Source organism: Virgifigura deserti (assembly GCA_003576685.1).
Classification (GTDB): domain Bacteria; phylum Pseudomonadota; class Alphaproteobacteria; order Dongiales; family Dongiaceae; genus Virgifigura; species Virgifigura deserti.
Map to the genome: position 1 here is coordinate 1 of QOZR01000003.1, position 226591 is coordinate 226591.

The following is a 226591-nucleotide window of genomic DNA, read 5'->3' on the forward strand; positions in this document are numbered from 1 at the left end:
CGACATCGAACCCGTCGGCGGTCACGTGACCGTCCGCCATCCCCGACTCGCGGATCCTCTCTTCGGTCACGATGCTGAGAGAGGCCCTTCCGCCGGCGCTGACGATCACGACATCGCCATTGGCATCCGGCAAGAGATCGCCCAGCGACAGCGTGACGGCCAAATCCTCCGCCCCCATGCCGCACTTCGCCGCCCCCGCATGGGGCGTCGGAAGTTCGTCGCCGTTATCGATCACTTGCATCCGCCCCTCATTCGAGGTGCCTGTTGAATAGCCGCCCTGCCACGCAGGCCAATAGCCTTCGAAGACCCCAATCCCGGCAACCTACAGTCGACGGCGCGCCGTTTCAACAATTCTCATAAAGTTCGGCATAAATATATGGGAATTAACCACTTGTTGCGGCTTGCGTTTCAGCGCTGATTTCGAGCTATGGTTAACTCTGGGTAGCCGCTTCGGCTTGCCGCCCTGGCTGCGCGGCGACCGTTCAGTTCCGGTCTGCGCTGTCGACCAGGATCAGGTAGGCGAAGTCGTCAGGGTTGTCGGTCATCACTGGACATAAATTGGCCGGGGCCATGATGACACGCCCCGGGCGCAGATAGACGATCCGGGCCTGAAACACCTTTGCCAAGCCTTTCGCGAACTGCTCGACGATGCTCGCAAGCGGCAGGGTCGCTTTGATCTGGAAGTAATGCTCGACCGATTTGCCGATCAGGGCCGAGCCGTCGACGCTCATCCAGGCCAGGGCCGCCGGATTTGCATCCAGAATGATCTGCCCGCGCGACACCACGAGGCATGGCGCCGGACTCGCTTCCGCCACGAGGTTGACGGGCACGCCACGGCTGGCGAGCGAAAGCCGGTTGAGCTCGCGCTCGAGCTGCTCCGCCCGCTCCAGGCTCTGCCGGAGACAGAAGAGACGCAGAGCACCGGTAACGCTCGACTCGTCGGAAGCCTCTCGTGCGACCGTGGCGACCAGCTGGTTCAGCCGGATGCCGGCCCGCGCGGCCGCCGCTTCCAGGCACTGCCAAACGATCTCGTCGAGCTTCAGGGAATAACGCTTGCCCTGGTACTGGATAATGCGGTGGCGCATGGCCGGTAATCGTCCCCCCACGGCCGCAGACCTCTGCCACCGTTAAGGACCGAACCTGCCCTCTTTTTCTCAAGATTCGGCAAACGTCGCGCCACCAGCGCCCTCGACCAAGCGAAAGACGGCGCTTTCCGGGGCTTTCAGGCTCCGGCCTTAGCCTTTGGACGGCCGTCCGGGCCTCGCGGCCCTGACCGCATTAATGATGCGGTCCTGCGTGTCGGGATCGAGATAGGGGTGCATCGGCAAGCTGAGGACATAATCCGCCAGCCGTTCGGAAACGGGCAGACCGGCGGGCGCCGGAAAGCGCCGATAAGCGGCCTGCAGATGCAGCGGCTTGGGGTAATAGATCGCAGTGGGTATGCCCGCCGCGCCAAGCTCGGCAGCAACCTGGTCGCGGCCGTCGAGGGTGATCGTGTACTGGGCCCAGACCGAGCGCACGCCCTCCTCGACACGCGGCGTGCCGATCAGATCGCCGAGTCCGTCATTATAGCGCTGCGCGACGCGCTGGCGCGCCAGGATCTCATCGGGAAGAATCGCCAGCTTCTCCATCAGAATCGCCGCCTGGACCGTGTCCAGCCGTGAGGTCATCCCGATTCGCACATTGTCGTAGCGATCGACTCCCTGCCCGTGCATCCGCAGCGAGCGCAGCACCGCCGCCATGTTCTCGTCCTGCGTGAAGATCGCGCCGCCATCGCCATAGCACCCGAGCGGCTTGGCCGGAAAGAAGCTGGTCGTCGCCGCATCGCCCATGGCGCCGACTCGCCGTCCGGCGCGCTCGGCGCCGAAGCTTTGCGCAGCGTCGGCGAGCAGGAACAGCTTATGTTCGGCCGCAATCGCCGAGAGCGCCGTGTAATCCGCCGGCTGGCCGAACAGGTCGACAGCGATGATCGCCGTCGGCTTCAGGCCCTCGCGGCCTGCCCAGACGACTGCCGCTTCGAGCGCCGCCGGATCCATGTTGAAGTCGGAGTCGCGGATATCGACGAACACCGGCGTCGCGCCGATCAGTGCCACCACCTCGGCCGTCGCGGTAAAGGTGAAGCTGGGCACGAAAACGGCGTCCCCCGGCCCGATCTCCCGAGCCATCAACACCAGCTGCAGAGCATCGGTGCCGTTCGCGCAGGTGACTGCGTGCGAAACCCCGCAGAACGCGGCGAGCTGGCGCTCGAGTTCCGTGACCTCCGGCCCCAGAATGAACCGGCCATGCTCCAGGACCCGCCCGATCGCCTGGTCGATACGGGAGCCGATATGCTGGCGCTGTGCCTGAAGATCAATGAAGGGGATCGGGGTGGGACGGCTGGTCGGGACACGGGAATCGGGCATGCGGAATCTTTCGCCGGGAAATGTGCAGGAATTTCACCGGCACCATATAACGCCGTCGTGACGCGCGCGCAGCAACTTTACAGTGACAATCGCGGAGCACGGTCGTCCGGCCGGCGCGATGAAATTCCGCCTTGTCCCATCTCCAACGGACTGCCAAATGGAAGAATCGGTTGATTTGCCGGAACTGTTGTCGCTCATAATTGGTCATGGAAAACACAGTCGATCCAGTTTCTGAATCCTCCCTCATCGGCCAGCTTCGCAATGCGCTGCCCGTGCGCCTGGAGGCGTGCGAGCTTGCGGGGAGGCATGTCGGGTTGGTGATCGTCGACGAGGTCAACGGCTTCGCCACGGTCGGGGCCGGCGCCCTGGCGCCACGAACCGAGAACCCGCAGGTTTCGGGCATGGTCGCCGAGACGGACCGCCTCGCCCGGGCCTTCGGCGCACAGGATTGGCCGATCCTGGCCTTTCTCGATACGCATATTCCCGGAAAGCCGGAGCCGCCCTACCCGCCCCATTGCGAGGCGGGCACTGACGAGGAGAATCTGGTGCCGGAGCTCGCCTGGCTCGAACAGGAACCCGGGGTGACGCTGATCCGCAAGGATTGCATCAACGGTTTTGTCGGAGCGATTGCGAGCGACGGCTCGAACGGCGTGGTCGATTGGGTCAACCGGCACCGGCTCGACAGCCTGCTCGTCGTCGGCATCTGCACGGATATCTGCGTGATGGATTTCGTCCTCACCATGCTGTCGGCACGCAATCATGACCTGATGCCGTCGCTGCGCGAGATCCTGGTCTACGAGTCCGGCTGTGCCACCTATGACCTGCCGCGGGAAACGGCGGAAGCGGCGGGCCTCCCGGCCGAGGCGGCGCACCCGCAGGACGCGACTCACCATATGGGGCTTTACTTCATGGCCTCGCGCGGGGCGCGGCTGGTCGGAGAGGTTTCTATTCCGGCGTAAACGCCGCCGGCGGGGCGAGTTCCGGCAGATAACGGGTGATCTCTGCGTCGTCGGGCAGGCTCGGCTGCGCCCCCTGGGCAAGACAGGCGAGCCCGCCGGCCACGCTGGCGCGATGCAGCGCCGCGGGCAGATCCGCACCCGACTCCACCGCAGCGGCAAAGGCGCCGACGAAGGCATCGCCGGCCCCCGTGCTGTCGACGCAGTCCACCGGCAGCGCGCCGACCCGCCAGGCCTCCTCGCCATGGAACGCGATGGTTCCCGCCTTTCCCAAGGTCACGACCGTCGCGATTCCCCCGGCAGCGGCCAGGGCACGAGCCGCCGTCCGCGGATCCTGCGCCGATAGGCCCAGGCCCTTCGCGACGGTGACGGCCTCTCCCTCGTTCATCACCAGCCAGTCGAGCGCAGCGAGCGCGTCCTTCGGGATCGGCCCGGCCGGCGCCGCGTTCAGGAGAATGCGGGCGCCGCAGGCGCGGGCACGCCGGACGAGCGACCAGTTTTCGGCGGCGGGGATCTCCATCTGGAGGAGAAGAAGCGTCTTCGCCTCCAGCAGCGCATCCCCGACCTGCGGCGCCGCGACCGCTCGATTGGCGCCGGAAGCAACGACGATGAGGTTGTCGCCCTGCCGGTCGACGCAGACCAGGGCGCAGCCGGTCGGCTGGTCATCGCGTTCGACGTCGCGAAGATCGACGCCCGCGGCCGTCAGGTCGGCCAACGCCAGATCGGCGAAGGAATCGCGGCCGACGCGGCCGATCATTCGGACATCGCCACCCGCCCGACGGGCGGCCAGCGCCTGGTTCGCGCCCTTGCCGCCCGGCACCAGCCGGTATCCCGGCCCGAGCACGGTCTCTCCCGGCCGGGGCAGCGTTTCGACCGGAATCACCAAATCGATGTTGATCGACCCGAAGACGAGAATCATCGCACAGCCCCAGGAGCCGCAGCTTCCTGATCCGTATCCAGCAACAGTTCGAACGACGCCGCCCGATCCGAAGCCGGCAGTCGGAAACGGAGGACATCGCCGTCGGCTTCGCAGTCGATCGGCCGGCCGGCAATCCGCGCGAGGGCCACGGTCCTGCCCCGCTCCCGCCGCAGCTCGAGCCATTTCGGCGCACCGGCCTCATTGATCGGCGGGAGGGTGAGGCCGACGGATTGCGCCTCCAGCCGCAAATGGCGAATCCGGCCGAGGAGATTGGTCCGCAAGGTCCAACCTCCGCGGATCGACAAGGTGAGGCACCCCGCCTCCGTCGCGACTACCGCCTCGCCCGCCGGCGTCAGGACCGGTCCTACGCGGCCCTCCTCGGCGTGGTGCGTCACTTCCCAGCCGTTCCAGGGATTGAGGTCGAGCGTCTCCGACAGGCTCATCAGCGGGAGAAGCGCGCCCCAGCTATAAAAGGGGTCTGTATCGGGCTGGTCGCAGACCGCGCCCGTGTCGGCATTGTAGTTCTCCGCGCAGCGCCGATGTGGCGCCCATTCCGCCATGAAGAGCCGGCAGGCATTGTCCGCCAAGACGCCAGCCTCGTCCTCGAAGCCATACCGCCGCAGGCCGTGATAGACAAGGAAGTTCAGCGGCGGCCAGATGCGGCCGCGCCAGTAAACATTGTCAGCGAAGGCGGGATCGTCACGCGTCACCGAGGGCAAGAGCCAGCGGCCGCCGAATTTACGTTCGTCCTTCAGCAGGAGCAGCAACTTCTCCACCTGCTCTGGCGTCGCTGCGCCGGCCAGGAGGGGATAGAAGCTCGTCGGCGCCAGGCTGCGGACGAACTTGCCCGACCACAGGCGGTTGGCGAAGACACCCCGCTCCTCGTCCCAAAGCTCGGTCTGGATCCGCTGCCGCAGCACCTCCGACCGGCTCTCGAGCCGATCGGCGATCTCGACCTGCCCCAGGACACGCATCATCCGCGCCAGCATCTCGCCGTCGAGCGCGAGAAGGCTGTTCAGCCCGACATCGGCGCAATCGAGCGTCCGGCTCTGCGCATCCAGCACCGCCTCGTCATGGACCGGCGAGTTGTCCATGCTCGACTCGTCCTTGGCAGCAAGCTTCGTGCCGCGGTAGAGCCCACTCCCCAAGGGCGAGGTGCCATATTCGACCAAGCCGTCGCCATTGCCGTCCCGCTCCCGCCACCACCACTCATGGTTCCGCAGCAGGCTGTCGGCGGCGAGCGTCAGCAAGTCACGATCGCCGGTTCGCAGATACAGCAGCCAGGTGATGAAGGCGCCGATCGGCGGTTGCGAGCGGTCAATCCAGGCATCGCGTCCCGTCACCAGGCAGGGCAGATTGCCCTGTGGCGTCGCGCCCGCCAGGACCGACAGCAGATTCTCTCGCGCCAGTTGCACATCGAAGAGGCCGGCCATCAGCGCGTGATACAAGGCATCGTTGAGCCAGATGCCGAAGCCGCCGAACTTCGGCGTTACCCAGTTGCGGCTGGCCGTGGTGTAAGGGCGCCGGTTCACCGAATCCCAGACCGAGTTCCAGCCGATCACGTCGCGGATCGCGTCGAGAGCTCCTGTAGCGGTTCCCACACTCCCGCCTTCCGCGCGGGAGGGCTGGGGTGGAGGTTCTTCCAACTGAGTCGCTGCTTGCCGGACGGCTAAGACCGGATCATTGGCAAGCGTCGCGACGAAGCGGAAACGCGACATCTCCTCCAGATTGTAGCGGAGCACCGCGACGGGCCCGCTGCTTCCGCGCGACTCCAGATAAAAATATCCCTTGGTCTCGAATTCCTGCTGCAAGGCATCAAGACTGTCGTGAAAAGTCGCCAACAACGGCGGTCGCTCGCCCCGGATGACAATATGTGTGGCACCGGACCGCGCCGTCATCGCTCCTGACTCTGGATCGAAATGCCAGTCCACGAGGTCACCGTCCCCGGTGGGTGGGGCGAGTCGGAGCACCAGGAGGACCCAGAAGCGCAGGCCCCATTCGCCGGTCCGATGCGCCTCCCAGGAGCCGCAGAGCGTGAACGGATCGGGCTTGTGGTAGTTCAGCGACAAGGCGGTGCCGGCATGGGCCAGATCGAGCGCGATGCAGCTGCCGTCGATGGTCCGCGGCCCGAGCCGTACGCCCTCGCTCCCGGCCGTGAAGCGGGTGAAGCCATTGGTGCTGCTGGCATAGGCGCAGGGCGTGATGCGAAGGCCGAGCGGCAGATATTGCATTTCTGCCGGGTGCTCGCTGTCCCAGCTGTTCCACGCGCGCTGAAGCGGGACTGTCGACTCGGCCATCGGTGCGTCTCTATTCCGTCCAGGCGGCAAGCAGATGTTCGACCGGGGCAACCTCGATCTGCTCGCTATATCGTGATCGGAGCATTTCAAGCGTCGCCTCGTGGCAGGTCGACGAGGCACTCGTCACCGCATCCGCGACGATAATGACGCGCAGGCCGCGATCGACGGCGGCGAGCGCCGTTGCCAGAACGCAGACGTCGGTCTCGACGCCGGTCAGCACGAGTGTGTCTGCGCCCCTTCGCCTCACTGCCTCTTCGAGGCTGCCGCTCGTGAAACCGGAGAAGGTCATCTTGTCGCAGATCCGCTCGGGCGCGGCCAACGGTGCCAGCGCCGGCACCAGATCGAGCATCTCCGCCGGCATCTGCTCGAGCGTCACGTTCGGCCAACGTTCATAGTAGCGCCGCCAAGTTCCCCTCGTCTCATCCACCGAAGCCGGCGTCAGGAACCGGGTGAACAGGGTCCGCTCCGTATGGCTCTCCCCGATCCGCCGAATCGCAGGAACGATGTCGAAGAAGCTCGGCACTCGCCACGGCGAGTCTTCGCCGAACAGCCGCTGCATATCGACGGCAACATGCAGGGCCGACCGAGCGACCGGCCGAAGGGTATTGCTCATGGCTCCACCGGAACCGAATGCCTCGGCGCCCAGACGAGATCGACCGCCTCGCCGGGCGGAAAAGGTTGCGCCGACCGATTCTGCTCGAACACCGTGACCTCCTGACCGCGGACATCGACCTTATAGGTGATGCTGCTGCCGGAATAGATGGCCTGCAGGACGCGCCCGGAAAGGCGGTTCATCGCGTCGCCTGCCGCCGGACCAGCGCCGCTCCGATAGATCTCGAACTTCTCCGGCCGCACGGCGAGCCGCACGGGTTCCCCGTCGGCCGGCAGGGGACTGGTCGTGAGGATCGCGTCACCATCAGCCAACAGGACGCGGCGCGGGGCTCCGGCCCCGAGACTCCCGGTCCCGTTCGGGGACCCCGCCCGCCCGGTAAAGAAGTTTGCGTCGCCGAGGAATGCGGCCGCAAAGGCGGTCGCCGGCCGTTCATAGACTTCGTTCGGCTGACCGACCTGCACCACCCGGCCTTCATTGAAGATGGCGATCCGATCGGACAGCGTCAGCGCTTCTTCCTGATCGTGGGTCACGAAGACCGTGGTGATGCCGACCTCTCGCTGGATCTGTTTCAGCTCGATCTGCATCTCCTGCCGCAGCCGCTTGTCGAGGGCGCCCAACGGTTCGTCGAGCAGCAACACCCGCGGACGAGTAATCAGGGCCCGCGCCAGCGCCACGCGCTGCTGCTGCCCGCCCGACAGCTCGCGCGGCCGTCGCTCCTGAAGCCCGCCAAGCCGCACCAGGTCGAGCATCGCCGCGACCTGCGCCGCGATCTCGCGCCGTGGCGCGCCGCGGACGGAAAGACCGAAGGCGACATTGTCGAACACGCTCAGATGCGGAAACAGGGCGTAGTTCTGGAAGACCATGCCGATATCGCGACGGTGAACCGGGGTGTCGCGCACCGGCGCCCCATCTATCCGGATATCGCCTTGATCCGGCTCGACGAAGCCGGCGATCGATCGCAGGAGGGTCGTTTTGCCGCTGCCGCTCGGCCCCAGAAGGCCGAAGAACTCGCCGTCCGCGAAGGATAACGAGACGTTTTCGAGCGCGGCGACGGTACCGTAATGCTTGCTGACCTTGTCGACCTCGACGATGCTCACCGCTCACCTCCGAATCGGGAGAACCGTGCGAAGAGCAGCATCAACCCCATCGAGACGAGAATGATGATGGTCGAAATGGCGTTGATCTCCGGCGTGAAGCCTTTGCGGATCGCCGAATAGATCTCGACCGGCAGCGTCGATATGCCCGGCGGCGCCAGGAAGTACGAGATCACGAACTGGTCGAAGGACACGGCAAAGGCGAACAGCGCCGCCGCGACGATCCCCGGCCCCATCACGGGAGCCGAAACCCGCCAGAACACCTGCCAGGGTGAGGCGCCGAGCGTCGCCGCCGCCTCTTCGAGCGTCACGCCGAAGCTCTTCAGCCGCGCGCCGACGACCACGATCACATAGGGCAGCGACAGCGCCACATGCCCCAGCAGCATTGCATGCAGGCCGCGGCCGATGCCGGTCCAGAAAAACAAAATCAGCATCGATGTACCGATGATCAGCCAGGGAATCGTGATCGGCGGGAACAGCAGGATCTGGAGCAAGGTCTTGCCGCGGAACTGATAGCGCGCGAAAGCGAGTGCCGCCATTGTGCCGAGCGCGGTCGCGATGACGGCGTTGATCAGGGCGAGGACCACGCTGTTGAGGCTTGCCCCCAGCAGCCGCTCATTCCCGGCGAGTTCCTCGAACCACACGGTATCCCAGACCACAGGGAGCCGATAGAGCGGCGACTGATTGAACGCCATCACCATCATCACGGCGATCGGCAAATAGAGGAAGACCAGCACCAGTGCGAGATAGCCGCTCACCAGAGATTTCAGAAGCCCCTTCATTCCCGCACCACCTTCAGAACGGCTGCAGATTGCGGCGCAGCAGCGGATAGGCCGCTGCCAGAATCGTCAGCACGATGGCCAGCAGGATGAACGAGAGCGCTGCGCCGAGCGGCCAATTGAACACCGCGGTGAACTGATCCTCGATCACGGTGCCGAGCGTAACTCCTTCCAGGCCGCCGAGGATGCGCGGCTCCATGAATGACCCGATTACCGGCACGAAGACGAGAACCATGCCGGCGAGCAGGCCGGGCAAGCTGAGCGGCAGCAGGACACGGCGGAAGATCGCAAGATTCGAGGCACCGAGGCTCCGCGCCGCCTCGATCAGGGAACGGTCGATCGCTTGCAGCGAGATGTAGCAGGTGAGAATCATATAGGGCAGATAGGAATGCACGAGCCCGACGATGATTGCCGGATAGGTGAACAGAATGCCCACCGACGGCGCGTCCGGAAAGATCGCCTGCAGTCCGCGATCGATCAGCCCGTTCTCGCGCAGTACCATTGTCCATGAAAAGATGCGGACCAGGGCATTGCTCCAGAACGGCAGCACGATCAGGAGAAAAAGCGCCTCGCGCCAGCGGTTCGGCACGTGATGCGCGAGGATCAGCGCCGCCGGATAGCCGATCAGCACGCAGCCCAGGGTAACGTGCACCCCCATCATCACCGACCGCCAGGTCAGGAACCGGTAGAACTCCTTGTCGAGGAAGGCGCCATACTGCGCGAAGGTCAGCGCCGGCTCGCGGTTGCCGATCGGCGCCACAGTGAGGAAGCTGAAATACAGCATCACCGACAGCGGCAGAAAAATGGTCAGCGCCAGCCAGAGATAGGTCGGCGCGGTCAGCCCGAGAATGGCGAAACGGCGGCGCTGTTCAATCCGCATCGGTCGTCCCGGGAAGCGCTCCCCCATGCCATCGCAGAAGCGCGGACCGGGCCTCCCTCTCCTCTTGCGGGAGAGGGAGAAGGTCAGAGCCGTTCACTGGAAACCCCGATCTATCTACAATTCCGGCATTCACTGCCGCGATTACTGCGCGAAATAGGCCTTCGTCTCGTCCCAGATCTCCTGATAGGTCCGCCGCTCCTCGTCGCTCAGCGGCGCCATCCATTGCAGCCGCTTCATCGCCGCTTCGTCGCCATGGATCTCGCGCCCCATATCGCCCTCCGGCAGAGCGGCATTGGCCTCGCGGTTGGCCGAGGCCGGCGCTCCCACCTCGGTCGCCCAGCGGACATAGAACTCCGGGTCGATCAGGAAATTAATGAAGGCGTGCGCGGCCTCTGGATTCGGCGCATCCGTCGCAATCGACAGACCGTCGAACCAGCCGATGGCGCCCTCCTCCGGCACGACATAGCCGACCGGCAAATCGAAGTTCGTCGCGCTGCGCGCCGCCGATCCGCTCCAATAGGTCGAGACGTCGAACTGGCCGGCGGCGAAGAGCTTGTTCCATTCGTCTTCGGACGACCAGAAGGCCCTGATCTGCGGCTTGAGCGCGCGCAGCTTCTCGCGCACCTTGTCGAGATCCTCAGGATGGTTCATGTCCTGCCCCGTGGCGATCGCGGCAAAGCTCACCGCCTCCACGGCGTCATCGCGCCAGCCAACCCGACCGGCGAACTCCAGGTCCCAGAAGACCTGGATCGACTCCGGTGCCGTCTCCAGATCCTCCGTGTTGTAGGCGACGGCGGTCATGCCCCAAACCCAGGCGATGGCGTAAAGCTTGTCGTCGATGATGAACCGCGGCGAATCCCGCAACAGCGGCGACAAATCCTCGAAATTCTCGATTTTGCCCGAATCGACCGGCTGGATCAGACCTTCCTTCGCGGCCTGCTCTGTAAAGGCGCTGTTGATCAGCACGACGTCGTAGGTGCCGGGACTGGTCCGCAGCTTCGTCAGCATCTCCTGCTCGGAGTTGAAGTAGTCGTGGATCACCTCGACCCCGGTCCGCTCCTCGAAGAGCTCGAGGGCCCAGGCCTCGTCGGTGCCATAACCCTGCCAGTTCAGCACATTCAGTTCCTCGGCCGCCGCGGCACCGATCATTGGCCCGATGGCGAGTGCCGCCGCCAAGACGAACCCTACCCCCGCCTTCGCCGCCGCGCCCACGATACCTCGCCGCTCGATCATTTCAGACGTCCTCCCTTCAAGGTGCGGTTGTATTTAAGATCGTCCGGCAGAATCTGTCCACGGTCTGCGTCGAGCGGCGATGTGGACTCTTGCGCCGTGCCGCCATGCAAATAGATTGGGTAGACGTCAGATGGAGGTCAGGATGAACTTCAAGCCATTGCATGATCGCGTTCTCGTCCGCCGGATCGAGGCGGCGGAGAAGACCAAAGGCGGCATCATCATCCCCGACACGGCGCAAGAGAAGCCGATGGAGGCCGAGGTGATCGCCGTCGGCCCCGGCAGCCGCGACGAGAGCGGCGAGGTGCGCCCGCTTGACCTCAAGCCGGGGGATCGCATCCTGATCGGGAAATGGTCGGGAACGGAGGTGCAGATCGATGGAGAGGATCACCTGATCCTCAAGGAATCGGACGTCCTGGGTGTCATCGAATCCTAGACCCGCAAGACAAACGAAAAGCGGCGCCCGAAGGCGCCGCCATGCGGTCGAGAGATCATACAGTTCTGGTCAGGCGGCGCGGCGGTTGCGGCGCAACGCCGTTGCGATCCCGAGCAAGCCTACTCCCAGCAAGCCGAGCGTGGCCGGTTCAGGCACGTTCACAGGCGGTTCTTCGTCAGCCAAGCCGCCCACGCCGATCGTGAAACCATTCCAGTGTTCTGCCACCGTCGCGTTGAAGGAAATCGATGTAAAATTTCCCGACAGCTTGATCACGCCGTGCCCCTCACCCGTGGAGGTAACGCCGTTTCCGCCAAAGGCGGAAACGAGAGTGCCGCTGCCCCAATATCCCGTGCCGAAGCTGATGATATCGGTCGGCACGCCAAAGTCGTATCCATTGTTGCCGTTCAAGCTGACAATAGCGATGAACAGCTCTTCGACTGCCTGGCTGAAGGTGATGGTCCGTACTCCAACCGTGTTGATGGCGATGATGTCCGCCGACGGCGGGGCGTTATCGACCGTGGCGCTGACATAAGGTGCGCTGGGCGACCAGTAGTTCGTGCCGCCATTTGTCTGTGTAGGCGCAGTGAATTGGCCACTGTAGGTTACATCGATTGTGTCTGAGCCGACCGTGAGACTGCCGTTGACGGTATTTACCTCCGTATCAGTCCAGTCAGTCCATATCACGGGTGCGGCCGTTGCGGCCGAGCACCAGCTCGCTAAAGCGGCAGCCCATAGCAGACTACGCGAAATCATGCGCATATGGCTTATTCCTCCCAGGCTCCAAGAAAACCTGGGCATTTGAGGCAAATTCCGTGCCAATCTAGGGGAAGCTAGGCTGATCAATGCCTTGCGTTATTGGCCGCTGCAGCGTTATGAATAAAGTGTAAGCGCCTCTTTACAGGTGCAGAACTTGGCTCGACACAATGGTGGGGGCGCACCCCCATAGGGGGAGCCCGCAGGGATCATCCGAGCATGCCCGGGCAGTTCGATATGCTGAAGGCAAGAGCTCGTCATCGCCCTTCGCTTATTGACGCGAACCTGGGCGGGCTATCCGATCCGGTGGGAGCCAAAGCCGTATGAGCGTGCCGCGCCCGACATGGCTGTCGATCGACAGGCTGCCGCCATGCGCCTGGATGAGGACCTTTGCCAAGGGCAATCCGAGCCCGGTCCCCTCGTGCGGACGGTTCGTTCCCCGCTGAATCTGGCAGAACGGCTCCAGAGCCAGCGTCACCTCCTCCGGCGTCATGCCAGGCCCGGTGTCGCGGATGGAGATCAAAACACCCTCGTCGGGCGCCTGCTCGCCCCGGATTGCGACGGAACCTTCCCGTGGCGTGAACTTGACCGCATTGCCCAGAAGGTTGAGCAGCACCTGTTTGATGCGCACCGGGTCGGCTAGGACAGAAGGCAGATCCGGCGCTATATCCACGGAAATCCTCAATCCCTTGAGCCCTGCCTTTTCCCGCACGAGGGAAAGGCAGGAAGACGCAAGTTCGCGGAGGTCCACCTCCTGCTCATCGAGGTTGAGCCGGCCCGCCTCGACCTTCGAAAGATCGAGAACGTCGCTGATGATGGCCAGGAGATGCTCGCCCGCTTGGCGGACGTCGACGAGATATTCGGCCTGCTTGGCCGTGAGAGGTCCTGCTATCCCGATCCGGAGGGCGTCGGAGAAGCCGATGATGGCGTTCAAGGGTGTGCGCAGCTCGTGGCTCATATTGGCCAGAAACTCGGACTTGGCGCGGTTCGCAAGATCGGCATCGACCCGAGCGACGTGCTCCGCCCGGGCGATGCGGCGGTTGCGTGACAGCTCGGCGAGCAGAATCAACATGAGGAGCCCGCACGCTCCGAACATGCCGGCGAGGTGGAGCGCGCTTCGGTCGTGGCTATCGTGGAGCACCGCACGCAGTTGTTGCGTGCCGTGCCCCTTCATCGCCGCCATTGTCAACTCGTGCAATGGCGCCTCGAAGGATTCGAGTCGGCGGCGTGCCTCGTTATAGGCCTGCAAGTCCTTAGGCCCGGCGGCGAGGATAACAGGTTCCAGCGCCTGCAGGCGGGCGAAGAGGTCCTGCAGAAGGTCCTCTGCGCCGGCTTCCTCGCGCAATAGCTTGGCCTCGGGTCCGATCAGCGCGACCGGAAAGCGGCTCCAAAGGAGGTCGAGGCGATGCGCGACCTCGTCGCGCGTCGTCCCGGGATCTCCGAGTGCGAAGCGGTCGAGCGCGTTGCGCAGGAACAGATATTCGACTTCAAGCTGGACGGCGATCCAGCTGTTGGTGCGAAGCAACTGGCCATAGGCCTCCTGTTCCTCCTCGACCTGCCGGTAGTTGAGCGCGAAGCTGCCGGTAAAGGTGATGAAGAGACCGGCGGCAAGGCCGTAGCGTACCCACTCGCTGATGCGGTGACGCATGGAATTACCGGAGTTCCAATGTCTCGAGCTGCCAGACCATCTTGTCGTTATGTGGACCCACGTGAGCGAGGGACGGCCGGGGGTCGGGGTAGATGATCCAGATCGGCCCCTTGTCGCGGATGCGCATTTCCTCTCCGTTCTGCCGCAACGCCAGGAGAACGGGGAACTCCTGAAGATCCGACCATGGAATCGGGGCGCCGTAATTGTTGAGGGCCCGGGCAAAGATCTCGGCGCCGCAGCCCTCGATACGGGCGATCAAATCCTTCAGCAGAACGCCTTCGAAGCGCTGCGGGCCCACGGTCCAGTCGGTGTAGCTCACGAAGCTGGCCTGCGGCAGGGCCTCGAGCATGTCCCGGTCGAAGCGAGCGGCGCCATCGGCGTTCGTAACTCCGATCTCCCCCGTCACCGTCAAGATCACCGGACCCGAGGGTGCCGGCAGCGGGTCTGCGGCAAAGGCCGATACCGCCGCAGTCACACACACGAACACGAACACGAACACGCAATGGCGCAGGAAGGAAGACATGAGATCAACCGCATTCGTGATAATGCAAACCAAATGCCAGATAAGGATTGAGAGCGGGTTAAGCTGCCGCAGTCGAAAACGTGCATTGTTCGAAATGTGGCCCACCAGCGCGGATCGGCGGTGTTCGGGCGATCCCGACCCCGTCAGACCAGAACGGTTATGGTCACAGTGACCATTGTCAGTACGCAAATCCAGAGCCAGACGCCCACGATTTCGAGCCAGCCAGGGCGGCGCGCGGGAGGTTGCGGCGGTCGTCCGGCGATTTGGGCAAGCGCCTCGTCCTCGAGAGCCGCTCGATTGGCGCTTCGCCCAAACCGCTTTTTCGTCATGACGGGCTCTCGGTCGCTATTGGTAGAATCCGGAGCCGCATTGATCCATGCTTGCAACCGGATGGACATGGCGCTACGCCGCTGAAGAGTTTTGACTCCAGGCTGGCGCATCGTCATGAAGGTATGGTTAATCATTAAAGGACTCGCCGCCGCCTCTCCCTCCCCTGCAACGGTGGACTGGACAGCTGATCGTCCGGTAGAAAAAGGGTCGTGATTTCGGAACGAACGGATTTCGCCCGTATCCGCCGTCTCTGCCGCGATAGGCGCATCGGCCCTCGGCATTTCGGGCTGATTTCTCCTTGACAAGCGACCGCTTCCCCCCACTTTTAAACACGAGTGATTCGGTCAGGATTAAAGGCAGGACTGAGGGAGGAAGAGGCGGTCTATGATACGGCTGAGCAGGCTGACGGATTATGGCGTCGTGTTGACGAGCTATATGGCTGGCAACACGGATCGGTGCCATAACGCCTTCGATCTGGCCGCCGCAACGGGTCTGCCCGCGCCGACCGTCAGCAAGATTCTGGCGACCTTGACCCGGGCCGGCCTGCTTATCTCGCATCGCGGTGCCAAGGGCGGCTATCAGCTCGCCCGCAATCCGGAGGAGATCTCCGCCGCCGACATCGTCAGCGCACTTGACGGCCCGGTTGCCCTGACCCTCTGCATCGAGCATGGCGACGGGGCCTGTGACGTCGAGACGCTCTGTCCCTCGCGCCAAAGCTGGCGGCGGATCAACGACGCGGTCCGGCGGGCGCTGGAAGGCGTCTCCCTGGCCGATATGGCGTTTCCGTCGCTGCCCAGGGCGGCCGAATCGGCGACCGAACCCGCGGTTGAACCGCCGAAGGACGGCGACGCTCCGCCAACGACGAACCGAGCGGTCAACTAGACGACCGCGACCTGCTGGCTCCTAGCCGGAATCGCCCCTCATTGGAATTTGAAGATCCGCAGTACAGGTAGAATTATGGCAGCTTCCGTCGACACCGCTGAAACCGTGCAGTCCATCGCGGGCGACAAGTACAAGTACGGCTTCATCACCGATATCGAGTCGGAAACCGCGCCGCGTGGCCTGAACGAGGACACCGTGCGGTTCATCTCGGCAAAGAAAAACGAGCCGGAATGGCTGCTCGAATGGCGCCTCAAGGCCTTCCGCCTCTGGACCGGCATGACGGAGCCGTCCTGGAGTAAGCTCGGCTATCCGCCGATCGATTATCAGGACGCCTATTATTATTCAGCGCCGAAGAGGAAGGAGGCGCCGAAGAGCCTGGACGAGATCGATCCCGAACTGCTGAAGACTTATGAGAAGCTGGGAATTCCCCTGAGGGAGCAGGAGATGCTGGCCGGCGTCGCCGTCGACGCGGTGTTCGACAGCGTCTCGGTCGCCACGACCTTCCGGAAGAAGCTCGAGGAGAAGGGCATCATCTTCTGCTCGATCTCCGAGGCGGTGCAGAACCATCCGGAACTGGTGAAGAAGTATCTCGGCAGCGTCGTCCCCTACTCCGACAATTTCTTCGCGACGCTGAACTCGGCGGTCTTCACCGACGGCTCGTTCGTCTATGTGCCCGAGGGCGTGCGCTGCCCGATGGAGCTGTCGACCTACTTCCGGATCAACGCGGCGCAGACCGGCCAGTTCGAGCGGACGCTGATCATCGCCGACAAGGGAAGCTATGTGAGCTATCTCGAAGGCTGCACCGCGCCGATGCGCGACGAGAACCAGCTCCACGCCGCGGTGGTCGAACTGATCGCGCTCGACGACGCCGAGATCAAGTACTCCACGGTCCAGAACTGGTACCCCGGCGACGAGAACGGCAAGGGCGGGATCTATAATTTCGTGACCAAGCGGGGCGCCTGCCGCGGTCGGAATTCGCAGATCTCCTGGACCCAGGTAGAGACCGGCTCCGCGATCACCTGGAAATATCCGAGCTGCATCCTGCAGGGCGAGAATTCCGTCGGGAAGTTCTACTCGATCGCGATCACGAACAACTATCAGCAAGCCGATACTGGAACCAAGATGATCCACATCGGCAAGAACACGCGCAGCACGATCGTCTCCAAGGGCATCTCGGCCGGCAAAGCGCAGAACACCTATCGCGGCTTGGTGAAGATCCTGCCGGGCGCGGCGAACGCCCGCAACCACACGCAGTGCGACTCGCTGCTGATCGGCGACAAGTGCGGCGCCCATACGGTGCCCTATATCGAGACGCGCAACCGAACCGCGCGGGTGGAGCATGAGGCGACGACCTCGAAGATCGACGCGGACCAGCTCTTCTACTGCATGCAGCGCGGCCTCTCGGCGGAGGACTCCGTCTCGCTGATCGTCAACGGCTTCTGCAAGCAGGTGCTGCAGGAACTGCCGATGGAATTCGCGGTCGAGGCGCAGAAATTGGTGGGCATCAGCCTGGAAGGTAGCGTCGGCTGAGGCGCCGACCAGTAAAGACGGGATAGCGATTATGTTGGAAGTGAAGAATCTGCACGTCACGGTCGACGGACAGCCGATCCTCAAAGGGCTCGACCTCAGCGTCGGCGCCGGCGAGGTGCATGCGATCATGGGGCCGAACGGCTCCGGCAAGAGCACGCTGGCCTATGTCCTCGCCGGGCGCGAGGGCTATGAGGTGACCGAGGGCAGCATCCTCTACCAGGGGCGGGACCTGCTCGATCTCAGCCCCGAGGAGCGCGCCCGCGACGGCATCTTCCTGGCCTTTCAATATCCGGTCGAGATTCCCGGCGTCGGCACCAACAGCTTCCTGAAGACCGCCGTCAACGCCGTGCGGAAGCATCGCGGCGAGCGCGAACTGGACGCGATGGAGTTCATGAAGCTGATGCGCGAGAAGCGCGACCTGCTCGGCGTCAATGAGGAGATGCTGCGCCGCTCGCTCAATGTCGGGTTCTCCGGCGGCGAGAAGAAGCGGACAGAGATCCTGCAGATGGCCCTGCTCGACCCGAAGCTCGCCGTGCTCGACGAAACCGACTCCGGACTCGACATCGACGCGCTGAAGATCGTCGCCGAGGGCGTCAACGCGCTGCGCTCGCCCGACCGGGCGATGGTCCTGATCACGCATTATCAGCGCCTGCTGAACTACATCGTGCCGGACAAGGTGCATGTCCTGGCGGCCGGCTGCATCGCGAAGTCGGGCGGCAAGGAGCTCGCCCATCAACTCGAGAAGGAAGGCTACGGCGATCTCGCCGGCAAAACGGGGGCTGCGGCTTGATGGCTTCGGAAACCACTACCGGCCTGCCCTACGCCGACCGCTTTGCCGCGATCGCCGCGACATTGCCGGGTCAGAGCGTGCCTTGGCTGCGGGAGCTGCGCGAGGACTCCTTCGCGCGCTTTGCCCAGCTCGGTCTGCCGACCCCGCGCGTCGAGCAGTGGAAGTATACGAACCTCCACCCGCTGACCAAGGCGGGTTTCGAACCGGCCGTGGTCAATGGCCAAGGCAGGGGCCAGATCAAGGCCCTGCAGCCGCTTTCCAGCCTCCTGCCGGCCGAGGAGCCGGCGCACCGGCTGGTGTTCGTGAACGGCCTGTTCCGGCGCGACCTCTCGGAGATCGGCGCCCTGCCTGAAGGCGTTCGGCTCGACGGCCTGGGCGAGGCTCTGGCGAGCGAGGCGGAGTCGCTGGCCCCGATGCTGGGACGTGCCGTCCGGTCCGGAGACAACGCGCTCCTCGCGCTGAACACCGCCTTGATGGCGGACGGCTGCATCCTGCGCATCGGCCGCGGCGTCTCGATCGACGCGCCGATTCACCTGGTCTTCGTCGGCGCCGCGGAGGAGACCGCGCTCGCCTTTCATCCGCGCAACCTGATCGTAGCGGAACGCGACAGCCGCGCCGTGATCTTCGAAAGCCACGTCGCCTCGAACGGCGGCGTCTACTGGTCGAATCCGGTCACCGAGGTGACGGTCGAGGATGGGGCGGAGATCCAGCATTACAAGTTTCAGGACGAGAGTCTCGACGCCTTCCACATCGCGCTGACGGAGGTGGAGATCGGCGAGCGCGGCCGGTATCACAGCTTCGTCATGACGAGTGGCGGCCGCCTGTCACGCCAGGAAATCCGGGCCGTGCTCGACGGCAAAGGAGCCGAATGCCGGCTCACCGGCGGCTATCTGGCCCGCGGCAAGCAGCATGTCGACAACACGACCGAGATCGTCCATGCCAAGCCCCATACCACCAGCAAGGAAGTCTATAAGGGCGTGCTCGACGAACAGGGTCGCGCCGTGTTTCAGGGCAAGATCATCGTCGAGAAGGATGCGCAGAAGTCGGACGGGCATCAGCTCAACCGGACCCTGCTGCTCTCCGACCGCGCGGAGATCGACACCAAGCCCGAGCTGGAGATCTATGCCGACGACGTGAAATGCAGCCACGGCGCGACTGCCGGTGAGCTCGAGGAGAGCGCGCTGTTCTATCTGCGCGCCCGCGGTATTGATGAGACGGCGGCGCGGCGGATGCTGATCGAGGCGTTCCTGGGCGACCTCGGCGAGGATCTGGCGAGTGCGACGGTGAAGGCCGCTCTTCAGCGCCGCGTCTCGAATTGGCTGGCGGCGATCTAGAGGGGATTGGACGATGACCGCGATGGGACGATCGCAAGCTGCGCTTACCTTCGGCTCCAACCTATCGGACTTCGATGTCGAGCGCGTACGCGCGGATTTTCCGATCCTGAGCAAGCGCATCTACGACCGACCGCTGGTGTTCCTGGACAGCGCCGCCAGCGCCCAGAAGCCGCAGGCGGTGATCGATGCGGTTCGCCACTGCTATGAGGACGAGTACGCGAATATCCATCGCGGCGTATATTATCTGAGCGCCCAGGCCACCCTCGCTTATGAGGCGGCACGGGCCAAGGTGCAGCGGTTCCTGAATGCGCGTGAGGATCGCGAGATCATCTTCACCCGCGGCGCGACCGAGGCGATCAACCTGGTCGCTTCGAGCTATGGCGGAACGTTTCTGAAGGAAGGCGACGAGGTCGTGCTCTCGGCCTTGGAGCACCATTCCAACATCGTACCCTGGCAGTTGCTGCGCGATCGGATGGGCATCACCATTCGCGTCGTCCCGATCAACGATGCCGGCGAGTTCCTGCTCGACGAGTATGAGAAGCTCCTCGGGCCGCGGACGAAGCTGGTCGCGGTCACACATATTTCGAATGCGCTCGGAACCGTGACGCCGGTAGCGGAGATCACCCGTCTCGCCCATGCACATGGCGCAATCGTGCTGCTCGACGGCTGCCAAGCAGTGCCGCATCAGGCGGTCGATGTCCAGACGCTCGACTGCGACTTTTACACCTTCTCCGGCCATAAGCTCTACGGGCCGAGCGGCATCGGCGCGCTCTACGGCAAGGCCGATCTTCTGCAGGCCATGCCGCCCTACCAGGGCGGCGGCGACATGATCCGATCGGTCAGCTTCGAGAAGACGGAGTATGCCGACATCCCGCAGCGGTTCGAGGCGGGAACGCCGCACATCGCCGGCGCGATCGGGCTCGGCGCGGCCATCGACTATGTCACGGCGCTGGATCAGGAGAAGATCGCCGCGCATGAGCAGGCGCTTCTGGCTTATGCGACCGACCGGCTGTCCGGCATTCCGGGGCTGCGGCTCTTCGGCACCGCGCGGGAGAAGGCGAGCATCCTCTCTTTTACGATCGACGGCGCCCACCCACATGATGTGGGAACGATCCTCGATCGTGCCGGAATCGCGGTGCGCGCCGGTCATCATTGCACGCAGCCGGTGATGGACCGCTTCGGCATCGCCGGGACGGTGCGCGCCTCGTTCGGCCTCTATAACAGCTTCGACGAGGTCGATGCGCTGGCGGCCGGGATCGAACAAGTGAAGGAGATCTTTGGCTGATGTCGGATCTGCGCGACCTCTATCAGGAGGTGATTCTCGACCATAACCGCGAACCGCGGAACTTCTGCTGCCCGCCGAACGCGAACCGCGAGGCGCGCGGCGACAACCCGCTCTGCGGCGACAAGGTCACGATCTATCTGACCCTCGAGGACGGGGTTGTGAAGGATATCGGCTTCCAGGGCCGTGGCTGCGCGATCTCCGTGGCCTCCGCCTCGCTGATGACGGAGATGATCAAGGGCAAGACCGCGGCCGAGGCGCAGGCACTGTTCCGCCGCTTCCAGGCGTCAATGACCGGCGAGGAAGAGGTCGGCGGTACCGACGATCTCGACAAGCTCGCGGTCCTCTCGGGCGTGCGGGAGTTCCCGATGCGCGTCAAATGCGCGACGCTGTCCTGGCATACGCTGGCCGCGGCGCTCGAGGACGCCGCGGAGAAGAAGATAAGCACGGAGACCGCCTGAGGAACTGAGGAAAATAATGAGCAGCACCGAGGAAATTCAGAACGCGGTCGCACCGAAGCCGCTCGACGCCGACGAGATCGAGGCTCTCCAGCAGGGCGTCGTCGCGGCACTGCAGACCGTTTACGATCCGGAAATTCCGGTCAATATATATGAGCTTGGATTGATCTATCGGGCGGATGTCGACGCCACAGGCGCGGTCGAGATCGAGATGACCCTGACCGCCCCAGGCTGCCCCGTCGCCGGAGAGATGCCGGGAATCGTCCAGCAGGCCGTTTCCCAGGTGGAGGGGGTGAATGACGTAAATGTCGAACTGGTTTGGGATCCGCCCTGGGACCAGTCGAGAATGTCGGAGATCGCCCGCCTGGAACTTGGAATGATATGAGGAACGGAGACCTCTATGGCTAGAGTTGCCGCCGCTTTGATCACCCTGACGGACGCTGCCGCCGAGCGCGCCAAGACCCTGCTCGCCCGCAACGAGGCGCCGGCCGCCGGGCTGCGCGTCGGCGTGAAGTCGAAGGGGTGCTCAGGACTTTCCTACACGATCGAATATGCCGACGCGAAGGGACCGCATGACGAGGTCATCGAGGACAAGGGCGTGACGATCTTCATCGACCCCAAGGCGACGATGTTCATCCTCGGCAGCGAGATGGACTATGTCGAGGACAAGCTCCAGTCCGGCTTCGTCTTCCGCAACCCGAACGAGAAGGGCCGCTGCGGCTGCGGGGAATCGTTCCACGTTTGATTTCCAATACAGAAAGCGCCTCCCCTCGGATGGCGAGAGGCGCTTCAGGCTGCTGAAGACCCCGCCTATGGCCGAGCTGTTCTACATAGGTGTGGTCGGGATCATGGAAGACTGATACACGCCGCCGCGTTCAGCGCGGGTTGACGCAGTATTCTCACTCGCACCCAACTATCAAGACGCGCTAAGGGGCTGCCAGCCGCGACACCCAATCAACAAAGGCGCGTGTTTGCGGCGATTTAGCTTGGGCTGCCAACCACACCGCATAGTACCCATAGCGACTCTGAACCGACTCTTTGAGAGGCCTGACCAGCCTACCGTCGTCTAATTCCCGATCCACCAAACCTTTCCAGCCGAGAGCCAGACCCTGACCCTTCTTTGCCGCCTCGATGAGCAGCGGATAGTTATTGATGGTCAGGCCGTGTTGGTTGGCCGGAAACGCCACGCCGTTCTCGGTCAGCCACATGCGCCAGTTCATCCACTCCCAGTGATCGTCCTCGAGGTGTAGGAGAGTATGCTCTATCAAATCGCTCGGCACTTCGAGCGGTGATGCTGATGCAAGATAGCTCGGCGAGCAGACAGGATAGACCTCCTCCACGAAAAGCAATGCGGATTGGCGGCCTGGCCAGACGCCCTCGCCATGGACCAGCGCCACGTCGACGCTATCCGCCAGGCAGTCCGACTCCAGGTCCGAGACGACAACGCGTACTGAAACGCCCGCGTTAACTTCATAGAAGTGGCCAAGCCGGGGCATCAGCCACATCCAGGCCATCGATTGGTCCGCAGCGACGGTAAGACGGTCGCGGCCGCGGGTCATGCGCAGTTCCTGGGTCGCGGTGGCCAAGTGTTGAAGTGCCGCTGCCACGGTGTGCTGGTATTCGCGCCCGAGATGCGTGAGCTGCACCGCTTTGTGCGTTCGGTTGAAGAGAGCCAGACCCAGGCTGTCCTCCAAGTTCCGGACCTGCTGGCTCACCGCGGCTTGGGAAACGTTCAGTTCCTGGGCAGCGGCGGAGAATGAGGACAGGCGAGCGGCGGCCTCAAAAGCGACGAGCGCATGCAGTGGCGGCAGCGATTTGCGGAATTCCTTCATAAGCCAAGCTTATCCAAATGACCAAGGACAAATCGTTTGAGAAGCATAGCTCCTCAAAATACCATCCCTATTCGGAATTGCAGCATCTCTTCGATAATAAAAACTATTGGAAGAGATCACTGCCGAGGCTGACGTAGGAGGCCCCGTGATGATTTGCCGGAAGCTTGACCATTGCCGTTCGAGATCTTGCCGGATTTCCAATTCGACGGCGACGATGGCCGCAGACCGACGAAAGTGGCGTGGGCAGCGCCCGACCGGCTGATCATATCGCCCCTTTTCCCTTGATACATTCGGAGGTCCACAGGATGAGCCTACCTCTTTTGCAGGCCCAATCAGGCGATAATCCCTTTCGTGACGAGCCCGGCCGCTCTTTTACGATGCCCTCCCGCTTCTATCTGGATCCGGAGATCTACGAGCGCGAGAAGGACGCCATCTTCTACCGCAGCTGGTGGTTTGCCGGCCACAAGAGCCAACTCGACAAACCTGGCCGCTTCATCACCACGCAGATCCATGAACAGAGTATCGTCATCACCAGAACGACAGACGGTGCGCTGAACGCCTTCTACAATGTCTGCCAGCACCGAGGACACGAGTTGGTTAGCGGCAGCGGTAGCGCCCGGCTGCTCGTCTGCCCCTACCATGCTTGGTCCTATGATCTCGACGGGAAACTGAGAAACGCGCCGAACACGGCGGACATGGTCGACTTCGACAAGTGCGCCTTCTCCTTGAAGTCTGTACAGGTCGAAGAGTTCTGCGGCTTCGTCTTCGTCAATCTCGACCCCGACGCCTTACCGTTCAGAGAGCAGGCTGGTGACTTGGAGGCGGAGCTGAGACACTACTGCCCGAGCATAGACAACATGGTCTATGCCCATCGGCACAGCTATGACGTGGCGAGTAACTGGAAGGTCCTGATCGATAATTTCCTTGAGTGCTACCACTGCGGCGTGGCGCACAAGGACTTCGTCAATCTCGTCGACATGAAAACCTATCAGTCGCAGACCTGCGGCATCTACTCCAGCCATACCTCCCAGGGCGCCAGCGTCAACAGTTCGGCCTTCAAATTCGAAAAGGGCGACGTCGAGTTCGGCTATGCCGCCTGGTTCGTATGGCCGAACCTGACGATTTGGGTTTATCCCGGCGAGGCCAACGTCTCCGCGCTGCAGATAATTCCATCCGGGCCCGACCGGACCATCGAGCACCTGGATTGGTTCCTCCCGACTTCCGAGCCGACGAAGCAACTGAAGGACGCCATGGTCTACATGGACGAGGTCCTGCAGCCTGAGGACATCGGTCTTTGCGAGAGCGTTCAGCGGGGGTTGCGATCAAAGGGTTACAATCAGGGACGCTTCGTCATCGACAACGATCTGAGCGAGCTCAGCGAGCACGCTGTCCACCATTTCCAGAAGATGGTCGTCGACGCACTTGATGCGCGTCTTGGCTGAAGAGCTGAGGAAAAAGAACATGACCCAGCGTGTGGCAATTATCGGAGCCGGCCCCAGCGGCCTATCGCAGCTTCGTGCTTTCCAACAAGCCAGGGCCAAGGGAGCCGAGATCCCGGAGATCGTCTGTTTCGAGAAGCAGAACGACTGGGGCGGGCTCTGGCATTACACCTGGAGGACCGGCCTCGACGCCCACGGCGAGGCCGTGCATAGCAGCATGTACCGCTATCTCTGGTCGAACGGCCCGAAGGAGTGCCTGGAGTACGGTGACTATTCTTTCGATCAGCACTTCGGCCGGCCCATTCCGTCATTTCCTCCGCGCGAGGTCCTGCACAACTACATCACGACGCGAGCGAAGGTCAGCGGCATACGCGATTGGGTGCGTTTCGAAACCGCGGTGCGATGGGTCGGCTTCGACGAGGCCGAGCGACGCTTTACGGTGGTGAGCGAAGACCTGCCGACGCGGCGCGTCACCAGGGAAACGTTCGACTCCGTGATCGTCGCCTCGGGCCACTATTCGGTCCCCAATGCGCCGTCCTTCCCAGGTATCGAGCAGTTCCCCGGCCGGGTGCTGCACGCGCATGATTTTCGCAACGCCATGGAGTTCGCAGGCAGGGACATCCTGATCGTCGGCGCCAGCTATTCGGCCGAGGATATCGGGCTGCAGTGTCACAAGTACGGCGCCCGGTCGGTAACGATGAGCTACCGCACCAAGGCAATGGGCTTCACCTGGCCCGAGAGCATGGAAGAGCGCCCGCTGCTCACCCGGATCGACGGCTCGACCGTTCACTTCGGCGACGGCTCCCACCGGGACGTGGATGCCATCATTCTCTGCACCGGCTACCTCCACCGCTTTCCCTTTCTGGCGGAGGATCTGAAGCTGCACACGCACAACCGGCTCTATCCCCCGGGCCTCTACAAGGGCGTGGTCTGGGAGGCCAACCCGCAGCTGCTTTTCGTCGGCATGCAGGACCAGTTCTACACCTTCTCCATGTTCGACCTGCAGGCCTGGACGGCTCGCGACGTGGTGATGGGTCGTATCTCGCTGCCCGACACCAACAGGATGGCGGCGCATTCGGCGCGCTGGGTGGAGCGTGAGGAAGCGCTCGTGGGACCCGAGCAGCAAATCGACTTCCAGACAGATTACTGCAAGGAGCTGGCGGCCGCTGTCGACTACCCGGCCATCGACTTCGATCTCGTGGCGGCGAACTTCAAGGAGTGGGAGCACGAGAAGGTGCGCGATATCACAGGCTACCGTAACACGGCCTACCGTTCTGCGGTTACCGGGACGATGGCTTCGATCCACCATACGACTTGGCTGGAGGCCACGGACGACTCCATGAAGACCTTCCTGGGCGACGGCGAGCGGCGGTCTGTTCAACTCCCGACGCGATCGGTTGCCGCTGCCGCCCGCCTGTAGAGCCTGATCCGATCAGGTCGACCCAACCTGATCGGATCAGGCTCAAGGTCGGTCGACATGAAGGCCGTGAATTTCGACTGAACCAATACGGGAGGCGAGAGGAGCGCTCTTGTCCTTGAGGGTTTACGTCACCAAGGTCACCGACGAAGCAGAGAGCATCCGCTCTTACGAGCTGATCGCGGCCGAGGGCACCCCTCTCCCGGCTTTCACCGCGGGCGCCCATATCGTTGTCAACCTGCCGAACGGAATGGCGCGTCAGTACTCGCTGACCGGCGACGCCGGCGATCGCCAGCGCTACCTCATTGCGGTACAGCGAGAGACCGAAGGAAGGGGTGGGTCACGCTGGATCTATGACAACCTGCGCGAAGGCGACAGCCTCGAGATCGGTGACCCGGTCAATCACTTCACCCTCGCCGAGGAGGCCGAACGGCACCTTCTGATCGCCGGCGGCATCGGCATTACCCCGATCCTCGCGATGGCCAGCAGCCTCGAGCGGGCAGGCGCCGACTACCACCTCGTCTACTGCGCACGCAGACCGGCACGGACCGCGTTCCGCAATCGCCTCTTGTCGCCAGCCTTCCAGGATCGCGTACGCTTTGTGTACGACGAGGCAGAGGAGGCCCAACGCCTCGATCTTGCCGCGATTCTGGGTGCGCAACCGCCCGGAACCCATGCCTATTGCTGTGGTCCGGCCGGCATGATCCGCGCCTTCCGCCAAGCGACCAACCATTGGCCCAGTGAGCGCGTCCACTTCGAGCTCTTTGCTGCCGACCCGGAAGCGCCTCCTCCGCCGGCCGAAGATCAGGCCTTCACGGTGGAGATTGCCAGCACGGGACAGCGTTTCGAAATCCCGCCTGGCAGAAGCATTCTTGCTGTCCTCTCCGGTCACGGACTCGAGGTGCCAAAGCTCTGCGAGTCCGGCTACTGCGGCTCCTGCCTCACCGGCGTACTGGAGGGCGTGCCTGAGCACCGCGACAGCGTGCAGAGCGATGCCGAGAGGGCAGCCGGAACCTACATCGCGCTCTGTTGCTCGCGAGCCAGGAGCGACCTCCTGGTCTTGGACCTCTGACCCGGCGGGACGAGCCATGCTGCGCAACCCTTCCAGTGCCAAGCTTGCCACGGCGGTATTTGGAAGGTCTGCGGCGACAATCCCGGCGGTCCTCTCGATGCCAATGGCAAAGGACCGCCGTGGCGCTCGCCGCGCGCATGCAGGCCGGGGCTCATGCATTTGCTTTGAATGGTGTCCCGCTGAAGATCGTCAATGGCGAGATCCTCGTCATCACGGGCCTTTCAGGATTCGGAGAGTCGACGATCGTGCGCACGAGCCCTTCAGCGCGCGCGAACCGCTGATCCGTCACCAGATACAGAATGAGTTTCTGCAGCTTCAGCAGCGGCTCTACAGAACGATCGTCTTTATCAAGTACGCTTCTCTGGCGGCGCTCCGCATGGCCGGCCGCGTCTGCGTGGCGCGGAATAAGTTCGTGATCCAATCCGGCGCCGCCGAGGAGAGCGCTACGCGTCCTGCGGATGCCGCGTACGAGCTTTCGCCGGAGATTCGCCCGTCGCCAACTCTCACCAAGTGAGGAGGTCAGAGCAGAAAATACTACGCGTTTCAAACAAGTAGAATAATTAGGGAGGTGAACCATGGGACCAAATGATGAACCGGCTTACAGAGACGTCGACGTTGATCCCGAGGAATACATCACGCAGGCCCTGAAAGCAGGCACGCTCGTTGGCACGGGACACACCACGAAGGATCTGTGGATGCTGTTCCTTCTCGGCGTCGTCTGCCCTGCCCTGATTCTCGCGTGGGGGTGGATGTAATGGGCACCGCCAAAATGAAAGGACCACCCGAGGCGAGGATCGGCAGCCTTCCTTTGCCGCTTTCCGAACGCACATGGAGCGGCTGGCTGGTCGCGGGCGTCTGTGCGACCGCGGGGATCGGGACCTGGTCGTTCGTCGTAGGCGGGTTTACCGCCTACTACGTTCCGGCAGGTGAAGGAACGGCAACAATGATCGCGGGCGCCCTGATCGGCCAGTTGCTGGTCACGCTTTCTCAGGTTCCGCCAGTGGCGAAGTACGGAATTGAGACCCTGGCGTCGACCAAGCCGCAACTCGGCATCCGCGGCTCCTACTTTGCCCTGATCGTGCAGTACGCCACCCTCATCGGCTGGAACTGCGTGCTCATGATATTCTTCGGCAGAGCCGTAGCGTCAGTCCTCATCGAAACCGGTATCATAGGGCCTGTCCAGGCAGATGCGGTCGCGATCGCGTCGTCGCTGATCGGCGCCGGGGTCGTCTTTTGGCTCCTCACGGGCGGCTCCACGAGCTTGAAATATGCGGGGTCGATCATCGCCGTCGGAGTCTCGATCATCGGCCTCTGGATGTATGGCATGCTCTTCAATGCCTACGGCCTTGACGCGATAGCGGCGGCCGCGCCACTCGCGCCGATCGAGAACGATCGGCTCATGAACTTCACCGTTGGAACCGAACTGCTGATCCTGTCGACACTGGGATGGTGGGCCTACATGGGCAGCTTGTTCCGCATGCTGAACTGCGTCAGCAAGGGAGTGGTGCCGTCCATGCTGTCGCTCGGGTTCGGCTGGGCGGCCGTTGGCCTGATCGGCCTCTATTCTGCCCTCGTGGTCGGCGAACCGGACCCGACAGTCTGGATGCTCCAAATCGCGGGACCTGTCGCCGGCGTTTGCGTTCTGGTCTTTGTCGCCCTGGCCAACATTGGTTCAGCGCTTGTCGGTGCCCATGCGGCTACGCTGGGCATCGGTCAGATCCCCGCGGTCGCGCGACGCTTCGGCTGGAAGATGAAGGCCTTCATCGTGCTGATCCCAATGCTGTTGGCGCTCCTGTTCTTTCCGGGACCATTCTACGACAACATCGGAACGTTCATGGCTTTCATCGGCATCATCATTGCGCCGATTTGCGGTGTGCAGATCGTCGACTGGTTCGTATTCAAGCGGCTCGACGATCTGGATCTGGTTTCGCTCTATCAGCACGATTCACGGTCACGCTACTGGTATCTGTATGGCTTCAACCCCGCAGGGATCGCGGCACTCGTCATCGGCGCAGTCGTCTATATGCTTCTGCTGGACCCATTGACGTTCGTGCCCAACAGTACGTTGTTGAGGTATCTCACAGCCTCGATACCGTCAGCTCTTGCCGGCGCTGTGACCTACTGGGGTCTCACCAAGGCGCTTCGAATGGATGCCCGGGAAGGCACCTACCGGCTAAGAGAGCGGGACGTTTGAAAGCGAACGGCAGAACGTCGAATGAACCCGGGCGAACGGTTCGTGAGCGGCAACGAACGCTGAATCGCTCTGCCCGGGCATTGGCAAAATCCGTGAGAGTGTCGCGGAATTACGTCTCAGCCGTCGAGATGGGGCTTACCCCGCGCGCGACGGCTGAGACGAGGCGACCAGCCGCGCCGCGCCGTAGCGTGTTGCGCGGCTTCACAATCAGCCTCGAGATTTCGTTGCAGAACGCAGTCCAATCCAAGCGAGGCAGTTCGTCTACTACTTCCTTAGCTGGGCAGGAGCGGGCTTGATCCAAGCATTCATTGTCACCCGCGGGTCAACCCTGCGGGTGACAATGAAGGAAATGGTCAAGCAGCCGCGCGGGTCTCGCCAGCCAGCGCCGACTCCGCCTCGAGAACCGTCGACACGGCGTAGAGGACCGCCGCGATGCGGACGGCGTTCTGCACCGCTTCCTTGGTCAGCCCCTTGCCGACGACCTCGCGCTCATGCGCGTCGATGCAGGTGCCGCAGCCATTGACGGCCGAGACAGCGAGCGACCAGAGCTCGAAATCGACCTTGTCGACGCCGGGGTTGGCAAGGATGTTCATCCGCAGCTTGGCCGGCATGGTGGCATATTCCTTGTTCCCGACCAGATGCGTGAAGCGGTAATAGATGTTGGTCATCGACATCATCGCCGAAGCGGCCTTCGCCGCCTGCAGCGCCGCCTCGTCGAGATGCTGGCGCGCCTCGTCGGCGATGGCGGTGATGACCTCGCCGTTGCGCGAGGCAACGGCGGCGGCAAGGATCGTGCCCCAGAGCTGTTGAGGCGTCAGGCCGGGCGTGCTGGGCAGACCCGACAGGTTGAGCTTCAGGTCCTTCGCATAATCAGGCAAGCGCGATTTGAGAGCGTCGATCGACATGATAGTCCTCCGGTTGGGTCTCTTGACGGGGTAACGGGCGGACGCGGAATGCGCCCGCCCCCGGAAACGGATTTGCTACAGGCTTAGGCGGCCTGGAGCGTGTCCTCGCCCTTCTGCCAGTTGCAGGGGCACAGCTCGTCGGTCTGAAGCGCATCCAGAACGCGCAGGACCTCCTGCGGGTTGCGGCCGACATTCAGGTCGTTGACCGATGCGAAGCGGATGATCCCCTCCGGATCGACGATGAAGGTCGCGCGCAGGGCGACACCCTCAGCCTTATCGAGAATGCCGAGAGCCGTCGACAGCTCGCGCTTGAGATCGGCCAGCATCGGGAACGGCAGATCCTTCAGATCCTCATGGTTCTGCCGCCAGGCCAGATGGACATACTCCGAGTCGATGCTCGCGCCCAGAACCTGAGCATCGCGATCGGCGAACTCCTCGTTCAGGGCGCCGAAGGCCGCAATTTCGGTCGGGCAGACGAACGTAAAGTCCTTGGGCCAGAAGAAAACAACCGTCCACTTTCCCGGAAAGCTGTTCTGATTCAATTGGGTAAATGCGGTTTTCGGATCCGTCGAGACAACGGCCTGCAGATCGAATTCCGGAAACTTGTCGCCGACAGTGAGCATGGAGGCTTCTCCTTGGTTCGGGTTCAGTGCTTTCTTAAGTAGGCCGCCGGCTGTGATAGGTCCAATTGCATTATCTTTTCCTTTTGATATGATATCCCTATCAATGAGCCTGACCCTGAGACAACTGCGCTATCTGGTCGCCGTCGCGGACAGCCTGCATTTCCGCAAGGCTGCGGCGGCCTGCCACGTCAGCCAGCCGGCGCTCACCACGCAAATCCAGGAACTGGAAGACCGGCTGGGCGTCCAGCTGATCGAACGCACCCGACGCAAGGTCTTGCTGACGCCGATCGGGACCGAGATCGTCACTCGCGCCCGCTCCCTGCTGGACGAGGTGGAGCAGATCGAGGAAATCGCGCGGCGGCGCCACAAGCCGCTGGTCGGGCCGCTCCGCCTCGGCGTCATCCCGACCGTCGGGCCCTATCTGCTGCCGCGCACCCTTCCCTCCGTGCGGACGGCCTATCCGGACCTGCAGCTTTTCCTGCGCGAGGATCAGACCGAACGGCTGCTGGAGCGGCTGCGGCTCGGTCAGCTCGATCTTCTCCTGCTGGCGCTGCCCGTGAGCGAGGCGGAGTTCGATTGTTTGCCGCTGTTCGACGAGCCGTTCCTGTTGGCCGCCCCGCCGGGACACCGATTGGCGGAGAAGCCCGATCTTGCCGAGAGCTCCCTCGCCGGGGAAGGCGTCCTGCTGCTCGAGGAAGGGCACTGCCTGCGTGACCAGGCACTCGCAGTCTGCCGTCTGGCGGGTGCTGTCGAGGCCGATACCTTTCAGGCCACCAGCTTGAACACGCTGACGCAGATGGTGGCGAACGGCCTTGGCGTGACCCTTCTGCCGTCCCTCGCTGTGGAGGTCGAGGTCCACTCCGACAGCCGCATCGTCACGCGCCCGTTCGCAAGCCCGCCGCCACAGCGGCGCATCGCGCTGGTCTGGAGGCGAAGCTCCGGCCGGGCACACGAATTCCGCCTCCTCGGCGACTGCCTCCGCGCGAATCTGCCGGAGGGGGTATCGGTGGTCGGAGCCACATAGCTCTCCTCTCATCCTTCGACAGGCTCAGGATGAGGACCTCATGGTGAGCTTGTCGAACCATGGGGGGGCGTCAGCCGCTCCGCCGAGAGGCGAATCACCTCCTCGACATCGGCCGACAGGATCATCTCCCCGCGCGCCAGATCGTCAGGCCGAACCCAGGCCACGGCATCGGCGTCATCGTCGGCGACTCCCTCCCCCGCCTGCCAGATGCCGAGCACCGCAACCAGGGTGAACTGGTAGCGCACCCTCCCCGCCTCGTCCCGCTCGATCACATCAACCGCCGTCACCACCTCGGACGGTTCGGCGACGACGCCGGTCTCCTCCCGGAGCTCGCGCATCGCCGCGTCGAAGATCGTCTCGCCGAGATGCTGTTTGCCGCCGGGGAAGCCCCACTTCCCGGCATCGGGCGGATTCGCCCGGCGGACCAGCAGGACCGAATCCTCCCGCCACACCACTGCGATCACGCCGACTACCGGTCGATCTGGATATGAGCGGGTCATGGCGCCTCGCCGGACTCCAGTTCGCCGAGATAGGCGCGCAGCTCGGGCGCACTCTCTCCCGCCAGCAGTCGGCTGGTCTCATCCACCGCGAGGATCTTGCCCGCATGAACGAACGCAGTGCGTGCGGCAGCATAGCGGGCGTCTTCCGGGTGGTGGCTGACGAGCAGCACGGTCAAGCCACGCGCCTTGCGCATTTCATCGACGAGGTCGAGCATCTCGCGCCGCAATGCGGGCCCGAGCGCGGCGAACGGCTCGTCCAGCAGGAGGATCGGCCGGTTGCGCACGAGGCTGCGCGCCAGGGCAACGCGCTGACGCTCGCCACCGGAAAGCTGTCCCGGCAGGCGCCGCTCTAACCCGTCGAGCCCCACCTGCTTCAGCGCATGATAGACCCGCTCGCGATCCGCCGCAGTCAGCCGCAGGCCCGGATGGATACCCAGCCCGACATTGGCGGCGGCGTCGAGATGGGCGAACAAATTGTGGTCCTGAAACAGGGTCGTCACCGGCCGCGCCGCCGGCGACAGGCCCGTCACGTCGCGGCCGTCGATCCGCACGCGGCCGGACTCCGGCCGGTCGAACCCGGCGATCAGCGACAGCAGGGTGCTCTTGCCGGCGCCGCTCGGCCCGATGATCGCCAGCATCTCGCCCGACTCGACCCGCAGGGTGAAGGACATCACCATGTCCTCATAGCGGAATGTCAGGTTTTCGATATCAAGCTCGGCCACGGCCGCCGACACCCCGTTCGATGATGACGAAGAGCAGCAGGCAAAGGCCCACCAGGACCAGCGCCGTCACCGCCGCCTGCTCCATCTGATAGCTGGCCATCCGTTGATACATGAGCAACGGCAAGGTCGTCGTGTCCTGCGTCCCGAAAAGCGCGATCGCCCCGAGGTCGCCGGTGGCGAGTGCCGCGCAGAGCGCCAGCGCGAGCCCAGCCGAGCGGCGCACCGCCGGCCATTCGACGAGGCGGAAGCGGTTCCAGCCGCTGATGCCGAGACTGGCGCAGAGCCGATCATGCTGCTCGGCCACGCGCATGACCGGCGGCCCGAGAACCCGGATGACATAGGGCAGCCCCATGATCGCGTTGACGATGACGACAAGGACCAGCGCCAGGGCGAACACGTCGGCAATCGGCGACAGCAGGACGAAGAAGCCGGTGCCGAGAACCAGCGGCGTGACCACGAGCACCGCCGAGCCGCTGACCTCGATCGCGTCCGCGGCCCGCGGGCGATATCGCCGCAAGCGCAGCTCCCGGCTCGTCAACAGCATCGCCCAGCCGAAAGCGAGCGAGAGGACGCCGGCCGCGAGTGCGACGCCGAGGCTGCGCAGCGCAGCGTCCCAAAGCCGCGGATCGCCCAGTACCACGCCGATCGGCCCGGTCACGCCCGCATAAAGCACAGCAAGGATCGGCAGCAGAACAAGCGTCGTCCCCGCCGCGATCGCGATGGCGTCGGCGATCCGGCCGCCGAGCGGCGCTAGGTCCGGGCGATCGTGCGGGCGCTGTGGCGTCGGAGCGAGCGTCACCGGGCGCGCCAGGCTCTGGCCGAGCGCGATCAGCGCGCCGCACAGCAGCAGCTGTACCAGCGCCAGCAGCACCGCGCGGCCGAGATCGAACTCGAACCGCAGCGCCTGATAGATCGCCACCTCCACCGTCGTCGAGGCGGGCCCGCCGCCGAGCGTCAGGACCACCGCGAAGCTGGTGAAGCAGAGCATGAAGACGAGGCCGGCCACGCCGGGAAGAACCTGTCGCAGCAGCGGCCATTCGATCAGCCGGAAAATCTGCCCCGAGCGCATGCCGAGCTGCGCCGAGAGCCGCCACAGCTCTCCCGGGATCGCCTGCCAGACCGGCAGCATCAACCGCACGGCAAGCGGCAGGTTGAAGAAGACATGGGCGATCAGGATCCCCGGAAGGCCATAGAGATATTGCTGCGTCGGCAGCCCCAGGGCGGCCGTGAGCCTGTTCAGGAGGCCGACCTGCCCATAGATCGCGACGATGCCGAAGACCGCGACGATCGTCGGAATCACCAGAGGCAGACCGAACAGGCGAAGAATCGCCTCGCGGCCCGGGAACGCCTGCCGCCGCGCCAGCGCCCGCGCCACCGGAATCGCGAACCCGATGCTCAGAGCGGCGGACAGCGATGCCTGCCAGATGGTGAAGCTGATGACATGGCGCAGATAGGCGTCGGCCCAGAGCGCGCCGAGGTCGATCGCCGGAGCGGTCCAGAGCAAGGCGCCGAGCGCGCCGCCGACCAGCAGCGCCAGGATTGCCAGAGCCACGCCGCCCGGCAGCAGCCGCGTCATTGCAGGGTCACTGACTCATCGCGGCGAGCCACTCGTCGATCCACCGCTTGCGGTTGGCAGCGACCTCCTCGGGCGTGAACAGAAGCGCCTCCTCCGGCTTGACGAGCGTGTCGAAGGCCGGCGGCAGGCCATCCTCCAGCGCGATCACCGGATACATCCAGTTGCCGGTCGGGATCGTGCTCTGGAAGCCCGGCGAGACAACGAAATCAAGGAATTTCTGCGCCAACTCCGCATTGTCGGAGGTAGCCACCCGCCCGGCGACCTCGATCTGAAGGTAATGCCCTTCGGTGAAGGAGGCGGCGGCGAATCGGTCGTCCTCCTCGGCGATCTGATGGTAGGCGGGCGAGGTCGTGTAGCTCAGCACCATCGGCGCCTCGCCTTCCATGAACAGGCCGTAGGACTCGCTCCATCCCTTGCTGACGGTGAGGATGCGCGGCTGCAGCTTGCGCCACGCCGCGTCCGCTTCGTCGCCATAGACCTTCTTCATCCAGAGCAGAAGGCCGAGGCCCGGCGTGCTGGTGCGCGGGTCCTGTATCAGGATCTTCTCCTCGGCATCGCCATTGACGAGCTCATCGAGGCTCTCCGGCGGCTCCGCCAGCCGCGTCTTGTCATAGACGAAGGCGAAATAGCCATAATCGAACGGAATGAACAGGTCGTCGGTCCATTCCACCGGCAGGGTCAGATGCGAGAGGCCCGCCTCATGTGGCGCGAACAGGTCAGTCGCCGTCGCCTCCGCCATCAGGTTCATGTCGAGGCCAAGCACCACATCAGCCTTGGTGTTCACGCCCTCGAGCTGCAGCCGGCTGAGCAGCGTCACCCCATCTTCGAGCGAGACATAGTCGAGCTGGCAATCGCACTCCGCCTCGAACGCCTTCTCGATCGCCGGCCCCGGCCCCCATTCCGCGGTAAAGGAGCTGTAGGTATAGACGGTTAGGGTCGGCGTCTGCCCCCAGGCAGGCGCCGCAAGGCCGGCGCAGAGCAGGCCGACGGTCAAGGCTAGCGTATGTCGCATGACGGTCCTCCATGGGCAGGCAAGGTCGGAGGGACCGCAACGATCTGCGCGCTCACTTTCCCTCCGCCGGCATTACCCGGATCAGGTTCTTCGGGTTGGAACCGGACGGTGACCGTCCGGTCCCTCTCAGCCGCAAGGGCACCCCGTTGAGACGGGCTCACTATAGACAGGAAGCGGAAAAAGAAAAGGGAATCGGAGCCCGCCGATGTCGTCCTCAGCCGGCGGCATTCTCCACGTGCCGCGCGAACGACACATCGTCCAAGGCGGCGTGGAATCGGGCTAGGCGCTCGGCAACGAAGGCGCGAAAATCGGTCGTGTCGTTGCCATCCGCGATCTGCACCGCGCCCCAGGCCGCGCCCAGAAGATCCAGCGCCGCCTTGTAGAGAACGAGCCGGCCGGCCAGGGCGGATGAGGCCGCACCGTAATAGGTCTCCAGCATCGCGGCGTCCTGATCCGGATCGAACCCGGCCTCGACGGAGAGATCGCCGATGTCCCACATCGGCTCGCTCATCGCCGAATATTCCCAGTCGATGAGATAGACCCGCCCTCGCCCTTCGATGAAGTTGTGCGGCGCCGGATCGATATGGCAGGGAACGAGTGCTTCCCGCCCCTTCTCAAGCGCCGCTCGCAGAGGTTCCGCCTGGAGACAGGCCGCCTTCAGCGCGGCGACGATCGCCGGCTCCGTCTCGCGCGCCAGTGCTCTATACACGTCGAGCTTGGCGAAAAGGATCATTTCGCCGCGGAACGAGCAGCCACTCGAATGCAGCCGCTTCAGCACCCCCACCGCAGCCCGGAGCGAAGCGGGGTCCCGGAGCCGGTCTCCGTCGAATGGGGCCGCACCGTCGATGAAGCGCGTCAGCATCGTGCCGTCCGCCCGGTCGAAGAACAGAACCTCCGGACAAAGACCGAGCGCGACGGCGGTCCGCATATTGAACGCCTCACGCGCCCGGTCGATGTAGCGCGCCGTCCCCTCCCCGCCCAGACGAAGCACATAGCTCTCGCCGTCGCGGCTGAGCTTCAGATTGCGGTTGGTCAGTCCGCCGAGCGGCTTGACATGCCAGCCCTCGAGCGGCCGGTCGGAGAAGAGCGGCAACCCTTCAAGCTTCGCTCGCAGGCTGGCGTCCATATTCGTGAGCTGCGTCAGAACGCCACCTGATCGCCGCCCTTGAGGGCGAGCATTCGCCGCGCCTCCGTCGGCGTCGCGATCTCCAGCGACAGGTCTGCGAGAATTCCGCGGATCTTCCGAACCTGCTCGGCATTGCTCTTCGCGAGCTGTCCCTTGCCGAGATAGAGGCTGTCCTCGAGCCCCACCCGGACATGGCCGCCCATGATCGCGCCCGTCGTGACGAAGCTCATCTGGTGACGGCCGGCCGCAAGAATCGACCAGTGATACTGATCCCCGAACAGCTTGTCGGCGATCCGGCGCATATGCATCAGGTTCTCCGGGTCGGCGCCAATGCCGCCCAGGATGCCGAAGATCGTCTGGACGAACAGCGGCGGCTTGACCAGCCCACGGTCGAGGAAATGCGCCAGCGTGTAGAGATGGCCGACATCATAGCATTCGAACTCGAAGCGCGTGCCGCAACCCTCGCCCAACATCTTCAGGATGGATTCGATATCCTTGAAAGTGTTGCGGAAGATGAAGTCGCGCGAATTCTCGAGAAAGCCCGGCTCCCAATCATATTTCCAGGACTGGTATTTTGCCGCCATCGGAAACAGCCCGAAGTTCATCGAGCCCATGTTCAGCGAGCACATCTCCGGCTTCGCCTGCAGCGGCGCCGCGAGGCGGTCTTCGACCGTCATGTTCTGGCCGCCGCCGGTGGTGATGTTGACGACCGCATCCGTCGCCTGCTTGATCCGCGGAAGGAATTGCTGAAACACAGCCGGATCGGGCGTCGGCGCGCCGGTCTCGGGATCGCGCGCATGAAGATGCAGAATCGCCGCGCCCGCCTCAGCGGCGCCGATCGCGTTCTCGGCGATCTCGTCCGGCGTGATCGGCAGATGATCCGACATCGTCGGCGTGTGAATTGATCCGGTCACCGCGCAGGTGATGATGACTTTGCGGCTCTCGGCCATTCTCGTCCCCTAAAAAATCGATCGCATCCGCTCGGCGGTTCCGTTCCGGAGACTAACCCATTCGGCGGCGGCCGGCCACAGGCCGGGATCATTTCAGGCAATGATCTGTTGTTCTTGGCAGGCACCGTTCTTCAACAGACTCGCGACGCTGAAAAAACGGAGACGGCGGGATGTTCGAGCGCCGAATCACGCTGTTCCGGATCCTCGGATTCGAGGTCCGGATCGACATCAGCTGGGTGATCCTGGCGATCCTGGTCACCTGGACGCTGGCCGCTGGACTGTTTCCGGCCTGGTACCCGGACCTTCCGGCAAACACCTATTGGTGGATGGGCATCGTCGGCGCGCTCGGGCTGTTCTTCTCGATCATCTTCCATGAGTTCTCCCACGCTATCGTCGCCCGCCGATACGGCCTTCCGATCACGGGGATCACCCTTTTCATTTTCGGTGGGGTCGCCGAGATGGACGAGGAGCCGGCCAGCCCTAAGGTGGAGTTTCTGATGGCCGTAGCGGGACCAGTCGCGAGCGTCATTCTCGCCGCAGTGTTCTTCGGGATCTACGCCGGCGCCGCTGCTTGGTCACAACCGGTCGGCGGCATTCTCGCCTATCTCGCCGTCATCAACCTGCTTCTGGCGGTGTTCAACCTGATTCCGGCCTTCCCGCTGGACGGCGGACGGATGCTCCGCGCGGCGCTGTGGGCCTGGAAGGGCAAGCTTCGCTGGGCGACGCGGGTGGCGTCCAACATCGGGTCGGGTTTCGGTCTTCTTCTGATTTTCCTCGGCATCTTCAACGTCGTCACGGGAAACTTCATCGGCGGGTTCTGGTGGTTCCTGATCGGCCTGTTCGTCCGTGCCGCGGCCGGCAACTCCTATCAGCAGGTTGTCGTTCGGCAAGCACTTGAGGGCGTGCCCGTTCGACGGCTGATGCATCGCGACCCGATCACCGTGCCGCCGGACCTTTCGGTGTCGGAGCTGGTGGAGAATTTCTTCTATCGCCACTATCACAAGATGTTTCCCGTCGTGGAGGGCGGCCGGCCGATCGGCTGCGTCACCAGCAAGCAGGTCAAGGATCTCCCGCGTGAGCGGTGGCCCTATGCGACGGTGGCCGACATCCTGCAACGGTCATCGGCAGAGAACACGGTTCGACCGGATGCCGATGCCCTCGACGCGATGGCGCTGATGAACCGTTCCCGGAATTCGCGCCTGCTGGTCGTGGAGGGGGACCGTCTCGCCGGCATCGTGACCCTCAAGGACATGCTGAGCTTTCTGTCGCTCAAACTCGCCTTCGAGGAGGACGAGGATATCGGCCTGCACGGCGCGGACAGCCTGTCCGGCGACTTGCCCTCGGAGCGCGCACGCTGACCCGCGATGCGCCGCCGGTGGGGAACGCCGGATCGGGATCCGGCGTTGATATGATCGCCATCGACACCATCTGTCTTGTGTCCTTTGCAAATTTGATCAATCGCCTTCGCGAGGTTACGATCAGTTCGCGAAAGGACTCGGCTTTTACGCGGATCACGCCGAGCGGAGGAAGGTCGCTAACGATTTCCGCTGCCTGTGCGCCGACGTCACTCCTAATTTTTTCCCTCCTAGATCTGAAGGATTATGTGCGGACTCTCCGGTGAAATAACGTTCAGCAATCGCCCTGCCTCGACGGATGCCGTCCAAACGATGTGCGACAGCCTCGCGCGTCGCGGCCCAGATGGCAGCGGCCTCTTCATCCAGGGCCGCATGGCCTTCGGGCACCGCCGGCTGAAGATCATCGATCTCAGCGAACAGGCCCAGCAGCCGATGGTCGATAACGAGCTCGGGCTCGGCATCGTCTTCAACGGCGCTATCTACAACTACCCCGAACTTCGCGCCGAGCTGCAGGCGAAGGGCTATCACTTCTTCTCACACGGCGACACCGAGGTCATCCTGAAGGCGTTCCACGCCTGGGGCGAACGCTGCGTCGAGCGGTTTTCGGGAATGTTCGCCTTCGCACTCTGGGAACGCGACAGTGGGCGGGTGACCCTCGCCCGCGACCGACTGGGCATCAAGCCCCTCTATTACGCCGAACTGGCCGACGGTCTCCGTTTCGCATCGAGCGTGCCGGCCCTTCTTCGCGCCGGGGGCGTCGATACGACGATCGATCCCATAGCGCTTCATCACTACATGACATTTCACGCCGTCGTGCCGGCGCCGCATACGATCTTCAAGGGCATCCGCAAGCTGCCGCCGGCGACGGTGATGACCATCGAGCCGGACGGGAAGCGGCGGCTCAATACCTATTGGAGTGTCGACTTCACGCCGCGCTCCGAGGACGCGAAGCTGTCGGAACGCGACTGGCAGGACCAGGTGCTTTCGACTCTGAAACGCGCGGTCGACCGGCGGCTGGTCGCCGACGTCCCGGTCGGCGTTCTTCTGTCGGGCGGACTCGATTCCAGCCTCATTGTCGGGCTTCTGGCGGAAGCCGGTCAAACTGGGCTGATGACGTTCTCGATCGGCTTCGAAGCCGTCGATGACGAAGCTGGCGATGAGTTCTCCTACTCCGATCTCGTGGCGCGCCGCTTCGGCACCGATCACCGGAAGATCTTCGTCGATCGCGACCGCGTTCTGCCGGCGCTCGACGCCTGCGTGGCGGCGATGTCGGAGCCGATGGTGAGCCACGATAATATCGGATTCTTCCTGTTGTCCCAGGAGGTCGCGCAGCATGTCCGCGTCGTGCAAAGCGGCCAGGGCGCGGACGAGGTCTTCGGCGGCTATCACTGGTACCCGCCGATGCTGGACAGCGACGATGCGGTCGCCGACTATGCGAACGCCTTCTTCGATCGGGATCAGGCGGATTACCGGCGCGCGGTCAACGCCAATCTGGTGAGCGAGGATTACAGCCGCGCCTTCGTCGCGGAGCATTTCGGGCGCTCAGGCGCCCCTCGCCCGGTCGACAAGGCGCTACGCCTCGACACCACGGTGATGCTGGTCGACGATCCGGTCAAACGGGTGGATAATCACACGATGGCCTGGGGCCTCGAGGCACGCGTTCCGTTCCTCGACCATGAGCTGGTCGAGTTGGCGGCGCGGATACCGGCGGAGCTGAAGGTCGGAAACGGCGGGAAGCATATTCTGAAGGAAGCCGCGCGCAGCGTTATTCCCCATGAGGTGATCGACCGGCCGAAAGGCTATTTCCCCGTGCCGGCCCTGAAATATCTGCGGGGTGCCTATCTCGATCGTGTGCGCGATATTCTCGATCAGCCGGCGGCACGCAACCGCGGCATTTTCAATCGCGATTATGTCGAAGCCCTGCTTCAGAATCCGGAAGGAAACATAACCGCGCTCGGCGGCTCGAAGCTGTGGCAGGTCGCGGTGCTCGAGTACTGGCTGCAAACGCACCTTCAATGATGAGTGCAGGCCCGAGCGAGTACAGGCCCTAGCAAATACAGGCCCTAGCGAATACAGGCACCGACGAGGACAGGCTCAGGATCATGATGCGCGCCCGCCAGAATCATCGCTTCGATCGCCACAACGCCCCCTCCCTGCGCAACTGGGGACCGAAATCGCGCCCGCCAAGCGGCGACGCGCTGCCGACGAACGTTCTTCTGGAATGTGGCTGGGGTCGGCTGATCTTCGCCCATACCTTCGATTCCGCGGAGAAGATCGCTGAAACCCTGCGGGAGGAGCGGCCGGACAAGCGTGACATCGCGCTCTATCTCCGCGACCCTCACGTCGTCCTGGCAGCCGCGCCCCAGGAGCTCTTCCTCGACCCATCCCACACCTATCGGCTCTGGATGTCGCACTATCGCAGCGCCCGCGCCCGCCCCCGGGGGTTCATGGTAAGGCGGCTGCGCACCAAGCGGGATGCGCAAGCCTGCGAGCGCATCTGCCTGCAGCGGCGGATGGTGCCCGCGGATGTCGAGTTCCTCCTGGCGAATCGGAAGTCGCGAACACTCACGCATCTGGTGGCCGTCGACGAGGCGACCGATGAAGTGATCGGCACGGTCACCGGAGTCGATCACGCGGAAGCGTTCGGCGACCCGGAGAACGGCAGCAGCCTCTGGTGCCTCGCGGTGGACCCGCAAGCGCCGCAGGCGCGGATCGGCGAGGCGCTGGTCCGCACACTGGCGGAGCATTACCAAGCCCGGGGGCGCGACTTCATGGACCTGTCGGTCCTCCACGACAACGAGCAGGCTATTGCCCTTTACGAAAAGCTCGGCTTCCAGCGCGTTCCGGTGTTCTGCCTGAAAACCAAGAACGCCTTCAACGAGCACCTTTTCACCGGCCCGCAACCGGACGCGCAACTCAATCCCTATGCAAGCATCATCGTCGAGGAAGCACGCCGACGCGGGATCGCCGTTTCCGTGCTCGACGCCGAAGCCGGCTATTTCCGCCTGACCCTCGGCGGCCGATCCATCGTCTGCCGGGAAGCCTTGAGCGAATTGACCACCGCCATCGCAATGAGCCGATGCGACGACAAGGCCGTAACACGCCGTGTGCTAGCCGAGGCGGGCCTCACCGTTCCGGCGCAGATTGAGGCAATCGGGAAGAAGGAGAACGAGGCATTCCTGAAGCGTTACGGTCGCGTCGTGGTGAAGCCGGCATCCGGCGAGCAAGGCGTCGGCATCGCCGTGGACGTCCGCACTCCCGCCGAGCTGAAGGCCGCGGTGGACCGCGCGCGCCGGCATGACGGCCGCGTCCTGATCGAGGAGCTGATCGAGGGCCAAGACCTGCGGGTCATCGTCATCGACTTCAAGGTCGTCGCCGCCGCCATCCGGAGGCCGGCGCAGATCAGGGGAAACGGGCGGGACACAGTGCGCGATTTGATCGCGACACAGAGCCGACGGCGCGCTGCCGCGACGGCCGGCGAAAGCGCGATCCCTATGGACGAAGAGACCAAGCGCTGCATCCGCGCGGCTGGGCATGACATGGATGCCGTCCTTCCCGCAGGCACCGTCGTGCCGGTCCGCAGGACGGCGAACCTGCATACCGGGGGCACGATTCACGACGTGACCGGAAAGCTGCATCCGACGCTCGCAACCGTGGCGGAGGAGGCGGCGCGCGCGCTCGACATTCCCGTGGTCGGCCTCGACCTGATAGTGCCGCGGGCCGACGCGGAGAGCTATGCGATCATCGAGGCGAACGAACGGCCTGGTCTCGCCAATCACGAACCACAGCCGACCGCCGAACGGTTCATCGACCTTCTATTTCCTCAGACAACTCCCACGGCGGCCGTGCCGCGGCCAGAGTCTTCGACGGACAAGTGACAGAATGCGCAAACTCGCGATCGATATGGACTACGTACAGGATCTCCTGCTTCGCCTCCTCAAGATTCCCAGCCCAACCGGCTATACGGACGAGATTGTGCATTTCGCCGGGCAGGAACTGGAACGTCTCGATATTCCGTACGAACTGACGCGCCGAGGTGCGATCCGTGCCGACCTGTCCGGCGACCAGCAGAGCCCGGACCGCGCCGTCGTTGCCCACCTGGACACCCTCGGCGCCATGGTCAAGCAGCTCAAGCCGAACGGACGGCTCGCAGTCGTTCCGATCGGGCATTGGTCGGCTCGGTTCGCCGAGGGCGCGCGAGTGACCATCTTCACCGACGAGACCAGCCGCAGGGGCACCATCCTGCCGCTGAAGGCCTCCGGCCATACCTTCGGCGCGGAAATCGATACCCAACCGGTCGCCTGGGACAATCTCGAGATTCGCGTTGACGAGACCGCCCGGAACGAAGAGGACCTCGTTCGCATGGGTTTCCACATCGGCGACTACGTCGCGATCGATCCGCTTCCGGAGATCTGCGACAGCGGGTTCATCAATTCCCGGCATCTCGACGACAAGGCCGGTGTCGCCTGCCTTTTCGGCGCGGCCAAGGCAATCATGGAAAGCGGCGCCCGCCTCGCGCTGGACTGCCATTTGCTGCTGACGATCTCGGAGGAAACCGGGTCCGGCGCCTCGGCGGTCCTCCATGGCGATGTCGCCGAGATGGTCGCGATCGACAACGGGGCCCAGGCACTGGGGCAGAACTCGAAGGAGTTCGGCGTCACGGTATCGATGATGGACGCGAGCGGCCCCTTCGACTATCACCTGACGCATAAGCTGCTGCGGCTATGCCGCGATTTCGACATCTCCCATCAGCGCGACATTTTCCGTTACTACCGGACCGACGCGGCATCGGCCCTCGAAGCCGGCAACGACATCCGCACCGCGCTACTCTGCTTCGGCATTGATTCCTCGCATGGCTACGAGCGCGTCCATCTCGACGCCCTGAAGAGCCTGAGCGAACTCCTTGCGCTTTACATGCAGAGCGGCCCGACGTCGCCGCGCGACCGTTACAATCTGTCGTCCCTGGAGAACTTCCCCCGCCAGCCGACTTAACTTTTTTCTGTTCTCCCGGACCGAAACACCCGGCGAAAAGCGACATTGAACTCGGCACCGAAGAGGAAGATGAGGGCGCTGATATAGAAGAAGGTCAGGGTGATGATGACCCCCCCCAAGCTTCCATATGTGATGCTGTAGTTGCCGAGATTGCCGAGATAGAGCGAGAAGATGCTGCCGGCGCTCACCCAGATCACCGTTGTCGCGATCGCTCCCGGCAGCATGTCTCGCCAACGCTGCCGCGCGTTCGGCAACCATCGGTGCAGGATCAGCACGGCCACAATGAGAACCCCGACCGAAAAGAGATAGCGGACGATGTCCCAAAGGACTCTTTCGCCGACCGTGAGATGTGCGATCGAGGTCAGGAACTCCCAGATGATCGGTCCCAGAATGATCGAGAGGGACAGCAGGAAGATCGCCAAAGATCCAAGAATGACGAAGGCGATACTCTGCAGTCGCAGGTACCAGAGAGGGCGGGCCTCGGGCACGCCATAGGCCTGGTTGAGGCCGAGACGCAGCGCCTCGATTCCGCTCGACGCCACCCAGAGCGTACCGAGGATCCCGAAGGTGAGAAGACCGCGGCTGCGGGTCGTCAGCACCTCCAGAACCGGGCGCGTGAGCGTTTTCGCGACGTCATCCGGCATGAAGCGGAACATGAAGTCGATGAAGTCATTCGCCGTGTCCGCATCGCCGAGCACGCCGGCAAGCGCCGCGAGAAAGATCAGGAACGGAAAGATCGCAAGCAAGGCCGTGAAGGCCATGTGGCCAGCCAGATGCACGCCCTCTCCCATGGCGAGCGCATAGGCGGCGGACCAGAGCGCGCGCGCCAGTTTCCCCGGACCGCTCGTCTTCCATTTCGAACGGCCAGATCCGTTCGGCATCGGCCTGCTCCTAAGCCCGTTTGCCTTGGGTGATGTCCGCGCCAGTGTGATGGTTCCAACGCCTAGGAACCAAGTGTTGCGATCGGATCACTTGACGGGCGTCGGCTCGCCGTCCGCTTGGCGATTCCGCCGCCAGTCCCCTAGGGCGTCATCAAGCACCTTCAGCCGCTGCGCAACGTCGCGGCGGTCGATCGGCTCGAACGTGAATTCCGCACTCGACCGCTCGATCATATCCCTGTGCTTCTTGATTGCCTGATAATGCGCATCGCCCTGGATGAACGCCGACATGCCAGTCAACGTTTCGATCAGGCGAATGGTAATCGCGACGTGATCACGGGCGGCCTGGCGGATCTGATTGAACGCACTGTCGAACAGCCCCTCGACGGTGATGGGGTCGGTCAGGAGACGCAGCTTGCCGCTATCGTCCATCCGGGCGGCCGGCGGGGCATCGCGCCGCATCACCCGCGCAAGCGAACCGCCGAGACGGTCGATACAGGCGATCGCCGTGAACTCGTCGTTGATACCCGGGGACAAGGCACGCAACGCCACCTCGACCAAGGCTTTGGCCGCGAACTCGGGATCCTGGGCCGCCGTCCGGGTGGGGCCAAGCACGATCGCGGCCCTTATCTTCGTAGCGACGGCCTCGTTCACATGGTCGCCCGGCCATGCTGAAGCCGCCACTCCTGCATCGATCAGGAAATGGCCGGGACGGCATTCCAGCCGAACGATCAGATCATGAGCGGCCGCCAAATGGAAGATGCCGTCATAGTCCACGGTTTCGACATAACCGGTCCCTTCGACCGGGATTCGTTTCGCCGCCTCTTCAAATCCTGCCGGAAGGCACGCCTCGTCCGCTGCCGTCGCCCATTTGGGATCAGCGCGCTGCTCGGGAAACAGTGTGTCGATCGTTTTGTCGAGTTGCCGGGCAACATGGGCAATGACGGAGTCCGCCTGGATCGACGTCGCGATATGGTGGATGAAATAGATCAGGAGGGCGACGCTGGCGACCGACAAGGTCATGGCGGTGATCACCGAGATCGCTGGCACGAACGCGCCATCGGATGTCCCGTAGACGGTTCGAAGAATAAGCAAGGCATAGATGAACGTTGCACAGAAGATTCCGAGAACCACCTGATTGACGCTGTCTTCCATGAAAGTGCGGAGCAGGCGCGGGCCGAGTTGGGCCGACGCCATGGTCAGCGTCACGAGGGTCATCGAGAAGACGAGGCTGGTAACGGTGATCATCGAGCCCGCAATGGTGGAAAGGATCAGCCGGGCGCCCTCGGCGCCTATTGGGAAAAGCCAGACCCGCCCCTCCTGCCGCAGATTGACGAAGGCTCGATCCAATTCCAGCGTCACGACCGAAAGCACGATCGCCCCAGCCAGCATCAGGCCGGGGACGAACCAGAAGCTGTTTATCGCGTTGAAGCGGAGAAGGGCGAGCCTGGCTTTCAAGAACCTGCTCCGGCTATAGGCGGGCCAGCTATAGGCAGGAATGTCCTCGCGATAGGGATGTCGGGATCAGCAAGCCGCCTCGGCTCCCGCCGAGGCAATCATCTCTCCCCAGGCGTCATGTCTCCCCAGGATGCTCATCGGCGGGTTGTTCAAAGTCCTCTTCCCGCGGTTTGCCCTTCTCGATCTCCTTGCCATGCTTTGCATAATAGGCCTTGATCGCCGCATCGAGGTCGTCGCGCCGCTTCGCTTCGGGACTACCAGCGCGCGCCTTCTCCAATCCCTGAAGTTCGTGCAGGGCTCGCTCCAACTCAGCGTTCGATCTGATTTCCATGCCTCGTCAACTCCGTTCCGGGCCCTACCCAACCGGCCACAGAACATGCCCGCGACATATGTCGATACCTCTCAAAAAGCGGCTTGGCGGAGATAGAAAATCCGAAAGGGCGGCTGCGCATCGAGATTCGGCGCGCTTGACCAGCTAAGACGGTTTTGAACGCCTGCCTCGGGCAGGATGCCCTAATCGGATGCGTCCTCGGCCGTCCCCTCGATCGCACTTCCCGTGGCCTCGATATCCCTCCCCAAGCCGGCGGTGGTGTTGCAACCCGATAACACCATTGCAGCCAAGGCCAGGAACGTAAAAGTAAGGATCGGAATAAGTTTTGCCCGATCTACTGTCGCTGCCTTGCGCATCATCGACTCTCCTTGGAACCGGCTAGGCTTTCAAACACCTCAAGGCTGAGATCACAGCCGCCGATTGTGCAACGCCCCGTGGCACGAAAGGTTCCCGGTTCCAGCGGATAGGACGGACCGGTCTTTGCCGCCGCGGCGGGCCCGAACGGTGGAACTCCTGTCTATCATAGACGTTGAATAACCAACCGACGCCGGTGCCTTCGAGCGGGCAGTCGGGTGGTAGTGGCTTCGACCACATATGTCGGAAGCGATTCCTGCGATAACCGCTCACATGGTATCATCGTCCAACGTTCAATGGCATCGCGTCCAAGCAGACACAAGAAATCGCGACACACAGGCAACAATCCAGCGCCCTCCGAGACGACGACGCAGCAGGTCGACGATATCGGCGCTTTGATCGAGCCGGAGATCCCTCGACTTCGGCGCTATGCGCGGATGCTCGTGCGCAATGCGGCCTATGCCGACGATCTCGTTCAGGAATGCCTGCTCCGTGCCGTCAGCCGGATCGACAGCTGGACCCCCGGCACGAACCTGCGGGCGTGGATGTTCACCATCCTCCACAACGTCTATGTCAACGAGGTGCGGCGGGCGACGCGAATGCCTCTCGCGGCCGATATCTCGGAAGGCAATCCGTCCCTCGAGGCGGCGGGGAATCAGGACGAGCGTCTCCGGCTCCGAGACCTGGATCGGGCTTTCAATCAACTATCCGACGATCATCGGCAGGTAATCCTGCTGATCGGGATCGAAGGGCTGCAGTATGAGGAAGCCGCCGCGGTTCTTGACGTGCCGGTAGGGACCGTGCGGTCGCGGTTGTCGCGGGCACGCGAGGCCTTGCGCTGCGCCCTCGAAGCGTAGTTTCTTTGCCAGGAACGATGCGGACGAGCGAAACTCCGCCGTAATGGGCGAAGCGGTCGGCGGCGCCCGCCGCCCTCTGGAGTCCAGCCACAAATTTGCCTCCCCCCGCGGCCGGAACCAACATCCTATCGAAGTCGTCATCCTCAGGTCCGCGGAGAATGAGCGGCCCCGTTCGGCTGGTTCTATCGATCAACTGGACCTGCGCACCGTTCCTCAAGCGGGTAAAGAACTGCGGGCGCGAGCTATTTGAATTATTCTCATAATCTGCGAGAACGACCTCATAACCGACAGCAATGATCGATACGGGCAGCTTGACGCTCCGCGGCTCGACACTCCCATGGCGAGGCAAGGAGTGATATCGAAGGGGGCAGAAGCGATAACCGGATCAAAATCCAACATGTCAGCCTTGGCCGACATCACGCCCAACGCCCCCTATCGGGCGGGATGCTCGAGAATGCAACCTTTCAAGGCACTGGGGCCACGGCAACCGGCTAAGATTATTTTAATTTAGGAGAATAGGACTATGGCTGCTTCCGGGTATGCCTTAACCCTTTTGTCGGCGCGCGGCCACTGGCAATCTACGCCACTGGCCCTTTGCATATGAATGAGCAGCAACGGCCCCGGTCGATGCCGATGGCCCTTTCCATCATCGTCCCTCTCTATAACGAGGAGGATAACTGCCGGTTGCTCTATACCGCAATCCTGAGCGCCGTCGAACCGCTCGAACTTTGCTTTGAGATTCTCTTTGTAGATGACGGCAGTACCGACAATTCCTTCAGTCGCGTCGAAGCACTGGCGGAGCAGGACCCACGGATTCGAGTCATCAAGCTGAAGCGAAACTACGGGCAGACGCCGGCCATGGCCGCGGGAATCGACCATGCCCAAGGCGAAATCCTGATGACGATGGACGGCGATCTGCAGAACGATCCCGCCGACATACCGAGTTTCCTGGAAAAGATGAACGAGGGCTATGACATCGTCGTGGGCTGGCGCCAGCGGCGCCAGGACGCGCTGATCCGACGGAAAATTCCGTCCAAGGTCGCCAATTGGCTGATAGGGAAGGTCACCGGCGTTCCAATCAAGGACAATGGCTGCTCGCTGAAGGCTTATCGGGCCTCGGTCATAAAGCAGGTCCCGCTATACTCGGAAATGCATCGCTTCATCCCAGCGATGTCATCGATTACGGGCGCGCGCATTGCGGAAATCAAGGTTCGTCACCACGCACGGAAGTTCGGCACATCGAAATACGGCCTGTCGCGGATCTACAAGGTCCTGCTCGATCTCATCGCGATCAAGACGATCCTCACCGTGGCCGAGCGCCCGATCCACTTCTTCGGCACGCTCGGCATCATCGCGGGACTGGTCAGCGTTCTCATGCTCGTCTGGATGCTTGTCGCGCAGTGGACAGCATCGACGCCACATTTCGTCGTGACCGGAAGTCTCGTCATTCTGTTCGGGACGCTCGGCTTCGCCTTGTTTTCGCTCGGCCTGATCGGAGAGTACGGATCGCGTTCGGGCGATTTCAGACTGAAGGATTTCGCCGCGGTCATCCCGCAACGCGCCGGCGCCACCCGGGACACTGAGAGGTCATATGAGTAACTCCTCAACTTGCGCGCTGTCGGTCATCATCCCTGTCACGGACCGGTATGACGATACGCGGGATCTCTTCTATCGCTACAAGGCCGCGGTCGAAGCCTGGACTACGGACTACGAGTTCATCTATGTCCTGGACGGCGAAAACCCCCCGGTTGCGAGCGCGCTCCAGTCGCTGCAGCAGCGCGGTGAGCGGATTCGGACTCTTGCCCTGAACCGATGGTTCGGCGAAGCGACGGCCCTTGCGCTGGGCTTCGAGGAGGCCTCTGCCGACACGCTTCTCACCCTGCCCGCCTACGAGCAGGTCGAGACCTCCGATATCCCGAAGGTGCTGGCGGCGCTCGATGATTGCGATCTCGTCGTCGCCCGCCGCGCGCCGCGGCGGGATTCGCGGTTCAACCAGTTCCAGTCGATTATCTTCCACCGCATGGTGAAGATGGCGGCCGGCTTCTCCTTCCATGATTTGGGATGCGGCGTTCGTGCGTTGCGCCGGGACGTGATCGAGGATGTCGCGGTCTATGGGGACCTTCACCGCTTCCTGCCGATGCTGGCTTCCCGCAAGGGCTTCAAGGTCGTCGAGGTCGATGTCCAACAGGCATCGAAGGATAAGGCGCTTCGCATCTACGGCGTCGGCGTCTATGTGCGGCGACTGCTCGACATCATGTCGACCGCCTTCATGCTGCGGTTCGTTCGAAAGCCCTTCCGCTTTTTCGGGCTGATCGGATTCTTCGTCTTTCTGATCGGCGCCTTGATAACTGCCGTTCTGGTGTTCCAGCGGCTCTTCTTCGATATGCCGCTTGGCGATCGGCCGGCATTGGTCATCAGCTCGCTGATCGTCGTCCTCGGAATACAGATTTTCGCGATCGGGTTGATCGCCGAGGTCATCATCTTCACGCAAGGTCGCAAGCTGAAGGAATATCGAGTGGAGCGGATTGTCGCTTTCCCTTCCCCACGCGAGCCCGCCCCCGAACCTGTCCCCCCGGCGGAAGCAGCGGCAAGGATCGGGCCTCTCAATGCGCCCCTCTCAGATGCCTAGGTCCGTCGTTTCGACGCGTGGCGTCACCTATTCCTCGACGGGTTAGGGAGTTCGCTTGGCCGCTCGTTAACGGCCTGTATACCGGTCCGGACGAGAATCCGCAGGGTGGAGTCCTTTTGGGGAGCCGCGGGATATGCGTCAGTCGAACCAGCCGGGGAAAGTCGCCGTTCACCAATTGAGCGCCGTTGGCCGGCCGGCAGTGATCGATCCGAAGCCTCGCACCGGCGTAGCGAGTTCGCCGGCGAAAGCCACGCAGCCGGCCAACTCGGACAGGGACGAATTCGGCGACCTCGGATAAGCCGCAGAACAGTCTAAGGCTGCGCCGCGAATCGTTCGAGCCGGATTTCGGCCCGAGCGCTCCGCTCATCCTGTTCTCGGTTCGATGCGAACTTCTTCCGCAAGGGCAGCTCCGTCTTTGCCGACCGCCTGACTCTGCTGGCGCACCGAGCGCAGGGTCCGGGAGTAGAATTGACGGCGCAACAGAACCAGAAGCATCCAGGCGGTCACGGCCATGAAGAGCCAAGGCTGAATGAACCAGGTGAGCGCCGCCAAGGCGAAATAATACGCGCGCAGGCCCCCATTAAAACTGCCGATGGCAAGGGTCAGGACGTCGCCCGTATGGGTCGCAATGGCATTTTGCCTCGCTTCGTCGACCGGCGCCGCGGGTGCGGCGCCGACAAGAGCGCAGCTATAGTTGAACTGCCGCAAGGCCCAGGTAAATTTGAAGAAGGCGTAGACGAAAATCACGAACAGCAGCAGTAGCTTCAGCTCGAAAAGCGGTTTCGTCGTTGCGGCGGCGAAGGTGAGCTCAGCGACCACCCGATAGGCCTGATCCAGCGCGCCGAACACACCGAGCAACCCGGCGAGCACCAGCAGCGTGGCTGACGCAAAGAAGGATACGCTGTGAATCACATGTCCGAGCAGCGCCGAATCCACGATCCGGTTCTCGCGCTCGAGCATCCGCCGCATCCAGATGCCCCGTATCGCCCGCATATGCTGGTTCAACGCTATGCGGTGGGGCAGCAGATGATCGAGAACCAGATTGTAAGTCAGCCAGACTCCGAGAAACCAGCCAAGCGCAACGATGTCGATCGGCGTCAGGTCGAACGGCACGACGCTCCCTCCCCCGCGAAGCAAGTGGCCGTCGAATCATAGGGGCCGGGAGGCCAAAGTCAAAGCGGCAGGACTCCTCCGGGCGGCGGCCCAGCCTGCGTCCCGCTATCCGTTCTAGGACTTCGGGAGCAAGTGGTAGTGGATGGTCTGCATTCGAATCAGCCCGTCGCGGATCAGGAAGGAGTCGGCGCCGCACTCGACGCGGTACCGCTTGGAGTCGGCCCTCCAGACGAGGAAGGCAAATTCGCCATCAACCTGCTTGGCGGAAAACTCGAACCGCGCGCCCGGGAGCTGCAACTGGAGGCGCCCGCTGGACCGCCGTAGACCGTCATGCCCATGCAGCACGCTGTACACCGTCAGCAAGATCACGTCGGGGGCATAGTTCCGTTGGAGATCCGTCTCAAGGTCCTGGGACAGCCGGAGTCTCAGGTGATCCTCGGAAACTTCCGCGACCGAGCGGCTTAACGGCGACATTCTTTCCTCCGGATTGCTTCTGCACTGATAGAAATGCAGGGGTCGTCGAAAGGTTTCATTGGTCGCCATCGGCGCAGTGAAGTCTAGGCGAAGCGATCGCTCGCCAAGTCGCGGCAGGTTCTTCTTCTACCGCCCGGCAGGACAGCCATTTACCTGTCGATCGGTATCGATACTGCAGCTGGACCGAATAAATCTCCGACGCAAGGCAACAACTCGGAACCTTCCGAACGCGAAACCGTTGAATGTGACAAGCTGCTCGATCCAGGAAGGAGCATGGAGTCGCCACTGCAAACGCGACGGGGGCAATCGGCCGTACAATGAAGCTGGTGATCTTCGGACTATCGATCAGTTCCTCTTGGGGCAACGGGCACGCCACGCTCTGGCGCGGACTGTGCAATGCCCTGGCGCGGCGCGGTCACCACGTCATGTTCTTCGAGCGGGACGTCCCTTACTACGCCGCCCATCGCGACCTCACCGAAATTCCGGGCGGCGCTCTCCACCTCTACACGGGCTGGACGGAGCTGCTTCCTCTCGCCGCCCGCCATCTGGCCGATGCCGATGTCGCGATCGTCACCTCCTATTGCCCGGATGGCATTCAGGCCTCCGATCTGGTTCTCGACTCACCGGCGAAGCTCCGCGTCTTCTATGACCTCGACACGCCCGTCACCCTCGCAAGACTGGCGGCCGGTGAGCCCACGACCTATATCGGCCCGCGCGGGCTGGCGGATTTCGATCTCGTCTTGAGCTATACCGGCGGCGCGACCCTGTCCGAGCTTCGCACCCGCCTCGGAGCGCGCCGCACGGCGCCGCTTTACGGCAGCGCGGACCCCGCGGTCCATCGGCCGACGGCGCGAGTTCCGCATTACCGCGCGGATCTCTCCTATCTCGGCACCTATGCTGAGGACCGACAAAACGCCTTGTCCACCCTCTTCATCGACCCGGCCCGGAACCGTCCCGACCTGCGCTTCGTCATTGGCGGCGCGCAATATCCGCAGTCCTTTCCCTGGACGGACAACATCTTTTTTGTCAGGCACCTTCCACCGGTAGAGCATCCGGCCTTCTACTCCTCGTCGCGGCTGACCCTGAACATCACCCGCCGCGCCATGGCCGAAATGGGTTATTGCCCATCGGGCCGGCTGTTCGAAGCCGCTGCCTGCGGCGTTCCAATTCTGAGCGACGCATGGGAGGGGTTGGAGTCCTTCTTCACGCCCGGATCCGAGATCCTCGTCGCTGGCAGCAGCGCGGAGGCCGTCAACGCCATCAGCCTGTCCGACGAAGAACTCGGTCGGGTGAGCCGCGCAGCCCGCGAGCGCGTCCTCGCCGAGCATACCGCGGACCAGCGTGCGAAGGACCTGGAAGACGCCCTCGACGCGGCCTTGGCTGGCGATCCCGCGCGGCCATCCACAGTGGCGATGCCGCTGATGGAGGCCTGACGCATGTGGGGGATCATTCCAGCCGCCGGAAGCGGAACGCGGATCCAACCTTTGGCCTTTTCGAAGGAGCTTCTTCCTGTCGGCAGTCGCCGGGACGGCGATGTCGAGCGACCGCGAGCCGTCAGCGAATATCTGGTCGAGCGAATGATCCGATGCGGCGCCCGCAAGATCTGCTTCGTCATCGCACCGGGCAAGTCGGACATCCTCGAATATTACGGCGGCCGGGTTGGACCGGCCGACATTTCCTATGTCGTCCAGCCCCAACCCGGCGGCCTGTGCGATGCAATCTTTCGCGCCCTGCCGCTGGTCCATCCGACGGAGGTTGTGACCGTAGGCCTTCCGGACACGATCTGGTTCCCCGAAGACGGGCTCTGTGCGCTCAATGATGACCGGCTGTCCTTCCTCCTGTTTCCTGTCGAACGCCCGGAATTCTTCGATGCCGTGGTAACGGACAGCCAGGGTCTCGTTCTCGAGATCCAGGTCAAGCGCCAAAACCCCGAGTCCCAATGGATCTGGGGCGCCTTCAAGCTTCCGGGACAGGTCCTTCACGCCCTATTCGAGCTCTGGTGCGAGCGCAATCGCGTCGACGAATATATCGGCTCTCTGATTAACGCCTATATCGCCCGCGGCGGAAAGGCTCACGGCGTGCGAGCCGGGCAAGCTTATGTCGATGTCGGCACGCTGAACGGATATCGCGAAGCCATGAACCTGCTGGCCGAAAGGCCCGAGGGCTCGGGCGACGGCCTGGATGTCCCACCGCCCCAAGGACTCACCCGGGAACGCAGCGGTCGCCGTTTTCCCGCGCTGGCGGTCGACGGCGACCTCTGATCATGCAGGACACAAACTGTCGTCTGACGCCCGAAGAGATCCGACAGCGGGCGCTCGAGCTGGGAGACTGGTTCCACAACATCGACCTGCGTGGCGTGCAGACGGCGCCGCATCATTTCCTCGGCGACTATCCCGCCGTCAAATGGAATCAGTTCGCCGACGCCTTGCCGGCCGATCTGCGCGGAAAGACCGTGCTCGATATCGGCTGCAACGCCGGCTTCTACTCGATCGAGATGAAACGCCGCGGCGCCGATCGCGTTCTCGGCATCGACTTCGATGAGACCTATCTGGAGCAAGCCCGATTCGCCGCCGAGCTCTGCGGCGTCGATATCGAGTTGAGGATGCTTTCGGTCTACGACGTGGCAGACCTCGGCGAGACGTTCGACCTCGTGCTGTTCATGGGCGTGCTGTACCACCTCCGGCACCCTCTGCTCGCCCTCGACCTGATCCATGAGCATGTCGTGAAGGATCTTTTCGTCTTTCAGTCGCTGCAGCGAGGAAGCCCGGAGGTCGAAGCGTTGCAGGAAAACTATCCCTTCCAGGAGCAGGAGATCTTCGAGCGGGAAGGTTTTCCACGTCTGCATTTCATCGAGAAACGCTATTCCGACGACCAGACGAACTGGTGGATTCCGAACCGTGCCTGCTCCGAAGCGATGCTCCGCAGCGCTGGCTTTGAGATTCTCGATCATCCGGAAGAGGAAGTTTTCATCTGCCGGCGCGGCGATACCACCGGCGCGTCCGGCGCTGTTTATCCGGCAAGGGGGAGAATGCGTGATTGAAGCGGTGATGCTCTGGAATGAGCCGAACAACAAGTCGCATTGGGATCCGGAGCTTGACCCGACCTGGACGGGCTATGGCGACATGGTCAAGCTGGCGGCGACGGCGATAGAGGCCGAGAACCCGCATCTCCTGCGGGTCCTCGGCGGCATCTCGCCGATCGACCCACTATTCATCGAGAACATGAAGGGGCAAGGCGTCCTGGACCGACTCGACGTCATCGCGGTGCATGGCTTTCCGTTCGACTGGAACCACTGGATGGTCGACGACTGGCCCGCCAAGCTGCAGGAGATCCAGGCCGTTACCAACCTCCCGATCTGGGTCACCGAGGTCGGCGTGTCGACTTTCGGTGCAGAGGAGGTTCAGGAGTTCGGGCTGGCGCGGACGGCCGAGCTGCTGATCGGACGCGTCCCGCGCATCCACTGGTACAGCTTGTATGATCTGCCGCGCGCCTGGACCGCGACGACGCGGCACCGCGAAGCCGAAGGATCATCCTACTACCGTCACTTCTATATGGGACTCCTGCGCGAGGACGGGACACCGAAACGTGCCCTCGACAGCTTTGCCCGATACACGCCCGATCTCGGGATCTGTCAGTGGTTCCATTTCGAGGACCACCGTCTCGACGACGCCGTTCGCTGGCTGCGGCGGCTCGGGGTGAAGCATCTCCGGACGGGCTTGAGCTGGGCGGACAGCTTCCGCCCGAATGCCGAGGCTTGGTTCGATCGGCAAATGCGTGCGCTGGAGGAGTTCGACGTGACGTTGACCTTCTGTTTCACACCAGAGCATCGCGGCCTCGCGCCGCATCACACGAGCCCGCCGCAGGTGAATGAGGAGTTTGCCGAGTTCTGCGCTGCGATGGTACGCCGCTATGCAGCCAAACCCGTCACGAACCGACCGCATAAGCTGTCCTCCGCAACAGCTCTCTGAAGCCGACCGTACCGCCAGCGCGGCGCGGCACTTTCTGGAGCGGCTGCGCGCCGGCGATACACCTTTGCAAGTCCCCTCCGCTGCCATCGTTGCCGCTCATCCCGACGACGAGGTGATCGGCGCAGGCGGCCAGCTTTCGCGGCTGAGAGCCCTCACGCTGCTTCACGTGACCGATGGTGCGCCTCGAAACATGCGGGATGCGGCCGCCGGAGGATTTGAGACGAGACAAGCCTATGCACGCGCGCGTCGAGGCGAATTGGAGCAGGCCCTGGCCCTCGCGGGTATCGCGCCGCAACAGACCGACAGGATCGGCATCGCCGACCAGGAGGCCGCGTTCCATCTTGCCGAGCTTGCCCTGACGCTCGCCGAACGCCTCGACCGGATCTGCCCGGACATCGTTGTCACGCATCCCTACGAGGGCGGACATCCGGACCATGATTCGACCGCCTTCGCCGTCCATGGCGCCTGCGACCTCCTGAAGAGGCGGAACGGGGTTTCGCCGGCGATCGTGGAGATGGCCTCCTATCACATGCGGGACGGTACCATCGCCGCCCTCGAATTTCTGCCGAACGGCGATCACGACATTGTCCTCCTGCCACTGACCGACGCGCAGCAATGTCTGAAACGCCGGATGATCGCCTGCTTCGCGAGCCAGGCGGCAATGCTGACGCGGTTCCCGCCTGACCGGGAGCCGTTTCGGCCGGCCCCGACATATGATTTCCGGCGCCCACCGCACGCGGGACGGCTGTTCTACGAACTCTTCGACTGGGGCATGACGGGCGCGCGATGGCGAGCGCTGGCGGGAACGGCGCTCGCCTCCTTGCAGTCCGGACGGGCAACATGCCGCTGACCGTGCTCAACATCGCGTATCCGTTGGCGTCCGTCGGCCCTGACGCTGTCGGCGGCGCCGAGCAGATCCTGACACAATTGGATGCGGCGCTCACGCGCGCCGGGCACCGCTCGCTGGTGATTGCCTGCGAAGGATCGGCCACCGGAGGGATTCTTCTGCCGACGCCCGCTCCCCCAGGATCCATCGACGAGGGAGTCTTTCGTCAAGTCTGCGCGACCCACCGGCGGAGGATTGCCGAGGCCCTGAGCCGGTGGCCCGTCGATCTCGTCCACATGCACGGCATCGATTTCCATACCTATCTGCCCCCGCCCGGCCCGCCGGTCCTGGTGACGCTCCATCTGCCACCCGACTATTATCAGTCGGCGATCCTTTATCTCGACCGCCCCGACACGCATCTGCATGGCGTGTCCCGGTCTCAGCATGAGGCGTTTCCTTCGAACGCGGCGCTGTTGCCGCCGATCGAGAACGGTGTCGCCCTGCCTGCCGTGACCATGCCGGTAGCGAAACGCCGCTTCGCGATCGCGCTCGGCCGGCTCTGTCCCGAGAAGGGTTTTCACCTCGCGCTCGACGCCGCCAGGCAGGCCGACATTCCGCTGCTTCTCGCCGGAGCGGTGTTTCGCTATCCCGAGCATCTGCGTTACGTCGAGGAGGAGATCAGGCCGCGGCTCGACCGAGCACGGCGGTTCATCGGGCCTATCGGCGTCGAGCGAAAGCACCGCTTGCTGACGGCCGCGCAATGCCTGCTGGTGCCGAGTCTGGCGGCGGAGACCAGTTCGCTCGTGGCGATGGAGGCTCTTGCCTGCGGGACGCCGGTGGTCGCATTTCCGTCCGGCGCGCTGGCAAGCATCATCGAGGACGGGCGGACCGGGTTCCTGGTGCGCGACGTACAGGAGATGGCCGAGGCAATCGAAGCAGCTCGGTTTCTGGATCCGGAAGAATGCCGGGCAGCGGCGCGACGCCGCTTTTCATTGGCGCGCATGACCGATCGCTATCTCGAACTCTACCATACCCTGGCCGGCCGTCGCACCGAAGCCACGGGGCGTTTCCATCAAGCGCCGGGGGCAGCCTGTGTCGGCTCCGGCGCTTGACGTGGTGAGCAGCCTGGATGGGCTGGAGGCGCTGCGCCATGACTGGACTGACCTGTGGCGGCGCGATCCGTCGGCTACGCCGTTCCAGTCGCCGGAATGGCTGATTCCGTGGTGGAAGCATTTCGGCCACGAGGATCTGCTCGTGCTCACGCTGCGTCGACACGGAACACTTCTTGGTCTCGTTCCGTTGTTCATCTCCGAAGGGGCTGGGGAACGGGTGCTGTTGCCGATCGGCTGCGGCATTACCGATTACTGCGACGGGCTGTTTGACCCAAGCATCGGCCAGCAGGGCGCGGCCATCGCTCTTGCATATTTGGCGTCGGAAAACCGCCGGTGGGACTTGTGTGACTTGCAGCAGCTGCGACCTGATTCCGTTCTCTTGCACGCCCCTTCCCCTTCGGGCTGGGTGGATAGACGCATCCCCCAGGAGCCTTCGCCGGTCTTGCCGATTCCCGGAACCGTCGAGGCTTTGGCCCGGCAACTGCCGCGCCGCATGGCCGCGAATCTGCGATATTACCGACGTCGCGCATCGAAGCTCGGCCGGCTCTGCGCCGAGGCCGCCGAAGCGGAAACTGTCGCGGCATCGCTCGATGCCCTCGTTCGATTGCATGGCGCGTGCTGGCATTACCGGGGCCTCCCGGGCGTGCTAGCCGACCAGGCCATCCGTCGCTTCCACGAGGAGGCGGCGCCGTTGCTGCTCGCGCGAGACATGCTCCGGCTCTATGTTCTGCGCTTGGACAACCGAACCGTCGCGGCGTTCTACGGATTCGCGGACAGGACCCGCACCCACTATTATCTCAGCGGCTTCGATCCCGCCTTCGCAGGGCTCAGCCCGGGAACGCTGATCGTCGCCCATGCGATCGAACAGGCGGTTCGAGAACGGGCCGCGGAGTTCCACTTTCTCCGGGGCGGCGAGGACTACAAATATCACTGGGGAGCTGAGGATCGCCCGAGCTACAGCCGCCAATTCCGGCGCGGTGGCATCCGTTCAGTGTCGCTGTTGTCCCCATGACCGCCCGGCCTGCAACTCTCGACCACTTCGAAATTGCGCTTGATGTCGCGATTCGCGTCTGCACCGAACGGGATCTCACTCCGCTCGAGTGGTTCGGGCTATTCACCGAACACCGGAACATCATCCGGGCAGCCTTTGAAGCCCAGAAGCAAGGACGGGGCCTGATGCTCGTCGCCGACTTGAATGGCTATCCTATTGGTCAGGCATGGATCGATTTCACCAAGGAGAGTGCCGTCCTCTGGGCGATTCGCGTGCTTCCGCCGCTGCAAGGCGCCGGCATCGGCACTCGGCTGATTGTGGCCGCGGAGGAGGTGGCAAGGCGCCGTGGGTTCGCCCATACGCGCATAGGCGTCGAGAAGGACAATACCGATGCGCGGCGCCTGTATGAACGCCTTGGCTATCGGCTGACCGGCTCACTGCAGGAGGAGTGCCGCTATACCACTCCTGAAGGCGTTCCGATGTGCGTTCTGGTGGACCAGTGGGTTCTCGACAAGCCGTTGAATAAGCCGCCGACTGGCCGCCGCGGCAGGATTGCATGAGCAAACCGGACAGGAGCCGTCTTGCCGTGCGATGGACGGCGGGAGATGTTGGTCCCAAAGTCGCCTATATCGTCTGCGTCAACTCCATTCCGCTCGCCGAGGCCCGCCGGCGGACGGGGGACGTGCCGGAGACGGTCATCTGGCGCGCGGCTGCTACCGATGCAGTTCCACCGGCGATTGCCCGCTTCCTCGACGGCGGAATGGCCGAGGAGGTGCCTGGAAATTCGCGCCCTTGCGCGTTACGCCGGATCGCTACGAGCTGTCTCTGGACAATGACTGCATTCTCTGGGGCATGCCCGAAGCGATCGCGGACTGGCTGGATTCTGGCGACAGCGGGATCTGCGTTCTCGCCGCCGACGTTCATAGCTGCTTCGGTCAGTTCGGCGACTATTGCGGCCCGGAACCCCGGAACGCCGGCATTCACGGCCTGCCACCGGGTTTTGATCTAGGCGCAGTCTTGGGTGCGCTGCTCGAGGTGAACCCGACCCGCCTCGTCTCCGAGCTCGACGAGCAGGGGCTGCAGGTTGCGGCTCTTTCCCACCGGCATCCATCCCTCGTCGTACGCCTCGACGAGGTCACGATCTGCTCGCCTTTCCCCTCACCTCCCCCACCTCGGTCGATGCGGAGCCCATTTCGTCGGCTTGAACGCAAGGCAGATCCCCTGGCGCTATTACGACCGCCCCGCCGTCGATTGCATCGCCGAGCACTGGGCGCGCCATCGCGCGGATCTCTATCGAGCCGTCGGGCTGGTGCCGCAGGGTGCCCCCGACCGTTCTTGACAGGCCAGCTTTACAGTGCCTGAGACTAAAAGAACCAAATGAAAGTTAAATAGTTAATGTAAATAGATTTTACGTTTTGCTTTGATGCAATATTGCCGGCATGTTCTTGATACAAAGGGGCTTTTGTCTATCTCACGCTTTCGAAAGCTATGGCAGAGCAAAGCAGGGCGTCGGCGCCCCTTACACATCGAGCCCAGAACAGAACCAATAATATATAATATATTGCTATATAACGATTTTTTATAATGGCACGAGTCCTGCAGACAAGTTTATACGGCCTCGCTGACGGATCAATGCTCTAAGAGCAACGAGGATCTGTTCAGCGAAAAGACAGCGTCTTGTTCTGCAAAATCTTATTCCTACTTGGGGGGACGAATGAATATCCTTAAAGTTGGTCTTGCGGCGTTTGCCGCGACCATGATCGGAACCGCCGCCCAGGCGGGCACGATCATCCATGATAGCGCGGACGATTTCAGCTCCGTTCAGTACACGCAGGGTGCCGGCACCATCGATCCGAGCCGGCTCATCGAGGGCAACATCTTCGACGACAATAACAATTCGATGCTTTCGCTTGGCCTCGGAGGCAGCCTCGACCTCGTGATCGATCCGACGAACCGCTCCATCAGCGGCGGGACGGTGATCGAGTTGACCAATCTCGGCTCCAACCACGCCGAGAGCGCCGAGATCTATCTCGGCCTGAACGACGACAATTACGTCCTGATCGGCGAAGTGTTCAACAACGCTTTGGGCGGCGGCGCCACTTTCGTGGATGGCCTGATCGCGACCCTGACCTCGGCCGAGGACGGAGCGAACACGAGCTATTTCCTGACGGTCTTCAGCGGCAATTTCAATTCGCTCCGGATCGTCGACACCTCACCCAATCCGGGAACGAGCACGGACGGTTTCGACATCGCCAAGCTGAGCGTGACCTCGGTTCCGGAGCCGGCAACGCTGGCGCTCCTCGGCGCGGGCCTGCTCGGCCTGGGAGGGCTTGCGCGTCGCAAAGCGGCCTAACACCTCGTCAGAAGGTGACTTTGCAGCGGCGGCTCGCGATGAGCCGCCGTTCTTTTTCTCTCGAACGGGCCAGATCCTTAACAGGGCGAATTGACCCGCAGGATCCGGGGGCCATGGTCCTCGATCTCGACGACGCTCAGCGAGCCGGGACTCACTTCGATCCGCTGGAACAGATCAAGATGAACGCCAAGCCAGTGAGCGAGGCCGCTCTTGATTACATCGCCATGGCTCACAATGGCGACCTGGGCGCCGGGATATAGCGTCCGTAGCCCTTCGACCATTCCGACGAAGCGCGCCTGAACATCGAGCATCGCCTCGCCGTTAGGAGGCGTCGTTCCGCTGCGGAAGGAATTGAAGAGGTGCCACCGCTGGTCGTCGGCCAGAGTCTCGATCGGTTGGTTCGTCCAGTCGCCGAAATCGATCTCGTTCAGGTCCTCCACCACCTTTGTTTCCAGCCCGAGCCGTTCCGCAAGCGGTGCCGCGGTTTCCCGCGCCCGCTCGAGCGGACTGCTGTAGATCGCCCGGATCGACGCCCCCGCGAGGCGGTGCGCCAGGGTTTCCGCCTGCCGCCGTCCCTCCCCGCTCAAATGGACGCTTGGCGTCCGGCCGACGAGGACCTTTCCCTGGAGGACATGCGCCCCATGGCGGATCAGCAAGACGGCCGTCACCGGCCGCGCCGGCTCAGCACGGCTCCTCGCCCCGGATGAAGGCCTCCGTCCGGTCGTGCGCCTCGTGATCCGTGAACTGCTGCGGCGGGCTCTTCATGAAATAGCTGGCCGGGCCATGAAGCGCGCCGCCGACGCCGCGGTCCAGCGCGAGCTTCGCGCAGCGCACGGCATCGATGACAACACCAGCCGAGTTCGGCGAATCCCACACTTCGAGCTTGAGCTCGCAATTGAGCGGCACGTTGCCGAAGGTCGTGCCCTCCATCCGGATGTAGCACCATTTGCGATCGCCGAGCCACGGTACATAATCGCTCGGGCCGACATGGGCGTCCTTGTCCGAAAGCGGATAATCGAGCTGGCTCGTCACCGCGTTCGTCTTCGAGATCTTCTTCGACTCCAGCCGTTCCCGTTCGAGCATGTTCTGAAAATCGGTATTGCCCCCGAAGTTCAGCTGATAAGTCCGATCCAGACGGACGCCCCGCTCGCGAAACAGGTTGGTCAGAATCCGATGAACGATCGTCGCGCCGACCTGCGACTTGATGTCGTCGCCGATGATCGGCAGGCGCCGCTCGGCGAACCGCTGGCTCCATTCCGGCCGAGACGCGATGAACACCGGGATGCAGTTCACGAAGGCACATCCCGCCTCGAGAATCTGCTCGACATACCATCGGGTTGCCCGCTCCGCCCCGACCGGAAGATAGGAAACCACCACATCCGTGCGGGTCCGCCGCAGAATGTCGGCCACGTCGTCGGGAAGGCCGTCGGCCTCGGTGATCGACTGACGCAGGTACTTGCCCAGCCCGTCGAGCGTTCTGCCGCGATGGACGGTGACCCCCGACAGGGGAACATCGGTGAATCTGCAGGTGTTGTTAGGCTCTGCGAAGATCGCCTCGGACAGATCCGCGCCCACCTTGGTCGCATTGATATCGAAGGCGGCCGAGAACTCGATGTCCCTGACGTGATAGCCACCCAGGCTGACATGCATCAGCCCCGGAACCACGTCCGCCTCGCTCGCGCCCCCGTAGAACGCCACACCCTGCACGAGAGAGGATGCACAGTTTCCCACCCCCACGATGGCAACGCGAATTTTCCGACCGCTCATCGACATGCCTCGCAGTCTCGACTGTGCGCCCATTGGTTCTCGTGCCCCGAGAAGGCCGTCATGCATCACCGCCGGCGTCGCGCGGGAGAGGCTCCATCACCCTCCGGGGGGATGTCGGCGGGATTGACCGGTAGAGCATGCTGGAGTTTCGGAAAGACCTGCGCGCCGGCATTGTTGCGGGACCCCTTTGCATTTCTCACCCACGCATCCGCCGCTGTAATAAACAAGAAACCGGACGCAATGGTTCCATCGATCGGCATACCGGGATTTTGCGCTGCCCCCATCCAGCGGCCCAATTCTCCTGGTTTTCTTCCGCCCGGCTGGCTTTGGTTCGGCTTATTTGCCGGCCTCGCGCTTCGGTACCGGCAAAGGTTGTCGTGGGCGGGTCAATTGCGAGAAGGGCGGCGCTAGGGAACGGCCTTGGCCTCGCTCAGGCGCTCGAAGCATTGCGCCGAGTTCCCCGCCTCCTCTGCCTTTATGGCCTCGGTGAGCAAGGCCTCCATCCGGGTCCGCTGCTCCGCCGTGAGATCGTCCACCGGCTGTTCGGTCGACGGTGGCGCGACCTCGGGAGCGGTCGGCATTTGGGATTCCGTCTCCGGCGCATCCATCACCATGTCGCTGTCACCGGCCGGCGGCTCGATCACTCCCTGCGAGGGCGCAAGCTCGTCTGTCCCGGTCATACCGCGGGACTCCATTGTGACCGGCGGCTGAGGCCATTGCAGCTCATAGGACTGTGCCAAGCGCTCGGCCTCATCGCGGCAGGATTCCGCGGACGCTTGGTTACCGAATGCAAGCAGCGCAGTTGCGGCCAGCGAAAGAAATCTCGAAAGAATTTCAACGGATCGCATTATCTCAAACCTATACCGTTTCGGGCTCGACCCTCGCCGCCTCCCAGTCGCCGATCGCAGCATGCGCCGCGTCGTCGACCTGCTCGACCCAGACGAACTGCAGCCGCTCGCGCGCCTCCTCCGGGATCTCCTCGAACTCCTTTCTATTCCGCGCCGGCAGCAGAACGGTCTTGATGCCTGCGCGCATGGCCGCCACCACCTTCTCGCGAATTCCGCCGACGGGAAGAACGAGTCCGCGAAGGCTGATTTCACCAGTCATCGCCGTATCGCTGCGGATCGTCTTCTCGGTCAGCAACGAGACAAGCGCGACGAACATCGCAACGCCGGCACTCGGGCCGTCCTTCGGAATGGCACCCGCGGGGACATGGATGTGGATGTCGCTCTTCTCGAATGTCTCCTGTGTCAGCCCAAAATCGCCGAGGCGCGATTTCACGAGGCTCAGCGCGGCCTGAGCGCTTTCCTTCATGACGTCGCCGAGCTGACCGGTGAGAATCAGCCTGCCGGTGCCTGGGCCGCGGCTCGCCTCGACGAAGAGGATATCGCCGCCGGCCGGCGTCCAGGCAAGGCCGGTCGCCACCCCCGGGACGCTGGTCCGCATGGCGACCTCGCTCTCGAACCGCTTCGGGCCGAGGATGCCATGCAGATCGTCGGGTCCGACCTCGACCCGCTCGGCGGCGCCTTCGGCGATCCGCATCGCGGTATGACGGCCGACGGCGCCGATCAGCCGTTCCAGGTTCCGCACGCCGGCTTCGCGGGTATAGTCGCGGATGATGGCGCGGATCGCGTCGTCGCCAATCTGGAGCTGTTCGGCGGAAAGCCCGTTCGCATCGAGCTGCCGCTGGACCAGATAGCGGCGCGCGATCTGCATCTTTTCGTCCTCGGTGTAGCCGCGAAGCTCGATCACCTCCATCCGATCGCGCAGCGGTCCGGGAATCGTATCCAGAATGTTGGCCGTGGCGATGAACATGACCTTGCTGAGGTCGAACGGCACGGCGAGATAATTGTCGCGGAACGTACTGTTCTGCTCGGGATCGAGGACCTCGAGCAGGGCGGAGGACGGATCGCCGTGAAACCCCGCCCCGAGCTTGTCCATCTCGTCGAGCATGAAGACGCAGTCCCGCGTCCCTGCTTTGCGAATCCCCTGGATGATGTTGCCGGGTAGCGCCCCGATATAGGTGCGCCGGTGGCCGCGGATCTCCGCCTCGTCATGCAGGCCGCCGAGGCTGGCTCGAACGAATTTTCGTCCCGTCGCCCGCGCGATGCTCTGGCCAAGGGACGTCTTGCCGACACCGGGCGGTCCGACGAAGCACAGGATCGGGCTCCGCCCCTCTGGATTGAGCTTGCGGACCGCCAGATACTCCAGAATCCGTTGCTTGATCTTCTCCAGCCCGAAATGATCCTCATCCAGGATCTTCCGCGCATGGGCGATGTCGACCGGCTCCGCGCTGGTCGCCGACCAGGGCAGATCGACGAGCCAGTCGATATAGGTGCGGATCATCGAGTACTCGGCCGCGCCCTCCGGCAGACGTTCGAGGCGCCGCAGCTCCTTCCGCGCCTGATCATCCACCTCCTGCGGCATCTTGGCGTTGGCGATCGCCTCCGTCAGCTCGGCGATTTCGGCCGACTTCTCGTCGGCCTCGCCCAGCTGCTGCTGAATCGTCCGGAGCTGTTCGCGCAGCAGATGTTCCCGCTGCCGGCTCTCCATCGCCTCGCGGGTCTGCTGGCCGATGTCCCGCGACAATCTCAGCACCTCGAGGCGGTAGGCCAGAAGCCACAGGATCCTGTCGAGGCGAGGCTCGATATCGACCGTCTCCAGGACCTCCTGCTTCTCCTCCGGCTTGAGGTCCATGACGCTGGCCACCAGATCGGCGAGCCCTGGTGCCGACGACATGCTCTGCACGGCGGCGATCAGCTCCGGCGGCGCGTTCGGAAGCAGTTGCAGCGCCTCGACGGCCCGTTGCTTGAGCTGATGGAAGCGCGCCTCGATTCCGGTTCCGCTGACCTCCGGCTCCGGAATGCGCTCGATACGAGCCACGAGGAACGGATAGCCCGGCAGGAACTCGAGGACGCGGAACCGCTCGACGCCCTGGCAGACGAGGTGATGTGTCTCGTCATTTCCAGTGACGTAGCGGAGAATGCCGGCGATGGTACCGACCTCGTAAAGGTCCGTCGGGCCGGGCTCCGCCACCTCGTCGCTGCGCTGCAGGAGGATGCCGACCGGCCGCTCATTACGCGCCGCGTCCTGGGCAGCGGCGAGAGAGCGCTCACGACCGATGGTCAGCGGCAGAACGGTTCCGGGGAACAGGACCGTGTTGCGGACCGGAACGATGATGACGGCGTCGGCCGGAATATTGGGAGAGGATCCCTCCGACTTCGGCGCTCCGTTCGTGGCGGTCTGTCGCGCCTGCTCGCCCGACGGAAGATTCTCCCTCGTGGACTCTGTCTTCATCTTATGAACCGCTCCCTCTCACTGCTTGCGCAGCGTCAGCACCAAGCATCCATTGGCCAAATCCCGCCGCCCGATCTCCAAAGGAATGGACGGCAGGGCAATGCGTCGCTCGAACCGTCCGTAGGGGACTTCAAGACGGTGAAGCGCAGCGGCGCGCACCTCGGCGGGGATCCGTCGCTCGCCCGCAACGATCAGCGTGCCACCGTCGACAATGACCTCCACATGATCCCGCTCGACGCCCGGCAACGCGACCAGGATCCACAGTTCCCGCTCGGTCTCGAAGACATCTACGGGCGGCTCCCAGCTCGGCCTTTGCGTCGGCGACCGTCCGAGTTGGAAGAACTGCCGGTGCAGGCGTTCCGCCCGGTCGATCATCTCGCACGCTTCGACCCACATCCAGGCTCCGGGATCACGCGGCGGCATTGGACCTCCTTACGCTCAAGACATAGTGACCGAACGCCACTCCGGTTCGGCTTCCCGACAACCCGCGATCGGAAGCGCATGGTCGGGGAGCGCCATCGTCCGCAAGCCCGTCGGATCATCGCCCTGTGGATCGCGAATGCGGGCGGGCGATAAGGGATCAACGTCGAACGACGGCTCGGAGTTTCATCACGACCACCATCGCTGTCCGTTACTCTCATCGAAGCGCCGCAGTACCGGCGTCGACCTGCGAGAAATGTCGCGCCCGTCGCTTGCCGCCGAGATAGCCGAGGCAAAGGATTGCGACGGCGAGTCCGGCCATCGACGCGGCGGCCGCCATTCGGAGCTTTGTCGGCTCGAACCGCAACACCGTCGGTGAAGCGCGAGCATCGAAGCGACCATGCGCTCCATAGTCACCGTCCATCGGCGCGAACAGGTTGTCCGCGCGGTCTGCAGAGTCCGGCTCGTTCGATTGCTGCCCGTCATAGGCCTGCGACGCCAACATGTGGTCGAGCCAGTGGGGAAGAACCATGTCGCCGACGATGGCCTTCACGGACGGGATGCCGACCCAAAGCTCGCGCGGGGTTTTTGCCGCAGCCTCCAGAATCGCGGCTGCGACCGCCTCCGGCTGGTGGATCGGCGGCACCGGCTGCGGCCGCATCGGCATGCGGTTCCGGCTCCAATCGAATTGTGGCGTGTTGACGGCCGGCAGTTGAACCATCGTCAGCCGAATGTTGCTGCCGTCGTGGATCAGTTCGCTTCGCAGCGAGTTGGTAAAGCCGCGGATGGCGTATTTCGCGCCGCAGTAGGCGGATTGCAGCGGGATGGCGCGGTAGGACAGCGCCGACCCGACTTGGACGATGGTGCCGCGGTCCCGACGGCGCATCCGCTTCAGCGCGGCCATCGTCCCGTACACCTGGCCGAGATAGGTCACCTCCGTGACGCGACGGAACTCCTCAGGCGTCATCTGGCTCACCGGCGAGAAAATGGTGACCATCGCCACATTCACCCAGATATCGATCGGGCCGTTCTCCCGTTCGGCTTGCTCGGCAGCCCGCTCGACAGCCTCGGCGTCGGCGACGTCGGCTTGGAGCACGAGCCCCTGTCCGCCGGCGGCCTCGACCTCGGCCCTGGCGCCGGAAAGGCCGTCCGCTCCGCGCGCTATGAGCCCGACGCGACAGCCGAGACGGGCGAATGCCACCGCCGTCGCACGGCCAACACCGGCCGACGCGCCGGTCACCACCACATGGCATCCCCGCAATGACTGCATCGCACGATCCCATTTTCCGTAGCCCCTCATGAAGAGAACGGGATCGCGCCGCCGGTGTTCCCGCCGGTGCTCCCGAGCATTCCGCCGAAACAATCCTTCACAGGGCACGGCGACGTGGCGGAGGCGGCGCGCTCGGCGAGGCCGGATCGTTCCAACGGGCACGCGCGATATCAATCCCTCACGGCAGAGCGAGTATTACTGTTGGCTTCAGCAGAAAATGCTACATGATGCGGACAAGCTGCCGCGCTCGCAGTCTTACCGATGCGAGATGCGGTGGCTTGGTGCATATAAGATGGAAGGAAAAATTCATGGCAAAGCGGACGGCATCAACGAAGGGCCGGCGAAACGAACCTAAGAGCAAGAGCCCGAAGAGTGCGAAGAGTACGAAGAGCACCAGGACGACAAAGAACGCCAAGGTCGCCAAACCCAGGAAGACGGCCGGGGCAACGGCCAGCCGCGCCCGTACCGACGTGGAGATGAGCACGAGCGTCTTGGAAGGCCCGATGAAGTCGCTGATCGCCGAGGCGCTGATGAAAAGGAAATAGCGGGACCCGTGGGATTGGCGGGTTCGTGCGTTGCTCTTCGCACGGCGATAGCGGCCATTGCTTAGCGCGATGATTCTTCATCTCGCGCTGGCGCCCGCAATCCCATGATGCTGATTCGCCGCACCGTCAGCGGCGCAACGGAGCCTTCGCGTTCACCGTCCGCCGCTTACCCGCCGCTGTACTTTTTCAGGAACTCGGAGGATCGCCGGCGGCCGAGCCACAGGGCCGGGCGGAGTGCATCACCTGGTCGCACCGTGATCGCTTGACCGGCTCCTGCGGCCGGGAGCGCCGCTCAGTCCTCTCCGACCGCGTGCTTGCGCCCCGCAGCCGGGCCGAAGAAGCGCTGCCACGCCCTCTCCTTCATATCGGGCCAAAGCAAATCGTACTGCTTCGATGTCAAGATCCCGTAATGCGACATCAGCTCTTCAGCGAGAGCCAAGCACATCGGCTTCTCGACCTCCAGCCATGTATCGAACTCCCAGACGATCCCTTCGTCTGCGAGTTTTTCGGTCGGCAGGAAGACCTCGGCCTCGACACGGCTGGTGGCGGTTGCGACAGTGAAGGTGCGCAACGCATAGTCATCGGACTCGTAGAACTGGATCCTGTCGATATCGGCCGTCGTCAGGCCATCGACCAGAAACCCATCCACCTGTCCTCCCGGATGCGGCATGATGATCGGAAAGGACTCGTCACAGGCCCGCCGACGCTCGAACCCCAAAATTGCGGCCGGCGTGAACACGAGATCACCGATGTCCCGCCCGACCACGAGGCGGAGCAGGTCCAGATCCATCAGGCTACCGAAGAAGAACATTCGCATCCGTGATCCTTCCTTCAATCCGAGACGGCAAGCCAATCCGGCGGGCCTCTCCGCCGAACGCGAAAACATGGCTTCACCCTGCAGGGGCGCGATTCGAATGTCGGGAACGCCGCTTGGCCGCGAAAGGACACCGGACGCCAGCGTCGCGGTTATCCTTTCAATATCGAGCGATTCCGGGGATTTAGCCCCCGCGGCTCGCAGCAACCAATCACTTCCCCGATCGGAACCGGCAATACCCTGCCGAGTAAACCAAAAGAGGCCGCGTTACGTCGTTGCATAACCACCAGGGGCCATAGGCACGTGCGAATACGTCCACCGCGAAAATAATGGAATCGCGTCCGAAAATGCAAGGGCCGGAGAGGATATTAATTCCCCTTTGCCGTGGGCTGCGTTAACCGTCCCGCACGGCAGGGAGGACCGTTCAAGGCGCCCATCGCCCTCCAATGGGAAGTGTAGATCCGGAACAGTCACGCCCCTTCGATGCTAGGCTGGCTGGCCACCCGCGACCGCCGCCGCACCGCCAGGATCGGACGTCCAGTTCGCGCAGCGTGTTGCCTCGATCGGGATCGTCGACAGGTATTACGGACAGTCCTTTGACTTGTGCGTCGCTCGGCATCCGCCATTCACGTTAGCGACGCGCCGGCGGCTCCTTCTCTTCAACAGAGCTCGTCTCGGAGCGGTCGCCCGCCGGCACGGTGAAGACCTGCGCTCTCTGCGGTTCGAAGTCGTCACCCTCCCAGGTCTCGCCGGTGCCCGCGTTCGCTTCCGCCATTCGCCCGGCGATCGAGCGGTCGGAGAAGTCCTGCGATGGCAACCGGGTTCCGGTGAGTTCGGATTGCCGCGCACGCTCGCGCATGGTGGCGGCGATCAGCCAACCGATGCTGATCGTAGCCAGGAGAGCCGGGACGGGATTGTTCTTCACCGCAATACCAAAGGTCGAGACGCCGTTTGAACGGCGGAAGTAATCAATAGCCTGTTCGAAAGCTTGCCCCGGCGTAAGCCTGTCGAAGATCCGGTCAAGCGTATCGTCGATCTCCGCACGAGTCTGACCGATCTCGCGTTCGATTTCGGCTGCGCTTTTTCCGCTGTTGTCTTTTTCCTGATTGGACTCGGCCATTAGAATCTCTCCCGGGCTAGTTCGGTGTCTTCCTGAACCGATTCCATGGTCCGTCGAGGCGCCAAGTTCTGCGCCTTCAGGTCGCTGCGCCCCTTCAGCAGGAGAACGATGCCGATGAGCGCGACGCCCCCGCCGACGAGAAGCGACGCCAACCATGGTTCCATTACCGCCGAAAGCGCCACCACCGCGGCTTGCAACAGAATCAAAAAGCCCGCGAAGGCCAGCGCGCCGCCAACCGCCAACGAAGCGACCGCCGATCCGACCTGAGATGCCTTCTCGGACATCTCCGTCTTTGCCAAGTCCACCTCCTGGCGCACGAGTCCGCTCGTCTCTCGCGTCAATTCCGCGAAGAGAGATCCGAGAGAGCGGCCTTGATTGTCTGACTGCATCAGAGCCCTCCATCCGGTAATCGTCCGTGTTCGGGGCGACCTCGGGAGACCATGCGGTTCCCACCTGCTCCGGGCACGCTCGACAGCGGTACGGAACGAGGCCCTCCCTCTCCTCTAAAATGGCAGAGCCGCCCTGACAGCGTTGTGTTCAGGCGACGATCTCGCCCCACCATCGAATAAGGTAACGTGTGGCGGAACGCGCAGTTCCGCCCGCATCGATGCCGTCTCGACACGGCGCCTTGGGAATCGAAGTCCCGGGGAAGCGAAGTTCCGTCTCTCTGATGAAATGCGACCGGGTTATTGCCGAATCCGCGGCCGGCCGTCACTCGGCAGCGGCGGTTGTCCTGGAATCGCCCTTGGCACCGCCGGAGACGCCCGCCGCCGGCGGGTCAAGCGGACCGGAGAGTTCAAAATGGGTTCCGTCATCACGATGAAAGGATGCGGTCGCTTCGATCTGCTGCGCGAGCGCGTTGATGATCACCAGCCCAAGGCTCTTGGCCGGAGGGGACGCCGCGTCTTCGGGCATTCCGATGCCGTTGTCGCGAACCGACAGCCGAAATCTCTGATCGCGCACGACGAACTCGATTCTGATCCATCCGGCATCGCTCCCGAGCGGGCGGTCCGGAAAAGCGTGCTTCAACGCATTCGAGATTACCTCGTTTACGATCAGGGCGATCGGAACGGCCCGGTTGAGATCCAGCACGCCTGCGGCGGCCGAGACATCGATCGAGATATTCCGATCGGCTGCGCCATAGAGATTCGCAAGACTGTCGCAGAGGTCCCGCAGATAGGCCGCGAAATCAATCTGTGCCGAGGCGCCCTGGTCGTAGAGCGTCTTGTGCACGAGGCTGATCGAGTGGACGCGATGATAGGCCTCGTCGAAGGCCTGCCGCACCGCCGGTTCGTGAAACCGGGCCGATTGCAGGTTCAGCAGGCTGCAGATCACCTGAAGATTGTTCTTCACCCGATGATGCACTTCCTTGAACAAAATCTCCTTGTCGGTCAGCGCCTCCCGCAGCGCAGCGGTTCGCTCCTGTACACGCCGATCCAGGTCGGCATGCGCCGCGCGGATGGCCGCTTGGCTCCGCTCCTCCCGTTGAAGACTGCGCACGGCGAACCATAACAGGGCGGCCAACACCGTTGCGATCAGCAATCCGAACGCCGCGCTCTGATTCAGTCGAGACCGCCAATCCGCCAGGGCACTGCCTTTGGCGACGCTGGCTGTGACAACCAGCGGCAGTCCTGTCGCCTTGCGGTAAGAGTGGATGCGCTGCACCCGATCGATCGGCGAGATGCCGTCGACGGTGCCGAACAGGGACTGGGGCAGGTGGACCCTGAAGAGCGGCTCCCAAATGCCCTTCCCGTCGATATCGGTCGGCGGCATCGGTTGCCGAACCACGACGGTTCCGTCTTCCCGAAAGATGCCGATGGCGGATTCCGGCCCGAGATTCAGCCCGTTATAGAAGCTCTTGAAGTAGTCCGTTTCGAATGTTGCCACCACGAGGCCGGCAAAGCCGCCGTCGGCGTCCTCCAGGCGGCGGCTCACATTGAACAAGTCCTTGCCCGTAATCCGCCCCTTCAAGGGCTCGCCGACCAGAAGCTCGCCCCGGACGTTGGCCTGCTGTGCCCGGAAATACGGCCGATCGGCGACGTTCTGTTCACCGGGCGGCGGAAACTGAAGAGTCGTAAAGCGAGCCTGGCCGGTCGCATCAAAGATCCAAATCGAGCCGAGATGCGGCAGGGACGCCGTCATGTCCCGGACACTCCGCCAAATGGGCTCCGACGACACGACCCGCTCGAACCCGAGCTGCTCAGTGAGATTGAGCATGTGCCGGACGGCCAAGTCGCCTTCGCCGACCGCGCGCTCGAGATGCTCTTGCACGAGGCGTGACGTATTCTGCGTTGCCGTATGAGCCTGGTCGATCGTTTCGTTGTAATCGCTCCAGGCGGCGATGCTCCAAGCGACACCGGTAAGCGTGGCGAAGAACAGGATGATGACCAGGAATGCGAATTTCGGGCTGTATGGATTTCGGTCGCCGGCAGGAACAGGGGCCGCGTCCGCCCCGAATGCCGCTTTGCGGCGATCGAAAAGTGCAGACAGCAGCGTCAGGAACAGAAGGAAGAAGGTCGCCGCGGCAATGACGATTCCGAGCAGCGCGGGATCGAGACGCTGTCCGTCGGTCGCCATGGGCGCGGCATGCCCGGTGCTGAATTCGGCGGCGGCCATGGCGGTATAATGCATCCCGGCAATGGCGATCCCCATCGCCGCCGAGCCCGCGATCTTCGACCAGACCGCGCCCCCCTTGAAGGCAAGCCACAGAGCGACCGTGGATGCGATGATCGCGATCAGGACCGATGCGACGACCAAAATCGGCTGGTACTCGACCGTCGCCGACATGCGCATCGCCGACATGCCCGTATAGTGCATGGAAACCACGCCTATTCCCATGAACAATCCGGCGGCCGCGAGGACAGGCGGCGCGAGTCCCCTGGTCCGCACCGTATGAAACCCGATAGCGGTGACGACCACCGGCAAGGCCAGCGACAACAGCGTAAGCCAGAGATCGTAGGACACCGGCATCGGCATTTGAAAGGCCAGCATGCCGACGAAATGCATCGACCACATGCCGCCGCCCATAACGAGGCTGGCGCCAAACAACCACAGATAATGGGAAACCCCGACCGTGGCCCTCAATCGCCCCGCGATCGTGAGTGCCGTGTAGGACGCGAACACCGCGATCGCCACGGACAAAATGACGAGGACAGGGTCGAAGCTCGTCGCGACCATGGCTTTCGGACTCATGCGTGCTTGCCTCTGCGGAGGGCCACCTTGCGGCAGGCAAGACCCGAGATTAACGGTTTCCGCTGTCTGGCGAAAGAATACAAGGCACCTCCGCAGGAATGACTGAACATCGCGAGAGAAGAGAAAGAAAATATTTTCCCTTCCTCTAGCCGAAGCAAGCCTTGCGCGGAGGTCCGCGCCAAAGCAAGCTTTGTGGAGATCCGCAGCAATGGCGCACCTAGAGCACGATCCGATAAAGCTGACCCAACCTGATCGGATCAGGCCCTAGGCTTTCCGAACACCGACCACACTGGCGGGACTTGGAAAACCTGCTGAACACAAGACGAACCCGCTTGGACTCGCCGCCCGAAAATTGATTAATCCATCGCATCCTCCGCGCCGTATACTGGCAGCAGCCGCGGTCGACGCTTCGAAGCCCTGAAGCTTCGATCCGAATGTCCCTTGGAAGCCGGATCCTCGCCAAATGCGTGTTCGAACCATTCTGATCGGCCTTGCCGCGAGCCTCGTCGTCCTTGTCGGCGGCGCGCTCGTTTATCTGCTGACCCTCGACGTGAACGACTACCGCGACGAGATCGCCTCGGCCGCCGAGAGGGCGACCGGGCGACGGCTCGTGCTCGGCGGGCCGCTCGATCTCGAGCTCTCCCTGACCCCTGCGCTGGTGGCCGAGGAGGTCAGCCTCGCGAACGCTCCCTGGGGCTCGCGACCGGACATGGTGCGCCTGAAGCGGCTTGAAGTGCAGGTCGAGTTGCTGCCGCTGGTGTTCGGCGAGGTGCGGGTTCAGAGGTTCGTCCTCGCGGGCGCCGACATCCTGCTGGAAACGAACGCCGAAGGACACGGCAACTGGGTGTTCGATACTGCGGCGGCCGAGCCGACGCCGGAAGAGGAACCCGCACCAGACTCCAAGCGGCAACTTCTGGCAGAACAGATTCTGATCGAGGACGGTGTCCTGACCTTCCGCAACGGCCAGACCGGCGCCGATACGGTCGTCGCCGCCGACCGCATCTCGATGACGGCGGAAAGCTACGAGTCGCCCATCGCGTTCGAAGTGGATACCAGCGTCAACGAGATCGATCTGACGGCCGAGGGCGAGGTCGGGGCGCTCACGACCCTGATGAACGGAGGAGCACCCTATCCTGTCGCTATCGACGCCGATGCCTTGGGCATCGAGCTTCATGTCGACGGCACCATCGATGCGCCGACGAAGGCGCAGGGTCTCGACCTCGCGCTCGAAGTAAAGGCCGAGGATCTGGGAGACCTGCAGAAGCTGACAGGCGCCGCCATTCCGGCCGGGCTGCCGCTCGCGGTAACCGGACAGATCGGCGGCGGCGCGGAGGCGCTCGATATTCGCAACCTGACAATCGCGCTGGGCGAGAGCAGCCTTGCCGGCAATGTCGGCGTTCGTCTGACGGGGCCGAGACCGCGCATCGAGGCGGCGCTGACCGGCGATCGGCTCGATCTGACCGAGCTTGTTCCGGCCGGCGAGGCGGGCGAGGCAGAAACGGAAGGGGCCGCGCCGGCCACGGCAGAGGCGGGAAAGGTCTTCCCCGACGATCCCCTTCCCCTCGATGGCTTGAAGCTCGCCGACGCACATCTTGACCTGAAGGTACAGGAGCTTCTTCTACCCTCTCTCACGGCAAGTGATTTGGCTGTGGTTTTGGGGCTGGAGAATGGCGCGCTGACGGTCGAGCCGTTGCGCGCAACCATTGCCGACAGCCCGGTGGAGGCCACGGTCGGCTTGAACGCCAGCTCTGCGACCCCGCAGATGAAAATCACGGTCTCCGCCCCACAGCTCGATCTCGGACGCTTGTTGACCGAGGCGGAGGTCACCGACCTCCTCGAAGGTCAGGCGGATATCGCAGTCGACGTGAACGGCCAGGGGGCATCGGTTGCCGCGATCATGGGGAGCCTGAACGGTCAGACAAAACTGCTGATGAGCAGCGGGCGGGCAAAGACGGCGGCCTTCGACAAGATTGTCGGTGGGTTGAGCACGGTCATGGGCACGCTGTTCTCCGGCAAGTCCGAATGGACGGTCCTGAACTGCGTCGCCAGCAACTTCGCGATCGATGATGGGATCGCGACGAGCAAGGTCATGCTCGTCGACACCGAATACTCCACCGTCGTCGGTGAAGGAACGGTCGACCTCGGCACTGAGCAACTGGACCTGACGGTGACGCCCGCCGCCAAGTCCGAGGCCCTGAACGTGGCGGTTCCGGTGAAGATCGGCGGCACCCTCGCCGAGCCGACCTTCCGTCCCGACGAGCTGGCGACAGCCCGTCAGATCACCGGCCTGTTAGGCGCCGATCTGTTCCCGCCAGCCGCGGTGACCGGCCTCGGGGAAATGGGCAGTGGCGAGGATAATCCCTGCGTGAACATCGCAAGTGGCGGCGCGGCTGCTCCGACCACAAGCGAGACACCGGCCCCGATCGAGTCCATCCCCGAAGATGCGAAAGGCGCGGTCGAGGAACTCGGCAAAGGCCTGAAGGGGCTTCTCGGCGATTAGATCGCGGCGACGCGCAGGGCGACCCGACCGGACAGGGTCACGCCCGGAGCGAGAATTGCGATACCGTGTCTGTCGACCCCCGCGGCCATGCGGTTGAAGCCGTCATTGGCGTTCGCCACCGGCTCGACGCAGAAGAAGTCGGCATCGCGCGGATGGAAGAGCTGGAGTTTGCCGAAGGCGCCCTCCGCGGTGAGGCTTGCCGCCACCCCTCGATCCGGCCATTCGAGCCACGCCTGGCCGCCCCAACCCTCGAAGCAATGGTCGATCTCCAGGTCGCCGATCGGGCGGCCGGCAGAGAAATCGAGGCCAGGCGGGATCGGTCCCGGCGGGACTGCCGCCAACTCCGGTCCGTCGCGCCAGAGCGCGTGCGCCGCGAAGCGAACCCGCGCCTCGGAGGCGCCGGTGAAGTATGGATGCAGGCCCAGGCCGGCCGGCATCGGCCCTGGGCCGGCATTGCGCACCGAAAGGGTTGCCGCGAAGCCGTCGGGCAGCAGCCGGATGCAAAGCCGCGCGACATAGGGGAACGGAAATGCCCCCTCCGGCTCGCGATCTACCCGGTGGCGGTATTCGAGGAGCGCCGCATCTCCACCCCGCCGCAAAACCTGCCAGGGTCGCATCCAACCGTCGCCATGGATCGGATCGGGTTCCCTGGGGTTGGTGCGGGCCAGAGGCAGAAGCCCTTGCTCCCAACGAAAGCCGCCCCCGAAGACAGGCCCAGAGAACGGCACCAGGGGAAAGCAGCCCGCCTCAAGAGGGTTTGCGAGCGCCGCCGGTGCCGGGCGCAGCAGATCAACTAGCCGACCATTGACCACGATGCGACAGGCGGCGATCGAGCCGCCGACCCCAGGCGCCAGATCGACGGCTACCGCCGCATTGGTGAGGGTGACCCGCCCGACATCAGGTGCCGTTATTAAGGGATCGTCCATCGACGTCTCATTACGGAAGCTCTTTTCACGCCGTACTGTAATCGATTACATTTCTGAAACACCGAATTTTCGATCGACGAAAAGCCAGTAAGAGCCCCGCAAGGACCATCGCCCCGCAGGCGCTTCGTTCGGTACGGGACCGATAAATAGACATGAGGAGGAACGGATGCTGAGAAGGACTTTCCTGACCCTGTCCGCCGCCGCGCTCGTCGCCGCGACCGGAAGCGTCGCCCCGACGGCTGCTCGGGCCCAGGACACATTCACGATCGGCCTCAGCAATGGCTGGGTCGGCAGCGAATGGCGTACGCAGATGATCGACGAGGCCGTGGCTGCCGCCGAGGCCTGGGCCGATCGAGGTGTCGAAGTCGAGGTCATCGTTCAATCAGCCGATGTCGATGTTCAGGGGCAGATCGCGCATGTCCGCAACTTCATGAACCAGGGCGTCGACGCAATCATCATCAATCCGAACAGCCCGACCGCCTTCGACCCGATCTTCGCGCAGGCGGCCCAGCGTGGCGTTCTGGTGATCGCGACCGATGCCGAAGTCTCCTCGCAGGATGCAATCTATGTCGGCATCGACCAGAAGGGTTGGGCCATGAAGTCCGCGGAATGGCTGGCCGAGACGCTGGGCGGCAAGGGCAGCGTCGTCGCCATCAACGGCGTCGCCGGGCATCCCGCCAACCAGATGCGGGTCGAAGGCTATAGAGAGGTCTTCGGCAAGCATCCCGACATCGAGATTCTGAACGAAGTCAATGCCAACTGGGATCAGGCCCAGGGCCAACAGGCGATGCGGACGCTGCTCGCCACCTATCCGGACATCAACGGCGTCTGGGTGCAGGACGGTATGGCCGCCGGCGCATGGCGCGCGATCAACGAAGCCGGCCGCACGGACGATATCGCGGCAACCGGCGAGATCCGCGTCGACTTCCTGACGCAGTGGAAGGAGAAAGGCTATAACTCGGCCGCCTCCGTCAATCCGCCGGGCGTAATGGCGAGCGCGCTGAATGTCGCGGTGCTCAAGCTGCAGGGTCACGAGTTCAAGGACGATGTCTTCGGCGGAGTCTATGGCAACGCCATCTATCTGCCGATTCCGCTGATCACCAACGAGAACCTCGACGAGGTCTATGCCGAGGTGAAAGACAAGCCGGGATATTATTCGGTGACCACCGTGGTCACTCCGGACGAGGCGGAACAGTACTTCGACTAGGGCAAGCAGGTACAAGGGGGCCGACACCGGCGAGGCTGGTCGCTTCCTTCCCAGCCGAAGCCGAGAGCGGCTACCGAAGATGACGATTCTCCGCGCCCGCAACATCCGCAAGCGGTTCGGCGGCGTCGTCGCCCTGGAGCAGGGCGACCTCGCCCTCGGCGCCGGTGAGGTCCACGTCCTGATCGGGTCCAACGGCTGCGGCAAGAGCACGTTGTGCAAGATCATCGGCGGCTCGGTCGCACCCGACGGCGGCTCGCTCGAACTCTCCAGCGAGCCGGTACGGTTTCGAACGCCCCATGCAGCCGCCGCGGCTGGAATCGGCGTCTTCTATCAAGAACTGAGCCTTATTCCACAGCTAACCGTTGCGGAAAACATTTTCCTCGGTCGAGAACCGCGCACAGCCTATGGGCTGGTTGATCGGAAGCGATTGCGCAGCGATGCCGAGACGGCAATCCGTCCGTTCGGCGCCGTCGTCGGCCAAGGGTTCGGTCCCGACGTATTGGTGTCGGACCTTTCGGCGGACCAACGGCAGATCGTGGAGATCCTGAAGGTTCTGTCGGAGAACAGTCGCATTGTCATTTTCGACGAAGCTACCGCGTCACTCGACAGCAAGCAGGTCGCGGTGTTCTTCGACCTGATCCGCTCGCTGAAGGCCGAAGACCACGCGATTATCTTCATCTCGCACCGGATGGACGAGGTGTTCGCGATCGGCGACCGGGTGACGGTGATGCGCAACGGCCGCACCGTTGTGAGCGTGGCGATCGCCGAGACGACCCAGGACGAGATCGTCGCGCACATGGTCGGCGGCGCCTACATCGCCGCCGCCGATCGGAAGGAGGCACCCGCTCCGCTGACAGGCACGGCAGTGCTGGCGGCGCGGAATCTCGTCGGGCGGAAACTGGCGGACGTATCGTTCAGCCTGCAACGCGGCGAGATCCTCGGGCTGGGCGGGCTGCATGGGCAGGGACAATCGGACCTTCTGCGCAGCCTATTTGGCGCGGAATCCCTGGCGGGCGGCAGCGTGTTTCTCGATGGCAAGCCGCTCCTCCTCCGCAAGCCGTCCGACGCGATCGCCAACGGCATCGCCTATATCTCGGGCGATCGCAGTCGCTATGGCGTTCTGCCCATCCGCTCGATCTTCGAGAATCTGGTGATCGGTCTTGTTTCCAAGCAACGGCCGGTGGGGCTGAATTACGGCGCCCTGGTGAAACGCATCGCGCCGGTCGCGGAGCGACTGAAGCTCAAATTTCCGAGCTTCGCGGCGCCGGTCAGCGACCTCAGCGGCGGCAACCAGCAGAAGGTTGTGATCGGCCGGTGGCTGGCGGTCGCGCCGGCCGTGCTGCTGCTGGACGACCCCACAAAGGGGATCGATCTGCAGACGAAACACGATCTCTACGTCATTCTCCGTGAACTCTGCGCCGAAGGCGTCTCGATCATCCTCTACTCATCCGAGGACAAGGAGCTTCTCGGCAACGCCGACCGTATTCTCGTGTTCAACGGCGGCCGCATCGTGCGGGAACTCGAAGGCGAGCGCATGGGCGAGTTCGAGCTTTATCAAGCGGCTTATGCCGCAAGCTGACGCGAAAACCGCTATGACCGAGCACGCCAAGACCGCACCGTCGAACCACACCAGCCTTACGCAACGGCTGAGGTCCTTCGACCTGAGGCGACATACCTATCTGCTCTCGGTGGTGTTCTTCCTGATTCTCTGCGGCATCAATATCGCGCTCCAGCCGAGCTTCCTTCAGCCCGGCGTGATGGTTTCCAACCTCAGCACCTTCCTGCCGCTGATCCTGGTTTCGATCGGGCAGACCTATGTGATCCTGGCAAGCGACATCGACCTGTCGGTCGGCTCCATCGTCTCGCTGGTCAATGTCGCCACGGTCTCGATCATCGAAGGCATGGGCGGAACCGGCGGCGCCATCGCACTCGGACTCACGACGGGTCTCGGCCTCGGGATTGCCGCCGGCCTCTTCAACGGCCTTTGCGTCGCCCTGCTCCGCTTTCAGCCGATCGTCACCACCTTCGCCACCGGCATCATCTTCGCCGGGCTGGCGCTCTGGATCTTGCCGCAGGCCGGCAAGCAGGTGCCCGCGACCGTGTGGCAGACCTACGGCGGCAGCATTCTCGGCGTGCAAACGGTCATTTGGGTCCTGACGCTGGCGGTGATCTTCGCGCTGGTCTTGGCTCGGACCCGCTTCCACCACGCACTGCTGGCGACCGGCGGACAGATGCAGTCGGCGTTCCAGACGGGCCTGCACGTCCTGCGTGTCCGCATTACCGCCTATGCGCTGTCCGGCCTGTTCAGCGCGCTCGCGGCGCTTTGCCTAGTCGGCGAGACCGCGTCCGGCGACCCGCTGCTCGGGACAGGCTACACCCTGTCCTCGATCAGTGCGGTCGTGCTCGGCGGAACGGCCCTCAGCGGCGGCATCGGCGGCTTCATCGGCTCGGTGTTCGGCGCGATGATCCTCGGCCTCATCGACAACGTGATCTTCTTCGCTCGCCTGCCCTTCGAATATCAGGGGCTGGTCCAAGGCCTGATCGTGCTTCTGGCGCTCGCCGGCGGCGTGTTCGTGTCCCGACGATGAGCGGCGGCGGAGACGGACGAATGGCGCAGACCGCACAGTTCAACGGGTCCGTCACCACCCTCCGGGGCCTCGCGACCAGGCCGCTCACCCTGGCGCTGGCCGCGATCGCGGCGATGCTGATCGTCGGCGAACTCCTGTCCCCCGGCTTTGCCGCGCCCTCGCAGATCATCAGCCAGCTTACGATCGCCGCACTCCTGGGCATCGTCGCCGCCGGACAGAATCTGGTCATCCTCGGCGGGCGCGAGGGCATCGACCTGTCCGTCGGCGGCATGATCTCGCTCGGCGCGCTCGTCGCCGGCAATGTGATGCAGGCGGAGAATGCGGCGATTCCGCTGGCCCTGGCAGTGACGCTCGCGGTCACCTTCACGCTCGGGCTGGCCAACGGGTTCGGCGTCACGATCATGCGCATCCCGCCGCTGGTGATGACGCTCGGCATGTATGGCGTGATCCAGGGCGCGCTCGTTGTGCTGACTCGCGGCATCCCCTCGGGCCGCGCGGCGCCACTACTGAATGACTTCGTCACCAATCCGGTGCTGCTGGGCATTCCGGGAATCCTGTTCGTCTGGGTGATGATTGGGATCGGCATGACAGTTTTCCTGCGTCGGACCGCATTCGGGCTGAAGATCTTCGCCATCGGTACGAACGAGGAAGCAGCCGCTTTGGCGGGCATTTCCGTCCGGCGGACACGTGTGATTCTGTTCGGCCTGAGCGGCATGTTCGCCGGCCTTACCGGCTTCCTGGTCCTCGGCTATACCGGCAATGTGTTCGTCGGAGTCGGCGACCAGTACATCCTGCCGTCCATCATCGCGGTGGTGATCGGCGGCACCTCGCTGGCCGGCGGCACGGGCGGCTATATCGGAACGATGGCGGGCGCCGTTGTCCTCGTCCTCCTGCAGAGCATTCTGACGACCCTCAATATCGACCCGTCAGGCCGCCAGATCGTCTTCGGCGCCACGCTGCTGGGGCTGATGCTGCTCTATGGCCGGCAGCGCAAGCTGAGGATGTGACCCTTGAGCCTGCAAACGCTTCGGCCGATGCCATTCGAGAGCGGTGACGGCGCCGGCACCGCGACGATGAAGGACGTCGCGCGACTGGCGGGCGTCTCGACCGCGACCGTGTCGCGCACGCTGATCAAGCCCGAACTGGTTTCGACGCGGACGCGCGAACGGGTCCTGAAGGCGGTGGCCGAAGCCGGCTACACGCCGAACTCGCTCGCCCGCAACCTGCGCAAGATGCAGACGCGCTCGATCATCGTCGTCGTCCAGGATATCACCAACCCGTTCTATCCGGAGATCCTCCGCGGCGCCGAGCAGACGGCACAGGCTTTCGGCTACACGGTGCTGATGGGCAACACCGACAATGATCCGGTACGCGAGCGGGCTTATCTCGAGCTCGTGCAGTCCCGGCGCGCCGACGGCATGATTCTGCTGACCGGGCGTCTGCCGGCCCAGGAGAAAAGCAGCATGGCGGTGGAGCGCGAGAGGCTGCCGCCACTCGTCTTCGCCTGCGAACATCTCCCGGATCTCGGCCTCCCGACCGTCCGGATCGACAATGCCGAGGCGGCACGGACGGCCATGCGCCATCTGTTCGAGCTCGGTCATGAACGAATCGCGCATATCGCCGGCCCGCTCAACCGCATCATCAGCGTCGACCGGCTGGCCGGCTATTGCGATGCGCTGACGGAGCGCGGCCTGCCGTCGGAGCCCGCTCTGATCGCCGACGGCGATTTCACCTTCAACTCGGGCGTCGAGGCGGCGCGTCGCCTGCTCGCGCTCGCCGATCGGCCGACGGCGATCTTCGCGGCCAACGACGAGAGCGCCATCGGTGCGATTCAAGCCATCAAGTCGCAAGGGTTGTCCGTGCCGGGAGATATCTCGGTGATCGGCTTCGACGATATCCTCTTTGCCGCCGCCACCGATCCCGCTCTTACCACCGTCGCACAGCCGCGCCAGGAGATCGGCCGGCGTGCAATGGCCATCATGCTCGACCTGCTGGACGGCAAATCGCCGCCCGTGGGCGACGTGATCCTTCCGGTCGAACTCGTAACCCGCCGCTCCACCGGCCCTCGCCCGCCAGCCTGAAGCGCGCGACCACCAAGAACAAGCAAAGGAGTCGTCATGTCTGCCAATCCCCCTCTCGAAAGTCTGCGCATCGGCCTGATCGGCAGCGGCTTCATCGCCAAGTTCCACCTCCAGGCGATGCTGGGCGTGCGCAACTGCAGGGTGACGGGCGTCTACAGCCGCACGCCGGCCAAGCGCGAGAGCGTCGCCGCGCAGGCCACGGAGATGGGCCTCGGGCCGTGCCAGGCCTTTCCGTCGATCGAGGCGATGATCGCGTCGGGCGACGTCGACGCGCTCTGGATTCTGAGCCCGAACGACACGCGTCTGGAGGTGATGCGCGAGATTCATCGCACCGTGAAGGCGGGCCAGGGCAGCCTGCGCGCCGTCGCCTGCGAGAAGCCGCTGGCGCGGACCGTCGGCGAGGCACGCGAGATGCTGCGCCTCGCCGGGGATGCAGGGCTGAGCCACGGCTATCTGGAGAACCAGGTGTTCTCGACGGCGGTCATGCGCGGCAAGGAGATCATCTGGCGGCGGGCGGTGCCGAGCGCCGGCCGCCCCTACCTCGCCCGCGCTGCCGAGGAGCATAGCGGGCCGCACGAGCCCTGGTTCTGGATCGGCGCGAAACAGGGTGGCGGCGTGCTCTCGGACATGATGTGCCACAGCGTCGAGGTCGCCCGCTTCCTGCTCACCAAGCCGGGCGAGCCGCGCGATAGTCTGAAGCTGGTCAGCGCCAACGCCACGGTGGCGAACCTCAAATGGACGCGGCCCAAATATGCCGCCGAGCTGAAGTCGCGCATGGGCGCCGAGGTCGACTTCGCCCGGCGGCCAGTCGAGGACTTCGCCCGCGGGGTGCTGGTGCTGAAGGACCCCGAAGGCCAGGAGGTGATGATCGAGGCGACCACATCCTGGGCCTATGTCGGTGCCGGGCTGCGGATCCAGCTCGAACTCCTCGGCCCGGAATATTCGATGGAGTTCAGCTCGCTCAACAGCGGCCTGAAGGTCTTCATCTCGCGCGCCGTGGGCGGCGCCGAGGGCGAGGATCTCGTCGAGAAGCAGAATGCCGAGCAAGGGCTGATGCCGGTGCTGGAGGACGAGGCTGGCGTCTATGGCTACACCGACGAGAACCGGCATATGGTGGAGTGCTTCCGGACCGGCCGGACGCCGATCGAGACGTTCCAGGATGGGGTCGCCGTGGTCGAAATGCTGATGGCGCTCTACCGCTCGGCCGAGATCGGCCAGACGGTCCGACTACCCGCGACGGATCTGGAGACCTATGTTCCTGTGGTGGCACGTCCGACGTGATCGAGAGGCCGCATGCCCCATCTCTGGCAGGAGATCGCCGAGCAGCCTGACATCGTCGCGCGACTCCTTGAGCGCGAGCGGAATGTTGTCGAGCGGATCGCGGCGCGGATTCGCGACCGCCCGCCCCCGTTCGTCCTGATCGCGGCGCGCGGCACCTCCGACAACGCCGCCCGCTATGCCCAGTATGTCTTCGGCGCCATGCTGCGCCTGCCGGTCGCCCTGGCGGCACCCTCGCTGTTCACGGTCGCCGAGGCGCCGCCGCGGCTGGACGGCGCATTGGTAATCGGCATCTCCCAGTCCGGGCAATCGCCGGACATCGCCGCGGTAATGCGCGCCGCCGCCGACCAGAGCTGCGTCACCGTCGCGATCACGAACGATCCGTCGGCGCCGGTCGCAAGCGCTACGGACGAGGTCCTGGCGCTGGAGGCAGGTATCGAACGCAGCGTTGCCGCAACCAAAACCTATGTCGCAAGCCTCGCGGCCCTCGCCCTCCTGGCCGCGGCCGCGGAGCCGGCCGAGCGTCGGTCGCGATATGGCGCACTCGATACGGTGCCCGAAGCCCTTCGACGGACGCTGGATCGGGCCGGCCTTGCCGCCACGGAGGCCGCCGCTTGGCCGGGCGCCGGACGCGCTATTTCGATCGGACGCGGCTTTCACCTGTCGACGGCCCATGAGGCCGCGCTCAAGCTCAAGGAGCTGACCTACGTCGCCGTGGAGGCCTTTTCGTCAGCGGATTTCCGGCACGGTCCGATCGTCATGATCGAGGACGGCTTCCCCGTCCTGGCGGTGATCGGAAACAGTGCATTCGATCAGGATGTCGCCGCGTTGGCGGAGACATTGAGGGTGCGGCAGGCAAAGCTTCTGACGGTCGGTCCTAGCGGCGCCGACCTGCCGTTCGATGCCCCCGCCGCATGGCTCGAGCCGCTCACCGCCATCCTGCCCGGCCAGCTCCTCGCCGGCCGAATCGCCGAACGCGCCGGCATCGACGTCGATCGACCGCGCGGCCTGAGCAAGGTGACGCGCACGATCTGATACGAAAGAAATCAGGTCACATCTTCGGCCTGGATTGTGGTGGAGCATTCGGCGATGCTCCTCCGGGACTCGGGATCATTGCCACCATCGCAACCGAGGTCGGATGTCAATTTTTACGATCTCTGCACTCCTGCTGGTCTTCGCAGGCATATTCGGTCTGTTCAACTATCACGTGTTAAAGCTGCCGACGACGATCGGCCTCGTCGTGATTTCGTTCGCAGTCTCAGTTGCGATGATCGTGGCCGACTGGTTGCTCCCCGGTCCGGCGATCTTCGAGACCGTGCGCGAGATCGTCACGGGTATTCCGTTCCAGGAGGTGGTGCTGGACGGTCTTCTGTCCTACCTGCTGTTCGCCGGCGCCTTGCGCGTGAACTTGGCGGATCTTGCTGAACAAAAATGGGCAATCGCAGCACTGGCAACGCTCGGCGTCGGTTTGTCGACCGTGCTGGTGGGGCTTGGCTTCCACTGGGTTACCGGCATTCCGTTGATGGTAGCGCTCGTTTTCGGCGCCTTGATCAGCCCGACGGACCCCGTCGCCGTGATGGGCATCCTGAAGCTGGTCAAAGTGCCGAGGCCGCTCGAGACGAAGATCGCCGGCGAGTCTCTGTTCAACGACGGCGTGGGCGTGGTGATTTTTCTGATCCTCACGCAGATGGCCTTCGGCTCCAGCCCTCATGATGCCCCGATCACGACGATCGACGTCCTGCGTCTCTTCGTGGTCGAGGTGCTGGGCGGAGCGCTGCTCGGCGGCCTTTGCGGCTATGTCACCTTCTTGATGATCCGGTCCGTGGATGAATTCAATCTAGAGGTGATCTTGACGCTCGCTCTCGTAACGGGGACCTACTCCCTCGCTCAGTCCCTTCACCTGTCGGGCCCGATCGCCGTCGTGATCGCCGGCCTGTTCATCGGCAATCACGGCGTGCGTCGCGGAATGAGCGAACTGACCTGGAGCTACGTCGACAAGTTCTGGCACCTGATCGACGAGATCCTGAACGCCGTACTGTTCTTGCTGATCGGCTTTGAGGTCTTCGCCATCAGCTACGAGGGCCCCTACCTGATGGCGGCCGCGGTCGCCATTCCCCTGGTTCTGGTGGCTCGCTTCATCGCAATCTGGGTGCCGATCAGTGCGCTCGGCCTGCGGCGCCAGTTCACGCGCGGCAGCATCTCGGTCATGACTTGGGGCGGCCTGCGGGGCGGCATCTCCGTCGCTCTGGCCCTGTCCCTACCGGACAGTGAGCATAAAGCGCTGCTTCTGACCGTCACCTACGCCGTCGTGATCTTCTCGATCGTCATTCAGGGCCTGACGATCCGACCGGTCATCAGAACCTTGGTGCCGTTGGAAGCGACGGACGGTAAAACTGCCGAATAACGCAGCTCAGGCCGCCTTGCCCGGCCGGATCCCCGCCTTCTGCAGGAGCATGACCTCGTTCAGCGGCTTGACGCAGGCATAGACTGCTGTGATGGCGGGTGGCGGCGGATTTCCGGCATGGACCCATTGCCATGGCCGAAGGCGGCTTTCCCGTCCTGGCCGTGATCGGCAACAGCGCGCTCGACCGGGATGTCGTCGCGCTGGCGGAGACGGTGCGGCACGCTCAGACCGATGGTCGCCAGCGCCAAGCGGCTCTGGATAGTACGGCCTTGCTAAGGATCAGGCAGCGGCCTTCCGGTTGGCCGCCAGCCGGGCATCGACCAAGGCAACGGTCTCGTCGACGACCGCGTTCCGCATGTTCTTCTGTGCCGCGATGCCTTGTACCAGCCGGTCCACCCGTTCGATATTGGACGCGCCGGCGAACAGGGCACGCGCGGCCGAGGACGGCCGCGTCAGTCCATGCGCCGCGGCGGCATATTTCTCGAACGGCACGAGATCACCCGGCGACGCTCCAAGCGCGATGCACAGATCGCAAACCCACTCATAGACCGACCGGGATGCTTCGATATCCGAATGCACCGCGTCCTTTATCGAACGGGCACCATCCTTCTGAACGCAGCGATAATTTCCGGTCAGCAGCATGGCCCATTTCGCCAGCGGCACGAAGATAGAGTCGTGGACCTTGAGCTTGACGGGCAGTTCGATCGCACCGTCACCGGGATTATACCGAACCGCTTCGATATCGGCCTGCATCCGCCGCAGCATCGCCGTGTGAGCGTCGGACTCGAACCGAGCCGCCTTGAAGTTGGTCGGCAGCGTGACCTGCAGCAGGTTGGACTTCTCCTCCGGCGGCCGAAAAGCCTGCGGATCCGGGCTGCATAGCGTCATCAGCGTCGAATCGAAATTCTCCCATACCGCCGCATCGGTGTAGCAGTGCTTCAATGCGCCGGCATCAAGGCCGGCAATGCGCTTCAGGTAAGGCAGCGGCGGCATGTTCATGATCGACATGCAGGGAACCTTCGCCTTCGCCACGGCATTCAAGAGTTCGCGCACGCCCGGCGCGCGGTATTGCGGCTCCTGCATCGCCAATGCGACGAGATCATAGTCAGCCGGATCGACGGCACCGGTCACAGTGGCGGACAAGCGGCCCGGCAGCTTTCGCGAGTCGATCTCGAGAAGCTCGCTGCGACCCTTGATCGGCAAGCGCACACGGGTGCCTTCCGCATTGATCAACTCTGCCTCTTCAGGGAGGCACACCAGCTTCACATCATGTCCCGCAACCAACAGCTTGGTCGCCAGAAGTGAGCCGTAGGATGCACCCATGATCAGGGTGTTGTAAGTGGTCGGCATATTAAGCTACTTCCCCCTTCGACTGGCAAGATGGCTTGCCCCGCTCACCGCTCCGGATGCGGGTGAATATCGTCGACCCAGAAGACTTCCTCGGGCGTTTCGACCGGCTCGATATCCAGATTCACGACGACCGGCTCCTGGTCGCTTCTGACAAGCACGCATTCGAGCGGCTCGTCCGCGCTGGCATTGATTTCCTGATGCGGGACATAGGGCGGCACATAGATGAAATCGCCCGGGCCTGCCTCGGCCACATATTGCAGCCGCTCGCCCCACCGCATCCGCGCCTTCCCTTTGACGACGTAGATCACGCTTTCGAGCGACCCGTGATGATGCGCGCCGGTTTTCGCATCCGGATGGATCGTCACCGTACCGGCCCAGAGCTTCTGTGCCCCCACGCGCGCGAAGTTGATGGCGGCCGCGCGCGACATGCCAGGGGTCTGCGGCGTGTTAGTGTCGAGGTCGCTCCCATGTACGATCCGCACGCCCTGGTCGCGCCAGTCCGAAGACGGGGCATTGCCGGTCATGATTCCCTCCGCTCCGCTGGTCGATTTCTCTCACGAGTGGCCCCTTCGCTCCGATGGAGCGAAGGGGCTGGCCCGATACGGTCGTCTGCCGTTCGCTCAGACAGCCGCCGGCGTCGCGCTCCTCCGCGGCTTCCGCGAGGTCCGGCGCATGTCGGTCCTCAAATGCTTGGTGCTGTAGCCGTTGAACAGATGGCCGAGCAGCCCGCGATTGAGATCCGACGTGCCGAACATCCAATCGGCGATCGGAAAGGTCAGGTTCATGTTCCTTTCCATCATAAGGCTCTGATTATGGTGCGCGGTGTGGTGCCGGCGCAACGTGTTCACGAACGGTGTGTAGCGCACGAACCAGTTCTCGTCCACGTGGCAGCAGAAATGCAGAAACTCGTAGATCAGATACATGCCCGTGGTCGTTGCCATCAAAAGCCAGCCGACGTTCGGCGAGATCAACCAGCCGACAATCAGCGCACCGGGGATCGACATGAGGATGAACACGATCAGAGCGTAGGGCGGAAAGACCGTCACCCGCCAATCGCGATGATCGGCGAAGCGCATTTCCTCCTCGGTGAAGAACTGATGATGATTCAGGGTGTGGCGCTCATAGACGGCGCGCATTGCCTTGTTCTTGCGCGGCCGGTGCATGATGTAGCGATGCAAGGCCCATTCGAAGACGTTGCACATAAGGCCGACGGCTGGGATCGTCAGCCATTCCCACCAGCGGACGTTCTCGATATTGGCGGCATAGACATACATGGCAGCGAAGCCGATGGCGTAAATCACTGCAATATGAAGCCAGCCATTATACCAGCCGACGATCCGCGCCCGATACTGAGCGCGGAACTTCCGCTGCCGATCCGACATCGCAGCAAATTGACTGTCTGACCCCATGGGATGCTCCTCCTTGCTTGTGCCGCCGCCGCACCGGTCCACACCGGCCCGGGGGCATCTGCAAATTGGTGATATATCAGCAATACGTCAGATGCCTGTCCTTGTCAAGATGGGCGATCGGCGGGCTCCCGCTCCGCCGAAATCCTTCCCGTTCCATTTCACCGGTTGCTCGGACTTATTCCGCGGCCTTGGGCTTGTCGCCCTCGCCCTTCTGAATCGCGAAGATGGAGGTGTAACCGCCGCTCCAATCCGGTGGGATCAGGTTCGGGCGGGGGTCGTGATGCGCCCATTTCGCCGGCTTCCCGCGGATCACCTGCTGGTAATAGCGAGTTGACAGCGGGTTGTAGGTGTAGGGCATGGCATCGGCGGCCGAGAGCACGTTGAGCAGGAGCGGTCGGCCGAGATCCGAGCGATTGGGCTCCGACCCGTGAACCATCCGGTAGTTGTGAACGGTGATGGACCCTGCCGGCCCGCAGAGCGCGACCGCACGCTCCAGCGGCAGGCGCTCGATGTCCTCGTTGCGCAGAGCCCCCGTCCAGTTCTCCTGGGCGTCGTAGTGATCGTAGATCGGCCCCCGATGCGCACCTGGAATGACCTTCAGGGGGCCCTGGTCCATACCGCAATCGTGCAGATAGGTGCCGACGGTCAGGACCGCGTCGTTCGTGTGGGGAAAGAACGGCGCGTCCTGATGCCACTTCACCTCGGCGCCGCCCTTTGCCCATTTGAAGTTCAGCTTCGACTGGTGAAACTTCACGTCGGGACCGACGAGGTCGGCGATCAGTTCGGTCAGCGGGGACTTGGCACAGTAGTCCCAGAAGACCGTATCCTGGTCGTTGATGCTGGACACCCGGCGAAGCCGCGGAGTCTCCGCCGTGTGACCGGGCTCGAGATCGAAGATCGCATCAGACTGCGTGTAGGCCCGGCTGTGTTCAACCTGGCGCGCGACCGCGGCGCGGAGTCGCTTGAGCCAAGCGTCATCGAGGAACCGCTCCACGAGCAGGTAGCCGTTCTCGAAATAGGACTCGCGTTGCTTCTGGGTCAGGACGTTCGGCTTGAAGGAGAGAATCTGGTCCGGCGTCATGAGTCACCTCCTCATTGGAATCGGCGGGTCAGCCAAAGCCGAGCAGCTTGCTCGGCAGCCACAAGACTGTTTGCGGGAATGCCATCACAATCACCAGCGTAAGCGCCTGGATGACCAGAAATGGAACAACACCCCAATACATGTCGCGCAGCGTCATCTCCGGCGGGGCGATGCCGCGCAGATAGAAAATGGCCGGCGCCATCGGCGGCGTCAGATAGCTCGACTGGATCATGATCAGGATCAGGATGCAGAACCAGACCAGGTCGAATCCCGCCCCTTGGACCAGCGGAACGAAAATCGGCACGAAGATAAGCAGGATCGAAATCCACTCGAGGAAGAAGCCAGCGAGGAAGACCAGGCCCAGGAACAGCACCAGAAGGCCCCACGGCCCGAGATTGGCCGCTTCGATCAGGTCGCTGACCAGGGCGATGCCGCCCGACCCGATGAACACGCCGGTGAACAGGTTTCCAGCCAGCAGAATCATCATGATCATGGTCGTGATGACCAGCGTCTTCAGCAACGCCTCCCGGAACATCGCCAAGGAGAACCGGCGATAGAGGATCGTGAGCAGAAAGGCGCCGAAAGCGCCAAGGGCGGCTGCCTCGGTCGCGGAGGCCCAGCCGAACATGATCGAGCCGAGCACGGCGAAAATCATCAGCAACGGCGGCACCAGCGCCTGTATCGTGATGACCAGCCTCTCGCCCAGCCCGAGATCGTCGTCCGTGTGCGGAATGCGCGGACCTGCGGTCGGGTCGATCAGGCATCGACCAAGGATGTAAACGATGTAAAACGTGGCGAGGATGAGGCCGGGAAAGATCATGCCGACCATTAGATCGCCGATCGAGACATCGGCGATCGGACCGAGTACCACGACCACGACCGACGGCGGGATGATCGTCCCGAGCGAGCCGCCGGCGCAAATGGTCCCGCTGATCAGCTGCTTGTTGTAGGAGTACTTTAGCATCGGCGGGATGGCCAGCAGGCCCACCACGGTCTCCGTGGCACCGATCACGCCGGTCGAGGCGGCGAAGATGATGCACATGATGACGGTGCCGACGGCCAGCCCACCGGGAAGACGCCGCGTCCAGAGATGCACTGCCTCGAAGAGTTTCTCGGCGATGCCGGAGCGTTCCAGCATCGAGCCCATGAAGACGAATAACGGCACCGCAGCGAGCACGACGTTGCCGGCGACGTCTTCGATCTTCTCGACGAACTGATAGAAGACCGCCATGTCGAAGGTGATCAACCCAAAGATCACCGCGATGGACATCAGCGAGAAGGCGACCGGGAAACCCAGAAAGATCAGAAAGAATAGAGCCGGAAACATGGCCAGCGCAAAATAGTCCATGTCTCAGCCCTCGTTCTGCGTGCCGGCGCCGAAAATCACGCGCACGCACTTCAGGATCTCCGCAACGACCTGAAGCGCGAGGAACGCGAAGCCCGCAAAGAACATGATTCGGAACGGCCAGATCACAGGGTTCCACGCCGACTGCCCGGACCGCTCGCCGCTCTCGATCGACTGCATCGCATAGTCCCAGAGGTAGTAATTCAGCACGACGAGCAGCGGCAGGAACACGAGGACATATCCAGCGAGATCGATCATCGCCCTCGCGCGGCTGCTGACATGCGCATAGATGAGATCGATCCGGATATGGCCCCTGCGCTTTAGCGTAAAGCCGCTGCCGAGCAGGAAATAAGTGCCTGACAGCATGTAGCTCATCTCGTAGGCCCAGATCGTCGGCGCATTGAGAACGTAACGCGCGAAGACCTCATAGCACATGGCCAGGACGAGAGGGATCAGAAGCAGCGCTGCCGCGAAGCCGACTCCCTCCGTCAGCCGATCGATTAGTCGAACGACAGCCGTCATTCCATCCGTCCCGATATGGATTTGAATCGCATCAGCGAGACGCCGATGGCGGCGCAGCGGCCGGAGGCGAGAGACGCCCCCGGCCGCCGGCGCTTATTCCGCGTCTTTGACCATCACCTTGCGGTAGCGGTCGGCACCTTGCCACAATTTCTCAAACGCCTGCTGGTTCTCGAACACCTTCTTGAACCACTCGTTCTGTTCGGCCTGCCCACGCGCCCATTCGAGGCCTTTTTCCCGGGCGGCATACTGAACTTCCGGGGCGAGCTCGATGATCTCGTTACCGTTCTCTCTATAGAAGGCAACGGCCTTCGCGTCCTCTTGGCCGATGGTGAGCCAGCTCTCCAGCGTGACCATCCGGGCGACCGTCTCGATCAGCTCCTGATCTTCGGGCGAGAGCGACTCCCAGGCATCCTTGTTGATCACCAGCTCGAACGGCGCGGTCGGCTGATGAACGCCGGGGATGATCACGTACTTGGTGATCTTATGAAAGCCGGGTGCGATGTCTTCCCACAGAGTGCCCCACTCGGTGGCGTCGATGGCTTTCCGCTCGAGCATGGTGTAGACCTCGGCGCCCGGCGTCGTCACCGGCGCGGCACCGAGATCCTTGGCCATGTCCAGCCAGGCGCCGGCGGTCCGCAGCTTCAGCCCCTGCAGATCGTCGAGCGTACGAACCGGCTTGTGCGAATGGAGGAAGACCTCCGCCGTGCGGATGAACAGCGGCATCGAGATCACGCCGAAATTCTCGAGCCGGTAATCCCGCTGCAGCTCTACCCCGCCGCCACGATAGAGCCAATGCAGCATACGCTCGGTATCGAAACTTCCGGCATAGCCGCCGAACAGAACGACGCCGGGATCCTTGCCCCAGTCATAGCCCATCCAGGTGTGGCCCATCTCTGCGATGCCGTTTCTCACCGTGTCGGAAACTTTGAGCGCATTGCCCAGACCGCCGCCAGGGAAGACCTGGATCTCGAACCGACCGTTCGAAAGATCTTCCAGCCGATCGGCGAAGGCCTGCGCGCCGATATCCATCAGCGGGCCGCCACCCCAGCCCGTCGCCATCTTCCACTCATATTCGGGTTCTTGCGCAACCGACGGCCCCGATAGCAGGCCTGTTGCAAGTGTAACCGCCGCCAATAGCGCCGTTGAGCCTTTCCAGATCGTCATGAATTTCCTCCACTGATCGTTATGAGTTGGGCCGGTTCGCTTTCGACAGACCCTTGCGACAAGTTGCCTGACCGGGATTGATTTGGAGTCCAACCGGCTTCCGATCAGCGCGAGACGGAGATGTCGGCGATCGCGCCATCGATATCTTCGCCGGTCATCTCCCACTCATTGTCGAGATTGGCAACGACCGCCCGCATGAAGCCGTCATAGAGCTGCAGGGCCTTCTGATCGTCTTTCAGGTGATGCGCCAGAATCGCGAGAGCGAGCTGCGCCGGTTCCGGACCCTCATAGGTCCATTCGAATCCGTTCTCGGAAATCTTCTTGAGGTCATAGCGGGGATCGAGCGGCTGTCCGTCCACCAGGACGATAACACCCTCCATCGTGCGGTCCCCCGTGTAAGCTGTCATAGTCACGCCCGGCAATGATGGTACAACTGATATATCTCGCGTATGTTATAAGCCCCGTTTCGAGATGTAAAGTGTTGGAGCGTGCGGTGCTTAAAGGGAGGGAAATGTGATCGCAGTGATTTTCGAGGTATGGTTAAAAGAGGAAACGGCCCAGCGCTATTTCGATCTCGCCGCCGAACTCCGGAAGGAGCTGGAGCAGATCGACGGCTTCCTCTCCGTCGAACGCTTTCAAAGTCTGACCTCGGAAGGGAAATATGTCTCCCTCTCGTTCTGGCGGGATTCCGCGGCGGTCGAGACATGGTATGGTAAACGGAAGCACCGCGCCGCCCAGGAGGCGGGCCGGGCCGGCATCTTCCGCGACTATCGCATCCGGGTCGCCGAAGTGCTGCGCGACTATGATATGGCGGCAGGCCGTCCGGCGACATCACCGACGGCGATATAGCTCGCCACCGGCGGCATCGCCGTCACCGGGATCCGCGGGCGTCGAGCGTCGCCCGCGTGAACTCCTCGATATAGTCCAAGAGCTTGTCCGTCGCCTGGGCCGCCGCCTTGCCATCGCCGCTAGCGATTCCACGGGCCATCTGCGCGTGCAGGCGCGCGCACAGCGGAAGGTCCGCCACCTCCTTGTAATGGAGATACCAGAACCGCCGGGACAAGCCCTGCATGAGGGTCATCGCATTGGAGGCGAAGACATTCCGGGATGCCTTCGAGAGCACCCCGTTCATCTTCTGGTCATAACGCATGAAGGTCAAATCATCGTTGTCCTCGGCGGCCCGCTCCATGCCCTCGGCGATCTCGACGAACTGCTCTCGCTCACGGTCCGTCATACGAACGGCGGCCGTGCGCGCCATCAGCCGCTCCAGCTCGCGACGAACCTCCAGGAGCATCAGCTGTCGCTTTACATTGATCTCGGAAACCAGGATGCCCCGCCGCGGCAGAATCACGACGAGCCCCTCCCGCGCCAGCCGTTGCAGGGCCTCGCGGATCGGCGTACGTCCGATGTCGAGGCGCTTTGCGAGCATCGTTTCGGAAAGAACGCTGCCCGGCTCGATCTGTAAAGTAACGATCTGCTCCTCGAGCTCTTTATAGGCCCGAGCGGTCAGGCTGCTCGTCTCGTCCGCCGCAGGCGCAGACTCCGCCGCAGCGTCAGTGATTGCATTTGCCACGCGCTCTCCCTTTTTTTCTTAATGCGGGAATGCCCCGCGACGCCATGCCTCAGATCTGTCTGCGTTTTTCTACCATCGCTTGAAATTTGTCGAGTTCTTCCGGCTTTACCGTATAGCTGTGCTCATTATCCGGAAAAGCCCCCTCCTTCACTTCCTTCACATACTGGCGGAGCCCAGTAACCGCCACTTCTGTCAGGTTGGCATAGCGCTTGGTGAATTTCGGCTTGAAGTCGGTGAAAACGCCGAGCAGGTCATAGCTCAGGAGGATCTGACCATCGGTCCCGACACCGGCACCGATGCCGATCGTGGGAATCTCGAGCTGTTCGGAAATGAGCCGCGCAATCGGCGCCGGAACCGCCTCGAACTCCAGCATGAAGCAGCCGGCATCCTGGATGGCCAAGGCATCCTCGAGGATCTGCATCGCAGCCGCCGCGGTCCGACCCTGGATCTTGAATCCGCCGAACATCGCGATCGTGTGCGGCGTCAGCCCAATATGGGACGCCGTCGGGATTCCCGCATCGACCAGCGCCTTGAGAATATGCGCCTGGCTCTTGCCGCCTTGCGGCTTGACCGCGTCGCAGCCCGCCTCCTGCATGAACCGCGTCGCATTGACCAGCGCCCGATCGACCGTGTTGTAGCTTTGATAGGGCATGCAGCCGAGGGTGAAGGTGTTCGGCGCACCGCGGCGAACCGCCAGCGCGTGCATTACCATCATGTCCATCGTCGCCGGAATCGTGCTGGAATGGCCGTGGGCGACCATCGCGAGGCTATCGCCGACGACGCAGACATCAACGCCGGCCATCTCCGCCCAGCGCGCCGAGGTATAGTCGGGGACGGATGTGTAAACCATCTTCTCCCCGCTCCGCTTCGAGTCCCGGATCTCGGTGATCGTCCGCTTCTTCTTCTCACCACTTGTCATGCGACGCCCCACGTGATCTATCTTTGATATATTAGAACATATCTTTACCCGGCGCGGCACGCCGGTCAAGCAAGGGATGGTGCGCCGTGATGCAGATCGAAGGTCCGGAACTCCTTCTGTTCGCTCTCTCCATTCTGCTGGTCTGTCTTTTCGTTCTGACGGTCAGCGGCATGTTTCCCGGCGAGTTCCGACCGCAAGCGCTGCAAAACCCTCTGGGCGCGACGCTGCTTTACGCGTCGATTGCCATTGTCGCGGCCCTCACGATCCACTTGGTCTATTTCGCGGCGCGGCACCTGGATTGGCCGGTCGCCATCATCGCTGGCGGACTGACCCTTCTGGGGTCGCCGTTCATCCATCGAAATCTTCCGCGCATGATTCAGGACGATGCGGCTGGCGCCCTCGGTCTTGCGGCGGGTGGTCTCGTCCTGCATGGTCTGTTGGCGGTGATCGTAGAAATCTAGGATATTCCGGCGATGCCCAGGCTTGCGGCCAATCTTAGCCTCATGTTCCAGGATTTCCCGTTTCTCGACCGCTTCGCGGCCGCAGCGGCCGCCGGCTTCGAGGCGGTCGAATTCCTGTTTCCCTATGCCGAGCGCAAAGAAGACCTCGCGGCGCGCCTGGAAGCAGGCGGGCTGACGCAGGCGCTCTTCAACCTGCCCCCCGGCGACTGGGATGGTGGCGAGCGTGGCCTTGCCGCTTTACCGGGACGGGAGGCGGAGTTTCGGGCCGGCATCATGGTTGCGCTCGACTACGCCAAGGCGCTCGGCTGCCGACGCCTGCATGCGATGGCGGGGATACCGCCCGCAGGCGCCGACGCGGCCGAATGCGAGACGGTGTATATCGAGAATCTGCGGCACGCCGCGACGGTTGCCGCAGACGCCGAGATCGCTCTGCTGATCGAACCGATCAACGAGCGGGACATGCCGGGCTATTTCCTGAATCGCACGGCGCAGGCGCGCCGCATCATCGACACCGTCGGAAACGACAATCTGTTCCTGCAGTACGACGTCTACCACGCCCAAATCTCGGAGGGCTTCCTGGCCGAGACGTTCCAGGCTAACCGAGACATTATCCGCCACATCCAGATCGCCGGCGTCCCCGGTCGCCACGAGCCAGACGACGAACAGGAAATCAACTACCCCTTCCTCTTCGATCTGTTCGACGCTGCAGGCTATGACGGCTGGATCGGTTGCGAATATCGGCCCCGTGCCGACACGGTGGACGGATTGCGCTGGGCCGAACCCTACGGCGTCAACCTGAGAGGATAGCGAGCAATCGCGCCTCGGCCCGGTTCAGAATGATGGGCCGGCGAACTGCGACTCGTAATGTTGCTTCTGCAAGGTGGCGGCGGTCAGGGTGTTGCGCATGAGAATGGACACCGTCACCGGGCCGACGCCGCCCGGAACGGGCGTGATCCAGCCCGCCACGTCGTGGCAGGACTCGTAATCGGCATCGCCGACCACGGCGGTGCCGCCATCGGGCGTGGTGATCTGGTTGATGCCGATGTCGATCAGCGCCGCCCCCGGCTTGATCATCGCGCCGGTGATCAGCCGCGGCTTGCCGACGGCGACGAACACCGCATCGGCCTGCCGGGAGTGGACGGCCAGATTCCGGGTCATATGGTGACAGACCGTGACCGTTGCTCCCTCGCTCATCAGCAGGAAGGCGATCGGCTTGCCGACGATTTCCGAATGGCCGATCACGACGACCTCGAGCCCCTTCAGCTCCAGCCCGGTGCGTTTCAGTAGCTCGACCGCCGCGACGGAGGTGCAGGGCCCGAGCGCCAGATCGTTATAGACGATATTGCCGATCGACGCGGGGTGCATGCCTTCGACATCCTTCAACGGATGCACCGCCGCCTGCAGTTCCTTGATTGCGATGGAAGGCGGAACCGGCCGCTGGATGATGACGCCGGTCACATTGTGATCGGCGTTCAAGGTCTGAATGGCGGCGAGCATCTCCGCCCGGCTCACCGTCTCGGGATAGAAGCGCTCCTCGAAGGTGATGCCGACCTGCTCTGCCACACGCTTCTGGTTGCGGATATAGAGCTTCGCCGCGTCGGTTTCGCCCACCGCGATCGAAACCAGGCGCGGCGACCAGCCGGTTTCCTTGAGCGCCTGCACCCGCTCGGCCACGGCACCGCGGATCTCCACGGCCAGGGCCTTTCCGTCCAGGATCTTATGGTCACGATCGCGGCGTGGCGCTGCGGCGGAAACTATCATCATTTGCTCCCCTGCTTGGCGACAGCGCTTTACGACAGGACGGCGCCGACTGCAAGGGAGCCGGTTGTCGCATCAGAGTCTTTCGACCGGGTAACCATGCCCCAACGATGCCGCTTGATCCGCCCGTTAACCCTGGTCCATCTATGGATTGCGGTGCTCGGGGCATTAGAGTCTGATCCGATCACATCGAACCGATATGATCGGTGAATCAGCCTCTAGTTATTTGAGTTAGAGCACGATCCGATCAGGTTGGGTCAACCTGATCGGATCGTGCTCTAAACCGGCGGTCCAGCGCCAGGGCATGGAGACGAGCAACTATGACAGGTCTGGCGTTCCTTGTTCTCCTCCTGGCGGCGATACCGGTACTGATCACCATGATCAATCTGCCGTTCTATCGGCGCTTGCCGCTATCCGCATCTACGCGTCGTGCGGTTTCCGTGCTGATTCCGGCCCGCGACGAGGAGACGAACATCGGCGAGACGCTGACGACCGTCCTGACCAGCAAGGACGTCGAGATCGAGGTCATCGTGCTCGACGACCATTCGTCCGATCGCACGGCAGCCGTCGCGCAGTCCGTGGCCCGGCGGGACGACCGTCTGCGGGTCGAGCGAGCGCCGCCTCTGCCGCCCGGGTGGTCGGGCAAGCAGCATGCCTGCCAGGTTCTGGCGGACCTCGCCCGGCATGACCTGCTGCTCTTCATCGACGCCGATGTCCGGCTTGCTCCCGACGCGGTTTCCCGTATGGCCGCCTTCCTGGCGGACCGGCCGACCGGGCTCCTCAGCGGCTTCCCCCGACAGATCACCGCGACGCTCGGCGAAAAGCTGGTCGTGCCGATCATCCTGTTTCTCCTGCTCGGCTATCTGCCGATGCCGGGCCTGCGATGGACAACCCTGCCGGTCTTCGGCGCCGCCTGTGGCCAATTGATCATGGTGAAGCGCGAAGCCTATGATCAGGCCGGCGGGCATGCCGCCATTCGGCGATCGCTCCATGACGGGATCAAGCTGCCGCGTGCCTTTCGCGCAAAGGGGCTCCAGACCGATCTCTTCGACGCGACGGACATAGCCTATTGTCGTATGTATGCTGGAGCGCGCGCGGTCTGGAAGGGATTTTCAAAGAATGCAACGGAAGGAATGGCGACGCTCCGCGGCCTGCCCCTATGGGCCATTCTGCTGGCAGGGGGACATGTCCTGCCATTCGTCTTGATCGGACTCGCGCCATTCGTCGATATTCCGGCGGGAGCCGTGGTCCTGGCGCTGCTTGCCGCGTTGCTGTCGATCGGGCTTCGACTCTTCATCGCTTATCGCTTTCGCCAGTCGATCCTGGGCGCGATCCTGCATCCCGTCGGGATCCTCATCACCTTGGCGATCCAGGTCGTCGCACGCATCAAGGCATCGCTCGGTATTCGCCCGGTTTGGCGCGGCCGGTCCTATCACGCGTCATGATGCCGCGTTCCGGGGGGTGCCGGCCCATGAAAGCCGCAGCCGATGAGAACTTTCCGGTCGGATCGCGGTTGATCGCACGGCCGCTCCGACCGCACATCGCCGCCTTCTATGCCTTCGCCCGCAGCGCCGACGATATCGCCGACGATCCCAACCTGTCGGCCGACCAGAAGCTTCTTCGCCTCGATGCGTTCGAAGCGGGGCTCGACGGCATGACCGGTGACGGAACACCCCGCGCGGCGATCCAGGTCCGGCAGAGCCTCGTGGAAACGGGCGTCGCGAGCGACCATTGCCGGCATCTCCTCCAGGCCTTCCGCCTCGATGCCCGTAAGGCGCGCTATGCCGACTGGTCCGAGCTGATGGCATACTGCGCTCTCTCAGCCGCACCGGTCGGCCGCTACCTGCTAGAGCTGCATGGCGAGGCGACAGAAGCCCGCCCCGCCGCCGACGCGCTGTGCGCGGCCTTGCAGGTTCTCAACCATCTTCAGGACTGCCGCCGGGACTTCCTGGATCTCGATCGGATCTACCTGCCGCTGGATTCGCTGCGACGGCATGGGGTGCGCGAACGGGACCTTGCCGGTGACGCATCGACGTCCGAACTGCGTGCCGCCCTCGACGAGACATTGGCACGAACCGAACGCCTCATCGGCGACGCGCAGGCCCTGCCCGCGACGCTGTCGAGCCGACGGCTTGCGATGGAAAGCGCGACGATCCTACGATTGGCAGACCGGCTAGCGACGCGGCTTGCCCAGGCCGACCCGCTGGCGAACCGCGTCGCACTGTCGAAATGGGATTTTCTTGCGGCCGGATGCGGCAGCATCCTTGCCGCCATGACCCGCCGGAATATCGCGAGAATGGCGGGAAGGCCGGCATCCCGACAACGGATGACGTGAGGCGCGTCTGATGGCCATGCTCCCCGCGGCATCTCTCGGAACCACCCGCCGCGTCACCCTGCCCGAGGCAAAGGCCGAGGTAAGGCGCCTCGTCGGCTGTTCCCGCAGTTCCTTCTTTCTCGGCATGCGCATTCTTCCCGCGGCCAAGCGCGACGCGATCTACGCAGTTTACGCCTTCTGCCGGCTGGTCGACGACATTGCCGATGCCGACATGCCGGCCGCGGCGAAACTCCATGCGCTGCAATGTTGGAAGAGCGAGGTGGAGGCGCTGTTCGACGGCTCACCGACCCACCCGGTCATGCTGGCCCTGATCGAGCCGGTCCGGCGGTTCGCCTTGCCGAAGAGCGAGTTCCTGGCGGTGCTGGACGGCATGGCCTGGGATGCGGCGGAGTCGATCTGCGCGCCTAGCATGGCCTCCTTACGCCGCTACTGCCGGCTGGTCGCCGGTGCGGTCGGTCTGCTGGCGATCCGGGTCTTCGAAGCACGCGGCGACGGCGCCGCGGACTTCGCAATCGCCCTGGGCGAAGCGTTGCAGCTGACCAACATCCTGCGTGACGTTCACGAGGATGCTCAGCGCGGCCGCCTCTATGTTCCCGCCGAGTTGCTGGAGGCACAGGGCATTACCGCCAAGCGACCGACCGACGTTCTGCGGGACCCGCGCCTCGCTGCGACCTGCAACTCGCTCGAAGCGTTGGCGCGCCAGCGACTCGAAGAAGCGCGTCGCGCGCTCGCCCGCTGCGACCGGACGTCGCTACGGCCGGCACTGGTGATGATGGCGGTCTATTCGCAGTTGCTCGATCGACTGTCGGCACGCGGTTGGGAGGCGCTCGCCACCCCGGTCCGCGTGCCGCGGTCCGTCCGCCTGTTCGCTGCGGCGAGAGCCGCCGCCCTGGGCCCGCTTTGGCCACGGCTCATATAATCGGCGCCGGCTTGGCCGGGCTGTCCTGCGCCGTTCACCTGGCGCGGGCAGGCCGCCGCGTCGCCCTCTATGAGGCGACGCCGCAACCGGGCGGCCGCTGCCGATCGTTTCACGACCGGCAGATCGATCGGCTGATCGACAACGGCAACCATCTGCTGCTCAGCGGCAATCGGGAAGCCCTTCGCTTTCTCGATGCAGTCGGCGCTGCCGACAGCCTGACCGGACCGGACACCGCGGCGTTCGACTTCTACGATCTTCGCGCCGACCGATCCTATCGCCTGCGCCCGAACGCGGGACCGGTTCCCTGGTGGGTTTTCGTCGCAGGGCGCCGGGTTCCGGGTACGCGCTTTCGCGATTATCTGTCGATCCTCCGTCTGCTGGCTGCGCCGGTCGGCGCAACGGTTGCCGATCGGATCGACCGCAAGCACCCCCTCTTCGAGCGGTTCTGGGAACCGCTCACTGTCGCGGCGATGAATACGCCCGCGGAGCATGCGGCGGCATCGATGATGCGCGCCGTCCTGCTCCGCACCTTCCTGTCGGGTGGCGAGGCCTGCCGCCCGCTGCTGCCGCGCCGGAGCCTTTCGGCGAGTTTGATCGATCCGGCGATCCGCTGGCTGCGGCAAGCCGGCGCCGAGATCCATCTCAACCGACGTCTCCGCGCGATCGAGCCAACGGGCGGGACGGTCGAACGGCTAAGGTTCGCCGATCGCGACGTTGATGTCGCGACCGATATCGTCGTGCTTGCAGTTCCGCCGGACGACTGCAGACGCCTTCTTCCGGACCAGATCACCCCGGAAGAGGGCAGCATGATCCTGAATGCCCATTTCGCCATCGACCCGACAGCGTTGCCGGCCCCCCTGCCCCGCTTCGTCGGCCTGCTCAACGGCCGGGCCCAATGGGCCTTCGCTCGAGAGGGCGTGATCAGCGCCACCGTCAGCGCCGCCGTCGCCGCCGAGGAGAGAACGCAAGCCGTCGCAGCGGACCTTTGGCGCGACGTATCGCGGCCGTTCGGGCTCGCCGCGGCTCCGCTTCCTCCTTACCGGCTTCTGACGGAGAAGCGGGCGACGTTCCTTCAGACGCCGGAGAATCTGCGCCGGCGCCCGAAGCCCGCAACGGCCTTCCGCAATCTCATTCTCGCCGGCGACTGGACCGATACCGGCCTCCCCGCCACCATCGAAGGCGCGATCCTCTCGGGCCGGCGGGCGGCACAGCTGGCTCTGGCTCGAGCGCCCCTGTGACGGTGCGGTATAACCTGATCCGATCGCATCGAAGCGACGTGATCGGCGTCGAGCCGCCGCGAACGCACGCGTCGTCACCGGAGTCGCATTCTTCAATCAACGAGAACCTCGATGCGCGGCTCCTCCTTCGGAGGGCCTTCCCGGAGATAGGTTTGAATGATGTTCGCTAATGAGAATGGTGTAATTCTCTCCGTTGCGTTGAGCAGCTCGGATATCGTCCACCAGCGGAAGCCGTATATTTCCTTGGCTTCTGTTTCGTCTTCTATCCGAGGGTTGAAGCGCGGCACGTGAACGACGAAGTATTCCTCGTCCTGGCAGTAGCGCTTGCCATGAAAATCGTAGCTGTGCTGAAGCCGCCAGAGAAGGGGGCCTATTCTTAACTGATCTAAGCCGACTTCTTCCTTGAGTTCTCTCCGCAACCCGTCCGCTGTGGTCTCTCCCGCCTCCAAACCGCCACCGGGAGTCATCCAAAACGGAGCAACACCTTCAAGCCGTACGCGCATCAGAAGCACTTCGGCTTTTGGTGTCAGCAGGATAGCCCTGGCAGCCTTTCGCTGAATTACCGCAGTTGACATGTTGTTCCAACGCGTCGCTGCAGAACTCCGGATTCTTGCGATCAGCGATCGCTCGATGACGAGAGAAGATCAGGCGGCTCTACGCCTTTGGGATACCGGTGCATGTTGGCGTCCGATAGCCGAAATTTCCAGATCCGGCTTCTCCTCGATGATCGCTAGAACGTCAACACCTTCAGCTTCCCCGACCGAAGCCGGATGGACAACCCAATAAAAGCTCGCATCTAGCTGATCCGTCAGTCCGGTTGAGACACCGGCTTCGCTCGAAGAGAGGCGCGTCGGCTGGCGAGGCGATCCCGCAGGGATGCGATCGCACCGGCCACGCCCTGCGGCCGCGTTCCTTTCCCGTAGCACACTGTGCCACTGGGCAAGCAGCGTGGATTTGCCGAATCCGGCCGGCGCTGCGACGACGGTCAGCTTGCCGTCCGTCGTGCCATGCAGCGCGCGCAGCAGCCGATGCCGATGCACCAGGCCCGTTCGGCGGATTGGTGCACAAAGCTTGGTTGCGATAAGGTGGAGCTGTCCGACCAGCATGGTCCTAGCCTCCCCTTGGCCTGCCGTCCGGTCTGCCGCAGCATACAGGCGGTCTCTGGCGAAAGACAATGACGGCAGACGACCAAGTCGGTAAAAGTCGGAGAGTTTTTGCCGAAAAGACTTCCAGATGACACGCCTCCGGACTTCCGGAATACTCGGGAGGCCTACAGACATGGAGTTCGGCATGCGCTTGTTCCGTAGAGACATCGTGCGTCTTGCCGCCGGCAGCTTGGCCGCCGGCTTTGTTGGCCTGCCGACGGTCGTGCCAGCGGCCGGTACGGCCACCCTCCCGGACAATCTACGGTTCGCCATCCGTCGCAAGGGCTCGGTGATCGGATCGCATCAAGTTTCGTTCCGCTCCACCGACGCCGGCATGATCGCCGAGACGGCAGTCAGAATGAAGGTCAAGATCGCCTTCATCACGGCGTTCCGCTACAGCCACGATGCGGAGGAGTATTGGCGCGGCGACCACCTCCAATTGCTCAGAAGCTCGACCGATGATGATGGCGAAAAATTCCGGGTCGACGGGCAGGCCACGGCTCAGGGAATTCGCGTTTCCGGCACCGAGGGCATTGCGATCGCGCCCGCCGACGCCTGCACCACGGACGGTCTGTGGAACCGGGCCATCATGGAGCGGCAAACGGTCATCGACGCGCAGGACGGCACCGTGGTCGGCCTTCTCGTCAAAAAATCCGCGCGCGGCCAGTTCAAGGTCGGCGGAAGCCTATTGGACGCAACCTTCTTCGACATCGCCACGCCGAGCACCACCGGCCGCGTCTGGTACGACGATTCGGACCGGTGGATCGGCGCCAGCTTCGAAATTCGCGGCGAAAAACTCGACTATGCGCTCGAAGGCTGAGCAGAGCCCGGCCTCGCTCGTCACTTCGGCATCACAACCGTGAAGTAGGGCGCCGGAGCTTTCTCGCCCGGTCCGATAGGCGGCAGTATGGTCGAGCGCGTCGGCGGAAGGCTTTTCAGATAGGTGGCGAGCGCCTGGGCATCGGCGTCCGTCAGTGCGGCATAGGAGCGCCAGGGCATCGCCGGCGCCAACTCACGCCCGTCCGGCCGTACTCCTGCCCGGATTGCTGTGACGATATCTTCCTCGCTCCACTCGCCAAGGCCGGTTTCCGAGTCGGGCGTCAGGTTCGGCGGGTAGAAGATCCCGAGCCCCGGGACCTCGAACCCGATATCCGATCCTGCAAGGTGCAGCGCTGGATTGGGTTTCCCAATCAGCGCTCCGCTCGTGTGACAGCCGACGCAATCCATGATTCGCGTAAGATATTCACCACGTTTAACCCCGTCCTCCGCGCCGGCCGGCAGCGCACAGGACAGCACGAACCCGAGGCTCAAAACCACGGAAGCAATCGACCTCATCTCCAAGCTCTCCTTCAGGGGACCGATCGTGAGCGCGGCAATCTATATAGACCGCGCAACTCGAATCATATCCGATTCACCAACGGACCGTTACCAGCTTGTTGGTTGCGGGCTCGACCGTTCCGCTTAGGGCAGAACGTGGACGGGGTATCTCAAACGCTCTAAGGTGGCGCGTACCTTGACTGAAGGAAGGCTCCACCTTGACGGGAGACTTTACCTCCATACCGGTGGTCGATATCGCACCGCTTTATGACGGCGACGGCACATCCAGGCACACGGTCGACGAGGCCATCGGCGGCGCTTGCTGTGACATCGGCTTCTTCGTCGTGACGGGACAGAGTTCGGCTGCGCGACTGGACGAGACCCGCCGATCCCGCCTTCTCGCCTTCCTCGACTGCACGCGAGAGGTCAAGTGGCCGATCGCCCGTCGAAAATACGAGCCGTCGAACCGTAATATTTATCGCGGCTACTTTCCGGCGATTGACGGCGTCCTCGCTTACAAGGAAGGCATCGATATCGGGCCCGAGCTGACGCCCAGCGATCCCCGCCTTTCACTCGGACATCCGCTTCTCGAAACCAATCTCTGGCCGCCCGAGGCCGTCGTTCCCGGCTGGCGTTCGGCAATCCTCGATTATTATGCGGCCATGGAGGAGCTGGGCTTCCAGCTCCTCCATGCGATCGCGCGCTTCCTAGCCCTGCCCGACGACTGGTTCGACGACAAGTTCCGCGGCGGCAATTCCACGCTGAGACTGCTGCGCTATCCGGTGCGAACGGCGGCATCCGTCGCCGGCATCGAGGAGAAGATCCTTCGTCTGCATGACGGCAAACGCTACGAGATCATGACGGCGGAACACTGCGACTCGGGCTGTTTGACGCTGCTGCACCAGGACGGCGTCGGCGGCCTTCAGGCCCGTAACCGCCAGGGCGACTGGATCGACGTGCCAGCCATCGATGGTAGCGTCGTGGTCAATCTAGGCGATCTGATGCAGCGTTGGACCAACGACCTTTTTCGCGCGACGGAGCATCGCGTGCTGGGCTCCGGCCAAGTCCGGGAATCGGTTCCGTTTTTCTTCGAACCGGCAGTCGATGCGGTAATCGCCGCCCCGCCCGGCTTCGCGGAGCGAGGGCCGGGCTATCCCCCGATCGCCTATGGCGACTATCTGATCGAGAAGGTGCAGCGCTTCCCCGAATTCAGCAACTTCCTACCCGCTCTCGGCAACTAAAACGATTGCTGTGTTCTTAATTTGTTCTTATTTTGAGACGTGCAACTCGCCCTTCCTTTCTCGCTTTCCCGGCCGGTCGTCGAGATCCATCACCGGCTACTGGCCGCCTACGGGCCGCCTCCGGAGTGGGTCCGGCTCGATCCCGTCAGCCAACTGATTCTATCGCTCTTGGGGTCGCGGACACGGGGCGACATCTCGAAGATGGTCTTCAATGCGCTTTGCGAGCGTTTCAGTGATTGGGAGAGCCTGCGCGATGCCCCGCTTGCCGCGATGGAACCGCTTCTCCGCCCTGTCACTTTCGCCGAGAAGAAGGTGGTGTGGCTGCCGGCGGCGCTTCGGTCGATTACGACCCGCCGAGGCAGGCTCGACCTGATTTTTCTGGTCGACTGGCCGGTCGAGGCGGCCCGCGGCTGGCTCGAGACGCTGCCCGGCATCGGTCCGAAGGTCAGCGCGGCCATCGTGAATTTCAGCACCTTGCGGATGCGTGCCCTCGTCGTCGACACCCATCACCTCCGGGTGGCGAAACGGCTGAACCTTCTTCCGCCCGCGACCGACGCCGCCGTCGCCCACCGGCTGCTGATGCGCCAGCTTCCGACCGATTGGACGGCCGACGATCTGGACATGCATCACACGCTGATGAAACTGCATGGCCGGAGGCTTTGCCGCCATGCCGCGCCGATCTGCTCACCCTGTCCGCTGAGAGATCTTTGCGCCGCGCGATGATTCCCCGTTAAAGGACGCCAGCGTCCACGGCCAGGTCGAGGAAGGTATATCGCCCGCGGAGTTCCCGGGCGTGCCGCACGGCGTTCCCGTAAAGATCCGGGGGCCATCCCAGGGCCTCCGGCGTCGTTGGACAGTTCGCCATCATCAACGTCGCCTCCAACTCGGCCACTGGCCGCAGGATCGCCAGAATTTCCTGGCGAATCCCCGACCAATCCCGCACCAGACGTGCATTCAGCTGCGCGGCCCGCCCGTCATCGAGCCGCTTCGGCGCGAATTCGCGCCAACATTCCTCGCCGCGCTCCGATCCGAAATGATCGATCACCGACTGGCGGTCGATCGCCGTCGCGCTTAGCTGCGGCGGCTGATCCGCCAGCATGCGGTGCTGCAGGGCGGCCATGGTCAATGTCGTGACGCCGATCTGTTCGCCATGGAAGGTCTTCGGACAGGTCTCGTCCGCCATCATATCGACATAGTGGCTAATGAGATGCTCGCCCTGGCTGGCCGGATGGCTGCCGCCGCAGATGGTCATGCCGAAGCCCGACAGCACGAGCGTGCGCGCGAGACATCGCATGGCGGTCAGGTCGCCCGTCACCAGGGCCGCGGCGGAGCCAAACAAATCGGCCTCATCCTCGGCCAGCAGCGCGAACGGCGCACTGCGGTAAGGCTGGTCGAACAGCAGATGCGCCATTAGCCAGTCCGCCTGCGCCGTCGTGCGGCACAGGCTGTCGCCGAGGCCCGATCGGATCATCCGCTTGGGCGCGGCGGCGAGCACCGTCAGGTCGAGGAACACGCCGACCGGCGCCTTGGCCGCGAGCGATTTCTTCACCGCGTTGTCGGTGATTGCCGCACTAATCGACGTGTAGCCGTTCATCGACGGGGCGGTCCCGAACACAATATAGGGCTTGCCGAGCTGCGCGGCGGCAAGCTTGCAGAGATCGTTGATCGTGCCCGAGCCGACAGCAACCAGCGCGTCGACGGAACGGGCAGTCTCGCGCACCATCGCCGTCGTCTCCATGTCGGCATGCGGCTCCGGCGACAGGATGATCGGCGATACGCTGCCGATCTTGGCGAGAGCGTCAGCGACGCGCCCGCCCAGTACCGCCTGGGTTCGCGGATCGGCCACGACAGCGACGCGGCGGCCGAGTGCGAGCGGCGCGACCAGATCCGCCTCCGCCCCGGCGAGCGACTCGGCGATCACGACGGAGCGCGTCGGCACCGACAGCATGGCCGCCACATCGGGATCCGCGAAAGTGCCGCTGAGCAGACGCTCGAGCGCATTGATGGTCATGCAAGGGCTCCTCAGCTCACCGGAACTATTTGGTCAGCGAGAGTGATCCGCTCATGCGCAGGCGTCGAGCACGTCCTTGAGCTGCGACTGAATGCATCCCTTGCGCGGCGAGAAGGAGCCGTCGAAGACCGCCGTGCCTATCGTGAAGGCATCGGCGCCCGCGACGGCGATCTCGCGGATGCGCGCGGTCGAGTTCACGCTGCCGGCGACGATCAGCGGCGCATCGCCGAGGGCGGCGCGGGCGGCGCGGATCAGGTCGAGCGGATCGGCTTCGGTCGCCCGGAACGCTAGAAGGTCGACGCCGCGGCAGCCGACCGCGAGGAAGCGCCGGCAATGCTCGGCGACGACCGCCGGCGTCCCGCCAAGGCGCGTCGGATGGCCGGTCGGCAGGCCGGGGAACGGATAGTATTCGGTGCCGCTCCCGGCCATGACATCCAGCACCGGACCCGCATCGGTTCCCCCCAGCAGCCGGTCGACGCCGATCTCGGCCGCCGTCCGCGCCGAGCGCAGGCAGGCTTCGGAACTCTCACTTACGACTTCCATATAGCTGGCCGCGCCGGACGCCTTGATCCGCCGATTGAGCTGCCGCAGCGTATCGACGTCGACACCGATATCCTTGAACCCGATATGCCGAAGCTTCAGCGGCTCGATAAGGTCCATGAGCTCGATGCAGTCCTCTACCGTCCGATCATGGCGCGTCAACATGAAGATGAAGTCCATGATCGTGCTCTCGCTAGCGGCGCTCCGGCTCTAGGACATATTGTTCCGATTATCTGCAGATATGCTGTATAGGCAACATGCACTGTCGCGATCGCACCAAGAGTCATACTCGTAAGCTGAGCCGTCACCTCGACGCGGTAGTTTTCATCGGCCCGAACGTCACCAGACGGTGGCCGAAATCAGAGCGAGCAGCACGAAGCCAACCAGCCCGGCGATGAAGATGGCCCGGCGGCGCGGCGTGTTGAGCACGATGCGGCCCTGCCTGGCTCGCTCACCTGAATAAGTGGGGGCAGTCTGATCGGGCGGATCAACGCGCGTCCCATCGGTCTTTCTGGTCTGCGTCTCGTCATGCGTCATCGGTCAAATGGCCTCGATCAAATTCGGCTGACGGTCCGACCCCGCCCAATGGGGATGTGGGACGGATATCGGACAGAACACCGAATTGCCGCGATCGTTGCCTGACTCGGCCGGAATCGTTCGGCTGGAACCCCGCCCCCCTTTCGCCCGTTCTGTGAGTATCGGCCGTAACGGGGCAAGGCGAAACGCATGCTGTGGTGGGCATCCGAGATGACAGGCTATGGAATCCTGACGACCGACGGGTCGATCGGCAGCATCGACGATCTGCTGTTCGAGGACGAGAGCTGGGCGATACGCTGGGCGGTGATAGATACCGGAACCTGGCTTTCCGGTCGCAAGGTGCTGTTGCCGCCCTCCTGCTTCGGCCGCGCGGCTACCGGATTGCAGCATTTTCCCGTCGAACTAACCCGACAGCAGATCAAGGACAGCCCCGACGTCGACACCGATCGACCCGTGTCGCGTCAGACGGAGTTCGACCTGTTCGGTCATTACGGCTGGGCGCCCTATTGGGCGGCCGGATACGTGCCGCCCGCGGGCATGACGGGCGGTGCGACACCGCCCGCCGGCGTCGCCGTCCCCGGCATCGGTCGCAGCTACGACGCCCCCGAGCCGAGCGGCGATCCGCATCTGCACAGCGCAAAGGAGATCGCGGGCTACCGCATCCACGCGACCGACGGTGAGATCGGTCATGTCGAGGATGTTCTCGTCGACGACGAGAACTGGATCGTCCGCTATGCGATCGTCGATACGAGGAACTGGTGGCCCGGCCGAAAGGTCCTGATCTCACCGCAATGGATCAGGGAAGTGAACTGGGAAGACCGGCTGCTGCAGGTCGACCTTACGCGCCAGGCGGTCAAGGACAGCCCGGAATACGACCCGTCCATGACCATCGACCGCGCCTATGAGGAGCGCCTTCACCGCTATTACGATCGCCCGCGCTACTGGGTCTGACGCGCATCCCCGACGTCAGCGGGAATAGGTACCGACAAGTTCTGCCTGATCGATGATATGGGGCTGTGCGGCGTCCCAAACGTCGGTCACCTTCGGCGCGTTCGGCACCGTTAATGTCTCCACCTTCAGAGCCGCCAGCCGGAAATGGTAATGATGCGTGCCGTGACCCTTCGGTGGACAGGGCCCGCCATAATGCGGATCGCCGAAATCGTTGATCCCGTAACCCAGGCTCTCCGTCTTCACCCCCGCCCCCACGCCCTCGGGTAAGAGCGTCCGTCCGCCCGCGATGTTATAGACGGCCCAATGCCGGAACATGCCTGAGGGCGCGTCGGGATCCTCGAGAATCAGTACGAAGCTACGGGTCTCCGCCGGGGCGCCCGACCATTCCAGGGGCGGCGAGATGTTTTCCCCGTCGCAGGTGTAGTTGGTCGGGATTGCCGAACCGTCCTCGAACGCCGGACTGTTCATGATGAAAGGCATCTCGGCCCCTCCTTCGCGACGTCAACGCGTCTCGTTCTTTCAGGGTTTACCCGGTGCGTGCACTTGATCGCCACAACACCGGACGCCCGAACGAGTTCCGCGTTGGACCAAGGATTGTCAGCCGATCGCCTCCCGTCATCCAGCCAAGCTGGCAAGGAAGAGGTGATTGTCCCAATGGTCTCCCGGATCGAGGTGCGGTGCGGTGACCCGCCTCTCGCCGGTGTGCGGGTCGACGAGGAACGCGCCGCCGAGCCCGCTGGTGACGACGAAGGTGGCGGGAGCCGGTCCCGGCGCGATGCCGCAGCCATCGGAAATCTCGGCGGTGCTGAGCAGCCGGCCGGAGGCGAGATCCCAGAACACGGCCAGCCCTCCCCTCGGCGCCGAGACACCGAGAACGGCACCGCTGGAATCGACCGCTGCGCTCCCGCAGTAGTTCCGCATCTCGCGCGTCACATCGGAAGGTGCCGCAAGCAACTCGATCTTGCCCGCTCCGCGATGCACTCCGACCAGCGGAACCAGATCGCCGGAGGGACCCTGATACTGCATGGCGATGGCCACGGCATCGTTCCGACCGACAGCAAGGTGGCGGATGCTGAGCTGGTGCATCTCGCGAGGCAACCGAGCCTCGGCGAGCGGGCTGCCCGTGCGCGCATCGAGATAGGCAAGCGAGGGCGCCATGGTGGCGAGGTTGAGCTTCGCGCGGGGGGCGTCCGGATGAGTGAGGATACCGCCATTGGCAACCACGAGCGTGGTGCCGTCGCCCAGAAGGCGGATGTCGTGCGGCCCGACACCATGAGACCGGTACTCGCCGATGCGTCGATAGCTGTCGCGGGCGTCATAGAGCCCGATCACCCCCTGCCCGGCAGCGTAATCATTCTCGGTCGCGAAGAGCAGGGCGCCGTCCGCCGAGAAGACCCCATGACCGTAGAAGTGCCGGCCCGAAGCACTGTCGATCCGCGCAAGAACCTCACCGGCGGTCAGGTCGATCGCGAGCGCGAATCTGCCGGGCCGGCGTGCGAAAATCACCGCCTCGGCCTTGCGCGGATGCGGAGCGACGGCGTGACCTCGCGTCGGCAAGGGAAGCGCGAAGGCTTCATTGCCCGCCGAATCGAAACCGCTGACGAAGAAGCGATCGGACGCATCCGCCTTCGCGCTGAGAAAGAGCCTCTCCACAGACTCTTCTGCCGGTTTTTCCGCCAGTTTCTCCGCTTGGGCCGCCGCATGCGGAAGCAGCGCCCCGACCGCGAGTCCCGAAAGAAAGGCTCTTCGATCCATAGCGGCACCTACCCTTCTCAATCACCATCAAGGGAGTTGAAGCCCATCGGAATGTCGATCGCTGCGGCGAGCCGGTCGCCGATAAGCTGCTTCAGGGCCTTCGTCTCAATGGCCAGACGCTCGACCGCGGGCCGTTGGGCCGGATCGGTGATGGCGACATCCAAAGGCACGTCTATTCCTCGCGCCGTGGCGAGCGTCTGGTCGAACGCGCGGCGCAGGAGATCGTCGAGTTCCGGATCGCCGGCGACCTCGCGCAGGAAGGCGCTGAACCCGAAGCCGCCCTCGCCGAGATAGAGCTGCTGCGCCGCAACTAGATTGAGGCGGATATTCCGCAACGACCGCTCGCTGCGCCAAGATTCGGCAAGACGCGGCCTCGCATCCTCCGCTGACTCGCCGAGCGGGGGCGCCAGCTTCCGGTCGGCGACGATCTCCATGCCGGCATGCAAGCTCTGAAATAGATCCAGAGTCGCTTCCTTGCCGTTGTGATAGTAGGGATTCTCCTCTCCGGGATGTCCGACAATTTCGGCATAGGCGACATCGCCACCGCGCCAGTCGCGAACGATATCCGCCGCCATCGTCTTCAAGTTCTCGGCGATCGCGGCGATCAGGTCGCAGCGATAGACGGCCTCCTCGCCCGAGGCGAGCAGCGCGTCGACCGCGCCGTCGCCGAACAGCAATCGCTCGAGCGCAGGAAAGCCCTGCACGGCCACGCTGCCGCGGATGAAGGCTTGGTGGATGATCGCCGACCGGTCGCGGGCAGCGATCAGTTCGCCCAGTTGCTTGCCGGCGGTGTTGCGCGGATCGGGCCAGAAGGCAAAGCGCGATGATCGCAGGAAGAGCTCGATCGGCCCGAACCGGATATGCTGAACACCCATCCAGGCATCCAGGCTCTCATGATAACCGGCCTGCAGAGCGTCGATGCCCGGCTGATCGGTTGCGGCACAGACCTCACCGGCAGTGACGGCAAGCTGGTCGGTGACATCAGCTAGCCGCTCGTATCGGGGAATCACGTGATGGGCGACTAGCGCGACATTGAGGCGGCGGTAATCCGACTCGCGGTCATCGGCCAGTGCCGAGAATGCGGCAAGGCAGCCGGTGACCGCCACCATCGCTCCGATGCCGAACTGGAGCAGGCCGCGACGAGCAAGTCTGGGAGACGAGAGATTAGACATGGCGATCCCGGTTCAGAGCGAGTTGAGGAAGGCGATAAGCGCATCCCGCTGCGCCTCGGTCATCTCCACGATGCGCTTCCTGGCGGCCTCCGCCTCGCCGCCATGCCACAGAATCGCTTCCAGAAGATTCCGGGCGCGGCCGTCATGCAGGAACAAGGTGTGGCCGTTCACCACTTCGGTCAGCCCGATGCCCCAAAGCGGCGGCGTGCGCCACTCGCGCCCGGTCGCGTTGCCGTCGGGCCGGCCGTCCGCCAGCCCTTCGCCCATGTCATGCAGCAGGAGATCCGTGTAGGGCCAGATAAGCTGGAACGACTGCTCCGGGTGGGCCTCGTCACGACGCGTCACATATTTCGGCCGATGGCAGGTAATGCAACCGCTCTCATAGAACAGCCGCTTGCCGGCGAGGATATCCGGATCGTCGAGATCGCGGCGCGCCGGGACCGCCAGGTTCCGGGAATAGAAGACCACAAGGTCCATCATCTCCGGGGCCACTTCCAGATCGCCATATTGCGGATCCACCCCGTTCGGCGCCGCAAGGCAATCGGGTTGCCGGTCGGTGCAATCGCCGGCCGGCGTCGGTGTAAGGTCCGATGAGAGGCCGATGTCCCCAGCAAAGGCGTGGGCGGTCTGCTGCCGGATTGTCGGCTCGCCGGCCTTCCAGCCGAAGCGGCCCAGCCTCACCTCGCCATGCGCTTCGCTCCAAACCCGGTTGGGCTTTCCGGAGATGCCGTCGCCGTTTGCGTCGTCGGGGTCGGCCCCTGCCAGGATATCGGACTCGTCAATCATTTCCAGAAGACCGAGCCCGATCATCGGGGGAGCGATCCGGGCAGAGAGCATCACCTCCGGATTCATCGGGCCGTAATTGAGATCCGTGACGCGATAGGTCGGGTTGCGGAGATGCACGACCGTGCCGTCGGCCAGCTCGACCGGGATCTCCTCATACTCGATCCGCAGGCGGCCTTCGGCGAGATGCCCCTGAATCGAAAGATCCTGAAGCTGGGTGCCGTAGGTCGGCTCCGGAATGACGGATTGCCGAAGGCTTGCGAGAGCCTCGCGCTGCGCATCGTCCTGCGGCGGGACGCTGAGCCGCAGCAGCATTGAGCCCCCGGCGTCCTCGCTGGTCGCCGGCGGATGGCCGCGCCCGTCCTTGAGATGGCAGCTCTGGCAGGCCCGCGCGTTGAACAACGGCCCCAGCCCATCGGACGATGCCGTCGATGCCGGCGCCGACACCCAGATCTTCCGAAAAATGCCGTTGCCAACCTTGAAGTCGAGCTCACGCTCGAAGCTCATATTGGCGGACGCATGGGAGAAGGCGTCCCGATTGACCGTTTCGAACGAGGTCGCCGCCCCGCCGGGACGAAGCTCGTACGGCTCGGATCGGGAGAAATCGTCTGTCGGCTGGGTAACGGCAGCGATTCGCGCCGCCTCGTCCACCGCCTTGTCCTGGCCGGCAAGCACGGTCCCGAGCACCGACACCAGGGCGAAGGATATGAGGGGAAGCAGTTTCCACATCGGTAGATTGTCCGGCCGCGCTGGCGGGAGGCGGGAGCAACGGACCCTGCCCGCTGCCCCCGCGCCCCACAGCGGCTTACTCGAACACCGCAGCCGGGTTGTCCAGGCTGTCGGAGCCTTCGAACGCGATCGGTTGCAGTTCGAGCGTGGCGACCACGCGCTCGATGCTCTTGGTCTGGTTGGTCAGCGCGTCGATCGCCGCCTGGACGACGGCGTTGCCCTTCGGATTGTCCGGGCCGATCATCTGGTCATAGGCCTCGCCGCCCTCGGCCCGCTCGACAATGGCTTCCATGGCGGCAAGCGTCGCTTCCAGCTTGGCCTTTATCTCGGCGTCCACATCAGGCGCGGTTTCGGCGACGAAATCGGAGAGGCTGGGCCCCGAGACCTCGCTGCCGTCGATCCGCTCGTACTCGCCCAAATAGACATTCTGGATTCCGACGGCATCGTAGTAGTGCGAGTAGTGGGTGTTGTCGGAGAAGCAGTCATGCTCCTCCTCCGGATCGTGCAGCATCAGGCCGAGCTGCATGCGCTCACCGGCCAGCTCGCCGTAGGAGAGGCTCCCCATGCCGGTCAGGATCGTGGTCAAGCCGGCATCCGGGTCGCCCGACAGCAGCTCATCGCGCGCCGCGCCACCGGACGCCCATTGCTCGGCCATCCAGGTCAGATCGTCGATCAGGAGATCGGTGGCGACCGCGAGATATTCGGCACGCCGTTCGCAGCTTCCGCCGGTGCAGTTCGCCGGATCGAAATCGCTCGCCGACCGTGCGCCGGCGCCAGGGCCGGTCCCGTTCAGATCTTGGCCCCAGAGCAGGAACTCGATGGCGTGGTAACCGGTGGCGACGTTGGCTTCGACCCCGCCGACTTCCTGGAGGGTGTCGGCGAGCAGCGCCTTCGTGATCTCCGACGTGTCGATGACCTCGCCGCCGAATTTGACGGCTTCGTTGGCGACGACGTTGGCCGTATAGAGCTGGTTCTGGTCCGACTCGGAACCATAGGAGGCGTCGACATAGTCGATCAGCCCCTCGTCCAGCGGCCAGGCATTCACCTTGCCCTCCCAGTCGTCGACGATCGCGTTGCCGAAGCGATAGACTTCCGTCTGCTGATAGGGCACGCGGGCCGCCAGCCAGGCCTCGCGCGCCGCCTGAAGCGACTGTTCCGTCGGCTCGGCGATCAGGGCGTCCACCGCCTGCTGCAGCGCCTTCGCACGAATCAGGGAGTCCTCATATTTGGCCTGCGCGATGTCGGCATAGGTTTCGATGATCGCCCGCTTGTCGGGCGCCGCCTGCGCCAGCGTGACGGAAACCGCGAACGCGCCGGTCGCTGCCGCCATCAAGAGCCTGTATCCCATTGATTTTCTGCCCCTCTCCTATCGATTTCTCGGTCCGGCAGCCCGAGCGCCGGCACCTAAGACCGCGACCATACCGCAACCGAGTTTGCGAGTCATTCGCATTCTTAGAATAGGGAGGACGCGCCCCGGTCACGGGCGGGCACATGGTTAATGGAAATGAGGCAAGCTAAAGACGAATCAGCGCGAGTCCGGTCTTTTCATCGGTCCGGCGCCGCAGATGCGCCGGAGATTCTGTGACGATGATTTCCAGCGTCGGGCGAACATGCGCTTCGAGCAGATGGCCGCCGTATGCGCGCCCTTCCGAGTTGGCGACGACGACATGCGGATGCAGTTTCGGCTCGTCGCCTTTCAAGGCGATGTTGCCGACCAGACTCACCACCTCCACCTGCTCCTGGATCGGGATCCGCTTATAGTCCTTCCTCTGCCAGTCGAAGAAGCCAAGGACGACGTCGCTGAAGGCGCCGAGGCCGGTGAATGCCGCAGCACTCAGCGCCTGCTCCTTGGTGAAGGTGTCGAGGTTCTCCAGCACCTCATCGCCCGTATCGAAGACAACGGCGAAGGTTCGTTGCGTACCGCCGTCAATCTGTTTCGCCTTCATCGCTGATTCTCCCGCGGCTGACCCTCTCCGGCGTGACGAAGCGCCATCTGCAGCACTTCGGCGGAATGGAGCGCCTGCCGCCCCGTGCATTGGTCGATCTGCTCGCGACAGCTATAGCCGTTGGTGATGACGAGGCAGTCGCCGTCGGCGGCACGGACCACTGGAAGCAGCATGCGCTCTCCCGCCTTCATCGAAACGTCGTAGTGATCCGCTTCGAATCCGAATGAACCCGCCATGCCGCAGCATCCGGACTCCAGCACCGCGTAATCGAGGCCGAGCTTGGAAAGCATTCTCTTCTCGTCAGCCATGCCGAGAACAGAATGCTGGTTGCAATGCGCATGCACCAACGCCTTCCGCTCGAGCTTCGGCGGCTCGTAGCCGACCTCCCGCTCGAGGAACTCGCTGAGCATAAAGCTCTGCGCGCACAGCCTCTTCGCCCGATCGTCCCGTGGAAACAGGTTGGGCAGTTCGTCCCTGAAAGTGGTGAGACAGGCTGGCTCCAGCCCAATCACGGGCACGCCCTGGTCGATCTCGCCCCCCAACCCGTCCAGGATCCTGCGCAGCTCTTTCTGCGCGAGCCCCAGCATGCCCCAGCCATAGAGAGGTCGACCGCAGCAGAGAGACTGTTCGGGCAGCACGACCTCGCAGCCCGCCGCCTCCAGGACTTCCACAGCGGCGGCCCCCACCTCCGGGTGAAAATGGTTGTTGAAGGTGTCCGGCCACAGGATGACCCGGCGTCTGCCGTTCCCGCGCGATCCGCGCTGTCGATACCACTCCTTGAACGTCTGCCTGGCGAAGCGGGGCATCCGTCGTTGCGGCGCAATGCCCCCGGCTGCCTTTGCCAATCCGCTGAACGGCGACGCCTGCAAGACGGCATTGGCAAAACCCGGCATATGTGAAGCCACCCGCGACCACCAGTAGATCAGGCCCATCGAATAGGCGGTGCGCGGACGCAAGCGCCCCTTGTAGTAGTGGGAGAAGAACTCCGCCTTGTAGGTCGCCATGTCCACATTGACGGGACAATCACCCTTGCAGCCCTTGCAGGCGAGGCACAGGTCGAGGGCCTCGCGGACGGCGTCGCTGCGCCACCCTTCGTCGAGCGGCCCGCCCCGCACCATCTCGAACAGCAGGCGCGCGCGCCCGCGCGTGGAGTGCATCTCCTCCCCGGTTACCATGTAGCTGGGGCACATGACATTGCCGGACATGCGGCGGCATTTGCCGACTCCGACGCAGCGCTCCGCGGCATGCGCGAAGCTTCCCTGGTCCTCCGGGTAGGAGAAGGTCGTCTGGAGATCCCGTGGATGATAGCCCGCGACGCGCAGGTTCGCGGTGATGGGATAGGGATCGACCAGCTTCCCCGGGTTCATCTTCCAGTCGGGATCCCAGATGGCCTTGAACTCGCGGAACGCCTCGATCAGCTCCGCGCCGAACATCTTCGGCAGCAGCGCGGCTCTCGCCTGCCCGTCGCCATGCTCGCCGGAGAAGGAGCCGCCATATTTCAGCACCAGATCCGCGGCATCGTCCAGGAAAGCACGAAACCTATCGATGCCCTGCTGGGTGCGGAGATCGAAGTTGATCCGGCAGTGGATGCAGCCATCACCGAAGTGACCATAGAGCGAGCAGTTATAGTCATAGCGGTCGAGCAGCGCCCGGAAGTCCCGCAGATATGCCCCGACTTTGTCCGGCGGCACCGCAGCATCCTCCCAGCCCGGCCACGTATCGGGCAGCTCCTTGACATGCGCGGTGGCCCCCAAGCCGGATTCGCGGATTCCCCAGAGCTTTGCCTGCTGGCGCTTGTCCAGGAAGAGTTTCATACTCGGCGCGTCGTCATTCCGCTTCAGCGCCTCCATGAGGCTTTGCCCCTTGGCCTCGGCCTCATCGTCGTCCTCGCCGCCGATTTCGACATAGAGCCAGCCTCCGCCCGGCGGCAGCAACTCGACATCCTCGTCGTGCAAGCCCTTCTCGTGCATGTAGTGGAGAAGCCGATCGTCGATCGCCTCGAGACCGATCGGCTTGTGCTCGAGGATCTGCGGCACATGGTCCCCGGCCGTAAAGACATCCGGGTAACCGAGAATCAGTAGGGCCCGTCCGGGCGGGCTATGGACGAGGCGCAGACCGGCCTCCAGTACCAGCACGCAGATGCTCTCGCTGCCGACCAACGCGCGGGCGACGTTGAAGCCGTTCTCCGGCAACAGCGCCGGCAGGTTGAGGCCGGAGACCCGGCGCGGGATGTCGGGAAACCGCGACCGAATCTGGTCGGCGTATTTGTCGCGAAGGTCCTTCAGTCCCTTGTAGATCTGACCGCGACGCCCGCCCTCGCGGATGATCTGGTCGAGTTCCGCGTCGCTGGTCGGCCCGACCCGAAGCCGCAGCCCGTCATAGGTCAGGATCTCGAGCTCCTCGACATTGTCGGCCGTCCGGCCCGCCGTGACGGAATGCACGCCGCAGGAGTTGTTGCCGATCATGCCGCCCAGGGTATTGTGGTCGTGGGTGGCCGGGTCGGGCCCGAAGGTCAGGCGGTGTTCCTCGGCGCGGGCGCGGAGGTGATCGAGGACACAGCCGGGCTGCACCCGTGCGCGTTTCGCGGCCGTATCGATGTCGAGGATGCGGTTGAGATATTTCGACATGTCCAGCACGACCGCAGTGTTGCAGCACTGCCCCGCCAAACTGGTGCCGCCGCCCCGCGCCAGAATCGGGGCGCCATGTTCACGGCAGGCCGCGACGGTCGCCACCACATCCTCCACCGTCTTCGGGATGACGACGCCGATCGGCACCTGCCGGTAGTTCGAGGCGTCCGTGGCATAGAGCGCCCGGCTGCCGTCGTCGAACCGCACCTCTCCGGAAATCCTGCCCAGCAGCGTTGTGGCGAGAGCCTTGGCTGCGCTGCCGGAAAAGGACACATCCTTGAATTGGCGGGCCTCGTCAGGCGGCATAACGTGCGGCCTCCGCTTCGCGCAGCTCGAGACCCAGGCCAGGGCGCGATAGGTCCAGCCGGAGGACTCCCGCTTCCGGAATCGGTGCACCGTCGAAGAACATCCCCTCGATGCGAGCGTGGTCGTAGAAATATTCGATGTGGCGCACCGTCGGCAGGACGCAGCAGGGATGCAGATGCAGCGACGGCGCGGTATGCGCCGAGAGCGGCAGCCCGAACGCCTGCGTCAGCACGCCGGTCCGAAGGAAGCCGGTAATGCCGCAGCAGCGCGTCGCGTCCGCCTGCAGAACGTCCACCCCACCCGCCGCCAGTATCCGGAGAAAATAGCCAAGCTCGTAGCCATATTCGCCGGCGGCGATATCCATGCCGGCCGGCGCTCGGTCGCGCAGCAATCTCAGCCCGTCCAGATCGTCCGAGGACACCGGCTCCTCGAACCAGCTGACGCCGTACTCGGCGAACGCCTCGGCCTGGGCCAGAGCCTGCTTGCGGTCATAGGCGCCGTTGGCGTCGACGAACAGCGACGCGGCGTCACCGATCGCCTGACGGGCGACCCGGACACGTTCGACATCCTGATCCGGCTCCTGGCCGACCTTCATCTTCACCCGCGGAATGCCACGCTCCACCCAGCCGCCAAGCTGGTCGGTGAGGCGATCGAGCGGGTAGGAGGTGAAACCGCCGCTGCCATAGACCGGCACCGCATCGCGCACAGATCCCAGCAGCGTCGCCAGCGGCAGGTCGAGCAGCCTTGCCTTCAGATCCCAGAGGGCGCAATCGACGGCGGCAATCCCGGCGGCGCAAAGGCCGGCCCGACCCAGATTGCGCACCGAGCGGACCATCGCGTCCCACGCGCGCGGGACCGCCATGGGGTCCATGCCGATGACGAGGTCGGCCAGCCTTCCCTCGATCAGCCGCGCCACCGCCTGGTCCGCATAGCTGTAGCCAAGCCCTTGCTGCCCGTCGCCATCGACCCTCACGACGACGATGGTTGTCTCGTTCCACTCCAAGGTGCCGTCGGCTTCGGGAAAGTCGGTCGGCACGACGAAGGCGGAAACACGCAGCCTGTCGATCACGCGCTGCTCCTCCGGATGAGAGTCAGATCAGCTCGCGGACCCGGTCGGACAACGTCGTCAAGGCGATCCGGCCGGCATGGGGCGTGCCTCTGGCCAGCGACTCCGCGAAGTGCCTCGCCTGCTCCAAGCTGACCCTGGGCGGCATGGGCGGTTCGTGCGGATCGACGACCGCCTCGATCAGGACCGGTCCCGGCTCGTTCAGCGCCTGTTCGAGCGTCTCGCCGCATTTGCCGGGGTCGTCGATGGTGTAGCCCTTGCCGCCGCAGGCGCGGGCAATGGCGGCGAAGTCGATTGGTTGCAGCTCGCAGCCGAACTCCGGATTGCCGAGAAACACCATCTGCTCCCATTTGATCTGGCCGAGTGAATTGTTTTTGATGACGACCACCTTCACCGGCAGCCCGTACTTCACGCAGGTGGCGAACTCGCCCATCAGCATGGTGAAGCCGCCGTCGCCGACGAAAGCGACGACTTGACGGTCGGGATAGGCGACCTGCGCCGCGATGGCATAGGGAAAGCCGTTCGCCATCGTCGCCAAATTGCCCGACAGGCTACACATCTGGCCGCGCCGCACGCGCATCTGTCGTGCATACCACGTCGCGATCGTGCCCGAATCCGAGGTGAAGATGGCATCGTCCCGCAGCCGTTTGCCTAGCTCCCAGGCCACGACCTGCGGCTTCATGGGTTTATCCTGGCGGGTGCCGCGCTCCTCCATCAGCGCCCACCATTTCTCCATTCCGCCCTGGGCCTTCTGCAGGAATTGACGATCCTCGTTCCGGCGCAGCAGCGGCAAGAGCACCTGGAGCGTGCGTTTCGAATCGCCGACGAGGCCGACCTCAACCGGGTAGCGGAGGCCGATCCGCTGCGGATCGACGTCGATCTGCACGCACCGGGCCTGCCCCGGCTTCGGGTAATATTCGATGTAGGGGAAGCTGCTGCCGACGATCAGCAGGGTGTCGCAGTCTTCGAGGGCGTCCTGCGACGGCGCGGTGCCGAGCAGACCGACCGAGCCCGTGGTGTAGGGGCTGTCGTCCGGAACGCTCATCTTGCCGAGCAGCGCCTTGCCGATCGGCGCGCCCAGAGTTTCGGCAACCCGCTCCAACTCCTCCGCCGTGCCTATGGCGCCGCGCCCGGCCAGGATCGTAACCTTCTTGCCGGCGTTCAGAAGTTCGGCCGCCCGGCGCAGATCCGCTTCGTCGGGCAGTCCAGCACTGCGGGAAAAGACATCCGACGTGTGCCCGGGGATGTTGCGCTTCGACGTCTCCGACCGCTCGAACGGTTCCTCCTGCAGATCGACAGGGATCGTCAGATGCGCAACGCCGCGATAGGCCAGTGCGGTTCGGCAGGCAAGATCAGCCGAGTTCTGCATATGCGCTGCTCCCATGACCCGCGTGTTATAAACCGCGACGTCCATGAAGAGCTTGTCGAGCTCGACATCCTGCTGCGTATAGGTATGCAGCAGGTCATGAAACTGCATGCCGGTGATCGCAAGCACCGGCACGCCGTCGAGTTTCGCATCATAAAGGCCGTTCAGGAGATGGATGCCGCCGGGGCCAGAGGTGGCCAGGCAGCAGCCGAGCTTGCCGGTCCACTTCGCATAGGCGCAAGCCATGAAGGCGGCCGATTCCTCGTGCCGGACCTGCACGAACCGGATCCTGTCCTGGCGCGTTCGCAGCGCCTCCATGATGCCGTTGATGCCGTCGCCGGGCAGACCGAAGATGACGTCGATGCCCCAGTCGTGAATGGTGTCTATGAGAATATCGGCGGCCGTGTCTGCCATGTTGAAATCCCTCTACTTGAGTAGGACGGACCAGGAAGCGGAACGAGCCTCGCCACTCCTATCGGATACAACGGGCGAGGCTGGTCGCGGTTCCGAGAAGGAATTGATGTTCCCGGCTGATGAACGAGAGGGGCGACTCTGTCTCTGAACGGAGGATGTTCCGGCTTCCCGCTGCAGGGGTGTTTGCCTTTCCTGTAGAAAATGATAGAACGATTCCCGAACGATCGCTGATTTCCGCGATTCCCAGGGGGCTCGTTTGTCGAGGATGCTTTCCGGAGAAGGGGCTGATATCGAGTTCCCGGGCCGGTCGACGGCATCCGGCTGGGCGCCTGCCCGAAATCGCCTGTGTCAGTGATGCGGCCCTCGTCGATGCCATGCAGGGCAACTCCGGCTTCGACATGGCTGGGCGCGATAGCTCTGATGGGCACGGCATTCGCCTTCGACTGCTCAGTCAACGCCAGCGCGGCCGAAAATGGCCCGCCCCCGCATGAGTGCGACAGGCAAGCGGCATATCCTCGGGATGACGCGCATGTCGCCGAGCCCGTGCCGTTCGACCGAATCGATGCCGAGAGTGCGATGGCCGCGTGCCGGGAAGCCCTGGACATGTATCCTGGCAGCCCGCGCTTCCAGCTTCAGCTATCGAGGGCTTATGACAAGGCGGGGCATGCCGATGAAGCGATGGAGCTTCTGAACGAGGCCGCGGCTTCGGGCTATGCGGGTGCGCAAAGTGCGCTTGGCGCGAGGCACTGGTATGGTGAGGGAGTTCCGCAAAATGCTAAGAAGGCGGTGGCCCTGCTGCGACCTTCGGCCGAGCAGGGGAATGGGTACAGCCAAGCGCTGCTCGCGTTCGCCTACCTCCAGGGGGACGGCATCAGCCTGGACCTCGAAAAAGCGAAGCATTGGGCCGAGAAGTCGGCAGGCCAAGGCAATGAGCACGGCCTGGAGCTGCTCGCCTTCCTCTACGAGGAAGGAATCGGCGTTCCCCGGGACACGGCGAAGGCCAGGCGGCTCCACGCGCAATCTGCGGAACGGGTTGCCGCGCTCGTCGAGCGGGGTTTCGAATCCACCAAGGACAACCTCTTCTCGATCGCGGCGCATCTGTTCGAGCAACCCTATCAGTCTGTCGACGACATCGACATTACGCAGGTTCGCGGCTGGATCGAGTGCCTCGCCGAAGATGGTCACGCAGACGCGCAGTATGTGCTCGGCCGCATGTACGAGCAGGGATATGCCACGCCGCGCTATCACTCAACGCCGGACCTCGACAAGGCCTACGCGTGGTTCAGGCAGGCGGCGGCAAACGGATCGGAGGTGGCTTATGAGCGCCTGCTCGACAATTACATGCAGCGGCTGACACTTCCACCGGACTACCAGCCGGTAATTGCGGGCGACTTAATGGGCCGCCCGCTCGATGAGGCTAAGGCCTGGCTTCAGGAAACGGCGGAGCTCGGCCGCATGGACTCGCAGCTTGCTCTCGGCGTCGCGTATCACCTGGGAAACGGCTTCGAGCGCGATCTCGACAAGGCACAGTTTTGGTACAAGAGGGCCGCGGCGCAGGGCAGCGACGAAGCGCACGACCTTCTTGATCAGGTTCAGGCGGACATCGACCGCCGAAACTGAAAAAGCGGAAAATCGGCAATAGTCCTGGAGCCGGGCACCAACTGTGCAGCGGCAGAACAACGCCAACGACAACCACGCGCCGACATGCCCCGGCTCCTGCCAGCTGGGGCATGTCGGCTCCTATGCTGCTTAGCTTCGAACTGTTATTCCTGCGGCACCGCGATGACGGCAAGGCAGTCGCCGCTCTGGACTACGCCGGGGAAATGCCGGGCGGCCAGGAGGCCGCCGAACTTGGCGCGATATTCGCGGGGCGGCGCGCCTGTCCGGTCCATCCTGTGGACACGCGCCACCACCTCCCCCTTCTGGACGGTCGCGCCGAGATCGACGCACATCTCCAGCAGGCCGTCGTCCTCGCAGGTCAGGTAGCAGTCGCCGGACGGCATATCGAGCCGAATGCTCGGTCCCAGCTCCGGTGCGCCAGCGAGAATGCCGGCATGCTTCAGGAAATTCCGGATGCCCCGGTCGGCGATCGCGACGCTGCGCGCGGTCGCGGTTCCGCCGCCGCCGAGCTCGGTCGAGACGAAGACCTTACCCATCGCCTCGGCCGCCGTGTCGTACATCCCGACGGCGTCGATCTCGAGCAGCATCATGCTGTAGGGGGCCGAGAAGGCGGCCATCGCCGCGACACAGCGAGCCTGCTGCTCCGCATCCGGCAAGATATGGGCCGCGGCGAAGGGCAGGAAGTCCAGCGTCCTGCCGCCGGCATGGACATCGAGCACATAGTCCGTCATGGGCAACAGATAGCGCTGGAAATAGTCGGCGATCTTCTCCGTCACCGTCCCGTCCGGCTTGCCCGGAAAGGCCCGGTTCAAGTTGCCGTGGTCGATCGGCGAGGTTCGCCGCCCGGCCCGGAAGGCTGGGTAGTTCATGGCGGGGACGATGATGACCCGGCCTGTCACGTCTTCCGCCGCCAGGCTGTTCGCCAGCTTCAGCAACGCGATCGGCCCTTCGTACTCGTCGCCATGGTTGCCGCCCGTCAGGATGGCGGTCGGCCCCTCGCCGCGCTTGACGACGGTGATCGGAATCATCACCGCGCCCCAGGCGGAGTCGTCACGGGAATAGGGCAGCTTCAGAAAGCCGTGCTGGACCCCGTCGCGGTCGTAATCGACCGTCGGCGAAATCGGCGACGGCCGGAGCGGCAGATCCGCATTGATGTGCACCAGCATCGGATCAGTCCTTTACGAGCAGCTTCCGCGGATAGGCGCAGAAGGTCTCCGCCCCATACGCCGTGACCCGGAAGCTCTCCGTGATCTCCAGCCCCCAATCGTCCTGCCAGATCGCCGGGATCAGGTGGAAGCACATGCCCTCCTTAAGCTCGGTCTTGTCGCCCGGCCGCAGGCTCATGGTCCGCTCGCCCCAGTCCGGCGGGTAGCTGAGCCCGATGGGATAGCCGCAGCGGCTCTCCTTCTCGAGGCCATAACGCGCGATCGTCCGCCGCCACGCCGCCTCGACGTCCTCGCAGGCATTGCCGGGCTTGGCGGCTTCCAGCGCCGCCTCGATTCCCTCCAGCACCGCCTTCTCGGTGTCGAGGAACTTCTGCGGCGGCTTTCCGAGATAGATCGTCCGCGACAGCGGGCAGTGATAGCGCTTGTAGCAGCCGGCGATCTCGAAGAACGTGCCCTCGCCCGCCTTGAAGGGCCGATCGTCCCAGGTCAGATGCGGAGCGGAGGCGTCGATCCCCGACGGCAGAAGCGGCACGATGGCCGGATAATCCCCGCCATAGCCGTCGACGCCGCGAACGCCGGTCCGGTAGATCTCCGCCACGAGATCGTTCTTGCGCAGCCCGGGTTCGACCAACTCGAAGATCCGGGCATGCATCGCCTCGACGATGCGGGCGGCGCGCCGCATATAGGCGATCTCTTCCGCCGACTTGACGGCCCGTTGCCAATTCACCAGCGCGGTGGCGTCCTTGAAGCGCGCATTCGGCAGATGCGACTTCAGCGACTCCAGGCAAGCGGCGCTGAAATAGTAGTTGTCCATCTCGACGCCGATCGCCGATCGGTCCCAGCCCTTCTGCGCGATGATCCCGGAGAGATAGTCCATCGGATGCCGTTCCGTGGACTGAACGTAATTGTCCGGATAGCCGATGATATGGTCGTGGTCCATGAAGACGGTGCGCTTCGCCCCGTTCGCGTCCTGCCCACGGCCATACCAGAGAGGGTCACCGTCTGTGGACAGAACAACGCATTGATGGACGTAGAAAGACCAGCCGTCATAGCCCGTCAGCCAGGCCATGTTGGACGGATCGGTCACGATCAGGAGATCGATCCCCTGACGCTCCATCGCTTGTCTGGTTCGGGCGATACGGCTGTCATATTCCGCCCGGTCGAAATTCAGGGAAACCTGAGTCATGCAAGGCTCCAGAAGTTAAGCATCGAAGGCAACGCCCGCGCCGTGCGCGTCGGCACGCTGACGGGCGAAACTGGCGATAGCGGTGTCCTGGACGCCGGTGCCGGTCAGATCGCAGATCGTGATCTGATCGGCCGAAGTTCGGCCGGGATGCCGACTCGCAATGATCTGGCCGAGCTCGGGCCAAGCCGTCTCGGCGGAAACGAGGCCGGCGGCGAGCGCGTGATGCAGCTCGCCGAGGACCGCGCATTGGCTCTGCCGATCGCAGACATAGAGGTCGGCCCGGGCGATCGCCTCCGGCGCGATCTCGTTCTTATGTTCCGCGTCCGAGCCCATCGCCGTCACATGCTGGCCGGGACGAAGCCACTCGGCCCGGATCAGCGGCTCGGTGCTGGGCGTGGTGGTCACGACGATGTCACTGCGCTCGACCACCTCCTGGACGCTTCCGCAGGGCGTCACGGCAATGCCGAGCGCGCGTCCGACCTCGTCGGCATAGAGGCGCGCCTTCTCGCCGTTGCGCGCCCAGATGAACGCCTCGTCGATGTCGCGCACGAGCTTCAGCGCCTCGAGCTGGAGCCGCGCCTGCCCCCCGGCCCCGACGATCCCGGCCTTGCGTGCGTCCGGCCGGGCGAGCCATTTCGCGGCCACCGCCCCGGCGGCGGCCGTGCGCACGTCGGTCAGGTATCCGTTGTCCAGCAGCACCGCCTCGACCACGCCCGTTTTCGCGCTGAACAGCACCATCAGGCCGTTGAGGCTGGGCAGGCCGAGCTTCGGGTTATCGAAGAAGCCCGGGCTGATCTTGATCGCGAAACTCTCGACGCCGGGCACATAGGCCGTCTTCACATCGACCTCGCCGTTGCGATCCTGCATGTCGAGACGCAGGATCGGCGGCATCACGACCGCCTCGGTCGCAAGTGCGCGGAAGCCATGCTCGACGCAGGCGACCGCGTCGGCGTTGAGCGCCACGCACTGCCTCAACTCGGTCTCTGTCAGGATCTTGATCGCGGACATGGATTCGCCCTTATGAACTCGCGGCTCAGTTTGGCCCTTCGGTCTGCTGGCCGGTAATGATCTTGCTGTGCAGGGTCATGTCGATGTTCCGTCCGGTGACGAGGACTGCCGTGACCCCCGGATCGCGGACGAGACCCGCCTTGAGGGCGGCGATGCCGACGGCGCCGCTTCCCTCGATGATCTGCTGTTCTTCCCAATAAGCATGGCGGATGGCGTCGGCGATCTGCCGCTCGTCGACGAGAACGATATCATCCACCAACTCGCGCACCATGGCGAAGGTATATTGATTGTCAAGACCGATCCCGCCGGCCAGCGAATCCGCAAGCGTCGGCAATTCCTGCACCTGAACCGGCTTTCCCGCCTTCTGACTTTCATGCATCGCCGCGCCGCGCTCCATCGAGACGCCGATGACGCGAGTCGCGGGGCTGACGCTCTTCACCGCCCTCGCCACACCTGATATCAGGCCGCCGCCGGACAGCGGCACCAGCACGGTCCGCGCCTCTGGCAGATCCTCCATGAGCTCTAAGCCCAGCGTTCCCTGCCCGGCGATCACATCGGCATGGTCGAAGGGCGGCAGCATGGTCATGCCCTCTTCTGCGACAAGACGATCGACCTCGATCTGCGCCTCGTCCTGGCTTTCGCCGACAATGCGGATCTCGGCACCCTGCGCCCGGATCCCATCGATCTTGTTCTGCGGCACAAGCCGAGACATGCAGATGATCGCATGCGCGCCGGCCTCGCGTGCCGCATAGGCAAGGCCACGACCGTGATTGCCCGTCGAGACACCGACGATGCCGCGTGCCTTTCGCGCGTCCGTCAGACTCAAGATCGCATTGGTGGCGCCGCGCAGCTTAAAGCTTCCGGTGGTCTGCTGCTGCTCGAGCTTCAGATGGACGGGCGCGCCCACCAGCGTCGTGAGACTCGGCGAAGCGACGATGGGCGTGCGCACGATCTTTCCCGCGATGCGAGCACGGGCGGCCTCGATATCTTTCAACGTGACGGATTGCGTCGCCATCGGCTCAAACCTCCGCCGGAGCGGGTAGCGCCATGAGCCGCCCGAGCGCCGGCCGCGCCTCGTCGACCCCACAAAGGCGCAGGCAGGCCCAGGCGGTGGCAAGATTGCTCGTGACCACCGGACGCCCGATGGCGCGCTCGATCGCCGGCACGATACCAGCCGACCGCAAGGCCGTGCAGGAGATGAACAGGGCTTCCGCGTCGGGCGCGGTCGCCTCGATCGCGGCGGTGACCAGCGATTCCGGGTTGATGCGCGCCATGATGCGGTCGTCATCGAGCCCGAAACAGGTGAAGCTGGCCACCCCGAAGCCGCGATCGGCGAAGTAGTCGGCCATCGACCTGCTGGTCTCGGCGGTATAGGGCGTGAGGATGCTGATCCGGCGCGCCCCGAGCACCGTCAGCGCACGCACTGCCGCGAGCGGCGGTGTGACCACGGGAACGCCCGGCTTCGCCGAACGGATCGCGGTCTCGACCGCGTCGTCACCGATGACGACGGAGGCCGAGGTGCAGGAATAGCAGACGGCATCAACCAGTTCGTCGGGAAGGATCAGGCCCGCACCCTCCTCCAGGCGGGGCTGCATGCGCCTCAGATTATCCGGGGTCGTCGGGTTAGCGAACGCGATGCGCGCGGTATAGACGGCGATCCCGTCGCTCGCGACCATCCGGCGGAAATCCGGCTCGGTCGTGTGATCGGTGGCGAGAACGACGAGGCCGACTCGCTTCGCGACTGGCCGATCGTCGAAGGCCAGAACGGTCGTCGCGCGCTGAATGGCGGACCGATCCATGACATGCACCCCTGTCGACCAAGTCATCAGCCTAGCCGCCCAAAGCGGCGCTCGAGCGCACGAAGCCCGATGACCGAGATAATGCTGATGACGAGGAAAAAGACGCCGACGAGCGTCATCGGCTCGAGATAGCGATAGTTGAAGTTCGCCACGCTGCGCGCCTGGTTCATCAGCTCGAGCACGGTGATCGCCGAAAGGAGCGGCGTCTCCTTGAACATGGCGATGAAATAGTTCGCGAGCGCTGGGATCATCGGCGGAATGGCCTGGGGCAGGATGATGTGCCGCCAGGCCTGCGGCGTCGTCAGATTGCAGGCTTTGGCGGCCTCCCACTGGCCGCGGGATACGTTCTCGATGCCGGCGCGATAGACCTCGGCCGTATAGGTGCCGTAATGCAGGCCGAGCCCGATCGTGCCCGCGACGAGCGGCGACAGGGTGAGGCCGAGATCCGGCAGGATGTAGAACAGGAAATAAAGCTGCACGAGCAGCGGCGTGCCGCGGATGAACTCCGCCAAGAATCCCGTTCCCCTGGAGAGGAACGGATTATCCGACCGGCGCGCGAGGGCGACGAAGAGGCCGACGACGAGGGCCAGGGCCGATCCCAGCAGAGTGGCAATGATGGTGACCTTCACCCCTTCGAGAAGGGTTGGAAGAATCTCCCAGACGAAGCTCCAACTCCATTCCATGGCCGGACCTCAGGAACGTACGCCGTCGAGGCCGCGCGTGAGGCGCCGCTCGAGCCCACGCACGCTCAAGGAAATGACGGAAGCGATGGCGAAATAAAGAAGCAGGATGGTGATGAAGGGCACCATCGTGTTGCCGGTCTGCGCACGCACGACCTGCGCCTGGAACGTCAGGTCGGCAAGCGAGATCAGGGATACCACCGCCGTTCCTTTCAGGAGCTCGATGGCGTTGTTGCCGAAGGTCGGCAGCATGATCACGAAGGCCTGCGGGACGATGACGTGGCGCAGGCACTGCCAGCGCGTGAGGTTGAGCGCGACGCAGGCCTCCTGCTGCTCCTTGCCGATGGACTGCACGGCGCCGCGGACCACCTCGGCGCCATAGGCGCCGACATTGAGGCCGAGCGCCAGCACGCCGGCCTGGAGCGGCGTCAGCGAAACGCCGAACAGCGGCAGGACGAAATAAGCCCAGAACAGCTGGACGAAGATCGAGGTGCCACGGAAGAACTCGATATAGGCCGTCGCCAATGCCCGGACGGCGGCGTTCCGCGACAGGCGGCCGAGGCCGGCGACAAAGGCCATGACGAGGGCGAGCAGCGAGCCGAGCAGGGTGAGCTCGATCGTCACCAACGCACCATCGAGAATAAGCTGGAAATAGCCCGACCAGCGTTCCATCGACGTCTCGTTCAGCCTCGGCTCTTGGTTTCACAAGTCGGCGGTGCGCGAGGTCCTCCCCGCGCACCGCCGTCGGGATCAATTCGAAGCGGTGCAGAGCTCTTCGCGCGTCACCTGCTTGGCCGCCTCCGCGGAGAAGCCATAAGGCTCGATGATCTCCGCGAACTCGCCCGATTCCTTCATCTCGGCCAGGACCTTGTCATAGGCATCGCGGAGTTCCGTGTTATCCTTGCTGAAGGCCGCGCCGGCGCAATAGATCGGCGCGCCTTTCACGGGCGCGACCATCTCGAGATTCGGGTCGTTCGCCTTCTTGAGTAGGTCGCCGATCGACAGCACGGGCAGCGAATAGGCGTCGATACGGCCGTCCTGCAGCATTTTGATTCCGCTCTGCCCGTCCGGCACCACGATCACACGGTCGCGCGGAACGCCGGCCTCGAGCGCAAGACGCTCTTCCGTGCCGCCGCCCGGGGCGCCGACTTTCGCGGTCGGATGCGCGGCGATGTCCTCATAGCTTTGAAAATTCAGCGGATTGCCCTTCGGCACTGCCAGTGCTTCGGCGTCGCAGAGATCGGGCTGCGAATAGGCGACCGCCTCACAGCGTTGCGGCTTCATGAACAGACCCGCGGTGACCGCATCGAACCGGCCCGCCTGCAGACCCGGGATCATCGCGCCATATTCCGAAACCGAGGCGACGACGTCCTCGACGCCGAGTTTCTTGAATACGGCACGCGCCAGATCCGGTCCCGCGCCGGCCACCGTGCCGTCCGGGTTCACCGCCGTATAGGGCGGCTCGTTGGCGATCGCGATACGAGCGAAACCCTGCTCCCTGAGCTCCTCCAGCGCCTCCTGGGCCATGGCCGGCGCGCTCGCGCCCAGAAGAATACCTCCCGTCGCAACGACGGCTGCCAGAGCAGTCCGGAATGTCACGAAATCTGTCCGCCGATCGAATGTCATCTCCCTGTTCCTCCTATTCTTGTCCAGGATCTCGATATGCGCGGGCTCACGCCTGCATGGCCCAACCCAGTCAGACACGCTGGCCGGCCGCGATGATCTTCTTCAGGAACGCCTGCGTGCGCTCCTCCTTGGGATTCGTGAAAATCTCGTCGGGCGGCCCTTCCTCGACGATGGAACCGCGGTCAAAGAACAGAACGCGGTCCGCGAAGTCGTGGGCAAAGCCCATCTCGTGCGTGACGAGGAGCATCGTCATGTCGGTCTCCTCGGCCAGGCGCCGCATGACGTTGAGCACCTCCTCGACGAGTTCCGGATCGAGCGCGGAAGTCACCTCGTCGAACAACATGATCTTCGGCTGAAGCGCGAGAGCGCGCGCGATCGCGACGCGCTGCTTCTGCCCGCCGGAGAGCTGGGCCGGCATCGCCTTCGCCTTGTCCGCCAGGCCGACCATGTCGAGCAGTTCCATAGCCTGCCGTTCGGCATCGGCCTTGGCGACCCCCTTGGTCAGGATCGGTGCCAAGGTGACGTTGTCGAGAACGCTTTTGTGCGGAAACAAATTGAACAGCTGAAACACCATGCCGATCTTCGCCCGCATCCGGTGCAGATGGCGTTCATCGGCCGGCGCGAGGCCGCCGTTCTTCGGCATATGGAAAAGATATTCGCCGTCGACCTTGATGTGCCCGCTGTTGATCGTCTCCAGCGTCATCAGGATGCGCAGGATGGTGGTCTTGCCGGATCCCGAGGGCCCGATCAAGGCAAGCTTTTCGCCCGGCGCGACCGTGAACGACAGCTCTTCCAGAACCCGAAGGGGGCCGAAGCTTTTCGATACGCGGTCGACTTCAATGATCGGAGCAGGCACGTCGCTCCTCCCTTGCGACTTCCGAATGCCACAGACGATGAAAGAGCAACAAAATCATGTCAATTGGAAAATTAAATCATGACATTTTGCCGCATCAGATCGCCAGCAGAACAGGCTCCGGATCGCTGCGCAGGAGATTGGTGACGATGCCGAGCCCGGTACAAAGGTCGTCCGCCGTGGTCGAGCCCACGGAGATGCGGACGGCGGAGTGGCGGACGCTCGGCGAGGTGGCGAAGGACGCCCCGGGCGCGATCGCGACGCCCTGAAGGCGCACGTGGGAAACGAAGGCCTGCTCCGACCGCCCCTCGCCGAGCGGCAGCCAGATATGAAGACTTTCCGGATGTGTCAGATGTTCGATGCCACGCAGCATCTCGGCGGCGATGCGGTGGCGACGATGCAGGGCGGCGCGCTGCCAGCGCACGAGCTCCATGGCCGTGCCGTTCTCCACCCAACGCGTGGCGAGTTCCGCGATGAGGGGGGTTGCCATCCAGTTCGTCACCAGATGACGGTTGGCCACGGCGGACACGAGCCGGTCGGGCACCACCAAATAGCCGATCCGCAGACCGGGAAGGACGATTTTCGTGAAGCTCGTGACATAGAGCGTCCGCTCGGGCGCCAGCGCGGCGATAGGCTGCGGACGATCCTTTACGAGCGGACCCAGGACGTCGTTCTCGATAATGGCGATGTCGCGCCGTCTTGCGATCTCCACGATGTCGGCGCGCCGCGCGGATCCGGTCAAGGTCGCCGTCGGATTGACCACGGTCGGCTGGATGAACAAGGCTTTGACGTCGCCCTGCCGGCAGGCGCGATCGAGCGCGTCCGGCAGGATGCCTTCCTCGTCGATCGGCAGCCCCTTGAGCTTCAGCCCGAGATAGGCGGCAAGCGGCACCAGCGTGTGATGACCGATCTCCTCGGTGACCAGCGTCGATCCGGGCGGGGTGACCGTCATCAGCGCGGTGGTCATCGCGGCAGTCGCGCCGTTGGTCAGGCTGACATTGCCGGCCGCGGTCTCGATACCGCAGGCCTTGAGCCATTCGAGGCCGACGACGCGATGACGGGCGAGCACGGCATTCGGCCGAAACGACAGGACGGTGTTCGGCGGCAGGGTCTCGGCGAGATGGACGAGCGCCTGCCTCATGCGGTCGAGATGCAGGGGCGCGCAGACCGGCTTCAGGATCGACAGGTCGATGACCTCGCCGAGCCGCTCGGGAATGTAGGGCGGGTCGGGCTCGCGCCGCGGCGCCCGGACGAAGGTGCCGCGCCCGATTTCGCCCGCGACGAGACCGCGCCGGATCAACTCCTCATAGGCGCGGCTCACGGTCTGCACGGACAGGTCGAGATCCTCGGCAAGCCGCCGATGCGTCGGCAGGCGCGCACCGCCTCCGAGGCGCCCGTCGGCGATCGCCCGCGCAATCTGGTCGGCGAGCGAGAGATAGGCCGGTCGTCGTAGGGCGGAGGGATCCGGGTACCAAGATGTCATGATTAATTAGATGATCGGAATCAGTGCAATTGACAATCGGAAAAGCGGTGCGGCATGGTCTGTCGCCGCACCTCGCTTCGGAGTCTCGATGTCGCCCATCAAGCTTGACGCTATCGATCTGCGCATCCTCGCCGAGATCCAGCGCGAAGGGCGTATCACCAAGCTCAAGCTCGCCGAACGCGTCAATCTCTCCCCCACCCCGTGCTGGGAGCGGCTGAGGCGGCTGGAGCAGGCCGGGATCATCGCGGGCTATCATGCGCGCATCAACCTGGAACGGTTCGCGCCCGCCGCGATGGTCCTGATGGAGGTGGTGCTGAAGCGCCATCAGCATTCGGACTTCGTGCGCTTCGAGGAGGCGGTTTGCGACATTCCCGAGATCGTCGCCTGCTACGCGACCGGCGGGGGTATCGACTACATGCTCAAGGTGGTCGCCCGGGACGTGGATAATTACCAGCGGCTGGTCGACCGCATGCTGATCGCGGATATCGGGATCGATCGGTACTTCACCTATATCGTCACGAAGCCGGTGAAGGAATCGCCCGAGCTGCCGCTCGACCGGCTGCTGGCGCGACCGTAAACCGCCGCGCAGCGCCCCTCTTCCGGAGAATCTCTCTCCTGGCGGGCCGGACGACGGAGAAAGTCTCTATGCGCGGGCTTGCGTTCAAAAACCTTCTCTACGGCCGTCCTGCTAACCTTTCCTGGTTGCTTGACAGACAGGGAGAACGCAATGCTGGCTCGCAAGACGGATGGCTTGGAAAGCGTCACCGGGTTGCTGCGCGACGCGCGGCTCTTCCGCGAGCAGGCCTATATTGATGGAAAATGGCGTCCGGCGGACGGCGGTGCCGTGTGCGAGGTGACTAACCCGAGCACGGGCGCGTCGATCGGCTGGGTCCCCGACATGGGAGTCGCAGAGACTCGGGCGGCGATCGCTGCCGCTGCCGCGGCCTTCCCATCCTGGCGGGCGCTGTTGCCGCAGGAGCGGTCGGCGCGGCTGCGGCGCTGGTACGAGCTGATGATCGATAATCGCGAGGATCTCGCGATCATCATGACAGCCGAGCAAGGCAAGCCGCTCTCCGAGTCGCGCGGCGAAATCGATTACGCCGCAGGCTTCGTCGAATGGTTCGCCGAGGAGGCCAAGCGCGTCAATGTCGAGGGCATCACGCCCCACCTCCCCGACTGCTCCATGATCCTGCGGCGAGAGCCGATCGGCGTGACGGCAGCGGTAACACCGTGGAACTTCCCCTCGGCCATGATCACGCGCAAGGCGGCGGCGGCCCTGGCGGCCGGATGCCCGATGGTGGTCCGGCCGGCGGCGGAGACCCCCTTCTCCGCCCTCGCGCTGGCCGAATTGGCCGAGCGCGCCGGCATTCCCGCCGGCGTCTTCTCCGTCGTGACCGGAAGCCCCGAGCCGATCGTCGGCGAGATCTGCGCCAACCCGACCGTGCGGGCGCTGAGCTTCACCGGCTCGACCGCCATCGGCAGAAAGCTCCTGGCGCAAGGCGGGGCGACGGTGAAGAAGATGTCCATGGAGTTGGGTGGCCATGCCCCCTTCATCCTGTTCCCGGACATCGACCTGGATCAGGCTGTCGCGGGCGCGCTCGCCGCGAAGTTCGCGACCACGGGACAGGATTGCCTCGCGGCCAACCGGATCTATGTTCACCGCGCCGTCTATGAGTCCTTTCTCAAGGCCTTCTCCAAGGCCGTCGCGGCACAGAAGATCGGCGACGGGTTCGAACCGGATGTCGCGCTCGGGCCTCTGATGCATGAGCGGGCGCTCGCCAAATGCGAGGAGCATGTCACCGACGCGCTCGCCAAAGGCGCGCGCCTCCTCACTGGCGGCGAGCGGCACGAGCGCGGCGGCCTCTTCTACAAGCCGACCCTGCTCGCCGATGTGACGCCCGAGATGGCGATCTATCGCGAGGAGACCTTCGGTCCCGTGGCGGCGGTGACCCCGTTCGACGATAGCGATGATATCGTGGCCATGGCGAACGACACGGAGTATGGGCTGGCCGCCTACCTGTACACCAACGATCATAGCCGCATTCAGCGCCTGATCGCCGGGCTCGACTATGGCATGGTCGCGGTCAATCGCGTGAAGATGACCGGCGCCCCCGTCCCGTTCGGCGGCGTGAAGCAATCCGGCCTCGGCCGCGAAGGCTCACGCCACGGGCTGGAGGAGTACACCGAGATCAAGTACGTATGTCTCGCCGCCTGAGCCGGACCGGCGACGAATTCAATGGATAGAGGATAAGATGAAAAGCAACTACACCGCCGAGCTTCGGGCGATCGACCGCGCCCATTTCTTCCATCCTTCGACCCATATGCGCCAGCATGCGGCCGGTGAGACGCCGAACCGCATCATCACCGGCGGCAAGGGAATCACGATCGTCGACAGCGAGGGGCGCGAAACCCTCGACGCGTTCGCCGGCCTTTATTGCGTGAATGTCGGCTATGGCCGCACCGAAATCGCCGATGCGATCCACGAGCAGGCCAAGCAGCTCGCCTATTACCACTCCTATGTCGGGCATGCGAACGAGCCGGTCATCAAGCTGTCCGAGCGGATCGTGAAGAAGGCGCCGGAAGGGATGTGCCGCGTCTATTACGGCATGTCGGGCTCCGACGCCAACGAGACGCAGATCAAGCTGGTCTGGTATTACAACAACATCCTGAACCGGCCCGAGAAGAAGAAGATCATCTCGCGCTGGCGCGGCTATCACGGCTCCGGCGTGATGACCGGAAGCCTGACGGGGCTGGAGCTGTTCCACAAGGCCTTCGACCTGCCGCGCGCACCCATCCTGCATACCATGGCCCCGCACCACTACTGGGGCGCGGAGGCCGGCGAGTCCGAACGCGATTTCTCGAAGCGCTGCGCCGCGGAGCTCGAGAAGATGATCCTGGCCGAAGGGCCGGAAACCGTCGCCGCCTTCATCGGCGAGCCGGTGCTGGGCACGGGCGGGATCGTCCCGCCGCCGGAGGGCTATTGGGACGAGATCCAGGCCGTCCTGCGCCGGCATGACGTGCTGCTGATCGCCGACGAGGTCGTCACCGCCTTCGGTCGCACGGGCGCCTATTTCGGCTGCCAGAAATACGACATCAAGCCGGACCTGATCACGATCGCCAAGGGTGTCTCCAGCGGTTATCTCCCGCTGTCGGGCGTCATCGTCGGCGAGAAGGTCTGGAACGTGCTGGAGCAGGGCTCCGACCAGCTCGGCCCCATCGGCCATGGCTGGACCTACTCCGCGCATCCGGTCTGCGCCGCCGCGGCGAACGCGAACCTGGACATCGTCGACGGCGAGAACCTGACCGAAAATTCGGCCGAGGTCGGCGCCTATCTCCAGGCACGGATGCACGAAGCCTTCGACAGCCACCCGATCGTCGGCGAGGTCCGCGGTGTCGGCCTGCTCTGCGCCCTCGAGTTCGTGGCCGACAAGGCGAAGAAGCAGCGATTCGATCCGAACCTGAAGGTCGGTCCGCGGATCTCCGCCGCCTGCCTCGAGCATGGCATGATCGCCCGGGCCATGCCGAACGGCGACATCCTGGGCTTTGCCCCGCCCCTGGTGGTCACCAAGGCGGAGGTCGACAAGATCGTCGAGCTTACCGAGAAGGCGGTCGCGAAGATCGCCGACGACCTCGTTCGCGAGGCGGCTTAAGTTCTCATAGCGGGCGGGAGCGATCCCGCCCGCTATCTCAAGAAGAACTGGATCGGCACGACCAGTTCCAATTGCGCCTGCTGCATTTCCTCCGGCATGGCCGGCAGCGGCTGGGCGCGCTCGATCATCTCCTCGACTTCCCTGTCCAGCGCCCGATGGCCGGAGCTGCGCTCGACGCGGTAGGACAGCACGTGCCCCTGCCGATCCATGACGAAGCGAAGCAGGACGGTTCCCTCCTGACGCCGTAGCTGCGCCCGGCGCGGATACTCCTTGTGCCTCTCCAGCCAAGCCTGGAGTACCGCCGTATAATCGGTCGTTGCACCTGCCAAGCCTCCGCCGGCCGTCCCGTCACCGCTGCCGGCGCCTGGCTCCGCCTGAATGCCGGACTTGCCGCCGGCCCCGGGCGGCGGGGTCGGCTCAGGCAATGCCGCGGTCTGGGTCGGCGGAGACTCTGCGGCCGGTGGCACGGGCGCCGGCTCGATGCGCGGCTGCGCCGTTACCGGCGGTTTCGGCTTCACGGGCGGCGGTGGTGGGGCCTCGACAACCTCCTGTACCGTTGTCTCCTCAATGACCGGCTCCACCTCGGCGACCTCGACCTCTTGGACCGGCTCCACGGGCTCTGGTTCCGCGACCGCCGTTTCTTGGGGCAGGATTTCGGCGGTCTCAACTGGCGGAAACTCCACCGGCTGGGCCGTTTCGACCGGCGGCGCGTCGACGGTCTCGACCTCCGGGGTCACAACCGGAGCCTCGGTCGCCTCGACAATCTCGGCATCCGACACCTCGGTCACCGCCTCGGCGCCAGGAGCGCCGCCCGCAGGGCCGAGCGACACCTCCACGCCTCCGAAGCCGGCGCTCACCGCCCCCGCCTGCGGTTCATGGAACAGCAGCACCGCACCGGCATGTATTGCGGCGGCAACGGTCAGGGCGGCCAACCAATGGTGGAGACGAAGCTCCATCAGCCCCTCGCCGCCGCGAGCAGGGTCAGCTCGGTCACGCCGGCCGCGCGGAGCATCTCCATGACGGTGATGACCTGCTCCGCCTCGGTCGCGCCGTCTGCCTTCAGCCGGACACGCATATCTGGATCGGCCGCCAGCTTGGCGGCAACCTGCTGACGTAGACCGGCCTCGTCGACATCCTGCCCGTCGAGCGCCAGCCGGCCGTCGGCCGCCATCAGCACGACCATCTCCGGTTCACCGACGGCCTCCTCGCTGGCGCTTTCGGGCGGCGCCACTTCGAAAAGGTCCGTGGCGGACAGTGTTCCGGCCAGCATGAAAAAGATCAGCAGAAGGAAGACGATGTTGATCAGAGGAATCACACCCTCCTCCCCGTCCCGGCGCGTTGCGGATCGATATCGCCTCATGGCTCTTCCTTCAGTTCCGCGTCAGCGACAGGTTCGAGACGCCGGCAGCCGTAGCGGCATCGAGCACCGTGACAACCCGCTGCAACGGGACGCCCGCGGCCGGCTGGATCAGCACGCGCTGATCCGGCTTGCGGTCGAGGTGAGGCCGAAGCCGCTCGTCGAGAGCGTCGAGCGTCACCGGGCTGCCGCCAAGATCGAGGCTGCCGTCCGCCATCACCCGGATCAGCACCGCCCCGTCCATCGACGTACCGGCCGCCTGCGCCGCTGGCGCGTCCAGCATGATCGCGCGCCAGTCGAGGAAGCTCGACGCCAGCATGAAAAAGATCAGCAGAATGAAGACGACGTCGATGAGCGGCGTCAGGCTGATCAGCCGTTTGCCGCCACGCGCCGGATCATTCCGCAGGCTGAACTTGTGCGCGGCGGAGCGGGGTCGGTTCATGACTGTCTTCCGGTTCGGCAAGCTCGCGGGTGAAGACCTGCGTGACGGCGCTCTCCATGTCGTGACCGAGGCGGTCGACAGTGCGTTCGAGACCGTTCAGCACCGCAACGACGGGAATGGCCACGGCGAGACCGGCCGCGGTGGTGAGCAGCGCCACCCAGATGCCGCCCGAGAGAATGGCCGGATTGACTTGGCTGCCGGCCCCCTCCAGCTGCTGAAAAGCGTCGATCATACCGAGCACGGTGCCAAACAGCCCGAGCAGCGGGCTCAAGGTGGCGACGACCTCGAGGATGCGGAGATGCGAGCGCAGGGCTTCCAGGGAGTCGCTGCCAACGCGCCAGACCTCCTCGCGCACGACATCGCTCCCCACCCGCTCCTGTCGAACGCCGCGGATCGCGACCTCCAGGGCGCGTGCAATCGGGTTGCGGGAGCCATTAAGGGTCGCCAGCGCCTCGCCGCTTCGGCCAGCGCGATACTGCGCGAGCGCGGCACCGATGAACCGGCGCTCGCCGATCCGCACAGTCCGGAACTGGTAGAGCTTCAGAAGGATAACGGTCAGCGCCACGACGGAGAAGCCGAGCAGGATGACCACCACCGGTCCGCCGGTCTGGATGAGCTCCAGAACCTGCCCGAAGGCACCGTCGGGCGACGGCGAAGCCATAGCGGGATCTATGGGGGCCATGACATCTGAAGGAGGCGTTTGTTCGTCCATGGGACCTGTCTTATCGGCTGACGCGGAGTGGCGCGGGCCACCGTGCTCCGCAGGTTATTGATATTGCGAGTCGCTCGCAACGATTATCGGCGGAACAGACTGGCCGATACATAGTTGTTTATGCTTAATTATTTGATGAACGGCACGGCGGCGCGCGAACTCGGCGCAAGCAATCCGGCGCAATCGGTGCGCGCGCCTTGGCTATCCTGGCAGGCAATCAAATCGTTAAGCAAAATCTGCCCGATCTCGGCGCAGGCGAGGCCCTGGATATCGAACAGCTTCACGCTCGTCTTGCCCGCCGGCAGCGGCGCGCCTTCCACGGCCAGTCGCTTGGCGATCACCCCGTCCGGGTCGAACATCACGAGGTCGAGCTTGAGGGCGTCGAAGGCGCTCTCGGTAGCGTTCTCGAACAGCAGGTAGGCGCAACAAGCGCCGCCCATTTCCTCGAGCTTGTTGAGCTCGACCCGGACCTTGGCCTCGGCAACCTCCTCTTGCGCGACTGCCGGCCAACACATGGACAGCAGTGCCGCGGCGAGTATCGTGACGGCGCCGGCCCGCTTTGGAAATGGGCTCATGCTCATAGTCTCTCTTTCCCGCCCTGGTAAGGCTGCGCCCTCCCGAGGCCAACTCTGTGATTGCAGTTGGGACACTACTGAGATTGCGACCCATTCGCAACCTAGAACGGGTTTAGAGTGTCGCCCATCAGCCCGTTGCTCGGGGCCGATCGGGTCATCATTCGGCTTCTGCCGCGATATCCCGAACGGCCGCATCGACATCGCGGGTGATGGACGTCAGGCGCCCGGCCTCCATCACCAACAGAAGGTCGCACCGCCGCAGCGTCGCGAGACGGTGCGTGATCATGAATGTCGTGCGGCCCTCCATCAGCCGCTCGATGCCTCGGAGGATCGCGGCTTCGGTCTGCACATCGACGGCGCTGGTCGGTTCGTCGAGGATCAGGAGGGGCGCATCGCGCAGGAACGCCCGCGCCAGGGAGAGGCGCTGGCGCTCGCCACCGGAAAAGCGCACCCCCCGGTCCCCGCAAAGCGTGTCGTAACCGTCCGGCAGCTTCATAATAAAATCGTGGGCCTCGGCCGCCTCCGCGGCAGCCATGATCTCCTTCATCGGGGCATTCGGGCGGGAATAGGCGATGTTCGCGGCGACCGTGTCCGAGAACAGAAGCGAGTCCTGCGACACGACGCCAAACTGACGCCGGAGATCGGCGATCCGGTAATCGCGGAGATCGACGCCGTCGAGCAGGATCCGCCCCGACGTCGGATCATAGAGGCGGATCAGCAGGCTAATCAGCGAGCTCTTGCCGGCGCCGGTCCTGCCGACGATTCCGACAGAGCTGCCGGCCGGCACCGCGAAGCTGATGTCGTGGAGGGTCGGCTTCCGGGGGAAATAGGCGAAGGACACGTTCTCGAACGTGATTGCGCCGGCCGCCCGGGCAAGCGGGCAGGCGCCAGGACGGTCGATCAGCGTCGGCGTCTCGTCAAGAAGCTCGAAAGCGCGCTCCACGCTGGCCAGCGCCCGCTGCTGCATGGCGATCTGCGCCCCCATGGTCTGAAGCGGCTGATAAAGCTGTGCCAGATAAGCCATGACCAGCAGCAGATCGCCGATCGTGAGTTCGCCTGCCTGAACGTCGCGGACGCCGATATAGAGCACCAGCGCCGTCCCGCAGGCGATGAGCAGCCCGACAAGGAAGTTCAGCGATGCTTCGGCGAACGCGGCGCCAACACGAATCCTGACTGCCGACCCGGCCTGCGTCTCGAACCGGTGCCGCTCGCGCTCCTCGGTGCCGAACGTCTTCACGAGACGCAAGGCGCCGAGGGCCTCATGCAGGACGGCGACCGCCGCGCTGTGCTGCTCGTGGGCCGCGCGCCATTTCTCGCGCAGATAAGGACGGTAAAGGCCCGTCAGCAGCATAAGAAACGGCGCGATGGCAAGTGCGACCAGCGCGATCTTGCCGTTGATCGCGGCCGTCACGTAGAGCATGCCGGCGAAGGAGAATGCCGCTCCGATGAAGGGCAGGACGATCTGAATGACCAGCATCTGCAGAGCGCCCGCATCCTGCCCGATACGGTAGATCGCATCCGCCGTCCCCTTGGTCTCGTGATGCACCAACGACAGGCGTTGCACATGGAGAAACAGGCGCGAGCGGAAATCCGCCACGAGATGTTCGGCGGTGTAGTCCCGCAACACCCAGCTGAATACGGTGTGAATCCTGCTGAGCAAGGCAACCGCGATCACCAAGCTGATCGACAGCCAGAGCCGGGCGTCGGGCGTGCCGGAAAGGGCTTCCGGTAGAAGCCGGTTGAGAAACGCTGGCAGCGGGTGATCGCCGAGCACGCTGTCGACCGCGATCTTGAGCGGCAGCGGCGTCAGAAGGGCAAGCGGCATGAGGGCAAGACTGAGAAGCAGCATGCCCAGGAGATTCAGCCGGTAAGGCCGGATCTGTCGCCAGACCCGGCGATAGATCGCGAGCGTAGAGGCGGATGGCTTGTGGGAGCGTTCAGTCACATGTCGACGCGATCAAGCAGTGGGGCCTCCGTACCGGCTCCGCCATGCCATGGGCGGCGACCAATACGGTACCTGTCGGTCCAGCCCCCATCGCACTCGGCCGAAAACACCCCCTTATAGATAGGTCTTATGGCCGTCACGCGACAGGGCCACGGCAAGCTCCGATTCGTTGATCAGTCCCGCTTGAAGGCCTCTATGCAGCGCGCCCCATGATCGCCGCGCCACCGCAGCTCCTGCGCCTGTGCACGGCATGCATCATGCGCCAACGGGCAGCGGACATTGAAGGCGCAACCCGACGGCGGCGAGCTCGGGTCCGGCGGCTCCCCCTCGAGACTGACGGCCTCCGTTCGCCGCGTGGGGTCGGGCTGCGGCAGTGCCGAGAGCAGAGCGCGCGTATAGGGGTGCTGCGGGTCCTCGAAAAGCTGATCGGCGTCCGCGATCTCGACGATCTCGCCGAGATACATCACCGCGATCCGCTGGCTGATATGGCGCACCACGTTGAGATCGTGCGCGATGAAGAGGTAAGTGAGGCCGAGCCGGCTCCGAAGATCCTCGAACAGGTTCAGAATCTGCGCCTGGATCGAGACATCGAGGGCCGAAACCGGCTCGTCCGCGATAATGACGTCCGGTTCGAGCGCCAGCGCCCGGGCAATGCTGATCCGCTGCCGCTGGCCGCCACTGAAGGCGTGCGGAAGCTGGGATTTCAGGCCCGGCGGCAAGCCGACGGTCGACATCAGCTCGTCGACCCGATCGGCGATCTCACCGCGCCCCCGCCGCAGGCCATGCACCCGGATCGGCTCTTCGAGCGCCTGGGCCACGGTCAGACGCGGGTTCAGCGACGAATAGGGGTCCTGAAAAATCATCTGGAGCTCGCGGCTCAGCCGTTGCCGATCATAGCCGTCGCCGCTGACCTTCTCACCGCGCAGGAAAACGGTACCTTCCGTCGGCTCGTGGAAGCCGGCAATGCAGCGCCCAAGCGTGCTCTTGCCGCAACCGCTCTCGCCGACGAGACCCAGCGTCTCGCCCGGAGCAAGCGTCAGCGTGACGTTGCGCACCGCCTGAAGGGGATGCGGCGCCTGTGACATGACAATATGGGACAGCGACCGACGCTGTGCGAAGGTCTTGGAAAGCCCCCTCACCTCCAGGAGCGGAGTATCCGTCGAGGCCGGCATCACGATGGTTCGGCCCCACGTCTCAGGCAAGCGACCCGATGGGGCGCGTCGACCGGCAGCAGGGCCGGCGCTGTACTACGGCAAGCCTCGACGGCAATCGAACATCGCGGATGGAAGCGGCAGCCCGGCGGCGGATCCGCAAGGTTCGGCGGCGCGCCGCCGATCGGCTGCAGCGGCTCGCTGCGCTTCTTGCCCCCCGGCAGGGAGTTGAGAAGCGCGATCGTGTAAGGATGGAGCGGCCGGGCAAACAGGCTCGGCGTTTCGGCCGTTTCGACGATGCGTCCGGCATACATCGTGGCGACACGGTCGCAGGTCTGGGCGACGACGCCGAGATCATGCGTCACCAGGAGGACACTCATCCCATATTGCTCCCTCAGCCGCAGGATCAGCTTGAGGATCTGATCCTGGATTGTCACGTCAAGCGCCGTTGTCGGCTCGTCCGCGATCAGCAATTTGGGCCGGCAGGCCAGAGCAATCGCGATCAGGACCCGCTGGCGCATGCCGCCGGAGAACTCGTGCGGCCAGCTGTCGAGACGCTGTTCGGCCGAGGGCACGCCGACCTGCTTGAGAAGCTCGATCGCCTCGAGCCGCGCTGCGCGGCGGCCGATGGATTCGTGGCGAATAAGCCCCTCCGCGATCTGGTCGCCGACGCGCATGGTCGGGTTGAGCGAGGTCATGGGGTCCTGGAACACCATGGCGATTTCGCGGCCGCGGACCCGCGTCATCTCGGCCTCGGACAGGCACGTCAGGTCGCGACCGGCGAACTCGATGGTGCCGCCGGTAATCCGGGCCGGCGCACCGGCGAACAGGCGCAGGATCGAGCGGCATGTGGCGCTCTTTCCGCAGCCGCTCTCGCCGACGAGGCCGAAGACCTCGCCTTCCCGGATCTCAAACGAGACGCTGTCGACCGCCTGGACCGGACGCGTCTTCGACTCGAAAACGGTCACCAGGTCTCGCACACTCAGAAGCGGTGCCATCGCCTCAGCCCTTTGGCCGCAGCAGGTCGTCCAGGCCATCGCCGAGCAAGGTGAAGGCGATCCCGGTGTAGATAATCGCGAAGCCCGGAAAGGTTGAGATCCACCATGCATCGAAGATGAAGTTGCGTCCGTCGGCGATCATCACGCCCCATTCCGGCGTCGGCGGCTGCACGCCCAGCCCGAGGAAGCTCAGCGCCGTCACCGCAAGAATCGTCAGGACCACATCGGCCATCGCATAGACGATCGCCGGCGTGATCGCATTGGGAAGCACATGGCGCAGAATGATGCGCAGGTGACTGTAGCCGAGAAGGCGCGCGGCCATCACATATTCGGACTGCCGCACGCTCAAGACCTCGCCCCGGACGATTCGCGCGAAAGAGATCCAGACGACGAGCGTGAAGGCCAGATACATGTTGCCGGTCGAGGGCCCGAGCGTCCCGACAATGGCGATGACCAGGACATAGAACGGAAAGGCCCAGAGGATGTCGACGATCCGCATCAGGATCCGGTCGGTGAGGCCACCGAAATAGCCGGCCACGGCGCCGACGGTCGAGCCGATCAGGAAGGGCAGCACGACACAGACCGTCGCGATCTGCAAGTCCACGAGACCCGCCGCCAAGACGCGGGTCAACACGTCCCGCCCGAGATTGTCGGTGCCGAACCAGTGGACCGCACCGGGCGGACGCAAGGCCTCTGCGAAGTCTACCTTGAGAGGGTCATAGGGGCTGAACAGCGGCCCGAGCAGAACCGCGGCCAGGAGTATGACGAGCATCGCCAGTCCCGCCGTCAGCGGCGGGTTCAGGCGGGGAAGACGTCGTTGCCTTGGAGACGCGGTCGGCGTCTCCGTGATCGTGGTCGTCACTCCAGTCGGATCCTTGGGTCCACGGCGGCATAGGCGACATCGGTGATCAGGCTGATCAACATCACCAGGGCCGCAAAGGTCACGGTCAGCCCCTGAACGACGGGGTAGTCCCGCGTGAAGATCGAGGTTACGAGCAGGTCGCCGACGCCCGGCAGGGCGAACACCGCCTCAATCACGACTGTCCCGCCGATGATCCAGCTCGTATGAACGCTGAGCACCGAGATCGTGCTGATCAGCGAGTTGCGCAGGACGTGCCGGCGCAGCACGGCGTTCTCGGGCAACCCCTTGGCGCGGGCCGTGTCAATGAAATCGGCCGTGCGCACCGCAATGATGCTGCTGCGCAGGCTTCGGATCGTCAGCGCGGCCGTTCCCAGCGCGATGACGAAGGCGGGCAGGAACAGATGCCAGAGATGGCCGAAGACGCCTTCGCCGTAACCCGACACGGGAAAGATCGGAAACTTCAGCCCGAAGAGGAGGATCAGCAATACGCCGAGCCAGAAAGGCGGCATCGACATCGCCACGACGAAGACGGCTTTGATGGCGAAGTCGATCCACGAGTTGCGTCGGACCGCCGCGAGCATGGCGAGCGGCACGGTCAGAATGATGGCAAGGACGGTGCTGTAGGCGATGAGGACGAGCGTCGGCGGCAGGCGTTCGAGGACCACGGTCGCGACCGGGCGCCGCTGGGTGATCGACTGCCCGAAGCTCCCATTGGCCATGTCGCCGAGAAAGGTCAGATATTGCTGCCAGAGCGGCGCGTCGAGGCCGAGCTGGTGGCGCAGCGCCTCGACCTCCTCAGTAGAGCCGCGCGCACCGATCAGCAGGCTGGCCGGGTCGCCCGGCAGCACGCGCAAGAGCAGAAAGGCGACGATCGTGATTCCGATCAGCGCCGGAATCATCTGGATCAGCCGCAGAAGAACAAAGCGAAGGACGATCATGAAGGCGGGATATTCCGTCGAGGAGACGGACCCGATCTGCCGACCGGGTCCGCTCGGATACTATTGCAGTTTCACGTTCTCAAGCCGCCAGTTGGACGTCGGCAGAATCGCGAACCCCTCGACGTTGCTCCGGGAAGCGTAAGGCGCACCCATGTTGTAGAGGAAAATGAAGGGCGCACCGTCGTGAACGATCTGCTCCATCTCCTTGAACATCGCCCCGCGCTCCGGCCCGTTCGGGGTGCGCCGCTCCTGCTCATAGAGCTCATTGAGCCGCTCGCTGCGCCACTCGGTATGATAGGCGTTGGCGCGCTCCGGGTTGACGGCCGTGAAGCCGATCAGCTGGTCCGGATCGATCGTGTCGCTCGTGGCATAGCTCAGCGACATCTCGTAGTCGCCGCTCTTGGTCGTATCCCACTGCGCGCCGGACTCGATCAGCTGCAGCCGAACCTGGACGCCGACCTCGGCCAGATTGGCCTGAATGGCCGAGGCCACCTGCTGGTAGGTGGCGTCGCCCGACGGAACGAGCATCGTCGTCGAGAACCCGTCGCCTAGACCGGCTTCGGCCAGGAGCGCCTGGGCCTTGGCCGGATCGTGCGGATAGGGCTCCAGCTCCTCGTTGTGATAGGCCATGACCGGCAGCGAGCTGACCGCCGGCTTACCGTTGCCGAAGAGGATACCCTGAACGATGCCTTCCCTGTCGACGGCGTAGTTGAGGGCCTGCCGCACGCGCTCGTCGCCGAACGGCTCTTTCGTGGTGTTGAGCTGAACCAACTCGATCCGGAACACGTTGGCGACCCCGGCGTCGATGTTGGGATCGGCGCCGAGCGAATTCACTTGATTGAAGGGTACGCCGATGATGGCGTCGAGGTTGCCCGAGCGGAGCTGCAGCACACGGCTGTTGTCCTCGCCGACGACAACGAGCTCGGCGCCGTCGACATAAGGCTTACCCTCCTGCCAATAGTGTGGATTTGCCGCGAGCACCATCTTCCCGCCGCGCTGCCACTCCTCCAAGACGAAGGGGCCGGAGCCGATCGGGTTCTCGAAAAAGGCGTTGCCCTGGCTCTCGACGAGATCGGCCGGCAGGACCGCGGCGCTGAACATGGCGAGATTGTTGATCAGCGGCGTGAAAGGCTCGTCGAGCTTGACCGTGACCGTTCGATCGTCGACCGCCTCGACCGCGACGATTGGTCGGAAGAAGCCGCTCCAGTTCGAGGACTCGCTTGCCGCACGCTCTAGGGAGAAGACGACATCCTCGGCCGTGACCGGGTCGCCATTCGAGAACTTCGCCTCACGCAGGTGGAAGGTGTAGCTCTTGCCGTCGGCGCTCTGCTCCCAGCTTTCGGCCAGTCCGGGCATCAGCTCCGTGCCGTCCTCGGTCGGCCGCACGAGCTGGTCATAGATGAGAAGCTGGGCCCAGATCGAGGCGTTGTCGCTCGTCGCGATCGGGTCGAGCGACAAGGCGTCCGTCTTGACGCCGAGCCTGAACGTCTCGGCCGCGGCCGGCGCATTCGCAACCGACAGGCTGGCCGCAGCCAGCAGGGCGAATGCAACGGCCCGTAATGGGTTGGTCCGCATGTGAGTATCCTCTCCCGTCCTAAACTTTGGTGTCGCGTTTGATTTTTGGCGTCATGGGGCCAGCGGGCGGCATAATTGCAAACCTTCGTGGGCTAAGCCACCGTCTTTTGCATGACCGTCTGCATCGCTGACAAATCAGCTTGCCGATGCAAGCGAAGAATATCATCCTGCCGCAAAAGTGGGTCGAGAGGAAGACGATGCCGTTTTGGGATGTGGACGAACGCCTGGATACCGCCGGGCGCGAATTGGTCGACGGGATACTGACGCGCAACCGGGGTCAAGGCCTGGGGCCGGAGGATCTTTCCGTCGCCTGGGTCCTGTACGATCCCGCACATCTCGAGGCCGGGCGGCCGCCGCGAGGCTACGGCCATCGGGCAGATCTCTCCTTCTATCCCTGCAGCGTCGTCAAATGCTTCTGGCTGGCCGCGTGCCACGCCCGCCTCGAGGAAGGCTACATCCAGCCTCACCCGGAACTTGATCGTGCCATGCATGACATGATCGTCTGGTCGAGCAACACGGCCACGAACTATGTCATCGACCTCGTGACCGGGACCACGGGCGACACGCTTCTCGACGAAACCGCCTTCGCTGAATGGGCGGAGAAGCGCAACTGGACCAACCGCTACTTCCGGTCGCTCGGCTGGCCGGAGATGGCGGACATCAATGTCTGCCAGAAGAACATGGATGATGACCGCTATGGCCGGGAGCGCCAGTTCGTCGGCGAGGGAGGGCGGAATCATAATAGCCTGACGCCGAACGCGACGGCCCGCCTCTACCACGAGATCTTTCACGGCCGCAGCTTTCCGGCGGAACGGTGCCGGATGATGCGCGACCTCCTCGCCCGTCGGCACGATCGGGAGTGGGTCGAGCAGAACCCGAACGCCCAGGTTAAGGGCTATTTTGGAGCAGGACTGCCGGCTGAGGCGAAGCTTTGGTCGAAAGCGGGCTGGACCGGCTGGACGGGCGATGCCACGAACAGCTATCGGCGCCACGACTCGGCCTATATCACGGTGCCGGGACTTCCGCCGTTCATTCTCGTCATCGCGACGCAAGGCAAGGCGATGAGCGCGGATGAGCACTGTCTGCCGCACGCCGCACGCTCCGCAGTCGAAATTCTTGAATCGATCTGCCGCTAGAGAGTTCTGTCCTACCAAGTCCTTGCGCTCCAAAGCGGCGAGCGGTTTCATTCTCCCGTCATAGGCTCATCACCGCCGCGTCACACGCCGCGCGTACCGTCGGCCGGACACGGAACGACAGGCGGAGAGAACAGGTCATGCGCTTGAGCCAGCGATATGCGCCGATCGTCGTGAGGGACAGCGACGACATCGGCTCCAATCCCACGGACGCCCGCCCGATGATCGAGATCGTCGAGGCCCGGCTGAGCCGTCGCGGCCTGCTGAAGGGGGTGGCCGGCAGCGCCGTCGCCAGCGCGTTCGGCAGCAGCATGTTTGGCTGCGCTACGCTTGTCCCCGGCAATCCGTCGACGCTGACCTTCGAGGAGATCGCCCGCGGCATCGACGAAACCCATCATGTCGCGCCCGGCTATGCCGCGGAGGTGCTGATCCGTTGGGGCGACAAGGTGGTGAAGGATGCACCCGCCTTCGACCCGCGGAACCAGAGCGCCGGCGCGCAGGCGCGGCAATTCGGCTATAATTGCGACTTCATTGCCTATATGCCGCTGCCGGTCGGATCGCGCAATTCCGAGAACGGCCTGCTTTGCGTCAATCACGAATACACCAGTGCCGAGTTGATGTTTCCCGGCTTGACCGAGAAGAACAAGCTCGACCGGACCGATAAGTACCGGACTGAGATCGAACTGGCCGCGCATGGCCATTCCGTTGTCGAAATCCGCAAGCACGGCAACGGATGGCGCGTGGTCGAGGACAGCCCCTACAACCGCCGCGTCTCGCTGAGCGGGACGAAGATGCGGGTCGCCGGTCCGGCAGCGGGCCATGCGCGGCTGAGGACCAGCGCCGACCTGACCGGCCGTGAGGTGATCGGCACCGCCAACAATTGTGGCGGCGGCTGGACTCCGTGGGGCACCGTGCTGATCGCCGAGGAGAATTTCGATGGCTATTTCGGCGGCAGGACCGAAGGGCTGCCGCAGGCCGCCGCCTACAAGCGATATGGAATCTCAGGCGACAGCCAATACGCTTGGTGGAAATTCCATGACCGCTTCAACCTCGAAAAGGAACCGAACGAACCCAACCGGTTCGGCTGGATCGTCGAGATCGATCCCTACGACCCCGAGTCCGTTCCGGTGAAGCGTACCGCGCTGGGCCGCTTCAAGCATGAGAACGCCCATGCGATCCTGAACAAGGACGGTCGGGTCGTCGTCTATATGGGCGACGACGAGCGGTTCGATTACGTCTACAAATTCGTGACGTCCGGGCTCTACGATTCGGACGATCGTGCCGCCAACATGAACCTGCTCGACAAGGGCACGCTCTATGTCGCCAGGTTTCATGACGACGGCCGTATGGAGTGGCTGCCGATCGTCCATGGCGAGGACCCGCTGACGCCGGAGAACGGTTTCGGCGACCATGGCGATGTGATGATTGAGGTCCGGCGCGCGGCCGATCTCCTGGGAGCGACACCGATGGATCGTCCCGAGTTCGTGGTGCCCAACCCGGTGAACGGCCGAGTCTACGCGATGCTGACCAATAATTCGAAGCGCGGGCTGGACCAGATTGATGCCGTCAATCCGCGCGCGAACAACACCACCGGTCATATCCTGGAGACGATTCCGCCAGGCGACGGCGCCGAGGCCGACCATGCAGCAACGGATGGCCGCTGGGAGATTTTCCTGCTCGCCGGCGACCCCACCTTCGGCACGACACAATATGGTGACGGAACGAGCGACAAGGGCTGGTTCGCCTGTCCGGACGGCTGCACCTTCGACAGCAAGGGTCGCCTGTGGATCGCAACGGACCAGGGCGGAGCGCAGGCAGAATTCGGCATCGGCGACGGCATCTGGGCGACTGATACCGGCGGCGACGGCCGTGCGGTCACCCGCGCTTTCTTCCGCATTCCCATTGGCGCCGAAGCGTGCGGGCCTTGCTTTACGCCGGACGACAAAACCCTTTTCGTTTCCGTGCAGCATCCGGGCGCCGACGGGCTCTCTTCATTCGACAGGCCGTCGACTCGATGGCCCGACTTCGCCGACGGCATACCGCCGCGCCCCTCGGTGGTCGCGATCACGAAACTGGACGGCGGCGAGATCGGCAGCTGAGCTGCGTTTCGATTTTTCGGCGTTATACATTGCCGCCCCGGAGAATAAGCACTCCTGAAATATTGTAGAGCGCTGAATACTTCGTCCTTCCAGATGATTCCTTCGCCTCGAAATTGCCCTCTTATTGCCACTGGCGGACCACCCCCGATTCGTGTTGTGAATTTGGCACTTCGATAGCTGAAGGGGTCAGCTGTCGGCCACCGGTCGCTTCGAGGCCGGCGGTTTGGATTTCATCGGAACTGTCTATACTAAGGGGGAACAAGCCAGTGGCTTTCCAGGCATCCGGACGCGACCTGTGGGTCGGCAGTGGCGAGCAGTACACGCGGCTGAAGGACGCCATCGCCGCGTCGCGGGACGGCGATACGATCCATCTGAACGCCGGTACATATGTGAACGACTTCTCCACGATCACGAATTCGGTTCGTATCGTCGGTGAAGGCGGTAAGGCGCATCTGAAGAGCACCGTTTCAGACATAAGCAACGGCAAGGGAATCCTCGTTGTCCGTGCAGATGTCGAGATCGAGAACCTCGAGTTCTCCGGCGCCAAGGTGTCGGCTGACAACGGCGCTGGTATCCGTTTCGAGACGGGCTCGCTGTCGATCAAGAACAGCTATTTCCATCATAACCAGAACGGGATCCTGACCGCGCATCCGTCGGACGGCCGTGTCTCGATCGACAACAGCGAGTTCGCCTACAACGGTGCCGGCGACGGCCAGTCCCACGGCATCTATGTCGGCAGGATCGCCAGCCTTACGGTGACCGACAGCTATTTCCACGACACCCGGGCCGGGCATCACATCAAGAGCCGCGCCGACGAATCCACCATCGTCAACAACCGGCTGATCGATGGCGGCGGCAACGCGGACTACAACATCGACCTGCCGGACGGGAACCATGCGGTTATCCGCGGCAACGTGCTGGACCAGAGCAGCAGCAGCGCCAACCGCACCATCGTGCATTACGGCGGCGAGGGGTCGAGCTACACTGGCAGCCTGCTGGTCGAAGGGAACGAGTTCATCAGCCACGGCGGCAACGGCACCGGCGTTCGGAACCAGACTCCGATCAATGTTCGCATCGAGGACAACGTCTTCCACAACGTCGACACGGTCGCCCGCGGCCCGAACAGCCAGAGCAACAACACGGTCTATGACGACCTCAGTCACGTCGGTGAGCCAGCGCCCGCGCCCGAGCCGGCCCCGTCGCCGGAGCCAGAACCCGCTCCCGAGCCCACGCCTGATCCGGAACCGGACTCGAGCTCGTCTACGATTGATCTTCGCGTTCGCGTATCGGGCGACGACTATAACGGAGATCCGAAGTTCAGTCTCTATCTCGACGGCCAGAAGCTCGGCACGAAGGCGGTCGCCGCCGACCATGACCAGGGCGAGTGGCAGACCTTCACGTTCTCCGGCACCGCCGATGCGGACGGGCCGGACGAGGTCACCCTCAGCTTCCTCAACGACGGCTGGGGCGGCTCGAGCGCCAAGGACCGCAACCTCTATGTCGACTGGGTCGAGGTGGATGGCACGCGACTCCAGGCAGAGGACGCGACCTATGAACGCAGCAACGGCCAGACGCTGGCGGGTCAGGAGAAGATGTCCTGGAACGGGAGCCTGACGTTCGACACGGACGGCGTCGAGCTTCTCGGTATCGCATCGAGCCCGGCAGACGACGGAATGATCGGATAGGCTCCCGAGCGGCCCGATGACGGGCCGTGCCTCAACCTGGCGGGGAGGACGGTCGTCCGCCCTCCCCTTTTTCTTTCACGCTCGATCAGGCCCTACTTGTTTGAATGAGAGGGCGATTCACAGATCAGGTTGCATCAACCTGATCGGATCGTGCTCTAGGTGAAGCTGCCGGCCAGCAGGATGCCGCCCAGCCCCGTGATGAGCAGCGCACCGACCGCACCGAACACCGTTTGCAGCATCTCCCCGCGGCGGGCATTGCCATTCGCCGCCAAGGCGACGGCCCGGCGGCGGGTATAGATGCTGGCCACGCCGACCGCCGCGAGCGTCGCGGTCATGCCAAGTCCGATGCCGAAGGTCATCAGGATCCCGCTCGCGACAATGCCGTTGGCCAAGCTGTATACAAGAATCAAGACCGCGCCGGAGCAAGGGATAAGACCGACGGCGAACGACAGGACACCGCCGTACCGGTGGTCGGCCGCTACGCCGCAGCCGCAGTGATGCGTCCCCTCCTCCGACCGCCCGGTAGTGGTCGAGCCATCGGCCGACGGCACGAACCATCGCCGTGCCGTCGTCGCGAACATCCAGAAGCCGATGGCGGTAATCGCGCCATAGCTGACGATCTTCAACGCCCGCATCTCATTCACGGGCTTCGATAGAATTCCCTCGAGCACGAACTGCGCGGCAAGGACGATGACGATGGCGGCAGCGACATGGCACAGCGCGATCAGGCCGGCCATCCAGAGACCTTTCAAGATCCCGGCGTCGCGTGACAGGAAATAGGAAACCACGACCGCCTTGCCGTGACCCGGCCCCGCAGCATGGGCGGCGCCATACAGGAAGGCGATCGCGAAGCCGAGTACGAGCGCCAGGCTCGAACGGCCCGCCTTGATCTCGACCATCTGGCGCGTGATCAGCCGGTTGATGTCGCGCTGCAACAGCATCAGCCTGCCGCCCAGCTTCTGAAACATGGTCGGCTCGGCTGACCGCACGGCGCTCTCCTGCTGTGCGGGTCCGGTCTCAAACGGATTAGCGACCGCCGATGTAGAGCCGAATGCGAGCATCAGGCCCAACAGGCAATATTGCGCAATTCGACGGAGCATCATTCTAACCTTCCCGGCAATCGAGACCGATCTGTTCCGGATGGATCAAACCGAAGTAGTAGGGTGCGTTCTTATTCTCGGTCACGGTGACGCCGCAGGGCATCTCCGCCTCGCCCTCCATCGTGGGCGGCCGTTCCGGGTCCAGGACGATCTCGACATAGTAGTCCGCATCATAGATCTCGGCCCGAAGGTCGGTTCGACGCGGGTCGGTGGGAGCCGGCAGCGGCACGAAGAAGCTGTAGACTACCTGATCACCGTCACGCGCGGCCGAGAACTCGCGGATTTCGGAAGCCGGCACCGCCTGTCCATCGATCAGGAGATGGGTGAAATAGCCATATTCCTCCAGATTGGCGAAGGCTCCGTCCTCGATCGCAGCGACCTCCGCAGCATCGAAGGCTCCGTCGCCGTTCCGGTCGAAGTCCGCGATGATGGTGCTGCTGAAAACCTCGTCAAACGCCCATTGCAGCCGCAATCCGGTGACGATTTCTCCCGAGAAGACGAAGGTCACGGCATTGGTGATAAAGATATGCGGATGAGCGTCGACGGCCTTCGCGAACGAAAGACCGGCGCACAGGATCAGTGGAAAGATTCTCTTCACGCCTTATAATCCGATTGATCCCCTAACGATTCGTTTCCTGTCGATTGACGGGGCAGTGGGCGCCCCCTAGGCTAGCCTTCGTCGGTCTTCGAGGTGACGCCAATGACTGCAATCAACCGCCGCCGCTTTCTTGCCGGGTCCGCCCTCGCCGGCGCCGGCTTCCTGACGGCCGCCGGCGCACCGGTCGCGGCCCGTGCCTTCTCGTTCGAGTCCGCGAACCAGGAAACCCACAAGGCCTACTTGAATGCCTGCTCGATCAATAGCGTGCATGACGAGCTGATCGAGGAGGTCGTGTCGAAGCTTGGTGACAGGCTCTCGCCCGAGGAGGTCGAGGCCACACTGGCGAGCCTCTCCTGCCCATATTGCGGCTGCCCGTTGGGGTGAGCTGCCGACGACGCCCGGCCTTCCAGGCACCGCTCTAGTCGGCAAGGCAGCTCTTCAACGATCCGGCCAAGTTGCGCATCAGCTCGAAATAGAGGCCGGGGCCGTTCGACAGGTCAGCGCCAAGCGGATCGAGTTCCCCGGTCCGCGCTGCGGTGCCCTCGCGGAGGGTATCGACGAGGGCCGGTTCGAACTGCGGCTCACTGAACACGCAGCGCACATCGAGGCCGGAGATCTTCTCGCGAATTTCATGCAAGCGCTGAGCGCCCGGCTGCCGCTCGGGGCTGACCGTAATCGATCCCACCGCGGCCAGATCGTAGCGCGACTCGAAATACTGGTAGGCGTCGTGGAACACGACATAGGGGACGTCCTTCACCGGGGCGAGGGCCGCCGCGAGCTCCCGATCGAGGGCGGCGAGCCTATCGGCGAGCCGGTCGCCGTTCGCCCGATAAATCGGGGCGTTTTCCTGATCCTGCTCGCTCAATGCCTCCACCATGGCTGCGACGATCCGGCGCGCATTCCCCGTGTCGAGCCAGAAATGCGCGTCATAGTCAGTGTGATGATGCTCGCCTTCCGCGGCATGGTCATGATCGTCCCCACGGTCCTTCCCGTGGCCATCCTCATGGGCGTGCTCTGCTGCTCCATGATCGTGTTCATGATCGTGATCATGCGCCTCCCAGTCTCCACCGGTTCGCGGCTCCAGGAGTCTGATGCCTTCGATTTCGGCCAGCTCGACGATATGGGCGTCGCCGGCAAGATTGGCGATCGGCGCGGTCAGATAGGTCTCCAGCCCCTCCCCGACCCAGAATACCAGGTCCGCCTGGCTGAGGGCTCTGGCGTCCGACGGTCGCAGGGCATAGCTGTGTTCAGAAGCCGCGCCGTCGACCAGCAGCGCCGGCGTTCCCACACCTTCCATCACGCCGGCCGCCAGGGAGTGGACGGGTTTTATGCTGGCGACGACGTTCGGCTCCGCCATTGCCGCGGTGGCAAGGCCGGCACCGGCGAGTGGCGAAACCAACACAAGCTTGAGCAAGAGAGATCCGAGACGCATGAGGGCCGACTCCATTGTGGATTGATATGAACGCATCCGCCCGACACCTCCGGGTGGATCGGTGCCGCTTGGAATGTTATAATGTTTCCCCACTTGATACATTATAACGTTTCTTCGTCAAGGGCAGAGAGGCGGACATGGCGAAAATGGCCACGCAAACCGAGGGGCAGACCAGAAGCGCCTTCCCGCACCGGCACCACAACCATCAGCGTTGCGTCGATCAGGCGCTTGGGAAGGCGCTCTCACTTTGCGAGGAGCGCGGCGCCCGCCTCACTTCATTGCGGCGCCGGGTGCTGGAACTCGTCTGGCGCAGCCATGAGCCCGTCGGCGCCTACGACATCCTGGAACAGCTTCAGCGCGACGGGCACAGAGCGGCGCCGCCCACGGTGTATCGTGCGCTGGAGTTTCTCCGCGACCAGGGCCTGGTCCATCGAATCGAATCGCTGAATGCTTTCGTCGGCTGCCCGTATCCTGACGAAAGCCATGTCAGCCAGTTCCTGATCTGCACCGCCTGCAGCGAGGTGGCGGAAATCGACGGGACGAAGATTCGCGCCGCCGCATCGCGGAATGCGGCCGCGGCGGGGTTTGCCATCGACCGTCTGACCATCGAGCTGCGGGGGCTGTGCGCGCGCTGCAACGCTCACGACCAGGGCAGCTCGGAACCGCATGACCACGCCCGATGACGAACGTTAACGCGGCATCCCTGGTTCGGGTCGAATCTGTCTCGCATCGTTTCGACCGCGATGCGGTCCTGCAGAACGTCGATCTGGCCGTTGCCCCTGGTGAAATCGTTACGCTGATTGGTCCGAACGGCGCCGGCAAGTCCACGCTCGTGCGGATCGTGCTCGGTCTGATTCGCCCGAGCAGCGGCCGCGTCACACGGCGGCCGGGGCTCGTCATCGGCTATATGCCGCAGCACTTCCATATCGAGGATGGCCTGCCGATCACTGTCCGGCGGTTCCTTTCACTTGCCCGCGGCAGTGGCCCGGAAGCGCTGGAAGCGGCACTGGCGGAGGTCAGCGCCCTGCACCTGATCGACAATCCGTTTCAGGGCCTGTCCGGCGGAGAGACCCAGCGCGTGCTGCTCGCCCGCGCACTGGTCCGTAACCCGGACCTGATGGTGCTCGACGAACCGGTGCGGGGCGTCGACGTCAACGGTCAGTTGGAGCTGTACGACCTGATCACGCGGATCCGGAGCCGGCGGGGTTGCGGCATTCTGATGGTCTCGCACGACCTGCATCTGGTGATGGCCGCGACCGATCGGGTGATCTGCCTGAACCATCATGTCTGCTGCGCCGGGCGGCCGGAGGCGGTGAGCGCGCATCCGGAGTATCTCGCGCTGTTCGGCCCGGCGACCGGAGAACGGCTGGCCGTCTACACCCACAGCCACGACCACCGGCACGACCTCGCCGGCGAAGTGGTCGATGACCCGGCCGCGGGGCGGGATCGGCGGCGCAGCGTTGGGAGCGGATCGTGATCGACGATTTCCTATGGCGAGCCCTGCTTGGGGGCATCGGCATCGCCCTGGTGGCGGGCCCCCTCGGTTCTTTCATCATCTGGCGGCGAATGGCCTATTTCGGTGATTCGCTGGCCCATAGCGCGCTTCTCGGCGTCGCGTTCGGTTTCCTGTTTGGGGTCGACCTGCAGTTCGGCGTGCTCGCCGTCTGCATGCTGCTTGTGCTGATGCTGGTGGCGCTGCAGCAGCAAAAGCGGCTGGGGGCCGACACCTTGCTCGTGATCCTGGCCTATAGCGCGCTGTCGATCGGACTGGTTGCCGTCAGCTTCATGGAAAGCCTGCGGGTCGATCTACTCTCCTATCTTTTCGGCGACATTCTCGCGATCGGCCCCGTCGATCTCGTCTGGATCTACGGCGGCGGGGCCGTAACGCTGGCGCTGCTGGCGGCAATCTGGCGGCCCTTGCTGGCCATGACCGTGCATGAGGAGCTGGCCCGCGCCGAGGGCGTGCCGGTAGCCGCCCTGCGATTCGTCTTCATGCTGGCGATCGCACTGGTCATCGCGATCGCGATGAAGATCATCGGCATCCTGCTGATCACGTCGTTGCTGATCATCCCGGCGGCAACGGCGCGCCGCTTCGCCCGCACACCGGAGCAGATGGCGGCTCTGGCGAGTCTGATCGGCTGCCTCGCCGTCGGCGGCGGACTCGCCGGATCGCTCCGGTTCGACACGCCATCGGGCCCGTCGATCGTCACCGCCGCCGCCGTTCTGTTCCTCCTGAGCCTCGTTGCCGGCGGATTGGCCAGTATCCGGCGCTAAAACCGTCAAAGGAAGGATCTGCCGGCCACCCCTTTCCTCGGAAGCTCTACCCGCTCGACGAGCGCCGCGGGCGACAGTTCCGCCACGTCGCGCTGACTCAGGTAGAGACGCTTCCGCGCCTCCGAGACGCGCGCCTGCACCGTGGCGGGACTGATGCCAAGGACTTCCGCGGCTTCTTCCGAGGTAAGCCCTTCAAGCCCGGTAAGAAGCAGAATCTGCCGATCCTCGATCGTGAGCCGGTCGAACGCGACCCGGAAGGCGTGAAGCTCGGCCGGTTCTTCACTATCGCCAATGAAGCGAGACGAAACGGGTCGCTCGCCGGACGCCCGACGCGCATGCTCACCCTGTAACAATGCAAGCAGCCAGACCCGAAGGTCGGTCGTCGATGGGGCGAGGTCGATCCGCGACACCGCGCGCTCGAGACAGTCTCGAACCAAGGCATCAGCCAGCTCCCGATCACGCGTCAATGCGCGGGCATAGCGGCGAAGCGAAGGCAGATAAAACTTGATTGTGCTGGTCGTCCGATCAGACGGAACTTGCGGCATTCACTGTCTCCTAAGGTCATGAGAAACATACGACCCATCTTTGCGAGTAGATGTCGCTTCAAGATGCGAATACAGCAATAGGAAAATTTTTGTAACACGAAATTGACACGACTCTGCAGAGTACCGGCTGCCACAAATCTGCCTTATGGGTTAATTTTGTATACGCCTGTGGCATTGTTTTTATTTTATTTCTTCAGAATCTTATCTACCCTTGCACAACTTTGACACACCCGCCATTCGCGCCATTTAATATTACATTTTCCACGCGGAACCTCGGCGAACTTGGAACGTTTTCCGAGCGCAAGGCGGACGGGGAAGGCCGTCGAATCAGGAGGGTGAGGATGTTGAAGCATCTGCTATCGACCACAACCGTCGCACTGATTCTGTCGGGTGCGGTGGGGGCTCAAACCCATGACACTGTGATCGCGACCGAAGGCGCGACCCAGATGCGAGCCGATAGCCTGATCGGCATGACGGTCCTGACGACCGATGGCGCCGTGGTCGGCGACGTGACCGATCTCATCCTGGACCAGGACGATCGCCTCAGGGGTCTTATCGTATCAACCGGCGGTCTTCTCGGCTTCGGCGGCAGGGATGTCGGTGTCTCCTGGGACCAGGCCGAAGTCCGGTCGGCCCCGGAAACCAATGACCCGATCGTCGTGCTGAACCTGATGCGAGCCGACATCAAGGCCGCTCCCGACTTCAAAACACAGGAGGATGTCGAAGCCGAACAGCCGGCAACGGGAGTCGAGCAGCAGTTCGACCAAGTCCTTCCGACGTCCGGCGGCATGAGGCCGTAACCCGGCGGCAAAGCCCGAACGCTATGGAGACTGCCCTGCATTCGAGAGCAGCCCTTTCTTTTCACGAGCGGCGCGTGAACTCGCCGCGCCGTTCGGATGTTAAGGGAAGGATTATGTCGGTGTTGCAGGAGCGATCATGGACGATCATCAGATCTTCGATCTCGGGACCGTCGTCCTCCAGTCCGGCGCCACGCTGCGCGATGCGAGGCTGGCCTACAAGACCTTCGGGACACTGAACCGCGACGACAGCAATGTCATCCTGTTCCCCACCGCGTTCGGCGGCCGGCATACGGACAATGAATGGCTGATCGGCGAGGGCATGGCGCTCGACCCGACGCGTTACTTCATCGTGATTCCCAATCTACTCGGAAACGGCCTCTCCTCCTCGCCCAGCAACACACCGCCGCCCTATGACAAGGCGCGCTTTCCCGACGTCACGATCTACGACAATGTCCGCTGCCAGATGCGCCTGATGACGGAAGTGTTCGACGTCGAGAGCATCAAGCTGGTGATCGGCCGGTCGATGGGCGCGCTGCAGGCCTTTCAATGGGCGAGCCTCTATCCGGAAATGGTCGAGCGCATCCTGCCCTTCGGCGGGGCGGCCCGGTGTTCGCGGCACAATTTCGTCTTCCTAGAGGGCGCCAAAGCCGCCCTGAGGGCCGATGCCGCCTGGAACGACGGCTGGTACGAAAGGCCTCCAACCAAGGGCCTGCGAGCGATGGCTCGGGTCTGGGCCGGCTGGGGCTTGTCGCAGGCCTTCTACCGCGCACATCTCGACATCCACGCGCTCGGCCACTCCTCACTCGAGGATTTCCTGATCGCCTTCTGGGAAGGCGACTTCCTGACCAAGGACGCGAACGACCTGCTCGCGATGCTCTGGACTTGGCAGCATGCCGACATCAGTGCCAACGATGTTTATAACGGCGACTTCGAGCGGACGCTCGGCGCGATCAAGGCCGATGCCATCGTGATGCCGAGTCAGACAGACCTCTATTTTCCGCCGGAGGACAGCGCCTACGAAGTCAGCCACATGCCGAAGGCGGAGCTCCGGCCGATCCCGTCGATCTGGGGCCATTTCGCCGGTGGACCGGGCGCGCATCAGGAGGACATCACCCTGATCGACGATGCGCTGAAGGAGCTACTGGCGCGGTAATTTTGGAAGTGCCCCACCCTCCCGCTGCGCGGGCTCCTTCCTCCCCCAGCAAAGTTGGGGGAGGAAGGGGCTAGGGATTCGCCCAAAGTGTGGAGTCGTAAGAGCTCATGAGCCTCAACAGGGCCACAATCCACAAAATTTTGGCCGCGCTAGGGCCCTCCCGTGCCGAAAAAATCTTCGTCATCCGTTCCCGCCCCGCTCGCGGGCGCGCCGCCCCTTCCGGCCGAGGTGCCGTCACCGGTCGATGGCATCCAGGCCAACAGCTGCTGGAACATCGCGGTGGTGACCGCTGATGCGGTAGCCGTCCTGGATTCGCTCGAAGCCATTCTTCGCGCGTCCTCAATAGGCGCTGGCCAGAAATCTACTCTTAGCTTGATTCGTACGTGTGAGTAGCTAGTTAGCCAGGATATCCTGATCCGGGCCCCTCTGGTGCAAATCCTGCCGGCGCTTGCGCGATGTCGGATCATCTTCGCCTTGCCGGCCGAGGGCTCAGTATGTTTCGCGATTTCATCATTTTCCTCGTTAACCTGTTTGTGGTCGAGCCTTTCCAGGAGGAACTCAACGGACGACTGGCACAGGTTGGAGCGCCGCAGGCGGTAGTCTCCGAAGTTGCCAGTTGCGCTTCGACCGCTCTGCCGATCCTGGTCGAGCGGGTGAGCTCAGATCCTTGGTGGGGCACCTCTACAATCTTTCGCATCTGGATTGGCAACACGACGTCAGCTGTCGTTCTCGGTCAGACCGTCCCCACCTGCGAAACTGCGATCGAGACGGCTCGCCCCTATCTGGGCGACGCTGCGGCGTGAGCACGACGACGAGGGGGTAAGGCGGGTCGACGGATGGCCGAGTTGTCCGACGCGGGCGACCCAGACGGTGTGGCTGCCGGGCGGTGCCATCCTTGCGGCCATCGGGGCGGCACAGAACACCGCCGCTCTGATGAGCACGGCTGATGGCGTGCATTGAGGGGTTAAGCGGCTAACACTCCGTGAGCCTCGTCCGTCATATGTTATATTCGCCCGGGCTTTGGAGCCGGCGTCTCGTTGAGAAACATCTTCGTCACGCCGGCCAGCTTTTCCACACTTTTGGCGAACCCCTTGGGGTCAGGGTGGGGGCTTCAGTGCGTTCAGCCTTTGAGCGCCGACTCGATATAGGGGCGAAAGTGGTCCAGGCCCGGGGTCGACAGGCCGACAACCTTCGCCTCGTCGTCCCAGCGCCGCAGGCGCAGCGCGGCCTGAGCGAAAGGCCCCTTGGCAAAGGCCGCGGTCGTCTCGGCGGTCAGCGGCCCGCCCTGGACGGTCAGGCTGAGCTTCGAGGCGTCCGACAGCCGCTCCCAATAGCCGGGCTCGGCACGGCAGAGATAGCGCTTGGCCTCGACATGAAGGCGCACGGGCTCGGTGACAGCCGGGCCGAAATGCCGCGACAGCCAGGCCGAGGCGATCGACTCATGCTGCGCGTCGAGGCCTCGACTGGCGATGTCCTCGGGCAGATCGTGCAGCAGATGTCCGATATCGTGCAGCAGGGCCGCGCTGACGAGTTCCGCCGAAGCGTTCTCCGTCTCGGCCAGGAGAGCCGATTGCAGCGCGTGTTCCGTCTGCGACACGCCCTCGCCATAGGTTGCGTCGCCCTTGCGGCGATAGAGGTCCAGGATCTCGTCGATGACCGTCATCGTTCCCCCCATTCGCCATAGAATTTACAAGGACGCAGGAAAAGTCATATGAAACTTCTGCGTCTCCACCTTGGTCAGGCCGGCCAAGGCAGCGAGTAGGTCTTCACGGTGGTGAAGCTCTTCATCGCCTCGATCACGCCTTCCTTGTAGCCGAGCCCGGAGTCCTTGATCCCGCCGAAGGGCGACATCTCGATCCGGTAGCCCGGCACCTCCCAGACATTCACCGTGCCAACCTGCAGCTCGTTGACGAACCGCGTGATGTAGTCGAGCCGGTTGGTGCAGACGCCGGACGACAGGCCGAAGACCGTCGAGTTCGAGACGCGGATCGCGTCGTCGATGTCGCGAACGCGGATGATCGGAATCGCCGGGCCGAAGGTCTCCTCGCGCACGAGCTCGCAGTCGTAGGGAACCTTGTCGATGACGGTCGGCGGAAAGAGCGCGCCGCGACGGTCGTTGCCGTGGAGCAGTTCGGCGCCCTTCCCGACGGCATCGAGCACCCGGTTCTGGAACAGCGTGGCCGACCGTTCGTTGATCACCGTGCCGACATCGGTCTCCGGATCCATCGGATCGCCGCATTTGAGTTTCTTGGCCTTATCGACGACCAGGGAGACGAAGTCGTCGGCGAGCCCGTCGATCACCAGGATCCGCTTCACCGCCGTGCAGCGCTGGCCGGAATTCTTGGTGGCACCGGCCACGGCAAGCTCCGCCGCCTTGTCGAGATCGGCGTCCTCCATCACGATCAGCGGATCGTTGCCGCCAAGTTCGAGAACGAGCCGCTTATAGCCGGCCTTGTCGGCGATGTACTTGCCGACCCGCACGCTGCCGGTGAAGGTGACGAGGTCGATCTTCGGATTGACGATCATCTCGTCGCCGATATCGGACGGGCTGCCGGTGACCACCGACAGCATCTCCGGCGGCAAGCCCGCCTCATACAGGACGTCGGCGAGGAGAAGCGCGGTCAGGGGCGTGAGCTCGGTCGGCTTCAGCACGACGCAATTATTGGTCGCGATCGCGGGCGCGAGCTTGTGCGCCACCATGTTGAGCGGATGGTTGAAGGGCGTGATGGCGCTGATCGCGTTCAGCGGCTGGCGCAGCGTGAAGATCTTGCGCTGCTTGCCGTGCGGCGTGAGATCACAGGAGAAGGTCTCGCCGTCGTCATGGAGGCAAAGCTGCCCGGCCAGCGAGAAGACGTCGAAGGCGCGCCCCACCTCATAGAGCGAGTCCTTCTTACAGAGGCCGCTCTCCGCGGTGATGAGATCCGAGATCTCGTCCTTGCGCGCGACCAGCCGCTCCGCTGTCGTCATCAGGATCTTCTGCCGCTCATAGCGGCTCAGCTTCGGCTTGTAGGTGTGGGCGATGTCGAATGCCTCGCGCACCAGCGCGGGCGTCGCACGCGGCACCGTGCCGACGACCGAGTCGTCATAGGGGTTCAGCACCTCGAGGGACTGGTCGGTGTCGACCTTGCGGCCGGCGATGCGCAGGCTCTCGCAGCGGAGGGTCGGAGCGGAGCGGACGGCGGTCGGTTCAGCGAGCATGGTTCAGGGCCACATCAAAAATGTCGAAGTTGCGGAGCTTGGCACCGGCCGGCAGGTCGGTCGGGCGGTTGAGGACGAGCGGGACGGTCTGCTCCGAGACGCCGCCATGGGAGCGGAGCGGCTCGGTCAGTCCGGAAAGGTCGTGCCGGTCGGCGCTGGTCCCGAGCACCTTGTGCGCGGTCGAAACGACGATCACGTCGCCCGTCCGGTCCTCCGGCAGCTCGAAGCGCGCGCAGCCTTCGCTGCGCGACAGCGCCAGGTCGATGCCGGGGACCGTGCGCAGCCGGTCGAGCAGTTCCGGTACGCTGCTGCCCGACGGCAGGTAGATCGTGGCGAAAGAGCCAAGCGCGCCGTGATGTACGACATAGGGGTCGGTAATCGGCAGGATCACGCGCACCGCGTCCTTGCCGAGCCAGCCATCCAGCAGGTCCTGCAGATAGATGACGTCCGGCGCCCCGCGCGAATCATGCTTGGCGTTCATGCCGTGATCAGCGGTGACCGCAATGACCGCGCCGAGCGCGTCGAGCTGCGCCAGATAGCCGTCCATCATGGCATAAAAATCGTTGGCGACCGGTGTGCCCGGCGCGTGCTTGTGCTGAATATAGTCGGTGGTCGACAGATACATGAGGTCCGGCCGGTCGCGCTCCATCAGCTTGACGCCGGCGGCGAACACGAACTCGCTCAAGCCGGCGCTGTAGACGTCGGGCAGCGGCAGGCCAACGAGATCGAGGACGTTCTCGATTCCGTTCTCGGACAAGCTCGCCTTGTCCGCCAGCTCCGAGGAAAAGCAGATGGCCCGGTCCGGTCCGATCTCGAGCTCGTGTCCAAGGAGCCGGCGCAGCTTGTCCTTCGCCGTCACTACGGCGATCTTGGCGCCCTGCTCCTGGAAGGCCTTGAAGATGGTGCGGGCCCGAAGGAATTTCGGGTCGTTCATCATCACTTCGGTCCCGCTCTCCGGGTCGTAGAAGAAGTTGCCGCAGATGCCGTGCACCTTCGGCGGGGCGCCGGTGACGATCGACAGGTTGTTGGGGTTGGTGAAGCTCGGCACGACGCACTGGGCGAGGCGGTTCGTGCCGTCCTTCAGCATGCGGGCGAGGAAAGGAGCGCGGCCGGTCGCGACGGCACTCTCGATATAGCCGGGCTCAGAGCCGTCGATGCAGACGACGACGACGGGCTGCGCCGACCGTTGATAGCTCCGGCCGTTGACTGTGACGCTTGTCATGTTCGGTGACTCCTTATGCCGCCTTCGCCGGTGCGCCGCTCTTCACACCCATCTCGGCGAGCGTCGCGCGGACGGCCTCGAGCGCGCCGCGGATCTCCGTCGCGCCCAACCGGCCGATGCAGCCGATCCGGAAACTGTCGGCCACCGTCAATTTCCCCGGGTAGATCACATAACCTCGGCCGCGCAGCGAGTCGTAGAACGTCTCGAAGTGAAACTGCGGATCGACCGGCATGTGGAAGGTAACGATGATCGGCGCCTGCAGCCGATCGGGCAGCAACGTCTCGAACCCCATCGCCCGCATGCCGTCGATCAAGATCCGGCAGTTCTCGCGATAGCGCGCGCCGCGCCCGGCGACGCCGCCCTCCGCCTCATGCTCCGTCAGTGCCTGGTCGAAGGCGACGATCACATGGATCGGCGGGGTGAAGCGCCATTGGCCGTTCTTCTCCATCGACTGCCACTGGTCGTGGAGGTCGAGGCTCAGCGACGGCGCATTCCCCTTCGCCGCCTCCAGCGCAGCCTGCCGGATGATGACGAAACCCATGCCCGGCACACCCTCGAGGCATTTGTTCGAAGAGGCGGCGAGCGCGTCGAACGGCACTTGGCGCACATCCAGCGGCAGCGCACCGAAGGCGCTCATCGCGTCCACCAACAGGTGCCGGCCGGCCGCAGCGACAGCCGCGGCGATCTCCGGCAGCGGGTTGAGCACGCCGGAGGTCGTCTCGCACTGCACCGCCGCGACATGGGTAATCGCCGAATCGCGCGCCAGTGCGGCGGCGACGGCGGTCGGATCGATCGGCGTGTCCTCCGGCGTCTCGATCACCGTATAGGCATGCCCGGCATAATCGCAGATCTTCGCGATGCGCTTGCCGTAGGCGCCGTTGATCAGCACCAGCAGCTTGCCGTCGGCCGGCAGCAGTGTGCTGATCATCGCCTCGACGGCGAAGGTCCCGCTGCCCTGAATCGGGACGCAGACATGTGTCCCCTCGCCGCCGGCGAGATCCACGAGCCGCCGACGCATCCGGGCGTTGATCGCGATGAAATCATGATCGCGTGAGCCCCAGTCATGCAGCATCGCCTGCTTCACCGTGGCCGATGTGGTCAGCGGTCCAGGCGTCAGCAGCCAAGGGTCGCGGGAATGCTCCGTCATGAACAGTCTCTCCTTCGGGGGGCGCCGGCTTCAGTTCAGGCCCGCTATCGCCGCGCTTGATGACTATGTGGCGGTAATCTGATATATGTCCAATCACTCTTTGCTATAGTTTACATAGATCATGTCTATAAATCATGCCCAGCTTCGCGCCTTTCATGCCGTCGCCAGCGAAGGCAGCTTCACCCGAGCCGCCGAAATGCTCCACGTCACCCAGCCGACCCTGTCCGGGCAGGTGAAGGCGCTGGAGGAGAATTATGGCGTTCGGCTGTTTGACCGGCGCGGGCGCCGCGTCGAGCCGACGGAACTCGGCCGGACCTTGCTCGACGTGACACGCCGGCTGTTCAGCCTGGAGGCAGAGGCGGATCAGCTGCTCGGCGCGGCGCGGGGCTTGCGCCGCGGCCATCTCCGGATCGGCGCCGACGCCCCCTACTCCATCATTCCGGTCGTAGGGGTCTTCAACCGGCGCTATCCCGGATTGAACCTGTCGCTCGCCATCGGCAATTCCGATCATGTGCTGCAGGACCTGTTCGATCATCGAACCGACGTAGCGATTCTAGCCAACCTCGACGTCGATCCGCGCTTATTCGCGATTCCATTCCAGCATGACCGTCTGATCGTGTTCGTCGACTGCAAGCATCCTTGGGCGCGCCGACGGACGGTCCGCCTGGCCGAACTGGCCGGGCAGCGGTTCATCCTGCGGGAGCTCGGCTCGACGACGCGGCGCATCTTCGAGACGGCCCTGGCGCGGGCCGGGATCGAGCTTGGCGAGGTGATGGAGATCGGCAGCCGCGAGGCGGTTCGCGAAGCCGTCGCGGCAGGACTCGGCATCGGCGTGGTGGCGCAGGCGGAGTTCGGCCAGGACGACCGCATCCGCGCCCTTCAGGTCACCGATGCCGATCTCGAGTCGGTGGAGTATGTCGTCTGCCTCGCCGAGCGGCAGGACCTCCGTATCGTCCGCGCATTTCTCGACATCGTCCGGGAGCAGGCGGCCGCCCGGAATTCAGCCGGCTAAGCAAGCCGGCGCAGCCGCTTACGACACGGTCACGAACCGCCGCCACTACTGCCACCACCTGCACTTCCGCCAGCGCCACCGCCGCCCGTCATACCGGTCGAGCCTCCGGTCTGGCTGCTCCCTGTACTTCCACCGGCGCCGCTGCCGCCTTGCCCCTGGTTCCCCAACGCCTCATCGCCGGCGTCGCTCGTGTCCCCGCCAGCCATGCCGCCGGGGATCACCCCCTCGGCATCCACGGTCCCGGCCTCCTCGTCAAGAGGCTCGTCGCTTTGGCTTGATGTCCCTTGGCCCGATGTCCCTTGGCCTGTCGGCCCTTCGCTTATCGTGCCGGGGGCTACGGTGCCTTCACTCGTGATGCCCTGAGCCGGGGTCATGCCCGTGTCGAGTTCGATGGTGCCGTCCTGACCTGCGGCATCTTGATCCTCGGTGACGCCGTAATCCTCACCGGTGCCGCTCCCGGCGACCCCGGCTTCCTCCTCGAGCGTCTGACCGCTGTCGACGCCATCCTCCTCCTCGATCATGTCTTCCTGAGCGAAAGCCGGGAACGACAGCGCGAGAGCGATAGCCGCCGACATGAACACACTCTTCCTCATCTCAGACTCCATTACCCGGGGGTTCGATCGGCAGGAGGAGCGAACCACCCTCTTCCCACCGAAAACTCTCCCTTTAGGAACGGTGTCGTCGAGGAATGGTTGCGCTATCGCTCTACCGCCAATTCGGCACAACGCCGCCGCCGCCCAGCTCGTCGTTCGCGATAGATGACATAGAGCCCGCTGCCCACGATGAATCCGGCACCGGCGACGGTCGCCATGTCGGGCAGGTTTCCGAAGAAAAGATATCCCCAAAGAACCGCCCATGGCAGGGCGACATATTCGAAGGGCGCCGCGACGTTCGCCTGGGTCAGGCGGTACCCCTGCGCCAAGAAGAAGAAGCCAAAGGCCGAGACGAGGCCGCAAGCCGCCATCAGGGCGAGATCCCGCGGGCTTGGCCATAGCCACGGATTGAGCAGGAATTGCAGGCTGTCATGGGTGTCCGTTGCCGCGTCGATCCCGGAGAGCGCCAAACCCAGGAGGCCGCTGGCGGCGAGATAGAAGAGTGTCGCCGACAGAGCCATTGCCCCGGCGCCATCGGTTGCGCCGAGCCGGCGGGCGAGCAACGCCGACATCGCATAGGCCACCGCCGCAGCCACCGCCAGGAGCGCCGCCGGATCGGCGAGCCCGTCGCCCGGCCGGACGATGACGAGAACGCCGAAGAAACCGACGGCGATCGCCGCCCAACGTCGAGAACCGACGCGTTCACCCAGGAACGGGACCGACAAGGCGGCCACGAACAACGGCACGGTGTAGTAAAGGGCGACGGTCTCCGCAATCGGGAGCGCAGCCAAGGCCAGATAATAGCTGGTATAGGCAACGAACATCGTGGCACCGCGCAGGGCGTGAAGCCCGAGGTGCTGGGTCTTCAGCGTCCCCCGCCCCTCGGCAAAGGCGACGAGGAAAAGCAGCGGCAAGGCGATCAGGCTCCGGACGAAGACGATCTGATGCACGGGGTAGCCGCTGCTCAGCCCCTTGATGATCGCGTCCTGAATGGAAAAGACCGAGACGCCGACGATCACGCTGACGATGCCGAGAATCGGTCTGTTCAAGGGAGTGAAAACGATGCTCGGCATCGGGTTTGTCATCGCGGGATATTCAGAAGCTGCTGGATTCACTGCTCGGCAGGCATCTTCGAGTGCGTGGCGATAACGCACCCCCGCATCGCGACGTCGCTCGCAAGGAGCATATCGACAGTGGCGACAATGTCCCCGCGCTCGATGCCGATGTCCCGGAGGAGCCGGTCATCCAGCGATCGCAACGTCCGGATTGCCGCGCGACGGCGGCGGTAAGTGGAGAAGGCGCTCGCGATCCGATCAAGCACGCGCGAGGGTTTCAGCGGCGCCCGCTTGATCGCACCAGCATCGGGCCGGCAGCATTCGGTCGGGGGCCAGTTCGCGGGGGGGCGGTGGAACGGAATGACGACGGCCATAAGATCACCTTCAAATTCAGCTATCGAACGACATCGTCCCTTTTCCCCTTTATCGCGCCTCTCTACGGCTCTGACAAACGACTAGTTCTTGACAGATCAACAAGTTGAACTTGAAAATCATGCCATGGTTCGGCACCTTCCGGGCTTGAATGCCCTGCGCACCTTCGAGTCTGCGGCGCGGCACCTTGGCTTCACTAAGGCAGCGAGCGAGCTTGGCGTGACGCCCGCCGCCGTCAGCAATCAGGTTCGCGTTCTCGAGGAACAACTCGGGGTCAGGCTGTTTTATCGCACCAGCCGCGCCGTCCGCCTGACCAGGGCCGGCGAGGCGCTGCTGGCGGGGGTCACAGGCGCGCTCGATCTTATCGGCCAGACGATCGAGCGGATCTCGGCACCCGACGGCCAACGCATCCTCACCGTGACGGCGACGCCGTCCTTTGCCGCCAAGTGGCTCGTGCCGCGACTCGACCGGTTCCGGCAGCAGCAGCCAGACGCCGACGTCCGGATCGACGTCTCGGAACGGCTGGTCGACTTCTCACGCGAGGATGCGGATATCGGGATCCGCTTCGGCAATGGCATCTATCCCGGCCTGCGAGTCGATTGCCTGTTCGACGAGCTCGTATTCCCCGTCTGCAGTCCGAAGCTGCTAAAACGGGCTCATCCGCTCCGTCACCCGAGTGATCTGCGGCATCATACGCTGATCCATGTCGGATGGCAGGCGCAGCGCGACAGCTGGCCTGACTGGCGGCTGTGGCTGCTGGCCGCCGGCGTCGACGGGATCGACCCGACGCGAGGGATTCACTTCAGCCAGACCGCCCTGGCCATCCAGGCCGCCATCGACGGCCAGGGCATCGCGCTCGGCAATACGAGCCTGGTAGGCGACGACCTCGCGGCACGGCGCCTCGTGCGGCCGTTCGAGCTCTCGCTCAAAGGACCGTCGTCCTTCGCCTATTATCTCGTCTCGCCCAAAGCCACGGCCGATCAACCTCTGGTCAAGGCCTTTCGGGAATGGGTGCTCCGGGAGATAAGCGAGGCCGGCAAGAGGCGCCGGCATTGACGCAGCGCCACCGGCTTTTCTAGCGACGGCGCCAGGCCTGGGTCCGGCGGGCAAGCCCGCGGGTGGCGAGGGCGTGGACGAGACGGACCGCGGCCGAGGTGTAGACGATCATCATTGCCATCGCCGCGGCGGGCGCAATGTCGCCGGCATCGTCCATGTTGAGCACCGCCACCGAGGCCAGGGTCGTGTCGGCAGAATAGAGGAACACGACCGCCGACACAGTGGTCATCGCATTGACGAAAAGATAGATGCTGATGTCGAGGATCGCCGGCATGCAGACCGGCACGGTAACGCGCCAGAAGGTCTTATAGAACGGCGCCTTCAGCGAGGCCGACACCGCCTCGAACTCCGGGTCCATTTGCTTCAGCGCTGTGACCGCCGTCAGGTGGCTGACCGTGTAGAAATGGACGATCGTCGAGATCACCAGGATCGCCATGGTGCCGTAGAGAAAGTTGAACGGGTTGGTCGGCTTGTTGAAGAAGAAGATGTAGGCGAGCCCGAGCACCAGGCCCGGAACCGCGAGCGGCAGGATCGCGAGAAGCTGGAAGAGAACGCGGCCGGCTGCGAAGCCCCGCCCCTTCTCGACGAAATAGGCCCCGCAAAAGATCACAGCGGTTCCGATCAGCGCCGCCCAGGACGCCATCTCGATCGAATTCCAGTAGGATTCCCAGCCGCCACCATCCATCAGGTCGAACCGATAATTGCGGAACGACAGGGACAGGTCATAAGGCCAGTAGGTGATCAGCGAGGCAAACATGGCGACGCCGAGAATGCCGACAATCAGGAACCCCACCACCGCGCAAAATGCCAGCATCGTCGCATCGAAGCGCCGGCTCGGCTTCGGCTCGAGCGGCACCGCGCGGGCGGAAAGCTGCGCCACCTGCCGGCGCTGGATGATGCGGTCGACGATGAAAGCGATCACCGCCGGTATCAGCAGCACCACGCTGACCACGGCGCCCATCTCGAAATTCTGCTGGCCAATCACCTGCTTATAGATGTCGGTCGCCAGGACGTCATACTGTCCGCCGATCACCTTCGGCACGCCGAAGTCCGTGATGACCAGGGTGAACACGACGAAGGCGGCGCTGATCAACCCGTATTTCGCCGCCGGCAGCGTCACGGTGAAGAAGATGCGCATCCGGCTCGCCCGCAGCGCCGTCGCCGCCTCATAGAGGCGCGCGTCGGAGATCGACAGCGCCGTCACGAGGATCATCAGCGCGTGCGGAAAGGTAAAGAACACCGAGGCCATCACGATGCCGATCGGCCCGTAGATCGAGTGCCCGAACAGCAACTCCTTCAGCATGCCCTGGTTGCCGAACAGATAGACCAGCGAGATTCCGGGCAGCAGCGAGGGCGCCAGGATCGGGATCAGCGCAATGCCCCTGAACAGGGACCGGCCGGGCATGCAGCTTCGCGTCAGGGCATAGGCATAGAAGAAGGCCAGCGAGATCGTGACCACCGTGCTGATGACGGCGACGAACAGGCTGTTGTAGATCGAAGCGAAGAGCGCCGGCGTGCCAAAATACTGCGCGTAATTGGTGAGGCCGATGAACTCGCCCGCCTTGTCCTGCACGCTCTTCGACAGCATCGTGTAGAGGGGCAGGACCAGGGCGACGACGAGAAACGCCGCGATGAGCACCATCGCGCTGCGCATGATCCAATCGTCGCGACCGAGCTTCGGCTTGACGCCGCGCCCACCCCTTCGAGCGACGCCCTGCGCCGCTCCACGCGCGATGGTCGCGTCGATCGTGGCTTGCGTCATGGACTACTGCCGTTCGAAGACACGGATGCAGTCGGGCGGGAAGGCGATGGAGAGACTCATGCCGTCGGCCAGCCCGAGGTCGCGCACCGCGTTGATCGAGAAATCGGCCGTCAAGGTCTCGCCCGCCGCGTCGGCTGGCGTCCCCGCCGCAATCAGGGTCCCACGGTAGAACGAGCCGAGAAACTCCATCTCGAGGATTTGCGCCGCGAAGCTGTTACTTTTCGACCCGTCGATGTTGCGGATCGACACGTCCTCCGGCCGGACGGCGATCGTCACCGGGGTGCCCGCGGCGAATCCGTTGACCCCGCCGGCGCAGTCGAGCTCGACGCCGCCGAAGGCGACCCGGCCGGGGCGGGTCACGACGCCCGGGAGAAAGTTCATCGTGCCGATGAAATCGGCGACGAAGGCGCTGGCCGGATCGCGATAGATCTCCGTCGCGGTGCCGACCTGCTCGATCACACCGTGATTCATCACGACGATGCGGTCGGCCATGGTCAGCGCCTCTTCCTGGTCGTGGGTCACCATGATCGTGGTGATGCCGAGCCTCCGCTGCAGATGCTTGATCTCGTGCCGCAGATGCACGCGCACCCGGGCGTCGAGCGCCGAAAGCGGCTCGTCGAGCAGCAGGAGTCCGGGCGAGGTGGCGAGCGCGCGGGCCAGCGCTACTCGCTGCTGCTGCCCGCCCGAGAGCTGGGACGGATATTTCTCGCCGGAGTCCGGGAGGCCGACGAGCTGCAGAAGCTCCATCACTCGTGCGGCGATCGCCGCGCGCGGCATCCGTCGGCTTTCGAGCCCGTAGGCGATGTTCTTCGAAACCGTCAGGTTCGGAAACAGCGCGTAGGACTGGAACACGATACCGAAATCGCGCTCGGAGGGCGGCAGACGCGAGATGTCGCGCCCCGCCTGAAAAATGCTGCCGTTGGTCTGGATATCGAGGCCGGCAATGGCCCGGAGCAAGGTAGTCTTGCCGCAGCCGGAGGGGCCAAGAAAGCAGACGAACTCGCCCTCGCGGATCTCCAGCGAAATGCTCTTGAGCGCCGCGAAGACGCCGAACATCTTCGACAGGTTCTCGATGCGCAGATAGCCCGCCCCGGATAGATCGTCCGTCTGGGGCGGATTCATCGTGGTCATTGTCATTCGCCGCATATCTCCGCGTCAGAGGTTCGCGCGGGGCGCTACCCCCACCCTCCGCTCGAAACAAGGAGCAGGCGGGTGGGAGCTACGGCTCACTCTCTGTCGATCACTCCTTCGGTTCCGACTTCACGCCGTACCGCTTCTGCCATTCCGAGAGAATCCGATCGCGGTTTTGCGCCGCCCAGGTGAAGTCGTTATCGATCAGCATCGCCTCGAGCTTGTCCGGAGGCGGCAGGTTCTCCACCGGCTTCGCAATGCCCGGCATCGCGACGAGGGCGAAGTTCTGATTATAAAGCTCGTTCGCCTCTCGGCTGGCCGCCCAGTCGAGGAGCGTCTGGGCCGCTTCCAGCTTGTCGGTGCCCTTGATCAGCGCTCCAGCCTCCAACTCCCAGCCGAGACCTTCCGATGGGAAGATCACCTCGAGGGGCGCCCCCTTCGACTTCTCCGCTGCGATGCGATAGTCGAAAGAAAAGCCGATCGGGAACTCGCCCGATCCCGCCATCTTCGCCGGCTTAGATCCGGAATGGGTATAGACGCCGATGTTCTCGTGGAGAGCGTCCATGAACGCCCACCCCTTCTCCTCGCCGAAGAGCTGCAGCCAACTCGACACCATCAGGAAACCGGTGCCCGATGAGTTCGGGTTCGGCATCACGATGGATCCTTTGTAGACCGGCTTCGTCAGGTCGCCCCATGACGTCGGCTTAGGCAGCTTTTTCGCTTCCGCCTCGTAGATATTGAAGGCGATGCCTGCCGCGTAGGCATCCTGCCCCACCCAGCTGGGTGGATTGGCGCTGTCCCTGAACTTGGGCGACAGCTTCTCCACGCCCTTTGGCGCGTAGGGCTCAAGCATGCCTTGGTCGTTGAGCAGCATCAGGCTGGTCGCCGCCAAGCCCCAGACGACATCGGCCTGCGGGTTCTCCTTCTCCGCCAGCAGCTTGGCGGTGACGATGCCGGTCGAATCCCGCACCCAGTTGATCGTGATGTCGGGGTGGGCCTTATTGAACGCCTGCTGATATTCCTTGAGCTGGTCGGCCTCGAAGGCGGTATAGACGGTCAGTTCCGTGTCGGCGTTGGCGATGCCGACCGAAAGGCCGGTGGCCGCCAGGATGCCGAGAAAACTGCCCGCTAAACGCTTGGCGGTTTTCATCCGAATGGTCCGCATGATCCTGATGCCTCCTTGCGACGTAAGTGGAACCTGCCCTTTTCGTTCATCTCGCTCCGGCTTTGGCCAGAGCGGCATTTTTATTAAATTTTTATGACAAGAATGAGCTTGTCACCGGCAATGCGCCCCGTCAATCGCGCCCGACGACGTTCATCCGCGCACCGCTCCCTATAAGGGCCGGATACGCGTCCATACGTCAAATCACTATAAGCTATAGATCAGATAGGCTCTGCCGATAGCTGCGCCGGCAATCGCCGGTCTGGCGATGAAAAACTGACGCTTGGTTCCTTGCGTCAACGGCTGCTTCGGGTGGAGCTTTGCCCTTCGTTCCGCCTATCGGAACGAGCAGGTAGCGCCAGGAAGCGGCCGTTGGTTCCACTTGCTGCCCTGTCGTGCAAAGTCTTCCTACTCTCGCCGTTCGATGGCCAGCGGACTGTGATAAAAGGAGTTATGGCACGGCCCCCCGCGATCGTTCAGGGGCGAGAGGCGTTCGCCCGGCAGAAATGGAGGGAAGCGTACGCGCAACTCTCCGCAGCCGATAGCGAGCCGCCCCTCGAACCCGCAGACCTCGAACGGTTAGCGACGGCTGCGTATCTCGTCGGCGAGGAAGCCCACGCAACCACCATCTGGACGCGCGCGCACCACCAACTCATCGAACAGGGAAACGTGGAGCGCGCGGCCCGATGGGGGTTCTGGCTCAGTTTGAGCCTACTGCTTGGAGGCGAGATGGCCCGCAGCACCGGCTGGCTCGCCCGTTCGCAGCGGTTGCTCAAGCACCGCGAAGATGCGTGCGTTGAGCAGGGATACGGGCTCATCGTGACCGGCCTGCTGGCGATGGGTAAGGGAAACACCGAGAGCGCCGGTGCCAATTTCGAGCAGGCGCTCGCGCTCGCCGAGCAGTTCGGAGACCCAGATCTGCTGGCGTTGGGCCTACTCAGCCGAGGCCAGAGCCTGATCCAGTCACGCAAGAGCGCCGAAGGCGTCGCCCGGCTCGATGAGGCGATGGTGGCGGTTACGGCAGGGGAAGTGTCGCCGGTGCTGGCCGGGATCATCTATTGCGCCGTCATCCTGACCTGCCAACGCATCTTTGATCTCCGCCGTGCGCGTGAATGGACCACGCAGCTCGACGCTTGGTGTGCTTCCCAGCCCGATTTGGTGCCCTATCGCGGCCAGTGTCTGGTGCATCGCTCCGAAATTCTGCAGTTGCAGGGCGACTGGCCCGATGCTCTCGCCGAGGTGATGAAAGCCCGCGACCATCTTGCCGATAGGTCGGAAGCCGTCGTTGGGCGCGCCTGCTACCAGCAGGGCGAGCTCCACCGTCTGCGCGGGGAGTTTGCGCAGGCCAACGAGATGTACCGCGAGGCGGGCCGGAACGGGTGTGAACCGCAGCCCGGCGTGTCGCTGCTTCGGTTGGCCGAGGGCAAACTCGATGCCGCCGCGGCTGCGATCCGCGGCGTCGCCGATCCTGCCGGCAGCCTGCAGGGACCGGGCGCTGGAGCGTCGCGCCCCAAGCTACTTGGCCCGTACGTCGAGATCTTAATTGCCACCGGCGATCTCGACACCGCACGTGCGGTCGCCGACGAGCTGACGCGGATCGCTACGGCATTCGACGCCCCGTTCCTTCTGGCGACGTCCGCCCAGGCCACCGGCGCTGTCCTGTTCGCGGAGGGCAAGATGAAAGCGGCGCTCGCCCTCCTGCGCGAGGCGTGGGCGATTTGGCAACAACTTGGGACGCCTTACGAATCCGCGCGCGTGCGGGTCCTCATCGGGCGGGTCTGCCAACGGCTCGACGACCACGAAACGGCACGCATGCACTTCGACGCCGCACATTCCGTCTTCGGGCAGCTGGGCGCTGCACCCGACTTGGTCGAACTGGAACGGCTGATGGCCACCCGGGGCGCTGGTCCGTTCAGCGCCCTGACGGACCGCGAACGGGAGGTCCTTTCGCTCGTAGCCGCTGGTGAGACCAACCGGCAAATTGCCACCGCAGTCGGCATCAGCGAGCACACCGTTGCCCGTCACCTGAGTAATATCTTCGACAAGCTTGGTGTCACGTCCCGAACCGCGGCCAGCACATTTGCCCATAAGCACAAGCTCGTCTGAGCAGCGTCATGTGGTCAAATCTGACTATATGACCACCGGCAGGATGTGGCGAATTCGGGCGATGCACAGCTTCCCCCTTCCTTTCTACGATACCCGGCGTCCCAAGGAAAAGGAGGAACACGATGACTCAGCAAGTCTACGGCAAGTCCTATGGAGGAACCCCTGCCGAGAACTACCAGCGCTTTTTTGTCCCTTCCATCGGTGCGCCGGTGGCCGATGATCTCATCGGCATTGCGGGTCTTCAACCGGGCCAGCGCGTGCTCGATGTCGCGTGCGGCACCGGGGTCGTGACGCGGCTCGCGGCGGAGCGCGTCGGCGCTGCGGGCGCGGTTGCCGGCCTGGACGTGAACCCAGGCATGCTGGCGGTGGCCCGTTCGCAGACCCCATCCGATATCTCGATCGACTGGTACGAGGCGAGTGCCGAGTTGATGCCGCTTCCGGACGAGGCGTTCGACGTCGTGCTCTGCCAAATGGGGCTCCAGTTTGTCCCCAACAAGCTGGCCGCGCTGCGCGAGATGCGGCGGGTTCTGGATACAGGCGGGCGGGCCTTTGTCACCGTGCCCGGGCCCAAGCCGCCTATGTTCGCGATCATGACGGATGCGCTGGCCCGTCACCTAAGCCCAGAAGTTGCGTCGTTCGGTGATCTCGTGTTCTCGATGCACGATGTCGATGAACTCACCGAACTCATGCGCAGTGCCGGCTTCCAGGAAGTCGACGTTCAGTCGAAACCCAAGACCCTTCGTCTCCCGGCACCAGCGGACTTCCTGTGGCAATACATCCACAGCACGCCGCTCACCGAAGCGGCGGCTCAGGCCGGCGAGGCTAAGCGCGACGCACTGGAGCGCGACGTCTGCATGCAGTGGCAGGAGTTTGTGGTGGACGGCTCCACGTTGCTTCAAGTGGGCATGACGACGGCGACCGCACTGAAGTAGGCCCGTGGAGTTCAACACGGTTCGGCGACCGTCGACGAAGGTCTCCGCCGCGTTCAGCCACGAGCACGAGGTCGGGGTGAAGTCGAAGATGAAGCGCGGGTGGCGCGAGCCAGGCGATAACTTTTGCGTGCTTATGAGCGGCATAGTTGTCGAGGACAACATGGACCAGCTTGCCGGCCGGCACCTCCGCCTCGATGGCATTGAGGAAACGGATAAACTCCTGATGGCGGTCGCACTGCATGTTGCGGCCGATGACCGTGCCGTCGAGGATGTTCAGGGCGGCGAACAGGGTGGTGGTGCCGTGGCGCTTGTAGTCGTGGGTCATGGTGCCGGCGCGGTCCTTCTTCAGCGGCAGGCCCGGCTGGGTGCGGTCCAGCGCCTGGATCTGCGACTTCTCGTCGACCGACAGCACCACCGCATGGGCCGGCGGATCGACATAGAGCCCCACGATGTCGCGCAGCTTGGGAACGAACTCCGGATCATTGGAGAGCTTGAAATGGCGCATCCGATGCAGCGCGAGGCCACGGGCGCGCTAGACATGTTTCTGCGGAGCATTGCGGTTGCGGATGATCGCTTCCAGCCGGTGGCGAACGGCCGTGGTGAGTGTAATGGATATCCCGGGACGCATGCCCCAGACTCGCATGCCCTCACGTCGGTGGGACTCCCCCACCGGATTTAAATGTCAGACGCGATCCACTAGGACCGGTCCTCGTGACCCGCGAGGAATGCGTCCAGCAGGCGCACGCCGAAGCCGGTGGCGCCCACCGGCCCGGTCGGGCGGGCCTTCCTATTGAAGTCCCGTCCGGCGATATCGAGATGCGCCCATGGCACGTCGCCGATGAAGCGCTGGAGAAGCTGCGCCGCATGCACGGCATCGGCCGAGTCTTCGTCCGGCGCACATTGCCGGATATCGGCGATATCGGACTTCAGATGATCGTCGTAATCCGGATCGAGCGGCAGCCGCCAGAGCCGCTCGCCAACCTGCCGCCCTGCCGCCGCCAACCGCTCGGCGAGATCGTCATCGTTGGCGAAGACGCCGGCATAAACATGGCCCAGCGCCCGAACGACAGAGCCGGTCAGCGTCGCCATATCGACGATCGCCTTGGGCTTGAACCGCGTCGCCGTGTAATGCAGCGCGTCAATAAGGATCATGCGCCCTTCAGCGTCGGTATCGACCACCTCGATCGTCCGGCCGGACAGGGTCGTGACCACGTCGCCGGGCCGGTAAGCCTGACCGGAGACCATGTTCTCGACCAGCGGTATCACGCCGACGACGTCGACCGCCGCCTCGCGCTCCGCGAGCGTCCGCATCAGCCCGACGACGGCGGCCCCGCCCGCCATGTCGCCCTTCATCTCCTCCATGCGGTTCGCCGGCTTGATCGAAATCCCGCCCGTATCGAAGGTGACACCCTTGCCGACGAAGGCGAACGGCGCTGCGTTGCGGCGAGCGCTGCCGCGCCACCGAAGAACCAGGAGTCGCGGCCGGTGGGCGCTGCCGCCGCCGACCGCGAGCAGCGCGTTCATGCCGAGCTTGCGCAACTGGTTCTCTGTGACGACCTCGACGCCGACACCCAACTCGGTGAGCGCCCGCGCCTGGTCGACGAAGCTCTCCGGATGAACGGCATTACCCGGCCCGTTTACCAGATCGCGCGCGAACGCCACGCCTGACGCCGCGGCATCGAGCGGCCGGAACAGCCGCCGCGCCTCGCGAACAGCGTCGGTGACGAGAGTAAGCCGGCGCATCGGCGCCGGGTCCTCCGGGCGCCGCTTCGTGCGGTAGCGATCAAAGCGATAGGCCCGCAGGCGGGCGCCGAGCCCGAGATGCGCCGCGATCTCCGCCACACCGACCGGCGCCTGCTCCGGGGCATCGATCAGGATTGTCGCCTCGGGTTCATGCTCTTCGGCCAAATAGGCAACGAGGCGGCCGCCGATTTCCTCAGAGGCGAGGCGGTCGAGCTCGGCCGGCTTGCCGAGACCGATCAGAATGAGGCGGTGGCCGTCGACCCCGTCCGGCGCGCGGAGGTCGAGCAGTTGATCGCGGGCACCGTCGAAGCGACCGTCGCGCAGAGCGCGGGTGAGCGCCCCGCCGGTGGCGGCGTCGAGCGTCGCGGCGGCCGGGGTCAGCCGCCGACCCGGCAGGACTCCGACCGCAACGACCGGCGCTGCGGCCGGCGCCTTGCTGGTGATGACGACCTTCATGAGATGTCCCCGTTCTTACGAATGCCGGATCGTTCTAACAGGTCGCGGCAGGTTTGAAACCTGCCCCTACGGCCGCAGGAGCACCTGTCTCAAATCGGCGCGCAAGGACCGGACCTCCTCTTCGAGCGCCTTGATGGATCTGGCGCTCGCCAGCTCGGCCTCCTCGCTCTCGGCGTCGCGATCGACGAAATAGGACGCCAGCGTGGCCGTGATATAGCCGAACACGGCGAAGCTGTAGAGCGAGAGGATTACGCAGAGGACCCGGCCCTCCGCCGTCCGCGGCCAATAATCGGACCCCAGCGTCGTCATGATCATTGCGGTCCACCACAGCGCATCGCCATAGCTCTCCAGTCCCGCCTCGCTCCGCTCCAAGGCATACATCCCTGCCGCGCCGACAACGGTGATGACGAGCGTCAACGCAACGACGTAGCCGAAGCCGCGACGCCCCAGGGTGGCGCGAATCGTCCGCATGCCGCGATTGAGCGATCCCACGATCTTGACGAGACGCAGGCCACGTGTCGCCCGCGCCAGGCGCAGCACCCGGGCGAGTCGAAAGACGCGGAGCGCCGGTAGGGCGAGCGAAATCGCGCCAAGCCAATTGTCGCGCAGATAGGCCAGCTTGCGCGGAGCGAGAACGAATCTGAGCGCGAAGTCGATGATGAAGAGGACCCAGATCAGAGTACTGACGGACTGAAGAAAGGGGCTGAGGCCCCAGATCAGCTCGATCACCAGGAGCACCAGCCAGAAGAATCCGAGCACGATCATCGGCATCTCGAGCCAGTCTTGGAGTTGCTCCAGGACTTCCAGGCGGTGATGTTCGAGAGTGGTTGGCGAGTCAGTCGCCGGTGAGTCGGTCGGGTGCTCCATTCTGTCCTCCGGGGATGGGCGTGTGAACCGATCATCTCCGGCGCCGCATCCAATGGCGCCGGCGGTTCTCCCCGGTCAACGTTCAGAGCGGCCAGTCGGCTCCACAGTCATTCGGCGCCGGCCAGGGCGACGGCGGTACGGTCCCGTGTCTCACGAATCGCGAAGACGAGCAGTCCGGCGATGATGGCGAGAATCACCGACGCGACCCAGACCCAGCTATAGCGGGCGAAGAGATCGAATAGATAGCCGCCAAGGAAAGCCCCGGCCGCCGCGCCGAGGGAATGCCCGGCTGACAGAAAACCCATCGCCAAGCCCATGATGCGCAGACCGAGATGGCTCGCCACGAGACTCGCCGTGACCGGCAGCGTCGAATAGTCGAAGAGCCCGAACGCAACGGCAAAGATGAACAAGAGCGACAGGTCGTTTGCGACGAACATCAGCAGAATGAAAGACAGGCCGCGCAGGATATAGATGGCGCCAAGCAGCAGCGGCCGGTTCACCCGATCGGCGAGATAGCCGGCGAGCATCATGCCGCCGAGATTCACCGCCGACAGCACGCCATAGGCGGTGGCGCTTGCGAGCGGTGGAAAGCCGCAGGCCGCGGCATAGGGCAGCAGGTGCGTCTCGATCACGCCGCTCGTGGTGAAGCCGCAGATCGTGAAGCTCCAGAACAGAAGGTGGAACACCGGGCTCCGCCACAGGAAGGACAGCCGCCTGCCCAGAGGTTCCGCCGCCTGCCGACTTGCCGCCGCTGCATCGCCGCTACGCTGCCGTCGGATCAGCACCAGCACCACCGGGATCAGCGCCAGGCTGGCCAGTCCGAGCGCCAGATAGCTCCAGCGCCAGCCGGTCGTCGCGAGCACGCTCGCCAGCAGCGGAATGACCAGGAGTTGGCCAGCAGTCGAGCCCGAGGTGGCGATGCCGACCGCTAGGCCGCGGTTGCGCTCGAACTGAAGGCTGACGACCGTCGAGACGACGTGGGTCGCGGCGACGCCGAAGCCCAGGCCTGCGACCACGCTGAAGGCCAGAATGAATTGCCAGGGCTCCGTCACGCCGGCGGTCAGGACCATGCCGATCCCGACCGCGACAAGTCCGGCGGAGAGCAGGATGCGCGGCCCGAACCGATCCACCAGATTGCCGGCAACCGGCGCGATCACCGCCATCAGCACCAGGGCGATGGCGCCGCCTGTCGAGACGAAGCTGCGCGACGAGCCGAGGTCGGCTTCGAGGAACGGCATCGTCAGGCCGAGGACGGAGCGGGCGGAGAAGGCTAGGCTGAGCGCGAGGAAACAAAGGCCGACAACGAGCCAGCCATAGAGCTGCGGGCGATTCATGCGATGACTCTATTGGGGCGAGCCTGCTTTCGGCAATCGGGACATTGTATGGATACAAGGCGATGGCCGTGGCACGATTACGGCATGTTGACGCTGTCTCCTTACCCCGCCACCGGCTCGATCACCCGATCGCACCAACCGTGTGGATGATGCCGGAGCTGGCACGGCGGACCAGCTCGTAGAGGCGGGCCATCGGCTGGAAAATGCGGGCGTGCTCCTGCTCGTAGGACTGGTTCTCGTCGCTGCGATAGGTGGCGGGCTCGCCGAAGTCGCCCGCATCCTCCGGACTGTCGACCTTCGGGAAGATCAGCGCCAGCAGCCGGACCGCCGACTCGATATCGAGATGCAGGATGCGGGCGGCAAGCTCCTCGGGCGTGACGCCGTGCTGGTCGCTAAAGTCGGGAATCTGCGTCGCCAGCAGGAAGATGCGCTGGATCAGCGCGATGCGCAGCGCATGCAACAGGTGCAGATTGTGGCGGGTATCTTTGCCGATTCCCGCCACGAGGGGTTCCGGCGGCGGCTCGGTGTCGTAGCAGGCGGCGATCTCGGCCCGCAGGTCCAGGCAGTCCTTCTGCAGGATCCGGAAGATCTTCACCAGCTTCTCGTGATTGCCGACCTCCTCCAGATGCTCCGAGACGCGGCGCAACGCCTCGGTCCGACCGACGCCGGATTGGTGCGCCGCCTGCTGCAGCCACAGCCCGGGATCGAGGATGTCGATATAGGCCTTCAGCACATCGAGATCGCTGAACTCCAACGCCCACTCGACCATCGCGAACAGGCGCCGGAAGCGGGGCGACTCGCGATAGAGCCGCTGGAAGCGCTCCGGGTCCTTCTTCACCGCCTGCCCAACACCGCCGATGGTGTTCGCCAGCATGCCGAGCTGCTGCAGGATGCTGTTGTGCGGGATTGCCCGAAGCTGCGACGGATGGGCGAGATCGATCCGCGCGCCGCCGTCATGCTCGCGCCGCATGGCGCGCGATCCCGCCGGGTACAGCATGTTCGTGCCGAAGGCGTCGAGCAGCGCCGCATAGTTCGGATCGCCCATCACGCGCTCGTTGAACTGGCGGATGGTGATGAAGAACTCGGTAAGATAGTCGACGTCGTCGTAGAACGGATCGTCGTCGGATTCGGCGGGCGGCAGCGCGGAGTCGAGAATGCGGCAGACAGTCGTGAAGGCGATCGAGGGCGTGATGAAATGGACATAACCGTCGCCGCCCTGGAAGCTCGCTTCCTCCTTGCAGGCGACGCCCTGCTCCTCGAACTGCCGGCGGCTGACGGCTGAGGCGACGTAGCTCAGCCGGTCGGCGAAGCTGGAGGGGTGGGCGCCGCGGCCGATCGACTCGCCGTGGGTGTCGAAGATCACAAGCTGCACCTCGCCGAATCCATGTTCGACGAGCAACGAGCCGAGCTTCATTCGCAGCCGTTCGACGGCGGCCGCGGCCGCGATCTGGCCGAGATAGCGGCCGGCATCGGAAAAGCCAGTCTGAATGCAGAGCCGGCCGCGCCGGCGCAAATAGGCTCCATAATGCGGGTTCTTCAGGCATTCCTCGATTACGCCCGCCCCGCGCTCGAACCCCTTCAGGGTTTCGAACAGGGGCGAGATGTCGACCTTGTCCTCGACCCCGAACAGCTTCGCATAATAGAGCGCGGTCAGCAGGGTGAAGGAGGTCTCGCATTCGGCGATCAGGAAGCGCACCGGCGTCGTCGCGTCGACATATTTCAGCATTTGCGCGACGAGCATGAAGAGACGCTTGGCCGACGTTTTCTCGGCGAGGATCGAGCCGAAATTCACCTGCACGGGCTCGACCCGCTCGATCAGCTGCGAAACCGCATTGACGTAGGAGCGGCGGTGGCTCGGATCGTCGGGCGCAACCGCCATGTCGAGGGTCTTGCGGATCGCATTGTGAAGCTGCGCGGCATTGAGGCGGACATGAGTGTGCGCCATGCCGAGGCCGTGATTGGCGATTTCCACGCGTAGGATGCAGAGGGCGCGCTTCGTCGCCGGGAGCTCGCTCAGCTCAACCGCGCGGTTGATCAAATCGAGAAGCTGCTGCGATTCGATCAGCCGCAGCGCTCGTCCGTCATGCATGCGCTTGGCGATCTGCCGCACCCGCTCTGGCCAAGTGTCCTGTTCATTGTCGCGCTGGGCGCCTTGGAATACGTGGATCTCGTCCTCGACTTCCTTGATCGCCAGCGCCAGACGCGACTCGAGCAGCTCCAGCGTGTGCCGAAGATCGGTGAGCGCGTCGCCGAGCGCGAAACGCAGCCGGATATCCCGCACGCTGTCACGGTAATGCGTCAGTTGCAGGGCCTGCAGCCGCATCCGCTTGAACAGGCTGTCGCTCCACTTGATGTCGGAACGCCCGTCGAGGTCATAGCCGACCCAGCTCGCCACCGTCAGCAGCTTCGGCGACAGCGTCGGCCAATCCTCCGGATAGAGCTCCTCGGCCACCTCGAAGACGCTCTCATAGATGCGGCGCAAAGCCGCATGGATGTTGGCGATGGCTTCGACCGACAGGTCGTGCTCCGTCCGCAGGTCAAGGGCTCGTTCCGGCCGATGCTCCGACTGGATCACCTGCTCGAACAGCGCCCGGCGCCGGTCCGCCGTCAGCGGCGCGCCGCCGGCGCCGCACCCCGTCGCAAGCTCCGCCTGGATGCGCATCAGTCCGGCGCCAAGACTGAAGGTCGGGTGGGCGGTGATGACGATTCCGAACAGTTCGCGCTCGACCGCCGCCTTGAACGTCGTGAACGGCGCCAGCGTCTCGTCTTCCGCGTCCTCGCCCGTGAAGGCGAAGCGCCGAATCAACGTCTTGATCCGCGCCGCGTTGGCGGTCGGATCACCTTCCCCGAGATAGGCGCCGAGCCGGTCGGCGCGCGCGAAGAACGCGATTGCGGTAAGGCGCTGGATGATCTGCTCGACGGCGGCGTAAGACAGCTCGCCGGTCTCGATCCGCCGCCCGACATCGAGTGCCAAAAGCTGTATCGGATTGCTGAGCGGGTTGCGTTCGGTCTGCTGCTTGAACTCGATCAGCGCATCCGCGAGCTGACGATGCAGCGCCGCATGCTCGGCACCCGCGCGATCGGGGAAACAGGCGATGGGCGCCGGCAGCAACGGCTGATTCGACGCTGCGAGCAAGGCGCCATAGCTCGCGTCCTCATCGGTCGCAGCCTTCTGCGCCACAATCTCGTCGGTCTGATGCTTAACGGCCCGCCGCGGCATGTTGCTTCCCCTGCTTCTGATCCCGTTTTCCGAGCGGTTCTAGCCAAACCGGCCGCCGGAGTCATCGATTCATATGTCTGTTCCTATCGCGACACCCCCACCCCTCCCTCCCCCGCATTTCGCGGGGGAGGGAGGGGGCCGTGGGCCTAAATCCCTTTGCTAGTTCAGAACGCGCATCATCGTCGCCCCGATCTCGGCCGGCGAATCGGCGACGGCGATGCCGGCGCTGCGCATCGCCTCGATCTTCTCAGCGGCGCTTTCGCCGCCGCCGCTGACGATCGCCCCGGCATGGCCCATCCGTCGCCCCGGCGGCGCCGTGACGCCGGCGATGAAGCCGACGACGGGCTTCTTCCGCCGGGACTCCTTGAGGAACGCGGCCGCCTCCCCTTCCGGGTTGCCGCCGATCTCGCCAATCATGATGATGCCGTCGGTTTCATTATCGGCCAGGAACAGTTCCAGGCAGTCGACGAAGCTGGTGCCGTTCACCGGGTCGCCGCCGATCCCGATCACCGTCGACTGACCGAGCCCGACGGCGGTGGTCTGGGCCCCCGCCTCGTAGGACAGCGTACCCGAGCGGGAGACGATGCCGATCCGGCCCGGCCTGTAGACATAGCCCGGCATGATGCCGATCTTGCACTGGCCGGGCGTGATGACGCCGGGGCAGTTGGGACCGACGACCCGCGTCTTCGAGCCTTTGAGCTCGCGCCGGATGCGCGCCATGTCATGCACCGGGATTCCGTCGGTGATCGCAATCACCAGCGGCATCTCGGCGTCGATCGCCTCGAGGATGCCGTCAGCGGCGACAGGCGGCGGCACATAGACGACGGAGGCGTTGGCCCCGGTCTCGGCCATCGCCTCGGCGACCGTATCGAACACCGGCAGGCCGAGATGGGTCGTGCCGCCTTTGCCGGGCGTCACGCCCCCGACCATCCTTGTGCCATAGGCGATCGCCTGCTCGGAATGAAAGGTGCCTTGCGTTCCGGTGAAGCCCTGGCAGATCACCCGCGTTTCGGAATTGATGAGCACGGCCATCACGCAGTCTCCTTCACAAGCCGAAGAGCGCCCGTCCCTTGCGAGCTGCGAACCGCGTGGACGATCTTCTGCGCCGCGTCGGACAGTGTCGCCGCGCTGGTGATCGGAACGCTCGACTGGCCTAGAATCTGCCGGCCGAGCTCGACATTCGTGCCTTCGAGGCGAACGACGAGCGGCCGGTCGAAGCCGACCTCGCGGGCCGCCTCGACGATCCCCTCGGCGATCGAATTGCAACGCATCATGCCGCCGAAGACATTGACGAGAATGCCGCAGACCGACGGGTCGGACGCAACCAGCCGGAAGGCGGTGGCGACCCGCTCCTTCGTCGCCGCGCCGGCGATATCCATGAAGTTCGCGGGCTCGCCGCCATAGAGCTTGATGATGTCCATGGTCGCCATGGCGAGACCGGCGCCGTTGACCATGCAGCCGATATTGCCGTCGAGCTTGACGTAGTTGAGGTCGTGTCTCGCAGCTTCGAGCTCGAGCGGATCGCTCTCGTCGTCGTCGCGCAGCTCCTCGATCCGACGGTGACGGAACAGTGCGTTGTCGTCGAAGCTCACCTTTGCGTCCAGCGCCAGCAGATCACCCTCCTCCGTGACGACCCAGGGATTGATCTCGATCAGGCTGGCGTCGAGATCGGTGAAGGCCCGATTCAGCGCCGTCAGGAACTTCGCCGCCGCCGAAAGCTGCCGATCGCGAAGGCCGAGTGCGAGCGCGATCCTGCGGGCATGGAAGGGCTGCAGCGGCGTGGCCGGTGGCAGCGTGAGGGTGAGGATCCTGTCGGGCGTCTCCGCGGCCACGGTCTCGATATCCATGCCGCCTTCGGTCGACGCCATCACGGTGACGCCACCGCTCTTGCGATCGACCAGCATCGCCAGATAGAGCTCGCGCGCGATGGCGCAACCGCGCTCGATATAGACCCGCTTGACCTCCTTGCCGTCCGGGCCGGTCTGATGCGTGACGAGCCGCATACCCAGCATCCGGTCGGCCGCGGCGGCGACCTCGCCGAGCGAGCGCACCACGGCGACGCCACCGGCCTTGCCGCGCCCGCCGGCATGGATCTGCGCCTTGACGACCCAGATGGAGCCGCCGAGCTCGGCGGCGGCGGCCTGCGCCTCCTGCGGCGTATGGGCGACATCGCCGTCGAGGACGGCGACGCCATAGCCACGCAGCAACTGCTTGGCCTGAAACTCGTGGATGTTCATCTGCGCTTACTCCCTTCTTCTCGACCTGCGATACGCCGATGAGTCGCCGTCGGCGTGACGCTTTGCAGACAAAGGCGCACTGCCGCGGTACCGGTTTGCCGAAGATTGGAAGATTGAATCGGGCATGCCGGGTTCCGCCGCGATCAAGCGCCTTGAAGACTGAAGACGAAGGCGCCTCCGGAACCCTGTCAGAGGCCGATAGCTCGAACTGCCCCGGAACCCTGTCGGGGACTCGCTATCCGATGAAGACTGTATGGAGAGGGAGTCCGCGCCGCAACGGCGAACCGGGCCGCAACGCTAGGACTAATTGTCGCACGGGTCAGAAGAAAGCTACTCCACCCTCTCCGCGACGTCTTGGTGCGGATGGCGGCGATCGCCGCGCTGATTGCTTTTCCGCGCATAGGTGATCATCGCCGCCGGATTCTCGTGCTTGACCTTCAGCGCGGCGATCAAGGCGTCTTCGGCCTCGACCGTCACGACCTTGGAGTTGCCGTTGATGTTCATTCCGACCGTGTAGTGCTGGCTCATCGCGACTGGCTCCCTTGCGGCTGTCGAAGCGTCTCGAAGCGGCATGTCGCGGCTCATGCCGCTCTATTGGATATAGGTCTCGCTCGCGTGGCGTCTCCGTCATCCCGCCGATGCCCGACGCCTTGCCTGGCACCTCCATCGGCGGAAGCGACATGTTCGGCCAGATATCGGTTCGGTCTCACCCAAGCACAATGGCAAGTAGGTCTTGGATCTTTTCTCGACCGCTGACGTTTGTACTATGCTGATAGTCAAAGGAGGCGTGGAATGCGTTTCATTTGGATCGCAATTGTTGCTCCACTTGCATTGGCGGCATGCGGCACCGACGAGGATGTGGTCGTAGTTCCGGATTCTGACGATGACGCTGTCATTACGGATCCGGATTCGGATGATGCTGTTGTCGTAGACCCGGAATAGAGTCTGGAAGCCGCCGACACGTCGCTTGTCGTGGACGGAGCCGGGCCGAGACATACGCGCCTATCCCCAGCCTCGCGCTAATCGCGGCGGCCGAAGACCGCGAGGGCGGTCTTTCGCCCCTGCCCGTCTGCCGTAAGGGCAAAGCCGAGATGCGTATAGTCGGGATTCACCAGGCGGGACCGGTATTCCGGATTGTCCGTCCAGGTCTGCTCGAAGAATCGAATATCGGCCTCGGTCGGCCGGGTTCCGCAACCGCCGCAGGTCGCGGCGATAACGGCAAGCTCGTGCCAGCGCTGCCGCGGTTCCGGAAGCGCGCGGTAGAGCGCATCGGTGTCCATCGGAACATCCGCCGCGCCGTTCATCCGGGCGACGGATTGCAGCAATGTCTCCGCTGCGGTGGTGAGCGCCGGACTCGCCTGCAATGGCGGTACCTCGTTCGCCTGCCGCACGCGATTGATCAGGTCGAGCGCGACGGCGGCGCGGTCGGCCCGCGGCAACGGTTCCGCCGGGGCGCCGTCCGCCATCCGCGAGCAGCCCGGACCGGCGAAGGTCTGAACGGCGTATCGCCGGCCATTCCGCGCCACGATGCTGAAGCCGAAGGATCGGAGTTCGGGATCGAGGATGTTGGCGCGATGCCGCGCGCTGTCCATCCAACCCCCATGGAACCGGCGGACGGTCTCCTCCCTCGACGCCGCGCTGCATTCCGTACAGCGTGCTATATTCTCGGCAACCTTGACCCATTGATTGCCGCCCGCGGCGACAAAGCGGTCCAGCACCGTCTCGCCTTCCGGCGATTCATGAGCGAAGTAGTCGCGGGACAGCATATCCTCGGCATGATGTTGCGCCGCCTCCGTTAGATCTTCATTCCGCTCCAGCGGCGCGAGATTCCTTTGCCGACGCTCCCCATTCACGAGCTCAAGGGCAAGCGTCCTCAGGTCGTCGAGCGACGACGCGCCCAGTCCGGCGGTCGGCGGCAGCACCGCCAGCAGCAGGGCGAAAAGCCACCAGCGCGCCGGTGGTCCGGATCGCCAACCTGCCGCGCCCGAAAAAACGGCTCTCACCATGATTTCCGTTCGTTGCAGCATCGCACGATTCGACGAGAAAGAGAGCGCAGCCGCGCCCTCTCCTCGCCTTGTCGCCAGAGCGTCACTCGGCGGTTTCGCCTTCCTCAACCTCGGCTACGGCGCCGCCCTCCAACTGATCGTAGTCGAAGATGCCGAGATCGGCGACTTCGTCCTCGGTGTAAGGAACTTTGTAATAGTCCAAGCCGGGATCGAACCCGCCATCATAACCGTAATAGGGCCAAGCATAGGGGCCGCCGACGCCATAGGTCACGTCGGGCTGAACGACGACGGCCTGAATCTCGCCCTGCTGGCTGATGATGACGTCGTCCACCCAGCCGTAGCGCACACCCTCGTCGAGCGCGGCGTAGTCGTCGATCAGCTCGGTAATTCGCCAGCTCCTCGGCCCGACGGACTCGCCTTCGACATCGCCGAAGAGGCTGTAGCTCTCGATGTTCTCATCGTCGAACTCCACCTCGACCCGATCCGGGCTCACGATCTCCGCATTCTGCCATGGGTACGTGAAGTGGGCGTCGCCGATATCCAGGAAGCCGCCGGCCTCGATCACCAGTTCCTCCACTTGGCCGTCGGGATTGACGACGAGATCCTCGACCTCCCCGATCTCCTCGCCATCCTCGTCATACACGTCGGCATCCAGGAAGTTCTCTACGCTCCATCCCGCATAGAGGTCGCTGTAGTTCCAGGTCGTAATATCAATTGGGTCCTTCGAGGCGGTATTCTGAGCCTCGGAACTCTCGGTATCCTGCGCCTGTGCGGGAGCGAAAGCGAACGCCACGAGCACCGTTGCGATAGCCGTCGTCGTGCTCAAAAAGTCGAGTTTCATCATGTTCTCCTCATTTTCATGGAGAGAAGCCGCGCAGTCTCGCACGGGTTCGGAATGGCGGCTCACAGCGAGATCTCGCACCGCCTATGCCTATTCAACGGAGAGGCGCCGCTGCAGTTCCTAAAAATGTCACAGACGGCAGAAGGGGCGACCTTTGAAGACGAGGCAGTCAGGCCGCGGGCTCGACGGTGATCGTCCCGATCATGCCCATGCCTTCATGCGGGATGCAGACATATCGATAGGTCCCCGGGGTCGTGAAACGGCGTCGGAAAACCTCGCCCGCCGGAATCTCGCCGGAGTCGAACGGCTCCGCTCCGGGCGGCAGCCGCACATCATCGGGATTGCTCGCTCGAGCCGGATCCACCGTGATGGTGTGGGTGAAGAAGGAGGTGTTGCGCCACTCGACGGTGCCGCCTGCCGGCAGGGTGATTTCGTCTGGGCTGAAGTTCAGCCCGTTGGTCATCTCCACGACGGCCGCGATATCGGAGGGCGGCGGCTGGTGAGCCGGTCCGCCCAGGCCGCACGCGCCGAGCATCAGAAGCGAAGTGACCCAGATGCAGAATGCGCGACACGAAACAGGCGTCGGCCATGCTGAACGACCGCTCGACATCCGCCTCTCCCTGGCTCCGATACGGTAGCGATCCTATTCCGAACCGGCCGACGAGGATAGCGTCGGCGGTGAGGCGTACTCCGAAATTTCCCAGTGGTCCCCGGCGGTCAGAGTCCGAACGGATAGGTTTCCGGCATCCCTTCGACACGGGTCGCGGATAGCGGCTCGACGGCGCGGGTCTCGTCGAACCAGATATAGGCATCGAACTGACGCGGCAGCGACGCCTCGAAATAGTGGCTCCAGAGTTCCGTCTCGGGTCGGTAGATGACGCCGATGGCCCGCTCCAGCCGCGACTGGAGCAGTGCATATTGCAGCTCTTCCCGGCCTTCTGCCCGGAAATCGAGAAGGAAGCGGCCCGGACCGGCCTCGTGACAGAGCCGCTCGTAACTGTCCTCATGTGACGGACGCACACGCTTGACCTCCATGGGGCCATCCCAGTCCGTCGCCGCCGCGACCGTGCCGTGGTCGGTGCCGAATCCGACCAAGAGAGCCGCATCGCCGAACCGCTCCCGGCAAAGTTGGCCGATGTTCAGCTCGCCGCGGGCAATGCCCATCTCGGTCGCCGCGGCGTTGCCGATATGCGAGTTGTGCGCCCAGACGACGGCCTTGGCAGTGGTATTATGTCCCCGTGCTGCAAGCACCGCCTCGAGCGTGTCGAACATATGACGGTCGCGCAGGTTCCAGGACTCAGCGGAGCCGCGATACATGACGCGATAATACTGCTCCGCCGACGCCACGAGACGCGCGTTCTGCTCGGCGTCGAGGAAGCTCTCGCTGTCGCGGTGCAGATAATCGAGCCGCTTCCCAAGCAGGTCCTGCAGCATCGACGTGACCGCCGCCTCGCAGGTCTCGAACCCGCGAGTCAGCGCCGCCCGGCCATAGGTTGCCGGATCGCGCTGCCAAGGGGTGAGGCAGCCATAGCGCTCACGCGCGACCCGCGCGGTTTCCGGATCGACCTTATCGAGATAATCGAGAACAGCCTCGATTGAGGCGGCAAGGCTGTAGAGGTCGAGGCCATAGAACCCAGCCTGCCTGGCCGGGTCGTTGACGTCCTGATTGTATCGGTGCAGCCAGTGAACGAAGTCCTGCACGTCGGTGTTCCGCCACATCCAGGTCGGGAAGCGGGAGAAAGCCGGCTCCTCCGCAGGAGAAGGCGCGCGACGGCGCACATACTGATCGATGCGCGCCGCGTCGGGCCAGTCGGCCTCGACTGCGACGGTGGTGAAGCCATGCTCCTGGATCAACCGCCGTGTGATCCGCGCCCGGGTGCGATAGAACTCTGAGGTGCCGTGCGTCGCCTCGCCGATCAGGACGACGCGCGCATCGCGCAGCCGGTCGGCAAAGCGGTCGATCTCCGCGCTGTCGATTTCGGCGAACGGCTCCGCCGCATCGCGGATCAGCGCGACGGGGTCGAGCGTCTGGCGGGTGGTGGTTTCGGCGCGAGCGGTCGATTGCGGCGGATCATCGTTCGGGTCGTCCTTGGCCCAGCCCTGCTCGCCGATCAGCGGCACGAAGGCGACGGAGCCAAGATCCTCCGACCGGTAATCGTCCTCGCCGGTTCGCCGGACCCTCAGGAGCGCCTGGCGACCGAGTCGGCCGCCGACGGGAATGATCAGCCGCCCGCCGATCCTGAGCTGCTCGCGGAGCGCTTTGGGCACGTCCCGTCCGCTCGCCGCGACGAGGATCGCGTCGAACGGTGCCTCCTCGGGCCAGCCAAGCGAGCCGTCGCCGATGCGGCTGCGAATATTGTCATAGCCGAGCCACTCGAAGCGCCGGCGCGCACTCTCCGAGAGACCTTCATGCCGTTCGATCGTATAGACCTCCGCGGCGATCCGGCTGAGGACGGCCGCCGAATAGCCGGACCCCGTACCGACATCCAGCACACGGTCCGCGGGCCCGACTGCAGCGGCGGCGATCATCTCGGCAACAACTAGAGGCTGCGAGATCGTCTGGCCCTCTTCGATCGGCAGCGGCGAATCGTCATAGGCGAATTCGGCCAAGCTTTCGGTCACGAAGGCTTCGCGGGGCACGGTCCGCATCGCATCCAGCACCCGGGAATCGGTGATGCCGCGCCCGGCAATTTGCCGCCGGACCATCTGCGCACGCGCCGTTTCGAAATCGACCATATCGGCAGACTCCGGAGCAAGCGCCACGGCCGTCCTACGCTTCTACACAGCGCCGCGGCAACCCGTCTATCCAGTTGCACTATCATCGAAAACGGCAGATGCGGCGGATGGTTCCGGAAGCGCCCGGCCTCACTTCCGTGGCGACTCCTCGTCGGACCGGTCACCCAGAATGTCATGGATATAGACCATCTTCGTGACCACCAGCCCGACGACCGCAAGCGGCGTCGCCAGAGCCACGCCGGCGATCCCGAAGAACACGCCCAGCAGGACCTGCACCGACAGCAGCAAGGCCGGCGGCATCAGCACGGCGCGCTGCTGAACCAGTGGTGTCACCAGATAGCTCTCGATCATCTGGATAGCGAAATAGAGCAGAAAGACATAGAAGAGCTGCGACGATCCCTGCGCGAAGGCGGCGAGCAGCGCCAGTGCGCCGGCAATGATCGGCCCGATATAGGGAATGAAGTCGAGTAAGCCCGTAAGCACGCCCAAGGCCAGAGCCCAGGGCATGCCGATCAGCCAAAGGCCGACCGCCGTCATCGCGCCGACAACCAGCATCGAGATGAACCGGCCCAGCAGCCAACGCCGCAGCATGTGGGCGATCTCCTCCAAGACCTCGACCGCACGCGGGCGGTGGCGCAAGGGAAACAAGCGAACGATGCCGGTCTTGTAGAGATCCGGGCTTGCCGCCGTGTAGATCCCGATGAAGAGGATGATCGCGATCGACCCGATCGCGCCGATGAACGAGTAGGCGACTCCCAAAATGCGGTTCACGATCGACCGCAGATCCGCCGTTAGGTCCTGTGGTGACAGGCTGTCGAGGACTGCCCCGCCCCAGCCATGCTGGGAGAGAAAGGTCCGAATGCGGTTCGCCGCCGTCGTGAGGCTGCTCCCGAGTTGATCCCACTGCCCAGTGATGTTCGGCGCGAGCAACCACAAGCCGCCGCCGATGAAGATCGCGAGCGCAACCGACACGATGGCGAGTGCCCAGCCTTCGGAAAGCGGACTGTGCTGGTTCAACCAATGTCCCAGCCCGCCGAGCAGAATCCCGACCAGGACTCCGGCAAAGAGAGTCAGCAGAACAGTTCCGGCGATCCATAGGAGCAGAAGCAAGAGCGCGGTGATCGCGATCGCCGCGAGCATTCGGGCGGCCGAACTGCCATCCCCCCGTTTGGCACTCGAAGCCGAGGCCTCCCTTGAAGGTGACGTCGCTGATGGCGGACGGTCGGACCGGGCGTCATGCGGAGATGTCATTCGGCCGTTCACCCCCTCTCCGACGCCGCAGCCAAGCCAGGTGTGTTGCGGCCGCGCTCCCTTACAAAACAGGTCGTGCCGGAGGAAGGTTCCACTACCGATATAGCGCCGGAACCGTAACGCGATGGCTCATGTTCCAACAGTGATGAGACACCGAGGGACGCGCCCGGCAGCAGACCTAGGGGAAAACCGTCATGGGCCGCGAACAACGGGTTTTATGGTGTTCTTCGTGGCCGCCTCGGCGGCGGTTCCGGTACTGGCACAGAACGCGGCGAAGACAACCGACGTGGAGATCGTCGGGCATGTCTACGAGCCGGCCAAGCTCGAACCGACCGACGAGCCGCCGAGTGGTGCCCCCCACAGGAATGGGCCGAGCAAAGCGAAGAGCCAGTGCGGCTCCATACCGCGCGTAGCGCGCCGATGCAGATGACCTTCTATACCGGAACGCAGTTCCCGGAGGAATACCGAAACGATGCCTTCCTCGTGATGCGCGGCTCGTGGAACCGCAAGCCGCCGAGCGGCTATGAGGTTGTGCGCATCGCCTTCCAAGACGGCAAGCCGGTTGCCTTCGAGCCGTTCCTCACCGGCTTTCTGATCGAGCAGGAAGACGGCGCCCATGGGATGTTCGGCCGGCCGGTCGGGCTGGCGGCGATGCCGGCCGGATCGCTCCTGGTCGGAGACGATACCAACGGCGTGATCTATCGGATCGCCTATGGTCAGCCGGACGAGCCCGTCGCCGAGAGAGACAGCGACGAGTAGAGTCAAACCTGAAAGCGGTCGAAATCTCGGGCGACACTGACCCGAGGGAACGCGGCGGCGGCTTCCGCCTCGATATCCGCCAAGCGGTAGCGGCTGGAGATGTGCGTCAGATAGAGCCGCTCGATCCCGGCGGTCCTGGCGAGCCATGCCGCCTGCCCGATCGTCAGATGGCTGCGCGCCCGGGCCTTGTCGGCATCAGTATCGAGAAAGGTCGACTCGATGACCAGCGCATCGGCATCGCGGACATGATCGACCAAATCCTCGACGCTTTCGGTATCACCGATGACCGCGAGCCTCGCGCCCGGTTTTGCCGGGCCCAGCACATCCTCCGGATCGACATGTCGGCCATCGGGCAGGGTAACCGGCTCTCCGCCGGCGAGCCGGGCTCGCTCGGGACCGGACGGCACGCCGAGTTCCTCGAGCCGCGCACGAATCAACGGTTGATGCCGCCGCTCCTCGAAAAGAAAGCCGAAGCAGTCCGGCGCGTGGTGGCGGACGGGGAACGCGGTCACCCGGAGCGCCTCGCTCTCGTAGATCGGGCCGGACAGGACCTCGACGAACTCCAGGGCGAGCGGCGGCGGACCGGCAGGCCAGGTCACGTCGAGCAGCAACGTCCGGGCGAGGCGCAGCGCGGCGGCCCCGGCATGAATCGTGAGCCGATCCGTCGTTCGCCACAAATTGATCGTCCCCGCCAACCCGCCGAGGCCGAGGAGGTGATCCAGATGGCCGTGGGTCAGCAGCACACGGTCGAGCCGTCGAAAGCCAATGCCGCTCCTGATGAGCTGGCGCTGAGTCCCCTCGCCGCAATCGACCAGGAAGCGTTCCCCGCCCTGCCGGACCAGCAGTGACGAGAGTCCGCGCTCGGCGCTCGGTATGCTCGCCGCCGTGCCGAGAAACGTGACCTCGATCATACCGCCACTTCACGGGCGGCCCTGGCTCAGAAGCTTCTTGATCTCCGTAAGCTCGGCGCGCAGTCCCTCCAGCGCGGCGGCGATCCGCTCAAGGGCTTCCTGCCGATGCTCCTCGGGACCGGCGGGACCCGGATCACGGAGGTAACCTCCGGGCGGAGGCGGTTGGTCGGTATCAGACATCTTACTCTTACCCTGTCGGAAAACACGGGACGATAGGAACGGAACTCTCATTCCGCTGATCTTGTTCCAAGGTCTGTGACGCCGGCGGTGAAGGCATTGGATGCAATTGGCTAAAGAGGACTCATGCTGGGCTTCGGTCTCCTCACCATTCTGCTGATTCTCTGGTTCGCGATGATTCCGGTCTGGCCCTACAGCCGGCGCTGGGGTTTCTATCCGAGCGGCACCGCGTTCCTCGCGCTGGTCCTGCTGATCCTCATGATCTGGTTCGGCGTCCTGACCCTGCGGTTCCCGTGGAAAGCCTATGGCGCCGTTTGAGAGCCGGAGAATATGCCCGCCGGAACAAAGTCCGACACCGCCTGTTGTCAGGGAAGAGGTGGTCATGCTCGATGAAGGCTTTGCCTCAGGCCGATCCACCCAATAGCCCAGGAGGTTCGATGAAAGCGCTGTGCTGGCACGGAACCGGCGACGTCCGGGTGGACACCGTTCCCGATCCCGAGATCCTCAACCCCCGCGATGCCATAGTCAGGGTCACGAGCACCGCGATCTGTGGTTCCGACCTCCATCTCTATGACGGCTACATCCCGACGATGCGGAGCGGCGATATCCTCGGCCACGAGTTCATGGGCGAGGTGGTCGATGTCGGGAGGGAAAACGGGGCGCTGAAGAGAGGCGATCGCGTCGTCGTTCCCTTCACCATCTCCTGCGGCCGATGCTTCTTCTGCGAGAAGGATCTGTGGTCACTCTGCGACAACTCGAACCCCAACGCCGGGATGGCCGAGACTCTTTACGGCCAATCACCTTCCGGTCTTTTCGGCTACTCGCATCTGCTCGGCGGCTATGCCGGCGGACAGGCTGAGTATGTCCGGGTGCCCTTCGCCGACACCGGGCCGATCAAAGTTCCGGAAAGCCTGTCGGACGAGCAGGTATTGTTCCTGTCCGACATCTTCCCGACCGGCTACATGGCGGCAGAGAACTGCAATATCCAGCCAGGCGACACCGTTGCCGTCTGGGGCTGCGGCCCGGTTGGCCAGTTCGCCATCAAGAGCGCCTATCTGCTCGGCGCCGAGCGCGTCATCGCCATCGACCGCGTACCCGAGCGGCTGGAGATGGCCGAGGAGCAAGGGGGCGCGGAGACGATCGATTTCGATGCCGAGGACGTCCATGATCGGCTCATGCAGATGACCGGCGGGCGTGGTCCCGACGCCTGCATCGACGCAGTCGGCGTCGAGGCGCACGGGACCGGTAGCATCGACGCGATCTGGGACAAGGCAAAGGCCTCGATCTATCTCGCCACCGATCGCCCGCATGTGCTGCGCCAAGCGATTCTGGCCTGCCGCAAGGGCGGCACGGTATCGGTTCCCGGCGTCTATGGCGGGTTCCTCGACAAAGTCCCATTCGGGGCCGCCTTCGCCAAGGGGTTGACGCTGAAGACGGGACAGACGCACATGCACAAATATATGAAACCGCTGCTTAAACGGATCGAGAAGGGCGAGATCGATCCCTCCTTCGTGATCACGCACCGGCTGCGGCTCGACGACGCGCCGGCCGGCTACCGGACCTTCCGCGAGAAGCAGGACCACTGCATCAAGATCGTGATGCAGCCTTAAGGCTGGCTTACCAGCGGCCGGAGGGCTGCCCCTCGGTCGTGGGAATCTCGCCGGCTTCCATGAGCTGCTTGAGATGACGCAGATCGTCATGCGCCTGCTGTCCGGGCTCTTCCCGGAACAGCATGGCGACGCCCCGGCCGAGTGGGCCCATCGGCGGTTCGTAGCTCAACCGCACACGAATTTCGGTTCCTCGATCGCCCGGTGCGTCGCGAAACTCCACGACGCCGGTGTTCCGGATGTCCCCACCCTCGATCGAACGCCAGGCGATTCGCTCGTTCTCCCGCTCGTCCTCGATCTCGGCGTCCCATTCGACCTTGCGGCCAGCAGGCGCCCTCACGACCCAGTGGGAGCGTCGGTCCGACAGCGGGTCGATCCGTTCGATATGCGTCATGAAGCGCGGCAGGTTCTCGAAGTTCCGATAGAAGCGGTAAAGTTCGTCGCGCGGCCGCTTGATCGTGATGGACCGCTCGATATTGACCGCGCTGGACCAGCCGCGTTGATCGGCAATCTGCCGCTCCTCCGCATCGGGCGCGAGGCCGAGCGCCTGATAGGCGAACGAATGCCCGGTCGCGCCGCGCACCGCCAGCCACCCGCCAAGCGCCATCAGGCCGGTGCCAAGAGCGCCGCGGCGGCGCCAGCCGAGATAGACGAGCGCCCCCGCCCCCAGCAGCGACGCCAAGCGTTCCGCCCCGCCCATATTGACGTCCCAGAGCCCATTGGAGCGACGCGCGTACCGCGGCACCGGCGCGCCGCGGTTCGCGGCTGTCGTGACGGCCATTCCCTGTTCCTCCATCAATGTCTCTTGGCCTTAACACCGGGAGCCGGGAAGCGTTGCGTCACATTTGACGGGTTTCGTCGATCGTCTCCACGAAGTCGCTGTTCCGCCACCGTTCGAGCCTGTGGCGCATGCGGCGGACATGCCCGCCCGGCCAATAAAGCTTTCGGCATTGCGGGCAGCAGCGGAGATCGCCGCCTGTCGCGCGCGAGGTTTCCGGCACGGATTGCCAAAGCTCCGGCGAGACCGGCAGGAGCGGCATGTTGCAGTCGAGGCACCGGGTGAAGGGCCGGTATAGCCAATCGATCGCCCGCCGTTCTGTCAGCTCGGCCGCGCAGGCCTCGATCGTGCCGGCGCGGAGCAGAAGGACGCGGCCGGGCGCCTCGCGGAACTCGCCCAGCTTCCGGTCGCGCGTGACGACCAGCCGATTCTCAGCGACCGCCTGGGCGAGAAGCGCGCGATCACTTGCCGCCCCGCTAGCAATGGCGGTGTCGTAGCCAGCCGCCCGCAACCACCGGCCAAGGCGGATCAGCATGTGGTCGCAGAGAAACATGGAAGCCATATCGAACTATACAGCCTCCGGGTCCAGATGGTCCGATGCGCCGGGCCCGATGAACCGCAACGGCCCGATGAACCGCAACGGAACGTCTCAGGCAGTGCAAATGTTCATAGTCGGCGTTCCCTGCCGGCTCATCTCACGGCAAACGCGCGACATTACGAATTGGAGAGAAACTGATGAGCGCCAAGCCGAGCAAGCCTGAAACTCTCCGCCCGTCCCGCCTTCGCGAGGGGCTCCCGGTGCCGCTGGGCGCCACCTGGGACGGGCTGGGCGTCAATTTCGCCCTGTTCTCGGCGCATGCGACGAAGGTCGAGCTGTGCCTGTTCGACAATGACGGCCGGCGCGAACTGGAGCGGATCGAGCTGCCCGAATATACCGACGAGGTCTGGCACGGCTATCTGCCGGAGGCACGGCCCGGCACCGTTTACGCCTATCGCGTCCATGGCCCGTACGAACCGGCGGCGGGGCACCGTTTCAACTCCAACAAGCTGCTGCTCGACCCCTATGCGAAGGCGCTGGTCGGCGGGTTGCGCTGGTCGGACGCGCTGTTCGGCTATCGGATCGGGTCCTCGCGGGAGGACCTGTCCTTCGATCGTCGGGACAGCGCCGCCTGCATGCCGAAATGCCGAGTCGTCGACCCGGCCTTCACCTGGGGCACCGTTCAATCCCCGCGCATCCCCTGGGAGCGCACGATCTTCTACGAGACGCATGTGCGCGGCTACACCATGCTCCATCCCGCCGTGCCGCAGCAACTCCGCGGCACCTTTTCCGGCCTCGGCCATTATGAGGTGGTCGATTACATCAAGGCGCTGGGGATCACCTCGATCGAGCTGCTTCCTATTCACGCCTTTATCGACGATCGGCATCTGCTGGAACGCGGGCTTCGGAACTTCTGGGGCTACAACTCGATCGGCTTTTTCGCCCCCGATCCGCGCTATATGGCGACACCCTTCCTGAACGAGTTCAAGGAGATGGTCGCCCATTTCCACGAGGCCGGCATCGAGGTGATCCTCGACGTCGTCTACAATCATACGGCCGAGGGCAACGAGAGAGGACCGACCCTGTCCTTCAAGGGGATCGACAATGCCTCCTATTACCGGCTGATGCCGGACAATCCGCGCTATTACATCAACGACACGGGCACGGGAAACACGCTGAATCTCAGCCACCCGCGTGTGCTGCAGATGGTCACCGACTCCTTGCGTTATTGGGCGACCGAGATGCGGGTCGACGGCTTCCGGTTCGATCTGGCGACCATTCTCGCGCGCGAGCCTTATGGGTTCGACGAGGGCGGCGGCTTCCTCGACAGCTGTCGCCAGGATCCCATCCTGTCGCGCGTGAAGCTGATCGCCGAGCCTTGGGATATCGGCCCCGGGGGCTACCAGGTCGGCAAGTTCCCGCCCGGCTGGGCCGAGTGGAACGATCGCTATCGCGACACGGTGCGCGCCTACTGGAAGGGTGACGAAGGCAAGATGGCGGAGCTGGCCTCACGAATGGCCGGCTCCGGCGACTTTTTCAACCGGCGCGGCCGGCGTCCGTGGGCGAGCGTCAATTTCATCACCGCGCATGATGGCTTCACCCTGCATGATCTTGTCTCCTACAACGACAAGCACAACGAGGCCAACGGCGAGGACAACCGCGACGGCCACTCCAGCAATCACAGCTGGAACCACGGCGTGGAGGGTCCGACCGACGACCCAGAGATCAACGCGCTGCGCGAACGGCAGAAGCGCAACATGCTGTCGACGCTGTTGCTCTCCCAGGGAACGCCGATGATCCTGGCCGGCGACGAATTCGGCCGCACCCAGTCGGGCAACAACAACAGCTATGCCCAGGATAACGAGATCAGCTGGGTCAAATGGGAGGATATAGACGACGACGACCGGGACCTGATCACCTTCACGCAACGGCTCATCGCCCTGCGCCGCGCACTGCCGCTGCTACGGCGGGGCCGCTTCTTCACCGGCGAACACAATACCGAGCTCGACGTGAAGGACGTTACCTGGCTGACGCCGGCCGGCCTCGAGATGCAGACCGAGCAATGGAACGATCCGCAGGCGCGCTGTCTCGGCATGCTCCTGGATGGCCGCGCCCAGGCGACCGGCATCCGGCGGCCCGCGGCGGATACGACTCTGCTGCTCGTCGTCAACGCACACCACGATGTCGTGCCGTTCACGCTGCCGGAAGTGGCGGGCGGCGGCGAGTGGCTATGCCTGATCGATACGAATCTGCCGGAGCAGACCCAGCCACCCGGATTTTCGACGGGCGACGCCTATCAGGCAGCAGGGCGCTCGCTATTGCTGCTCGAGCTGAAGCCGGAGGGCCGGTCACAGCGGCCGATTCGCGCCGCCACCGAGGCGATCAAGGAGGTCGCGGATGAGCCGGCAACCTCGGAGCTCGCGATCGAGCCCACCGGGCCCTGACCCGGAACGGCGCTTTGCCGATCGTCAGACCGCAGATGAGCTTGGTACGTCGCCTGGCGCAGCGGTCTTCACCTCGGTTTCGACCTGCCTCACCCCCTGACGCAGAGAGGTCGCGAGCAGATCCGCCCCCATGGCCGCGATAACCTCCTGCGGTTCACCATCGGAAAGCTCGGCGTTCCAGAGTCCGACCATGAGCCGGACGTTCGGTCCGAAATGCTGGCGCAGGCGACGGATCAGCCGCCGGGCGTGCTGCACGGCCGCGGGATTGACATAGGAGAGACAGATCAGCGTGACACCGTCGCGCTCCAGCCGGGACAGCTTGCGGATGGAGACGACGTCGTTCGGCAGAACCTTGGCGCTTAGGCCGCGGCGCGCGAGCAGGTGTGCAAGCATCGCCGCGGCCGCCTCATCCAGACAGTTGCGCGCACCGATGCACAGGATGGGTGTCTCCTCGGAGGGCCGATCCACCGCCGCCGCCCCGTCATCCGTCGGACCTTCCGCCGTGATCTCTTCTTCCGCCAAGTAGTCGATCACCTCGAGGGCGTCCTCGGACACGCCGCGCACGGCCTCGCGATCCAGGCCGCCCCGCAGCCGATCCTGATCGGCGAAGCCCAGGGCGGGCACGATCACGGCGTCATAGACGTCGGCGAGCGGCTTGTCCTCGATGTACTCCTCAGCGAGTTCGGCCGCCTCGTCCGGATCGCGGGCCAGCATGCGCTGGTAGAACTTCACCTCGGCTGGCAGCGCCGGCTCATTGCCCAGCAGCACGTCGAAGAACTGGAGTTGCGGGACATGATGCCCGAGCACGACCAGACAGACCGTGAGCGGGGTAGCCAGAAGCAGGCCGATCGGTCCCCAAAGCATCGTCCAGAAGACGGCCGCGACGATGACCGCGACCGGTGACAGGCCGGTGCTCGAGCCATAGAGCCAGGGCTCGAGCACGTTGTTGCTGAACAGCTCCAGCATCAGGAACAACCCGATGGTCAGCAGCGGCATCGTCCAGCCGGAGTCGACGGCGAAGGACAGGGCGATCGGGAACAGGGCCGCGATCGCCGGACCGAGATAGGGAACGAAGCGGAGGACGGTCGCCAGCAATCCCCACAGAATCGGGTTGGGCACGCCGATCAGGTACAGCCCGACTCCGACGGGAATGCCATAGAGAATGTTGATGATCAGCTGCATCAGGAGATAGCGGCTGATCCGCTGCCCGGCATCGTCCATCGCCTCGGTCGTGCGGCGAACGTCGTGGGAGCCCACCAACCGGATGAGACGGTCCCGCAGATCCTCGCGCTGCAGCAGCATGAAGATGACGAAGACCAGCACGAGCCCGCCTGTCGTCAGTGGCCCGATGAGCGGACCGGTAACGTCCTGCAGCGCCTGGAGCGGCGGCGGCTCCGGTTCACGGACTTCGACCGGGACCGCTTCAACCACATCGAGCCGTCCCTCAGGCGTGGCCCGTCCGACCGTGCCCTCGACCGGGTCTTCCGTCGCCTCCTTGAGCTCCTGGTTGAGGTCCCGCAGCATCTCCGAGGTGCGCTCGACGACACCGCCGTCAGGAGCCGCCGCCTTCACGGAGCGGATCTTATTCCGGATGTTGTACTCGTAAGTCGGCAGATTGTCGGCCAGATCGACAATCTGAATGGCGACGACCGAGCCGAAGCCGATCAGCAGCGCAAACAAGAGCAGAACGACGGCGAGGACCGAAGGCACGCGCCCCAGCCCCCATTTGCGCAGACGGATCACGAACGGGGCGAGCGCAAAGCTGACCAGGATCGCAAGGGCAAGCGGGACCAGGATTTCCTGACCGAAATAGAGCGCCGCCACGATCATCGCGATGATCGCGACCATCACGGTCGGCGAGAATGCGGCCTTCGTCGGACTGACCCGGGCTGGTGGCATCCGCAGAGTCGACGTCAGGTCTCTAGCCATGGCGGTGCTCCCGGAACGGCATCCGAATAACAAACGCCAGCTTGGTCCGATTGATCCAGACAACGCGTCGATGCTGCGGAAAGGCGGCCGGAAACCTTCTACCGCCGGCCGTGTTGTACGTCGATTATCACCACGAACGAGAACCGCCGTGGTTGAGAATGCCGCCTCGCCGTCTCCTGCGGAGCGCGAGGACTCCTCGCAACGGACTCTGCCGGTCGGCGCCGAAATTCTGTCCGATGGCGGCGTGCACTTCCGGGTCTGGGCGCCACGCCGCCGTCAGGTCGCAGTGGTCACCGAAGGCGACACCGTGACGCTGGAAGCCGATGGTTCCGGATACTTCGCCGCCTCGGTCCACAGGGCGAAAGCCGGCACGCTCTACCGCTTTCGCCTGGACGACGATGATCGGCTCTATCCCGATCCCGCCTCCCGCTGTCAGCCGGAGGGGGTCGACGGACCCTCGATGCTAGTCGATCCACGCAGCTTTCGCTGGACGGACGGCGACTGGCGCGGCGTCGGTCGTCATGACCTGGTTCTCTACGAGTTGCATGTCGGCACCTTCACCCACGAGGGAACCTGGGAGGCGGCCACGCGCGAGCTTCCGGAACTCGCGTCGCTGGGAGTCACGGTGATCGCGATGATGCCAGTGGCTGAGTTTTCCGGCCGATTCGGCTGGGGCTATGATGGCGTCGGTCTGTTCGCGCCGACGCGGCTCTACGGCAGCCCCGACTCGTTCCGCCGGTTCGTCGACCAGGCGCATGGTGCAGGCATCGGCGTCATTCTCGACGTCGTATACAATCACCTCGGGCCGGCCGGGAACTATCTGAAGGATTTCAGCGTAGACTATTTTACCGATCGGTATGAGAACGAATGGGGCGAGGCGATCAACTTCGACGGCCCCAATTCCGGCCCGGTGCGAGAGTTTTTCCTTAGCAACGCGCGCTACTGGATCGAAGAATTCCATCTCGACGGCTTGCGCCTCGATGCCACACAGCAGATGTTCGACCGGTCGTCCGAGAACATCGTCGCTGCCGTGGCGCGCGTCGTACGGGAGACGGCGCCGGGGCGATCCACGCTGATCATCGGCGAGAACGAGCCGCAGGACGCGAAGCTGGTTCACTCGCCGGCTGCGGGCGGCTACGGGCTCGACGCCGTCTGGAACGACGATTTCCACCACAGCGCCATGGTCGCGCTCACCGGACGCAGGGAGGCCTATTACACCGACTATCTGGGCAACCCGCAGGAGTTCGTGTCGACCGCCAAATGGGGCTTTCTCTACCAAGGGCAGCGCTACAAATGGCAGAACCGGCGCCGCGGAACGCCGAGCCTCGACATCGAGCCGGCAGCGTTCGTGAACTACCTCCAGAATCACGATCAGGTCGCCAACTCTGCGCGCGGCCGGCGTGTCCATCTCCTGACCAGTCCTGGTCGCTATCGGGCGATGACGGCGTTTCTGCTGTTGGCGCCGGGTACGCCGATGCTGTTCCAGGGACAGGAGTTCGCCGCCTCAACGCCTTTCACCTATTTCGCCGACCATGACCCGGGACTCGCCGCCGGAGTCCGCAAAGGCCGCCGGGAGTTCCTGGCGCAGTTTCGCAGCCTGAAAGCGCCGGAGATTGCCGGCGCTCTTCCAGACCCCGGCGATCCCGCGATGTTCGAGCAGTGCAAGCTGAACCTGTCGGAGCGAGAGAGCCAGGGCGAGATCTACGCACTGCATCGGGACCTGCTTGCACTGCGGCGAAATGATCCGGTTTTCAGCGCCCGCATAGCCGGCGGCATCGACGGCGCCGTTCTGGGGCCGGAGGCTTTCCTGCTGCGCTATTTCTTCCACGACCGAGACGGCGACCGACTCCTGATCGTCAATCTCGGCCGCGACCTGCATCTCGACCCGGCGCCGGAGCCGCTTCTCGTCCCGCCCCCGGGCGGCACCTGGACGATCCTATGGTCGAGCGAATCGCCCGACTATGGCGGCCGCGGCACCGCACCGCTCGAAACGGAGGAGAACTGGCGGATTCCCGGCCAGGCAGCGGTCGTTCTGAGAGCAGGAGAGCCGGAAGAGCAGACTGCCGAATAAAGCTGCCGCGTGATCGCATCCGATCCGCCTGCACTGCCGGGAACAAAGAGCGGACATGCTTGTTTGTTCAGGAAGACATCCCTTGTCGACCTGGAAGACAGTCAGCCGAGCTGTCGAGGAGTACTTATGCAGACACGCTACTTCGCTCTCATCATGGGGATCATCTTCCTTGTAGTAGGCATCGCGGGGTTCATTCCGGCCCTGGTCACACCGGCACCAACCGAGGGTATGGCCGTTGATGCCATGCATGGGCGGCTGTTCGGGCTGTTCCCGGTCAATGCACTGCACAACCTCGTTCATGCAGCCTTCGGCATCTGGGGCATCGCCGCATATCGAAGCTTCACCGGTGCCCGCACCTTCGCCAAAGTGACGGCAGTGATCTATGCCATACTTCTGGTCATGGGATTCATTCCCGTCCTCAACACGACGTTTGGGCTCGTCCCGCTCTACGGCCATGACATTTGGCTGCACGCCCTGATCGCGATCGCCGCCGCCTACTTCGGCTTCCGTGCGGTTGATCGCGAGGCCGAAGCGGTACCGGCCGAGGGTCGGCGCTGAACCCAAGACGAGTCGCGGCAGCAGACACGCAACGAGCCGCATCTCGAGCACCTCATGCGTCCTACTTTGAAGCCGCCGCCGAGTCTCGTTGCGGCACTCGGCGGCGGCAGAAGAGGAACCGCCATGGCTCATCGGCATACGGACCCGGCGCCAAGCACGGCTGCGATCCGCAGTCACCCGATCCACCCGATGCTGATCCCCTTCCCTCTTGCATTCCTGGTCGGCGTCCTGTTGACCGATCTCGCCTACTGGGCAACATCCGATCCCTTCTGGGCCCGCGCTTCGCTTTGGCTCGTCGGTGCCGGTGTCGTCTCTGGCCTCATCGCGGCCGCGTTCGGACTCGTGGACTTCTTCACAATTCGACGGGCTCGCGACCATGCAATAGGCTGGATTCATTTCCTCGGGAACGCCACGGCGCTGATCCTCTCGCTGGTGAACTGGCTGTTGCGGTTCGACGACCCGGCGGCAGCCATCCTGCCCTGGGGTCTGCTGCTTTCCGTGATCGTCGCGGCCATTCTCGGCGTGACGGGATGGGCCGGCGGCGAATTGTCCTACCGCCACAGAATCGGGGTGATGCGGGAACCCGATTCGGATCTGGGGGGCCGTCTCTGATCGGCGCCTCGTCCCGTTTCCCGCGCGGAAATCCGATTTCGCGCAGCGGGAATCTTCGGATAGATCCTGCGGGGTCGATTGTAGATGCGCCGCTTCATGCCTATTTGAATCTTATCGGCCGTTCTCGGGTCGGCCTGCTTTCCACGCTCCGGTCGAGCGCCGAACCCAGTTGCCCTCCCTGGAAAGTTCGATTCGGTTCGTCGGGCGCCACGCGTGTGTCCCGCCGCCGAGATATCCCAAGTGTCCGACGCCTCTCGCGAGGGCCGCGAAGCAACAAACGGAAGGCAGACCGATGAATATCCTGGAGCAGCTTCCAGCCATGGACGACCAACAGCTGGCGAACCTTCGCGATAATGCCGAGCGGCTGTCGGCGAACGGCGATGACAAGCAGAAATCGGCCGCCGTCCTCATTCTCGAAGCGGCCAGGCAGGAGATCGGCACCCGCTCCGCAGCGAAGCGTAAGGCCGCCGCCGAACGGAAGGCTTCGACGGCCAAGGCGGCAAAAGCGGCCCGTGCCAAGGCCGTATAGAGGGCCGATACCTTAGAGCCGCGGCTCAGGGTGCCTTCCGATCTACTCCATCTGCATTCAAGATCATGCTGAATTCGCGGGCGCGATAGCGGAAGGTCAGTCGGATGCGGCCGGCGTCTTCGCCAACGCCCGTTTCCGTTACCTGAAAGACGAGGCCGCGCCGCAATTCCTCCATGAAACGCTCGGGCGTCAGCCCAAGCCGCGGCGCGATGGCTACGGCATCGACCACGAATTCCCTGCTCTCGGACGCGGATGCGGTCGGACTGGACATGGCATCAGGCGAAAATTCCGGCGGCCGCGTTGGATCGCCCTATCACTATAATTTGGGCTGCACGGATGCCCGGATCAATGAATTCCGCATTCGGTCTTCTCAAGTCCCACCCAGCGCCCGGCACGCACCGCCTCGCCGATTGCGACGGGACGCGTGCAGGGTGCGCAGCCGATCGAGGGATAGCCCTCGTCGACAAGAGGATGCGGCGGGAGCCTGTGAGCACGGAACGCAGCCGCCACCTCCACCGGCGTCCACCGGGCGAGCGGATTGATCTTGACTCGCCCGTCGACCGCTTCGACGGTCGTCAGCGCCGAGCGCTCGCCGCCATGGAACCGTTTGCGCCCGGTGATCCAGGCCGGGAAGCCCTCAAGCGCCCGCTCGAGCGGCAGAACCTTGCGCAGATGACAGCAGAAGCCGGAGTCCCGCTGCCACAGCTCGTCCTCTGGACCACCGACCGGATCATGCTCTGCAAGCTGCAGGGGGTCCGGCTCGATCGAGCGGACATCCGTTAGCTTCAGCCGATCCATGAGGATATCGCGGTAGGTCAGTGTCGCCGAAAAGTGCTTGCCGGTATCGAGGAAGATGACCGGGGTCGCCGGGTCCACGGCGGCGACAAGGGTGAGGATCACTGCGGATTCCGCGCCGAAGGAGGAGACGACGGCGATCCGACCCGGAAACTCCCGCTCGATCATGTGACGGAGCAAATCCGGCGCTGCGAGATCCCCATAGCGGACCGCCAAGTCCTGTGCCGCGGCGCCGGCATCCCACGACTGCGGCGCTTGTGGTCGGGCAATTGAACGCATAGCGGACACACTCAGTAGGCCCAGTAAGCCGCGCAAACCGTCGATTCCGGCTCTGCGTCGGTCTCGCCTGGCGCGTCCGCCTTCCGTGCCGGCCGGCCGCAACCCTCCTCGGCCGCCTCGATCACGGACGGCGCGCCGGCCTCCGCGGTCGGAACCGCACGGCCCTCGTCGACCGATTCCGAACGGCCGCCGTCGGCCGCAAGATAGACCGCCACTCCGTCGCAGAGCCGGTTCCTCGTGATGATCTTGAGCGTCATGCCGAACCTTCCTCAGACTGCGACGGCGCGTGCCGGCGCCGTTGCGATCCCGGCGAGCCGAACCACCTCGCCCACGATGATCACCGCCGGACCATCGATGCCGTTGTCGCGGATCAACGCCTCGAGACCGGCAAGCGACCCTGCCGCCACCTGCTGGTCCGGGCGGGTGCCGTTCTCAACGACGGCGACCGGCGTCGTCGGCGCCACGCCATGCTCGATCAGCCGCGCCGCCGTCCGCCCGGCGGTGGAGACGCCCATATAGATCACCAGCGTCTGCCGCAGCCGCGCCAGGGCTGCCCAATCCAGATCCGGCTCGCCGTACTTCGCGTGGCCGGTGATGAAAACCGCCGCCTGCGCGGCATCACGATGCGTGAGTGGAATGCCGGCTGCAGCGGCGCAGCCCGTCGCCGCCGTGATGCCGGGCACCAGCTCGACGTCGACGCCGTGACTGCGCAGATAGGCCAGCTCCTCACCGCCACGGCCGAAGACGAACGGATCACCGCCTTTGAGCCGTACCACCCGTCGGCCGGCGCGGGCGTGGGCAAGCATCAGCGCGTTGATCTCGTCCTGGGTCTTGCTGTGGTTGCCGTTCGTCTTGCCGACATAGAGACGCTCGGCATCCCGCCGCACATAATCCAGGATCTCTGGGCCAATCAGCCGGTCATGGATGACGACATCGGCCTGCTGCATCTGGCGCAGTGCCCGAAAGGTTAGGAGATCGGGATCGCCGGGTCCCGTGCCGACAATGGCGACCGTACCCGCCGACGACCTCGCCGCCTCCCGCCCGGCGCGCCCATTCACGAGTGCCAGCATCTTCTCGCGCGCCGCGGGCTCGTCGCCGGCAAGCACCCGCTCGGCGACAGGGCCGTCGAAGAACCGCTCCCAGAACCCACGGCGGACTGCTCCATCCGGCATGACCGCCCGGACAGCAACGCGGAAACTCTCGGCGAACTTTGCCAGCGAGCCCAGACGCGCCGGCAAAAGGCTCTCGATTGTCTGGCGCAGTCTCCGTGCCAGCACGGGTGCCGCACCGCCCGTTCCGATGGCGACGACGACCGGATCGCGATCGACGATCGCCGGCACGAGAAAACGCGACAGGTCCGGGCGATCGACCACATTGACCGGAACGCCCGCAATGTCTGCGGCGGCCGCGACGCGCTCGTCGACGGCAGTGATGCCCGTGGCGCCGATGACGACGGCGCGGTCGGTCGCGTCGCCGCCGACGAAGCCGCGGCGGATCACCCGAATCGCGCCGCGGTTGGCCAGGTCGGTGATCTCGTCATTGAACCGGGGCGCCACCACCGTGACGTCGGCGCCAGCCTTGAGCAGCAGACGCAGCTTTCGTGCCGCAATCTCGCCGCCACCGACGACGAGGCAGGGCCGCTGCTTCAGATCCAGAAATGCCGGGAAATAGTTCATCGGCCGTACTCCCACTCTGGAAAGCCCGGGCCCACGGAGAACGTCCCCGTGGCGCTTTAGCAATTGATGACGCGGCCGCAAGCTGCCCACTTCAAATCCCGCGGGTCCCTTACCGGGAGGACCAGGCCCGAACTCCACCTCGATCCCGAGGTCGCGACGCTCTGGAGAAGAGATTCACACTATGGGCGTCCCACTGTCAATATAATTACACTAGCGCACGACCGTATTTTAATTTGAACACTTTTTATGTGTTATTTTTGCGCAGAGATATTGACGCCTCCGCCCCATCCGCGGGAGGCGGACCGTCCTTATGGTCGTGATTCGTCCTCAGCCGGCTTTCAGCCCCAAGACCTTCGCGATCACGTCCTTCAGATGCTGCTGCTGGAACGGTTTCTGCAGGGTCGGGTGACTGCGGTACGGTTCGCGCACTCCCGTCTCGCCATAGCCGGTCGCGAAGGCGAAAGGAATGCCCCGCGCGATCAGCACGTCGGCCACCGGATAGGCTTCCTGTCCGTTCAAATTCACGTCGAGAATCGCGGCATCGAACGTCTCCCGCTGCGCCATCTCGACGGCCGTGTTGATGCGCGACGCCGTGCCGACGACCTCGTAACCGAGATCCATCAGCATGTCTTCCATAAGCATCGCCACCAGCATCTCATCCTCGACAACGAGGATACGCAAGCCCGCGGCCGAACCGTGTCCTTCCTGGCCGTCTGTCGAAGTCATAACTGCATACCTAAGTTGATAGTGGATGCTGATAGAGGCATTTCGATCGAATACGGCCTGCCGCGGAGTCGGCGCGCACGGATGAACGTACTCCTCTTGCCCCCGTCAACGAGGAAATCAGCCTTTCCCGCTGTCTCCACAGACCGCAGTCACGTGTGGAGAAGCCGCAGAGCGAGCTGTACGCTACCAAATTGTGGCCGTCATTGAAGATTACTTTCCTGCGACAATCAAGTCGAAGACGGACAGCCATCCCCCCCTGCTTCGCAGCGCGGTCCCGATCCTATCGAGCCAGCAGATATTCAATGGTCACCACCGCCCGAATCCGCTTCTCCGCCGATTGAAACTCCTGGATCATCGGCGACTCGTCGCGCGCCCGCACGACGATGACGCCTTGGTTCGCGCGCCGGATATCGCCGACCTTGCTGCCCGAGGTGGCCGCGAACTCCGCCGCGGCGTCCTTCGCCGCAAGCGTCGCGCGTCGGATCAGGTGCGGCTTCAACTCCTTCAGCCGCCCGGCCGTGACGATGTAGGTCGGCCCGCCGGCATCGTTGATGACGATCCCGCGCCGCACCAGCTCGCCGACGTCCTGACTGACCTTTGTCACCAAATCTATGTTGGACGACCGGATCAGGACAGCCTGGGCGAGCATGTAGCGCGAGTCCTCCGTCAGGCCCTCCGGCCGGTAGCCCATGGAGAAGAAGTCCTGCACCTCCAATCGCTGGGCTGCGAGCTCGTCCTCCCCGAACCCGTAGTCACGCAGATAGGCGGTGATCTGCTGGAGGGCATCGTCGATCCGGGCCTTCGTTCCAATCAAATCGCCGCCGGTCATGGTGACGCGAAGCGGATAGGTCGCCAGATCCGCCGCAGCCTCGATCTCCGCCACACCCTTGACCGTCACGAACCGATCATCGAGCCGCGACGCAGCTACGCCGCGCCCGGCGAGATAGCCACCGGCGGCCAACCCTGCGGCGATGAGAACCGCCGCGACGATGCCGAGAAATCCGAGAAGAAGCGCCGATCGCTGCATGAGAACCCCCTTCGGTACAAGCTCAGCCGACGATCGCCGGGTCCTATGGCGTTTGTAGGGCGGAATCGTGGCAGCGTTCGGAGAAGGTCAAGGCAGCGCGTTGAACCATTCTCAGTGCTCCTGCGTTGTTCAGGCTGGGCAAGGATTCCGCTAAGGATACGGAGCGCGAAGCCGGATGCGGTGGCGGGGCGGTCGGCGAAGTCAGAACATCGAGGACCGGCGCGGCATGCGGGTGTCGCGCGGCATCGCAGGCGGCGGAATCGGCGCAGTGATCCTTCTTGTGGCGGCACTGTTCTTCGGCGTCGATCCGAGCATCGTTCTTCAGAACGGGCCGACCTTCGAGGACACGACCTCTTCGCCTCAGGGTCAGCCGCCGACCGCCGGCGGTGAGCTGCCGGAGTTCGTGTCCGTCGTGCTGGCGGATACCGAGGATACCTGGCACGCGATCTTTCAGGAACTCGGCGGGACCTATCAGGAGCCGACGATGGTGCTGTTCACCGGCGCAGTTCAATCGGCCTGCGGCTTCGCGCAGGCGGCAGTCGGTCCGTTCTATTGCCCCGGCGACCGGCGGGTCTATCTCGACCTGAGCTTCTTCGAGGAACTGCGGACGCGATTCGGGGCCCCAGGGGATTTCGCCCAGGCCTATGTCATCGCCCACGAGATCGGCCATCATGTGCAGACGCTTCTGGGCATCACCCAAGAGGTCAATCGCCTGCGCGGCCAAGTGGGCCAGGTCGAGGCCAACGATCTGTCGGTCCGGGTGGAGTTGCAGGCGGACTGCTTCGCCGGTCTCTGGGCGCATCGCGCGCAACGGTCGCGTCAGATCCTCGAGGAGGGCGATATCGAGGAAGGGCTGAACGCCGCCAGCGCGATCGGCGACGATCGTCTGCAGCGGGAGTCCCGCGGCTATGTCAGCCCGGACTCCTTCACCCACGGCAGCTCGGCCCAGCGCGTCCGCTGGTTCGAACGCGGCCTCGCAAGCGGTGACCCGGCGAGTTGCGACACCTTCAGCGCGGACCGGATTTAGGCTCCCCTTCTGACATCCTGCGGCGCTCGAGCAGGCGCAGGCGGCTCAGCACCAGGTCGCGGTCGAGATAGCAGCCCTGCAGATGGCGTCGCCCGGTATTGGGGTCGAACGGCTCGCGGCCATGCAGCACCCGTGCGTTATCGAACGCCAGCATCTCGCCGGCGGCGAGCCGCGGGCGAAGCTGGAAACGCGGATCGCGCAGATAGCCCCACAGGGTCCGCAGCGCGCGATAAGTCGGCTCGACCTTCGCCTCGGGCAGGTCGAGCGCGGCGCGAAGCCAATTGTTGAAGCGGATCGACTTGAAGGCGCCCGCATGATCGAGCTCGATCGCCGGCGCCCGGTGGCGAATGTCGCAGGTTTCGTCTTGGAAGCGGAAATCGATCGGCTGCGTCGATAGAAGGTCGAAGGCCTCGGGGTCGCATCGGCGCAGCTCCTCGGCGGCGCTGAAGCCGTCGACCAGAATCGAGCCGCCACCCTCGGCCTCATTCGCGACGCAGAACAGAAGCTGGAAGTCCGGCGGCCAGCGCCAATTAGCGAGATCGGTGTGCGGCTCCAGGCCGATCGGCGTATAGGCGCTGGCGTTGGGGTTCGGCATCGAGACCACATCGTAGGAGGTGCCGAAGTTGGTCGGCCGAACCGGCCCTACGCGACCGGCGATGCGCAGGCCCTCGCCCGGCTCCGCCGGAGCGTTGCGCAGCAGGACCACGCCCCAGTCGCGCATCGCCGTTAGCCATTCGGCGAGACCGGCATCGGTTTCCATCACGGCCTTGTACTCGACGGTGGGGATCAATGCCGTTCCCGGGGAGTTCCCCAGAGCGTTCCAAGAACGGGGGTGCCAAGCCCGCTCCGCCCGTGCCCAATCGGAATAGCAGTGATGGCGGAGCCAGCCGGCATCGAAGCGACTGACATGCGGCGCGTCGCCGGGGCGTTCGGCGCCGAAGCGCACGAGGAGATGGCCGCCGAGAGTCGTTTGAGCCTCCTGGATCGTGATCCGCTCCGGCGCATCGATCAGCAGAAACTGCCGCTCCATCGCCTGCGGATGCCGGCAGGCGCTGCAGGCGCAGTTATCGCGCAGCCAGACGGCGTGAAAGCGGCTCTGCCGGCCATCATCCCAATCGACGATAACCCCGCCCTCCTCGCACCGTGCTCCGACGATCCGGCGATCGGTGGGATAGGCGGCGAGATCGCGCATGTCGATCGCCTCGGCTCTTGTATCGGAGGGAATCTCGGAACCTGTCATCGTCAGCATTGGTTGCGCCTGCGTTCTGAAATCATGATGTAATGGCGTTAGATTGCGGTTGTCAGCGCCAGCCGGCAAACGACTAATATCGGTCCTGAGACCAAGCTTATCTAATGGACGGTTCGGTATGGCTGACAGACTTCCGCCGCTCAATTGGCTGCGCGCCTTCGAGGCCGCGGGCCGGCATATGAGCTTCACGGAAGCCGCGCGCGAACTCGGAATTACCCAGTCCGCCGTGAGCCAGCAGGTGCGGTTGCTCGAGCAGCATCTCGGCCGCCTCCTCTTCCACCGGCTGCCGCGCGGCCTCAAACTCGCCGATGCCGGTGAGGCGCTCCTGCCCCTCGTTCGCGAGACCTTCGGGCGTTTGGCCGAAGGAACGGCCGAAATTTTCGGCCGCACCTCCGGGGATCGGCTGGCGATCCGGGTGACGCCGGCCTTCGCCGTCCTTTGGCTTGCGCCGCGCCTGCCGCGTTTCTACGCGGCCCATCCGGAGATCAAGTTGCGCATCATCAGCTCGACCTGGCTGGCGGATCAGTCCGACCCGGGCATCGATCTGGAGGTCCGGTATGGCAGGGGCAACGGGGCGGGTCCGCAGGCCGACCGGCTGACCTGGGACCATGTATTCCCGGTGTGCAGCCCCGCCCTATGCCAAGGTCCCCGGCGGCTGACCGCGCCGGCGGATCTGGCCGGCCACCGGCTGCTCCACGCCATCGGCTTCCGCGACGGCTGGGCGCACTGGCTCGCGCAGGCAGGCGTCGCCGATCAGGTCGATGCGGCCCGAGGCCAGGAATTCGATACGGCGATCCTCGCCCTGGACCTCGCCATGCAAGGGGCCGGTGTCGCGCTCGGCAGAACCTGCTTCGTCGCGCCGCTGATCGCCGCCGGTCGACTTGTCGCGCCGTTCGACGTCACGCTGACGACGGAGGAGGCCTTCTATGTCGTTTCCCCCGAAGGCCGGTCCGACAGCCAAGCGGCGCAGCTCTTCCGTCACTGGCTTCTCGCCGAAGCGAAAGCGCCGGCTTCCGAATAGCACGCGCCGGCACCAGAGAGCTTCAACCTTATTTACGAACAGACGAAACTATGAGAAAAATCAAAATCAAAATCGAATTCTGAATTAGCATTGTTCCCTCACTTCCTTTTAAGCTCATTCAGGCATGAGGAAGGGCATGATTGCTTGTGAGATTAATTTTCACCGAGAATGTGTCATGCGCCTGTTAAAATCGACAGGAAGCACACCGCCTATCGCCATTTCTGGCGCCGCCGGATGAGTGCCCGGCAGTATCAGTCCGGTCGCTCCGTGTGCCGAGGCCGGGAGGTCTGATGCGCTGGCCCCTCATCAATATGTCCCCGACCCTGTCGCTCTATTGGGGGGCGCTTGCACGCGCCGGCATTCTGATCACCGGCCTGCCACGTGACGCAGCCGGAAATTCGGCGGTGAACACTGCCGAAACGGGACTGTTGGATGGCCTTACGCCTTGCAGAGTATCATTGCCCCCGAGCGACATCCGGTCGGCCAGAATCAAGTCCTTGGATGCCTATTGGCATTCTCTTCGCGGCGACCGCAACTTCCCGGCGAAGCGCGACATCGATCCTGCCGAGATCAAAACCAGCCTGCCCTACATCAATATCGCCGAGATCCACGGTCAGCCGTTGCGCGTCCGGTATAGGCTGGTCGGCACCGAACTATGCCGGGTCTACAATGAAGACTACACGGGCAAATGGCTGCACGAGACGGACTGGGGCCCTCTTGTCGACCAATATGAGCAAATCTACCGAACGATCTTGGCGCGGCGGACGCCGATGTTCGGGGTCGGGCGGATTGAGTGGGAAGGCCGCATCATAACCTCCGAATGGGGAAAGTGGCCTCTCTCTGCAGATGGCATCACCATCACGCACTGCCTGGGAATGGCGGACTATGCTCATGTTCCGTCCAGCGATCCAGTGATGGCCATCGAGAAGCACTGATCGGCTGGGCCCACCCCAAGATGAACGCGTCAAAGCGAGACGAGGCTATTTGTCCGAGGCGCGCTGTTATCATCACATAGGTAATCTTCCCTATTCGAAATGGCATTACAGCAGGCCATTTTAACCTTTGATGCTTTGTTTTCACTAGGACGGCCGATGGCTTGCTCCAGACGAGCAGGCGCGGAGCCTGGTATCGGCTGCTGGTCGTCGGCGTGGGCAAACGCAACGAACAGGAACCGGCCGGTTATACGAGCGGGCGCATGCTTGCGTCGCTTGCCGATGCCTTTCCAGCCAACATCGCCCTGCTGGACCATAAGGGCACCATCATCGGCTTCAACAAGCATTGGAAACAATTCGCCCTCGATAATGGCTACGCCGGGAAGGACCTCGGCCTCGACATCAACTACATCGCGCTGTGCGAATCCGTAACCGGCGCTCCCGAGGTGGTCGCGACGGCGCGTGCGATGGCGGCCGGGCTGCGCGCCGTTCTGGCCGGCGAACGCGACAGCCTGCGCCTTGAATATTCCTGCCACTCGCCCCTGCGGCGGCGATGGTGCATAGCCATCGTGGCTCCCTTGTCCGGCCGGCGCCGCCGCGCCGTGGTCCTGCATCTCGACATCACCGATCGCAAGGAGGCCGAGGAGGCCCTGCGGCAGGCCCGCGACGTTCTGGAGCAGCGTGTGGAAGAACGCACGCGCGACCTGCAGAGCGAAGTCAACCGGCGCATCGAGGCCGAAACGGCGCTACGCGCAAGCGAGGAGCGCTATCGTGGAATCGTCGAGGATCAGACGGAGCTGGTCTGTCGCTATAGACCGGATATGACCATCACCTTCACTAACCCGGCCTATGCTGCGTATTTCGGTAAAACGCCCGAGTCGCTCGTCGGCCGTACGCTCCTCGACAATGTTCCCCCGGAGATGCACGCCCAATTGACCGACTATTTGGCCTCTCTGACGCCCGAGGCGCCGGTCGCCCGAACTGAATGGCGATCCGCCACGCCGGAGGGTGAGACCTATTGGCACATCTGGACAACGCGGGCGTTCTTCGGCGAGGACGGTGCGCCCGTCGAGTTTCAGGGTGTCGGTACCGACATCTCGGAATTGAAGCGAACCGAAGAAGCCCTTGTCCAAGAGAAAGCACGGGCGGAGGAGGCCAGCCGGGTGAAGTCGCAGTTCCTGGCTGCGGCCAGTCACGATCTGCGCCAGCCCTTGCAGACGATCGGCGCGCTCTGGGGTGTGCTATCGAAGCTGACCACAGGGGACGAAGCAACACGGGCCGTCCGCGCGCTCGGCGAGGCACACCGATCAATGGCGATCCTGCTCAACACCTTGCTCGACATCAACCGTCTGGAAGTGGGCGCCGACGCTCCGGAGCTTGGCGATTTTCCCATTGCCAAGCTTTTCGACCTGCTCTTCGGCGAGTTCGAGCCGTTCGCCCGGGCGAACGGGATCGAGTTGCGCGTCGTCCGCTCGGAGCTGATCGTTCACAGCGATTTCGGTTTTCTCAAGCAACTCGTGCAGAACCTCGTCTCCAACGCCGTGCGCTATACGCCGGCGGGCAAGGTTCTGATCGGCTGTCGGCGCCGTGGTCGTGACGTCCGACTGGAGGTCTGGGACACCGGCATCGGAATTCCCGCCGATCAACTCGGCCGTATCTTCGAGGAGTTCTACCAGCTCGGGAACGTCGCTCGGCAGCGTGACCACGGGTTCGGTCTGGGTCTTGCCATCGTCAAACGCGTGGCCGGCCTTCTGGGCCACCCCGTCACGGTGCGCTCGACGCCTGGCAAGGGCTCCGTGTTTTCCGTCACAGTACCGCGCGGTGCAACCCGGCACTTCGCGCGTGAGGCCGTCCCGCCCGAAGGATTTGCTCCCGAGGCGACGGATGCGCTCCTGCTCCTCATAGAAGATGATCCCGCGGTGCTCGACGCCCTGGCGATAATGCTGAGGCTGGAAGGCTTCCCTGTGGCCGTCGCGGCGAGCGGTGCGGACGCCCTGAAGCAGATGACGACAGCCGAGGACTTGCCGATGGTCATCATCGCCGACTACCGGCTGCCGGGCAACGAAACCGGTCTCGATGCCGTGAATTGCATCCGCCAGCGGGCCGGCTGGCTGGTCCCCGCCATCATCCTTACCGGGGAGATTCTGCATCGCGAGGTCGACGCAATCGAGAAGGCCGGCCTTGCGCTGCTCCGCAAGCCCGCCGCGCCCGATGAACTCCTCGCGCTGATCCGGGCGGCGCTGCGGTCGTTACCTCAATAAGGCTCCTCCCCAGCGAATGTCGTCCGATACATCAGCCGGCGCTGCCCGTCATAATCGTTGATCGCATAGTGAAGCGTCGCCCGATTGTCCCAGATCGCCACGGCGCCCGGTGTCCAGCGAAAGCGGCAGGTGAATTCCGGCCGCACGGCATGCTCATAGAGCCGTTGCAGCAGAGGGCGGCTGTCTTCGGCCGACATTCCCTCCAGACGGGTCGTGTAGATCGGATTGAGGAACAGGGCCTTGCGGCCGGTCCAGGGGTGGGTTCGCACCGCCGGATGGACGACCTCGCGATCCGCCTCCGGATCGCCGCGCTGGATATGGATCGAACGGCTGAGCCGCAGGTCCGACGCCGGCGCATGCTTCACGCCGTAGGGTGCCCCCACATGCACCGCCCCTCGCCCATCGACCACCGCCTTCAAGTCGTCCGGAAGCGTCTCGTATGCGATGATCTGGTTGGCCCACAGCGTGTCGCCGCCGAACGGCGGCACCTCGACGCCAAGAAGCACCGATCCCCCGGGTGGACGGGGAAGGAAGCTGAAGTCGGAATGCCACGCGCCGCCGAAGACGCTGATGCCAGTTTCGCCCGCTTCCTTGAGGACGGCGACGATGTAGGGTTCGTCGGCCAGCGGTTCCACATAGGGCACTGCCATCAACTCACCGAACGCACCCGTGAGCCGCTTCTGGCTGGCGACGTCGAGCTGCTGATCCCTGAAGAACAGGACCAAATGCTCGCCAAGTGCCTTGCGCAGACCTTCGGCAAGGTCGTCGCGCAGCGGCCCGGCAAGGTCGACGCCCTTTACTTCGGCCCCTATCGTTCCGGCGACTGGTTCAAGATCCATCCTGCTGGCCTCACTGCGACGTTGATCGAAACGCAGCTAACCACGCATCGGAATGCGAGCACAACCGTCAGCGAATAGCCTCTGATGCGCTATCCGATCCGTGGCCGGTGTTTCCGAACGACCTCGACCACGCCGGCAATGGTGGCGTCCGGTCCGGCGATCCAGCGATATTTCCGACTGAACGTCGCGAGCGCCGTTTCATACTGCCGACGGAGCGCCTCCGCCCCGACCAAGAGGACGTCGTCGGGCGCCCCATAGCGATCGCCCATCGCCTTCAACTCGTGGCCGATGAGAAGCCCCGAGAGATAGGATGCGATGGCCTCGGACCCGAGGCCGCCATAGAGATGCCGGCTGCGCGCGGTGAACAGGTGATCGAGCAGACCGCCGCTCCGCTTCGCCACGTCGAGCCCCAGCCGGAAGGCGGTTTCGGACCATGGCGCGCCATGATCCACAGGCCGGCCCAGGATGGTGTGGTCGAGAACCGCCTGATACAACTCGCCTGTGACAGAGGTCGCGAAGTCCACCAGCACGCCCTCCTCCACCCGCGCCCACTTGGCATGCGTGCCCGGAAGACAGAGGACGGCGTCGCGGCGGCCGGCCAACAAAAGCGCGCCGAAGATCTGCACCTCCTCGCCGCGCATCACGTCGATTCTATCCGTCGCGCTGTCCTGGAGCCGCACGCCGGGAATGATCCAGGCATCCGCCATGCCCGGGGCGGCCACGGCATGCTCGACGAGTCCCTCCGCTCCCATCGGCAGGGGCGGCTGCGGGGCGGTCAGCCAGCCAAGAGATGAGCCGACCATGCCCGCCATGTAGACCGGCGGCCGCAGCCGGCCCGGATCGTCGCGCCAGCGCGACAGCATGGCCTGACAATATGTCGGAAAATCCTGCCGCTCCAAGGCGCGCATGCCATGCCCGGTGGGGATCTCGTCCAAGCACCGGCCGCTGCCGACGTCCACCAGCCATGCCCGGAACGAGGTCGTGCCCCAATCGACGACGACGACTTCGCCGGCCCCGCGGTCCACGATCAATGCCGACGGAGACGGTTGTACTCGGCCACCAGATCACCGGCGATGGCGCCAACTTCCGCGGCCGACTGGCCGGGCACATACAGGTTGGTGCCGAAGCCGAAGCCATCGGCACCGGCAGCGTGGAAATCCTCCATGGTCTGGAGATTGATGCCGCCGACCGGAATCAGCTTTGTGCCGCTAGGCAGCACGGCACGGATGTCCCTCAGATAGGCCGGCCCCATCCGCGAGGCGGGAAAGACCTTCAAGGCCCGTGCCCCGTGCCGCACCGCCTGGATCGCCTCGCTCGGGGTCAGGCAGCCGATGAGCGGAACCAGCCCCGCACGCGCGGCGGCTTCTATAACCTCCACCTCGGTGTTCGGCGTGACCGTCAGCGAGGCGCCGAGAACGGCGAGGCGCCCGCAATCCTCCGGGTGGAGTACGGTTCCGGCGCCGGTCAAGACCTCGGGCGGGCAGTGCTTCGCCAGCCGCGCAATACTCTCGAAGGCATCCGGCGAGTTAAGCGGAACCTCGATCATGCGAAAACCGGCGCTCATCAGGGCGTCCGCGACCAGGAGCACCTCCTCCGGCCTGACGCCGCGCAGGACCGCCACCAGCGGCATCTCGTCCATTACCTTGTCGAAAACATCGGTCATTACCTACCCTCCTTTGCATCGCGCCAGCTTAGCGTGGCACGCCGGTCGACGGCCGACGGCACGACGCCGCGCGATGCGTCGGACACCATTTCCATCACGTTGCTCGCGGCGATGTCGAGCCTCCGGTGAGTCATGCGCGCCATGCGGGCGGCATGCAGGTCGCGGCGCTCGGCAAGCGTCGTCGGATCGCACGCCTCCTCCCGGCCCTTCAACAGAGCGTTGCGATCCAGGAGATCGATTCGCCGCTTCGTCAGCCTCAAGCGCAAAATGTCGCCGTCCTTCAGGAAGCCGATGCCACCGCCGGCAAAAGCCTCCGGCACGGTGTGGCCGATGCAGGCGCCCTTGGTGACACCGGAATAGCGGCCGTCGGTCATCAGGATCGACGATACCTCGAGAATGCGATGGTGGCGCAGATTCTGGCTCGGCGAGAACATTTCCGGCATGCCATAGGCCATCGGCCCCTGCCCCGCTATGATGAAGGCAAAGGACAGCAGGCGCTTTTCCAAGAGGTGGTGGTGGTCGGACAGGTCGGCGTTCACCGGACCGCCATTGCGGGTGACCACGGCACGTGTCAAGGCCTCGTCGAGACCGTCCGTACCCTTCAGGCGGTCGACAAGGTCGCGGGCGGCGAAATCTGCGTTGCAGAGATGCTCGTTCTCGTAATAGCGGACGATGAACAGGTGATCGTCAAAGTGGTCGTACTGCGCGTCCGACATGCCCGACAGCTTGACCACGCAGCTTTCGAGGAAGCTTCCGGTCAACACCTCCACGCCCGACCTCTTGCGCACGGGCGCCGTCCGGATCACCGCCTTGTCGCCGAGCGTCGGGTCGACCGGTGTCATCAGCCCCTCGGTGCGCTGCCGCCACGTGGCCCCAGTGACCGTAGGGGCATCCAGGTCCATCGGAATCCCAAGATCATGGAGAACCCGGTACAGGCTTTCCATGCCGCGATGCTGACCGGCCATGAACTGCTGCGCCAGGACGAAGGTATCGCGGTTCTCGGTCAGGCTGTGGGCGAAGACCTCCGGCACCGGCGTCGCGTCGCGCAGGTCGCGATAGCTGTCGATGGTCACGTCGAAGCCGGCGTGGCGCATGATGCAAGGCAGATGCAGGAGCATGTTGCTGGACGAACCTGTCGCGTTGTGGATGCGCACGACGTTGGCGAAGTTGGCCCTCACCAGACTGCAGAGGCTGAAGTCCGGCTTGTTCAGCAAGAAGAACAGGCCGTCCACGCCCTTCGCCACCGTCTCGTCTCCCGGCAGGCCTGTCAGCAGCTCCAGCTCGGGCGGGGTCAGGCCGAATGCGGCCAGCATCGTCCGCGAGCTGTTGCCCGTGCCGTTGAAAGCGCAGATGCCGCCATGGCTGTCGCAGGTATGCTCGGCCAGCTCGTTGAGCAGCCGGCGCTCCGTGTCGGCGTCGATCAGATCGAGGTTCCGTGCGCGTTCGAGCTGTCCGGCGAAGGCCTCGTCGGATGAGCATTGGAGGATGTATCTCAGGTTCTCCTCGATATCCTCGCCGAGTTCGGCGTGACCGTCCGCGCGCGCCTTGGCGGCCAGGGTCTGGAGCTCTTGTCGGGTCGCGGACGGGATCTTGCCGCCCTTCAGCACATGCTCCGGGGCGAAGACCGCCCAGACCGGCGCTTGGTTGCCGCGATGGCGGCGGGCCACCTCGGCCGCGGCGAGGCCGGAGAGAATCGCGGTCGGGCTCTTGTCGCAGCCCGCGAGCACATAGGCCGCGTGATAGCTATGACCCTCGAAGGTGATGTTGACCGCCGCCGCGGTGTGATTGCGCGAGGCGAGGCTGTAGCTCTGGCCGATATTGTTCTGCGCGGTGCCGTCGCAAATCACCGGAACCGAAAATAGAAAGGGCACGCCGCCGTTCTGCCAGATGCGTGCCGCCGCCATCAGCGCGTGCGTCCGGTCGAGGAGGTGCGCAGGATGGTCCGGCGACCCGGCGATGATGGCGACGCGCGGCCGGTTCGCCACCAGGCGCAGCACCACCTCCTTCACGGTCACGTCTGACAGATCGGCAAGCATATTGCCGGGTCGAAGGTTCTTCTGCGCGTCGTTCAAAAGATTGACGACGGTGATAGGCTCGTTGGCGAGACCCTGAATGCAGTCCCGATAGGGGTTGTGCGCCTCCTCGATGACGATAGGTGCGTTCGGAAGCGTTACCATTCGGCGACGCTCCCATCATCGTGGCGCCAAGTCGGATTCCGCCAGCGATGGCCCTCTTTGGCGCGCTCGATGACGAACGCCTCGTTGATTTCGACGCCCAGGCCGGGTCCCGACAGGATCGGCAAATAGCCGTCGGCGATCTGCAGCGGCGCCGGATCGACCAGATAGTCGAGGACGTCGTTCCCCGTGTTGTAGTGGATACCCATGCTCTGTTCCTGGATGAACGCGTTGTGCGCCACGGCATCCAGCTGCAGCGACGCCGCCAGCGTGAGCGGCCCCAGCGGACAGTGCGGGGCAATGGCGACGTCATAGGTCTCGGCGAGGACGGCGATCTTCCGCCCCTCCGTGATGCCGCCGCAATGGCTGAGGTCCGGTTGCAGGATGTCGACATGGCCGGCCTCGAGGATCGGCCGGAAATCATAGCGGCTGAACAGCCGCTCGCCGGTCGCGATGGGATAGCCGAGCCCGCCGGCGATCTGCGGAAGGCAGTGCAGATGCTCGGGCAGGACCGGCTCTTCCACGAACAGCGGATGGAAGGGCTCCAACTCGCGCAGCAGCGCCTTCGCCATCGGCCGGTGGACGCGGCCGTGGAAGTCGATGGCGATGCCGATATCCGGCCCGACGGCCGCGCGCGCCTCGGCAACGCGCGCCACGGCCTCGTCGATCTTTCGATGGCTGTCGACGATCGCCATCTCGGGGGAGCCGTTCATCTTGAAGGCCGTGAAGCCCTTGGCGACGACCTCCGCGGCGTTGCGGGCGATGTCGGCCGGGCGGTCCCCGCCGATCCAGCAATACATGCGCATCCTGTCGCGCACGGCTCCGCCGAGCAGCTCGTGGACCGGCACGCCGAGCGCCTTGCCCTTGATGTCCCAGAGCGCCTGGTCGATGCCGGCGATCGCGCTCATAAGGATCGGGCCGCCGCGATAGAAGCCGCCGCGATAGAGGGTCTGCCAGATATCCTCGATGCGGCGCGGGTCGCGACCGATCAGATAATCCGACAGCTCGTGCACGGCTGCCTCGACTGTCGCGGCGCGACCCTCGATAACGGGCTCGCCCCAGCCGGCGACACCTTCGTCGGTTTCGATCTTGAGGAACAGCCAGCGCGGCGGCACCGGCCAGGTTTTCAGCGCGGTGATCTTCATGGCGCGGCTACTCCAGAATCCACATGGCGACCTGCGGGTAGAACAGAACGAGAGACAGCACGATCAGCTGCAGGATGATGAAGGGCGCGACCGAGCCGAAGATGTGCTTGAGCGTGATCCCCGGCGGCGCGACGCCCTTCAAATAGAAGGCCGCCGGCCCGAAGGGCGGGCTGAGGAAGCTGACCTGCATGTTCAAGCAGAACAGGATGCCGAACCAGATCGGATCGTAGCCCAGCTCCTGGACGATCGGCACGAAGATCGGCAGGGTCAGCATCGCGATCCCGATCCAGTCCAGGAACATGCCCAGGACCATCAGGATCAGCATCATCACCATGATGATGACGATCGGAGCGGCGTCGATGCCCAGGATCGTGCTGGACACGAATCGATTGCCGCCCATCAGGTTGTAGACGCCGACCAAGGTCGCGGCGCCGATGCCAATCCAGACGATCATGCCGCAGGTGTTGATTGTCTGGACGACGCTTTCATGGAGGAGACGGCCGGTCAGCTCGCGACGAAGAGCGGTGCCGGCGACAACGCCGGCGACACCCATGGATGCCGCCTCCGTGACCGAGGCGATCCCGCCATAGATGGTGCCCAGGACGAGGAAGGCGATCAGCGCCGGCAGAATGATCGATTTCAACGCCTGCAGCTTCTCCCGACCCGCCATGTGGGCCTCCTGGGCCGGCAGCGGAGGACCCAGGTCGGGGTTCCGGATGCAGCGGAACAGGACATAGGCGACGTAGGACAGCATCAGGATGGTGGCGGGCGTGATCGCCGCCGTGAACAGGTCGGCGATGGAGACGCTCGCCATCAGACCGTAAATGATCAACACGATCGACGGCGGCATCATGGTGCCGAGCGAGCCACCGGCGCATACGACGCCGATCGAGATGTTGCGGTCATAGCCGAGGCGCAGCATCTGTGGCAGCGCGAGGATACCGAGAAGCACGATCTCGCCGCCGATGATCCCGGACATGGCGGCGAGGAAGAACGCGACCACCAATGTCTGGACCGCCACCCCGCCGGGCAGCCGGCCGGCCAGGATGCGCATGCCGTTGAACAGGTCGCGGGCGATGCCGGAGCGGTCGAGCAGCGACGCCATGAACACGAACATCGGGACGGCAACCAGCGAATATTCGGTGATGAAGCCGTAGATGCGGCTCGTGATGAGCGGCAGCGCGTTCGGACCGAACCATCCGAAGGTGAAGACCAGCGCCACGAGCCCCGTCACGAAGGCCAGCGGCAGCCCGGTCAGCAGCAACAGGAATATGCTTCCGACCAGGACATAGGTACCCAGCTCGATGCCGAGCGCGTCGAGACCAAATCCCACCTCAATTCTCCTGGCGCGCGGGCTTGTCGTCGTACCCTTTGGTACGGAGCGCGCCGACGAGATGGAGAATGGTCTGAATGACCATGATGATCGCCGCCAGCAAGATCACGCCCTTGATCAGGGCCGGGAAGACCGGATTCCAGGAGGTCCCGGACCGTTCGAGTTGAAAGGCCCCTGTCGGGCTGAAGAAGGCCTTCTCCGACATCACAAGGCCGGCATAGGTAAGTCCTGCTAGAAAGAGGAGGGTGGCGAGGGCGTTGAAGATGTCCAAGGCGCGCCGTACCCGCGGCGACGCCGCGTCATACAGAAGCCGCACGCGGATATGCTTGTCGCGGGCAAGCGCCACTGGGCCGCCGATCGCGAAGATCAAAGCGATCAGGAAAACCGTCGTCTCATGCACCCACGAGGTGGGGTTATCGAAGGCGTAGCGCATGACCACTTCATAGACGCTGATGAGCGCGGCCGCGAACACCAGCCATGCCAATACTACACCGGCCTTGTCGATGGCGCGGTCGAAACCCGTGCGGAGATGCCCCTCCTGCCCGCTATGGCGGATAGGCTGCTGGCCGGCGTCGGTGTCGGACAGCTCCTCCATCGCGTGCCGGTCGCTGATCTCGCGATCGTCGTTGTTCATGGCGAAAGCCTCTGGCAGGCAGCCGCCCTATATGGCGGCTTGTCCCGGAAGAACGGACGGCGCGGCCGGCCATCGGCCGGCCGCGCCGCACGCGATCACATCAGGTTGCGTTCGGTGAGAAAGGTCGTGACGGAGTCGTAGATCTTCTGGGTCATCTCGTTCCGGGATGCCCAGTTCTCCCACTCCTCCTTGGCGATGTTGCGGAACTTCTTCCGCTCTTCCGCCGGCATATCGATGATCTCGATATTCGGATCCTTGCGGGCCTCCTGGACCGCCGCAATATCGTTCTTCTTCAGCTCGAAGACCATGGTATAGGCCAAGTCATCGACCGACGTCTCGAGAATGGCCTTGAGATCCTCGGGCAAGCCGTCCCACACCTCCTTATTGATGGACACCGCCACCATC

General features: G+C 64.1%; 218 protein-coding genes, 1 pseudogene and 1 riboswitch (1 of these 220 cut by a window edge). Of the genes and pseudogenes, 85 read left to right on the forward strand and 134 right to left on the reverse strand.

The window, feature by feature from the left end; all coding sequences use genetic code 11:
- The 3 genes from DT069_RS05585 to DT069_RS05595 form a co-directional block, all read right to left on the reverse strand.
- Window positions 1–241, reverse strand: a 241-nt coding sequence (locus DT069_RS05585) for a hypothetical protein (RefSeq protein ID WP_162912998.1), incomplete at its 3' end; no start/stop codon positions are given.
- Between the two features lie 241 nt (window positions 242–482).
- Window positions 483–1085, reverse strand: coding sequence for a ribbon-helix-helix domain-containing protein (locus DT069_RS05590; RefSeq protein WP_119459315.1), 603 nt, complete (start codon window positions 1083–1085; stop codon window positions 483–485).
- A gap of 150 nt (window positions 1086–1235) precedes the next feature.
- Window positions 1236–2402 carry a DegT/DnrJ/EryC1/StrS family aminotransferase gene (locus tag DT069_RS05595; protein WP_119459316.1) on the reverse strand — a complete coding sequence of 389 codons (1167 nt, stop codon included), beginning with the start codon at window positions 2400–2402 and terminating at the stop codon, window positions 1236–1238.
- A 206-nt stretch (window positions 2403–2608) separates the two neighbouring features.
- Between DT069_RS05595 and DT069_RS05600 the strand changes: the two genes are divergently transcribed.
- The gene (locus DT069_RS05600; RefSeq protein WP_119459317.1) at window positions 2609–3361 is read left to right on the forward strand and encodes an isochorismatase family protein; all 753 of its coding nucleotides are present in this window, start codon (window positions 2609–2611) and stop codon (window positions 3359–3361) included.
- Here the strand turns inward: DT069_RS05600 and DT069_RS05605 are convergent.
- The 7 genes from DT069_RS05605 to DT069_RS05635 form a co-directional block, all read right to left on the reverse strand.
- Window positions 3348–4277: a ribokinase gene (locus DT069_RS05605; RefSeq protein ID WP_119459318.1), complete on the reverse strand. Its 930-nt coding sequence runs from the start codon at window positions 4275–4277 to the stop codon at window positions 3348–3350. The genes DT069_RS05600 and DT069_RS05605 overlap by 14 nt on opposite strands.
- Window positions 4274–6574, reverse strand: a complete 2301-nt coding sequence (locus DT069_RS05610) for an amylo-alpha-1,6-glucosidase (RefSeq protein WP_119459319.1) — start codon at window positions 6572–6574, stop codon at window positions 4274–4276. The genes DT069_RS05605 and DT069_RS05610 overlap by 4 nt, the downstream gene beginning before the upstream one ends.
- Before the next feature lie 10 nt (window positions 6575–6584).
- The gene (locus DT069_RS05615; protein WP_119459320.1) at window positions 6585–7187 is read right to left on the reverse strand and encodes a cysteine hydrolase family protein; all 603 of its coding nucleotides are present in this window, start codon (window positions 7185–7187) and stop codon (window positions 6585–6587) included.
- Window positions 7184–8284, reverse strand: a complete 1101-nt coding sequence (locus tag DT069_RS05620) for an ABC transporter ATP-binding protein (protein ID WP_119459321.1) — start codon at window positions 8282–8284, stop codon at window positions 7184–7186. Before DT069_RS05620 ends, DT069_RS05615 begins: the two co-directional genes overlap by 4 nt.
- Window positions 8281–9063 carry an ABC transporter permease gene (locus DT069_RS05625; RefSeq protein WP_119459322.1) on the reverse strand — a complete coding sequence of 261 codons (783 nt, stop codon included), beginning with the start codon at window positions 9061–9063 and terminating at the stop codon, window positions 8281–8283. Before DT069_RS05625 ends, DT069_RS05620 begins: the two co-directional genes overlap by 4 nt.
- Before the next feature lie 13 nt (window positions 9064–9076).
- Window positions 9077–9940: an ABC transporter permease gene (locus DT069_RS05630; protein ID WP_119459691.1), complete on the reverse strand. Its 864-nt coding sequence runs from the start codon at window positions 9938–9940 to the stop codon at window positions 9077–9079.
- Between the two features lie 141 nt (window positions 9941–10081).
- A complete protein-coding gene (locus DT069_RS05635) occupies window positions 10082–11173 on the reverse strand; it encodes an ABC transporter substrate-binding protein (protein ID WP_425450033.1) in 1092 nt (363 codons plus the stop codon).
- 142 nt (window positions 11174–11315) lie between these two features.
- Between DT069_RS05635 and DT069_RS05640 the strand changes: the two genes are divergently transcribed.
- Complete coding sequence (locus DT069_RS05640; RefSeq protein ID WP_119459323.1) at window positions 11316–11606, forward strand: co-chaperone GroES; 291 nt, start codon at window positions 11316–11318, stop codon at window positions 11604–11606.
- A 69-nt stretch (window positions 11607–11675) separates the two neighbouring features.
- On the opposite strand, the gene DT069_RS05645 is transcribed toward DT069_RS05640, so the two are convergent.
- From DT069_RS05645 to DT069_RS05655, 3 genes are all read right to left on the reverse strand, one after another.
- Complete coding sequence (locus DT069_RS05645) at window positions 11676–12365, reverse strand: PEP-CTERM sorting domain-containing protein (RefSeq protein ID WP_162912999.1); 690 nt, start codon at window positions 12363–12365, stop codon at window positions 11676–11678.
- A gap of 265 nt (window positions 12366–12630) precedes the next feature.
- Complete coding sequence (locus tag DT069_RS05650) at window positions 12631–14007, reverse strand: sensor histidine kinase (RefSeq protein ID WP_119459325.1); 1377 nt, start codon at window positions 14005–14007, stop codon at window positions 12631–12633.
- A gap of 4 nt (window positions 14008–14011) precedes the next feature.
- Window positions 14012–14530: a putative pterin-binding protein gene (locus DT069_RS05655; protein WP_162913000.1), complete on the reverse strand. Its 519-nt coding sequence runs from the start codon at window positions 14528–14530 to the stop codon at window positions 14012–14014.
- A 714-nt stretch (window positions 14531–15244) separates the two neighbouring features.
- On the opposite strand from DT069_RS05655, the gene DT069_RS05665 reads away from it, so the two are divergent.
- From DT069_RS05665 to DT069_RS05700, 8 genes are all read left to right on the forward strand, one after another.
- On the forward strand, window positions 15245–15742 hold the full coding sequence (locus tag DT069_RS05665) for an SUF system Fe-S cluster assembly regulator (protein WP_119459328.1): 498 nt from the start codon (window positions 15245–15247) through the stop codon (window positions 15740–15742).
- A 75-nt stretch (window positions 15743–15817) separates the two neighbouring features.
- A complete protein-coding gene (gene sufB / locus DT069_RS05670; RefSeq protein ID WP_119459329.1) occupies window positions 15818–17272 on the forward strand; it encodes a Fe-S cluster assembly protein SufB in 1455 nt (484 codons plus the stop codon).
- 31 nt (window positions 17273–17303) lie between these two features.
- The gene (sufC, locus tag DT069_RS05675) at window positions 17304–18062 is read left to right on the forward strand and encodes a Fe-S cluster assembly ATPase SufC (protein WP_119459330.1); all 759 of its coding nucleotides are present in this window, start codon (window positions 17304–17306) and stop codon (window positions 18060–18062) included.
- Window positions 18062–19396 (forward strand): Fe-S cluster assembly protein SufD, encoded by a 1335-nt coding sequence (sufD, locus tag DT069_RS05680; RefSeq protein WP_119459331.1) that lies wholly within the window; start codon window positions 18062–18064, stop codon window positions 19394–19396. The genes sufC and sufD overlap by 1 nt, the downstream gene beginning before the upstream one ends.
- Window positions 19397–19418: 22 nt before the next feature.
- Window positions 19419–20681, forward strand: a complete 1263-nt coding sequence (locus tag DT069_RS05685) for a SufS family cysteine desulfurase (protein ID WP_119459332.1) — start codon at window positions 19419–19421, stop codon at window positions 20679–20681.
- Window positions 20681–21139, forward strand: a complete 459-nt coding sequence (sufU, locus tag DT069_RS05690; RefSeq protein ID WP_119459333.1) for a Fe-S cluster assembly sulfur transfer protein SufU — start codon at window positions 20681–20683, stop codon at window positions 21137–21139. The genes DT069_RS05685 and sufU overlap by 1 nt, the downstream gene beginning before the upstream one ends.
- Window positions 21140–21155: 16 nt before the next feature.
- Window positions 21156–21521, forward strand: coding sequence for an SUF system Fe-S cluster assembly protein (locus tag DT069_RS05695; RefSeq protein WP_119459334.1), 366 nt, complete (start codon window positions 21156–21158; stop codon window positions 21519–21521).
- A 15-nt stretch (window positions 21522–21536) separates the two neighbouring features.
- Complete coding sequence (locus DT069_RS05700; protein WP_119459335.1) at window positions 21537–21881, forward strand: HesB/IscA family protein; 345 nt, start codon at window positions 21537–21539, stop codon at window positions 21879–21881.
- A gap of 181 nt (window positions 21882–22062) precedes the next feature.
- On the opposite strand, the gene gcvA (DT069_RS05705) is transcribed toward DT069_RS05700, so the two are convergent.
- Window positions 22063–22968, reverse strand: coding sequence for a transcriptional regulator GcvA (gcvA, locus tag DT069_RS05705; RefSeq protein WP_119459336.1), 906 nt, complete (start codon window positions 22966–22968; stop codon window positions 22063–22065).
- Window positions 22969–23273: 305 nt separating this feature from the next.
- On the opposite strand from gcvA (DT069_RS05705), the gene DT069_RS05710 reads away from it, so the two are divergent.
- The 3 genes from DT069_RS05710 to DT069_RS05720 all read left to right on the forward strand — a co-directional run bounded on the left by DT069_RS05710 (window position 23274) and on the right by DT069_RS05720 (window position 26896).
- Window positions 23274–24410 carry an aromatic ring-hydroxylating oxygenase subunit alpha gene (locus tag DT069_RS05710; protein WP_119459337.1) on the forward strand — a complete coding sequence of 379 codons (1137 nt, stop codon included), beginning with the start codon at window positions 23274–23276 and terminating at the stop codon, window positions 24408–24410.
- A 19-nt stretch (window positions 24411–24429) separates the two neighbouring features.
- A complete protein-coding gene (locus DT069_RS05715; protein WP_119459338.1) occupies window positions 24430–25827 on the forward strand; it encodes an NAD(P)-binding domain-containing protein in 1398 nt (465 codons plus the stop codon).
- 109 nt (window positions 25828–25936) lie between these two features.
- Window positions 25937–26896, forward strand: a complete 960-nt coding sequence (locus DT069_RS05720) for a PDR/VanB family oxidoreductase (RefSeq protein WP_425450034.1) — start codon at window positions 25937–25939, stop codon at window positions 26894–26896.
- Window positions 26897–27047: 151 nt separating this feature from the next.
- Here the strand turns inward: DT069_RS05720 and DT069_RS24550 are convergent, their stop codons facing one another.
- Window positions 27048–27317, reverse strand: a complete 270-nt coding sequence (locus tag DT069_RS24550; protein ID WP_162913001.1) for a hypothetical protein — start codon at window positions 27315–27317, stop codon at window positions 27048–27050.
- Between the two features lie 154 nt (window positions 27318–27471).
- Here DT069_RS24550 and DT069_RS05725 point away from each other — a divergent pair, with 154 nt between their 5' ends.
- A complete protein-coding gene (locus tag DT069_RS05725) occupies window positions 27472–27651 on the forward strand; it encodes a hypothetical protein (protein ID WP_119459340.1) in 180 nt (59 codons plus the stop codon).
- Window positions 27651–29090: a cytosine permease gene (locus tag DT069_RS05730; protein ID WP_119459341.1), complete on the forward strand. Its 1440-nt coding sequence runs from the start codon at window positions 27651–27653 to the stop codon at window positions 29088–29090. The genes DT069_RS05725 and DT069_RS05730 overlap by 1 nt, the downstream gene beginning before the upstream one ends.
- A gap of 353 nt (window positions 29091–29443) precedes the next feature.
- Here the strand turns inward: DT069_RS05730 and ahpD are convergent, their stop codons facing one another.
- Window positions 29444–29995 carry an alkylhydroperoxidase, AhpD family gene (ahpD, locus tag DT069_RS05735; protein ID WP_119459342.1) on the reverse strand — a complete coding sequence of 184 codons (552 nt, stop codon included), beginning with the start codon at window positions 29993–29995 and terminating at the stop codon, window positions 29444–29446.
- A gap of 83 nt (window positions 29996–30078) precedes the next feature.
- Complete coding sequence (locus DT069_RS05740) at window positions 30079–30618, reverse strand: peroxiredoxin (RefSeq protein WP_119459343.1); 540 nt, start codon at window positions 30616–30618, stop codon at window positions 30079–30081.
- A gap of 103 nt (window positions 30619–30721) precedes the next feature.
- On the opposite strand from DT069_RS05740, the gene DT069_RS05745 reads away from it, so the two are divergent.
- Window positions 30722–31642 carry a LysR substrate-binding domain-containing protein gene (locus DT069_RS05745; RefSeq protein ID WP_162913002.1) on the forward strand — a complete coding sequence of 307 codons (921 nt, stop codon included), beginning with the start codon at window positions 30722–30724 and terminating at the stop codon, window positions 31640–31642.
- Between the two features lie 38 nt (window positions 31643–31680).
- Here DT069_RS05745 and DT069_RS05750 read toward each other — a convergent pair whose 3' ends face one another.
- The 6 genes from DT069_RS05750 to kce all read right to left on the reverse strand — a co-directional run bounded on the left by DT069_RS05750 (window position 31681) and on the right by kce (window position 37528).
- A complete protein-coding gene (locus DT069_RS05750; RefSeq protein WP_119459345.1) occupies window positions 31681–32142 on the reverse strand; it encodes an NUDIX hydrolase in 462 nt (153 codons plus the stop codon).
- Window positions 32139–32864, reverse strand: coding sequence for a thiamine ABC transporter ATP-binding protein (thiQ, locus tag DT069_RS05755; protein WP_119459693.1), 726 nt, complete (start codon window positions 32862–32864; stop codon window positions 32139–32141). Before thiQ ends, DT069_RS05750 begins: the two co-directional genes overlap by 4 nt.
- Window positions 32851–34440 carry a thiamine/thiamine pyrophosphate ABC transporter permease gene (gene thiP / locus DT069_RS05760; protein WP_119459346.1) on the reverse strand — a complete coding sequence of 530 codons (1590 nt, stop codon included), beginning with the start codon at window positions 34438–34440 and terminating at the stop codon, window positions 32851–32853. The genes thiQ and thiP overlap by 14 nt, the downstream gene beginning before the upstream one ends.
- Window positions 34441–34447: 7 nt before the next feature.
- Complete coding sequence (gene thiB, locus DT069_RS05765) at window positions 34448–35452, reverse strand: thiamine ABC transporter substrate binding subunit (RefSeq protein ID WP_119459347.1); 1005 nt, start codon at window positions 35450–35452, stop codon at window positions 34448–34450.
- A gap of 41 nt (window positions 35453–35493) precedes the next feature.
- A riboswitch (TPP riboswitch) is annotated at window positions 35494–35608 on the reverse strand.
- Between the two features lie 58 nt (window positions 35609–35666).
- Window positions 35667–36578 carry a phosphotransferase gene (locus DT069_RS05770; RefSeq protein ID WP_119459348.1) on the reverse strand — a complete coding sequence of 304 codons (912 nt, stop codon included), beginning with the start codon at window positions 36576–36578 and terminating at the stop codon, window positions 35667–35669.
- Window positions 36579–36592: 14 nt separating this feature from the next.
- On the reverse strand, window positions 36593–37528 hold the full coding sequence (kce, locus tag DT069_RS05775) for a 3,5-dioxohexanoate:acetyl-CoA acetone transferase (protein ID WP_119459349.1): 936 nt from the start codon (window positions 37526–37528) through the stop codon (window positions 36593–36595).
- Window positions 37529–37698: 170 nt separating this feature from the next.
- On the opposite strand from kce, the gene DT069_RS05780 reads away from it, so the two are divergent.
- The 4 genes from DT069_RS05780 (at window position 37699) to DT069_RS05795 (ending at window position 43875) form a co-directional block, all read left to right on the forward strand.
- Entirely contained in the window at window positions 37699–38886 is a 1188-nt protein-coding gene (locus DT069_RS05780; RefSeq protein WP_119459350.1) for a site-2 protease family protein, read from the forward strand.
- 243 nt (window positions 38887–39129) lie between these two features.
- A complete protein-coding gene (locus DT069_RS05785) occupies window positions 39130–40902 on the forward strand; it encodes an N-acetylglutaminylglutamine amidotransferase (protein ID WP_119459351.1) in 1773 nt (590 codons plus the stop codon).
- A gap of 83 nt (window positions 40903–40985) precedes the next feature.
- Entirely contained in the window at window positions 40986–42761 is a 1776-nt protein-coding gene (ngg, locus tag DT069_RS05790; RefSeq protein WP_119459352.1) for an N-acetylglutaminylglutamine synthetase, read from the forward strand.
- Window positions 42762–42765: 4 nt separating this feature from the next.
- Entirely contained in the window at window positions 42766–43875 is a 1110-nt protein-coding gene (locus DT069_RS05795; RefSeq protein ID WP_119459353.1) for an osmoprotectant NAGGN system M42 family peptidase, read from the forward strand.
- Here the strand turns inward: DT069_RS05795 and DT069_RS05800 are convergent.
- From DT069_RS05800 to DT069_RS05815, 4 genes are all read right to left on the reverse strand, one after another.
- Window positions 43872–44756, reverse strand: a complete 885-nt coding sequence (locus DT069_RS05800) for a YihY/virulence factor BrkB family protein (RefSeq protein WP_119459354.1) — start codon at window positions 44754–44756, stop codon at window positions 43872–43874. The genes DT069_RS05795 and DT069_RS05800 overlap by 4 nt on opposite strands.
- A gap of 87 nt (window positions 44757–44843) precedes the next feature.
- Window positions 44844–46211 (reverse strand): DUF2254 domain-containing protein, encoded by a 1368-nt coding sequence (locus DT069_RS05805; protein WP_119459355.1) that lies wholly within the window; start codon window positions 46209–46211, stop codon window positions 44844–44846.
- 115 nt (window positions 46212–46326) lie between these two features.
- The gene (locus DT069_RS05810; RefSeq protein ID WP_119459356.1) at window positions 46327–46542 is read right to left on the reverse strand and encodes a hypothetical protein; all 216 of its coding nucleotides are present in this window, start codon (window positions 46540–46542) and stop codon (window positions 46327–46329) included.
- A gap of 182 nt (window positions 46543–46724) precedes the next feature.
- The gene (locus DT069_RS05815) at window positions 46725–46901 is read right to left on the reverse strand and encodes an entericidin A/B family lipoprotein (RefSeq protein WP_425450035.1); all 177 of its coding nucleotides are present in this window, start codon (window positions 46899–46901) and stop codon (window positions 46725–46727) included.
- Window positions 46902–47192: 291 nt separating this feature from the next.
- Between DT069_RS05815 and DT069_RS05820 the strand changes: the two genes are divergently transcribed.
- The 3 genes from DT069_RS05820 (at window position 47193) to DT069_RS05830 (ending at window position 50382) form a co-directional block, all read left to right on the forward strand.
- The gene (locus DT069_RS05820; protein WP_119459357.1) at window positions 47193–47753 is read left to right on the forward strand and encodes a sigma-70 family RNA polymerase sigma factor; all 561 of its coding nucleotides are present in this window, start codon (window positions 47193–47195) and stop codon (window positions 47751–47753) included.
- A 633-nt stretch (window positions 47754–48386) separates the two neighbouring features.
- On the forward strand, window positions 48387–49352 hold the full coding sequence (locus DT069_RS05825; RefSeq protein WP_119459695.1) for a glycosyltransferase family 2 protein: 966 nt from the start codon (window positions 48387–48389) through the stop codon (window positions 49350–49352).
- Window positions 49345–50382 (forward strand): glycosyltransferase, encoded by a 1038-nt coding sequence (locus DT069_RS05830; RefSeq protein WP_119459358.1) that lies wholly within the window; start codon window positions 49345–49347, stop codon window positions 50380–50382. Before DT069_RS05825 ends, DT069_RS05830 begins: the two co-directional genes overlap by 8 nt.
- A 363-nt stretch (window positions 50383–50745) precedes the next feature.
- Here DT069_RS05830 and DT069_RS05835 read toward each other — a convergent pair whose 3' ends face one another.
- Complete coding sequence (locus tag DT069_RS05835) at window positions 50746–51495, reverse strand: DUF599 domain-containing protein (protein ID WP_425450036.1); 750 nt, start codon at window positions 51493–51495, stop codon at window positions 50746–50748.
- 114 nt (window positions 51496–51609) lie between these two features.
- The gene (locus DT069_RS05840; RefSeq protein WP_119459360.1) at window positions 51610–51969 is read right to left on the reverse strand and encodes a nuclear transport factor 2 family protein; all 360 of its coding nucleotides are present in this window, start codon (window positions 51967–51969) and stop codon (window positions 51610–51612) included.
- A 317-nt stretch (window positions 51970–52286) separates the two neighbouring features.
- Between DT069_RS05840 and DT069_RS05845 the strand changes: the two genes are divergently transcribed.
- The 10 genes from DT069_RS05845 (at window position 52287) to DT069_RS05885 (ending at window position 61219) form a co-directional block, all read left to right on the forward strand.
- Window positions 52287–53402, forward strand: coding sequence for a CgeB family protein (locus DT069_RS05845; protein WP_119459361.1), 1116 nt, complete (start codon window positions 52287–52289; stop codon window positions 53400–53402).
- Between the two features lie 3 nt (window positions 53403–53405).
- The gene (locus DT069_RS05850) at window positions 53406–54230 is read left to right on the forward strand and encodes a sugar phosphate nucleotidyltransferase (RefSeq protein WP_119459362.1); all 825 of its coding nucleotides are present in this window, start codon (window positions 53406–53408) and stop codon (window positions 54228–54230) included.
- A 2-nt stretch (window positions 54231–54232) separates the two neighbouring features.
- A complete protein-coding gene (locus DT069_RS05855) occupies window positions 54233–55009 on the forward strand; it encodes a TIGR04290 family methyltransferase (protein ID WP_119459363.1) in 777 nt (258 codons plus the stop codon).
- On the forward strand, window positions 55002–55937 hold the full coding sequence (locus tag DT069_RS05860) for a glycosyl hydrolase (RefSeq protein ID WP_119459364.1): 936 nt from the start codon (window positions 55002–55004) through the stop codon (window positions 55935–55937). Before DT069_RS05855 ends, DT069_RS05860 begins: the two co-directional genes overlap by 8 nt.
- A 64-nt stretch (window positions 55938–56001) precedes the next feature.
- Window positions 56002–56787: a PIG-L deacetylase family protein gene (locus DT069_RS05865; RefSeq protein WP_162913003.1), complete on the forward strand. Its 786-nt coding sequence runs from the start codon at window positions 56002–56004 to the stop codon at window positions 56785–56787.
- Entirely contained in the window at window positions 56778–57875 is a 1098-nt protein-coding gene (locus DT069_RS05870; RefSeq protein ID WP_119459366.1) for a glycosyltransferase, read from the forward strand. The genes DT069_RS05865 and DT069_RS05870 overlap by 10 nt, the downstream gene beginning before the upstream one ends.
- Before the next feature lie 4 nt (window positions 57876–57879).
- Entirely contained in the window at window positions 57880–58887 is a 1008-nt protein-coding gene (locus DT069_RS05875; RefSeq protein WP_162913004.1) for a GNAT family N-acetyltransferase, read from the forward strand.
- The gene (locus DT069_RS05880; RefSeq protein ID WP_119459368.1) at window positions 58884–59426 is read left to right on the forward strand and encodes a GNAT family N-acetyltransferase; all 543 of its coding nucleotides are present in this window, start codon (window positions 58884–58886) and stop codon (window positions 59424–59426) included. Before DT069_RS05875 ends, DT069_RS05880 begins: the two co-directional genes overlap by 4 nt.
- Window positions 59427–60067: 641 nt before the next feature.
- Window positions 60068–60205: a hypothetical protein gene (locus DT069_RS24555; protein WP_162913005.1), complete on the forward strand. Its 138-nt coding sequence runs from the start codon at window positions 60068–60070 to the stop codon at window positions 60203–60205.
- 375 nt (window positions 60206–60580) lie between these two features.
- The gene (locus DT069_RS05885) at window positions 60581–61219 is read left to right on the forward strand and encodes a PEP-CTERM sorting domain-containing protein (RefSeq protein ID WP_119459369.1); all 639 of its coding nucleotides are present in this window, start codon (window positions 60581–60583) and stop codon (window positions 61217–61219) included.
- Between the two features lie 77 nt (window positions 61220–61296).
- On the opposite strand, the gene DT069_RS05890 is transcribed toward DT069_RS05885, so the two are convergent.
- From DT069_RS05890 to DT069_RS05915, 6 genes are all read right to left on the reverse strand, one after another.
- Window positions 61297–61887 (reverse strand): histidine phosphatase family protein, encoded by a 591-nt coding sequence (locus tag DT069_RS05890; RefSeq protein WP_119459370.1) that lies wholly within the window; start codon window positions 61885–61887, stop codon window positions 61297–61299.
- Window positions 61888–61900: 13 nt separating this feature from the next.
- The gene (locus tag DT069_RS05895; RefSeq protein ID WP_119459696.1) at window positions 61901–62986 is read right to left on the reverse strand and encodes an inositol-3-phosphate synthase; all 1086 of its coding nucleotides are present in this window, start codon (window positions 62984–62986) and stop codon (window positions 61901–61903) included.
- Window positions 62987–63393: 407 nt separating this feature from the next.
- Window positions 63394–63666: a hypothetical protein gene (locus DT069_RS24560; protein WP_162913006.1), complete on the reverse strand. Its 273-nt coding sequence runs from the start codon at window positions 63664–63666 to the stop codon at window positions 63394–63396.
- 178 nt (window positions 63667–63844) lie between these two features.
- Entirely contained in the window at window positions 63845–66283 is a 2439-nt protein-coding gene (gene lon, locus DT069_RS05905) for an endopeptidase La (RefSeq protein ID WP_119459372.1), read from the reverse strand.
- Window positions 66284–66301: 18 nt separating this feature from the next.
- Window positions 66302–66706, reverse strand: a complete 405-nt coding sequence (locus tag DT069_RS05910) for an Hsp20/alpha crystallin family protein (protein WP_119459373.1) — start codon at window positions 66704–66706, stop codon at window positions 66302–66304.
- Between the two features lie 214 nt (window positions 66707–66920).
- Window positions 66921–67973, reverse strand: coding sequence for an SDR family oxidoreductase (locus DT069_RS05915; RefSeq protein WP_425450037.1), 1053 nt, complete (start codon window positions 67971–67973; stop codon window positions 66921–66923).
- A 308-nt stretch (window positions 67974–68281) separates the two neighbouring features.
- Between DT069_RS05915 and DT069_RS05920 the strand changes: the two genes are divergently transcribed.
- Window positions 68282–68518, forward strand: coding sequence for a hypothetical protein (locus DT069_RS05920; protein ID WP_119459375.1), 237 nt, complete (start codon window positions 68282–68284; stop codon window positions 68516–68518).
- A gap of 292 nt (window positions 68519–68810) precedes the next feature.
- Here DT069_RS05920 and DT069_RS05925 read toward each other — a convergent pair whose 3' ends face one another.
- From DT069_RS05925 to DT069_RS05940, 4 genes are all read right to left on the reverse strand, one after another.
- Entirely contained in the window at window positions 68811–69335 is a 525-nt protein-coding gene (locus DT069_RS05925; RefSeq protein ID WP_162913007.1) for a gamma-glutamylcyclotransferase family protein, read from the reverse strand.
- Between the two features lie 628 nt (window positions 69336–69963).
- Complete coding sequence (locus tag DT069_RS05930) at window positions 69964–70452, reverse strand: DUF3618 domain-containing protein (RefSeq protein WP_119459377.1); 489 nt, start codon at window positions 70450–70452, stop codon at window positions 69964–69966.
- Window positions 70452–70841 (reverse strand): phage holin family protein, encoded by a 390-nt coding sequence (locus tag DT069_RS05935; protein WP_119459378.1) that lies wholly within the window; start codon window positions 70839–70841, stop codon window positions 70452–70454. Before DT069_RS05935 ends, DT069_RS05930 begins: the two co-directional genes overlap by 1 nt.
- Window positions 70842–71163: 322 nt before the next feature.
- The gene (locus DT069_RS05940; protein ID WP_119459379.1) at window positions 71164–73644 is read right to left on the reverse strand and encodes an MHYT domain-containing protein; all 2481 of its coding nucleotides are present in this window, start codon (window positions 73642–73644) and stop codon (window positions 71164–71166) included.
- Between the two features lie 463 nt (window positions 73645–74107).
- On the opposite strand from DT069_RS05940, the gene DT069_RS05945 reads away from it, so the two are divergent.
- Window positions 74108–76144, forward strand: a complete 2037-nt coding sequence (locus tag DT069_RS05945) for an AsmA family protein (RefSeq protein WP_119459380.1) — start codon at window positions 74108–74110, stop codon at window positions 76142–76144.
- Here the strand turns inward: DT069_RS05945 and DT069_RS05950 are convergent.
- Window positions 76141–77070, reverse strand: a complete 930-nt coding sequence (locus DT069_RS05950) for an aldose 1-epimerase (RefSeq protein WP_119459381.1) — start codon at window positions 77068–77070, stop codon at window positions 76141–76143. The two genes, DT069_RS05945 and DT069_RS05950, sit on opposite strands and share 4 nt — an antisense overlap.
- A gap of 166 nt (window positions 77071–77236) precedes the next feature.
- Between DT069_RS05950 and DT069_RS05955 the strand changes: the two genes are divergently transcribed.
- The 8 genes from DT069_RS05955 to DT069_RS05990 all read left to right on the forward strand — a co-directional run bounded on the left by DT069_RS05955 (window position 77237) and on the right by DT069_RS05990 (window position 86628).
- On the forward strand, window positions 77237–78277 hold the full coding sequence (locus DT069_RS05955; protein ID WP_119459382.1) for an ABC transporter substrate-binding protein: 1041 nt from the start codon (window positions 77237–77239) through the stop codon (window positions 78275–78277).
- A 79-nt stretch (window positions 78278–78356) separates the two neighbouring features.
- Entirely contained in the window at window positions 78357–79856 is a 1500-nt protein-coding gene (locus DT069_RS05960; RefSeq protein WP_119459383.1) for a sugar ABC transporter ATP-binding protein, read from the forward strand.
- Window positions 79857–79869: 13 nt separating this feature from the next.
- Window positions 79870–80865 carry an ABC transporter permease gene (locus DT069_RS05965; RefSeq protein WP_119459384.1) on the forward strand — a complete coding sequence of 332 codons (996 nt, stop codon included), beginning with the start codon at window positions 79870–79872 and terminating at the stop codon, window positions 80863–80865.
- Window positions 80866–80885: 20 nt separating this feature from the next.
- Window positions 80886–81872 (forward strand): ABC transporter permease, encoded by a 987-nt coding sequence (locus tag DT069_RS05970; RefSeq protein ID WP_425450038.1) that lies wholly within the window; start codon window positions 80886–80888, stop codon window positions 81870–81872.
- A 3-nt stretch (window positions 81873–81875) separates the two neighbouring features.
- Window positions 81876–82946, forward strand: coding sequence for a LacI family DNA-binding transcriptional regulator (locus DT069_RS05975; protein WP_425450039.1), 1071 nt, complete (start codon window positions 81876–81878; stop codon window positions 82944–82946).
- Window positions 82947–82982: 36 nt separating this feature from the next.
- Window positions 82983–84227, forward strand: coding sequence for a Gfo/Idh/MocA family protein (locus DT069_RS05980; protein ID WP_119459386.1), 1245 nt, complete (start codon window positions 82983–82985; stop codon window positions 84225–84227).
- Window positions 84228–84239: 12 nt separating this feature from the next.
- A complete protein-coding gene (locus DT069_RS05985) occupies window positions 84240–85259 on the forward strand; it encodes an SIS domain-containing protein (protein ID WP_119459387.1) in 1020 nt (339 codons plus the stop codon).
- A gap of 103 nt (window positions 85260–85362) precedes the next feature.
- Window positions 85363–86628, forward strand: coding sequence for a cation:proton antiporter (locus DT069_RS05990; protein ID WP_119459388.1), 1266 nt, complete (start codon window positions 85363–85365; stop codon window positions 86626–86628).
- A 279-nt stretch (window positions 86629–86907) separates the two neighbouring features.
- Here DT069_RS05990 and DT069_RS05995 read toward each other — a convergent pair whose 3' ends face one another.
- The 8 genes from DT069_RS05995 to DT069_RS06030 all read right to left on the reverse strand — a co-directional run bounded on the left by DT069_RS05995 (window position 86908) and on the right by DT069_RS06030 (window position 93906).
- On the reverse strand, window positions 86908–87978 hold the full coding sequence (locus DT069_RS05995) for a Rossmann-fold NAD(P)-binding domain-containing protein (RefSeq protein WP_119459389.1): 1071 nt from the start codon (window positions 87976–87978) through the stop codon (window positions 86908–86910).
- Window positions 87979–88022: 44 nt separating this feature from the next.
- Window positions 88023–88502, reverse strand: a complete 480-nt coding sequence (locus tag DT069_RS06000; protein WP_119459390.1) for a cupin domain-containing protein — start codon at window positions 88500–88502, stop codon at window positions 88023–88025.
- Window positions 88503–88598: 96 nt separating this feature from the next.
- Window positions 88599–89387: a sterol desaturase family protein gene (locus DT069_RS06005; RefSeq protein ID WP_425450040.1), complete on the reverse strand. Its 789-nt coding sequence runs from the start codon at window positions 89385–89387 to the stop codon at window positions 88599–88601.
- A gap of 175 nt (window positions 89388–89562) precedes the next feature.
- On the reverse strand, window positions 89563–90468 hold the full coding sequence (locus DT069_RS06010; RefSeq protein ID WP_119459392.1) for a phytanoyl-CoA dioxygenase family protein: 906 nt from the start codon (window positions 90466–90468) through the stop codon (window positions 89563–89565).
- A gap of 28 nt (window positions 90469–90496) precedes the next feature.
- Window positions 90497–91816, reverse strand: a complete 1320-nt coding sequence (locus DT069_RS06015) for a TRAP transporter large permease (protein ID WP_119459393.1) — start codon at window positions 91814–91816, stop codon at window positions 90497–90499.
- Window positions 91817–91819: 3 nt separating this feature from the next.
- Complete coding sequence (locus DT069_RS06020; protein WP_119459394.1) at window positions 91820–92335, reverse strand: TRAP transporter small permease subunit; 516 nt, start codon at window positions 92333–92335, stop codon at window positions 91820–91822.
- 93 nt (window positions 92336–92428) lie between these two features.
- Window positions 92429–93499: a TRAP transporter substrate-binding protein DctP gene (dctP, locus tag DT069_RS06025; protein ID WP_119459395.1), complete on the reverse strand. Its 1071-nt coding sequence runs from the start codon at window positions 93497–93499 to the stop codon at window positions 92429–92431.
- Window positions 93500–93603: 104 nt separating this feature from the next.
- Window positions 93604–93906 carry a DUF6166 domain-containing protein gene (locus DT069_RS06030; RefSeq protein ID WP_119459396.1) on the reverse strand — a complete coding sequence of 101 codons (303 nt, stop codon included), beginning with the start codon at window positions 93904–93906 and terminating at the stop codon, window positions 93604–93606.
- A gap of 106 nt (window positions 93907–94012) precedes the next feature.
- Between DT069_RS06030 and DT069_RS06035 the strand changes: the two genes are divergently transcribed.
- The gene (locus tag DT069_RS06035; protein WP_119459397.1) at window positions 94013–94348 is read left to right on the forward strand and encodes an antibiotic biosynthesis monooxygenase family protein; all 336 of its coding nucleotides are present in this window, start codon (window positions 94013–94015) and stop codon (window positions 94346–94348) included.
- 22 nt (window positions 94349–94370) lie between these two features.
- Here the strand turns inward: DT069_RS06035 and DT069_RS06040 are convergent, their stop codons facing one another.
- Window positions 94371–95072, reverse strand: a complete 702-nt coding sequence (locus DT069_RS06040; RefSeq protein ID WP_119459398.1) for a GntR family transcriptional regulator — start codon at window positions 95070–95072, stop codon at window positions 94371–94373.
- A 49-nt stretch (window positions 95073–95121) separates the two neighbouring features.
- Entirely contained in the window at window positions 95122–95991 is an 870-nt protein-coding gene (gene panB / locus DT069_RS06045; RefSeq protein ID WP_119459399.1) for a 3-methyl-2-oxobutanoate hydroxymethyltransferase, read from the reverse strand.
- Between the two features lie 86 nt (window positions 95992–96077).
- Here panB and DT069_RS06050 point away from each other — a divergent pair, with 86 nt between their 5' ends.
- Both DT069_RS06050 and otnI read left to right on the forward strand, forming a co-directional pair.
- Window positions 96078–96452, forward strand: coding sequence for a hypothetical protein (locus DT069_RS06050; protein ID WP_162913008.1), 375 nt, complete (start codon window positions 96078–96080; stop codon window positions 96450–96452).
- Window positions 96453–96464: 12 nt separating this feature from the next.
- On the forward strand, window positions 96465–97259 hold the full coding sequence (otnI, locus tag DT069_RS06055; protein WP_119459401.1) for a 2-oxo-tetronate isomerase: 795 nt from the start codon (window positions 96465–96467) through the stop codon (window positions 97257–97259).
- Between the two features lie 24 nt (window positions 97260–97283).
- Here otnI and DT069_RS06060 read toward each other — a convergent pair whose 3' ends face one another.
- The gene (locus DT069_RS06060) at window positions 97284–98216 is read right to left on the reverse strand and encodes a bifunctional 5,10-methylenetetrahydrofolate dehydrogenase/5,10-methenyltetrahydrofolate cyclohydrolase (protein ID WP_425450041.1); all 933 of its coding nucleotides are present in this window, start codon (window positions 98214–98216) and stop codon (window positions 97284–97286) included.
- Between the two features lie 314 nt (window positions 98217–98530).
- On the opposite strand from DT069_RS06060, the gene DT069_RS06065 reads away from it, so the two are divergent.
- The 4 genes from DT069_RS06065 to hpnE are packed head-to-tail and all read left to right on the forward strand — an operon-like array spanning window position 98531 to window position 102702.
- Complete coding sequence (locus DT069_RS06065; RefSeq protein ID WP_119459402.1) at window positions 98531–99655, forward strand: glycosyltransferase family 2 protein; 1125 nt, start codon at window positions 98531–98533, stop codon at window positions 99653–99655.
- 26 nt (window positions 99656–99681) lie between these two features.
- Window positions 99682–100545: a squalene synthase HpnC gene (hpnC, locus tag DT069_RS06070; protein ID WP_425450042.1), complete on the forward strand. Its 864-nt coding sequence runs from the start codon at window positions 99682–99684 to the stop codon at window positions 100543–100545.
- A gap of 10 nt (window positions 100546–100555) precedes the next feature.
- On the forward strand, window positions 100556–101464 hold the full coding sequence (gene hpnD / locus DT069_RS06075; protein ID WP_119459404.1) for a presqualene diphosphate synthase HpnD: 909 nt from the start codon (window positions 100556–100558) through the stop codon (window positions 101462–101464).
- Window positions 101446–102702, forward strand: coding sequence for a hydroxysqualene dehydroxylase HpnE (hpnE, locus tag DT069_RS06080; RefSeq protein WP_119459405.1), 1257 nt, complete (start codon window positions 101446–101448; stop codon window positions 102700–102702). The genes hpnD and hpnE overlap by 19 nt, the downstream gene beginning before the upstream one ends.
- A 92-nt stretch (window positions 102703–102794) precedes the next feature.
- On the opposite strand, the gene DT069_RS06085 is transcribed toward hpnE, so the two are convergent.
- Together DT069_RS06085 and DT069_RS06090 are read right to left on the reverse strand one after the other, a co-directional pair.
- Complete coding sequence (locus DT069_RS06085; protein ID WP_119459406.1) at window positions 102795–103277, reverse strand: NUDIX hydrolase; 483 nt, start codon at window positions 103275–103277, stop codon at window positions 102795–102797.
- Between the two features lie 69 nt (window positions 103278–103346).
- Window positions 103347–103808 carry a hypothetical protein gene (locus DT069_RS06090; RefSeq protein ID WP_119459407.1) on the reverse strand — a complete coding sequence of 154 codons (462 nt, stop codon included), beginning with the start codon at window positions 103806–103808 and terminating at the stop codon, window positions 103347–103349.
- Window positions 103809–103992: 184 nt separating this feature from the next.
- Here DT069_RS06090 and DT069_RS06095 point away from each other — a divergent pair, with 184 nt between their 5' ends.
- Window positions 103993–104667, forward strand: a complete 675-nt coding sequence (locus tag DT069_RS06095) for a DUF6134 family protein (protein WP_162913009.1) — start codon at window positions 103993–103995, stop codon at window positions 104665–104667.
- A gap of 20 nt (window positions 104668–104687) precedes the next feature.
- Here DT069_RS06095 and DT069_RS06100 read toward each other — a convergent pair whose 3' ends face one another.
- Window positions 104688–105182 (reverse strand): c-type cytochrome, encoded by a 495-nt coding sequence (locus DT069_RS06100; protein ID WP_119459409.1) that lies wholly within the window; start codon window positions 105180–105182, stop codon window positions 104688–104690.
- 200 nt (window positions 105183–105382) lie between these two features.
- On the opposite strand from DT069_RS06100, the gene DT069_RS06105 reads away from it, so the two are divergent.
- Window positions 105383–106405 (forward strand): isopenicillin N synthase family dioxygenase, encoded by a 1023-nt coding sequence (locus DT069_RS06105; protein ID WP_119459410.1) that lies wholly within the window; start codon window positions 105383–105385, stop codon window positions 106403–106405.
- 39 nt (window positions 106406–106444) lie between these two features.
- Window positions 106445–107128 (forward strand): endonuclease III domain-containing protein, encoded by a 684-nt coding sequence (locus DT069_RS06110; RefSeq protein WP_119459411.1) that lies wholly within the window; start codon window positions 106445–106447, stop codon window positions 107126–107128.
- A 7-nt stretch (window positions 107129–107135) separates the two neighbouring features.
- Here DT069_RS06110 and DT069_RS06115 read toward each other — a convergent pair whose 3' ends face one another.
- The 3 genes from DT069_RS06115 to DT069_RS06125 all read right to left on the reverse strand — a co-directional run bounded on the left by DT069_RS06115 (window position 107136) and on the right by DT069_RS06125 (window position 109493).
- Window positions 107136–108416 (reverse strand): sn-glycerol-1-phosphate dehydrogenase, encoded by a 1281-nt coding sequence (locus tag DT069_RS06115; protein WP_119459412.1) that lies wholly within the window; start codon window positions 108414–108416, stop codon window positions 107136–107138.
- Window positions 108417–108467: 51 nt separating this feature from the next.
- Entirely contained in the window at window positions 108468–109136 is a 669-nt protein-coding gene (locus DT069_RS06120; RefSeq protein WP_119459413.1) for a hypothetical protein, read from the reverse strand.
- Between the two features lie 159 nt (window positions 109137–109295).
- A complete protein-coding gene (locus tag DT069_RS06125) occupies window positions 109296–109493 on the reverse strand; it encodes a hypothetical protein (protein WP_119459414.1) in 198 nt (65 codons plus the stop codon).
- Window positions 109494–109682: 189 nt separating this feature from the next.
- Between DT069_RS06125 and DT069_RS06130 the strand changes: the two genes are divergently transcribed.
- Complete coding sequence (locus DT069_RS06130) at window positions 109683–110444, forward strand: PRC-barrel domain-containing protein (protein ID WP_425450043.1); 762 nt, start codon at window positions 109683–109685, stop codon at window positions 110442–110444.
- 15 nt (window positions 110445–110459) lie between these two features.
- Here the strand turns inward: DT069_RS06130 and DT069_RS06135 are convergent, their stop codons facing one another.
- The 9 genes from DT069_RS06135 to DT069_RS06175 form a co-directional block, all read right to left on the reverse strand.
- A complete protein-coding gene (locus tag DT069_RS06135; protein WP_119459415.1) occupies window positions 110460–110924 on the reverse strand; it encodes a YbhB/YbcL family Raf kinase inhibitor-like protein in 465 nt (154 codons plus the stop codon).
- A 135-nt stretch (window positions 110925–111059) separates the two neighbouring features.
- Window positions 111060–112199: a DUF1513 domain-containing protein gene (locus DT069_RS06140; RefSeq protein WP_119459416.1), complete on the reverse strand. Its 1140-nt coding sequence runs from the start codon at window positions 112197–112199 to the stop codon at window positions 111060–111062.
- A gap of 17 nt (window positions 112200–112216) precedes the next feature.
- Entirely contained in the window at window positions 112217–113371 is a 1155-nt protein-coding gene (locus tag DT069_RS06145; protein ID WP_119459417.1) for an imelysin family protein, read from the reverse strand.
- 12 nt (window positions 113372–113383) lie between these two features.
- Window positions 113384–114883, reverse strand: coding sequence for a di-heme oxidoreductase family protein (locus DT069_RS06150; RefSeq protein ID WP_119459418.1), 1500 nt, complete (start codon window positions 114881–114883; stop codon window positions 113384–113386).
- A 76-nt stretch (window positions 114884–114959) separates the two neighbouring features.
- Window positions 114960–116213 carry an imelysin family protein gene (locus tag DT069_RS06155; RefSeq protein WP_425450044.1) on the reverse strand — a complete coding sequence of 418 codons (1254 nt, stop codon included), beginning with the start codon at window positions 116211–116213 and terminating at the stop codon, window positions 114960–114962.
- Window positions 116214–116397: 184 nt separating this feature from the next.
- A complete protein-coding gene (locus DT069_RS06160; RefSeq protein WP_119459420.1) occupies window positions 116398–116829 on the reverse strand; it encodes a PPC domain-containing DNA-binding protein in 432 nt (143 codons plus the stop codon).
- Window positions 116826–119762, reverse strand: a complete 2937-nt coding sequence (locus DT069_RS06165) for an FAD-binding and (Fe-S)-binding domain-containing protein (protein WP_119459421.1) — start codon at window positions 119760–119762, stop codon at window positions 116826–116828. Before DT069_RS06165 ends, DT069_RS06160 begins: the two co-directional genes overlap by 4 nt.
- Window positions 119752–120831, reverse strand: a complete 1080-nt coding sequence (locus DT069_RS06170) for an enolase C-terminal domain-like protein (RefSeq protein ID WP_119459422.1) — start codon at window positions 120829–120831, stop codon at window positions 119752–119754. The genes DT069_RS06165 and DT069_RS06170 overlap by 11 nt, the downstream gene beginning before the upstream one ends.
- 22 nt (window positions 120832–120853) lie before the next feature.
- Complete coding sequence (locus DT069_RS06175; RefSeq protein WP_119459423.1) at window positions 120854–122608, reverse strand: thiamine pyrophosphate-dependent enzyme; 1755 nt, start codon at window positions 122606–122608, stop codon at window positions 120854–120856.
- Between the two features lie 354 nt (window positions 122609–122962).
- Between DT069_RS06175 and DT069_RS06180 the strand changes: the two genes are divergently transcribed.
- Window positions 122963–124228 (forward strand): tetratricopeptide repeat protein, encoded by a 1266-nt coding sequence (locus DT069_RS06180; protein WP_119459424.1) that lies wholly within the window; start codon window positions 122963–122965, stop codon window positions 124226–124228.
- A gap of 143 nt (window positions 124229–124371) precedes the next feature.
- Here DT069_RS06180 and doeB read toward each other — a convergent pair whose 3' ends face one another.
- From doeB to ehuR, 10 genes are all read right to left on the reverse strand, one after another.
- Entirely contained in the window at window positions 124372–125394 is a 1023-nt protein-coding gene (gene doeB / locus DT069_RS06185; RefSeq protein WP_119459425.1) for a N(2)-acetyl-L-2,4-diaminobutanoate deacetylase DoeB, read from the reverse strand.
- A gap of 4 nt (window positions 125395–125398) precedes the next feature.
- Window positions 125399–126580, reverse strand: a complete 1182-nt coding sequence (gene doeA / locus DT069_RS06190; RefSeq protein ID WP_119459426.1) for an ectoine hydrolase DoeA — start codon at window positions 126578–126580, stop codon at window positions 125399–125401.
- A 15-nt stretch (window positions 126581–126595) separates the two neighbouring features.
- The gene (locus DT069_RS06195; protein ID WP_119459427.1) at window positions 126596–127588 is read right to left on the reverse strand and encodes a cyclodeaminase; all 993 of its coding nucleotides are present in this window, start codon (window positions 127586–127588) and stop codon (window positions 126596–126598) included.
- Between the two features lie 25 nt (window positions 127589–127613).
- Entirely contained in the window at window positions 127614–128603 is a 990-nt protein-coding gene (eutB, locus tag DT069_RS06200) for a hydroxyectoine utilization dehydratase EutB (protein WP_119459428.1), read from the reverse strand.
- Window positions 128604–128607: 4 nt separating this feature from the next.
- Entirely contained in the window at window positions 128608–129414 is an 807-nt protein-coding gene (gene eutA / locus DT069_RS06205; RefSeq protein ID WP_425450045.1) for an ectoine utilization protein EutA, read from the reverse strand.
- Window positions 129414–130070, reverse strand: a complete 657-nt coding sequence (ehuD, locus tag DT069_RS06210; protein WP_119459430.1) for an ectoine/hydroxyectoine ABC transporter permease subunit EhuD — start codon at window positions 130068–130070, stop codon at window positions 129414–129416. Before ehuD ends, eutA begins: the two co-directional genes overlap by 1 nt.
- A 9-nt stretch (window positions 130071–130079) precedes the next feature.
- The gene (ehuC, locus tag DT069_RS06215) at window positions 130080–130739 is read right to left on the reverse strand and encodes an ectoine/hydroxyectoine ABC transporter permease subunit EhuC (protein ID WP_119459431.1); all 660 of its coding nucleotides are present in this window, start codon (window positions 130737–130739) and stop codon (window positions 130080–130082) included.
- 78 nt (window positions 130740–130817) lie between these two features.
- Window positions 130818–131693, reverse strand: coding sequence for an ectoine/hydroxyectoine ABC transporter substrate-binding protein EhuB (gene ehuB / locus DT069_RS06220; protein ID WP_119459432.1), 876 nt, complete (start codon window positions 131691–131693; stop codon window positions 130818–130820).
- Window positions 131694–131763: 70 nt separating this feature from the next.
- Window positions 131764–132549, reverse strand: a complete 786-nt coding sequence (ehuA, locus tag DT069_RS06225; RefSeq protein WP_119459433.1) for an ectoine/hydroxyectoine ABC transporter ATP-binding protein EhuA — start codon at window positions 132547–132549, stop codon at window positions 131764–131766.
- A gap of 94 nt (window positions 132550–132643) precedes the next feature.
- Window positions 132644–134029: a MocR-like ectoine utilization transcription factor EhuR gene (gene ehuR / locus DT069_RS06230; protein WP_119459434.1), complete on the reverse strand. Its 1386-nt coding sequence runs from the start codon at window positions 134027–134029 to the stop codon at window positions 132644–132646.
- An 88-nt stretch (window positions 134030–134117) separates the two neighbouring features.
- Between ehuR and DT069_RS06235 the strand changes: the two genes are divergently transcribed.
- The 3 genes from DT069_RS06235 (at window position 134118) to DT069_RS06245 (ending at window position 137679) form a co-directional block, all read left to right on the forward strand.
- On the forward strand, window positions 134118–134606 hold the full coding sequence (locus tag DT069_RS06235; protein ID WP_162913011.1) for an Lrp/AsnC family transcriptional regulator: 489 nt from the start codon (window positions 134118–134120) through the stop codon (window positions 134604–134606).
- A gap of 150 nt (window positions 134607–134756) precedes the next feature.
- Entirely contained in the window at window positions 134757–136244 is a 1488-nt protein-coding gene (locus tag DT069_RS06240; protein WP_119459436.1) for an NAD-dependent succinate-semialdehyde dehydrogenase, read from the forward strand.
- A 37-nt stretch (window positions 136245–136281) separates the two neighbouring features.
- The gene (locus tag DT069_RS06245; protein ID WP_119459437.1) at window positions 136282–137679 is read left to right on the forward strand and encodes an aspartate aminotransferase family protein; all 1398 of its coding nucleotides are present in this window, start codon (window positions 136282–136284) and stop codon (window positions 137677–137679) included.
- Window positions 137680–137711: 32 nt separating this feature from the next.
- Here DT069_RS06245 and DT069_RS06250 read toward each other — a convergent pair whose 3' ends face one another.
- The 11 genes from DT069_RS06250 to DT069_RS06300 form a co-directional block, all read right to left on the reverse strand.
- Window positions 137712–138635, reverse strand: a complete 924-nt coding sequence (locus DT069_RS06250) for an energy transducer TonB family protein (protein WP_119459438.1) — start codon at window positions 138633–138635, stop codon at window positions 137712–137714.
- Window positions 138635–138994, reverse strand: coding sequence for an ExbD/TolR family protein (locus tag DT069_RS06255; RefSeq protein ID WP_162913012.1), 360 nt, complete (start codon window positions 138992–138994; stop codon window positions 138635–138637). Before DT069_RS06255 ends, DT069_RS06250 begins: the two co-directional genes overlap by 1 nt.
- Before the next feature lie 55 nt (window positions 138995–139049).
- On the reverse strand, window positions 139050–139478 hold the full coding sequence (locus DT069_RS06260) for an ExbD/TolR family protein (RefSeq protein WP_119459440.1): 429 nt from the start codon (window positions 139476–139478) through the stop codon (window positions 139050–139052).
- On the reverse strand, window positions 139432–140139 hold the full coding sequence (locus DT069_RS06265) for a MotA/TolQ/ExbB proton channel family protein (protein ID WP_425450046.1): 708 nt from the start codon (window positions 140137–140139) through the stop codon (window positions 139432–139434). The genes DT069_RS06260 and DT069_RS06265 overlap by 47 nt, the downstream gene beginning before the upstream one ends.
- A gap of 179 nt (window positions 140140–140318) precedes the next feature.
- Window positions 140319–140765, reverse strand: a complete 447-nt coding sequence (locus DT069_RS06270) for a Tat pathway signal sequence domain protein (protein WP_425450047.1) — start codon at window positions 140763–140765, stop codon at window positions 140319–140321.
- 157 nt (window positions 140766–140922) lie between these two features.
- Window positions 140923–142710 (reverse strand): ABC transporter ATP-binding protein, encoded by a 1788-nt coding sequence (locus tag DT069_RS06275; RefSeq protein ID WP_425450048.1) that lies wholly within the window; start codon window positions 142708–142710, stop codon window positions 140923–140925.
- A 173-nt stretch (window positions 142711–142883) separates the two neighbouring features.
- Entirely contained in the window at window positions 142884–143882 is a 999-nt protein-coding gene (locus DT069_RS06280) for an ABC transporter ATP-binding protein (RefSeq protein WP_119459443.1), read from the reverse strand.
- Window positions 143882–144859, reverse strand: coding sequence for an ABC transporter ATP-binding protein (locus DT069_RS06285; protein ID WP_119459444.1), 978 nt, complete (start codon window positions 144857–144859; stop codon window positions 143882–143884). The genes DT069_RS06280 and DT069_RS06285 overlap by 1 nt, the downstream gene beginning before the upstream one ends.
- 4 nt (window positions 144860–144863) lie before the next feature.
- Window positions 144864–145721 (reverse strand): ABC transporter permease, encoded by an 858-nt coding sequence (locus tag DT069_RS06290; protein ID WP_425450049.1) that lies wholly within the window; start codon window positions 145719–145721, stop codon window positions 144864–144866.
- Entirely contained in the window at window positions 145718–146659 is a 942-nt protein-coding gene (locus DT069_RS06295; RefSeq protein ID WP_119459445.1) for an ABC transporter permease, read from the reverse strand. The genes DT069_RS06290 and DT069_RS06295 overlap by 4 nt, the downstream gene beginning before the upstream one ends.
- A gap of 60 nt (window positions 146660–146719) precedes the next feature.
- On the reverse strand, window positions 146720–148234 hold the full coding sequence (locus tag DT069_RS06300) for an ABC transporter substrate-binding protein (RefSeq protein WP_119459446.1): 1515 nt from the start codon (window positions 148232–148234) through the stop codon (window positions 146720–146722).
- 146 nt (window positions 148235–148380) lie between these two features.
- Between DT069_RS06300 and DT069_RS06305 the strand changes: the two genes are divergently transcribed.
- The 3 genes from DT069_RS06305 (at window position 148381) to DT069_RS06315 (ending at window position 153151) form a co-directional block, all read left to right on the forward strand.
- A complete protein-coding gene (locus DT069_RS06305) occupies window positions 148381–149370 on the forward strand; it encodes a serine hydrolase (protein WP_119459447.1) in 990 nt (329 codons plus the stop codon).
- 137 nt (window positions 149371–149507) lie between these two features.
- Window positions 149508–151466, forward strand: a complete 1959-nt coding sequence (locus DT069_RS06310; RefSeq protein WP_119459448.1) for a PhoX family protein — start codon at window positions 149508–149510, stop codon at window positions 151464–151466.
- A 266-nt stretch (window positions 151467–151732) separates the two neighbouring features.
- On the forward strand, window positions 151733–153151 hold the full coding sequence (locus DT069_RS06315) for a carbohydrate-binding domain-containing protein (protein WP_162913013.1): 1419 nt from the start codon (window positions 151733–151735) through the stop codon (window positions 153149–153151).
- A 155-nt stretch (window positions 153152–153306) separates the two neighbouring features.
- Here DT069_RS06315 and DT069_RS06320 read toward each other — a convergent pair whose 3' ends face one another.
- Complete coding sequence (locus DT069_RS06320; protein WP_162913014.1) at window positions 153307–154140, reverse strand: nickel/cobalt transporter; 834 nt, start codon at window positions 154138–154140, stop codon at window positions 153307–153309.
- 115 nt (window positions 154141–154255) lie between these two features.
- Entirely contained in the window at window positions 154256–154849 is a 594-nt protein-coding gene (locus tag DT069_RS06325; protein WP_119459451.1) for a DUF1007 family protein, read from the reverse strand.
- Window positions 154850–154951: 102 nt separating this feature from the next.
- Here DT069_RS06325 and DT069_RS06330 point away from each other — a divergent pair, with 102 nt between their 5' ends.
- Window positions 154952–155233 carry a hypothetical protein gene (locus tag DT069_RS06330; protein WP_119459452.1) on the forward strand — a complete coding sequence of 94 codons (282 nt, stop codon included), beginning with the start codon at window positions 154952–154954 and terminating at the stop codon, window positions 155231–155233.
- Window positions 155234–155267: 34 nt separating this feature from the next.
- Here DT069_RS06330 and znuA read toward each other — a convergent pair whose 3' ends face one another.
- Window positions 155268–156281, reverse strand: a complete 1014-nt coding sequence (gene znuA, locus DT069_RS06335; RefSeq protein WP_425450050.1) for a zinc ABC transporter substrate-binding protein ZnuA — start codon at window positions 156279–156281, stop codon at window positions 155268–155270.
- A gap of 137 nt (window positions 156282–156418) precedes the next feature.
- On the opposite strand from znuA, the gene DT069_RS06340 reads away from it, so the two are divergent.
- Genes DT069_RS06340 through znuB form a run of 3 tightly spaced genes read left to right on the forward strand, consistent with a single transcriptional unit; the run spans window position 156419 to window position 158555 of the window.
- Window positions 156419–156964, forward strand: a complete 546-nt coding sequence (locus DT069_RS06340) for a Fur family transcriptional regulator (RefSeq protein ID WP_425450051.1) — start codon at window positions 156419–156421, stop codon at window positions 156962–156964.
- Window positions 156961–157758, forward strand: coding sequence for a zinc ABC transporter ATP-binding protein ZnuC (gene znuC, locus DT069_RS06345; RefSeq protein WP_119459454.1), 798 nt, complete (start codon window positions 156961–156963; stop codon window positions 157756–157758). Before DT069_RS06340 ends, znuC begins: the two co-directional genes overlap by 4 nt.
- On the forward strand, window positions 157758–158555 hold the full coding sequence (gene znuB / locus DT069_RS06350) for a zinc ABC transporter permease subunit ZnuB (protein WP_119459703.1): 798 nt from the start codon (window positions 157758–157760) through the stop codon (window positions 158553–158555). Before znuC ends, znuB begins: the two co-directional genes overlap by 1 nt.
- Before the next feature lie 5 nt (window positions 158556–158560).
- Here znuB and DT069_RS06355 read toward each other — a convergent pair whose 3' ends face one another.
- Window positions 158561–159100 carry a sigma factor-like helix-turn-helix DNA-binding protein gene (locus tag DT069_RS06355; protein ID WP_119459455.1) on the reverse strand — a complete coding sequence of 180 codons (540 nt, stop codon included), beginning with the start codon at window positions 159098–159100 and terminating at the stop codon, window positions 158561–158563.
- Between the two features lie 341 nt (window positions 159101–159441).
- On the opposite strand from DT069_RS06355, the gene DT069_RS06360 reads away from it, so the two are divergent.
- The 3 genes from DT069_RS06360 to DT069_RS06370 all read left to right on the forward strand — a co-directional run bounded on the left by DT069_RS06360 (window position 159442) and on the right by DT069_RS06370 (window position 161856).
- The gene (locus DT069_RS06360; protein ID WP_119459456.1) at window positions 159442–159900 is read left to right on the forward strand and encodes a PRC-barrel domain-containing protein; all 459 of its coding nucleotides are present in this window, start codon (window positions 159442–159444) and stop codon (window positions 159898–159900) included.
- 136 nt (window positions 159901–160036) lie between these two features.
- On the forward strand, window positions 160037–161053 hold the full coding sequence (locus DT069_RS06365) for an alpha/beta fold hydrolase (RefSeq protein ID WP_119459457.1): 1017 nt from the start codon (window positions 160037–160039) through the stop codon (window positions 161051–161053).
- A gap of 494 nt (window positions 161054–161547) precedes the next feature.
- On the forward strand, window positions 161548–161856 hold the full coding sequence (locus DT069_RS06370; RefSeq protein WP_119459458.1) for a hypothetical protein: 309 nt from the start codon (window positions 161548–161550) through the stop codon (window positions 161854–161856).
- Between the two features lie 317 nt (window positions 161857–162173).
- On the opposite strand, the gene DT069_RS06375 is transcribed toward DT069_RS06370, so the two are convergent.
- From DT069_RS06375 to DT069_RS06390, 4 genes are all read right to left on the reverse strand, one after another.
- Complete coding sequence (locus DT069_RS06375) at window positions 162174–162716, reverse strand: phosphonate degradation HD-domain oxygenase (protein WP_119459459.1); 543 nt, start codon at window positions 162714–162716, stop codon at window positions 162174–162176.
- A gap of 74 nt (window positions 162717–162790) precedes the next feature.
- Complete coding sequence (phnY, locus tag DT069_RS06380; protein WP_119459460.1) at window positions 162791–164251, reverse strand: phosphonoacetaldehyde dehydrogenase; 1461 nt, start codon at window positions 164249–164251, stop codon at window positions 162791–162793.
- Window positions 164241–165473, reverse strand: a complete 1233-nt coding sequence (gene phnA / locus DT069_RS06385; protein ID WP_119459461.1) for a phosphonoacetate hydrolase — start codon at window positions 165471–165473, stop codon at window positions 164241–164243. The genes phnY and phnA overlap by 11 nt, the downstream gene beginning before the upstream one ends.
- A 13-nt stretch (window positions 165474–165486) precedes the next feature.
- Window positions 165487–166620 carry a 2-aminoethylphosphonate--pyruvate transaminase gene (locus tag DT069_RS06390; RefSeq protein ID WP_119459462.1) on the reverse strand — a complete coding sequence of 378 codons (1134 nt, stop codon included), beginning with the start codon at window positions 166618–166620 and terminating at the stop codon, window positions 165487–165489.
- Window positions 166621–166741: 121 nt separating this feature from the next.
- Here DT069_RS06390 and DT069_RS06395 point away from each other — a divergent pair, with 121 nt between their 5' ends.
- Entirely contained in the window at window positions 166742–167632 is an 891-nt protein-coding gene (locus DT069_RS06395; protein WP_119459463.1) for a LysR substrate-binding domain-containing protein, read from the forward strand.
- A 29-nt stretch (window positions 167633–167661) separates the two neighbouring features.
- Here DT069_RS06395 and DT069_RS06400 read toward each other — a convergent pair whose 3' ends face one another.
- From DT069_RS06400 to DT069_RS06410, 3 genes are all read right to left on the reverse strand, one after another.
- Window positions 167662–168225 carry a hypothetical protein gene (locus DT069_RS06400; RefSeq protein WP_162913015.1) on the reverse strand — a complete coding sequence of 188 codons (564 nt, stop codon included), beginning with the start codon at window positions 168223–168225 and terminating at the stop codon, window positions 167662–167664.
- Between the two features lie 104 nt (window positions 168226–168329).
- Entirely contained in the window at window positions 168330–169298 is a 969-nt protein-coding gene (locus tag DT069_RS06405; RefSeq protein ID WP_162913016.1) for a DMT family transporter, read from the reverse strand.
- A 38-nt stretch (window positions 169299–169336) separates the two neighbouring features.
- On the reverse strand, window positions 169337–169654 hold the full coding sequence (locus tag DT069_RS06410) for a DUF1127 domain-containing protein (RefSeq protein ID WP_119459466.1): 318 nt from the start codon (window positions 169652–169654) through the stop codon (window positions 169337–169339).
- 124 nt (window positions 169655–169778) lie between these two features.
- Here DT069_RS06410 and DT069_RS06415 point away from each other — a divergent pair, with 124 nt between their 5' ends.
- Window positions 169779–170708, forward strand: coding sequence for a transcriptional regulator GcvA (locus DT069_RS06415; RefSeq protein ID WP_119459467.1), 930 nt, complete (start codon window positions 169779–169781; stop codon window positions 170706–170708).
- Window positions 170709–170727: 19 nt separating this feature from the next.
- On the opposite strand, the gene DT069_RS06420 is transcribed toward DT069_RS06415, so the two are convergent.
- From DT069_RS06420 to DT069_RS06430, 3 genes are all read right to left on the reverse strand, one after another.
- The gene (locus tag DT069_RS06420) at window positions 170728–172470 is read right to left on the reverse strand and encodes a putative 2-aminoethylphosphonate ABC transporter permease subunit (protein WP_119459468.1); all 1743 of its coding nucleotides are present in this window, start codon (window positions 172468–172470) and stop codon (window positions 170728–170730) included.
- A 3-nt stretch (window positions 172471–172473) separates the two neighbouring features.
- A complete protein-coding gene (locus DT069_RS06425) occupies window positions 172474–173607 on the reverse strand; it encodes a putative 2-aminoethylphosphonate ABC transporter ATP-binding protein (protein WP_425450052.1) in 1134 nt (377 codons plus the stop codon).
- Window positions 173608–173710: 103 nt separating this feature from the next.
- Window positions 173711–174766: a putative 2-aminoethylphosphonate ABC transporter substrate-binding protein gene (locus tag DT069_RS06430; protein ID WP_425450053.1), complete on the reverse strand. Its 1056-nt coding sequence runs from the start codon at window positions 174764–174766 to the stop codon at window positions 173711–173713.
- Between the two features lie 450 nt (window positions 174767–175216).
- On the opposite strand from DT069_RS06430, the gene DT069_RS06435 reads away from it, so the two are divergent.
- The gene (locus DT069_RS06435; RefSeq protein ID WP_119459469.1) at window positions 175217–176869 is read left to right on the forward strand and encodes a LuxR C-terminal-related transcriptional regulator; all 1653 of its coding nucleotides are present in this window, start codon (window positions 175217–175219) and stop codon (window positions 176867–176869) included.
- Between the two features lie 122 nt (window positions 176870–176991).
- A complete protein-coding gene (locus tag DT069_RS06440; RefSeq protein ID WP_119459470.1) occupies window positions 176992–177801 on the forward strand; it encodes a class I SAM-dependent methyltransferase in 810 nt (269 codons plus the stop codon).
- A gap of 36 nt (window positions 177802–177837) precedes the next feature.
- Here the strand turns inward: DT069_RS06440 and DT069_RS06445 are convergent.
- From DT069_RS06445 to DT069_RS06480, 8 genes and pseudogenes are all read right to left on the reverse strand, one after another.
- Window positions 177838–178330: pseudogene (locus DT069_RS06445) on the reverse strand (IS630 family transposase); the annotation flags it as partial.
- Window positions 178331–178497: 167 nt separating this feature from the next.
- Complete coding sequence (locus DT069_RS06450) at window positions 178498–180000, reverse strand: leucyl aminopeptidase (RefSeq protein WP_119459471.1); 1503 nt, start codon at window positions 179998–180000, stop codon at window positions 178498–178500.
- A gap of 66 nt (window positions 180001–180066) precedes the next feature.
- Window positions 180067–180867, reverse strand: a complete 801-nt coding sequence (locus DT069_RS06455) for a potassium channel family protein (RefSeq protein WP_119459472.1) — start codon at window positions 180865–180867, stop codon at window positions 180067–180069.
- A gap of 107 nt (window positions 180868–180974) precedes the next feature.
- Window positions 180975–182201, reverse strand: coding sequence for an MFS transporter (locus tag DT069_RS06460; RefSeq protein ID WP_119459473.1), 1227 nt, complete (start codon window positions 182199–182201; stop codon window positions 180975–180977).
- 121 nt (window positions 182202–182322) lie between these two features.
- Window positions 182323–185421 carry a phosphoenolpyruvate carboxylase gene (locus DT069_RS06465; protein WP_119459474.1) on the reverse strand — a complete coding sequence of 1033 codons (3099 nt, stop codon included), beginning with the start codon at window positions 185419–185421 and terminating at the stop codon, window positions 182323–182325.
- Between the two features lie 159 nt (window positions 185422–185580).
- The gene (gene sucD / locus DT069_RS06470; protein ID WP_119459475.1) at window positions 185581–186453 is read right to left on the reverse strand and encodes a succinate--CoA ligase subunit alpha; all 873 of its coding nucleotides are present in this window, start codon (window positions 186451–186453) and stop codon (window positions 185581–185583) included.
- Complete coding sequence (gene sucC / locus DT069_RS06475; protein ID WP_119459476.1) at window positions 186453–187658, reverse strand: ADP-forming succinate--CoA ligase subunit beta; 1206 nt, start codon at window positions 187656–187658, stop codon at window positions 186453–186455. The genes sucD and sucC overlap by 1 nt, the downstream gene beginning before the upstream one ends.
- A gap of 330 nt (window positions 187659–187988) precedes the next feature.
- Window positions 187989–188186, reverse strand: coding sequence for a hypothetical protein (locus DT069_RS06480; protein WP_119459477.1), 198 nt, complete (start codon window positions 188184–188186; stop codon window positions 187989–187991).
- A gap of 264 nt (window positions 188187–188450) precedes the next feature.
- Between DT069_RS06480 and DT069_RS24565 the strand changes: the two genes are divergently transcribed.
- Window positions 188451–188600: a hypothetical protein gene (locus tag DT069_RS24565; RefSeq protein WP_162913017.1), complete on the forward strand. Its 150-nt coding sequence runs from the start codon at window positions 188451–188453 to the stop codon at window positions 188598–188600.
- 77 nt (window positions 188601–188677) lie between these two features.
- Here DT069_RS24565 and DT069_RS06485 read toward each other — a convergent pair whose 3' ends face one another.
- From DT069_RS06485 to DT069_RS06505, 5 genes are all read right to left on the reverse strand, one after another.
- Window positions 188678–189685, reverse strand: coding sequence for a CAP domain-containing protein (locus DT069_RS06485; RefSeq protein WP_119459478.1), 1008 nt, complete (start codon window positions 189683–189685; stop codon window positions 188678–188680).
- 61 nt (window positions 189686–189746) lie between these two features.
- A complete protein-coding gene (locus tag DT069_RS06490) occupies window positions 189747–190508 on the reverse strand; it encodes a PRC-barrel domain-containing protein (RefSeq protein WP_119459479.1) in 762 nt (253 codons plus the stop codon).
- Window positions 190509–190674: 166 nt separating this feature from the next.
- Window positions 190675–191040 (reverse strand): cupredoxin domain-containing protein, encoded by a 366-nt coding sequence (locus tag DT069_RS06495; RefSeq protein WP_162913018.1) that lies wholly within the window; start codon window positions 191038–191040, stop codon window positions 190675–190677.
- Between the two features lie 182 nt (window positions 191041–191222).
- Complete coding sequence (locus tag DT069_RS06500) at window positions 191223–193241, reverse strand: protein-L-isoaspartate(D-aspartate) O-methyltransferase (protein ID WP_119459481.1); 2019 nt, start codon at window positions 193239–193241, stop codon at window positions 191223–191225.
- A 129-nt stretch (window positions 193242–193370) separates the two neighbouring features.
- Complete coding sequence (locus DT069_RS06505) at window positions 193371–194381, reverse strand: AI-2E family transporter (protein ID WP_162913019.1); 1011 nt, start codon at window positions 194379–194381, stop codon at window positions 193371–193373.
- A gap of 501 nt (window positions 194382–194882) precedes the next feature.
- On the opposite strand from DT069_RS06505, the gene DT069_RS06515 reads away from it, so the two are divergent.
- Window positions 194883–195251, forward strand: coding sequence for a PQQ-dependent sugar dehydrogenase (locus DT069_RS06515; RefSeq protein ID WP_162913020.1), 369 nt, complete (start codon window positions 194883–194885; stop codon window positions 195249–195251).
- 2 nt (window positions 195252–195253) lie between these two features.
- Here the strand turns inward: DT069_RS06515 and DT069_RS06520 are convergent, their stop codons facing one another.
- Both DT069_RS06520 and DT069_RS24570 read right to left on the reverse strand, forming a co-directional pair.
- Window positions 195254–196162: an MBL fold metallo-hydrolase gene (locus tag DT069_RS06520; RefSeq protein WP_119459485.1), complete on the reverse strand. Its 909-nt coding sequence runs from the start codon at window positions 196160–196162 to the stop codon at window positions 195254–195256.
- A gap of 9 nt (window positions 196163–196171) precedes the next feature.
- Window positions 196172–196342 carry a hypothetical protein gene (locus DT069_RS24570; protein ID WP_162913021.1) on the reverse strand — a complete coding sequence of 57 codons (171 nt, stop codon included), beginning with the start codon at window positions 196340–196342 and terminating at the stop codon, window positions 196172–196174.
- A 123-nt stretch (window positions 196343–196465) separates the two neighbouring features.
- On the opposite strand from DT069_RS24570, the gene DT069_RS06525 reads away from it, so the two are divergent.
- On the forward strand, window positions 196466–196657 hold the full coding sequence (locus tag DT069_RS06525; RefSeq protein ID WP_425450054.1) for a DUF3309 family protein: 192 nt from the start codon (window positions 196466–196468) through the stop codon (window positions 196655–196657).
- 119 nt (window positions 196658–196776) lie between these two features.
- Entirely contained in the window at window positions 196777–197949 is a 1173-nt protein-coding gene (locus DT069_RS06530) for a zinc-dependent alcohol dehydrogenase (RefSeq protein WP_119459486.1), read from the forward strand.
- Window positions 197950–197956: 7 nt separating this feature from the next.
- Here DT069_RS06530 and DT069_RS06535 read toward each other — a convergent pair whose 3' ends face one another.
- Window positions 197957–198727 (reverse strand): SRPBCC family protein, encoded by a 771-nt coding sequence (locus tag DT069_RS06535; protein ID WP_425450055.1) that lies wholly within the window; start codon window positions 198725–198727, stop codon window positions 197957–197959.
- 58 nt (window positions 198728–198785) lie between these two features.
- Window positions 198786–199286, reverse strand: coding sequence for a Mut7-C RNAse domain-containing protein (locus DT069_RS06540; RefSeq protein WP_119459487.1), 501 nt, complete (start codon window positions 199284–199286; stop codon window positions 198786–198788).
- Window positions 199287–199459: 173 nt separating this feature from the next.
- Here DT069_RS06540 and glgX point away from each other — a divergent pair, with 173 nt between their 5' ends.
- Window positions 199460–201706: a glycogen debranching protein GlgX gene (gene glgX / locus DT069_RS06545; RefSeq protein ID WP_119459488.1), complete on the forward strand. Its 2247-nt coding sequence runs from the start codon at window positions 199460–199462 to the stop codon at window positions 201704–201706.
- Between the two features lie 24 nt (window positions 201707–201730).
- Here the strand turns inward: glgX and DT069_RS06550 are convergent, their stop codons facing one another.
- Window positions 201731–203635: an AI-2E family transporter gene (locus tag DT069_RS06550; protein WP_119459489.1), complete on the reverse strand. Its 1905-nt coding sequence runs from the start codon at window positions 203633–203635 to the stop codon at window positions 201731–201733.
- 148 nt (window positions 203636–203783) lie between these two features.
- Here DT069_RS06550 and treZ point away from each other — a divergent pair, with 148 nt between their 5' ends.
- The 4 genes from treZ to DT069_RS06570 all read left to right on the forward strand — a co-directional run bounded on the left by treZ (window position 203784) and on the right by DT069_RS06570 (window position 207405).
- Window positions 203784–205706: a malto-oligosyltrehalose trehalohydrolase gene (gene treZ, locus DT069_RS06555; protein WP_425450056.1), complete on the forward strand. Its 1923-nt coding sequence runs from the start codon at window positions 203784–203786 to the stop codon at window positions 205704–205706.
- 126 nt (window positions 205707–205832) lie between these two features.
- On the forward strand, window positions 205833–206264 hold the full coding sequence (locus DT069_RS06560; protein ID WP_119459490.1) for a DUF4383 domain-containing protein: 432 nt from the start codon (window positions 205833–205835) through the stop codon (window positions 206262–206264).
- A gap of 123 nt (window positions 206265–206387) precedes the next feature.
- Window positions 206388–206876 carry a DUF2231 domain-containing protein gene (locus tag DT069_RS06565; RefSeq protein ID WP_425450057.1) on the forward strand — a complete coding sequence of 163 codons (489 nt, stop codon included), beginning with the start codon at window positions 206388–206390 and terminating at the stop codon, window positions 206874–206876.
- A gap of 292 nt (window positions 206877–207168) precedes the next feature.
- The gene (locus tag DT069_RS06570) at window positions 207169–207405 is read left to right on the forward strand and encodes a hypothetical protein (RefSeq protein ID WP_119459491.1); all 237 of its coding nucleotides are present in this window, start codon (window positions 207169–207171) and stop codon (window positions 207403–207405) included.
- A 25-nt stretch (window positions 207406–207430) separates the two neighbouring features.
- Here DT069_RS06570 and DT069_RS06575 read toward each other — a convergent pair whose 3' ends face one another.
- The 6 genes from DT069_RS06575 to DT069_RS06600 form a co-directional block, all read right to left on the reverse strand.
- Window positions 207431–207676, reverse strand: a complete 246-nt coding sequence (locus DT069_RS06575) for a DUF6522 family protein (protein ID WP_425450058.1) — start codon at window positions 207674–207676, stop codon at window positions 207431–207433.
- 74 nt (window positions 207677–207750) lie between these two features.
- Window positions 207751–208479 carry a phosphoadenylyl-sulfate reductase gene (locus DT069_RS06580; protein ID WP_119459493.1) on the reverse strand — a complete coding sequence of 243 codons (729 nt, stop codon included), beginning with the start codon at window positions 208477–208479 and terminating at the stop codon, window positions 207751–207753.
- Window positions 208480–208490: 11 nt separating this feature from the next.
- On the reverse strand, window positions 208491–208736 hold the full coding sequence (locus DT069_RS06585) for a DUF2849 domain-containing protein (protein ID WP_119459494.1): 246 nt from the start codon (window positions 208734–208736) through the stop codon (window positions 208491–208493).
- 12 nt (window positions 208737–208748) lie between these two features.
- Entirely contained in the window at window positions 208749–210155 is a 1407-nt protein-coding gene (cysG, locus tag DT069_RS06590) for a siroheme synthase CysG (RefSeq protein WP_119459495.1), read from the reverse strand.
- Window positions 210156–210482: 327 nt separating this feature from the next.
- Window positions 210483–210881 carry a response regulator gene (locus DT069_RS06595; protein ID WP_119459496.1) on the reverse strand — a complete coding sequence of 133 codons (399 nt, stop codon included), beginning with the start codon at window positions 210879–210881 and terminating at the stop codon, window positions 210483–210485.
- A 280-nt stretch (window positions 210882–211161) separates the two neighbouring features.
- Window positions 211162–211908, reverse strand: coding sequence for an SIMPL domain-containing protein (locus DT069_RS06600; protein ID WP_119459497.1), 747 nt, complete (start codon window positions 211906–211908; stop codon window positions 211162–211164).
- A 175-nt stretch (window positions 211909–212083) separates the two neighbouring features.
- On the opposite strand from DT069_RS06600, the gene ypfJ reads away from it, so the two are divergent.
- Window positions 212084–212935, forward strand: a complete 852-nt coding sequence (gene ypfJ / locus DT069_RS06605) for a KPN_02809 family neutral zinc metallopeptidase (RefSeq protein WP_119459498.1) — start codon at window positions 212084–212086, stop codon at window positions 212933–212935.
- On the opposite strand, the gene DT069_RS06610 is transcribed toward ypfJ, so the two are convergent.
- The gene (locus DT069_RS06610) at window positions 212916–214184 is read right to left on the reverse strand and encodes a TauD/TfdA family dioxygenase (protein WP_425450059.1); all 1269 of its coding nucleotides are present in this window, start codon (window positions 214182–214184) and stop codon (window positions 212916–212918) included. The genes ypfJ and DT069_RS06610 overlap by 20 nt on opposite strands.
- A 118-nt stretch (window positions 214185–214302) precedes the next feature.
- Between DT069_RS06610 and gcvA (DT069_RS06615) the strand changes: the two genes are divergently transcribed.
- The 3 genes from gcvA (DT069_RS06615) to DT069_RS06625 all read left to right on the forward strand — a co-directional run bounded on the left by gcvA (DT069_RS06615) (window position 214303) and on the right by DT069_RS06625 (window position 218398).
- Window positions 214303–215205, forward strand: a complete 903-nt coding sequence (gcvA, locus tag DT069_RS06615; protein WP_119459499.1) for a transcriptional regulator GcvA — start codon at window positions 214303–214305, stop codon at window positions 215203–215205.
- 497 nt (window positions 215206–215702) lie between these two features.
- The gene (locus DT069_RS06620) at window positions 215703–216140 is read left to right on the forward strand and encodes a PAS domain-containing protein (protein ID WP_162913022.1); all 438 of its coding nucleotides are present in this window, start codon (window positions 215703–215705) and stop codon (window positions 216138–216140) included.
- A 161-nt stretch (window positions 216141–216301) separates the two neighbouring features.
- The gene (locus DT069_RS06625; protein ID WP_119459501.1) at window positions 216302–218398 is read left to right on the forward strand and encodes a PAS domain-containing hybrid sensor histidine kinase/response regulator; all 2097 of its coding nucleotides are present in this window, start codon (window positions 216302–216304) and stop codon (window positions 218396–218398) included.
- Here DT069_RS06625 and DT069_RS06630 read toward each other — a convergent pair.
- The 8 genes from DT069_RS06630 to DT069_RS06665 all read right to left on the reverse strand — a co-directional run.
- Window positions 218392–219237, reverse strand: a complete 846-nt coding sequence (locus DT069_RS06630; protein WP_119459502.1) for a TauD/TfdA dioxygenase family protein — start codon at window positions 219235–219237, stop codon at window positions 218392–218394. The two genes, DT069_RS06625 and DT069_RS06630, sit on opposite strands and share 7 nt — an antisense overlap.
- 89 nt (window positions 219238–219326) lie before the next feature.
- Complete coding sequence (locus DT069_RS06635; protein ID WP_119459711.1) at window positions 219327–220262, reverse strand: 2-dehydro-3-deoxygalactonokinase; 936 nt, start codon at window positions 220260–220262, stop codon at window positions 219327–219329.
- Between the two features lie 2 nt (window positions 220263–220264).
- The gene (locus tag DT069_RS06640; RefSeq protein ID WP_119459503.1) at window positions 220265–220900 is read right to left on the reverse strand and encodes a 2-dehydro-3-deoxy-6-phosphogalactonate aldolase; all 636 of its coding nucleotides are present in this window, start codon (window positions 220898–220900) and stop codon (window positions 220265–220267) included.
- The gene (locus tag DT069_RS06645; protein ID WP_119459504.1) at window positions 220900–223077 is read right to left on the reverse strand and encodes a dihydroxy-acid dehydratase domain-containing protein; all 2178 of its coding nucleotides are present in this window, start codon (window positions 223075–223077) and stop codon (window positions 220900–220902) included. The genes DT069_RS06640 and DT069_RS06645 overlap by 1 nt, the downstream gene beginning before the upstream one ends.
- The gene (gene dgoD / locus DT069_RS06650; RefSeq protein ID WP_119459505.1) at window positions 223071–224219 is read right to left on the reverse strand and encodes a galactonate dehydratase; all 1149 of its coding nucleotides are present in this window, start codon (window positions 224217–224219) and stop codon (window positions 223071–223073) included. Before dgoD ends, DT069_RS06645 begins: the two co-directional genes overlap by 7 nt.
- 7 nt (window positions 224220–224226) lie before the next feature.
- Complete coding sequence (locus DT069_RS06655; protein ID WP_425450060.1) at window positions 224227–225552, reverse strand: TRAP transporter large permease; 1326 nt, start codon at window positions 225550–225552, stop codon at window positions 224227–224229.
- A gap of 1 nt (window position 225553) precedes the next feature.
- Window positions 225554–226186: a TRAP transporter small permease subunit gene (locus tag DT069_RS06660; protein WP_119459506.1), complete on the reverse strand. Its 633-nt coding sequence runs from the start codon at window positions 226184–226186 to the stop codon at window positions 225554–225556.
- A gap of 95 nt (window positions 226187–226281) precedes the next feature.
- Window positions 226282–226591 carry the 3' portion of a TRAP transporter substrate-binding protein gene (locus tag DT069_RS06665; protein WP_119459507.1) on the reverse strand. 734 nt of this gene lie beyond the right edge of the window, so the window shows 310 of its 1044 coding nt (coding positions 735–1044); its start codon lies off the right edge, out of view; the stop codon is at window positions 226282–226284.

Excerpts from the sequence above, each read along its gene's own strand:
- DT069_RS05590 (WP_119459315.1), bottom strand. The coding sequence starts at position 1,085 with ATGCGCCACCGCATTATCCAGTACCAGGGCAAGCGTTATTCCCTGAAG.
- DT069_RS05595 (WP_119459316.1), bottom strand. The coding sequence starts at position 2,402 with ATGCCCGATTCCCGTGTCCCGACCAGCCGTCCCACCCCGATCCCCTTC.
- DT069_RS05600 (WP_119459317.1), top strand. The coding sequence starts at position 2,609 with ATGGAAAACACAGTCGATCCAGTTTCTGAATCCTCCCTCATCGGCCAG.
- DT069_RS05605 (WP_119459318.1), bottom strand. The coding sequence starts at position 4,277 with ATGATTCTCGTCTTCGGGTCGATCAACATCGATTTGGTGATTCCGGTC.
- DT069_RS05610 (WP_119459319.1), bottom strand. The coding sequence starts at position 6,574 with ATGGCCGAGTCGACAGTCCCGCTTCAGCGCGCGTGGAACAGCTGGGAC.
- DT069_RS05615 (WP_119459320.1), bottom strand. The coding sequence starts at position 7,187 with ATGAGCAATACCCTTCGGCCGGTCGCTCGGTCGGCCCTGCATGTTGCC.
- DT069_RS05625 (WP_119459322.1), bottom strand. The coding sequence starts at position 9,063 with ATGAAGGGGCTTCTGAAATCTCTGGTGAGCGGCTATCTCGCACTGGTG.
- DT069_RS05630 (WP_119459691.1), bottom strand. The coding sequence starts at position 9,940 with ATGCGGATTGAACAGCGCCGCCGTTTCGCCATTCTCGGGCTGACCGCG.
- DT069_RS05635 (WP_425450033.1), bottom strand. The coding sequence starts at position 11,173 with ATGATCGAGCGGCGAGGTATCGTGGGCGCGGCGGCGAAGGCGGGGGTA.
- DT069_RS05640 (WP_119459323.1), top strand. The coding sequence starts at position 11,316 with ATGAACTTCAAGCCATTGCATGATCGCGTTCTCGTCCGCCGGATCGAG.
- DT069_RS05645 (WP_162912999.1), bottom strand. The coding sequence starts at position 12,365 with ATGCGCATGATTTCGCGTAGTCTGCTATGGGCTGCCGCTTTAGCGAGC.
- DT069_RS05650 (WP_119459325.1), bottom strand. The coding sequence starts at position 14,007 with ATGCGTCACCGCATCAGCGAGTGGGTACGCTACGGCCTTGCCGCCGGT.
- DT069_RS05655 (WP_162913000.1), bottom strand. The coding sequence starts at position 14,530 with ATGTCTTCCTTCCTGCGCCATTGCGTGTTCGTGTTCGTGTTCGTGTGT.
- DT069_RS05665 (WP_119459328.1), top strand. The coding sequence starts at position 15,245 with ATGATACGGCTGAGCAGGCTGACGGATTATGGCGTCGTGTTGACGAGC.
- sufB (WP_119459329.1), top strand. The coding sequence starts at position 15,818 with ATGGCAGCTTCCGTCGACACCGCTGAAACCGTGCAGTCCATCGCGGGC.
- sufC (WP_119459330.1), top strand. The coding sequence starts at position 17,304 with ATGTTGGAAGTGAAGAATCTGCACGTCACGGTCGACGGACAGCCGATC.
- sufD (WP_119459331.1), top strand. The coding sequence starts at position 18,062 with ATGGCTTCGGAAACCACTACCGGCCTGCCCTACGCCGACCGCTTTGCC.
- DT069_RS05685 (WP_119459332.1), top strand. The coding sequence starts at position 19,419 with ATGGGACGATCGCAAGCTGCGCTTACCTTCGGCTCCAACCTATCGGAC.
- sufU (WP_119459333.1), top strand. The coding sequence starts at position 20,681 with ATGTCGGATCTGCGCGACCTCTATCAGGAGGTGATTCTCGACCATAAC.
- DT069_RS05695 (WP_119459334.1), top strand. The coding sequence starts at position 21,156 with ATGAGCAGCACCGAGGAAATTCAGAACGCGGTCGCACCGAAGCCGCTC.
- DT069_RS05700 (WP_119459335.1), top strand. The coding sequence starts at position 21,537 with ATGGCTAGAGTTGCCGCCGCTTTGATCACCCTGACGGACGCTGCCGCC.
- gcvA (WP_119459336.1), bottom strand. The coding sequence starts at position 22,968 with ATGAAGGAATTCCGCAAATCGCTGCCGCCACTGCATGCGCTCGTCGCT.
- DT069_RS05710 (WP_119459337.1), top strand. The coding sequence starts at position 23,274 with ATGAGCCTACCTCTTTTGCAGGCCCAATCAGGCGATAATCCCTTTCGT.
- DT069_RS05715 (WP_119459338.1), top strand. The coding sequence starts at position 24,430 with ATGACCCAGCGTGTGGCAATTATCGGAGCCGGCCCCAGCGGCCTATCG.
- DT069_RS05725 (WP_119459340.1), top strand. The coding sequence starts at position 27,472 with ATGGGACCAAATGATGAACCGGCTTACAGAGACGTCGACGTTGATCCC.
- DT069_RS05730 (WP_119459341.1), top strand. The coding sequence starts at position 27,651 with ATGGGCACCGCCAAAATGAAAGGACCACCCGAGGCGAGGATCGGCAGC.
- ahpD (WP_119459342.1), bottom strand. The coding sequence starts at position 29,995 with ATGTCGATCGACGCTCTCAAATCGCGCTTGCCTGATTATGCGAAGGAC.
- DT069_RS05740 (WP_119459343.1), bottom strand. The coding sequence starts at position 30,618 with ATGCTCACTGTCGGCGACAAGTTTCCGGAATTCGATCTGCAGGCCGTT.
- DT069_RS05745 (WP_162913002.1), top strand. The coding sequence starts at position 30,722 with ATGAGCCTGACCCTGAGACAACTGCGCTATCTGGTCGCCGTCGCGGAC.
- DT069_RS05750 (WP_119459345.1), bottom strand. The coding sequence starts at position 32,142 with ATGACCCGCTCATATCCAGATCGACCGGTAGTCGGCGTGATCGCAGTG.
- thiP (WP_119459346.1), bottom strand. The coding sequence starts at position 34,440 with ATGACGCGGCTGCTGCCGGGCGGCGTGGCTCTGGCAATCCTGGCGCTG.
- thiB (WP_119459347.1), bottom strand. The coding sequence starts at position 35,452 with ATGCGACATACGCTAGCCTTGACCGTCGGCCTGCTCTGCGCCGGCCTT.
- DT069_RS05770 (WP_119459348.1), bottom strand. The coding sequence starts at position 36,578 with ATGGACGCCAGCCTGCGAGCGAAGCTTGAAGGGTTGCCGCTCTTCTCC.
- kce (WP_119459349.1), bottom strand. The coding sequence starts at position 37,528 with ATGGCCGAGAGCCGCAAAGTCATCATCACCTGCGCGGTGACCGGATCA.
- DT069_RS05780 (WP_119459350.1), top strand. The coding sequence starts at position 37,699 with ATGTTCGAGCGCCGAATCACGCTGTTCCGGATCCTCGGATTCGAGGTC.
- DT069_RS05785 (WP_119459351.1), top strand. The coding sequence starts at position 39,130 with ATGTGCGGACTCTCCGGTGAAATAACGTTCAGCAATCGCCCTGCCTCG.
- ngg (WP_119459352.1), top strand. The coding sequence starts at position 40,986 with ATGATGCGCGCCCGCCAGAATCATCGCTTCGATCGCCACAACGCCCCC.
- DT069_RS05795 (WP_119459353.1), top strand. The coding sequence starts at position 42,766 with ATGCGCAAACTCGCGATCGATATGGACTACGTACAGGATCTCCTGCTT.
- DT069_RS05800 (WP_119459354.1), bottom strand. The coding sequence starts at position 44,756 with ATGCCGAACGGATCTGGCCGTTCGAAATGGAAGACGAGCGGTCCGGGG.
- DT069_RS05810 (WP_119459356.1), bottom strand. The coding sequence starts at position 46,542 with ATGGAAATCAGATCGAACGCTGAGTTGGAGCGAGCCCTGCACGAACTT.
- DT069_RS05815 (WP_425450035.1), bottom strand. The coding sequence starts at position 46,901 with ATGATGCGCAAGGCAGCGACAGTAGATCGGGCAAAACTTATTCCGATC.
- DT069_RS05820 (WP_119459357.1), top strand. The coding sequence starts at position 47,193 with ATGGCATCGCGTCCAAGCAGACACAAGAAATCGCGACACACAGGCAAC.
- DT069_RS05825 (WP_119459695.1), top strand. The coding sequence starts at position 48,387 with ATGGCCCTTTCCATCATCGTCCCTCTCTATAACGAGGAGGATAACTGC.
- DT069_RS05830 (WP_119459358.1), top strand. The coding sequence starts at position 49,345 with ATGAGTAACTCCTCAACTTGCGCGCTGTCGGTCATCATCCCTGTCACG.
- DT069_RS05840 (WP_119459360.1), bottom strand. The coding sequence starts at position 51,969 with ATGTCGCCGTTAAGCCGCTCGGTCGCGGAAGTTTCCGAGGATCACCTG.
- DT069_RS05845 (WP_119459361.1), top strand. The coding sequence starts at position 52,287 with ATGAAGCTGGTGATCTTCGGACTATCGATCAGTTCCTCTTGGGGCAAC.
- DT069_RS05850 (WP_119459362.1), top strand. The coding sequence starts at position 53,406 with ATGTGGGGGATCATTCCAGCCGCCGGAAGCGGAACGCGGATCCAACCT.
- DT069_RS05855 (WP_119459363.1), top strand. The coding sequence starts at position 54,233 with ATGCAGGACACAAACTGTCGTCTGACGCCCGAAGAGATCCGACAGCGG.
- DT069_RS05870 (WP_119459366.1), top strand. The coding sequence starts at position 56,778 with ATGCCGCTGACCGTGCTCAACATCGCGTATCCGTTGGCGTCCGTCGGC.
- DT069_RS05880 (WP_119459368.1), top strand. The coding sequence starts at position 58,884 with ATGACCGCCCGGCCTGCAACTCTCGACCACTTCGAAATTGCGCTTGAT.
- DT069_RS05885 (WP_119459369.1), top strand. The coding sequence starts at position 60,581 with ATGAATATCCTTAAAGTTGGTCTTGCGGCGTTTGCCGCGACCATGATC.
- DT069_RS05895 (WP_119459696.1), bottom strand. The coding sequence starts at position 62,986 with ATGAGCGGTCGGAAAATTCGCGTTGCCATCGTGGGGGTGGGAAACTGT.
- DT069_RS24560 (WP_162913006.1), bottom strand. The coding sequence starts at position 63,666 with ATGACCGGGACAGACGAGCTTGCGCCCTCGCAGGGAGTGATCGAGCCG.
- lon (WP_119459372.1), bottom strand. The coding sequence starts at position 66,283 with ATGAAGACAGAGTCCACGAGGGAGAATCTTCCGTCGGGCGAGCAGGCG.
- DT069_RS05910 (WP_119459373.1), bottom strand. The coding sequence starts at position 66,706 with ATGCCGCCGCGTGATCCCGGAGCCTGGATGTGGGTCGAAGCGTGCGAG.
- DT069_RS05915 (WP_425450037.1), bottom strand. The coding sequence starts at position 67,973 with ATGCAGTCATTGCGGGGATGCCATGTGGTGGTGACCGGCGCGTCGGCC.
- DT069_RS05920 (WP_119459375.1), top strand. The coding sequence starts at position 68,282 with ATGGCAAAGCGGACGGCATCAACGAAGGGCCGGCGAAACGAACCTAAG.
- DT069_RS05925 (WP_162913007.1), bottom strand. The coding sequence starts at position 69,335 with ATGCGAATGTTCTTCTTCGGTAGCCTGATGGATCTGGACCTGCTCCGC.
- DT069_RS05930 (WP_119459377.1), bottom strand. The coding sequence starts at position 70,452 with ATGGCCGAGTCCAATCAGGAAAAAGACAACAGCGGAAAAAGCGCAGCC.
- DT069_RS05935 (WP_119459378.1), bottom strand. The coding sequence starts at position 70,841 with ATGCAGTCAGACAATCAAGGCCGCTCTCTCGGATCTCTCTTCGCGGAA.
- DT069_RS05940 (WP_119459379.1), bottom strand. The coding sequence starts at position 73,644 with ATGAGTCCGAAAGCCATGGTCGCGACGAGCTTCGACCCTGTCCTCGTC.
- DT069_RS05945 (WP_119459380.1), top strand. The coding sequence starts at position 74,108 with ATGCGTGTTCGAACCATTCTGATCGGCCTTGCCGCGAGCCTCGTCGTC.
- DT069_RS05950 (WP_119459381.1), bottom strand. The coding sequence starts at position 77,070 with ATGGACGATCCCTTAATAACGGCACCTGATGTCGGGCGGGTCACCCTC.
- DT069_RS05955 (WP_119459382.1), top strand. The coding sequence starts at position 77,237 with ATGCTGAGAAGGACTTTCCTGACCCTGTCCGCCGCCGCGCTCGTCGCC.
- DT069_RS05960 (WP_119459383.1), top strand. The coding sequence starts at position 78,357 with ATGACGATTCTCCGCGCCCGCAACATCCGCAAGCGGTTCGGCGGCGTC.
- DT069_RS05965 (WP_119459384.1), top strand. The coding sequence starts at position 79,870 with ATGACCGAGCACGCCAAGACCGCACCGTCGAACCACACCAGCCTTACG.
- DT069_RS05970 (WP_425450038.1), top strand. The coding sequence starts at position 80,886 with ATGGCGCAGACCGCACAGTTCAACGGGTCCGTCACCACCCTCCGGGGC.
- DT069_RS05980 (WP_119459386.1), top strand. The coding sequence starts at position 82,983 with ATGTCTGCCAATCCCCCTCTCGAAAGTCTGCGCATCGGCCTGATCGGC.
- DT069_RS05985 (WP_119459387.1), top strand. The coding sequence starts at position 84,240 with ATGCCCCATCTCTGGCAGGAGATCGCCGAGCAGCCTGACATCGTCGCG.
- DT069_RS05990 (WP_119459388.1), top strand. The coding sequence starts at position 85,363 with ATGTCAATTTTTACGATCTCTGCACTCCTGCTGGTCTTCGCAGGCATA.
- DT069_RS05995 (WP_119459389.1), bottom strand. The coding sequence starts at position 87,978 with ATGCCGACCACTTACAACACCCTGATCATGGGTGCATCCTACGGCTCA.
- DT069_RS06000 (WP_119459390.1), bottom strand. The coding sequence starts at position 88,502 with ATGACCGGCAATGCCCCGTCTTCGGACTGGCGCGACCAGGGCGTGCGG.
- DT069_RS06005 (WP_425450040.1), bottom strand. The coding sequence starts at position 89,387 with ATGGGGTCAGACAGTCAATTTGCTGCGATGTCGGATCGGCAGCGGAAG.
- DT069_RS06010 (WP_119459392.1), bottom strand. The coding sequence starts at position 90,468 with ATGACGCCGGACCAGATTCTCTCCTTCAAGCCGAACGTCCTGACCCAG.
- DT069_RS06015 (WP_119459393.1), bottom strand. The coding sequence starts at position 91,816 with ATGGACTATTTTGCGCTGGCCATGTTTCCGGCTCTATTCTTTCTGATC.
- DT069_RS06020 (WP_119459394.1), bottom strand. The coding sequence starts at position 92,335 with ATGACGGCTGTCGTTCGACTAATCGATCGGCTGACGGAGGGAGTCGGC.
- dctP (WP_119459395.1), bottom strand. The coding sequence starts at position 93,499 with ATGACGATCTGGAAAGGCTCAACGGCGCTATTGGCGGCGGTTACACTT.
- DT069_RS06030 (WP_119459396.1), bottom strand. The coding sequence starts at position 93,906 with ATGACAGCTTACACGGGGGACCGCACGATGGAGGGTGTTATCGTCCTG.
- panB (WP_119459399.1), bottom strand. The coding sequence starts at position 95,991 with ATGACAAGTGGTGAGAAGAAGAAGCGGACGATCACCGAGATCCGGGAC.
- otnI (WP_119459401.1), top strand. The coding sequence starts at position 96,465 with ATGCCCAGGCTTGCGGCCAATCTTAGCCTCATGTTCCAGGATTTCCCG.
- DT069_RS06060 (WP_425450041.1), bottom strand. The coding sequence starts at position 98,216 with ATGATGATAGTTTCCGCCGCAGCGCCACGCCGCGATCGTGACCATAAG.
- DT069_RS06065 (WP_119459402.1), top strand. The coding sequence starts at position 98,531 with ATGACAGGTCTGGCGTTCCTTGTTCTCCTCCTGGCGGCGATACCGGTA.
- hpnC (WP_425450042.1), top strand. The coding sequence starts at position 99,682 with ATGAAAGCCGCAGCCGATGAGAACTTTCCGGTCGGATCGCGGTTGATC.
- hpnD (WP_119459404.1), top strand. The coding sequence starts at position 100,556 with ATGGCCATGCTCCCCGCGGCATCTCTCGGAACCACCCGCCGCGTCACC.
- DT069_RS06085 (WP_119459406.1), bottom strand. The coding sequence starts at position 103,277 with ATGTCAACTGCGGTAATTCAGCGAAAGGCTGCCAGGGCTATCCTGCTG.
- DT069_RS06090 (WP_119459407.1), bottom strand. The coding sequence starts at position 103,808 with ATGCTGGTCGGACAGCTCCACCTTATCGCAACCAAGCTTTGTGCACCA.
- DT069_RS06095 (WP_162913009.1), top strand. The coding sequence starts at position 103,993 with ATGCGCTTGTTCCGTAGAGACATCGTGCGTCTTGCCGCCGGCAGCTTG.
- DT069_RS06100 (WP_119459409.1), bottom strand. The coding sequence starts at position 105,182 with ATGAGGTCGATTGCTTCCGTGGTTTTGAGCCTCGGGTTCGTGCTGTCC.
- DT069_RS06115 (WP_119459412.1), bottom strand. The coding sequence starts at position 108,416 with ATGACCATCAATGCGCTCGAGCGTCTGCTCAGCGGCACTTTCGCGGAT.
- DT069_RS06120 (WP_119459413.1), bottom strand. The coding sequence starts at position 109,136 with ATGGACTTCATCTTCATGTTGACGCGCCATGATCGGACGGTAGAGGAC.
- DT069_RS06125 (WP_119459414.1), bottom strand. The coding sequence starts at position 109,493 with ATGACGCATGACGAGACGCAGACCAGAAAGACCGATGGGACGCGCGTT.
- DT069_RS06130 (WP_425450043.1), top strand. The coding sequence starts at position 109,683 with ATGCTGTGGTGGGCATCCGAGATGACAGGCTATGGAATCCTGACGACC.
- DT069_RS06135 (WP_119459415.1), bottom strand. The coding sequence starts at position 110,924 with ATGCCTTTCATCATGAACAGTCCGGCGTTCGAGGACGGTTCGGCAATC.
- DT069_RS06140 (WP_119459416.1), bottom strand. The coding sequence starts at position 112,199 with ATGGATCGAAGAGCCTTTCTTTCGGGACTCGCGGTCGGGGCGCTGCTT.
- DT069_RS06145 (WP_119459417.1), bottom strand. The coding sequence starts at position 113,371 with ATGTCTAATCTCTCGTCTCCCAGACTTGCTCGTCGCGGCCTGCTCCAG.
- DT069_RS06150 (WP_119459418.1), bottom strand. The coding sequence starts at position 114,883 with ATGTGGAAACTGCTTCCCCTCATATCCTTCGCCCTGGTGTCGGTGCTC.
- DT069_RS06155 (WP_425450044.1), bottom strand. The coding sequence starts at position 116,213 with ATGGCGGCAGCGACCGGCGCGTTCGCGGTTTCCGTCACGCTGGCGCAG.
- DT069_RS06160 (WP_119459420.1), bottom strand. The coding sequence starts at position 116,829 with ATGAAGGCGAAACAGATTGACGGCGGTACGCAACGAACCTTCGCCGTT.
- DT069_RS06165 (WP_119459421.1), bottom strand. The coding sequence starts at position 119,762 with ATGCCGCCTGACGAGGCCCGCCAATTCAAGGATGTGTCCTTTTCCGGC.
- DT069_RS06175 (WP_119459423.1), bottom strand. The coding sequence starts at position 122,608 with ATGGCAGACACGGCCGCCGATATTCTCATAGACACCATTCACGACTGG.
- DT069_RS06180 (WP_119459424.1), top strand. The coding sequence starts at position 122,963 with ATGCGGCCCTCGTCGATGCCATGCAGGGCAACTCCGGCTTCGACATGG.
- doeB (WP_119459425.1), bottom strand. The coding sequence starts at position 125,394 with ATGCTGGTGCACATCAATGCGGATCTGCCGCTCCGGCCGTCGCCGATT.
- doeA (WP_119459426.1), bottom strand. The coding sequence starts at position 126,580 with ATGACTCAGGTTTCCCTGAATTTCGACCGGGCGGAATATGACAGCCGT.
- DT069_RS06195 (WP_119459427.1), bottom strand. The coding sequence starts at position 127,588 with ATGTCCGCGATCAAGATCCTGACAGAGACCGAGTTGAGGCAGTGCGTG.
- eutB (WP_119459428.1), bottom strand. The coding sequence starts at position 128,603 with ATGGCGACGCAATCCGTCACGTTGAAAGATATCGAGGCCGCCCGTGCT.
- eutA (WP_425450045.1), bottom strand. The coding sequence starts at position 129,414 with ATGACTTGGTCGACAGGGGTGCATGTCATGGATCGGTCCGCCATTCAG.
- ehuD (WP_119459430.1), bottom strand. The coding sequence starts at position 130,070 with ATGGAATGGAGTTGGAGCTTCGTCTGGGAGATTCTTCCAACCCTTCTC.
- ehuC (WP_119459431.1), bottom strand. The coding sequence starts at position 130,739 with ATGGAACGCTGGTCGGGCTATTTCCAGCTTATTCTCGATGGTGCGTTG.
- ehuB (WP_119459432.1), bottom strand. The coding sequence starts at position 131,693 with ATGACATTCGATCGGCGGACAGATTTCGTGACATTCCGGACTGCTCTG.
- ehuR (WP_119459434.1), bottom strand. The coding sequence starts at position 134,029 with ATGACATCTTGGTACCCGGATCCCTCCGCCCTACGACGACCGGCCTAT.
- DT069_RS06235 (WP_162913011.1), top strand. The coding sequence starts at position 134,118 with ATGTCGCCCATCAAGCTTGACGCTATCGATCTGCGCATCCTCGCCGAG.
- DT069_RS06240 (WP_119459436.1), top strand. The coding sequence starts at position 134,757 with ATGCTGGCTCGCAAGACGGATGGCTTGGAAAGCGTCACCGGGTTGCTG.
- DT069_RS06245 (WP_119459437.1), top strand. The coding sequence starts at position 136,282 with ATGAAAAGCAACTACACCGCCGAGCTTCGGGCGATCGACCGCGCCCAT.
- DT069_RS06250 (WP_119459438.1), bottom strand. The coding sequence starts at position 138,635 with ATGGAGCTTCGTCTCCACCATTGGTTGGCCGCCCTGACCGTTGCCGCC.
- DT069_RS06260 (WP_119459440.1), bottom strand. The coding sequence starts at position 139,478 with ATGAACCGACCCCGCTCCGCCGCGCACAAGTTCAGCCTGCGGAATGAT.
- DT069_RS06265 (WP_425450046.1), bottom strand. The coding sequence starts at position 140,139 with ATGGCTTCGCCGTCGCCCGACGGTGCCTTCGGGCAGGTTCTGGAGCTC.
- DT069_RS06270 (WP_425450047.1), bottom strand. The coding sequence starts at position 140,765 with ATGAGCCCATTTCCAAAGCGGGCCGGCGCCGTCACGATACTCGCCGCG.
- DT069_RS06280 (WP_119459443.1), bottom strand. The coding sequence starts at position 143,882 with ATGCCGGCCTCGACGGATACTCCGCTCCTGGAGGTGAGGGGGCTTTCC.
- DT069_RS06285 (WP_119459444.1), bottom strand. The coding sequence starts at position 144,859 with ATGGCACCGCTTCTGAGTGTGCGAGACCTGGTGACCGTTTTCGAGTCG.
- DT069_RS06295 (WP_119459445.1), bottom strand. The coding sequence starts at position 146,659 with ATGATCGTCCTTCGCTTTGTTCTTCTGCGGCTGATCCAGATGATTCCG.
- DT069_RS06300 (WP_119459446.1), bottom strand. The coding sequence starts at position 148,234 with ATGCGGACCAACCCATTACGGGCCGTTGCATTCGCCCTGCTGGCTGCG.
- DT069_RS06305 (WP_119459447.1), top strand. The coding sequence starts at position 148,381 with ATGCAAGCGAAGAATATCATCCTGCCGCAAAAGTGGGTCGAGAGGAAG.
- DT069_RS06310 (WP_119459448.1), top strand. The coding sequence starts at position 149,508 with ATGCGCTTGAGCCAGCGATATGCGCCGATCGTCGTGAGGGACAGCGAC.
- DT069_RS06330 (WP_119459452.1), top strand. The coding sequence starts at position 154,952 with ATGACTGCAATCAACCGCCGCCGCTTTCTTGCCGGGTCCGCCCTCGCC.
- znuA (WP_425450050.1), bottom strand. The coding sequence starts at position 156,281 with ATGCGTCTCGGATCTCTCTTGCTCAAGCTTGTGTTGGTTTCGCCACTC.
- DT069_RS06340 (WP_425450051.1), top strand. The coding sequence starts at position 156,419 with ATGGCGAAAATGGCCACGCAAACCGAGGGGCAGACCAGAAGCGCCTTC.
- znuC (WP_119459454.1), top strand. The coding sequence starts at position 156,961 with ATGACGAACGTTAACGCGGCATCCCTGGTTCGGGTCGAATCTGTCTCG.
- DT069_RS06355 (WP_119459455.1), bottom strand. The coding sequence starts at position 159,100 with ATGCCGCAAGTTCCGTCTGATCGGACGACCAGCACAATCAAGTTTTAT.
- DT069_RS06360 (WP_119459456.1), top strand. The coding sequence starts at position 159,442 with ATGTTGAAGCATCTGCTATCGACCACAACCGTCGCACTGATTCTGTCG.
- DT069_RS06365 (WP_119459457.1), top strand. The coding sequence starts at position 160,037 with ATGGACGATCATCAGATCTTCGATCTCGGGACCGTCGTCCTCCAGTCC.
- DT069_RS06370 (WP_119459458.1), top strand. The coding sequence starts at position 161,548 with ATGTTTCGCGATTTCATCATTTTCCTCGTTAACCTGTTTGTGGTCGAG.
- DT069_RS06375 (WP_119459459.1), bottom strand. The coding sequence starts at position 162,716 with ATGACGGTCATCGACGAGATCCTGGACCTCTATCGCCGCAAGGGCGAC.
- phnY (WP_119459460.1), bottom strand. The coding sequence starts at position 164,251 with ATGCTCGCTGAACCGACCGCCGTCCGCTCCGCTCCGACCCTCCGCTGC.
- phnA (WP_119459461.1), bottom strand. The coding sequence starts at position 165,473 with ATGACAAGCGTCACAGTCAACGGCCGGAGCTATCAACGGTCGGCGCAG.
- DT069_RS06390 (WP_119459462.1), bottom strand. The coding sequence starts at position 166,620 with ATGACGGAGCATTCCCGCGACCCTTGGCTGCTGACGCCTGGACCGCTG.
- DT069_RS06395 (WP_119459463.1), top strand. The coding sequence starts at position 166,742 with ATGTCTATAAATCATGCCCAGCTTCGCGCCTTTCATGCCGTCGCCAGC.
- DT069_RS06400 (WP_162913015.1), bottom strand. The coding sequence starts at position 168,225 with ATGAGGAAGAGTGTGTTCATGTCGGCGGCTATCGCTCTCGCGCTGTCG.
- DT069_RS06405 (WP_162913016.1), bottom strand. The coding sequence starts at position 169,298 with ATGCCGAGCATCGTTTTCACTCCCTTGAACAGACCGATTCTCGGCATC.
- DT069_RS06410 (WP_119459466.1), bottom strand. The coding sequence starts at position 169,654 with ATGGCCGTCGTCATTCCGTTCCACCGCCCCCCCGCGAACTGGCCCCCG.
- DT069_RS06415 (WP_119459467.1), top strand. The coding sequence starts at position 169,779 with ATGGTTCGGCACCTTCCGGGCTTGAATGCCCTGCGCACCTTCGAGTCT.
- DT069_RS06420 (WP_119459468.1), bottom strand. The coding sequence starts at position 172,470 with ATGACGCAAGCCACGATCGACGCGACCATCGCGCGTGGAGCGGCGCAG.
- DT069_RS06425 (WP_425450052.1), bottom strand. The coding sequence starts at position 173,607 with ATGACAATGACCACGATGAATCCGCCCCAGACGGACGATCTATCCGGG.
- DT069_RS06430 (WP_425450053.1), bottom strand. The coding sequence starts at position 174,766 with ATGCGGACCATTCGGATGAAAACCGCCAAGCGTTTAGCGGGCAGTTTT.
- DT069_RS06435 (WP_119459469.1), top strand. The coding sequence starts at position 175,217 with ATGGCACGGCCCCCCGCGATCGTTCAGGGGCGAGAGGCGTTCGCCCGG.
- DT069_RS06440 (WP_119459470.1), top strand. The coding sequence starts at position 176,992 with ATGACTCAGCAAGTCTACGGCAAGTCCTATGGAGGAACCCCTGCCGAG.
- DT069_RS06450 (WP_119459471.1), bottom strand. The coding sequence starts at position 180,000 with ATGAAGGTCGTCATCACCAGCAAGGCGCCGGCCGCAGCGCCGGTCGTT.
- DT069_RS06455 (WP_119459472.1), bottom strand. The coding sequence starts at position 180,867 with ATGGAGCACCCGACCGACTCACCGGCGACTGACTCGCCAACCACTCTC.
- DT069_RS06460 (WP_119459473.1), bottom strand. The coding sequence starts at position 182,201 with ATGAATCGCCCGCAGCTCTATGGCTGGCTCGTTGTCGGCCTTTGTTTC.
- DT069_RS06465 (WP_119459474.1), bottom strand. The coding sequence starts at position 185,421 with ATGCCGCGGCGGGCCGTTAAGCATCAGACCGACGAGATTGTGGCGCAG.
- sucD (WP_119459475.1), bottom strand. The coding sequence starts at position 186,453 with ATGGCCGTGCTCATCAATTCCGAAACGCGGGTGATCTGCCAGGGCTTC.
- sucC (WP_119459476.1), bottom strand. The coding sequence starts at position 187,658 with ATGAACATCCACGAGTTTCAGGCCAAGCAGTTGCTGCGTGGCTATGGC.
- DT069_RS06480 (WP_119459477.1), bottom strand. The coding sequence starts at position 188,186 with ATGAGCCAGCACTACACGGTCGGAATGAACATCAACGGCAACTCCAAG.
- DT069_RS24565 (WP_162913017.1), top strand. The coding sequence starts at position 188,451 with ATGCGTTTCATTTGGATCGCAATTGTTGCTCCACTTGCATTGGCGGCA.
- DT069_RS06485 (WP_119459478.1), bottom strand. The coding sequence starts at position 189,685 with ATGCTGCAACGAACGGAAATCATGGTGAGAGCCGTTTTTTCGGGCGCG.
- DT069_RS06490 (WP_119459479.1), bottom strand. The coding sequence starts at position 190,508 with ATGATGAAACTCGACTTTTTGAGCACGACGACGGCTATCGCAACGGTG.
- DT069_RS06495 (WP_162913018.1), bottom strand. The coding sequence starts at position 191,040 with ATGCTCGGCGCGTGCGGCCTGGGCGGACCGGCTCACCAGCCGCCGCCC.
- DT069_RS06500 (WP_119459481.1), bottom strand. The coding sequence starts at position 193,241 with ATGGTCGATTTCGAAACGGCGCGTGCGCAGATGGTCCGGCGGCAAATT.
- DT069_RS06505 (WP_162913019.1), bottom strand. The coding sequence starts at position 194,381 with ATGCTCGCGGCGATCGCGATCACCGCGCTCTTGCTTCTGCTCCTATGG.
- DT069_RS06520 (WP_119459485.1), bottom strand. The coding sequence starts at position 196,162 with ATGATCGAGGTCACGTTTCTCGGCACGGCGGCGAGCATACCGAGCGCC.
- DT069_RS24570 (WP_162913021.1), bottom strand. The coding sequence starts at position 196,342 with ATGTCTGATACCGACCAACCGCCTCCGCCCGGAGGTTACCTCCGTGAT.
- DT069_RS06525 (WP_425450054.1), top strand. The coding sequence starts at position 196,466 with ATGCTGGGCTTCGGTCTCCTCACCATTCTGCTGATTCTCTGGTTCGCG.
- DT069_RS06530 (WP_119459486.1), top strand. The coding sequence starts at position 196,777 with ATGAAAGCGCTGTGCTGGCACGGAACCGGCGACGTCCGGGTGGACACC.
- DT069_RS06535 (WP_425450055.1), bottom strand. The coding sequence starts at position 198,727 with ATGGCCGTCACGACAGCCGCGAACCGCGGCGCGCCGGTGCCGCGGTAC.
- DT069_RS06540 (WP_119459487.1), bottom strand. The coding sequence starts at position 199,286 with ATGGCTTCCATGTTTCTCTGCGACCACATGCTGATCCGCCTTGGCCGG.
- glgX (WP_119459488.1), top strand. The coding sequence starts at position 199,460 with ATGAGCGCCAAGCCGAGCAAGCCTGAAACTCTCCGCCCGTCCCGCCTT.
- DT069_RS06550 (WP_119459489.1), bottom strand. The coding sequence starts at position 203,635 with ATGGCTAGAGACCTGACGTCGACTCTGCGGATGCCACCAGCCCGGGTC.
- DT069_RS06560 (WP_119459490.1), top strand. The coding sequence starts at position 205,833 with ATGCAGACACGCTACTTCGCTCTCATCATGGGGATCATCTTCCTTGTA.
- DT069_RS06565 (WP_425450057.1), top strand. The coding sequence starts at position 206,388 with ATGGCTCATCGGCATACGGACCCGGCGCCAAGCACGGCTGCGATCCGC.
- DT069_RS06570 (WP_119459491.1), top strand. The coding sequence starts at position 207,169 with ATGAATATCCTGGAGCAGCTTCCAGCCATGGACGACCAACAGCTGGCG.
- DT069_RS06575 (WP_425450058.1), bottom strand. The coding sequence starts at position 207,676 with ATGTCCAGTCCGACCGCATCCGCGTCCGAGAGCAGGGAATTCGTGGTC.
- DT069_RS06580 (WP_119459493.1), bottom strand. The coding sequence starts at position 208,479 with ATGCGTTCAATTGCCCGACCACAAGCGCCGCAGTCGTGGGATGCCGGC.
- DT069_RS06585 (WP_119459494.1), bottom strand. The coding sequence starts at position 208,736 with ATGACGCTCAAGATCATCACGAGGAACCGGCTCTGCGACGGAGTGGCG.
- cysG (WP_119459495.1), bottom strand. The coding sequence starts at position 210,155 with ATGAACTATTTCCCGGCATTTCTGGATCTGAAGCAGCGGCCCTGCCTC.
- DT069_RS06595 (WP_119459496.1), bottom strand. The coding sequence starts at position 210,881 with ATGACTTCGACAGACGGCCAGGAAGGACACGGTTCGGCCGCGGGCTTG.
- DT069_RS06600 (WP_119459497.1), bottom strand. The coding sequence starts at position 211,908 with ATGCAGCGATCGGCGCTTCTTCTCGGATTTCTCGGCATCGTCGCGGCG.
- ypfJ (WP_119459498.1), top strand. The coding sequence starts at position 212,084 with ATGCGGTGGCGGGGCGGTCGGCGAAGTCAGAACATCGAGGACCGGCGC.
- DT069_RS06610 (WP_425450059.1), bottom strand. The coding sequence starts at position 214,184 with ATGCTGACGATGACAGGTTCCGAGATTCCCTCCGATACAAGAGCCGAG.
- gcvA (WP_119459499.1), top strand. The coding sequence starts at position 214,303 with ATGGCTGACAGACTTCCGCCGCTCAATTGGCTGCGCGCCTTCGAGGCC.
- DT069_RS06630 (WP_119459502.1), bottom strand. The coding sequence starts at position 219,237 with ATGGATCTTGAACCAGTCGCCGGAACGATAGGGGCCGAAGTAAAGGGC.
- DT069_RS06640 (WP_119459503.1), bottom strand. The coding sequence starts at position 220,900 with ATGACCGATGTTTTCGACAAGGTAATGGACGAGATGCCGCTGGTGGCG.
- DT069_RS06645 (WP_119459504.1), bottom strand. The coding sequence starts at position 223,077 with ATGGTAACGCTTCCGAACGCACCTATCGTCATCGAGGAGGCGCACAAC.
- dgoD (WP_119459505.1), bottom strand. The coding sequence starts at position 224,219 with ATGAAGATCACCGCGCTGAAAACCTGGCCGGTGCCGCCGCGCTGGCTG.
- DT069_RS06660 (WP_119459506.1), bottom strand. The coding sequence starts at position 226,186 with ATGAACAACGACGATCGCGAGATCAGCGACCGGCACGCGATGGAGGAG.